Annotated in this window: 165 protein-coding genes, 2 tRNA genes, 1 other RNA gene, 3 pseudogenes and 1 CRISPR repeat array (1 of these 172 running past the window's edge); of the genes and pseudogenes, 109 read left to right on the forward strand and 62 right to left on the reverse strand. The window is 55.7% G+C overall.

The annotated features are described in order from the left end of the window. The 6 genes from RBB62_RS02260 to RBB62_RS02285 form a co-directional block, all read left to right on the forward strand. Positions 1-2,538 carry the 3' portion of a ribonucleoside-diphosphate reductase subunit alpha gene (locus RBB62_RS02260; protein ID WP_309396590.1) on the forward strand. It extends 720 nt beyond the left edge of the window, so the window shows 2,538 of its 3,258 coding nt (coding positions 721-3,258); its start codon lies off the left edge, out of view; it ends in the stop codon at positions 2,536-2,538. Between the two features lie 697 nt (positions 2,539-3,235). Beyond that, entirely contained in the window at positions 3,236-5,782 is a 2,547-nt protein-coding gene (locus RBB62_RS02265; RefSeq protein WP_309396592.1) for a DUF1800 family protein, read from the forward strand. Between the two features lie 125 nt (positions 5,783-5,907). Beyond that, on the forward strand, positions 5,908-7,212 hold the full coding sequence (locus tag RBB62_RS02270; RefSeq protein WP_309396594.1) for a DUF1501 domain-containing protein: 1,305 nt from the start codon (positions 5,908-5,910) through the stop codon (positions 7,210-7,212). Between the two features lie 60 nt (positions 7,213-7,272). Further along, entirely contained in the window at positions 7,273-7,839 is a 567-nt protein-coding gene (locus tag RBB62_RS02275; protein WP_309396596.1) for a hypothetical protein, read from the forward strand. Between the two features lie 152 nt (positions 7,840-7,991). Further along, entirely contained in the window at positions 7,992-8,531 is a 540-nt protein-coding gene (locus tag RBB62_RS02280) for a hypothetical protein (protein ID WP_309396598.1), read from the forward strand. Positions 8,532-8,611: 80 nt separating this feature from the next. Then, positions 8,612-10,024 (forward strand): hypothetical protein, encoded by a 1,413-nt coding sequence (locus RBB62_RS02285; RefSeq protein ID WP_309396600.1) that lies wholly within the window; start codon positions 8,612-8,614, stop codon positions 10,022-10,024. 19 nt (positions 10,025-10,043) lie between these two features. Here RBB62_RS02285 and RBB62_RS02290 read toward each other — a convergent pair whose 3' ends face one another. From RBB62_RS02290 to RBB62_RS02300, 3 genes are all read right to left on the reverse strand, one after another. Beyond that, positions 10,044-10,424: a hypothetical protein gene (locus RBB62_RS02290; RefSeq protein WP_309396602.1), complete on the reverse strand. Its 381-nt coding sequence runs from the start codon at positions 10,422-10,424 to the stop codon at positions 10,044-10,046. 71 nt (positions 10,425-10,495) lie between these two features. Next, the gene (locus RBB62_RS02295; protein ID WP_309396604.1) at positions 10,496-11,041 is read right to left on the reverse strand and encodes an isochorismatase family protein; all 546 of its coding nucleotides are present in this window, start codon (positions 11,039-11,041) and stop codon (positions 10,496-10,498) included. A gap of 870 nt (positions 11,042-11,911) precedes the next feature. Next, positions 11,912-12,736, reverse strand: coding sequence for a hypothetical protein (locus tag RBB62_RS02300; RefSeq protein ID WP_309396606.1), 825 nt, complete (start codon positions 12,734-12,736; stop codon positions 11,912-11,914). Between the two features lie 87 nt (positions 12,737-12,823). Between RBB62_RS02300 and RBB62_RS02305 the strand changes: the two genes are divergently transcribed. From RBB62_RS02305 to RBB62_RS02315, 4 genes and pseudogenes are all read left to right on the forward strand, one after another. Then, complete coding sequence (locus RBB62_RS02305) at positions 12,824-13,513, forward strand: JAB domain-containing protein (protein ID WP_309396608.1); 690 nt, start codon at positions 12,824-12,826, stop codon at positions 13,511-13,513. Positions 13,514-13,785: 272 nt separating this feature from the next. Then, a complete protein-coding gene (locus RBB62_RS02310) occupies positions 13,786-14,016 on the forward strand; it encodes a hypothetical protein (RefSeq protein ID WP_309396610.1) in 231 nt (76 codons plus the stop codon). Next, positions 13,991-14,116: pseudogene (locus tag RBB62_RS20185) on the forward strand (putative zinc-binding metallopeptidase); the annotation flags it as partial. The gene RBB62_RS02310 and the pseudogene RBB62_RS20185, both read left to right, overlap by 26 nt. A 109-nt stretch (positions 14,117-14,225) precedes the next feature. After that, complete coding sequence (locus tag RBB62_RS02315; RefSeq protein WP_309396612.1) at positions 14,226-15,938, forward strand: S1 family peptidase; 1,713 nt, start codon at positions 14,226-14,228, stop codon at positions 15,936-15,938. Here the strand turns inward: RBB62_RS02315 and RBB62_RS02320 are convergent. The 5 genes from RBB62_RS02320 to RBB62_RS02340 all read right to left on the reverse strand — a co-directional run bounded on the left by RBB62_RS02320 (position 15,935) and on the right by RBB62_RS02340 (position 21,533). Continuing rightward, a complete protein-coding gene (locus tag RBB62_RS02320) occupies positions 15,935-16,921 on the reverse strand; it encodes an agmatine deiminase family protein (protein ID WP_309396613.1) in 987 nt (328 codons plus the stop codon). The genes RBB62_RS02315 and RBB62_RS02320 overlap by 4 nt on opposite strands. A gap of 262 nt (positions 16,922-17,183) precedes the next feature. Next, positions 17,184-18,059, reverse strand: a complete 876-nt coding sequence (locus RBB62_RS02325) for a carbon-nitrogen hydrolase (protein WP_309396615.1) — start codon at positions 18,057-18,059, stop codon at positions 17,184-17,186. A 45-nt stretch (positions 18,060-18,104) separates the two neighbouring features. Beyond that, entirely contained in the window at positions 18,105-18,596 is a 492-nt protein-coding gene (locus RBB62_RS02330; protein WP_309396617.1) for a hypothetical protein, read from the reverse strand. After that, positions 18,589-18,876, reverse strand: a complete 288-nt coding sequence (gene clpS / locus RBB62_RS02335) for an ATP-dependent Clp protease adapter ClpS (protein ID WP_309396619.1) — start codon at positions 18,874-18,876, stop codon at positions 18,589-18,591. The genes RBB62_RS02330 and clpS overlap by 8 nt, the downstream gene beginning before the upstream one ends. 98 nt (positions 18,877-18,974) lie before the next feature. Then, positions 18,975-21,533 (reverse strand): response regulator, encoded by a 2,559-nt coding sequence (locus RBB62_RS02340; protein ID WP_309396621.1) that lies wholly within the window; start codon positions 21,531-21,533, stop codon positions 18,975-18,977. 265 nt (positions 21,534-21,798) lie between these two features. On the opposite strand from RBB62_RS02340, the gene RBB62_RS02345 reads away from it, so the two are divergent. Further along, positions 21,799-21,936 (forward strand): hypothetical protein, encoded by a 138-nt coding sequence (locus RBB62_RS02345; protein WP_309396623.1) that lies wholly within the window; start codon positions 21,799-21,801, stop codon positions 21,934-21,936. 31 nt (positions 21,937-21,967) lie between these two features. On the opposite strand, the gene RBB62_RS02350 is transcribed toward RBB62_RS02345, so the two are convergent. The 6 genes from RBB62_RS02350 to ilvN form a co-directional block, all read right to left on the reverse strand. Beyond that, positions 21,968-22,828, reverse strand: coding sequence for a substrate-binding periplasmic protein (locus RBB62_RS02350; protein WP_309396625.1), 861 nt, complete (start codon positions 22,826-22,828; stop codon positions 21,968-21,970). 85 nt (positions 22,829-22,913) lie between these two features. Further along, entirely contained in the window at positions 22,914-24,437 is a 1,524-nt protein-coding gene (cobA, locus tag RBB62_RS02355; protein WP_309396628.1) for a uroporphyrinogen-III C-methyltransferase, read from the reverse strand. Positions 24,438-24,499: 62 nt separating this feature from the next. After that, positions 24,500-24,880 (reverse strand): GxxExxY protein, encoded by a 381-nt coding sequence (locus tag RBB62_RS02360; protein WP_309396630.1) that lies wholly within the window; start codon positions 24,878-24,880, stop codon positions 24,500-24,502. A gap of 63 nt (positions 24,881-24,943) precedes the next feature. Then, positions 24,944-25,801, reverse strand: a complete 858-nt coding sequence (gene hemC / locus RBB62_RS02365; RefSeq protein WP_309396632.1) for a hydroxymethylbilane synthase — start codon at positions 25,799-25,801, stop codon at positions 24,944-24,946. A gap of 307 nt (positions 25,802-26,108) precedes the next feature. Further along, complete coding sequence (gene ilvC / locus RBB62_RS02370) at positions 26,109-27,143, reverse strand: ketol-acid reductoisomerase (protein ID WP_309396634.1); 1,035 nt, start codon at positions 27,141-27,143, stop codon at positions 26,109-26,111. Positions 27,144-27,233: 90 nt separating this feature from the next. Further along, the gene (gene ilvN, locus RBB62_RS02375) at positions 27,234-27,743 is read right to left on the reverse strand and encodes an acetolactate synthase small subunit (RefSeq protein WP_309396636.1); all 510 of its coding nucleotides are present in this window, start codon (positions 27,741-27,743) and stop codon (positions 27,234-27,236) included. Positions 27,744-27,874: 131 nt separating this feature from the next. On the opposite strand from ilvN, the gene RBB62_RS02380 reads away from it, so the two are divergent. Then, positions 27,875-27,951: transfer RNA gene (locus tag RBB62_RS02380), tRNA-Val, on the forward strand. 53 nt (positions 27,952-28,004) lie between these two features. Here the strand turns inward: RBB62_RS02380 and RBB62_RS02385 are convergent. The 5 genes from RBB62_RS02385 to RBB62_RS02405 all read right to left on the reverse strand — a co-directional run bounded on the left by RBB62_RS02385 (position 28,005) and on the right by RBB62_RS02405 (position 31,910). Continuing rightward, positions 28,005-29,102: a Fic family protein gene (locus tag RBB62_RS02385; RefSeq protein WP_309396638.1), complete on the reverse strand. Its 1,098-nt coding sequence runs from the start codon at positions 29,100-29,102 to the stop codon at positions 28,005-28,007. Positions 29,103-29,172: 70 nt separating this feature from the next. Continuing rightward, positions 29,173-29,367 (reverse strand): hypothetical protein, encoded by a 195-nt coding sequence (locus RBB62_RS02390; RefSeq protein ID WP_309396640.1) that lies wholly within the window; start codon positions 29,365-29,367, stop codon positions 29,173-29,175. Positions 29,368-29,402: 35 nt separating this feature from the next. Then, positions 29,403-31,160, reverse strand: a complete 1,758-nt coding sequence (locus tag RBB62_RS02395) for an AMP-binding protein (RefSeq protein WP_309396642.1) — start codon at positions 31,158-31,160, stop codon at positions 29,403-29,405. Positions 31,161-31,196: 36 nt separating this feature from the next. Further along, on the reverse strand, positions 31,197-31,478 hold the full coding sequence (locus RBB62_RS02400; protein ID WP_309396644.1) for a hypothetical protein: 282 nt from the start codon (positions 31,476-31,478) through the stop codon (positions 31,197-31,199). Between the two features lie 243 nt (positions 31,479-31,721). Further along, the gene (locus tag RBB62_RS02405; RefSeq protein WP_309396646.1) at positions 31,722-31,910 is read right to left on the reverse strand and encodes a hypothetical protein; all 189 of its coding nucleotides are present in this window, start codon (positions 31,908-31,910) and stop codon (positions 31,722-31,724) included. Positions 31,911-31,941: 31 nt separating this feature from the next. Between RBB62_RS02405 and RBB62_RS02410 the strand changes: the two genes are divergently transcribed. Beyond that, a complete protein-coding gene (locus RBB62_RS02410; RefSeq protein WP_309396648.1) occupies positions 31,942-33,498 on the forward strand; it encodes a glycine--tRNA ligase in 1,557 nt (518 codons plus the stop codon). Between the two features lie 515 nt (positions 33,499-34,013). On the opposite strand, the gene RBB62_RS02415 is transcribed toward RBB62_RS02410, so the two are convergent. From RBB62_RS02415 to RBB62_RS02425, 3 genes are all read right to left on the reverse strand, one after another. Continuing rightward, positions 34,014-34,385: a transcriptional regulator gene (locus RBB62_RS02415; RefSeq protein ID WP_309396650.1), complete on the reverse strand. Its 372-nt coding sequence runs from the start codon at positions 34,383-34,385 to the stop codon at positions 34,014-34,016. Next, positions 34,378-35,022: a hypothetical protein gene (locus tag RBB62_RS02420; protein WP_309396652.1), complete on the reverse strand. Its 645-nt coding sequence runs from the start codon at positions 35,020-35,022 to the stop codon at positions 34,378-34,380. The genes RBB62_RS02415 and RBB62_RS02420 overlap by 8 nt, the downstream gene beginning before the upstream one ends. Before the next feature lie 81 nt (positions 35,023-35,103). Beyond that, positions 35,104-35,577 carry a Dabb family protein gene (locus tag RBB62_RS02425; RefSeq protein WP_309396655.1) on the reverse strand — a complete coding sequence of 158 codons (474 nt, stop codon included), beginning with the start codon at positions 35,575-35,577 and terminating at the stop codon, positions 35,104-35,106. A gap of 71 nt (positions 35,578-35,648) precedes the next feature. Here RBB62_RS02425 and RBB62_RS02430 point away from each other — a divergent pair, with 71 nt between their 5' ends. Next, the gene (locus tag RBB62_RS02430) at positions 35,649-36,638 is read left to right on the forward strand and encodes an endonuclease/exonuclease/phosphatase family protein (protein WP_309396657.1); all 990 of its coding nucleotides are present in this window, start codon (positions 35,649-35,651) and stop codon (positions 36,636-36,638) included. Positions 36,639-36,641: 3 nt separating this feature from the next. On the opposite strand, the gene RBB62_RS02435 is transcribed toward RBB62_RS02430, so the two are convergent. Further along, on the reverse strand, positions 36,642-37,214 hold the full coding sequence (locus tag RBB62_RS02435; protein ID WP_309396659.1) for an Ntn hydrolase family protein: 573 nt from the start codon (positions 37,212-37,214) through the stop codon (positions 36,642-36,644). A 126-nt stretch (positions 37,215-37,340) separates the two neighbouring features. Here RBB62_RS02435 and RBB62_RS02440 point away from each other — a divergent pair, with 126 nt between their 5' ends. From RBB62_RS02440 to RBB62_RS02450, 3 genes and pseudogenes are all read left to right on the forward strand, one after another. After that, positions 37,341-38,870 carry a mechanosensitive ion channel family protein gene (locus RBB62_RS02440; protein WP_309396661.1) on the forward strand — a complete coding sequence of 510 codons (1,530 nt, stop codon included), beginning with the start codon at positions 37,341-37,343 and terminating at the stop codon, positions 38,868-38,870. Positions 38,871-39,191: 321 nt separating this feature from the next. Then, positions 39,192-39,545: a VOC family protein gene (locus tag RBB62_RS02445; protein ID WP_309396663.1), complete on the forward strand. Its 354-nt coding sequence runs from the start codon at positions 39,192-39,194 to the stop codon at positions 39,543-39,545. Between the two features lie 577 nt (positions 39,546-40,122). Then, positions 40,123-40,254 (forward strand): annotated as a pseudogene (locus RBB62_RS02450) (transposase); the annotation flags it as partial. A gap of 216 nt (positions 40,255-40,470) precedes the next feature. Here RBB62_RS02450 and RBB62_RS02455 read toward each other — a convergent pair. Next, complete coding sequence (locus RBB62_RS02455) at positions 40,471-40,785, reverse strand: hypothetical protein (RefSeq protein WP_309396919.1); 315 nt, start codon at positions 40,783-40,785, stop codon at positions 40,471-40,473. A gap of 449 nt (positions 40,786-41,234) precedes the next feature. Between RBB62_RS02455 and RBB62_RS02460 the strand changes: the two genes are divergently transcribed. From RBB62_RS02460 to rfaD, 4 genes are all read left to right on the forward strand, one after another. Continuing rightward, positions 41,235-42,785, forward strand: coding sequence for an MFS transporter (locus RBB62_RS02460; protein ID WP_309396665.1), 1,551 nt, complete (start codon positions 41,235-41,237; stop codon positions 42,783-42,785). Between the two features lie 164 nt (positions 42,786-42,949). Continuing rightward, positions 42,950-44,326, forward strand: coding sequence for a UDP-glucose 6-dehydrogenase (locus tag RBB62_RS02465; RefSeq protein WP_309396667.1), 1,377 nt, complete (start codon positions 42,950-42,952; stop codon positions 44,324-44,326). A gap of 15 nt (positions 44,327-44,341) precedes the next feature. Next, positions 44,342-46,201, forward strand: a complete 1,860-nt coding sequence (glmS, locus tag RBB62_RS02470) for a glutamine--fructose-6-phosphate transaminase (isomerizing) (protein ID WP_309396669.1) — start codon at positions 44,342-44,344, stop codon at positions 46,199-46,201. Positions 46,202-46,298: 97 nt separating this feature from the next. Continuing rightward, positions 46,299-47,282 carry an ADP-glyceromanno-heptose 6-epimerase gene (gene rfaD, locus RBB62_RS02475; protein WP_309396671.1) on the forward strand — a complete coding sequence of 328 codons (984 nt, stop codon included), beginning with the start codon at positions 46,299-46,301 and terminating at the stop codon, positions 47,280-47,282. A 3-nt stretch (positions 47,283-47,285) separates the two neighbouring features. Here rfaD and RBB62_RS02480 read toward each other — a convergent pair whose 3' ends face one another. Further along, a complete protein-coding gene (locus tag RBB62_RS02480) occupies positions 47,286-48,047 on the reverse strand; it encodes a GumC domain-containing protein (protein WP_309396673.1) in 762 nt (253 codons plus the stop codon). Positions 48,048-48,164: 117 nt separating this feature from the next. Here RBB62_RS02480 and RBB62_RS02485 point away from each other — a divergent pair, with 117 nt between their 5' ends. From RBB62_RS02485 to RBB62_RS02675, 39 genes are all read left to right on the forward strand, one after another. Beyond that, positions 48,165-48,695 carry a GbsR/MarR family transcriptional regulator gene (locus RBB62_RS02485; protein WP_309396675.1) on the forward strand — a complete coding sequence of 177 codons (531 nt, stop codon included), beginning with the start codon at positions 48,165-48,167 and terminating at the stop codon, positions 48,693-48,695. Between the two features lie 135 nt (positions 48,696-48,830). Continuing rightward, on the forward strand, positions 48,831-49,394 hold the full coding sequence (gene gmhA / locus RBB62_RS02490) for a D-sedoheptulose 7-phosphate isomerase (protein WP_309396677.1): 564 nt from the start codon (positions 48,831-48,833) through the stop codon (positions 49,392-49,394). Positions 49,395-49,401: 7 nt separating this feature from the next. Further along, entirely contained in the window at positions 49,402-50,394 is a 993-nt protein-coding gene (locus RBB62_RS02495) for a bifunctional heptose 7-phosphate kinase/heptose 1-phosphate adenyltransferase (protein ID WP_309396679.1), read from the forward strand. A gap of 12 nt (positions 50,395-50,406) precedes the next feature. After that, on the forward strand, positions 50,407-51,384 hold the full coding sequence (locus RBB62_RS02500; RefSeq protein WP_309396681.1) for an SDR family NAD(P)-dependent oxidoreductase: 978 nt from the start codon (positions 50,407-50,409) through the stop codon (positions 51,382-51,384). A gap of 62 nt (positions 51,385-51,446) precedes the next feature. After that, positions 51,447-51,659: a hypothetical protein gene (locus tag RBB62_RS02505; RefSeq protein ID WP_309396683.1), complete on the forward strand. Its 213-nt coding sequence runs from the start codon at positions 51,447-51,449 to the stop codon at positions 51,657-51,659. Between the two features lie 79 nt (positions 51,660-51,738). Next, entirely contained in the window at positions 51,739-52,092 is a 354-nt protein-coding gene (locus RBB62_RS02510; RefSeq protein WP_309396685.1) for a hypothetical protein, read from the forward strand. A gap of 3 nt (positions 52,093-52,095) precedes the next feature. After that, positions 52,096-52,875, forward strand: a complete 780-nt coding sequence (gene kdsA, locus RBB62_RS02515) for a 3-deoxy-8-phosphooctulonate synthase (RefSeq protein WP_309396687.1) — start codon at positions 52,096-52,098, stop codon at positions 52,873-52,875. 127 nt (positions 52,876-53,002) lie between these two features. Continuing rightward, the gene (locus tag RBB62_RS02520) at positions 53,003-53,974 is read left to right on the forward strand and encodes a KpsF/GutQ family sugar-phosphate isomerase (protein WP_309396689.1); all 972 of its coding nucleotides are present in this window, start codon (positions 53,003-53,005) and stop codon (positions 53,972-53,974) included. A 113-nt stretch (positions 53,975-54,087) separates the two neighbouring features. Beyond that, on the forward strand, positions 54,088-55,581 hold the full coding sequence (locus tag RBB62_RS02525; protein WP_309396691.1) for an O-antigen ligase family protein: 1,494 nt from the start codon (positions 54,088-54,090) through the stop codon (positions 55,579-55,581). Positions 55,582-55,612: 31 nt separating this feature from the next. Beyond that, positions 55,613-56,431 carry a sulfotransferase domain-containing protein gene (locus RBB62_RS02530; protein ID WP_309396693.1) on the forward strand — a complete coding sequence of 273 codons (819 nt, stop codon included), beginning with the start codon at positions 55,613-55,615 and terminating at the stop codon, positions 56,429-56,431. Positions 56,432-56,452: 21 nt separating this feature from the next. After that, positions 56,453-57,166, forward strand: coding sequence for a class I SAM-dependent methyltransferase (locus RBB62_RS02535; protein WP_309396695.1), 714 nt, complete (start codon positions 56,453-56,455; stop codon positions 57,164-57,166). A gap of 22 nt (positions 57,167-57,188) precedes the next feature. After that, entirely contained in the window at positions 57,189-58,490 is a 1,302-nt protein-coding gene (locus RBB62_RS02540; RefSeq protein ID WP_309396697.1) for a UDP-N-acetylglucosamine 1-carboxyvinyltransferase, read from the forward strand. A gap of 18 nt (positions 58,491-58,508) precedes the next feature. After that, positions 58,509-59,396, forward strand: coding sequence for a UDP-N-acetylmuramate dehydrogenase (gene murB, locus RBB62_RS02545; protein WP_309396699.1), 888 nt, complete (start codon positions 58,509-58,511; stop codon positions 59,394-59,396). A gap of 21 nt (positions 59,397-59,417) precedes the next feature. After that, the gene (locus RBB62_RS02550; RefSeq protein WP_309396702.1) at positions 59,418-60,737 is read left to right on the forward strand and encodes an MATE family efflux transporter; all 1,320 of its coding nucleotides are present in this window, start codon (positions 59,418-59,420) and stop codon (positions 60,735-60,737) included. Continuing rightward, positions 60,728-61,957, forward strand: coding sequence for a glycosyltransferase family 4 protein (locus tag RBB62_RS02555; RefSeq protein WP_309396704.1), 1,230 nt, complete (start codon positions 60,728-60,730; stop codon positions 61,955-61,957). The genes RBB62_RS02550 and RBB62_RS02555 overlap by 10 nt, the downstream gene beginning before the upstream one ends. Then, positions 61,950-62,888, forward strand: coding sequence for a sulfotransferase domain-containing protein (locus RBB62_RS02560; RefSeq protein WP_309396706.1), 939 nt, complete (start codon positions 61,950-61,952; stop codon positions 62,886-62,888). Before RBB62_RS02555 ends, RBB62_RS02560 begins: the two co-directional genes overlap by 8 nt. Positions 62,889-62,947: 59 nt before the next feature. After that, positions 62,948-64,276: an O-antigen ligase family protein gene (locus tag RBB62_RS02565; RefSeq protein WP_309396708.1), complete on the forward strand. Its 1,329-nt coding sequence runs from the start codon at positions 62,948-62,950 to the stop codon at positions 64,274-64,276. Between the two features lie 18 nt (positions 64,277-64,294). Further along, positions 64,295-64,981, forward strand: coding sequence for a hypothetical protein (locus tag RBB62_RS02570; RefSeq protein ID WP_309396710.1), 687 nt, complete (start codon positions 64,295-64,297; stop codon positions 64,979-64,981). Positions 64,982-65,324: 343 nt separating this feature from the next. Next, positions 65,325-66,071, forward strand: coding sequence for a glycosyltransferase family 4 protein (locus tag RBB62_RS02575; protein WP_309396712.1), 747 nt, complete (start codon positions 65,325-65,327; stop codon positions 66,069-66,071). A gap of 29 nt (positions 66,072-66,100) precedes the next feature. Continuing rightward, positions 66,101-67,270 carry a glycosyltransferase family 4 protein gene (locus RBB62_RS02580; protein ID WP_309396714.1) on the forward strand — a complete coding sequence of 390 codons (1,170 nt, stop codon included), beginning with the start codon at positions 66,101-66,103 and terminating at the stop codon, positions 67,268-67,270. Then, on the forward strand, positions 67,267-68,376 hold the full coding sequence (locus RBB62_RS02585; protein WP_309396716.1) for a glycosyltransferase: 1,110 nt from the start codon (positions 67,267-67,269) through the stop codon (positions 68,374-68,376). Before RBB62_RS02580 ends, RBB62_RS02585 begins: the two co-directional genes overlap by 4 nt. After that, positions 68,369-69,568, forward strand: a complete 1,200-nt coding sequence (locus tag RBB62_RS02590; RefSeq protein ID WP_309396717.1) for a glycosyltransferase — start codon at positions 68,369-68,371, stop codon at positions 69,566-69,568. Before RBB62_RS02585 ends, RBB62_RS02590 begins: the two co-directional genes overlap by 8 nt. Next, on the forward strand, positions 69,568-70,731 hold the full coding sequence (locus RBB62_RS02595; protein ID WP_309396719.1) for a glycosyltransferase family 4 protein: 1,164 nt from the start codon (positions 69,568-69,570) through the stop codon (positions 70,729-70,731). The genes RBB62_RS02590 and RBB62_RS02595 overlap by 1 nt, the downstream gene beginning before the upstream one ends. Continuing rightward, positions 70,728-71,942, forward strand: a complete 1,215-nt coding sequence (locus tag RBB62_RS02600; RefSeq protein WP_309396721.1) for a glycosyltransferase family 4 protein — start codon at positions 70,728-70,730, stop codon at positions 71,940-71,942. Before RBB62_RS02595 ends, RBB62_RS02600 begins: the two co-directional genes overlap by 4 nt. A 57-nt stretch (positions 71,943-71,999) precedes the next feature. After that, on the forward strand, positions 72,000-72,578 hold the full coding sequence (locus RBB62_RS02605) for an LbetaH domain-containing protein (protein WP_309396723.1): 579 nt from the start codon (positions 72,000-72,002) through the stop codon (positions 72,576-72,578). A 45-nt stretch (positions 72,579-72,623) separates the two neighbouring features. Continuing rightward, complete coding sequence (locus tag RBB62_RS02610; protein ID WP_309396725.1) at positions 72,624-73,613, forward strand: glycosyltransferase; 990 nt, start codon at positions 72,624-72,626, stop codon at positions 73,611-73,613. A 193-nt stretch (positions 73,614-73,806) separates the two neighbouring features. After that, positions 73,807-75,021 (forward strand): glycosyltransferase family 4 protein, encoded by a 1,215-nt coding sequence (locus tag RBB62_RS02615; RefSeq protein ID WP_309396727.1) that lies wholly within the window; start codon positions 73,807-73,809, stop codon positions 75,019-75,021. After that, entirely contained in the window at positions 75,018-77,444 is a 2,427-nt protein-coding gene (locus tag RBB62_RS02620; RefSeq protein ID WP_309396729.1) for a DUF4838 domain-containing protein, read from the forward strand. Before RBB62_RS02615 ends, RBB62_RS02620 begins: the two co-directional genes overlap by 4 nt. Positions 77,445-77,581: 137 nt before the next feature. Next, positions 77,582-77,959: a transposase gene (locus tag RBB62_RS02625; RefSeq protein WP_309396730.1), complete on the forward strand. Its 378-nt coding sequence runs from the start codon at positions 77,582-77,584 to the stop codon at positions 77,957-77,959. Positions 77,960-78,185: 226 nt separating this feature from the next. Beyond that, positions 78,186-78,323 (forward strand): hypothetical protein, encoded by a 138-nt coding sequence (locus RBB62_RS02630; RefSeq protein WP_309396731.1) that lies wholly within the window; start codon positions 78,186-78,188, stop codon positions 78,321-78,323. Positions 78,324-78,410: 87 nt separating this feature from the next. After that, complete coding sequence (locus tag RBB62_RS02635) at positions 78,411-80,351, forward strand: hypothetical protein (RefSeq protein ID WP_309396732.1); 1,941 nt, start codon at positions 78,411-78,413, stop codon at positions 80,349-80,351. Between the two features lie 53 nt (positions 80,352-80,404). Next, a complete protein-coding gene (locus RBB62_RS02640) occupies positions 80,405-81,709 on the forward strand; it encodes a nucleotide sugar dehydrogenase (RefSeq protein WP_309396734.1) in 1,305 nt (434 codons plus the stop codon). Between the two features lie 25 nt (positions 81,710-81,734). Continuing rightward, positions 81,735-82,328 (forward strand): sugar transferase, encoded by a 594-nt coding sequence (locus RBB62_RS02645; RefSeq protein WP_309396736.1) that lies wholly within the window; start codon positions 81,735-81,737, stop codon positions 82,326-82,328. After that, the gene (locus RBB62_RS02650; RefSeq protein ID WP_309396738.1) at positions 82,325-82,759 is read left to right on the forward strand and encodes a VOC family protein; all 435 of its coding nucleotides are present in this window, start codon (positions 82,325-82,327) and stop codon (positions 82,757-82,759) included. Before RBB62_RS02645 ends, RBB62_RS02650 begins: the two co-directional genes overlap by 4 nt. A 30-nt stretch (positions 82,760-82,789) precedes the next feature. Beyond that, positions 82,790-83,449: an acetyltransferase gene (locus tag RBB62_RS02655; protein ID WP_309396740.1), complete on the forward strand. Its 660-nt coding sequence runs from the start codon at positions 82,790-82,792 to the stop codon at positions 83,447-83,449. Between the two features lie 45 nt (positions 83,450-83,494). Beyond that, entirely contained in the window at positions 83,495-83,725 is a 231-nt protein-coding gene (locus RBB62_RS02660) for an acyl carrier protein (protein WP_309396742.1), read from the forward strand. A gap of 41 nt (positions 83,726-83,766) precedes the next feature. After that, a complete protein-coding gene (locus tag RBB62_RS02665) occupies positions 83,767-85,143 on the forward strand; it encodes a class I adenylate-forming enzyme family protein (RefSeq protein ID WP_309396744.1) in 1,377 nt (458 codons plus the stop codon). 39 nt (positions 85,144-85,182) lie between these two features. Beyond that, positions 85,183-86,307, forward strand: a complete 1,125-nt coding sequence (locus tag RBB62_RS02670) for an iron-containing alcohol dehydrogenase (RefSeq protein ID WP_309396746.1) — start codon at positions 85,183-85,185, stop codon at positions 86,305-86,307. Positions 86,308-86,315: 8 nt separating this feature from the next. Next, entirely contained in the window at positions 86,316-88,793 is a 2,478-nt protein-coding gene (locus RBB62_RS02675; RefSeq protein ID WP_309396747.1) for a LuxE/PaaK family acyltransferase, read from the forward strand. Here RBB62_RS02675 and RBB62_RS02680 read toward each other — a convergent pair. Continuing rightward, positions 88,790-89,497 (reverse strand): exosortase-associated EpsI family protein, encoded by a 708-nt coding sequence (locus tag RBB62_RS02680; protein WP_309396749.1) that lies wholly within the window; start codon positions 89,495-89,497, stop codon positions 88,790-88,792. The genes RBB62_RS02675 and RBB62_RS02680 overlap by 4 nt on opposite strands. A gap of 103 nt (positions 89,498-89,600) precedes the next feature. Here RBB62_RS02680 and RBB62_RS02685 point away from each other — a divergent pair, with 103 nt between their 5' ends. From RBB62_RS02685 to RBB62_RS02705, 5 genes are all read left to right on the forward strand, one after another. Next, positions 89,601-90,725 (forward strand): aminotransferase class I/II-fold pyridoxal phosphate-dependent enzyme, encoded by a 1,125-nt coding sequence (locus RBB62_RS02685; protein WP_309396751.1) that lies wholly within the window; start codon positions 89,601-89,603, stop codon positions 90,723-90,725. A gap of 62 nt (positions 90,726-90,787) precedes the next feature. Beyond that, positions 90,788-92,656: a polysaccharide biosynthesis protein gene (locus tag RBB62_RS02690; RefSeq protein WP_309396753.1), complete on the forward strand. Its 1,869-nt coding sequence runs from the start codon at positions 90,788-90,790 to the stop codon at positions 92,654-92,656. A gap of 179 nt (positions 92,657-92,835) precedes the next feature. Beyond that, the gene (locus RBB62_RS02695) at positions 92,836-93,705 is read left to right on the forward strand and encodes a sensor histidine kinase (RefSeq protein ID WP_309396755.1); all 870 of its coding nucleotides are present in this window, start codon (positions 92,836-92,838) and stop codon (positions 93,703-93,705) included. A 138-nt stretch (positions 93,706-93,843) separates the two neighbouring features. Next, positions 93,844-94,833 (forward strand): UDP-glucose 4-epimerase GalE, encoded by a 990-nt coding sequence (gene galE, locus RBB62_RS02700; RefSeq protein ID WP_309396757.1) that lies wholly within the window; start codon positions 93,844-93,846, stop codon positions 94,831-94,833. Positions 94,834-94,861: 28 nt separating this feature from the next. Further along, positions 94,862-95,800: a UDP-glucuronic acid decarboxylase family protein gene (locus tag RBB62_RS02705; protein WP_309396759.1), complete on the forward strand. Its 939-nt coding sequence runs from the start codon at positions 94,862-94,864 to the stop codon at positions 95,798-95,800. A gap of 67 nt (positions 95,801-95,867) precedes the next feature. Here the strand turns inward: RBB62_RS02705 and RBB62_RS02710 are convergent, their stop codons facing one another. From RBB62_RS02710 to RBB62_RS02720, 3 genes are read right to left on the reverse strand one after another with little or no spacing between them, the layout of a single operon-like run. Next, positions 95,868-96,899, reverse strand: a complete 1,032-nt coding sequence (locus RBB62_RS02710) for a glycoside hydrolase family protein (protein WP_309396761.1) — start codon at positions 96,897-96,899, stop codon at positions 95,868-95,870. 17 nt (positions 96,900-96,916) lie between these two features. Then, on the reverse strand, positions 96,917-99,070 hold the full coding sequence (locus RBB62_RS02715) for a heparinase II/III family protein (protein WP_309396763.1): 2,154 nt from the start codon (positions 99,068-99,070) through the stop codon (positions 96,917-96,919). A gap of 5 nt (positions 99,071-99,075) precedes the next feature. Beyond that, positions 99,076-99,714 (reverse strand): hypothetical protein, encoded by a 639-nt coding sequence (locus tag RBB62_RS02720; protein ID WP_309396765.1) that lies wholly within the window; start codon positions 99,712-99,714, stop codon positions 99,076-99,078. A gap of 247 nt (positions 99,715-99,961) precedes the next feature. Here RBB62_RS02720 and RBB62_RS02725 point away from each other — a divergent pair, with 247 nt between their 5' ends. Next, a complete protein-coding gene (locus RBB62_RS02725) occupies positions 99,962-102,724 on the forward strand; it encodes a heparinase II/III family protein (protein ID WP_309396767.1) in 2,763 nt (920 codons plus the stop codon). Positions 102,725-102,808: 84 nt separating this feature from the next. Continuing rightward, the gene (locus tag RBB62_RS02730) at positions 102,809-104,311 is read left to right on the forward strand and encodes a sulfatase family protein (protein WP_309396769.1); all 1,503 of its coding nucleotides are present in this window, start codon (positions 102,809-102,811) and stop codon (positions 104,309-104,311) included. Between the two features lie 60 nt (positions 104,312-104,371). Here RBB62_RS02730 and RBB62_RS02735 read toward each other — a convergent pair whose 3' ends face one another. Beyond that, positions 104,372-105,361 carry a polysaccharide deacetylase family protein gene (locus RBB62_RS02735; RefSeq protein ID WP_309396771.1) on the reverse strand — a complete coding sequence of 330 codons (990 nt, stop codon included), beginning with the start codon at positions 105,359-105,361 and terminating at the stop codon, positions 104,372-104,374. A gap of 170 nt (positions 105,362-105,531) precedes the next feature. On the opposite strand from RBB62_RS02735, the gene RBB62_RS02740 reads away from it, so the two are divergent. Both RBB62_RS02740 and RBB62_RS02745 read left to right on the forward strand, forming a co-directional pair. Further along, positions 105,532-107,949: an alpha-L-rhamnosidase-related protein gene (locus RBB62_RS02740; RefSeq protein ID WP_309396773.1), complete on the forward strand. Its 2,418-nt coding sequence runs from the start codon at positions 105,532-105,534 to the stop codon at positions 107,947-107,949. Between the two features lie 6 nt (positions 107,950-107,955). Further along, positions 107,956-108,960: an SGNH/GDSL hydrolase family protein gene (locus tag RBB62_RS02745; protein WP_309396775.1), complete on the forward strand. Its 1,005-nt coding sequence runs from the start codon at positions 107,956-107,958 to the stop codon at positions 108,958-108,960. Positions 108,961-108,975: 15 nt separating this feature from the next. On the opposite strand, the gene RBB62_RS02750 is transcribed toward RBB62_RS02745, so the two are convergent. From RBB62_RS02750 to coxB, 4 genes are all read right to left on the reverse strand, one after another. Continuing rightward, a complete protein-coding gene (locus tag RBB62_RS02750) occupies positions 108,976-109,338 on the reverse strand; it encodes a cytochrome C oxidase subunit IV family protein (protein ID WP_309396777.1) in 363 nt (120 codons plus the stop codon). 71 nt (positions 109,339-109,409) lie between these two features. Continuing rightward, positions 109,410-110,240, reverse strand: a complete 831-nt coding sequence (locus RBB62_RS02755) for a cytochrome c oxidase subunit 3 (protein WP_309396779.1) — start codon at positions 110,238-110,240, stop codon at positions 109,410-109,412. A gap of 25 nt (positions 110,241-110,265) precedes the next feature. Continuing rightward, the gene (locus RBB62_RS02760) at positions 110,266-112,302 is read right to left on the reverse strand and encodes a cytochrome c oxidase subunit I (protein ID WP_309396781.1); all 2,037 of its coding nucleotides are present in this window, start codon (positions 112,300-112,302) and stop codon (positions 110,266-110,268) included. Between the two features lie 26 nt (positions 112,303-112,328). Continuing rightward, a complete protein-coding gene (gene coxB, locus RBB62_RS02765) occupies positions 112,329-113,822 on the reverse strand; it encodes a cytochrome c oxidase subunit II (RefSeq protein ID WP_309396782.1) in 1,494 nt (497 codons plus the stop codon). Between the two features lie 164 nt (positions 113,823-113,986). On the opposite strand from coxB, the gene RBB62_RS02770 reads away from it, so the two are divergent. The 4 genes from RBB62_RS02770 to RBB62_RS02785 all read left to right on the forward strand — a co-directional run bounded on the left by RBB62_RS02770 (position 113,987) and on the right by RBB62_RS02785 (position 117,050). After that, positions 113,987-114,517, forward strand: a complete 531-nt coding sequence (locus RBB62_RS02770; RefSeq protein ID WP_309396784.1) for a plastocyanin/azurin family copper-binding protein — start codon at positions 113,987-113,989, stop codon at positions 114,515-114,517. A 114-nt stretch (positions 114,518-114,631) separates the two neighbouring features. After that, positions 114,632-115,198, forward strand: a complete 567-nt coding sequence (locus RBB62_RS02775; protein WP_309396786.1) for a carbohydrate binding domain-containing protein — start codon at positions 114,632-114,634, stop codon at positions 115,196-115,198. 26 nt (positions 115,199-115,224) lie between these two features. Continuing rightward, complete coding sequence (locus RBB62_RS02780; protein WP_309396788.1) at positions 115,225-115,947, forward strand: hypothetical protein; 723 nt, start codon at positions 115,225-115,227, stop codon at positions 115,945-115,947. 50 nt (positions 115,948-115,997) lie between these two features. Then, positions 115,998-117,050, forward strand: coding sequence for a LacI family DNA-binding transcriptional regulator (locus RBB62_RS02785; RefSeq protein ID WP_309396790.1), 1,053 nt, complete (start codon positions 115,998-116,000; stop codon positions 117,048-117,050). Here RBB62_RS02785 and RBB62_RS02790 read toward each other — a convergent pair. Beyond that, positions 117,037-118,551 (reverse strand): glycosyltransferase family 39 protein, encoded by a 1,515-nt coding sequence (locus RBB62_RS02790; RefSeq protein WP_309396792.1) that lies wholly within the window; start codon positions 118,549-118,551, stop codon positions 117,037-117,039. The genes RBB62_RS02785 and RBB62_RS02790 overlap by 14 nt on opposite strands. A gap of 107 nt (positions 118,552-118,658) precedes the next feature. Between RBB62_RS02790 and RBB62_RS02795 the strand changes: the two genes are divergently transcribed. Beyond that, a complete protein-coding gene (locus RBB62_RS02795; RefSeq protein WP_309396794.1) occupies positions 118,659-119,735 on the forward strand; it encodes an SGNH/GDSL hydrolase family protein in 1,077 nt (358 codons plus the stop codon). A gap of 459 nt (positions 119,736-120,194) precedes the next feature. Here the strand turns inward: RBB62_RS02795 and RBB62_RS02800 are convergent, their stop codons facing one another. Both RBB62_RS02800 and RBB62_RS02805 read right to left on the reverse strand, forming a co-directional pair. Continuing rightward, the gene (locus tag RBB62_RS02800; protein ID WP_309396796.1) at positions 120,195-121,772 is read right to left on the reverse strand and encodes a hypothetical protein; all 1,578 of its coding nucleotides are present in this window, start codon (positions 121,770-121,772) and stop codon (positions 120,195-120,197) included. 127 nt (positions 121,773-121,899) lie between these two features. Further along, positions 121,900-125,457, reverse strand: a complete 3,558-nt coding sequence (locus tag RBB62_RS02805) for a heparinase II/III domain-containing protein (RefSeq protein WP_309396798.1) — start codon at positions 125,455-125,457, stop codon at positions 121,900-121,902. Positions 125,458-125,798: 341 nt separating this feature from the next. On the opposite strand from RBB62_RS02805, the gene RBB62_RS02810 reads away from it, so the two are divergent. After that, complete coding sequence (locus RBB62_RS02810; RefSeq protein WP_309396799.1) at positions 125,799-126,623, forward strand: PEP-CTERM sorting domain-containing protein; 825 nt, start codon at positions 125,799-125,801, stop codon at positions 126,621-126,623. A 217-nt stretch (positions 126,624-126,840) separates the two neighbouring features. Here the strand turns inward: RBB62_RS02810 and RBB62_RS02815 are convergent, their stop codons facing one another. From RBB62_RS02815 to RBB62_RS02825, 3 genes are all read right to left on the reverse strand, one after another. After that, complete coding sequence (locus RBB62_RS02815; RefSeq protein WP_309396801.1) at positions 126,841-127,278, reverse strand: ExbD/TolR family protein; 438 nt, start codon at positions 127,276-127,278, stop codon at positions 126,841-126,843. Next, complete coding sequence (locus RBB62_RS02820; RefSeq protein ID WP_309396803.1) at positions 127,265-127,927, reverse strand: MotA/TolQ/ExbB proton channel family protein; 663 nt, start codon at positions 127,925-127,927, stop codon at positions 127,265-127,267. Before RBB62_RS02820 ends, RBB62_RS02815 begins: the two co-directional genes overlap by 14 nt. Positions 127,928-128,064: 137 nt before the next feature. Next, complete coding sequence (locus RBB62_RS02825) at positions 128,065-130,914, reverse strand: sugar-binding protein (protein ID WP_309396805.1); 2,850 nt, start codon at positions 130,912-130,914, stop codon at positions 128,065-128,067. A 418-nt stretch (positions 130,915-131,332) separates the two neighbouring features. Between RBB62_RS02825 and RBB62_RS02830 the strand changes: the two genes are divergently transcribed. Both RBB62_RS02830 and RBB62_RS02835 read left to right on the forward strand, forming a co-directional pair. Next, the gene (locus tag RBB62_RS02830; RefSeq protein WP_309396808.1) at positions 131,333-134,872 is read left to right on the forward strand and encodes a hypothetical protein; all 3,540 of its coding nucleotides are present in this window, start codon (positions 131,333-131,335) and stop codon (positions 134,870-134,872) included. Beyond that, entirely contained in the window at positions 134,862-135,602 is a 741-nt protein-coding gene (locus tag RBB62_RS02835; RefSeq protein WP_309396810.1) for a hypothetical protein, read from the forward strand. Before RBB62_RS02830 ends, RBB62_RS02835 begins: the two co-directional genes overlap by 11 nt. Positions 135,603-136,903: 1,301 nt before the next feature. Here the strand turns inward: RBB62_RS02835 and RBB62_RS02840 are convergent. Continuing rightward, the gene (locus RBB62_RS02840) at positions 136,904-138,016 is read right to left on the reverse strand and encodes a PfkB family carbohydrate kinase (protein WP_309396813.1); all 1,113 of its coding nucleotides are present in this window, start codon (positions 138,014-138,016) and stop codon (positions 136,904-136,906) included. Between the two features lie 168 nt (positions 138,017-138,184). Here RBB62_RS02840 and RBB62_RS02845 point away from each other — a divergent pair, with 168 nt between their 5' ends. Genes RBB62_RS02845 through RBB62_RS02855 form a run of 3 tightly spaced genes read left to right on the forward strand, consistent with a single transcriptional unit; the run spans position 138,185 to position 140,030 of the window. Further along, positions 138,185-138,934, forward strand: a complete 750-nt coding sequence (locus tag RBB62_RS02845) for a MotA/TolQ/ExbB proton channel family protein (RefSeq protein WP_309396916.1) — start codon at positions 138,185-138,187, stop codon at positions 138,932-138,934. Between the two features lies 1 nt (position 138,935). Beyond that, positions 138,936-139,352 (forward strand): ExbD/TolR family protein, encoded by a 417-nt coding sequence (locus RBB62_RS02850; RefSeq protein WP_309396815.1) that lies wholly within the window; start codon positions 138,936-138,938, stop codon positions 139,350-139,352. A gap of 3 nt (positions 139,353-139,355) precedes the next feature. Then, positions 139,356-140,030, forward strand: coding sequence for a DUF374 domain-containing protein (locus RBB62_RS02855; protein ID WP_309396817.1), 675 nt, complete (start codon positions 139,356-139,358; stop codon positions 140,028-140,030). A 53-nt stretch (positions 140,031-140,083) separates the two neighbouring features. Here RBB62_RS02855 and RBB62_RS02860 read toward each other — a convergent pair whose 3' ends face one another. Continuing rightward, positions 140,084-140,551: a hypothetical protein gene (locus RBB62_RS02860; RefSeq protein ID WP_309396819.1), complete on the reverse strand. Its 468-nt coding sequence runs from the start codon at positions 140,549-140,551 to the stop codon at positions 140,084-140,086. A 156-nt stretch (positions 140,552-140,707) separates the two neighbouring features. Between RBB62_RS02860 and ssrS the strand changes: the two genes are divergently transcribed. The 3 genes from ssrS (at position 140,708) to RBB62_RS02875 (ending at position 142,335) form a co-directional block, all read left to right on the forward strand. Then, positions 140,708-140,884: non-coding RNA, 6S RNA (gene ssrS / locus RBB62_RS02865), on the forward strand. 40 nt (positions 140,885-140,924) lie between these two features. Continuing rightward, positions 140,925-141,449 (forward strand): hypothetical protein, encoded by a 525-nt coding sequence (locus tag RBB62_RS02870; RefSeq protein WP_309396822.1) that lies wholly within the window; start codon positions 140,925-140,927, stop codon positions 141,447-141,449. Between the two features lie 205 nt (positions 141,450-141,654). Continuing rightward, positions 141,655-142,335: a PEP-CTERM sorting domain-containing protein gene (locus RBB62_RS02875; RefSeq protein ID WP_309396825.1), complete on the forward strand. Its 681-nt coding sequence runs from the start codon at positions 141,655-141,657 to the stop codon at positions 142,333-142,335. 120 nt (positions 142,336-142,455) lie between these two features. Here RBB62_RS02875 and RBB62_RS02880 read toward each other — a convergent pair. Next, positions 142,456-142,532 (reverse strand) — tRNA-Asp (locus tag RBB62_RS02880). Positions 142,533-142,722: 190 nt separating this feature from the next. Here RBB62_RS02880 and RBB62_RS02885 point away from each other — a divergent pair. The 3 genes from RBB62_RS02885 to RBB62_RS02895 are packed head-to-tail and all read left to right on the forward strand — an operon-like array spanning position 142,723 to position 144,806. Next, on the forward strand, positions 142,723-143,802 hold the full coding sequence (locus RBB62_RS02885) for a vWA domain-containing protein (protein ID WP_309396827.1): 1,080 nt from the start codon (positions 142,723-142,725) through the stop codon (positions 143,800-143,802). Between the two features lie 43 nt (positions 143,803-143,845). Then, on the forward strand, positions 143,846-144,277 hold the full coding sequence (locus RBB62_RS02890; RefSeq protein WP_309396830.1) for an ester cyclase: 432 nt from the start codon (positions 143,846-143,848) through the stop codon (positions 144,275-144,277). Between the two features lies 1 nt (position 144,278). Continuing rightward, entirely contained in the window at positions 144,279-144,806 is a 528-nt protein-coding gene (locus tag RBB62_RS02895; protein WP_309396832.1) for a DUF2059 domain-containing protein, read from the forward strand. Between the two features lie 76 nt (positions 144,807-144,882). Here RBB62_RS02895 and RBB62_RS02900 read toward each other — a convergent pair whose 3' ends face one another. Continuing rightward, entirely contained in the window at positions 144,883-146,190 is a 1,308-nt protein-coding gene (locus RBB62_RS02900) for an aminopeptidase P family protein (protein WP_309396834.1), read from the reverse strand. 993 nt (positions 146,191-147,183) lie between these two features. Between RBB62_RS02900 and RBB62_RS20235 the strand changes: the two are divergent. Then, positions 147,184-147,399, forward strand: a pseudogene (locus RBB62_RS20235) (PEP-CTERM sorting domain-containing protein); the annotation flags it as partial. A gap of 6 nt (positions 147,400-147,405) precedes the next feature. Beyond that, a CRISPR array of direct repeats spans positions 147,406-148,893; the repeat unit is 36 nt; unit sequence GCTTTGCCTTGAATCCAAAGCTTAATCGGGCAGACT. A gap of 31 nt (positions 148,894-148,924) precedes the next feature. Here RBB62_RS20235 and cas2 read toward each other — a convergent pair. From cas2 to RBB62_RS02925, 5 genes are all read right to left on the reverse strand, one after another. After that, entirely contained in the window at positions 148,925-149,260 is a 336-nt protein-coding gene (gene cas2 / locus RBB62_RS02905) for a CRISPR-associated endonuclease Cas2 (RefSeq protein WP_309396835.1), read from the reverse strand. Further along, entirely contained in the window at positions 149,227-150,147 is a 921-nt protein-coding gene (gene cas1 / locus RBB62_RS02910; RefSeq protein ID WP_309396837.1) for a type II CRISPR-associated endonuclease Cas1, read from the reverse strand. Before cas1 ends, cas2 begins: the two co-directional genes overlap by 34 nt. Positions 150,148-150,153: 6 nt before the next feature. Further along, positions 150,154-153,417 (reverse strand): type II CRISPR RNA-guided endonuclease Cas9, encoded by a 3,264-nt coding sequence (gene cas9 / locus RBB62_RS02915; RefSeq protein ID WP_309396840.1) that lies wholly within the window; start codon positions 153,415-153,417, stop codon positions 150,154-150,156. A 489-nt stretch (positions 153,418-153,906) separates the two neighbouring features. Further along, positions 153,907-154,833 carry an exosortase/archaeosortase family protein gene (locus tag RBB62_RS02920; protein WP_309396842.1) on the reverse strand — a complete coding sequence of 309 codons (927 nt, stop codon included), beginning with the start codon at positions 154,831-154,833 and terminating at the stop codon, positions 153,907-153,909. A gap of 103 nt (positions 154,834-154,936) precedes the next feature. Continuing rightward, on the reverse strand, positions 154,937-156,625 hold the full coding sequence (locus RBB62_RS02925) for a thiamine pyrophosphate-binding protein (RefSeq protein ID WP_309396845.1): 1,689 nt from the start codon (positions 156,623-156,625) through the stop codon (positions 154,937-154,939). A gap of 164 nt (positions 156,626-156,789) precedes the next feature. Between RBB62_RS02925 and RBB62_RS02930 the strand changes: the two genes are divergently transcribed. Then, positions 156,790-157,509, forward strand: a complete 720-nt coding sequence (locus RBB62_RS02930) for a Bax inhibitor-1/YccA family protein (RefSeq protein WP_309396847.1) — start codon at positions 156,790-156,792, stop codon at positions 157,507-157,509. A gap of 62 nt (positions 157,510-157,571) precedes the next feature. Here the strand turns inward: RBB62_RS02930 and RBB62_RS02935 are convergent, their stop codons facing one another. Beyond that, a complete protein-coding gene (locus tag RBB62_RS02935) occupies positions 157,572-157,922 on the reverse strand; it encodes a cupin domain-containing protein (RefSeq protein WP_309396849.1) in 351 nt (116 codons plus the stop codon). A 15-nt stretch (positions 157,923-157,937) separates the two neighbouring features. Further along, positions 157,938-158,723, reverse strand: a complete 786-nt coding sequence (locus RBB62_RS02940; protein WP_309396851.1) for a 5'-methylthioadenosine/S-adenosylhomocysteine nucleosidase family protein — start codon at positions 158,721-158,723, stop codon at positions 157,938-157,940. 410 nt (positions 158,724-159,133) lie between these two features. Here RBB62_RS02940 and RBB62_RS02945 point away from each other — a divergent pair, with 410 nt between their 5' ends. From RBB62_RS02945 to RBB62_RS02955, 3 genes are read left to right on the forward strand one after another with little or no spacing between them, the layout of a single operon-like run. Further along, positions 159,134-161,389 carry a tetratricopeptide repeat protein gene (locus RBB62_RS02945; RefSeq protein ID WP_309396853.1) on the forward strand — a complete coding sequence of 752 codons (2,256 nt, stop codon included), beginning with the start codon at positions 159,134-159,136 and terminating at the stop codon, positions 161,387-161,389. A 1-nt stretch (position 161,390) separates the two neighbouring features. Then, a complete protein-coding gene (locus RBB62_RS02950) occupies positions 161,391-163,583 on the forward strand; it encodes an InlB B-repeat-containing protein (RefSeq protein WP_309396855.1) in 2,193 nt (730 codons plus the stop codon). Positions 163,584-163,588: 5 nt separating this feature from the next. Then, positions 163,589-164,167: a hypothetical protein gene (locus RBB62_RS02955; protein WP_309396857.1), complete on the forward strand. Its 579-nt coding sequence runs from the start codon at positions 163,589-163,591 to the stop codon at positions 164,165-164,167. Between the two features lie 70 nt (positions 164,168-164,237). Here RBB62_RS02955 and RBB62_RS02960 read toward each other — a convergent pair whose 3' ends face one another. Both RBB62_RS02960 and RBB62_RS02965 read right to left on the reverse strand, forming a co-directional pair. Continuing rightward, positions 164,238-164,588, reverse strand: a complete 351-nt coding sequence (locus RBB62_RS02960; RefSeq protein ID WP_309396859.1) for a cupin domain-containing protein — start codon at positions 164,586-164,588, stop codon at positions 164,238-164,240. Positions 164,589-164,628: 40 nt separating this feature from the next. Next, positions 164,629-165,846 (reverse strand): ArsB/NhaD family transporter, encoded by a 1,218-nt coding sequence (locus RBB62_RS02965; RefSeq protein WP_309396861.1) that lies wholly within the window; start codon positions 165,844-165,846, stop codon positions 164,629-164,631. Positions 165,847-166,007: 161 nt separating this feature from the next. On the opposite strand from RBB62_RS02965, the gene RBB62_RS02970 reads away from it, so the two are divergent. The 5 genes from RBB62_RS02970 to RBB62_RS02990 all read left to right on the forward strand — a co-directional run bounded on the left by RBB62_RS02970 (position 166,008) and on the right by RBB62_RS02990 (position 173,707). Then, complete coding sequence (locus tag RBB62_RS02970) at positions 166,008-167,015, forward strand: AAA family ATPase (protein ID WP_309396863.1); 1,008 nt, start codon at positions 166,008-166,010, stop codon at positions 167,013-167,015. An 89-nt stretch (positions 167,016-167,104) separates the two neighbouring features. After that, positions 167,105-167,419, forward strand: a complete 315-nt coding sequence (locus tag RBB62_RS02975; RefSeq protein ID WP_309396865.1) for a hypothetical protein — start codon at positions 167,105-167,107, stop codon at positions 167,417-167,419. A 66-nt stretch (positions 167,420-167,485) separates the two neighbouring features. Further along, the gene (locus tag RBB62_RS02980; RefSeq protein ID WP_309396867.1) at positions 167,486-168,382 is read left to right on the forward strand and encodes a DUF58 domain-containing protein; all 897 of its coding nucleotides are present in this window, start codon (positions 167,486-167,488) and stop codon (positions 168,380-168,382) included. 58 nt (positions 168,383-168,440) lie between these two features. Continuing rightward, complete coding sequence (locus RBB62_RS02985; RefSeq protein WP_309396869.1) at positions 168,441-170,435, forward strand: vWA domain-containing protein; 1,995 nt, start codon at positions 168,441-168,443, stop codon at positions 170,433-170,435. Next, a complete protein-coding gene (locus RBB62_RS02990; protein ID WP_309396871.1) occupies positions 170,342-173,707 on the forward strand; it encodes a DUF4175 family protein in 3,366 nt (1,121 codons plus the stop codon). Before RBB62_RS02985 ends, RBB62_RS02990 begins: the two co-directional genes overlap by 94 nt. A 513-nt stretch (positions 173,708-174,220) precedes the next feature. Here RBB62_RS02990 and RBB62_RS02995 read toward each other — a convergent pair. Then, entirely contained in the window at positions 174,221-174,469 is a 249-nt protein-coding gene (locus RBB62_RS02995; RefSeq protein ID WP_309396873.1) for a hypothetical protein, read from the reverse strand. Between the two features lie 333 nt (positions 174,470-174,802). Beyond that, positions 174,803-176,584 (reverse strand): SulP family inorganic anion transporter, encoded by a 1,782-nt coding sequence (locus RBB62_RS03000; protein ID WP_309396875.1) that lies wholly within the window; start codon positions 176,582-176,584, stop codon positions 174,803-174,805. Positions 176,585-176,721: 137 nt separating this feature from the next. Here RBB62_RS03000 and RBB62_RS03005 point away from each other — a divergent pair, with 137 nt between their 5' ends. After that, positions 176,722-178,359 carry a fumarate hydratase gene (locus tag RBB62_RS03005; protein ID WP_309396877.1) on the forward strand — a complete coding sequence of 546 codons (1,638 nt, stop codon included), beginning with the start codon at positions 176,722-176,724 and terminating at the stop codon, positions 178,357-178,359. A 193-nt stretch (positions 178,360-178,552) separates the two neighbouring features. Here RBB62_RS03005 and RBB62_RS03010 read toward each other — a convergent pair whose 3' ends face one another. The 4 genes from RBB62_RS03010 to RBB62_RS03025 all read right to left on the reverse strand — a co-directional run bounded on the left by RBB62_RS03010 (position 178,553) and on the right by RBB62_RS03025 (position 182,343). Further along, positions 178,553-179,257 carry a lipid-binding SYLF domain-containing protein gene (locus RBB62_RS03010; RefSeq protein ID WP_309396879.1) on the reverse strand — a complete coding sequence of 235 codons (705 nt, stop codon included), beginning with the start codon at positions 179,255-179,257 and terminating at the stop codon, positions 178,553-178,555. A gap of 91 nt (positions 179,258-179,348) precedes the next feature. Then, positions 179,349-180,023 carry a SanA/YdcF family protein gene (locus RBB62_RS03015; protein WP_309396881.1) on the reverse strand — a complete coding sequence of 225 codons (675 nt, stop codon included), beginning with the start codon at positions 180,021-180,023 and terminating at the stop codon, positions 179,349-179,351. After that, a complete protein-coding gene (locus RBB62_RS03020) occupies positions 180,020-180,703 on the reverse strand; it encodes a lipid-binding SYLF domain-containing protein (protein ID WP_309396883.1) in 684 nt (227 codons plus the stop codon). The genes RBB62_RS03015 and RBB62_RS03020 overlap by 4 nt, the downstream gene beginning before the upstream one ends. A gap of 89 nt (positions 180,704-180,792) precedes the next feature. Then, positions 180,793-182,343, reverse strand: a complete 1,551-nt coding sequence (locus RBB62_RS03025; RefSeq protein WP_309396885.1) for an NAD(P)H-binding protein — start codon at positions 182,341-182,343, stop codon at positions 180,793-180,795. A 162-nt stretch (positions 182,344-182,505) separates the two neighbouring features. Here RBB62_RS03025 and RBB62_RS03030 point away from each other — a divergent pair, with 162 nt between their 5' ends. From RBB62_RS03030 to RBB62_RS03045, 4 genes are all read left to right on the forward strand, one after another. Next, positions 182,506-182,946: a hypothetical protein gene (locus RBB62_RS03030; protein ID WP_309396887.1), complete on the forward strand. Its 441-nt coding sequence runs from the start codon at positions 182,506-182,508 to the stop codon at positions 182,944-182,946. 203 nt (positions 182,947-183,149) lie between these two features. Next, complete coding sequence (locus tag RBB62_RS03035; protein WP_309396889.1) at positions 183,150-186,293, forward strand: hypothetical protein; 3,144 nt, start codon at positions 183,150-183,152, stop codon at positions 186,291-186,293. Further along, entirely contained in the window at positions 186,290-187,924 is a 1,635-nt protein-coding gene (locus RBB62_RS03040; protein ID WP_309396891.1) for an SWIM zinc finger family protein, read from the forward strand. The genes RBB62_RS03035 and RBB62_RS03040 overlap by 4 nt, the downstream gene beginning before the upstream one ends. 255 nt (positions 187,925-188,179) lie before the next feature. Then, positions 188,180-189,775 (forward strand): reverse transcriptase family protein, encoded by a 1,596-nt coding sequence (locus RBB62_RS03045; protein ID WP_309396892.1) that lies wholly within the window; start codon positions 188,180-188,182, stop codon positions 189,773-189,775. A 21-nt stretch (positions 189,776-189,796) separates the two neighbouring features. Here RBB62_RS03045 and RBB62_RS03050 read toward each other — a convergent pair whose 3' ends face one another. Further along, positions 189,797-190,432, reverse strand: a complete 636-nt coding sequence (locus RBB62_RS03050) for a hypothetical protein (protein WP_309396894.1) — start codon at positions 190,430-190,432, stop codon at positions 189,797-189,799. A gap of 242 nt (positions 190,433-190,674) precedes the next feature. Here RBB62_RS03050 and RBB62_RS03055 point away from each other — a divergent pair, with 242 nt between their 5' ends. From RBB62_RS03055 to RBB62_RS03090, 8 genes are all read left to right on the forward strand, one after another. Then, entirely contained in the window at positions 190,675-191,316 is a 642-nt protein-coding gene (locus tag RBB62_RS03055; RefSeq protein ID WP_309396896.1) for a DUF2760 domain-containing protein, read from the forward strand. Positions 191,317-191,365: 49 nt separating this feature from the next. Further along, the gene (locus RBB62_RS03060; protein WP_309396898.1) at positions 191,366-193,204 is read left to right on the forward strand and encodes an Hsp70 family protein; all 1,839 of its coding nucleotides are present in this window, start codon (positions 191,366-191,368) and stop codon (positions 193,202-193,204) included. A 38-nt stretch (positions 193,205-193,242) separates the two neighbouring features. Further along, complete coding sequence (locus RBB62_RS03065) at positions 193,243-193,899, forward strand: sulfotransferase family 2 domain-containing protein (protein ID WP_309396900.1); 657 nt, start codon at positions 193,243-193,245, stop codon at positions 193,897-193,899. Positions 193,900-193,924: 25 nt separating this feature from the next. Further along, positions 193,925-196,759: a hsp70 family protein gene (locus RBB62_RS03070; RefSeq protein ID WP_309396902.1), complete on the forward strand. Its 2,835-nt coding sequence runs from the start codon at positions 193,925-193,927 to the stop codon at positions 196,757-196,759. A gap of 99 nt (positions 196,760-196,858) precedes the next feature. After that, a complete protein-coding gene (locus RBB62_RS03075; RefSeq protein ID WP_309396904.1) occupies positions 196,859-198,433 on the forward strand; it encodes an alkaline phosphatase D family protein in 1,575 nt (524 codons plus the stop codon). A gap of 226 nt (positions 198,434-198,659) precedes the next feature. Continuing rightward, positions 198,660-201,128 carry a hypothetical protein gene (locus RBB62_RS03080; protein WP_309396906.1) on the forward strand — a complete coding sequence of 823 codons (2,469 nt, stop codon included), beginning with the start codon at positions 198,660-198,662 and terminating at the stop codon, positions 201,126-201,128. A 135-nt stretch (positions 201,129-201,263) separates the two neighbouring features. Beyond that, positions 201,264-202,757, forward strand: a complete 1,494-nt coding sequence (locus RBB62_RS03085; protein ID WP_309396908.1) for a glycosyl hydrolase family 28-related protein — start codon at positions 201,264-201,266, stop codon at positions 202,755-202,757. A 143-nt stretch (positions 202,758-202,900) separates the two neighbouring features. Further along, positions 202,901-204,316 (forward strand): alanine/glycine:cation symporter family protein, encoded by a 1,416-nt coding sequence (locus RBB62_RS03090; RefSeq protein ID WP_309396910.1) that lies wholly within the window; start codon positions 202,901-202,903, stop codon positions 204,314-204,316. A gap of 90 nt (positions 204,317-204,406) precedes the next feature. On the opposite strand, the gene RBB62_RS03095 is transcribed toward RBB62_RS03090, so the two are convergent. Together RBB62_RS03095 and RBB62_RS03100 are read right to left on the reverse strand one after the other, a co-directional pair. Continuing rightward, positions 204,407-204,715, reverse strand: a complete 309-nt coding sequence (locus tag RBB62_RS03095) for a hypothetical protein (protein WP_309396912.1) — start codon at positions 204,713-204,715, stop codon at positions 204,407-204,409. Between the two features lie 80 nt (positions 204,716-204,795). Then, the gene (locus RBB62_RS03100; protein WP_309396914.1) at positions 204,796-205,167 is read right to left on the reverse strand and encodes a hypothetical protein; all 372 of its coding nucleotides are present in this window, start codon (positions 205,165-205,167) and stop codon (positions 204,796-204,798) included. Positions 205,168-205,294 lie beyond the last annotated feature (127 nt).

Genomic DNA, 205,294 nt, shown 5'->3' on the forward strand with positions numbered 1-205,294 from the left:
CGCCGTCTGCGCGAATTGCAGGCTGAGCAGGCCGCAGACGACAGCCGTCAGGATTCCATGATCATGCTCACTGCCAAGGATGGCACCACCGAGTTCTGGGACCCGGCTGAGCTGCGCAAGCGCATTGACTTTGCATCCATCGGCCTCGACCTCTGCCTGACCAAGGAGCAAATTGAGTCAGAGTTGCGTCGTTCGCTTTACGCGGAAATGACCCGCGACGACCTCAAGAGCACGATCATTCTCAACGCCAAGAGCCTCATCGAAAAGGACGCGGACTTCTCCAAGTTTGCGGGCCGCGTGCTCCTGAGCTACATCTACGAAGAAGTGCTCGGTTGGGATATCATGCGCGACGGCATTGAAGGCCTCAAGGGTGCGCATCGTCAGTATTTCAAGGGTGCCCTGAAGCGTGGTGTTGAGCTGGAGCGTATTGACGCGCGTTTGCTGGATTATGATATCGAACGTCTGGCGGACGCGCTTGACCCGTCAGCCGACCTCGACTTCGACTACCTCGGCATTTCCACGATGTATGATCGCTACCTGATCGTCGACAAGTCCCAAAAACAGTCGCGCCGCCTCGAAACGCCGCAGCTGTTCTGGATGCGTGTTTCGATGGGCCTCTTCTTGCAGGAAAAGGAAGACCGAGAAGGCTGGGTCATGCGCCTTTACAATCTATATAAGAGCCGCCGCTTCTGCTCTTCCACGCCCACGTTGTTCAACGCCGGCACCACGCATAGCCAGCTCTCTTCGTGCTACCTTTACAAGGTGGACGACTCCATCGAGTCCATCATGCATCGTGGCATTGCCGAAAACGCCTTCCTCTCGAAGTGGGCGGGCGGTCTCGGTGGTTCGTGGACAGCGGTTCGCGGCACGGGTTCTTACATTAAGGGCACCAACGGCGAGAGCCAGGGGGTCATTCCTTTCCTCAAGCTGCACAACGACCAACTCGTCGCAGTGAACCAAGGCGGCAAGCGTCGCGGCTCCGGCTGCGCCTACCTCGAAACCTGGCACAACGACATCCTCGACTTCCTCGAACTGCGCCGCAACACCGGTGACGACCGTCGCCGCACGCATGACATGAACACCGCGAACTGGATTCCGGACTTGTTCATGAAGCGCATGGAAGAACGCGGCGACTGGACGCTCTTCCGCTCCAACGAAGCCAAGGAGCTGCACGATCTTTACGGCAAAGCCTTCGAGGACAAGTATGTCGAATACGAAGCCAAGGCCGAAGCTGGCGAAATCTGGGGCCAGAAGTTGAAGGCCATCGACATGTGGAAGTCCATGCTCCGCATGCTCTTTGAAACCGGTCACCCGTGGATCACCTTTAAGGACCCGTGCAACGTGCGTTCGCCTCAGGACCACACCGGGGTCATCCACAGCTCTAACCTGTGCACCGAGATCACGCTAAACACGTCCGACGATGAAACTGCCGTTTGCAACCTCGGTTCGGTTGTGCTCGATAGCCACCTCGACTCCGAAGGCAACCTCGACCTCGAGAAGCTGCGTGACACGATCCATGTCGCCGTTCGTGCGCTGGACAACGTCATCGACATCAACTTCTATCCGACGCAGGCTGCCGCAACATCCAATGCCCGCCACCGCCCGATCGGCCTCGGTATCATGGGCATGCAGAACGCGCTTTACCTGAAGGATATTCCTTTCACCTCGGACGAAGCCGTTGAGTTCAACGACGAGTTCATGGAAGCGATTGCCTACTACGCTTACGAAGCATCGAGCGACCTCGCTGCTGAGCGTGGCAGCTACTCGACTTTTAAGGGCTCTAAGTGGGACCGCGGCCTCATGCCGGCCGACACGCTGGACATGCTCGCCGATGAACGCGGTTTGGAAATCGACGTGCCCCGCGGCGGTAAGCTCGACTGGGATTCGCTCCGCACGAAGATTCAATCGCAGGGCATGCGCAACTCCAACGTGCTGGCCATTGCGCCGACGGCGACGATTTCCAACATCATGGGCACCAGCCCCTGCATCGAGCCTTACTACAAGAACTTCTACGTGAAGAGCAACTTGGGCGGCGACTTCGTGGTCCTCAACCACCACCTCGTTCGCGACCTGAAAAAGCGCGGCTTGTGGACCTCTGAAGTGCTTGATCAGCTCAAGTATTTCGACGGCGAGCTCGAAAACATCGACGGCATTCCGCAGGAGCTCAAGGACAAGTATACGACTGCCTTTGGTATCGAATACAACTGGTTCATCGATGCAGCAGCTCGCCGCCAAAAGTGGATCGATCAATCCCAGAGCGTGAACCTCTTCCTGAAAACTCCAGACCTTAAGACGCTGTCGCACATGTATCGCGCGGCTTGGCGCAAGGGCCTGAAGACCACTTACTACCTGCGCACCCTCGGCGCCTCGAATATCGAGAAGGCCACTGTGGGCGTGAAGAAGGAAGTCCGTGGCGCGATGGGCAAGGGTGAAGAAGGTTCCGCCGAGACGCCCAAGAAGCAATACACCGAAGAAGAGGTGAAGGCCTGCAGCCTCGACGCCCTCATGAATGGTGGCGAGTGCGAAGCCTGCCAATAAAATTTCAGCTGGAAAGATAACAGACTGACGCAAGACAAGACTGACAAGACTGGTAAAGGGCGGCTCCGGGTAACCGGAGCCGTTTCTTTTTTCTGGAACAAAAGCAAGCTTTGCGTTACAGAGTGACTCTGCGATGCAAAGTGAATCTGCAACTCTTCCAGCCTTTCAGCAGCGTTCACGCGCTTTGGCCGATGCGCGGCGTCTCTCGTTTACCATCGCGGAGCCCGCGCCCATTCGCTGGCGCATTCGTAGACTGGCGGCATTGCCTAGGGTAGGGTGGCAGCGAGGTTTTCCCTACTTTGGCGAAGAGTCGGAAATACTGGAAGCCTGGGGACTGTATTCGCGCTCTGCGGTTCACCGTGTGTTGGGCATTCATGCTGGTTTGACGTTGGGAGACGAGCTGTGGCGCCGTGTGACTCGTCACTTGGGTGAGCCCTGTTTCATGCTGGCTGATGCCAGTCAAGGGCGATTGCATTTGCTGACGCCTTGTTGCCCACGCATATGTTAAAAAAATATTCTGAAAACGCGTGAAAATCGCATTTTGCCCCCCAGATTTCGCTAATTTCTGGTCAAAGGCACGTTAGGTCTTCAGTAGGAAATTATCTAGGGTTGTGGGCTTATTTTGAATGAGGCATATTAGGTGGACTTAACTGGGGCGAGGTTTACTTCCCTGGTTTAAATTCAGTTTGGAACTACTATGAAAGCCTTGTATACTGGCATCCTTATCGCAGCCTCCCTCCTTTCTTGGAAGGTGCATGGGCAGGTTGATCAAAATGGCAACCAACTAAGTGATGTTTGGGAAATGCGTTATCAGGCTAGCGGTCTGCCCGTGGATGGTGACGCTGATGGCGATGGCATGACGAATGAAGAGGAGGCCGAAGCAGGCACGAACCCTTTCGATCCTCGCTCAAATTTTAGGCTGACCAACTTACAGACAGTTGGTCAGATGCTGTCTTTGGATTGGGTTGGCGCACCGGGAAAAATCTATCACCTTGAGCATGTTTCGACACTTGGTGAAGCGTGGAGCGTCATCGCGACTTACGACGGGGAAGACGCCGCGCAACAGGCGCTGATCGATTTTAGCTCCAACCCGGGCTTCTTTCGTCTGGTGGTGACGGACCTCGATACCGACGAAGACGGCGTTTTGGATTGGGAGGAAATTGAGCTTGGCTTTGATCCGGAAAACGCGAACAGCCAGCGCTTCAGTCAGGACGACCAGATGCGGATTGAGGCGGCATTGAGCTCTGGGAACACCGTGAATATCTATGCGCTGCAAGTGGATATTGCTGAGAACTGGTCTGCGCCGGGATACATACTTATTCAACGTCGCGGTGGGCTTGATGCTTTCACGGTCAACCTCAGTTTTAATGGTTCCGCGACAGCAGGCGTCGATTATGCATTGCCCGGGGGAACGGTTGAGTTTGGCATCGGCCAGCTTGCGGCATGGATTCCGATAAGTGCGCTCGATGATGCACTACCTGAGGGAGTCGAAACCATTGACATTGCGTTGGACGCTGGGGCGGGTTATCTCATCGGCACGCGCGCAAGCACCAGTGTGAGCATAATCGATGATGAATCAGACCCGACGATTACTACTCGTGAAGCTGCTCGTTTTCTTGGTCAGGCAACCTTTGGTCCGACGCCGTCATTGATAACTGATGTGCAGGCTGTTGGCATTGAGGCTTGGATCGAAGATCAGTTTACCCAAACAGTTGGCCAGCATCAGCCATTACTCATGGGGTATGATTGGGAGTTATTGGGTGGCGCTATTGGTGGCCCGTATTCGCATCACAAGATGCTCGCTTGGTGGCATCAGGCGATGGAAGCGCCCGATCCGCTACGCCAAAGAATGGCATTTGCCTTGAGTGAGATATTGGTTATTTCGGATACCAATGGCGGGCTGGATGGTAATCCAGTTGGCATGCTCAATTATTACGATATGTTGCTTGAGCATTCCTTTGGCAATTACCGAGAGCTCCTCGAAGCCGTCACCTATCATCCTTGCATGGGGGTTTACTTGAGCCATCGTGGCAACTTACCCGCAGATCCTGCGATCAACCGATTCCCCGATGAAAATTATGCACGCGAAATTATGCAGTTGTTTTCGATTGGGCTGTGGATGCTCAATGATGATGGCACTCGGCAATTAGACGAATTTGGCCAGCCCATCCCCACTTATGATAATAGCGACATCACGAACCTTGCCAGTGTCTTCACTGGCATGAGCTGGGGGCAGGGAGACACCAGTGTCTGGTGGGAGTTTTACTGGCCGACTGTTGAAAATGACGAATATTGGCGCACCTACACGGTTCCAATGATTCTCTGGGAGGGGCCTTATAGCGTTTGGGATAATGAGCTGAATCAGCATGTCGAGCAATACTACCATGAGCAAGGGGCAAAGACTGTTTTAGGAGTTGAATTGCCGGCTAACGACCCCGAGAACCCTGAAGATAATTACGCCGTTAATGATATTGATCGTGCGTTGGATGTCATTTTCAACCACCCGAATGTTGGACCGTTTATTGGGCGGTTGCTCATTCAGCGGTTAGTCACTTCGAATCCTTCCAACGCCTATGTGGCTCGTGTAACGGAGGCTTTCAATGGCGGGGGACCACATAATCCATCGGGTGTGCGCGGTGATATGCAGTCGCTTATCCGTGCGATTTTTTTGGATGAGGAAGCCCGCGACGCCGATATGCTGGATGACCCAGAGCACGGTATGCTACGCGAAAATTACTTGCGCTATGTTGCCTTGGCGCGTGCCTTCAATGCATCTTCGAATAGCGGCGAGTATCCGATCTTTTGGGTTAATGATGCCTTTAGCCAACAGCCTTTGAGCTCGCCTAGTGTATTTAACTTTTTCCAGCCAGACTATCAGCCACTTGGTGAGATTAGAGATAGTGGGCTTGTGGCGCCGGAGTTCCAGATTCTGACGGCGGTGACAGGGATTACGATTCCTAATCAATTCAACTCCAGTATCTTGTATCAACTGAATTGGTCTGAAAACGATGACGACGTCGTAAGGTTTGATTTTTCGCCAGTCGTTGCATTGATCAACGACCAGGATGCTCTCATTGAATACCTGAACAATCTACTCACATTTGGCAATATGACTCCTGAGTTACACGACTCGTTGAGGTTTATGCTCAATCGCCCGGAGTTCGACGGCCAGTCCGATGAGTTTATGGTGCAGTCTTTAATTTATTTGATCGCCACTTCGGCAGATGCCGCAGTTCTGCGCTAACTCTCATTTGCAAAGTAACTTTCTAACACAAAGTAAGCATGAAGGGAAATCCATCACTCTCGCGTCGCCAGTTTATCGGCCAAGCCAGTTGTGCGGCAGTTGGCTCTACCGCATTGTTTTCCACCTTGCTGAATTTACGCATGGCCAGCACAGCTGCGGCGCAAACCGTAACGCCCGCTTCAGATTATCGTGCGCTGGTTTGTCTTTTTCTCGCCGGTGGCGCTGATTCATACAACTTCCTCGTTCCTTCCGGTACGGACGAATATAATGAATATGCTGGCGTACGTGCGGACCTAGCGCTGCCGCAGGCTGATTTGCACACGCTGAATATTGCGAACTCGATCGGTAAGGATTTGGGTGTGCACCCAGGGATGAGTGAGCTGCGAGATTTATTCAACGCGGGTAACTTGGCCTGGGTGACCAATGTTGGCACATTGATCGAGCCGACAACACTGAGCCAATACCAGAACGAATTAGTGAACTTACCGCTTGGGCTCTACTCGCATGCTGACCAAATCAAGCAGTGGCAGACCTCTGTGCCGCAAAGTGGCGAAGCGATTGGTTGGGGCGGGCGCACTGCGGATTTATTGCATTCGCTGAACGACAATGATCGAATTTCGATGAACATCTCCGTTGCTGGCAGCAACGTATGGCAAAATGGTAACCAAACTTTCCAATATTCCATCGGCACAGATGGATCTCAGGGACTCAGCGGTTATGACTGGGATTGGGGCGGCTATCCGGCTCGTGGCGCCGCAATCGACAGTCAAATGGATATCGAATACCAGAACCTTTTCCAAAAGACTTTTGCGCAATCGACAAGGAACGCGCTGGATGCACACGAGGAATTTTCCGCGGCAACTCAGGGTATCGAGCTGGCCACAGTTTTTCCGGAAACTAATCTTGGCTCGCAACTGCGAATGGTCGCACAAACTATCGCTGCGCACGCTGCTCTCGGTATGCGTAGACAGACGTTTTTTGTGCAGTTCGGTGGCTGGGATCATCACGACGAAGTGCTCGGCAATATGGCCACGATGGCTCCCGTGATCAGCCAGGCTGTCGCGGCATTTTATGCTGCGATGGAGGAGATCAATGAACAAAATAATGTAACACTGTTTACGGCTTCTGACTTCGGGCGCACGTTAACTTCCAATGGGGAAGGCTCGGATCACGCCTGGGGAGGCAACCACCTTGTCTGTGGTGGTGCGGTTAATGGAGCCAATATTTATGGGACCTATCCTGACCTGTATGCAGACAATCCCTTGGACACTGGACGTGGACGCCTGATCCCGACCACCTCCGTTGATGAATACTTTGGCGAGCTTGCTTTATGGTTTGGAGTAAGTTCATCGGATTTATCGATGGTGCTCCCCAACGTGACGAATTTTTACACTCCGGGCGCCATGGGGCCGCTCGGTATGATGGGATGACGATGAAGTCGGACATGGCGATACTTTGCATGGCAAAGTTAATGGTAGCAGCTTAGTTCGATGGACCCGAAGCGCATAGGTTGGTGGCTGGGCCTTTTGCTTGCAGTTGGCCTGACTTGGTATCTTGCCGGACCGCGCGGTCAGTGGTCAGAGCCCTTTGATCATGAGTCTGCTGATGAGGATAAATCGCTGCCCTCGCTCGATGCGCCCAAGCCTGTGTCGCCGAGCTCGCCCGTTGCCTTCTCTTATAGCCTGCCGATGAGCCCCGCTGCGGCCAAATTGAACGACCCCGCACTTACGGCGCGTGATGATGTGGCGAACGTGCATCTGTTGTTGGAGCAAATGTTTGGCGTGTGGAAAACGCAACGGCGGCCTATGAGTCTGAATACGGAGTTCACGCGGGCGCTCACGGGCGACAACCCGGTGCGCATACCCTTCCTGCCAGCGGACCACCCGGCCATAATTGATGGAGAACTGGTCGACCGCTGGGGCGCGCCCTACCAGTTTCACCAGTTGTCGATGGACCGGATCGAGGTGCGAAGCGCAGGCGCCGATGGCCGACTTTACACGGAGGATGACGCGCTTTACTCTCCGTGGCGTGAGGCGCCAGCCCCGGTGATGCCGTAAACGGTAGTAAAGGTGTCGCTATCTAGCTATAGAGTGAAATGAGTAGCCTGTATGTCGATTTAGATTCTTCTGGGAGCCACGGCTGTGGCGAGTACATTGCACTTGTCGGTTGTTTATGTACAGCTTACTGATGAAATATGATCAGATTAAATATGGCAGTATTTGGGCTTTACCTGCTTTTGCTGAATGTGACGCATGCATTATTACAGCCTTCGCTTGCCGACCGCTTCTTGCTTTCGCTTTCAACTTATACCCGGGCCTATAAAAATCTGGATGTCATCCCCATTGATCAGGGAATGCAGGGGATAATCGACGCATACGGCGAGCTTGACGCCAGTTGGAGAGCATACGAGCCTGTCCTCCGGAAGACGGACTCAGCTAAAGCTGACGCGATGGAGGCGCGGGTTGCGATGATGCTATTTGGCAACATGGCGGTGTTATATGACCCTGAGGCACCCGACGAAGAGAACATGTTTACGACAGCGGACGTTCGCAAAGCCTACGAACGTATATCTCCTGAATATTTGAACCAACTGGAGGCGCAGCTGCGTCCGAAATATCCGAACGTAAACCTAACTTGGGGTGACCAGTGGATATTTCCAATGGATAAGCCACTCCTGTTGGCAGACGCCATTTCCAATGCCTTGCTGGACGCTGTGGAGCTCCATACGGGCATTCGACTACCGAAGTAGGAAGCTGCTGCCGCAGCCCCGTGATCCAAGATTCAGAAAAATAATTTGCGCATCGGCAAGAACCGGATTCGATAACTGGCATGGCAGGGTTATCCTATCAGCAAATCCAAGACTCTCTCGCAGCGCAGCCTTTGTTTGAGAACAAGACCTGGCGTTTGTCGCCCGAACCGTGGCGGCTCACCCGTAAGCAAATCGCGACGCTTGAGCAGATCGGACAGGCGTGCCTGGATTTCTACCTGGCTCTGGACAACCTATACCGCCGTTGTGCCGAGGGTAAAAACCTACTACGCAACAAAGAGCTGACGGCGCCCTGGGTGTGCAGCTATCTCGACCGTGGCAAGCCGCGTCGCCTCGTGGAGCACGCCCGGCTTAAGCGCTTTAAGGGCATTGTGCCGCTGGTTTTGCGCCCGGACCTCCTCCAGACCGAGGACGGCTTTGCGCTGACCGAGATGGACAGCGTGCCCGGTGGTCTCGGCCTCACCGCGTTCCTCAACCGTCTCTACGGCATGAGCGAGCGGGCCTTTGCGCCCGACATCGTGGGCGGGGTTGGTCAAGTGGAGCTCGACTGGCATCGTTGCCTCGCGGCGACCACGCCCGATAAGGAAAACCCGCTCATCGCGGTCATTGTCAGTGATGAAGCTGCGGTTTATCGCCCGGAGTTTGACTACCTCACCGCGCGCTTGCGTGAGCAGGGACTGCGCGTTTACGCGCGCCACCCGGACGACCTCATGCCGATGGGCGACAGCCTGTGCATCCCTGTCAATGGCAACCCGGAGGACGTGGACATCATTTACCGCTTTTGGGAGCTTTTCGATGTGGGCAATGTGTCCACCGCGCAAGACATCTTGCGCGTGGCCGAAGACGGCGGCGTGGTCGTCTCTCCGCCGATGAAGGCTTATCAGGAGGAGAAGCTCAATCTCGCCTTGCTGCATCACCCGGTGCTGGACGACTACTGGCGCGAAAACCTGCCGCGCCGTTCTTACAAGGCGCTAAAAAAAGTCGTGCCGCATTCGTGGATTATCGATCCGGTCGAGCTGCCACCCAACGCCGTGCTCGACGCACCGTGGGTCGATGGCAAGCCGATCCGCGAATGGGAGCAGCTCGCCGAAGCCAGCCAGAAGGAGCGCAATTTAATCATCAAAGCCAGCGGCTTTCACGAGACGGCCTGGGGGGCGCGCAGCGTTACCTTGGGCAGCGACAGCTCGAAGACCGACTGGCAGGAAGCAATCGAAGAGGCCGTCGACTTGGCCGACGAGACGCTTCACATTTTGCAGGACTACCGAAAGCCGATCCGCTTGAAGCACCCGGTTTATTCCGAGGACGGCGAGGCGGTTTACGAGATGGAAGGCCGTATCCGCCTGACGCCTTACTTCTTTGTGGAAGGTGATCAAGCCAAGCTCTCGGCCTGCCTCGCGACCTTCTGCCCGGCGGACAAGAAGATCATCCACGGCATGAAAGACGCCGCAATGCTGCCTTGTCGCGTGGTGGATTAGGCCGCAACGGCTCGCCGTGCTAACGCAGATAAAAGCCAGCCACCTTGCCGTCGACGACCCACAACTCGGCGACGAGATCGTGGTCGGGCTTGCTCTCGAAATGCAGCTTCCAGTAGTAGCCCATCATGCCTTCGGGGCGGTTAACGTCGCCCCAATAGGTCTTGGTGTAGCCGGCTGCCAGCGGTTTGCCAACCTGGGCTGAAACCTTGCTCAGAAGCTCGGGGCTCATGGCGAGCGTCATGGTCTCATTGCACACCGAGTGAAAGCTTTTGATGTCGTTTTTCTCGATCGAGATCAGCAGCGTGTTAAGCATCTGGTTGACCGAGGCAGGGGGCTCCGCCGCGTGGGCGGCAGTGGCTAATAGACTCAGGGCGACGAGCAAGGAGAAGAATTGTTTCATGGTGAGGAGTTTAGATCAGTCTCCGGTCTTGTGAATCTTTATCTGAGCCTTCGATTCCGTAACGGCTTGGCTTAACCAGCCGCCTTGACGAGCTGGGTAAATTCGCGGAAGCGCGGGTGCGTGGAGTCGCCAAAGAGCGAGTAAAACACCGTTTCAACCGGCAAAATGTGGGCGCCGGCTTGGCGTAGGGTGTCGAGCGCGGCAGCGCGGTCGTCATTGCGACGCTGGACCACGGCGTCCGCCAGCAAGGTCACGTCGAATTGCTCGGCCATAGCCTGGACCGCAGTCTGGTAAATGCAGATCGGCGTTTCCAGCCCGGTGAGCAGCAGGTGCTGCACATTGCGCTCTTTGAGCCACGGGATGATGCCCTCGGCGCCCAAGGCGGAAAACGCGGTCTTCCCAAACACCGTGGCCTCCGGCGCGGCGGCGCGGACTTCGGGCATTGTGGCACCCAGCTTTTCCGGCACGTGCTCAGTAATGGCGATGGGCATGTTGAGCAACTGTGCGGCGCCAGCGGCGAGGATCGCGCGCTTGGCGGCGGCAGGGCCGTCGGGCATCACTTTGAGGAAAACGGATTGCCAGTCGACCAAGAGCAGGGCGACGGGCAGTTGCGGCATGGCATTGTCGGCGTTCACGCCTGATTGCCTAGTTCGCGCATGCGTTACGGTCAAAGCTCAATTAGCAAAACTACGCATCGCGCAGGCAGGTATTAGCGTGGGCCAGCGTCCGCTTCATCTCCAATTCGCCTTCTCGGCTTCCATAGGGGGGCGGGGGGGGGTAAATCCGCTTTTTTCATTATCAAAGAACAATATAAAACCCGCCCGCTCGCCGGGACGAGGCGCAGGTAAGGCACGGGCGGCTCAGGGGCCACCGGCTGGAGTGGCGGTGGGACGTCACTCACACGTCGGCGCTGCGCTGGGCAGGCTGGCATAGTCCGTCGGGCGAAGTGCGGACCGCATAGACATTGGGCGTCGGTTAACTGCTTGCTGTCACCAAGGCAGTCAGCGAATGGGCCCGTTTAAGCGGCGCAGCAACGCGCGCGGAGCGAATGCCCCCGCATGGCGTCGACTGGGATACCCGGTCGCGCTGGCTAAGGCGGATGTTTGGGGATGGAGAGGTTCATGGGTGGGTAGGGTGTGTAGGGTGTGTAAAGTGGGTAGGGTGTGTAAGGTGGAGTGGTGGGAGCGCGAAGCTTTAGCGAGTGCTGCGTTTGATGGGCCGACTCTGAGGGGCAGCATAAACACTCGCTGAAGCTTCGCGTTCCGGCAGTGAGGAAACGTAGGTAGTCGAATAGGTGATCAATTAAACACTAGTCGTAGCACGCCTGATTGCAAATAAAAAGTGCTCACATGAGCATTTTATTAGTGAGTAGCTCTCACTATTAACTCGCTTTGGGCATCAACGATTTACACACGTAAAATCTACGCCCTGCGATGCATCGTGGGCGATTTCGGCAGCAGTGCGCGCAATTTTTTGGCTGCTTCGGATTACTTGCCCGTGTTGGTGATGACGATGGGCGTCGTCGGGTAGTAGGGGCGGGCGTACCGGTTGCCCACGCTACTGTAGCTCACGCTGAAATTACCCGAACTGTAATTGGCCTGCAAGCCCGGCTGGTTGACGGGCGGGCTTGGTTGCGGTGTGGTTGTGCACGTGCCGCCATTTCCGGTGACGACGACCACGGTCCGCGGCTGCGGGTAGTAGGCATACGGCGGGTAGTCGTAGCCTACACGAAAGTAATTCTGACTCTGCTGCGCCTGCTGCTCGGCGGCGGCGGCGCGTTGTTCGGCGGCGGCCACACGGCGCTCCAGCTCGGCGAGTTTTTGCTCCTCGCGGCGCTGCTTAATCTCGTCGGCGCGGGCTTCGGCCAAGGCGATGGTGGCGTCGTATTCGGCGTCGATGTCGGTATCGGGAAAGTCTTTGCGCAGTTGGTTCCAGTGGGCGATGATGGCCTTGACGTCGTTTTCAGTGATGGGCGTCGATTCCAGCTTCAGGTAGTCCAGCCACATGCGGCCTTTGTCGAGGCGTTGGGCCAGATTTTCAGCGCGGCGCTCGGCCCAGTATTCTGTCATTTGCTCCTTGGCCTGTTCCTGGCGAACCAGCTCGGCGGCGGATTTGAGGCTAAACGTTGTCACCTTGCCATCGACGAGGGTTACGTCGCCTTCGGCAAACATCAGGCGCTCGCGGTCGCCGAGGTCTAGCTCGCCAATGGGCGAACCCAGCTCCTGTATCACGGACGCACGCGTGTCACCCACCTCCACGGCGTGGAGGGAGGCTCCCAGTAGCCCAAGGGCAATGATTGCCAGCGAACGCATAATGACAACCTAGCAGATGTCGGCAAAATTGCAATTGCCGATATTGACGCTTGAGGAGCGTCGGCCTCTGCACAAAGTTACCCCGTGATGAGCGACACTGCGTCTCCACATTCCGGCCACCGCGCCCGCCTGCGTGAGCGCTTCATGCGCAGCGGTTTAGGCAGCTTTGCCGACCATGAGGCCGTGGAGCTGCTGCTCACGCTGTGCATTCCGCGGCGCGATGTAAAGCCGCTGGCGAAGTCGTTGCTCGCGCGCTATGGCTCGCTGAAGGGCATCCTCGACGCTCCGCTGGAGGAGTTGCAACTGATCGAGGGCATCGGCTCGGTGACGCCCGTTGCGCTGCGCATCATCAAGGAAACCATGCTGCTCTACCTCCACCAACGCGCGGAGGAAAAGCCCATGCTCGACAGCGTCGATGCGTTGATTGATCTCTTTCGCGCCCGTCTTGGCGAGCTGCGCCACGAGGTGTTTGAAGTCGCCTACCTCGACCATTCTTACCAGCTCATGCGTCACGGCATCGAGCGCTTGGAAGAAGGGCTGGCCAACCGCGCCACGGTTTACCCGCAAAAAGTCGCCCGCGCCGCGCTCCAGCGTCACGCTGTGTATGTGGTCATTGCCCACAACCACCCGACCGGCGAGCTTGAGCCCAGCCAGCAAGACCTTCGCCTGACCAACGCCATCAAAGCCGCCTGTGATGCTGTGGGCGTTAATTTGCTCGACCACATCATCGCGACCAGCGACGGCGCCACGTCCTTCCTCGACCGCGAACTGCTTTGACGTTTGCCAGCAGGGCGTGGATTTAACCGCGGAGGACGCGGAGAGTGCGGAGAGCGGCGAGGTGCGATGTTTTTAACAGGAAGATCGGAAAGATCGGGAAGCGCTAGGTGTGAGTGTTTTTTGATTCTTAGGTAGGTAGCGCAGGCGCGTCCCCGCGCCGCACCCCATTGGAGTGGGTTTGAGCAATCTGGCTCAAGGTAGGGCGACGCTTACCATTCGCCTAGAGATAACATGAAGTTGCCGGGTGAGCAAGTGCTGGACCCGGCAACTTCATGTTATCTCTAGAGTGCGAGTTGAAACTGTTGAAGCAGGGCACGGTCGCCATCGATGGCACACACCTGGGGGCCAACGTGAGCAAGGACCGCAACGTCAACGCCGAACGGGCCCAGCAGCTCGAAACGCGCTTGACCGCGGACATCGCGGCGCCTTGCGCCCGGTCAGACCAGGCCGATAACACGGACGTGAACGAACGCGTGCCTGCCAATCACGTTCGCGGTCAATAGTCTGAACCGGAGCATGGGCCAGCCTGACCTTTACCCGTTTGTCCTGCCACCGGCAGTTTTTGAGAAATTGCGCTACGTGCATCAACTGGTGCAACCGTAGTTTTACATAATAAGGCTTGATCCTCTCAGCCTACAATTAAATTGTATTACTGATGATCTTGCGACGCGTATATTTTCTGATCTGTTCCCTAGCCATCGCCATCCCTGTATTGGCGGAACCCAAAGCCAAACCAGACAAGCTCCACTTGGACAGTGGAGACTTCATGGAGGCGGCAATCGACCGCATATCTGGCGAATCCGTGCACTTCTACAATCTAGAAACCGGTGATCTGGAATCACTACAGCTCAGTCAGTTGACTGACGAAAGTCGCCAAGAAGTAATCGAATGGTACCTCGGCGAAATAACTGCCAAGGGGGAGTTAGTTCTTTCCATCAAATACGATTCATCACGTGAATTAGAACCTGGCCGCCAAGTTGGGAGTTACCAAATAGAATTAGAAAACAACTCCTCAATGACCCTGCCAGCTGATATCCAACTAGTCACCACAGCCTTTCGCATCGGCTTTGAATTAAAGAACAGCGACGACCAAAAGCAATACGACATTAGCAGCTTCAATCAAAAGTCACCCAAAACTAAATCTGGGCCAGTGAAGCCCAAAGCTAAACTTGAAGCCTCCACATCTAAGCAAATCAGCACTTCTCCCCCCTACAACTGGGTGCGACTTTCCGGCACTCCTTTTCGCATTCCTAAAGGCGAGTCAGTGCCTGAGAAAATTTACCTAACCGCCATCGAGGCCGAACTAAAATACAAAGGGCAAGTGCTGACCTCGAAGATATCGCCGGCTCGCACCGCCAGCATCATTCAGGAACGTCGCAAGCAAACGACCGGCATCGTCTTGCCCCCCGAACCCAAGGCTGAAACAAAGCCCGAAAATAAGTCAGCCGACACACCCGCAACAGCCGCTCAAGACGATGTGCCCAAAATTTCCTACGACGCAATCGCCATCATTGAAGGCGATGATGGAGTCGGTTCTGGCTTTCTGCTGGAAATGAAAGAACGTAAATTCCTCGTGACCAACTCCCACGTCATCACGGGAGCTATCCGCCTGTCCGCCAAGACCACCCGCGGCACGGAGATCACCCTGCCCCGCTACTTCTTCGTTGCCAAGGACCGCGACCTGGCCATTTTCCCAATCAATTTTGACGGTGATTTCCTCGAACCGCTCACCGAATACAGCGAGGTAGACATCGGCGAGGCCGTCACCGTGTTTGGCAACGAGCGCGGTGCCTCTGTCGTCACTCAACTCACTGGCAAGGTCAATGGCGTAGGCCCGGCGCGCGTGGAAATCGACGCCCCCTTCGTGGAGGGCAACAGCGGCAGCCCAGTCGTCCACCACGACTCCGGTTGCGTCATCGGGCTAGCCACCTACTACATCGAATACGAAAAACCCGAGGCCGACACCGACCCCAAAGAATACGTAAGCGGCAAGAAGAAACAAAAGGAGCGCCGCCGCTTTGCTGAACGCATCGACAACGTTACCGAGTGGGACAAAGTCAGCCTGCACATGCTCCAACAGGAGGCCGAGAAACTCAACTCCTACGAAGATTTTCTGGAAGGCGTGATCACCATCGCCAACGGCGTGGCCAACGGCAACCGCATCGTTCGCCCCAGCAGTTCGACCCGAGAGGTCAACTATATGCTGGAGGATTACCACCGTCGCCGCGAGCGCGGCGAAGTCGGCAGCGGCGGAGAAAACCGTGCGCTGGAACAGCTCAAGCGCAGCGTAATTAGCGGCCTTGAAGCCCGCCACAGAGAGGTTGAACGCGACATCCGCTCTTACTACCTGAAACAAGAGCTGGAATATTACCAACAGCTCAACGAAGTCCTCATGGACTACGTCAGCGGGCTACATTATTACTAGACTGGCTGGTTCACTGAAATGCAATGCAGCGCACCGCCTTCTTCCAAGAGCAGGCGGCAATCGATCGGCACGACTTCGCGGCCCGGGAAGCACTCCTTCAGCGCGCCCAGGGACCACTCGTCCGGAATCTTTTGGCCAAAGACCGGGGCCAGCACCGCGCCATTGAGCAGCACGTAGTTGGCGTAGCTCGCGGGCAATTCTTCGCCCACGCTGTTGAGCACCGGGTCAGGCAACGGCAGCTCCACGACTTCGCGGAAGCGGCTCTTCAAAATCTCGTGGTTCTCCTTGAGCGCAGGAACGCGGCCCGTGGATACGCACAGCACCGAGTCTTCAGCGAAGAAGCGCGCGAGGTTATCAATGTGGCCATCGGTGTCGTCGTTGGGGAGCTCCGCCGGTAGCCAGACAACCTCCGTCACGCCGAGGGCTTCCTTAAACACACGCTCGTAGTCCGCGCGAGTCGTGCCCATATTGCGGTTCGGGTTCAGGAGCACGGGCTCGGTCGTCAGCATGACGCCAGCTCCGTTGACCTCGATAGCACCGCCCTCGAGGACCAAATCGTAGTCATCGCGGGGCAAATTCTGCGACGCGGCCATGAGCGGCGGCGCGGCGTTGTCCAGATCCCACGGCTCAAACTTGCCGCCCCAGGCGTTGAACGTCCAATTCGTCACACGCACCTGGTCGCCCTCCTTTACGAAGATCGGACCATGATCGCGGCACCACACATCGTTGGTCGGATGTTCGTAGAGGTAGACATTTTCCCAGAGCGCGCCCGCGTGCCGCAGGTGATTGCGGATAAAAACGTGCGCTTCCTCATCAGCATTGATGTTCACCCGCTGATAGCGGCTGGCAATCGACGCAATTTCGGCGAATTTCTCGGCCACTGCTTCGTTCTTCTGTGGCCAAATATGCGTCGACACCGGCCAGGAGAGCCAAAGCGCGGCTTGGGGTTCCCACTCAGCGGGCATGCGACGAAGGGTTTTCATGCTGGGATTTAAGTACGGCTCACGCGATTGAACGCGAACATTTTTTAAACTACCAATCTCACGAATGGATGCGAATCGCTGGATACGCTTTTTTAACTACGACGGAACGAAGTGGAGATGACGTAGCAATGGTACAGATAAGCGCAGATGATTTTTATACGAGAAAGCGCATTACCAGATCTGCGTCCATCTGCGCTATCTGTAGTTAATTCAAACTCGCCACGCTGGATTCGCGTTCATTCGCGAAATTCGTAGTTAAAAATCAGTCGATGAAACGCTTGGTCAAGCCGTCGTAGGCGTCGATTCGGCGGTCACGGAAGAAGGGCCAGATGCGGCGGAAGTCTTCCTGCGCCTTGAGGTCGCACTCGACGATGGCGACGCCGGTTTCCTGCTCCATGCGGTGCTTCAGCTGGCCGTAGTAATCGCTGACAAAGCTGCGGCCCCAGAACTCCGTGTCGCCCTCTGTGCCCACGCGATTGACTGCGACCACATGGCAACCGTTAGCCACGGCATGGCCGCGCTGGACGGTTTCCCAGGCGTTGTGTTGGGCGTCACCAAGCGCGGGTTTTTCTTCGGGCAGCCAGCCAATGGCCGTCGGGTAGAATAGGATGTCCGCGCCTTTCAGCGCTGTGAGGCGGGCGGCCTCGGGATACCACTGGTCCCAGCAAATGCACACGCCGAGGCGACCGAACTGGGTGTCCCACACCTGGAAACCGAGGTCGCCGGGCGTAAAGTAAAATTTCTCCTCGAAGCCCGGGTCCTGCGGGATGTGCATCTTGCGATACTTGCCCAACAGCGAGCCGTCCGTGTCGATGATGGCGGCGGTGTTATGGTAAAGCCCCGGCGCGCGGCGCTCAAAAGTCGGCACGATAATGACCACGCCCAGCTCCTTGGCCAGGGCCTGCATCGCCTCGACACAGGGGCCGGGGATGGGCTCTGCGAGGTCGAACTGCTCGGTGTCCTGCGTGATGCAGAAGTAGAGCGTGTTGAACATCTCCGGCAGACAGATCACCTGGGCGTCCTGCGCGGCCGCCTCGCGAACGAGGCCCTCGGCCTGCGCCACATTGGCCGCCGGCTCGGCAACCATCGCCATTTGAATCAAGCCGATCGAAACTGTCCGTGATTCTTGAGTAGCCATCGTCAAGCAGGGTTAAATCATCCACCGCCGCGCGCAAGCCAGTTCTCAGTCGTCCTCCTCGTCGTCCATCATGTCGTCGAAGTCGTAAAACTCGGGCATGAGCTGCACGATGAGCATCTCCTGGAAGCGGGCCAGGAAGGTGTAGCAAATATACGGTTTCTGCTCCTCGGGGCCGAGATTCGCCGGCTCCACCAAGTCGCGCTCCAAGTCATATTCGGTGAAGCGAGACAGGAAGGCTTCGCGGATTTTCAGGCGGACAGCTGACGCTGCGCGCAGGGCGCTCTCGGCATCTTCCTCACTCAGCTCTACCGGGTGCTCGGGCAAGAGCTGGTTGAGCAGCTCGATCAGGTAGCTCGAGTCTTCGCGAAGCTGGTCAAGCAGGCTGTCGCGCCAGGCTTCGAGCAAAATCTCGTCGTCGTCAGGCGCGCCATCCATGTTGACGGCCAGTTGCAGGCGGAACCGTTTTTCAATGGGCTCCACCACGTCCAGCAGCGCCTGGATGTAGAACGGGCTGATCTTAATGGCGAGCTTAGGCATCCTGCTCCAGCTTTGCGTTTAGCTGCCACTTGTGCAGCTCATGGACGTAGGTTTCGGCCATTTCACGGTCACCAGACCAGACGATGGAACGGCCCTGCTCGTGGACCTCCAGCATGTGCTTGCGCGCCTTGTCATCGTCAAAGCCAAGCACACGGCGGAAGACCAGTACCACGTAGCTCATCAGATTCACCGGGTCGTTGAGCACGACCACATTCCACGGCAAAGCTGTCGCAACGGAAGTCTCCGTATCGGTCTCGGTGAAAGGACTCGTGGTAGCCATATTCAAAATGAAAGGGAATGCCTAAACTTACGTGCTTCGACACCAAGATCAAGCCTCGGCCACAGGCATGGCGAGACAGCGAAATTTTGCAAGCTCCCCTAGTTATCAAGCAGGAACGATTCCAAAGCTTGACGAATTCGCCCGCCTTCTCTCGCCATTTGCTCCAAGGCCTCAGCAACTGCATCGGCGTCGCGGCGCTTCGCAGCATCTTCCAAACAAACGGCGCACTGGCTCAGGCGTATAGCGCGCAACAAACCCGCCGCCCCCTTCAGCGAATGGGCATAGTGCTGGAGCGCCATATAGTCGTGGGGGCCGGTCGACTGGTTGTAATCTTTAAATTCGGCGTCCCAATTTTCATTAAACATACGCGCAGCCAAGAGCATGTCTTCAAAGTCCTCCTCATCCAGCTCAGCAGCAATCATCTCAGGGCTATACTCAGGTCCGCTAACGGTAACACGGGCCTCTTGCTCAATGCGCACGAGCACGCCTTCGAGCACATCCCGCATCTTTGAGGCGCGAAATGGCTTCGTCAGGTAGCCGTCCATACCGGCATCGAGGCAAACCTGTTCGTCTCCGCGCATGGCGCGGGCGGTCATGGCAATGATCGGCGTATGACTTTGCAAATTAGCCTCTATGTCACGGATGCGGCGAGTAGCCTCCAAGCCGTCCATCTTGGGCATTTGCACATCCATTAAAATAAGGTCGAACACCAGCGACTGAAAAGACTCCACGGCTTCTTCACCATCGCTGGCGACAGTGACTTCGTGCCCGAGCTTAGTCAACCGCTGCATGGCCACCTCCTGATTGATCAAGTTGTCTTCCACAAGCAGGATGCGGAGACTGGGCATCTGGTCGCCGGTAGGCAGGCTCAGCGAGGGGCGGGTTTTCCCTCGGACGGGCGGGCGACTACCCTCGGGCGTGAGCCCAAACACATCCAGCACCGCTTCGCGCAAATCATTCTGCTTCACTGGCTTGGTGAGGAATCGGCTAATGCCCATCGTGCGCCCGCGTTGGCGCTCCTCCGTGGTGATAGCAGAGGTGAGAATGATCATTTTGATCTCCCGCAAACGCGCACGGCTATTTACGAGTGAGGCCACATCTGTGCCACTGAGTCCCGGCATCTGCTGATCCAGCAAGAGCAGCTGAAATGGCGTGCCGTCTGCAATTGCCCGCTCCATGCGAGAGATCGCCTTGACGCCGTCATCACAGGTGCTCGGCAGTAAACCCCAATGGCGGCAAACTTCCTCCAGAATCTGCCGGTTCGTCAAATTGTCATCTACAATGAGAACGCGGCAGCCAGAGAGCTCCTCCAAACTGAGCATTTCGCTTTCGATTTCGCTACTCACGCAGCCGACATCCAGCTCTACGGTAAAGGTCGCCCCCTTGCCCAACTCACTGTGCACGGTTACATCTCCGCCCATCATGCGGGCCAATTTCCGCGAAATGGAGAGCCCCAGACCGGTGCCTCCATACTTACGCGTAGTCGACGAATCACCTTGTGTGAAGGTGTCGAAAACGTGCTCCAACCGCGCCTCGCAAATACCAATGCCAGTATCCCTCACCTCTAGTTGAATGCGCATCGTGTCCACATTGGCAGAGAGCTTGCGCACGCTGACAATCACCTCGCCGTCCTCAGTGAACTTGATGGCGTTACTCACGAGATTGTTCAACACCTGACGGAAACGAATTGGGTCTCCGGAAACGACCGTTGGCAGCACTGGGTCGATCTTTACCGCAAGCTCCAAGCCACGGTCACGTGCAAGCGAGACAAACTGATCCACAGTGTCCTCGACAGCTTCGCGCAAGTCGAAATCGATGTTTTCCAGCTCCAATTGACCGGCCTCGATTTTGGAGAAATCGAGGATGTCATTGACCAGTGCAAGCAGTGTATTGCTACAACTAAGGACCGTCTGCAAGTAGCGCTCTTGGTCGGGTGATAAATTACTCTCCAGGCAGAGTTCGCTCATACCGATGATGCCATTGATCGGCGTACGAATTTCGTGGCTCATATTCGCCAGGAAGTCGCTCTTGGCCTGATTCGCCTGCTCTGCGCGATCAATTGCCTTACGCAGGCGGTTTTCCGTCTGCCGCGCTTCAGATATATCACGGCTCACCGAAACGAGGCCAATGCACAGTCGATTGTGGTCAAAGACCGGCATCTTGGTAGTCTGCAGCCAATGGGCGCCCCCATTGCGAATCTGAAATAGCCCTACATGGTTGACGATCGGCTTGAGTGTAGTCAGGACGTCTTGATCCGTCTCACTAACCCAGCGCGCAGTCTCGCGGGTCACAAAGTCCCGAATGGACTTGCCAACCTCCTGGCCAGGAAACTGTGTCTCCAGGGCGCGCTGAAAGGCACGGTTAGTAATGACAAAACGGCCCTGAATATCCGTAAAGTAAACGTAGTCGAGGGTGTGATCCATTAGGATCTGTAACAACCGCAGCTCGCTACGTGGATTAAGGATCATCTGATCATTGACGACCGGATTCTCCATAATGATGAGCCATAGGTTATCCGAAGAGTCGGGGTCGGCCTGAAGCAAGGCTTCGAGCACGAGGTTATGTGAGCCAGCTATGCGCAGTTTACCATGCCAAGCTTGCGAATCCGTAGTGGCCAGTAAGTCATCCAGCTCGTATCCAGCCTGAATCGTAGACATATGTTTCGATAAATTCAGGCCGTTATCCTTACCCCCATCGGCCCCAATCAGCCGCATAAAAACCTCATTGCAATGTACGATGTAGCCCTTACGATCACACAGAGCGTACGGCCAAGGCATGACCTTGGCTAAGTTATCGGTCATTGACGGGGTGATATTACTCATTATCCAAAGGTAAAATCCTTATCAGATTTAACCCATTTGACAAATACATTTAACACAAGCGACGCTTGGGAGGATTACCCGAGCATTTCCCTAGCCAAACATGCCTGACGCACCGAAATCACCCGAATTAGATTCAGCGAATGCCCAAAAGCGCCCCTGGCCAATGACCTACATCTTAATTGCCATTGGCTTGTTTATTGGCCTCTTCAACTTGTATTTACTCCTGTCGGCGGAGTAATGAGATGTGGCAGGCCCACAAAGGGCTGCGGCTACATGCCCACCCACCGACGCACGATACGATTCAATTCACCATTGGCCGACCAGGCGACTACCTGAGCGTTCACCGCCTGTAGCAATTCTGTATTCTCACGGTTGACGCCCCAGACCATCTGGTCCACCGCGAGCACCGGACGAGCCGGGGTCACCCCGCGATTTTGATACGTGCCCGCCAACCAATAAATCGTTGGCGCATCATGAATAAATAAGTCCACATCACCTGCGGCCACAGCCTTGGCACCGGCTTCCGCCGAGTCGTAGGTGACTAGTGTGGCATTCTCAAAACTGGACTGGACCATGAACTCGCCCGTCGTGCCAGCCTCGGCACCCACCTTGGCCTTCGTATTCCCGATTTGCCCCGGCAAGACATACTTTTGGTAATTTTTTCGGAGCACCAAAGCCATCTGCCCGCTGGTCATGTAAGGCGTAGTCATGGAAATAATGGCATTGCGCTCCGGCGTGTAGCTCATGCCAGCCATCAGGATGTCGATTTTGTTCTCCTGCAAAGCCGGGATCAGGTCTTCCCAATCCATCTCCACAAAGCGGACTTCGCGCCCCATGTCCTTGCCCAACTGCTTGGCAAAATCAATTTCCAGTCCGGTCAGTTGCCCGCCTTGACTGAAGACAAAGGGTGGCATGTCCGGCGAAACGCCCACGCGCAAAAGGTTGGGAGACGCGCCAATCTGCTCAGCCGACGAGCGCTTGCTCGACCCGCCACTGCTTTCACAACCGGCTAATCCGAAGACTGCCCAAAGCAGCGCAAAGGCAATCAATATGCGGACAAAAAGGCCGACATAGCCGCCGGCGCGAGGAGAATGAGTGGTTGCAGAAGGCACGGAAAAATTTGCGTTCATCGGGGGTAATTGGTCAAGGTTCAACTGGCTGTAGTTCCAAGAAATGCGCCGCAATGCCTGTATTTATCACCTCAGCACGGAAAAACTACTCGTCCCAGAGCGAACGCACCGCCGCAACCAGCCCCGCGATTGAGGCCTCCTTGGACAAACGGTCCACCGGCAGCCCAATCGTGCGCATACGCTCGGCCGTCTTCGGTCCAATGGCCACCCCCTTGGGGCGCCGGGCATCCGGGCCGGGCTGGAGATTCTTCGCCTGCTGCACAAAACCATCCACCGCGCTGGAGCTCGCAAAGGTAATCGCATCGGCCCCGACCTCACGGAAACGCACCGCCGCGGGATGCTCATCGAGGTTCGTCAGCTCCGTCCGGTAAACCGGGAACGTGTCGACAATCGCTTGGCCCTCTTCGAGCTTCTCCACCAGCACGTCGCGGTTGCGGTTGCCGGTGACGACAAGCACGGTTTCGTTTTCCAGCGTCTCGGCGCGAAGAAGCTCCTCGGCCACATTTTCCGCCACGGCTTCTTCGGGAATCAAGTCCACGGCCAGGCGCTGCTCGCGGACGGCCTTGGCGGTCGTCTCCCCGATGCACGCGATGCGCATGCCGCCAAAGTAGCGGAGGTCGTTGAACTGACGGTGGAATTTCTCGAAGAAAAACTTCACGCCGTTCGGGCTGGTGAAAACGATCCAGCGATAGCTGCCGAGCGACGGCCAGATGTCCTCCCCGGTCGATTCCTCGTCTTCGGAAATATCAATCAGCGGCAGTTCCAACACCTCGGCACCCAGGCCAATCAACGCGGCTGACAAATCACTCGCCTGCTCGCGACTGCGGGTCACGACCACGCGTTTGCCAAACAACGTGCGCTTTTCGAACCAGCCGATTTTATCGCTGAGCGTTGCCACGGAGCCAACGACCACCACGGCCGGCGAACTGAGCCCGGCTTCGTCCTTGGCCGCCACGACGTTTTCCAGCGTGGACACCAAGCTGCGCTGACGCGGCGTGGTCGCCCACTGGACGATAGCCACCGGCGTATCCTTCGCCAAGCCAGCCACGACGAGACGGTCAACGATTTCGCCGAGGTGGCCCATACCCATATAAATGCACAGCGTGCCGCCGACTTTGGCAAACTCCTCAAAACGCACATGCATCTCGTGTTTTTCGGGGTCCTCATGGCCAGTCAGGAACGCGACCGACGAGCTGTATTCGCGGTGGGTCAGCGGGATCCCTGCGTAGGCCGCCGAGGCGAGCGCTGCGGTCACCCCAGGCACAATCTCATAGCTGATGCCGTCCTTAACGAGCGTTTCGGCTTCTTCGCCGCCACGCCCGAACACAAACGGATCACCACCCTTGAGCCGGACCACCATGTCGCCTTGCTTGGCGCGCTTGAGCAGGATTTGCTCGATCTCGTCCTGAGGAATCGCGTGAAAACCACTCCGCTTGCCCACGTAAATCTTCTCGCAACCAACCTTGGTCCACTTGAGCAGCTCGGGATTGGCGAGGTAGTCATACACCAGCGCATCACAGCGTTCGATGAGTTCTTTGGCGCGCACGGTCACGAGCCCGGGATCACCCGGCCCCGCCCCGACAAGATAAACTGTTCCTGGCGTCGACATAGTTAAAATGAAAGCAAGCTAAGCAAAGATCCTCTCACAAAGGCACGAAGGCACAAAGGTTTTTATAGATAACCATTCAGCGTTCGAGTTATGCCGTTTTTCATGAGCTCCTCCCCAAAATTCAAAAGATACCCCAGTTTGAGCTCGGTGAGTTTTAGATAGGTCAGCAGTTGTTTCTTATGCACAGGGGTAACTCGCTCAACGGACTTCAGCTCAAGAATAACGAGATCCTCAATGATGATATCTGCCCGAAAGCCTTCTTCAAAAAACTCGCCACCGTATTGGATTTGAATGGGAACCTGACGCTTAACCTGAAGCCCCCGCTTTTCCAATTCACGAGCCAAAATCGCTTCATAAACACTTTCCAACAAGCCTGGTCCAAGATCCCGGTGAAGCTTGATCGCAGCATCCACCACTTCTTTCCCTATCGCCTCTTCATTCATCGTTTTGCTGGCCTTTGTGTCTTCGTGCCTTCGTGAGAGAACCGTTCGCCCCGCTGGCAACCCCTACTCGCCAACGACCTTCCCGACGACCTCTGCGAGCCACTCATCGACGTCCTGGCCTTCATGCGGCAGGTCGAAATCCTGGCGGCCGGTCTCCTCGTGGAAGGTCAGCAGCTTGCCATCGCTTACGTGGCCGGCGGTCGCGGTGTGGCAGCCGCCGCCCATCGCGGCCAGGAACTTGCGCTCCAGCTCGACGGCCTTCTGGGTCTCCGGGCAGCTCAGTGCGGCAAATTTTTCAACATCCCCTACGCGGCATTGCAGCGCGATCGCGCCCTGCCCAACGGCCGGCACAATCTCTTCAAAAGTCATTGGCTTGAAGACCACGCCCTCAAAGGAGTCGATGCCTAGGCGGCGTAGTCCAGCAGCCGCCAGGACCGTGGCATCGGCCTGACCACTGGCAATCTTACGCAGTCGGGTATCGACATTGCCGCGAATCTCGCTCCACACCGCGCACGGAAAAATCTGCTTCAGTTGCAGGCGACGACGCGGGCTGCTAGTGGCAATCTTGCACGGCTTCTCCACGCCCTCTTTGACGATCAGCACGTCGTTGGTTTGCTCACGCGGCAGGTAGGCGGCCAGCGCCAAGCCCTCCGGCATTTCAGTCGGCAGATCCTTGGCGGAGTGGACGGCCAGATCGGCCTCACCGTTGAGCAATGCGTCTTCCAGTTCCTTGGTAAAAAGGCCCTTGCCGCCCTTATCTTCGAGCGACCACGAGGTCTTCTTATCGCCGGTGGTGACGAATTCCTTCAGTTCCGCAGTCGCGCCGGCAAAGACGTTTTCCACGTGCGCCTTGGCCAAGTGTGCTTGGCAAAGCGCTAGCGGGCTACGCCGCGTCGCGAGTATGATTGGTTGGTCGGACATTGGAAAAAATAGCGAGCAAGCAAAAGGATTCCCGCCGAACAGTCAATTTCGGAATCAGAGAGGAGGAATCAGTCCGGAAAAGTCTCAATCAGTCGCGCCGCAACGGCTGGTGAGGGTGTATTCAGAGAGTTTCATGGCGTTTCCTTAGCTGGCATAAAAAACGGGAGAGCGCATTTCGCACTCTCCCGCTGTAAAGATTTTCGAGGAGACCTCGCTGTCGTAATCGCTATCGTTGTCGTAATCGATCTTTACTCCCCGCGGCCATCTTTCGACGACGACGAGCAACGATCGCGATAACGATGTTGAGTTACTTGCTGGTGTATTCGGCTTGGGTGCCGCCGATTTCCTTCTTCGGAACCCAGGGCATGAGGGCGCGCAGCTCCTTGCCGACCTTTTCGATCGGGTGGTTCTTGCCTTCCTCGGCCATGCGCTTGTAGTTCGGGCAGCCGTCCTTGTATTCCTGGACCCAGTTCTTGGTGAACGTGCCGTCCTGGATCTCCTTGAGGACCTGCTTCATGGCAGCCTTGGACTCGGCGTTGATCACGCGCGGGCCGGAAACGTAGTCGCCGTATTCAGCGGTTTCGGAGATCGAGAAGCGCATGCCGCTGATGCCGGACTCAACCATGAGGTCAACGATCAGCTTCAGTTCGTGCAAGCACTCGAAGTAAGCCATTTCCGGAGCGTAACCGGCTTCGGTCAGGGTTTCGAAACCAGCCATGACGAGGGCGCTGGCGCCACCGCAAAGAACGGCTTGCTCGCCGAAGAGGTCGGTTTCGACTTCTTCCTTGAAAGAGGTCTGGATCACGCCGGCGCGGGTGCCGCCGATGCCGTGCGCCCAAGCGAGGGCAACATCCTTGGCTGCGTCCGAGGAGCCTTCATTAACCGCGATCAGCGAAGGAACGCCCTTGCCTTCGTTGTATTGGGTGCGGACGACGTGGCCCGGGCCCTTAGGAGCGACCATGATGACGTCGATGCCTTCAGGAGCCTTGATCAGACCGTAGTGAATCGCCAGGCCGTGCGTGAAGAGAAGGGTCTTGCCGGGGGTGAGGTTCGGAGCGATGTCCGCTTCGTAAACTTCAGCCTGCTTCATGTCCGGCAGAGCGATCATGATGACGTCCGCCTTCTTGACTGCTTCTGCAGTGTTGTAGACTTCGAAGCCTTGCTTTTCAGCGACGGCCTTCGACTTGCTGCCTTCGTAGAGGCCGATGATGACATTCAGGCCGCTATCCTTCAGGTTCAGCGCATGGGCGTGGCCCTGCGAACCATAGCCGATAACAGCGAGGGTCTTGCCTTGGAGGACGCTCGAATCGGCGTCCGCTTCCGTGTATACTTTTGCGGGCATTGTGGGTTTTGCTTGGTTGTCGTTGTTCTGCGGTCAGATGCCCAGGCGCGAACTGCCTACTGACAAATGACAAATGGTAAATGAATTGGGTTAGGCTTCCTCTTCGTCCTCGTGGGCGTCGTTGCGGCCGCGCAACAGGGCGACGTTGCCCGTGCGAGCCAGCTCCAAGATGCCAAACGGCGTGATGAGCTCCAGGAATGCACGGATCTTGTTTTCGTTACCCGTGCACTCGATGATGATGGCTTCCGGCGTGACGTCGATGACCTTGGCGCGGAAAATGTCGCACACCTCGATAATCTTCGAGCGCGTGTCGCCAGTGGCCGTGACCTTGAGCATGACCAGCTCGCGAGCGACGAATGCATTGCGGTGGCCGAAGTGCGTAATGTCGATGACGTTGATCAAGCGGTCGAGCTGCTTGATCGCCATGTCCAACGCATGTTCCTCGGCGCGCAGGGTGATCGTGATACGAGAATACTTCGGATCGTGCGTCGGGCCGACATTGAGGGTATCAATGTTAAACCCGCGGCCGCTGAACATGCCAGCAACCCGCGCAAGAACTCCGAATTTATTTTCGACTAGTGCTGAGATCGTATGTCGCATGGGAGGAAAAGCTGCCGAAAATGACGCAAGCCCTCTCCCAACGGAAGCATAAAATTGGCACTTTTTTCGGTTTCTCGCATCTTTTTCCTTGAACGGTGCCGTAAACCGCGCATGTTCATGCCTTTTCCTATGGACGGTTAGCTCAGTTGGCTAGAGCGTCTCGTTTACACCGAGGATGTCGCAGGTTCGAGCCCTGCACCGTCTACCATTTTCAAAAGAAGACGCCCAATGGCGTCTTTTTTTTGTGCCCAGACGATACATTCAACTCAAAACGCAGAGGGCATAACGCGTGCTCCGCCCGCCACCGATTGGCTCGAACACGCCTAAATCGACCAGCTGCTGAAGGTCGCGTGTGGCGGTGGCTTTAGAAACCTTGGTTAGCGAAACGTATTTGCGGGCATTCATGCCGCCTTCAAAGCCATCCGGCCCAGCCTCAAGCATACGCTGAACGACTCGCAACTGGCGCTCGTTAAGCTGATCGCGAACGCGGTCGAAGAACTTGGTTTTGCGGAGGACGAAATCAACCTGCTGTTCGGCTTGGCTCTGCGCGTCCAGGACAACACCCACAAAGTAAGCCAGCCACGGCGTCACCTCGTTGGTGCGCTGCGCCTTCATCAAGGCCTCGTAGTAGGCCGATTTATTCGCTTCGATCGTGCGCGAGAGGCTCAGTAAGGCCGGACGCCCCAAGCCCTGCGAAAGCGCCTTTTCAGAGATGGCGCGGCCCAAGCGTCCGTTACCATCTTCAAACGGGTGGACGCTCTCAAAGTAAAGGTGAGCCAGCGCCGCGCGCACCGGAGCATGCAGCAGCTTTTGGCGGCTGTCGTTAAACCAGGACACGAAGGCAGCCATTTCCGCCGGAACGCGCGCCGAAGGTGGCGCTTCATAGTGGACCCGCTCTTTGCCCACGGCACCAGAAACGACCTGCATCGGCTCCGCATGGGTCCGCCACTGGCCGAGCATCACATTGCAGGAACCACTCAACAGCATGACGTGCCAATTAAACAGCGCCTCCACCGCCAGCGACTCGTCCCACGTATTGCGGACCGCAACCATGAGCTTTGCCGCGCCGTCCGAAGCCTTATCGGCAACGCGCTCCGCCGTCGCGTTCAGTCCGAGCTGATTACGGATCGACGACATAACATCCTGACGGCTCACATACTGCCCCTCGATCTCCGAAGTCTTGACCGCCTCAGAGATCATCAAATCGAGGATGGCCTCAGTCTGCACCCCTTCCGGCAAGCCCTTCAGCGTGCCCGTCACCTGGCCCGCCTTGTCAGCAAACGCCAACAGATCAGCCTCAACTTCCGCCAAGTCATAACGGAAGTTTGGCCAATCGTCTTGCTGCCAGTTGTAATTCATGAGCCGAATATACACACTAATCGGCTCACGTAAACCCAAATCCATGAGCCGAATAAGGCATTTAATCGGCTCATTGCGACTTGAGCAGGATATTTGCGACCTCTGGCGCGGTGGCGTCAGGGAACACGCCTAAATCGACCAGCTGCTGAAGGTCGCGTGTGGCGGTGGCTTTAGAAACCTTGGTTTGCGAAACGTATTTGCGGGCATTCATGCCGCCTTCAAAGCCATCCGGCCCAGCCTCAAGCCCATCACAACAACAATCCACTTCAGACGAGCAGTGCGATCAACGCCGACAGGCTGCTAGCCCGCGAATTCCCGCGCCAAGTCGAGGCGGTGGATCTTCGCGTTGTGGCGCACGTCGACGGGGAACTGCTGCTTGAAGCGGATTTCCGTAATGCCGCGCGTCAGCTCGCTGCTGGCCGCGAGTCGCAAAAGCTCGTCCACAAACGCTTTTTCCGCGGCCGGGTCCGCCGGCCACTCACCTGGCTGAGGCTCGATGATCACGCACGGCGTCTGGTTGGGACGCTCACCCCGGCCAATCAACGCGCTGCGGAACACACTGGGATGTTGGTTGAAAATCGCCTCGACGCACTCCGTAAACATCAGACCCTGCGGCGTCTCAACGCGCTCAGCCATGCGCCCGCAAAACCACAGGCGCCCCTGCTCGTCGAAGTAACCCAGGTCGCCCATCCGATGCCAGATGGCGGAGATCGGGGGACGGAGGTCGGAGATCGGTGATCGGAGGTCGGAATCGCCAGAAGACTGAGAAGGTTTGATCCGCTGATTACTGTCATCAGACTTCCGAAATCCGATCTCCGACTTCTGACCTCCGTCATCCGCAATCTTCGCGGCCGCAGTAGCGGCAGCGAGTCCATCATAGGCCTTGGTCACGCTTGGGCCGGTGACGAGGATTTCGCCGATTTCACCCGCAGGCAAAGGCTGGGCATCGGCCAAGGTTGCAATCGGCCCATCGTGGATTGCGATGATCTGTGCCTGCACCTCGGGCAACAGCTCGCCCACGCAGACGCCGCGCCCCTGCTCGGTCAGCTCGAGGGTTTCGTTTAAAATTTGAGCGCCGGAATTGGACGCCACCGGCAGCACCTCGGTGGCACCGTAGGGCGTATGGATCTCACAATTGGGTGCCAATTGCTTCATCCGGCGAATCAAGGACGGCGGTACTGCGGCACCGGCCATCAAAATACATTTCAGAGACGGCAGCAAAACGCCCTCTGCCTCACAATGCGTGGCAATGCGGTTCCATAAAACCGGCGAGCCAAAGCTGTTCGTGACCTCGTTTTGGTGGATCGCCTGGACAATTTTCGCCGGGTCGACGGTGGCTGGCTTGCTGGGATTCATCTCGGGCACGATGGTGGTCAAGCCGAGCGCGGGATTGAACAGCGCAAAGACGGGCAGCATCGGCAAATCCACGCCACCGGGCTCGATGCCGTAGTGCGCGCGAATCATCCGCACCTGTGCTTCAAACATGCCATGCTCGTAGCGCACGCCCTTGGGTGGGCCCGTGGAACCACTGGTAAAGAGGATTGCCGCGAGCTCGTCGGCGGTCGTCTGCGCGGGCTCGAAAGTCGCCTTACCCAGCGCGGCAATTTGTTTGGCAAAGCCTTTATTGCCAACGGTTACCCGCACTTTGACCGACTTAAAGTCCTTGCGAAACACCCGGCTGAGGAACTGCGCCAAGGGGATACCGACCATCGCATCGGGCCGGGTGCGGCGGACGCAGGACAGGAAGTGCTTGCGGCCCATACCTGGGTCGATCACCACGGGCGCAGCACCCATCTTAAACAGCGCAAAGACCGACAGAATCAGGTCGCGCCCGGGCTTGACCATCAGGAGCACGCGGCTGCCGCGGCGGATATCCTTCTGCGTGAAGATTCGCGCGGCGGCGCAGGCGGCGGTTTCCAGCTCGGCAAAGGTCAGGGTGTCGTACACAAGCGCCCCGCCACGTCGGCTCGGAAGCCGGAGGGCGGGGAAATCAGGTTGGCGCGCTGCCGCCTCAGGCAGAAAGCGCGCCACATTGCTGACGGGCGAATTGTTGCTCACAGACTCGCCCATACGGGTGCTTGTGCCCAGTCGGGCTTAGTAGTCCGCGTAAACGAACGTGCCCCAGAACAGAGAAAGGTTGTCGCCAGAGATATTCTTGCGATCCACAAGCTCGTCGGAGTAAGCCACAGCAGAGATTTTGGAAACCTCTTGGTAGCTCTCGGGCGAGGAATCAACGATACCCAAGAAATTGAAGCCCTGGTTGTGGCGCTTGTAAAGCGCGTGAGCATCGCTCGGCATAGAGTCACCGCAGCCGGTGAAAAGCGCTGCAACACCCAGGGTGGCGGAAGCAAGGACAAGCTTGGAAGTAGATTTCATAAATCAGTATAAAACGCGTTCTAAGAATGGTTAGGCAAGAGCAAAGTATCACTTCGCAACTCAATGCCAACCGGTCTTTTTTTCGTCGTGCAACGATTTTTTGCAAAAATAGCGTTTTAAGAGGCTCAACGCGGGATTTTTTTTAAAGGAAGAACGGGAAGTTTGAAAGCGGTGGCAAGGAGGGGATCACTGACGAGAAGGCGTCTCTAAATTGAAGCGACTGGTAGCGGGCTAGCGTCCCCGCTAGCCATCCAGCATGGCACCAAACGAAGACGAAACTGGCCAGCGGGGACGCTGGCCGCGACCTTCCAGATCTTCCTGTTTAAAAACTACCTCACGCAGGCCCAAGCCCGCCTTTCCGAATAACCCGAGGTCATCCAGCGCAGCAAAATCCCTGAAAAATGCGCCGAAAGCCGGATTTTCTTTGCCCAAAGGCCGGAAAACCCTTTCAAACCTCTCTCTTATGTCCAAGGAAAACCACCAGACTCCCAGCATGGAAACGCTTGTCAGCTTGTGCAAGCGTCGCGGCTTTATTTTCCAGTCGTCCGACATTTACGGCGGCTACCAAGGCTTCTTTGACTACGGTCCCCTTGGCGTTGAGCTGCGCAATAACATCAAGCAAGCCTGGTGGCAGGACTTCGTGCACCGCCGCGACGACATCGTCGGTCTGGACTCGACCATCATCATGCACCCGCGCACCTGGGAAGCCAGCGGCCACATCGGCGGCTTCTCCGACCCGATGGTCGACTGTAAGGAGTCCAAGCTCCGCTACCGCGCTGACCAGCTCTTCATTGCCCCCGTCAAACTCAACGGCGAGCTCGCCGGCTACGTGGCGTTCATGGAAGACACCGACGCGGGCGAAATCCTCAAGCGCGCCAAGAAGGTCCGCGACGCCAAGGGCGACAAGCAAGCCGAGATCGACGTGGACGCCCTCGCCGAACGCACCGAGTTTACCGAAGTCACCGAAGAGCAACGCCTGGCCACGCTCGGCCCGGACGCCTCCGCCGCTGGCACGCTCACCGAGCCGCGCGACTTCAACCTGATGTTCGAGACCAAGGTTGGCCCGCTGTCGGACAGCTCCGCCGTCTCCTACCTGCGCCCCGAAACCGCGCAAGGCATCTTCAACAATTTCAACAACATCGTCGACACCGCGCGCGTGAAGGTGCCGTTTGGCATTGCCCAGATCGGTAAGGCGTTCCGCAACGAGATAACGCCGCGCAACTTCATCTTCCGCTCCCGTGAGTTCGAGCAGATGGAGATCGAATACTTCATCGCGCCCGACGCCGACTGGCAGCAGCTGCACCGCGACTGGATCGACGCCTGCACGGACTGGCTCGTCTCCATCGGCATCCCGCGCGACCAGATCGGCGAAGACGTCCACCCGCAGGAAAAGCTTTCCCACTACTCCAAGGGCACGACGGACCTGAGCTTCGAGTTCCCGCACGGCGAGCAAGAGCTGTGGGGCATCGCCTGCCGCGGTTGCTTCGACCTGACGCAGCACCAGGAGTTCTCCAAGAAGTCCATGGAATACTTCGACGAAGGCCGCAAGCAAGCTGGCCAGGAGCCGTTCAAATACATCCCGCACGTCATCGAGCCGTCCCTTGGCGTCGACCGCACGTTGCTGGCCGTATTGACCGCCGCCTACACCGAAGACGAAGTGCCGAACGACAAGGGCAAGCCCGAGAAGCGGGTCGTGATGAAGTTCCACCCGCGCGTGGCACCTTACAAGGCCGCCGTCTTCCCACTGCTCAAGAACAAGCCCGAGCTCGTCGAAGCCGCCCGCAAGCTTTACAAGAAGCTCCAGCGCCGCTGGCCCGTGTTCTGGGACGAATCTGGCGCGATCGGCAAACGTTACCGTCGCCAGGACGAAATCGGCACGCCATTCGGCATCACCGTCGACTTCGACACCATCGAAAAGGACGGCACCGTGACCCTCCGCGACCGCGACACCACGGAGCAAGTCCGCGTGAGCGAAGCCGATCTTTTCGACTACCTCGAAGCCAAGATCGACGGCGAGTAAGCCAAAGGTTTCTAGCCGCGGATTTACGCGGATTAAACGCGGATGAACACCGACAAAATCATTGCCAAAGTGAGGAAGCTGGCAATGGACAGATTTCACATGCCATTATCTGGCCCCATGGATTACCCACTGGGAGCGGGTAGATGAAAATGCCTGTTACTTGGCAAAACACTGCGAGGCAGATTTGCTGGTAGTCCGCATGTTCTCCTACCTTCATGACTGCTGCCGAGAATCGAACGGAGTTGACAAGGAGCATGGACTCCGCGCCGCCGAATATGCCCTCAGCATACAAGAAACCGCACTTCAACTTAGCGACGAACAACTGGAAAAACTCTACTATGCTTGCGAATTCCATGAACGTGACCTAAGGCCGTCAAGAGGACGACTTTCGGATACAGGGATACAGTATACTTATTCCTAAAGATTAGGCATGCCTTCCCCGGTAAATGACGATGAAGCGCATAAAAAAGCCCGCCATCGTTGGCAGGCTTTGTGGCTTTGATGACAGGAGTCTGCTAGGCGGTCACGCCTTTGAGCACGCTGGCTTTCGACTTGGACTTGGCGCCCATGGATTGGGCGGCCTGCTGCAAGGCGATTTCCAGTGATTCGAGATACTTGACGAACTTGCGGCGGCCTGCGGCCGAAAGGCGGACAATTGTCCGGGCGCGGTTGCCCGCAAGGGACTTTTTGGCAATGACGATCTTCTCTTCCTCCAGCAGCTTGAGGTGCCGGTTTAGATTGCCGTCGGTGAGGTCGCAGGTTTCCTTGATTTCGCTGAAGCTCAGGCCGGCCTCGGATTCCGCAATGGCGGCAATCATGGCCAAGCGCTTGGGCTCGTGGAAGATGCGTTCCAGGTTGTCGTATGGGTTGTCCATTTTATTACTCATAGCTTTGTGAGAGGTTGGGGAGCCCGAAAAAGCTCCAGATGGTGCGGCCCTCGGCCTCGTCATAATGCAGGACGAGGCCGCCGAGCCATTCGCCAATGAAAAATACGCCGCCCATCACGAGCGGTTGGGTCCAGGCCCAAGCCGGATACAGCAGGCTAACGCCCCCAGCGCTTATATACCATGCTCCGACCCAGATAATGCGCCGTGGCACGACGTGGCGGGAGGCCAGATTCGCTAGGCCGTAAAGTGACATCCATAGACCTGGCAGCAGCTCCGCATTCCCCGATCGTATACAACCTGCGGAGGCAAAGGTGCCCACCACAAAAGCGGGCAGCACTTCGAGCGCCGGTTTGAGGCTTTGCCAGTCGCGGTCGACCTCTTCGTCGTAAAGGAACCAATAGACCAGCGCGCCGTAATTGAGCAGGAGGCTGACGCCAAGCACCACGCCCCACGCCGTTAGTAGGCCGACCAAATCATGCGGCCAATAGCCGCCGCGCATCGCGAGCGCAGCCAAAAGGGCAGCACAGCCGCCGAGGGCGCGTGCACGACCGGAGTAGCCCTTAAAGCGCTGCTTCGCCAGGATGTGGCGCTTGAGTTCGCGCACTTCGCGCAAGGCATGATGCAGGCCGAAGGACATGTTTCTTTGTATGGCAAAGTTACTTTGTAAAAGCAAGTAAAACTTTGCTTCGCCCGCACGAATGCAGCGTTTGCGGCCCGTTTATTGGGTCGCAAACACTCGATAGTGCCGGTATTGCCGCTTACGGAGTTCCGCGCGGCTGAGCCCGCCTGCTTCCATTTCCGGGGTGGTGAAATCAAACACTTGCACCTTCGCTGCCACGGGCGACAGCACTTCGCGAATGGCCTGCTGGTGAGTCGGATCCGCCTCGTAGGCGCGCAGCGCAGCCTCATTTTCAAAGACCATCAGCACGCCGAAATCGTAATCCTGCACGATCTTCCGTCCACCGGGCAAGCCATCGCCGTAGGCCACGTGGACGACTCCCGGAAAGTCCCGCCATGCGGTCGATTGCTTGCCAATGCGCTCCCGCGCTGCCGTGTCCTCTGGATTCTTCAACCAAACTGCAACAAAATGATAAACCAAACCGCCGGAAGGCAAATCTGCTGACGGCATGGTTTGACAGCCGGCCAGAGCCATGAATAAACCAATAACGATGATGAAACGAGCACGCAGCATGCACTCCAGCTTTGGCTGGCTAGCGCTGGCCGCAAGCCTATTTCCCACTAGCTGGGGTAGGGGGACGGCCCGTGGCTGAGCAGCAAAACCGTGCGCGTCGTCGTTTGCTGAGCTGGCGCAATGTGGAACGTTGCGGCCTATTTGTGCTGTGGCTCGCGGTGGTCATTTTGAGCGCGGCTGGCTATTGGGGCCGCGAGGATTGGCGACTCGATCTGCTGGCGAATTTCAAGATGCAGTACTACCTCGGTGCACTGGTCTTGTGCGTGGTGACGGCATGGCGCAGCTTCCGTATTCTGCTGGGGTTGAGTTTGCTTTTGCTGCTTTGGAACGGCATACTGATTTTTAACTTTGCATTGCAAAGCTCGGAGACGTCAGGACGCGTCTATCGGGCAATCAGCGCCAATGTTTACACGAGGAACACGCAGATCGACCGAGTTACGGCGTGGATTCGCGAGCAGGAACCCGACTTCGTGGCGCTGATCGAAATCACCGACGCCTGGATGCCGACGCTGGAGGAGCTCAAGGATGTCTACCCCTATGAGCGGCGGCAGATGTGGGGTGGGCGTTATGGCTCTGTGGTGCTCTCCAAGTATCCGCCTACGGCTGAAGGCGCGTCGCATAGTTATGCGGGTGTCGGGTCACTGCCCTATGAAGTGATGACTCCCGATGGGCCGCTGATCATCCTGCTCATGCACCCGCTTTCGCCAACGAATGAACGCTCGTGGAAATACCGCAAGAACGCCTTGGGCGCCATTGCGAAGTATGTGACGGATAATGCCGACCGCGCGCCAATGCTCGTCATGGGCGATATGAATACGACGCCTTGGTCGCCGTTTTACACAGACTTTGTAGCGCAAAGTGAATTGAATCCGGTTGTCACCAGCTTTCTTCCGCGCCGCACCTGGCCCACGCATAATCCGTTCCTTTGGGTGCCGATCGATCACTTTTTCCTGACTGATCAGTTAGCGCCAGTTAATGAATGGACGGGCCCTGACGTCGGCAGTGATCATTATCCCATCGGGCTGGACTTTTACTTTGCGACGCAAAGCGAAGCGAAGTAGCGGTTATTTTTTCAGGCGCATGCTGTGGATCTGAACCGGCGGGCCACAGGAGTCGTCAAACGCGCAAGCGGCTTCAATACCGTGCTTGGCAATGGTGTTCGGATCTCGCAAACGATCATAGCAGGCGTGCATGGCGCCGAGGGCATACTCGCGCCCGGCACCGATGGCCCAGAACCGAGTGTATTCATTGACGTTGCGATAGCTGCTGAAGCCGAGTATGCCGCGTGGCGAAATCATGAGACCATCAAGCTGCGAAGACTCGACCGGCTGGCTCTTATCCTCATGGGTTTCGAGAAAGAAGTCGTCACGTAGGATTGGGTGGAGCCCGCGCAGGGTGTCGAATAGGCCTTGGCGCGAATAGTCGTCCATCGCCTCCGGGTAGTCGCGAATGAGCGCCTCAGTGATGTTTGCCAGCGCGCCCCAGCCAATAAGCCCGAGCCAGCACGGCCCCCATTTAAAGAGCTTGTGGTTGTTTTTCTTATGCTCGGGGGGCACCTTCATACTACCCGCGGTGAAAAGCGAGTCTGCCGCGATCACAACGCGATTTCCTTTTTCGACAGCAACGACAACCGACATGCCGCCAGTTTTCCGCCTTTGCGCATGGATGCCAAACTTATTCTGGCCGCCATTCCGGATAAGTCGCCGCGCAAAAGTCTCACTTAGCGGCTTGTCAATATTTGCTGTGGTCTGCTAACAAAGCCCATGCGAAAAATTTTTAGCTTCGTGTTACTGGTTGCCACCGCGATTGCTTGGTTCTCAGTCGTTGCTCCCGCCCAGGAGACAACACTTATTCCCGAACCTGCCGCGACGGAGGATGCCGCCGCTTCTCCGGACAAGGCGGCTAAGCCCGGAGCCGACCCCAATGCCGTCGATGAGGCTTCTACGCTGATCGATGGCGAGGTAGGCGAGTTGGGCGAATCTTTACGCAATTCCGTGCGTGAGTTGGCCAACGATGCAGCCGAGGCGACTGGGTTTCGTAATGAAATCGCCGGGCTGATGCGGCTGAAGGTCGGTAGCTTCCGAATGATGGACCTCGTGTTTAGCTTCACGATTTTGCTCACCGCCATGCTGCTGCGCAACATCGTCACGCGAGTGTTTTTCCGTCGATTGCAGGCCATCGCGAAGAAGACTAAATTTGAGCATGACGACGAGCTGCTCAATGTGCTGGAAAAGCCGTTTTCCATCTTTTTGCTCATGCTGGGCGTTTATTTAGCGATTCTAGCGCTGCCGCTCAGTACGATGGTCGAGAGCCTGGTCGGCAATCTTTTCCGTGGACTTACCATGATTATGGGGGTTTGGGGCATGGTCCGTGCGACGGATGTTTTCACCAATATGTTCAGCGAGCGCTTGGCGGGGCGTGGTTCGGCGCTGCATGGCTTCATCCCGACAATTAACAAGTCGTTGAAGATCTTCATTGTCATTGTGGGCGTGTTGCTCGTGATCGACAACCTTGGCTACAACGTCGGCGGCATTCTGGCGACCTTGGGCCTCGGTGGCGCCGCGATTGCCTTTGCATCGCAGGACACCATTAAGAACCTATTCGGCACGTTCATGATCATGCTCGATCGGCCGTTTAAAGTCGGTGACTGGATCATGGTCGGCGACAAGGTTGATGGCGATGTCGAGGAAATTGGCCTGCGATCGACCAAGGTGCGCACCTGGCCGAAAACGGTGATTTCCATTCCCAATGGTGTCCTCGCTAATGAGTACATAAACAACTGGACGCGTATGCCCAAGCGCCGCGTTAAGCAAGTTATCGGCATCACCTACGAGGCGACCGCCGAGGATATGGAGGCCATCGTTTACGACATTCGACAAATCCTTCACAAAGACGAGGGCGTGAATCAGGAATTTATTCTCGTGAACTTCACCGACTTTGGCAGCAGTTCACTGGATATCCTCGTATATTATTTCACCCTTTCGACGAAGTGGCTCGAATACATGGACGTGCGCCAACGCGTGAACTGCAAGATCATGCGCGCCATTCGTGATCGTGGCCTGTCCGTGGCCTTCCCCACGCGCACTCTCTACCTGGATGGCCAAGTGGCGCGCAACATGGCCCAGGTCGACTACGAGGACCGCTGGGATACGCAGCCCAACAAACGAGACGCTAGCGGCGGACGCCCCGCTGACACCGGCTACGACCCCAACCGCCCCCCAGGCCAGCTTGGCGGTGGCAACGACGGCGAAGGTCGACTCCCCGGCGACTGGGGCTCGCAGTTCCCAATGTAGCGCTTTAGAGGGCGTCTAAAAACTCAAGTGGTCTTCGCCGGAGAGCGTCTTCGAGGTCAAAATATCATTTCTTCATCTCGACGAAACTGGTTTCGCCTCGATTCAGAAGCCGAAATTTTGCCTCTCGAATACATCTCGCCGACTCGATCAGACTTTTTAGACGCCCTCTCAGAGATTTTCGGGCAAAATCGATTATTGTCCGGGCAACCTTTGACTTGATAATAGAACCCAGATTCCTATGAACTGTGTTTCCGCCTAATTATTTATCGAGTTTAACCAATGCGTGTTATGAATCCAGGGATTGTCAAAAAACTAGATTGCATGAGTCCGCAATTCCTCGTGGCGGACTTGGACCGCTCCATCAAATTTTACACTGAGACTTTGAGGTTTCAGCTCAACTTCCGCTACATGGATTTCTATGCGGGCATCAATTGCAATGGGCACTCCATTCACCTGAAAGCCTGTGAGCCCTACACTGAGCACCAGAATCGAAAAATTGCTGAGGGGCATGTGGACGTCACTTTTGGCGTTATCGATATCGAGGCGGTCTATGAGGAAGTCTGCCGGACTGGGGCGGAGATTGTGCAGCCCTTACGGGTCATGCCCTACGGCACGGAGTTTTACATTGCCGACCCGGACCGAAACATCATTGCATTCTTTTGGAGCGAAGGTTGAGCTGGCAGCTTGAGGTAGCGTTTAGTTGCTCCGATGAACAGTCTATCCGTGCCTCAAATAGAACGTTGTTTTATCGTTTTATACCAACTCTCAATCTAAGTGGGAGTTGGTATAACCCACGACTCCAAGGTAGGGACGGTTACCCCCAACTGTCCGACTCAGTGGACATGTTTTTTGTTGAAAAAAGAAAGACTAAAACACTGATGCCAGTTGGACGAAACGCGGACGGTTGAGGGCAACCGTCCCTACCCTGTCTACTTGGCATAAACAAAGGCCATTGGATTCGTTTGGGAAATATCATTAGTCCGCTCACCAAAAAGCCTTATTAGTGTGGTGTCAGCGAAGTTTATCTCAAAATAATTTGTACTTTTTCGAAGAGCCCATTCATGCTCTTTTGGATGGAAACACGTGGACGCAATGTAGCAAAGATTGAGCTAAACACCGATGATCTTGGGTATCTTCAAAGCCTTCTTCGTCGCCGTAATCTACCTCAGGGCGAATCGCGTCGTGCTCGTGCACTGATGCGGATGCATGAGGGGCTTAACAACAAGACCATCGCCGAGGAAGTGGGCGTATGGCAAAACGACCGCATTGGCACGTTCACTTCACGCCCACTTACAGCTCATGGCTCAACCAGGTCGAACGCTTCTTCGCAATCATTACCGACAAACAGATACGAAGGGCTTCATTCAACAGCCTCAAATCGCTCAGAGGGCGTCTAAAAAGTCTGATCGAGTCGGGGAGATGTATTCGAGAGGCGAAATTTCGGCTTCTGAAGCGAGGCGAAACCAGTTTCGTCGAGGTGAAGAAATGGAATTTTGACCACGAAGACGCTCTCCAACAAAGGTCAATTGAGTTTTTAGACGCCCTCTCAGAGAAGCTATCGAAACATTTATCACCAAATACAACGAGCAACCAAAGCCATTTAAGTGGACAGCGAATCGCTTTTGACTCCGCGCCCCTGCTCGTCCCAATCCTGCGGAGCCACCACATAGTTGGTCACGCCCATCGACAAGAGCTGACGGTGCAGCCCATAGCCAAACGGACCGGCCTCGTAACAGGCATACACCTGCTCGGCCTCAGACTGCTGCTTGCTCACGAAGCGAAGAAAAGACTCACGAGTGCGAAACTTTTGCGAAGTCTGAGGCGTGCTGCCATCAACTTGACGAACCACCACGTAGCTGTCAGCGTGAACATCGATGCCGAGCTTAACGGCCAGGTATTGTTTTTGATCTATCATCGGTTGCCGGGTTGAGCAAGTGCTGGACCCGGCAACTTCATGTTATCTCTAGTCGGAGGCTGGGATTAGGTTGGGTGGGGATGTTTCATAGTGGTAGAGATGAGGTTGTGTTGGGAGAAAAATAACAGCATAAGAAATGCCCGCATGTTCACAATAAAAATATGTACGTTTGAGCATTTTATTAGTGAGAGCCAGTGACTAATAATCTGCGCTGGGCATCAATGACTTAGGCAGCGCGAACGCTCTCTGAGGCTTCGCCTTCCAGTGCATAGCGTCATGTTGGCGGAAAATCAGAATTCAATGCAATGGCTCCGCTGGGCAGCCTGGCGGCCCGGCGCTACCCGCGAGTTTGTGATGATCATGTTACGGAAGGGGTTGCGCCTTGTCATCGTGGCGAGTTTGCGGCTGTGTAATTAGTTGCCGAACCTGCGCAACCCACGTTTCCTACCGTGAACGAAAACGATATTTCACCTGCCGCGCGCGACGACGATTCGGGGCAATCACGCCCCGAGCGGACCGTCCAGGAATACATTGATGAGAGGCCGATATGGGCCGATGGCACGCAATCGCCCACTACGCCGATGACGGTCATGCAGTGGCGTATCTGGCTACTGGCCACGGCGGGTAAGTTTTTCGAAGGCATGGTGGTCTTCATGACTGGTGTCGCGCTGCCGCTGGTGACGGAGGAGTTCAGTTTGAGCGCCTCGGACAAAGGCTTTGTCACCGCAGCCACCCTGGCGGGCATACTGGTGGGTGCCTCGGCACTGGGCGGCTTGTCCGACCACTGGGGTCGCAAGCGGATGTTTATCCTGGAGATGGTCATTTTTACCGTCTTCCTGACGGCCCTTTGCTTTGCACCGAATTTCATTATGCTGGTCATTTGCCTATTTGGCGTGGGCATTGCGCTGGGGTGCGATTACCCGACGGCTCACCTGGTCATTTCGGAAAGCATCCCCACTGTGATGCGCGGGCGCCTGGTGCTGAGCGCGTTTGCATTCCAAGCCGTTGGGGCGCTGGCTGGCACGATAGTCGGCTGTATTTTTCTCCTGCGAGAGCCAGATGTCGGCGCGTGGCGTGGCATGTACGCCACGGCGATTCTGCCAGCGGCATTGGTGATCGTGGGCCGCTTTTTCGTGACGGATAGCATCCACTGGTTAGTCTCCAAGGGCCGGATGGAGGATGCCGAGTACGAGACGCACCGCCTGCTGAAACGTCATCCGCAGTATCCCAAGCACGTTCGACTGAGGAGCGCGCACGACGTCTCCAAGCCAAAGCCCAAGGCGCACTATGGTGTGCTGTTCAACCGGGAAAATCGCAAGGCGACGATCCTGGCCTCAGTCCCGTGGTTTTTGCAGGACTTGGGGACATATGGCATTGGCATTTTTACGCCCACGATCCTCGCCGTCATGTTGGGGTCCAAGACGCAGGAAAATACCATTAAAGACATCATCCACAACGACATGTTGGCCTCGAAAGGGTCGGCGATTATGGATATGTTATTCGTGTTGGGGGTCATTTTTGCGATTCTGCTCGTGGATAAGGTTGGCCGGATCAAATTGCAGGTCGTGGGCTTCATCGGGTGCGCGGTGGGGCTGCTGCTGGCGGCGCTGTCGATGAACGATGACGGCAGCAATAACATGGTCCTGCTGTTCATTGGCTTCATGCTGTTTTTCTTCATGACGAACCTCGGGCCCAACGCCATGACCTACCTGCTCGCAGGCGAAGTTTTCCCGACGCATGTGCGCGGGATGGGCGCCGGGTTGGCGGCCTCGATTGCCAAGGTTGGCGCGGTGCTGACGGCTTTTCTGTTCCCGATTTTATTGGCGGATATCGGCACGGAGACTTTACTCTACTGCCTGGTGGGCAGCTCGGTGCTGGGGGCCGTGGTCACGGTGATTTTTGGCATTGAGACGAAGGGCCTGAGCCTGGAGCACATCGGCCAGGCGCAAACTGAAGAAGCAGTCGAGATCGAGCGCGCGGCCGACGCGGAACTGGCCTGAGTCACTGCCGTGGCGTACGCCCCGGTCGAAAAGGATGAAACCTTTGGCGCGAATGGCAGTCTGATGCCGGATAGCTTTTTTTATCGCCACGAAATGCTCTATTGGTTACGCCACTGAGCTTTTAAGCGCACTACCGCTAACAATTTCTTCCCAAAATCCTGACTATGAATATCTGCTGTATCGGAGCCGGTTACGTGGGTGGCCCCACGATGGCCATGATTGCCTTAAAATGTCCGGAGCACCGCGTGACGGTGGTCGACATCAACGAGAAGCGCATAGCGGCGTGGAATTCCGATGAGCTACCGGTCTATGAGCCGGGGTTGGATGATGTGGTCCGCGAAGCGCGTGGCCGGAATTTGTTTTTCTCCACCGACGTCAACGGCACGATCGCCGAGGCGGACATGATCTTCATCTCGGTCAATACGCCGACGAAGACCTATGGCGTGGGTGCCGGCCGCGCTGCCGACCTGAAATTTATCGAAAAGTGCGCCCGCCAGATTGCCGATGTGGCCAAGGGCAACATCATCGTCGTGGAGAAGTCCACGCTGCCAGTGCGCACCGCGGAGTCCGTGCGCCGCATTCTCGAAGGCTGCGGAGGCGAGTTCACCTTCCAGGTGCTGTCCAATCCGGAATTTTTGGCCGAGGGCACTGCGATGGAGGACCTCAACGAGCCGGACCGCGTGTTGATCGGCGGCGAGCAGACCCCCGAGGGCGAGGAAGCCGCTCAAGCGCTGGTGGATGTTTACGCGCACTGGGTGCCGCGCGAACGTATTTTGACCACGAATGTGTGGTCGTCCGAGCTTTCCAAGCTGACCGCGAATGCCTTCCTGGCGCAGCGTGTGTCGTCGATCAACGCCATCAGCGCGCTGTGCGAAGCGACCGAGGCGGACGTTGAAGAAGTCGCCCGCGCGATCGGCACGGACAGCCGCATTGGCCCGAAATTCCTGAAGAGCTCCGTTGGTTTCGGCGGCTCGTGTTTCCAGAAGGACATCCTGAACCTCGTTTACCTTTGCCAGCACTTCGGCTTGCCGGAAGTCGCTGACTACTGGGAGCAGGTCATCGTGATGAACGACTACCAGAAGAGCCGTTTTGTCCGCCGCCTCGTGCGCACGCTTTTCAACACCGTTTCGGACAAGAAGATCGCGATCCTCGGCTTTGCCTTTAAAAAGGACACCAACGACACCCGCGAATCGCCGGCCATCTACGTGTGCCGCGACTTGCTGGAGGAGCAGGCCAATGTCCACATCTACGACCCGAAGGTGAAGCCGGCGCAGATCTTTGCTGACCTCGGCCAAGCCGCGACCGACGCCGACGGTAAGGCGAACGACAGCATCATCATCGAAGAGGATGTTTACGCCGCCTGCAAGGACGCGCATGCCGTGGCCATCCTCACCGAGTGGGATCAATTTAAGACGCTGGATTGGCAGCGCATCTACGATAACATGCTGAAACCGGCCTTCGTCTTTGACGGACGCAACATACTCGATGCCGCCGCTTTGCGGAAAATCGGGTTTGAGGTTTCGGGCATCGGTCGAGTATAATCCTGAGAAATCTATATGTGCGGAATTGTTGGATATATCGGTAAGCAGAAGGCGAGCGCCATTCTGGTTGAAGGGTTAAAACGTCTTGAATACCGTGGTTATGACTCTGCCGGAGTCGCCGTCATGAACGGCAACGGCATCGAGGTGATGAAGAAAACCGGTCGCGTGGAAAACGTTGCGGCCCTCGTCAATCAGCGCAATTCCAGCTCCAATATCGGCATCAGCCACACACGCTGGGCCACGCACGGCGGCGTGACAGACGCCAATGCGCACCCGCATCTTTCCTGTGACGGCCGCATCTGCATCGTCCACAACGGGGTGATTGAAAACCACGAGGCGCTGCGTCGCTTTCTGGAAGGCGAGGGGATGACCTTCTCCAGCCAGACGGACACCGAAGTGTTGTCTAATCTGGTCGCCTACCACTACGGCAGTGAAACGCTCACCGGAGAAGGCGCTGAGCGCTTGATTTCCGCCGTTCGCCTGAGTCTGCGCCTCGTCGAGGGCACCTACGGCATTGCGGTCATGAGCACCGACCTGCCGGGCGATATCGTGGGCGCGCGAAAAGGCAGCCCGCTTTGCCTGGGCATTGGCCACGGCGAAAACCTGTTGGCCAGCGACGTTTCGGCCTTCGTTGGCCGCACGCAAAACGTGGTCTACCTGGACGACGGCCAAATCTGCCACCTCACGGCGGACGACTTTACTATTACGACCGTTAGCGAAGCTGGGGAGGCGATTGACCCGGTTATCAACCAGATTGACTGGAAGATCGAGCAAGCCGAACTAGGTGCCTTCAGTCACTACATGGAGAAGGAAATTTTCGAGCAGCCCATCGCCCTCGAAAACGCCATGCGCGGTCGCTTCTCGGACGATGAGTCGACCTCGAAGTTTGGCGGCTTGAACATCGATGCGCGTGAATTCCGCCACGTCGACCGCATTGTTTTCCTGGCTTGCGGCACCGCCTGGCACGCCTGCCTCGTGGCCGAGTATTTGATCGAGAAATACGCCCGCATTCCGGTGGAAGTCGAATACGCCAGTGAATTCCGCTACCGCAATGCGCCTTTGGACAAGAACACGCTGGTCTTCGTGATCAGCCAGTCTGGCGAAACGCTCGACACCCTCGAGGCGCTCCGCGAAGCCAAGCGCAAGGGCTACCGCGTGCTGGGCATTACCAACGGCGTTGGCTCGACGATTGCCCGCGAAACCGATGGTGGTGTTTACCAGCACTCGGGTCCGGAAATCGGCGTGGCCTCGACCAAGGCATTTACTTCGCAAGTGTTGATCGCCGGGATGTTGGCGCTGCACCTCGGCCGCATGCGCGACTTGTCGTTCAGCGATGGCCGCGAAATGGTGAAGGCGTTTCGCAGCGTTCCGGGCCTCGTGAGCCAAGTGCTTGGCCAGGCCGAGAAGATCAAGGAGATCGCCGCGCGTTACACGAATTACGACGACTTCCTGTTCCTGGGCCGCCAGTCGATGTTCCCCATCGCGCTGGAAGGCGCGCTCAAGCTCAAGGAAATTTCCTACATCCACGCCGAGGGCTACCCGGCGGCTGAGATGAAGCATGGCCCGATCGCGCTGATCAGCGAAGATTGCCCGAGTGTGGTGCTTTCGCCGCATGGCGACACGTTCTCCAAGGTGCTCTCGAACATTCAGGAAACCCGCGCGCGCAAGGGCAGCGTCATTGCGATTACCAGCGCCGGCAAGGACTTCCCGGAAGAAGGCGCGGACGAGATCATTCACATTCCGCAGGCGCACGATTGCATCATGCCGATCCTGGCGACCATCCCGATGCAACTGCTGGCTTACTACATCGCCGTCAACCGCGGCTGCGATGTGGACAAGCCCCGCAATCTCGCCAAGAGCGTGACCGTGGAATAAATAAAAGTGTGGCAGTGCTGCGGCGTTGGCGTGTCAGGAAAGCTTTTCGCCCACCTCAACACCTCAATACTGCCCCACCTCAACACTTTATATTCAAATGACTAAGCCGAAGATTTTAGTAACCGGCGGCGCTGGCTTCATTGGCAGTGCGTTGGTTTGGGCCCTGAACGAACGCGGCCGCGATGACGTGCTGATCGCGGATTTCCTCGGACAGGATGAGAAGTGGAAAAACCTCGTGCCGCTCAAGTATGCGGATTACGTGGAGGCGGACGACCTCGTGGAAATGCTCGATGACGAGTTCCTTTCCGAAATCGAAGTGGTGCTGCACTTGGGCGCTTGCTCGGCGACCACGGAGCTCGACGCGCGCTACCTGATCCACAACAACTTTGAATACACCAAGGAGCTCGCACTGTGGTCCTTGGCCAAGGGCGCGCGCTTTGTTTATGCCTCTTCCGCCGCGACGTATGGCGACGGCGCACAGGGGATGGACGACCAGTTGGAGGACCTCCATTCGCTGCGTCCGCTGAACATGTATGGCTACTCCAAGCACATGTTCGACCTCTATGCGAAGCGCGAAGGCTTCCTGGACCAGATCGTTGGGCTGAAGTATTTCAACGTCTATGGCCCGAACGAAGACCACAAGGCCGACATGCGCAGCGTGGTCCACAAGGCCTTTGGCCAGATCCGCGAAACCGGCGGCGTGAAGCTCTTCAAGAGCTACCATCCGGACTACGAGGACGGCGGTCAGATGCGTGACTTCCTTTACGTGAAAGACGCCGTGGCGATGACGCTGCACTTGGCTGAGTCCAAGGTGGCGGGTGGCCTGTATAACCTCGGTAGCGGCGAGGCGAATACCTGGGTGTCGTTGGTCACGCCGATCTTTGAGGCGCTGGACTTGCCAGTGAACATCGAGTTCATCGAGATGCCGGAGCAACTGCGCGGGAAGTACCAATACTTCACGCAGGCCGACACCGCGAAGCTGCAAGGCAGCGGGTTTGGTGGTTGCCAGTTCTCGCTCTCGGAGGCGGTGAAGGATTACGTGGGCAACTACCTCGCGCTGGACAAGCGCCTGGGCGACTAGTCTTTACTCTGAGTCGAGGTCGGCTTTGTCGATGACGATGAGGCCGGTCCGCGGCTTGCCTTTCCAGGATTTGGTGACTTCGGTGCGTAGTTGCTTGTTGAGCTCGTTGTATTGTGTGCGCAGCTCCTTGATCTGGTTGTTCATCGATGTGTTTTGGAGATTTGCCTGATTGCGCTCGGGATGGACCACGCGTGGCGAATCTACTGGCGCTCCGATGCTAGCACCGTTGGGCTGGGCCCGGCGATTCTTCATTTGGTTATTGGTGCGGATGCGCGCTCTAAGCATTTGGATATTGTCCTGGATTTGTTCCATTTGATCGCTAATCGCTTGGATTTCCGGGTTCTCTTTTTCGGCAATGTAGTAGCGCGCCTTGCTGACTGCGCAGTTTGCTGCTCGTTGGGCGACATATAGCGCCAGATCAGGTGAGTTGTTGGTAAAGGTCAGGGTGATCGAGCAGTGTTCTTCATCGCTTTCGATACTGAGGTTGTCGGCAATGCTTTGGGCAATGGCGTTGGTGTTGCGCGGGTTATTGATCCTGGCAAACATGGCGTATTGGTTCCGCTTATCCTGAGGCATCTTGGCGACTTCGTGAGCAAAATCTTCTGACTTCAGGTAATTTACGGCCTTAGCGAGCGCCTGTGGCTGGTCTATGCCGAGCATGTCGTTGGGCCACACCACTTGCAGGGTAGTGCTGGCGGAAGCAGCGTGAAGAGCGGGGCTGCAGATAAGAGCCCAGAGCAGCGCCAGAAGAGTGGGGTTTCGCATATTCGCCACCCTTGCGGAATGTGGGTTGGGTTTCAACGACAATCGGGCTAAGTATGGATCGTAAAAAAAGTTCAAGTTTTCTTGAACTTTAGGTGGAAACACTATGTCATAATCGCTGTGCCCAAGGCTTCTCCCCAGTCCAACAATGCTTCTCCCACCGATGAACCCGCATCGCAGAACGAGGCTGTGCAGGAATGGGAGCTTTCGGTGATCGAAACTTTTGTGCACGCTGCTCAGCTGATTGGCGTACCGAAATCCGTGGGGCAGATCTATGGTCTGCTCTATTGCCGCGAAAACCCGCTGCCCATGGATCACATTATGGATGCGTTGGGGATCAGCAAGGGCTCAGCTAGCATGGGCTTGAAAACTTTACGCCAGATTGGCGCGGTTAAGACGGTTTTTGTCATCGGCGACCGTCGCGATCATTACTCGCCGGAACTCCGGCTTCGCAAGCTGGTCTCTGGCTTTATCAGCGACCAAGTGCAACCTCACCTTGACAGCGGAGGCGAGCGCCTCAAACACATGGAGTCGCTGTTGGAAGAGTTACCGGGAGACCGCCGGAAATTCGCCGAGCAGCGCATCCAATCCCTGGGGTCCTGGCATGGGAAAATGACGACCATTTTGCCCATTCTGCGAAAACTCCTCTAGTCCGGCCTCGCGACCCTTTTTCGTCAGGCCGCCTTCATTGCCCTTATGGGCTACCAAACAGTAAATCCCGATCTCAATTGGCTTTCCTCCCAAGGTTACGGCCAAGGGCGGCAGCGTGCGTAAAATATTTTATCAATGTCCGACGGAATTTTAAACCAAATCAACGAACTTGCCGATGTAGTCATCGCTACGCGCGAATTGGTGCCGGTGATCACCGAGGCAGGCCAATGCCTGATCGATAGCCTGCGCGCCGGCAACAAGATCCTGACCTGCGGCAACGGTGGCAGCGCGACTGACGCCCTCCACCTGGCCGAAGAGTTTGTGGGCCGCTACAAAGGCGACCGTATTTCCCTGCCCGCCATTTGCCTGAGCGCCGATGTCTCTGTGCTGACCTGTATTGCCAACGACTACGGCTTTGATGCGGTGTTCTCGCGTGCAGTTGAAGGCTTGGGCCAAGCGGGCGACGTCCTTGTGGGCATCACGACCAGTGGCAATTCCGCCAACATATTAACGGCCTTTGCCGCCGCCAAGGCCAAGGGCATGAAGACGATTCTGATGAGCGGCAAAGACGGCGGCCAGGCGCGTGGCCAATGCGACTTCGAGCTCATCGCCCCCAGTAACACCACGGCTCGCATCCAGGAAATTCACACCCTGATCCTGCATTGCTGGCTGGAGATGGTGGAAGCCGAACAATGGTAGCAAGCGAATGGATTTAAACGGCATCATCGAAAAACTCTCCACGGTCAAGGTGCTCGTGGTCGGCGACGTCATGCTCGACCACTACATTTGGGGCGACGCCACGCGTATTTCGCCCGAGGCGCCGGTGCCAGTGGTTAATGTTTTCAACGACTCCTGGTCCGCCGGTGGCGCGGCGAATGTTGCGCTCAACCTGACCTCGCTCCAGGCCTCTGCCGGCTTGGCGGGCGTCTGGGCGGATGACGAAGCAGCGAGCCAACTGAAGGCTATCTTTGCCGAAAACAATGTGTCTTCGGAATCGCTGCATGTTTCGGCGACCGCGCCGACGATTCGCAAAACGCGCGTGGTCGTGCAACGACAGCAAATCTGCCGCATCGACCGCGAAGCCGCTCCGGCGGATTACGCCTTCCCGGGCGACGATGCTTTGCGCAGCGCCTGTGAGGGCGTCAATGCCGTCATTTTGTCCGACTACGCCAAGGGCGTGGTGACCGAAGAACTGCTCGGCGAGCTGTCCGAACTTTGCCGCGAGCAAGGCGCTATTTTAGCGGTCGATCCCAAGCCGCGCCGCCGCTTGAATTATCATGGCGCGGACTTGATGACGCCGAATCGCAACGAAGCCCTCGAACTCGCCGAGATCTCGGTCGGCCTGCATGATGACTTCCCGACAGAGGCCGTTTGCCAGGCAATTTATGATCGCTACCAGCCGCAGCGCCTGGTCGTGACCCTGGGTGCCGATGGCATGATCCTCGTTGAAGAGGGTAAGATCCTTGGACGCTTACCGACGCGTGCGCAGGAAGTTTTTGACGTCTCCGGCGCTGGAGACACCGTCATTGCTGTGCTCACCGCCAGCTTGGCGGCGGGTGCCAGTTTAGTCGAAGCCGCGCACTTGGCGAACTCCGCCGCGGGCGTAGTCGTCGGCAAGTTTGGCGCCGCGACCGTGACTCCTGCTGAGCTGCGTGCTGCGGCGAAGTTAGACGAATCCATTCCGCTCATCACCACGTAATCTAAATCCCCCATGTCCGAAAAAGTATTTCTAGTTACTGGCGCTGCCGGCTTCATTGGCCAGCGAACTGCCGCCCAATTATTGGCTCGCGGCAACAAGGTCGTGGGCGTGGATAATCTGAACGATTACTACGATGTCCGCCTCAAGGAATACCGCCGCGACGAGCTGCTGAAATCGGAGAATTTCACTTTCCGCCAACTCGACATTGAACACGCTGCGTCCGTTTACGCGCTCTTTGAGGAGTTTGACTTCGAGGTGGTGTTCAACTTGGCGGCGCGAGCGGGCGTGCGCTACAGCATGGAGAATCCGCACGTTTACCTGAGTACCAATGCCGAAGGCACGTTGAATTTGCTCGAGGGGATGCGTCGTAGCGATGTGAAGAAAATCGTGCTCGCCTCGACCTCTTCGCTCTACGCCGGCCAGGAAATGCCGTTCACGGAAGACCTGCCGGTGAACACGCCCCTCTCGCCCTACGCGGCGTCCAAGAAGGCGGCCGAAGTCATGGCCTATAGTTACCACCACCTTTACGGCATGGACGTTTCGGTGGTGCGCTACTTCACGGTGTTCGGCCCTTGTGGTCGCCCGGATATGAGCATCTACCGCTTCATCAAATGGATCGACGAAGGTAAGCCGATCGAGCTCTTTGGCGACGGTTCACAGAGCCGCGATTTCACCTACGTGGAAGACGTCGCCGCTGGCACCATTGCCGCCGCCAAGGAAGTGGGCTACGAGATCATTAACATCGGCGGCGGTCGGAATCCGATTTCGCTGAACACCTTGATCGGTTGGATCGAAGAAGCGCTCGGTAAGAAGGCCGAGTTTAACTACAAGCCTTTCCACTGCGCCGACATGACCGAGACTTGGGCGGATATTTCCAAAGCCGAGAAACTCCTCGACTGGTCGCCCAAAATGGATGTGCGCGACGGCCTCCAAAAATGCGTGGACTGGTATCTCGCGAACAAGTCCTGGCTGAAGGATATTCCCGTTTAACGGATCGCCGATGGCGCTGCTTCGTCATTGCTGCCGCAGGCATTTTCGGTAATTTAGAATCCATGGAAACAAGCGCATGGCAACTGCTCATCGATGAAGGTTACGACGTAACTTTAATTGAAGAGAATTTGCGCCTGACTCCAACTGAACGAATTAATAATCAATCTTCGATGGCGGAATCCGTCATGCAACTTCGTGATGCGATGCGAAGTTCATTAATCAAGAGTGATCGCGCTCCTTCAGATACTCAAAGTGCTTGCCGAGGCGAAAGTTGACTATTGTCTGGTGGGCGGATTGGCGGCGGCTACGCATGGTAGTTCCATGCTGACACAGGATGTCGACGTTGTTTGTTCAATGCAGCCAGCAAATCTCGTGAAGCTTCAGGCAGCCTTTGAGCCCTACAACCCCCGCCATCGCATGGCCAAGCCGCCGACTCCATTCACCCGCGAAGATGCGGAATCTGGGCGTTTTAAAAATATCTATCTTCAGACCGACTTGGGCCAATTAGATTGCCTCGGTGATGTTAAAGGGATCGGCGGATATGACACTGTCCTCCAGCGTTCAGTAGAGTTAGACATGCAGACGTTTCGCCTAAGAGTCATTGCCCTGGATGCGCTGATCGAAGCCAAGGAGGCGATGGGCCGTCCGCGCGATTTGGAGAATGTTAAGATCTTGCGCGCCATTCAGGAACGGCAAGCAACGAATTAAGTTATGGAAAAAATGATCTTCATTGCCGGCCCATGCGCCTTGGAAAGCTGGGATGTTTGCGCGTCGGTCGCGGAACAAGTCGTTCGCTGGAAAGAAGAATTTCCGGTGCTCGACATCGTTTTCAAAGGCTCGTTTGACAAGGCCAACCGCACATCGCTGGGCAGCAATCGTGGACCGGGCATGGATGAAGGCCTCGCGATGCTGGCCCGCGTGAAGCAGGAGTTTGGCTTACCGGTGCTAACGGATTTTCACTTGCCGGATCAAGCGGCCCCCGTGGGCGAAGTCTGTGACGTTCTGCAAGTGCCGGCGTTCCTTTGTCGTCAGACAGATTTGCTCGTGGCCGCGGCGGAAACCGGGCGTATCATCAACGTGAAGAAGGGGCAGTTCCTTTCGCCGTTTGAGATGGAGTTTGTGGTTAATAAGCTCGAAGGCGCGAATGCTAAAACCATCTGGTTAACGGAGCGCGGCTCGACCTTTGGTTACCAGAACCTGGTCGCCGACATGCGCAACTTTAGCATCATGGGACAGTGGGGCCACCCCACGGTTTTCGACGCGACGCACAGCGTGCAAATCCCTGGTGGTGCGGGCGGCAAGAGCGGCGGTCAGCGTGAGTTTGTCTTGCCTTTGGCGAAGGCGGCTTTGGCCGCAGGCGCAGGTGGCTTATTCATGGAAACGCACCCGAATCCGGATGCCGCGATTTCCGATGCAGCCAGCCAAATGCCCTTGGATGTTATGGTCAAAGAATTGCCCAAGCTGGTTCAGCTCTGGGAAGCTTTGCATTAGAAAGTAAGTGGACCTTGGTATGCCTATCCTTTGCCGTTGCTGTACCGCATTATATGGCATTTGCACAATGTGCAAATCTATCGGTCCAGCAGGATGCTGGTTTGGATTTAGAAAGTAAGTTGGCTTGGTGAATTATTACGCGACAGCGCAGCAGGTCTTTGGCGATGAAATTGCATCGCTCAACGCGGTGCTTGGCCAGCTCGCCGATAGCTTCGATCAGGTGGTTAAGCTCTTGCTTACTTTGCAAGGCAAAGTAGTGGTCACTGGGTTGGGCAAGTCTGGCTTGGTCGGCGGTAAAATCGCCGCGACGCTCGCCAGCACCGGGACGCCCGCTATCTTCATGAATGCCGCTGAAGCGCTGCACGGGGACTTGGGTTACGTTGCGGAAGGCGATGCAGTGCTCATGCTTTCGAATAGCGGTAGCACGGTCGAACTCGTTAAGATGCTGCCGACGCTTGAGCGCATGAAGACACCAATCATTGGTATCTTTGGCCGACTGGATACACCGCTCGCACGCCGCTGTCACTCAGTCTTAAATGCGACCGTCGAGAAGGAAGCTTGCCCGCTGAACCTCGCGCCAATGAGTAGCACCACATGCGCCCTGGTCATTGGGGATGCGCTGGCCGCTGCGTTGATGAAGGCACGGCAATTTCGGCCTGACGATTTCGCTCTCCGCCATCCCGGTGGTGCGTTGGGCGTGCGTTTGCTCCTCAAAGTGCGCGACCTCATGCACACTGGCAAAGAGCTCCCGACGATTGCGCCAAATGCTGGTTTCCGTGAAGTGATCGCGGAGTCGACTCGCCCGAATCTCGGTGCCGCATGTGTGGTCGACGGCAATGGTGTGTTGTTGGGCATTGTCACCGATGGCGATGTGCGTCGTTCGTTGTTGAAAGAATCTTTCCTTGAATGTCGCGCCGATGAGATCATGACCCGCGATCCGGTTGCCATTCAAGTGGACGCTTCAATCAATGAGGCCTTGGAGATCATGGAAGAGCGTAAGATCTACGTCTTACCCGTCGTAGATGGTCCCGAGCGTAAGTTGCTGGGCTTACTCCGCATGCACGATGTTTTTGCCGATTCAAACCAAGGCGCCCGCTAGGCCGATGATTGATCAGGTAGCTAATCTGTTGAAACATTACATCGGAGGGCAACGCTTCGTCGTTGCCGCATCTGCTGTTACGCTAAGCCGAATTTTCCTTTGAGCCGTCTCGAATGACAGGCGCCCTGACAGTTGAAGCGTTTCGCAAAGGCGAACACCTGCGCCGCTCTTCCCGCTCGCGTATCAGTCGCGATGAATGGGTAATACTAGGAGCTGCCGCGCCGACCATCTTCATTAGCCCGTTTTTGTTTGGAGGGATGGATTGGTGGAGCCAGGTGACGATTGCTTGCCTTCAGGCTTTGATTTTCCTGGTCGCGCTGACGCCATTCTCCGGATTTGCCGCTTGGCGCCAACGCTTGGTGAAGCTCATTAAGCTGCCTCCGTTCTGGTTGGGCGGTCTCTTTGTGCTTTATGTGATTATCCAAGCGCTTAACCCAAGCATGGAGCAGGTCTATGTCGATGAGTCGCGTTACTTCATCGCCGACCGAAAGCCGGAGCTCTTTGTGTCGTGGTTGCCGCAAAGCATACTGTCGAATTTTTACATCATGAACGCTTGGCGCATGGTGATTTTTTGGGCTGGCGCCTGGGCCCTTGTCTGTGGCCTTTGGATGGGACTCAGCAGTCGCAAGGCCTGGTTAGCGCTCGGTTGGATGGCCTTGGGGACTGGCGCAGTGCTCAGCCTGGCCAGCATCGCGCACCACTTGTCCAGCAACGAGCACTTGTTTTGGTTTGAGCAGTTTAAGCGAAGTAAAGGTGCCTTTGGGCCGTTCGTTTACCGCAACCAAGCAGCGGCCTACCTGTATCTAACCATGGGCTTAGGCTTTGCGATGTTTTTGCATTTCTTGCGCCGTGGGGAGAATCGTTCCGGTGTGCATTGGCTGGCGCTCATCTTTTCGCTGGCCTGTTTGCTGGGGTTAGTGCTGTGCCCATCGCGCGGCGGCTGGATCGGCGGCGCGAGCGTGCTTCTGGTCTTTCTGATTCTGCTGCCCTTCGCTATCCGCTGGCGGGAAGGTTTTTCGAAGCCAGCGCTCGTGGTTTCGGGCCTCCTGATTGCTGGTGTTACTGGAATCGGATTTTGGATCGCGCGAGACTTTGACTTTAGTCAAATGGCGAAGAAGTGGGCAGATGTCCAATCGGGTGAATCAGTTTCTTTAAAGAGCCGTATGCTGCTTAGTGAAATGACTTGGGATATGTTCGAGGATAAGCCTTGGATTGGCTGGGGGGCTGGGAGTTTTCGGTATAAATATCATTACTACGCGCTCGCCTATCCGGAGATCTACTTCATAGGTAAGACGCATTGGAAAAAGTATGGAGAACTTACAATGTATTATCGGCAGGCGCACAACGATCATTTCCAATTTTTGGCTGAGTATGGTGTGGTCGGGTATGGTATCATGGTTTTATATTGTGTTAGCTGGGTTGTTTATGTTTTTACATGTCGAACTGCTAGTATTGATTGTCTTATGGTAATTGGAATTGGTGTGGTTTTTGTTTTCCATAACTTCGGCGATTTCTTAATGCAGAATCCAATTGATCTACAGGCAATTTTGATTGTAATGGTTTTTGAGGTAGGCCTTTTGAATAAGAAAGCATTGTCAAAATGTTAGCCTCATCAATTGTTTATTGCTATTCATGCGTATGAAATGTATAAGCAAAGAGCTTAAAAAAAAGCTTAGTCGATTTATTTGGTGGCTGCGCTATTGGTTACTGAGTGTATTTGCTAGTTTCAGGCGTTATGATTACCAGCATGTCTTTGTTTGCGGCTTTCCTCGTAGTGGGACGTCGCTGATGTTTAATATGATTACTGCATCACTTGACGGCTTTGATTATGTGAATCGTGAAACGACCGCAGTAGAATGGATGGTGCGCCCTGGCAATTATATTTCTAAAGTGCCTGATGATATGTTTAAGTTAGATTTTATTTCTAGCCATAATCCTTATCGTAAACAAATCACTGCTATTGTCCTTTATCGCGATGTTCGGGATGTTCTGACTTCAATCCATCAAGACTATCCCGGAGACTACTATGTGGATTACTTGTCTCGAAAAGGCGGTCGAGCAGGGATGTGTCAGTTGTATGATCAATTAATGAAAGTGCGAAGTTATTCTTCGGTGGGTGTGAATGTTATAGTTCTTAAATATGAAGATCTTGTTGCAGACGCGGATGCGGTTCAGGAGCATGTCAGTAGTAATTCACATCTTCGATTTAGCTCTTCATTTTCTAGCTTTTACGAACGTCCAGATCGTCTGGTGTATGGCGAGGGTAGCGCTAAATCTGGAAAGTTCGAATGGCAAAAAGTCAACAAAGGTAGGCATGGAAAGTGGCGAAGTGAGTCGCATCGGGAACGCGTTCAGGTCGTATTTTCACAGCATCCCGATTTGTTCATTATGCTGAAGGAGCTTGGGTATGAGAAGGATGATGCGTGGTTTGAGGAATTCGCGAGTAGAGAGGGGTAATTGTTGTAGGGCCTAACTAATATGAAAAAATCGTTGTTGAAAAAGTTAATTAATAAAATATCTGGTCATCTGCGTTTCCCCAATGCAAATAGGGAAGGGCCGCCTGCTTCGTATAAATCGGTCGCACTTTCTGATGAAGGTATTGAGTTGGAGAGCTATAAGAAATACCTTGGAGGTGGGGCTGATATGTGGGACTTGCGGGGCAAGTTTCAATTGGATCTCTTGCGTGAGCTTGGTTTAACTCATGCGTCTAGGCTAGTCGATATTGGTTGTGGCCCAATTCGTGCGGGGCGTTATTTTATAGATTTTTTGGATGAAGGATCGTATTGTGGATTTGATTATAACGTTAGCTTTATCGATGCTGCTAGGAAAATTGTCATTGAAGAAGGCTTGTCCCCTAAAGGCCCTGTCTTGGAAATGATTGATGATTTTAATATTGATTCTCTCAATTTGAAGAATTGGGGGGAGTTTGGGATAGCGTTTTCTGTATTGAATCATTGTAATACAAAGTCTCGTAAGGCTTTTTTTAACCGTGTTCTGCCAATGTTCAAGCAAGGTGCTTCGCTAGTTATTACACATGCGAAATGGTGGGATGAAAGCTTTTTAACACCTGGTTGGGAGGTTCAGGTTGTTATGCGAGATCAGCAAGCTTTTGGGGATCGACTAGTGTTCCATGAATATGGCTGGAGTGAGGATGCCAATCCTTTGCCTATTGTGCATTTTATTAGGAAATAACAGCTCTTGAGGATGACTTGTAATGGATGTAAATAAACAGATAAATCTTTCGGTAATAGGTGGTCAAATTCCACAAGGTAGTGTTTCCGTCAGTGGAGCTAAGAATGCCGCAACTCGATTGTTGGCCGCGGCATTGTTGACTAATGAAGATGTGGTCTTGTCAAATTTCCCAACCGAACTGTTGGACGTGTTACACAAAGCTCGTTTCATGCGAGCAATTGGGTGCCAGGTCCAGTTCAATTCTACACGAAATACCGTTAAGGTAAATGCGGGTGGTCTAGTTGATGAACCGCCGATGGACTATGATCTTCCGATACGGACGACTTATCTGTTGCCTGTAGGGCAGTTGGTTCGTTTTGGACGGTCACGCATTCCCTATCCTGGTGGGTGTAAGCTTGGTGAGCGTAAATACGATCTCCACATCGAGGTTTGGCGTCGTCTGGGTTGTGAAGTAGTAGAGCACGAAGATCACATTGAGATTATTGCGGGTCCGCGTGGTTTGGTCGGCTCCGAAATTATTTTTCCTATAACAACTGTAGGTGGAACGGAGAATGCTTTGTTATGTGGAGCGGTAGCGAGTGGGGTTACGATTTTGAGGAATGCTTATGTAACTCCTGAAATTCGTAACTTAATTGAGTTATTATGTCTAATGGGGGCCGCTATTCATGTTGAAGGCAATAGTCAGATCGTTATTCAGGGCATTGGTGGCTGCTTGCGTGGCGCAACGGTCAAAGTTATATCTGATCGTATTGAAGCTTTGACATGGATCATCTATGCAGCGTTATCATCCGGTTCGGTTACGGTAGAAAACGTGCCTTTTGAAGATATGAGCATGCCGCTACTTCACTTGCAGGAGTCTGGAGTCGACTTTTTCCGAAATAACAGTTCGGTGTATGTATCCCCTTTGTGTTTTGCGCGTAGTTCTTTGCAGCCATTTGAGTTGGCTTGTGGAACGCATCCTGGAATCATTTCAGATATGCAGCCGTTTTATGTGCTTTTGGCTATGAAAGCTGCTGGCCGTAGCTTGATTGTGGACTACCGCTATCCTAAGCGTGTTTCATATTTAGAGCAATTGAGTCTATTAGGGTCTAGTGGATTGGATTGGTCAGTGGGGGATTCAGCTATGATACGCGTTGCTGGCCCAGTGCGCCTTATTGGAGCTGAAGTGAATTCCACAGATTTGCGAGGTAGCATGGCCTTGGTTATGGCAGCTCTATTGGCAGAAGGAAGAAGTGTTGTTCGTGATGTTGGTATGGCCTTGCGTGGGTATAATCAAATGGAATTGAAACTGCGTGCTTTGGGTATTGAGTTTGATCTTGTTTAAATCGAACGAGTGTGTTTCGTGAGGAGTCTGATTAGTGAAAATGTGCCGCTGGCTAGGTTTACGACCTGGAGAGTTGGAGGGTACGCTCGTTGGTATTGCGAGCCTAAGGTTGATGAGTTTGGATACGTTTTGGATTGGGCAAGGAGTAATGCATGTCCAGTCTATTGTCTTGGACGCGGTTCGAATATTTTAGTCCCTGATGAGGGGGTGGATGGCTTGGTGATACATACCCGTAATTCGCTGCGTGGATTGAGTGTAGTAGGGGCAAATATTTATGCTGAATCAGGTGTATCTCTGCCGCGACTCGCGAAGTTTGCAGCTGCTCATGGATGTGCCGGATATGAATTTCTAATTGGAATTCCGGGGACAGTTGGTGGTGGTGTATGCATGAATGCCGGCACAACGGCATTTCATCCCAGGGAAATTGCTGATGTGATTGTTGATGCTAGTGTTATCGATAGGGAAGGGAAATGCCATGTGCTATCTAGGGATTCTCTCGGGTTTAATTATCGACAAAGCTTGATACAGCAAGATGGTGCTATCGTCGTGTCTGCTCGCTTTTCTATGGCTGTTTCAGGTGATCCTTCTGCGATTAGAATACGGACACTGGAGCATTTGGCAGAGCGCAAACGCAAGCAGCCATTGGATAAGCCTACTGCGGGAAGCACATTTAAGGCATGTAATGGCAAGCCTGCAGCTTGGTATATTGACACGGCAGGGTTGAAGGGCGCAATTGTTGGAGGTGCCAGTGTCAGTAATAAGCATGCGAATTGGATAGAGAATTCAGGTGAAGCAACTGCTAGAGATATTGCTAATCTAATCGATCTAGTCCGCTCAACGGTTTTGCGTATTCATGGTGTTGCTTTGGAGCCTGAAGTGCGTTGGATTACGGGTGCACGAGTATAGTGCTGGAATTTTTTTGGGGGGATGAAAGGTTCGATACTCGGAGATGTTTCAAGAGTGCTGGGAAGTAATATCTCAGTTCTTATTTTTACGATGGCCACTAGCGTGATGACGGCGAGATGTCTTGGTCCAAGTGGTAAGGGTTTGTTGACCGCTATTGCTGTCTATCCTTCGCTAGTCGTGAGTTTTTCGGATATGGGTGTTAGACAGTCTGCTGTCTATTTTACGGCAAAAAGCCATTATGGCCAGCAGTCTATTATAAATGCAATTGCAACGCTATATTTGATATCTACTTCACTAAGTGTTATCGTTGCTGCTGTATTAATTATTGCAACGGGTAATGTATTGTTTACGCCCTTAATGATTTTATTGGCCGTTTCGATTATTCCATTTCGCCTTTTTCAATCGTACTGTCGCGGTATATTGCTTGGTGCTGAGGATACTAGATCTTATAATCGATTTCAGTGGTTGCCTGCTATTCTCGCTGCTTTTTTTACAGGTTTGTTTGTCATTTTTCTGAATGGGGGGGTGAATGGTGCTCAGCTTGCTGGTGTTTGCGCCATTGCGCCAATCGTATTTCTTGGTTTAAGGATTTTTGGTGCGAAGCATTCGCTTGGCTTGTCTTCGGATTGGGGTCTGATTCGGAGGATTGTTATGATGGGGCTCTTGTTTTCGACCGCACTGTTTATACGAATGTTGAATCAGCGAGTTCCAGTGATTGTCCTAGAGGGAAATGATGATGTGGCGGCAATTGGGATTTTTGGCATTGGTGCTTCATTTGCAGAGCTGCTGACTCAAATTCCTATGGCTGTGGGAGCGATTGTTTTTTCCCGTAGTGCAAATGCAAAGGATGCTGCTGTTTTTTCAAAAAAGGTGGCAGTGATTTTTCGTTTTGTACTAGTTCTATCCTTGGTGGGGGCGACAGTTTTATGGTTTAGTTGTGACCTGATTATGTCGCTGTTGTATGGGGATGAATTCCATTTGAGCGCTACCGTTGTACGCTTTATGCTTCCAGGGGTTGTCGCTATGTCGCTGTTTCGTTTGTTGAACATGGATTTGGCTGGTCGGGGGAAGCCAATGCTTGCTATGTTTGCAACGTTGCCTGGCACTATTATTAATTTTTCACTATGTTTCTGGTTGGTGAATGACTACGGTGCGCCGGGCGCAGCAATTTCTTTGTCTATCGTCAATGTGTGTGTGGCTGTGTGTTTTATAATGCTTTATCTCCGTCATACTTCACTTAGCTTCTTCGAGTTGGTCATGTTTCAAAAGCAAGATGTCGATTTGGTTCGGGAGGCTACTGCTAAGATTTGCAAGAAGATTGGTTTGTCTCAGTGGACGTAGGATTTGTTATAACCTGTTTCCGTCGGTCTAATAGCGGAAAGGGCGGACACTATCGGAGTTGTCTGACTGTTGCTAGGGCAATGTGTAGGCATGGGCACAAGGCTACTATCTTCTGCCTTGGGGACTTTTTTCCCGAAGCGTTGAGAAATGAGGTGGTTGAAGTCAGGCTCCTGCGTGTTGGTTATTTCCGTTTGCGTAGAGGATTGGGGAAGCTTTGCGAATGCTTACGTGAATATCAGGTGGATGTGTTGCATGCTTATAATCCTACTGCTTATATTTATGCGCGTTTTGCTAGTGCTATTTGTGGGGTGCCTGTGGTGTTGACTAAACCAGGGGGGCCGACAATTAAATCAAGCTACTATCCATTGGCGAAGGATATCATTGTAAATTCGGCAGATGATGAGTCCGTCTTTCTAGGTAATCAGCGTTTTTCTAAAAGTCGAATTTCCTTGTTTCCAAATCGGGTAGATGAGCCTGTTCATCGTGTGGGGCGGGTTGAAGAGCTACTTGCACTGCTTGCTCCTAATTTATTTTCTATACTTGCTATCTCGCGCATCACTGAGAGTAAGAGATTGCTCTTCGTTCAAATATTGAATCTTGCTGATGAGTTTAGGCGTAGGAGTATTCAATTTCAGCTTATAATTATCGGTACACCAGATAGTCAGATGGTTAAAGATTACATTGAAGGAAGGCTGGGTTCCGAATCAAAGCTACTAACTGATTTACCGTTTACAGAGAAATCGGCTGATTATATTCCGGCAGTTGATTGCGTATTGGGAATGGGGCGAGTGGTTATGGAAGCAGCAGCTTGTTCAAAGCCTGTTTTGGTGCCGGATTGTCAAAGTAATTATCCAAGGGTACTTGATGGCACAAGCTTTGATGCAGGCTTCTGTGCCAATTTTACTGAGCGTGCTAGCTATCCTAAGGTTGCCGCAGGCGACGCACTGGAAATACTAGAGCGATTGGCGAGGGTTCCTGGGCAACGAGAGGGTGTTGGCACATATTTGCGCCAGCGCTTTGTTGAAGACTTCCTAATTGATTCTATAGTAGCAAAACAGGTTGGTGTGTATGAGAATGCTGTTATTGAATCTAAAATGTTTACTTTCGATCAACTGAGCCACGTTTTTGATTATTTTTTTGTGGCAGTATTGCGCTTATGGCGAAGGAAAGTACGTCATAAGCTGTTCTCAGGAAATCCACATAGTATTAATAATGAGTAACTGTCTTGCGCGTTTTGCTAAGTCTTGGAGCAATATTCATACACAAGGAAGTGAGCCAAATATCTTTCTTTTTGCGACGCCGCGTGGAGGGTCTACGTGGTTTATGGAAATGGTTTGGTCGCAGAAGGGGATTAAGTATTGCTCTGAACCCTTTAACGTTCGAATGCCACAAGTTGCGCGTGATTTAGGGGTGGATTCATTTGATGCTCTTTGGAGTGATGATGTAGATAGTCAGATTGCTTCTTACATTGATCGTATTATAGGTGGGGGCATACGTTATCATAATCCAAATCCTTTAAGACATCATAGTGATTTGCTAACTGATCGGATTGTCTTCAAGGTAATTCACGCTGGTATGGATCGTATTGATTGGTTTGTACGGCGGTATCATGCTCAAGCGGCGGTGGTCATACGTCATCCGATACCAGTTTCTTTGAGTCGGAAAGTGTTTCCGCTTTTAGACGTTTTTGAGAAATCGGACTATCGGCTCAAGTTTACTGTGGAGCAGCGAGAGTTGGTTGAGAGGGTGAGGGCAGGCTCAGGGCATCTTGCTAAGGGGGTGGTTGCTTGGTGTCTTCATAACTATGTTCCGCTGACTTCAACGCATAGAGATTACATGGTCGTTTCTTATGAAGATGCTGTTGTTAATCCAGAGGCAATGATCGATTGTTTTGCTCGATATTTTAATCTGAGTGATAAATCTCGTATGCTGAAGCAATCTCAAAAAGCATCTGCAGTATTGCGTATGTCAACGCCTGAGAGGCAGGCTCTGTTGACGCAAGGTGGGAGTCGCAGCGCATTAGTTAATTCTTGGAGAAAGAAAGTCCCTGAAGGTGAAGTGCGAGAAGTTATGAAGATTTTAGAGGTTTTTGGGATTGATGCATATAGGTATGATGATGACTTTGCGAATGAGCGTTTTCGTATTGATTAATTTGTTCAGTTTAATGCTCGTTGGGAAGTGAATAAATCTTCTAGTGTTTGTGTGTGCTTATGAGGAAATTTGCTAAGTATTTTTATCTGGCAGTAATGGTAATTAACTATACCTTTATGTTTACATTTGCTGCAGCTGCCGGTGGTGTTTCGTTTCGATTAATTGGAGTGTTGAGCCTTTTGGGTTTGGCTCTGTATTGTTACGTAAATCGCAGTTCTGCTCTTATGTTTTTACTATCGGGAAAAGTCAAGGTGTTCATGTTCCTGTATACTGCCCTGCCGATTTTTCTTGTTGTTGTAAGTCCCGTTTTTCCATTAAGCTTTTTGGGATACCAAGTGTTGAGCTTTTTGTTGGTGGTGGCAACGGCAGTATTTGTGCGTGAGGAGGGAGTTCGTGAACTTGGTAAATGGATTTTGCTCTGTTGGTTTATTTCAGTTGTGGGAATTCTGATTAGCTACTTTTTCCCAGGTGTTTTCAAAGCAGTTGCACAAATGCAGGAGGAAGCGAAGCAGGTAGCGACACAGTTTAGAGAAACGAAAATATCTTCTACAGCTTCAGGGCGTGCATTTGGCTTCTTTATGCAGCCAAATCGTGCGGCATTTGGCATTGTGGTGACTGTTGTATTGCTGGCCTTGACGTATTTTCGTGATAAAGTCGTTATGAGATATGCTTTTCTGACTATGTCATTTGCTACAATATTGCTTACTGGTTCGCGTGGCGGTATGCTTCAGATTGTTGTATTCTTTGGGTTGTTGTTCTTAAATGAAATTGTTTCAGGGGTTATTTTTCAAGGGCGTAAGCAGTCATTTGCCTCTGTTGTTCCAATCATCGCTGTCTTTGGGGCTATTATGATTTTATGTGGCGTTGGTGTTTATTATTTGACTTCGGATGGAAGTGTAAACGGTAGCATGCTTGACCGAGCGCTGAATGTGGTGATGGGGCGTGAGACTTTAGCTACAGATGGTAGTGTCCAGGCAAGATTATACGCACAGGAGGTTTACCTCGGTCAGATATTAGATTCACCGTTATGGGGGCATGGCTTGGCTGCTAGTGTCATTTACAACCAAGCGGGCTTACTTCCATTGTCTAGCCATAATTCATTTATTGAGTATGCCTTCGACCATGGTATTCCTGCGACAGTTGCTTTATTTATTGTCTTTGTTGTAATGGCGCTTGATCGTAATGCAAAAAAATTGAGAGGCTTAGTGCATTATAACTTTTCACTAATTTTTGTGTGCGTTGTTTTTGTTGCAACATTGGTCTTAGGTGGCGTTTTTTACGCTAGATTTTTCTCTGTTGCTCTAGGCATGTGGTTGTCGTTGCAGTATGCGCCAAGTCCGAGGATGCTTGCCGATTTCGGTATGCAAATGCCGAGGCAGCATTATTAACAAGATTTTGTAACTATAATGAGTTTTGCTTTTCAGGTGCGAAACTTTATCAGGGCAAATAGATTTGCATATGCGTTAATCCGTTTTGTTCGTTGTGACAAGAAGCGCTGGCCATGCAAGTCTACATGTCTAACTATTGAGGGCTATCCTCGTAGTGCGAATACTTTTACGTATCATTTTGTCACTAGGCTCTACCCTGCAGAAAAAATAGCGTCCCATTATCACAATATCGCTGCACTTAAGGAATCAATGCGCTTGGGAATACCGACGGTAGTTCTTGTTCGCGAACCTTTAGGCGCTGTGGTTTCGCTTGCTCAGATGAATAGGTGTGTATCGGATGTTCATGCAGTCGGAAATTTATTGGAAGAGTGGATATTATATTACAGTTATGTATTAAGTGTTGCTAGCGAGATTCGCGTGGTTTCGTTTCAATCTGTAACAGAATTTCCTGCCGAATTCGCGCGTATGCTTGGCGGCTTGCTCCATACTTCGCTTGACGACACACAAATAGATATTGCAGTTAATGCTACATATGAATCGATGCGTTTGAAAGAGGCCAATAAGTGTTTAATTAACGGATCATTGCCTTCTTCTGTGCGTAATGGTGAGAAAACTATATTGCTTGATCAAATTCGAAAACTGAATAGGTTAGCCTCTGCTCAAGAGCTCTATGTGAAACTCACGATGAGCGGAGACTGTTCCTGATTTCTTGTTTGGTTTTCTCCACGTTTCTAAATATTATCGTTTTTTTGTAATGGTTTGTCCGTGCATATTGTTTCCCCATGAGCCCCAGAAGTCGGGGGGGCCGGGAACTTTTCAGATTCATTTATCACAGGAGCTTGAATGTCGTGGTTGGGAGTGTGGTTTTCTTGGGCAGAATAAAATTGGAGATGTAGCTTTTGTCGTCGGTGGGACTCGTCGTCTAGGTGCTTTGTTACAGTTAAAGAGGCGAGGGGTGCCGATTGTTCACCGCCTAGATGGATTGCGTTGGACGCATCGCGTTGGCCCGGTTAAGACTAGGGAATGGCTGCTCTACCGGTATCAAAACATGAACATGAAGATCATTCGACGGTTCCTGGCTTCTGAGGTGGTTTATCAGAGCAACTTTATTCGAGAGTGGTGGCATCGTGATTATGGGCCGGCGAAGTGCCGTGAGTATATTATTCGCAATGCAACAGATTTAGAGCGGTACCACCCCAGTGGGAGAGGAGAGCGCACGGGCCCTCCCAGAATGATCTGTGTTGAGGGGACCATTCCCCCGGAAATCAATGGCGTTGAGCTTTTCAGGCGTATATCTCGGGAGTGTATTGAACCCGGGCACATCAAAGAAGTTGAGCTGCTTGGAAACATAGACGCACAGTTACAACGAGAACTGAATGCAATTCCTGGAATTTTCGCAGTGGGTGCTGTGCCTCGTGATGAGGTGCCGAAGCGTCTCCGTGAGGCGGATATCTACTTGAGTCTAGAGATCAATCCCCCATGCCCGAATGCTGTAATTGAAGCATTAGCTTCAGGATTGGCAGTGACTGGTTTCAATACGGGGTCATTGGCGGAGTTGGTTGGTCCAGGCTCCGATTACCTTGCTCCATATGGCGGAGACCCCTGGAGGTTGGAGTCACCTGATCATGGCGCGTTAATTGAACGTATTGTGTATCTGGCCCAGAATTATTCTGAGTCTGGATTCGCTGCGCGGCGTTTCGCCGAGTCTAGCTACTCTCGGAAGCAAATGGTCGAGCAGTATATAGAAGTAATTAACGAAGCCTTGAGCTCTTGCGCGCATGAAGTGGCAAGCTAGCTTTATACCTCTTCGGTTGTATTAGGTAGGTGAAAGTCTGGTTGCAGCAGTTCGTTTTTGTGCATTACCGGCGTCGTATCTTTGGACGTCTAGCTGATCTTGTTGGATCAGAATCAATTACTTTTCTTGGAGGAATCGAGGCGCGCGAATCTGGATTAGTGATCGTTGATTCGATACCTCTGCGGAATGGTGTTTCGCACCCCGTTGTTCCACTTAAGAATCACTTTTGCAAAAGCGGTTGGAGTTGGCAAAGCAGCTTCTTGCATCGAACTGTGTTCGGAGATTATGATGTGCTGATCTTGCAAGGTGATGCATATCTCTTGTCGAACTGGATTGCTCAAATAATCGCGCTTTTGAGGCGAAAGCGCGTTCTTTTGTGGACGCATGGTATTTATGGTAGTGAGAGCCGTCTTAAACGTTGGGTTAGATTGGTGTATTTAAGATTATCCAGTGGCTTGCTTTTATATGGAAACCATGCGCGTCTATTGTTGGAGGGGCATTGGTTCCGGTCGGACCAGCTCTATGTGGTCTATAATTCGGCCGACAGTGTCGGAGGCCAAGATTTATCGATTGTAGAGCGAGAGAGACTCGGGAGAGAAATCTTTCCGCAGAAGCCAGACAAGGTCGTTGTATTTATTGGTCGATTGACAGTCGTTAAGCAACTCACCCTGCTTTTGGAGGCAACTGCGCAGCTTATTTCGTATGGTGAGTCGATAAATGTTTTATTGGTTGGAGATGGGCCAGAAAAAGAACGTTTAGAAAATGATGTGCGAAAATTAGGATTGGAATCTAACATTATATTTTATGGTGCCTGCTATGATGCAATGCGAGTGAGTGCGTTAATGGGTCTCGCCGATGTGTGTGTGTCGCCGGGTAATGTTGGATTGACGGCCATTTCGGCATTGGAAGCAGGCACCCCCGTTATCACGCATGGAAATGCATGCAAGCAAATGCCTGAGTACGAGGCTATCATTCCTGGGGAAACTGGGATATTCTTTAACGAAGGAGATGCGGTGGATTTAGCGCGAGTGATGTCTCAATGGTTCACTCATAAAACTGACCGACAAGCGGTTGCTCAACGTTGTAAGGAGGTCGTGGCTCATTACTTCCATGAAGATGTTCAAATTAAGGTCATTGCTGGCGCGATTGAAGGTAAACCGGCAAGCCAGTATCCTCGGCGCAATCCCGTAACGGCATGAAGCTATCAGTCCTGATGGCAATCGGTAACCTAAGCAAAGGCGGGGCAGAGCACCAGTGCCGTCTACTGATGAACAATTTGGATCCAGCTCGCTATCGCATTGGTGCGATGTATTTGTACGAAGGAGAAGATTTTTCAATAGAGCCTCATGTTGAACTGATTCCGATTAAGCGCCGTGGCAAATGGTCATTGCGGGAGCTATGGTGTAATATCGACGATGCTATTGCTGCTTGGAAACCAGATGTAATCCATGCATGGCTGCCTGAAGTCATAACGATTCCGTCCGTCATAAGCTCTGGCTGGCGTGATATTCCTAGCCTTACTTCGCATCGTGTAAGTCTACGCTATAGTGGTGATTGGCGTAAACTTACTCGTGACTACTGCGGATTGCTCGCACACTGCTTCAGTCGTAAGATCGTCGCAAATTATCGAGTACACGCCGAACCTTTGATATTCAGAAAGTTAGCAGCAAAGCGACATTTGCAGACTATTCCTAATGGTTTAGAGATTGAGCGCCTGCGATCTTTGCCTCCTCAGTCCCTTGAAACTACGGCAGCAGTCAAACTGATGTATGCTGGTCGTATCTCTCCTGACAAAAATCTCTGTTTCTTGGTTGATCTAATTGCCCATATGGTAGAGGCGGGTATTGATGTTCATCTCACGCTCTTTGGTGATTGTGAGCACGCTCACGCAGCAATTATTCGAGACCGAGTAGCTAAGCACGGAGTTGCTGATCGAATTGTTTTTGCGGGGCAGAAATCGAATTGGCAGGCCTTTGGCGTAGATGCCGATGCATTGGTATTCCCTTCGCGTGGAGAGGGTTGCTCCAATGTTGTTCTTGAAGCTCTAGCGGTTTCGTTACCAGTTGTTGCTGCATCAAACAATATGACACGTGAATTTCTTAAACATCGTGAGTCCGCGATGATTGTGGATGAGTTAAATGTAAGCAACTGGACAGATGAGATATTAGCGGTCTGTGAGGATGAAGCGCTGCAATCACGCCTTAAAACAGGAGGTATGGATGTAGCACTGGGCTTTTCAGTTCCGAGCATGGTATGTCAGTATGAAAAACTGTATGGAGAAATCCTCAATCCCTCAGATGGATAATAGCGAAGCGCTGCTTAGCGAGCCAATCGAAATGGCGATGCTTACCGCTTTGGGATCTCGTAAAGGCGGTGGTATATCAGTCGCACTTGCATCGCTTTCGAGAGCTTTGGGGAGGAGGGACTTATTCGCGCCAAATGTTTTTTGCTCCAGAGATAACGACTTAGAGAACGACATGGGGTGGTGGGGCACCGTTAATCTGGAAGCGTATCCCACAATAGGTCCTGCTCAGCTTGCCTACGCGCCAGGGATCAAATCTCGTCTGTCTGAATTGCGTCCGGCGCTAACGCATGCCCACGGGTTGTGGACGATGACATCATGGCGGAACCTTCGTTTTGCAAATAGTTATGGGTGTCCCTATGTCGTTTCTCCTCATGGGATGCTCGATGCATGGGCAGTACAACACTCTCGGTGGAATAAAAAGCTCTTTGGCGCGGTTATCGAGAACGAGCATCTAAAGCGGGCTTCATGCATTAGCGCTCTATGCCTTCAGGAAGCCGAAAGTGTGCGTCAATATGGGCTTCGGAATCCGATTGCGGTCATACCCAATGGAGTTGATTTGCCATCTGAGGATGTTGATTTACCTCTTCCCGTGTGGTTGCCTGATGATCGTAAAGCGCTTTTGTTTCTCGGAAGAATACACCCCAAGAAAGGGCTGCTTCCATTGATTCGTTCTTGGGCGAGCGTCGTCAAAGATAGTCCAAAGATTCGTGACGAGTGGTTTATTGCAATTGCGGGTTGGAGTGAGGGGGATCATCGTCGGGAGTTAGATACAGAAATTGCGGATCGAGGACTGGCAGAAGATGTGCGATTTGTCGGCGCTCTCCACGCACAAGATAAGGCAAGCGCTCTGCGCCATGCCAGTGCCTTCATACTTCCCTCGTACAGTGAAGGTCTCCCGATGGGTGTATTGGAAGCATGGGCTTATCGTTTGCCCGTGGCAATGACTGCAGCGTGCAACTTGGAGGATGGTTTCACTGCAAATGCAGCGACAGAATTGCATCTGGACAATGATCGCTTAGCTCAAGGGCTGTTAGACTTTCTGAATCGTCCTGATGCTGACTTACGCGCTATGGGTGATGCCGGCTACGACCTCGTGAGGGAAAAATATTCGTGGGACCATGTTGCGGAGCAACATGAGAAGCTATACTCATGGCTGCTAGGCAGTGGCGAAGAGCCTTCATTTATGTGTTGATGCGCATTCTCTTCATTTACATTGGAGTAGAACAAGGGTTTTCCGGGCAGGCAATTGCTTCGCAGCTTGCCATGAAGATACTGGCCTGCAAAGCGGTCACGATTGAATGCTGCGAGCTGCCGCACTTGGACCGGAGCTGTTCTGGAAATGCCTTTTCGCGGTATATTGGCTTAGCTGTGAAGTTGGTGAGGGCGTATTGGGGGATGATGACCGGGCCCGGCGGCTGGGATGCGGTTCATGTTGCGGTGGGGCAGACGCCATTTGCCATGGTGCGTGACGGGTTGGCTTTAAAGATTGCCACTTGGCGCTCAAGGCGCGATGCGCGAACTTTTGCTGCGCTCAATGGAGGGGTCTTTACCCGTTGGTATAAGAGCGATTTGCCTGCGCGTATGTTGCGTTGGGTTGCTCGGCAGGCGCATCAACTTTGTTGCGTTGGGCCTCGGCAAGAAGCGTCTTTGGAAAAGTTAGGTATTGCTGCTGATTCTATTGCAGTTGTGCCAAACACCTGTGAGTATGAGGCGCTCACCAGTGATGAAGTTACGGCAAAGCATCGGAACGCAACGCCGTTACGTGTTCTTTTTCTGAGTACGCTTTATGATACCAAAGGTTACCCGGAATTTCTGGAAGCCTTGGCCGAGCTTTCGCAGGAAGATGGGCCGTTGATCGAAGCGCGTCTATGTGGGCCGGTGGTCGTCAGTGAGTTTGATCAGCGCTTCAAGTCGATACCAGAAGCCGCGGCATGGATCAGGGAACAGGTTGATGCAATCAATGCTTCTTCTCGGATCAAGGTGGAGTGGACGCCTGGGGTTCAGGGAGAGGCAAAAAAAGAAGCTTTAGAGACTGCCCACATCTTTGTTTTACCAACTACTTATCCGGTAGAGGCGCAACCATTGGCCTTGTTGGAGGCGATGGCGCATGGTTGTGCGATTGTTACGTCGGACATTGCGGAGATTCCAACTACAGTGACTCCAGATTGCGGCGCCATGCTGTCTGTGGTCGATGCACGTAGCGTGCGAGATGCAATGGATTCTCTGGTGAGAGATCCGGAGAGGCGATTAAAGTGTGGGGAAGCCGCGCGCGAACGCTTTGTCGAGCGCTTCTCCCGCGAACGCCACCGTGACGTTTGGCGTGATTTACTGGGGCTGAATAATGGGTCGGCATGAGGATCTGGCTGCTCAATCCATTTGATGATATCCCAGGCGAAGGGCGTCCACAGCGTTATTGGTCGTTGGCTCGAGTTTTGTCTGAACGTGGGCATGAGGTTGTTTGGTGGAGCTCCGATTGGAGTCATCGGCGGAAAGCCAGGCGTCGAGTCGACGAGTCGGCGCTTCAGGATGCAGGTGCTTTTCAGTTAAGACTGATTGAAGCGCCGCCTTATGCTCGGAATGTCGGACTCGCGCGATTACGGAATCATCGAGCTTATGCTCAGCATTTAAATGTTGAGGGCGGCAACATGTTGGAGTCCACGCCGCCCGATTTGGTTCTCTGTAGTTGGCCGCCGATGGGAACGGCTAAAGTTGCTTCTGAGTGGCGTGTTCGGTGTGGCTGCAAAGTCGTGATGGATATCATGGATGCCTGGCCGGATAATTTCCTGATGCTGGCGCCTGCTTTCCCAGGAGCTTCTGCAATGATGCGTTTGGTGTTGCGGCCTTGGTTTCGTCAGGCGCACAAAGCAGTTCAATCAGTTGATGCACTCTCGGCTCAGTCGGACACTTTTCAAGTCTGGGCGGTGAACAAGGGGAGCCATCAGCCGTCTCATGTCTGTTACTTAGGAGCTTGGCCTTTGCCGCCTGAAGGCGGAGTGCTTTCCGAGCCGGTTGGTGGCGTGGTTCGTTTACTTTATCTGGGTGCCATGGGAAGGGTCTATGACCTGGAGACCGTGATTCGCGCGGTAGCACTTTTGCTCAAAGAAGGAGCGGCGGTTTCACTGGACCTAGCCGGGCAGGGAGAGCAAGAAGCCAATCTACATCGTTTGGTTGAGGAGCTTGATTTATCGGAGCAGATTCGCTTTCATGGATATCTGGAAGGTGAAGCGTTACAGGATTTGCTCGGCAGCGTTGATATCGGCGTCATTCCGATGCGACCGGAGTCCCAAGTGGCAGTCCCTTACAAAGCCGGTGAGTATCTAGCCGCTGGTTTGGCTATCGTTAACAGCTTGCCGGGGGAGATGGCGCAGTTGATGTCCGACTTTGATTGCGGAACAGAATATGTCTGCGGTGATATTGAAAGCATGGCCGGTGCCATTCGTCTGTATTTAGAGAATTCTGAGCTATTGAAGCGTGCTCGAATTAATGCGGGGCGCTTGTTTAAGGAGCGTTTTGATCGGTCTAATACATATGTCAGTTGGGCAGAGTGGTTGGAGGCGGTTGCTTAGGCTGGGTTCATTTTCCATTGCAGGATCTACGCATAATTCAGGGCAAAGGGCATGTCTATGAATGCTAACGAGAGTCGTCATTTTTATCCAGAGAGCTATCATTCGGAACTGGGTTTTAAAAATAAGTTGGGGCGCGCCATGTGGGGAGTCGTGTGGGGCATTCTTTTTCGACCCAGTCCGCGCACATTCTTCGGTTGGCGGCGCTTACTGTTGCGGTTGTTCGGTGGAAAGATTGCAGAGAGTGCTGTGGTATATCCTAGCGCGCGTATCTATGCTCCTTGGAAGTTGGAAATGCTGGAGCGCAGTTGTTTGGGGGACTTTGTAGATTGCTATTGTGTGGATCAAGTCACCGTTGGCGTTGATTGCACGGTTAGCCAATATTCTTATCTTTGCACGGCGTCGCATGATATTGAAAGCCCATCGCGGGACTTAACGACGGCGCCCATTCGTTTGGAACGTGGTTCCTGGGTGTTTGCGGGCTCTTTTGTTGGGCCCGGCGTTACGGTGGGAGAAGGCGCCATTGTCGGCGCACGCAGCTTGGTGGTGAAATCGGTGGCGCCCTATGATGTTGTCGGTGGGAATCCCGCTAAATTCATCAAAAAGCGCAAGGCCGAGTGGGTTGAGCACGGTGAATAACGTTTTTGTGGAGGGCAACGCTTCGTCGTTGCTCTCCAGCTTTGAATGAACGTTACTTTTCATTACCGTAAACAAGGCTGTGCGTTTAGCATGGAGCAGGTGTTTGCGGATGTGAGGGGCGCTTTGCCGCAGGACATTGTGCAGTCGGAGTTTTTCTGTCCGCACCGGGCAGCGGTGCCGCGAGCGATGTGGGAGAATTGTCAGCAGGCCAAGCGTCATGTGGGCGAGGTGAATCACATTACCGGCGAAGTTCATTACCTGGCGATGGCTTTGCCGCGCCGGGGACTGGTGTTGACGATTCATGACACCGGCGACACGAATGCCTTCAGTGGATGGAAAAAGCGGGTGTTTGAATACCTCTGGTTCAGAGGGCCGATTCGGCGCGCGCAGGTAGTCACCTTTATTTCGGAAAGCTCGCGTCGGGCGACTGAGCGGTTGATCGGGGAACAGATTCCGCATGCGGAGGTCATTCCGGATCCGGTTTCGTCGGCGTTTCAATTTGATCCCAAGAAGTTCCCGCAACGCACGCCGCGCATTTTGTGTTTGGGAACCAAGGTGAACAAAAACCTTGAGCGGCTGGCAGCAGCATTGCGCGGGCTGGATGTCGAGCTGCGCTTAATTGGCGAGCCGACTGAGCAACAGGTGGATGCATTTAGAGAGAATAAGATTAAGCTGAGCACGGCTCAGAATTTGTCGGCGGAGGAGATTGTGGAAGAATACCGGGCGGCGGATATCGTCTCGCTGATATCGACTTTTGAAGGGTTTGGTTTGCCGATTGTGGAAGGGCAGGGAACTGGGCGTGCTGTGATAACGTCGAATATCGAGCCGATGAGTGACACGGCTGGCGATGGTGCGTGCCTGGTAGATCCGCTTGATGTTTCATCGATGCGGGCAGGATTTGAACGGTTGTTGTCCGATGGCGATTGGCGCGCTGGGCTGATCGAAAAAGGCCGCGTCAATGCCCAGCGTTTTTCGGCTGAGAGAATTGCCGGACAGTATGCGGCGCTCTACCGACGATTGTTAAAAGGTGAATGAAGCCATTTATGGAGGGCAACGCTTCGTCGTTGCCGCCAGCGTCCCGCTGGACCGATTGTTTTATTCTAATGACAATGCTTACTCCAGCATGTTGCGGCAACGACGAAGCGTTGCCCTCCAGTTTTGCGGGGATATCCTTTTCCGTTTTTTCCGATCTTCCTGTTTAAAGGTATCTCCCCTCTGATTTATTAACATGCCGAAACGACTCTTACTCATTTCTCAGGTTTATGTGCCCGATCCGGCAGCGGTGGGGCAATACATGGCGGATGCGGCCGAAGAGATGGCGGCGCGTGGCTGGGAAGTTGTCGTACTAACAGCTGATCGCGGTTACGATAACCCGGAGGAGCAATTTCCGAAGCGGGAAGTTCGTAATGGAGTACAGATACGCCGACTGCCGTTTTCATCATTGGGGAAGGGAAGCATCAAGCAGCGTTTAGCCGGGCAATTGCTCTTTTGCTTCCAGGCATTTTTGCATGGGTTGTTTATGCGTAAGCCTAATGCGGTGCTGGTGACGACGTCTCCACCAATGGGTAGCGGGGTGGCCGTAGCCTTGCGTTTACTGCGCCGCATCAAGGTGAAGTTTTGGGTGATGGACATTAATCCGGACCAAGTGGTGGTGCAAAATATTCTGCCCGAAAGCCATCCCATGGTGAAAGTGTTCGATTGGTTGAACCGGCGTGCTTTGGCTGCCTCAGCGGATGTGATTTCCCTTGACCGTTTTATGCAGGCGACGATGCAGCGGAAGTGGCCTGACGCATCGTGCGTGCATCATGAGATACCACCTTGGCCGATGGAAACTTACCTGGAGCGCGTTGAACATGCGGAGAATCCGTTCCGCAAGGCGCATGGCTTGGAGGGCAAATTTGTGGTCATGTATAGCGGCAACCATTCGGTGGTGCATCCGCTGGGGACGGTGATTCAAGCGGCGCTGCGTATGCAGGATTGTCCGCAGGTCGTGTTCGTTTTTATCGGCGGCGGTCTGGGGAAGCAAGACGTCGAGGCGGCCATTGCCGAGCATCAGCCAAACAACATCTTAGCGCTTCCGTATCAGCCTCTCGATCAAATCAAGTATTCGCTGTCGGCGGCGGATTTGCACTTGGTGAGCATGGGCGAGAAGATGGTCGGCGTGGTGCATCCGTGTAAGTTTTACAACGCCCTTTCGCTGGCTAAACCGATTCTATTGCTTGGGCCGCAGGAGTGCCACGTGGGAGATGTTTTGAAGGAACACGATTGCGGTTGGCGGGTTGATCATGACGACGTCGATACCGCCGAAACTTTATTCCGTCAACTGGCGGAGATGGATCCGGCAGCAGTGGAAGCCAAGGGGCGTATCGGTCGCCAAGCGGTGGAGTCGGGCTTGAGCAAAGCGGCGCTGATGCAGCGCTTCGTGGAGGCTATCGAACGATGAAGTATCTGTGGCTGCTTTGGGTTGCTGTTTTATGCGTTAGCTTGCTCCAGGCGGCGCCGCGTCGGACGCCGCTGATTGAATCGGTGGTGGTTTGGGCTGATGATTCGATCATCGGCCCAATTTATTATCCAGCCAATGTGGCGGCTGACTCGCCGGCTCGCCAAGTGGCGGAAGACTTGGGGCGCATCTTGAGCATTGCCTCGGGGCAGGAATGGCCGGTGCTGCCGGAGCCCAGTGGCGAGGTTGTTGCCGATGGCATATTCATTGGCGATACGGTTCGTGCTCGGGTGGACCGCATTCATGGTTCATGGGATGGGCGACCCGTGACGGGTGATAGTCAACGTGAGTTGTTGGCGAGTTGCTCGTGGGAGCGGACATCGATTCTGGCGCACCCGCGACGCTTGGTGATCAATGGCAGCACACCGCTGGCGACCCGCAGCGGGGTGTATCGGTTTTTGCAAGAATCGCTGGGCTGTGCCTGGGTTTTTCCCGGCGAGCTGGGTGAGCGCATTCCGCGCCAGTCGCGTTTTACGCTGCGGGCAGGTTGGCGTGATTTGCGTCCGGATTTTTATGATCGCAAGTTTTTGCTAGGCGGCGCGTTGAATCCTGAGAATGAGAATGGGCTTTGGGCTTTACGGAATGGTGCCAGCAGCCACTTTCAATTTAACCACAATCTGCACCGCATTTTCTCGCGTGCAATCATGTCGGAGAATCCAGATTGGCTGGCCTGGCGGTTTGGACGGTATGTTCCGTTGAGTGATGTTAGGGGTAATGGTTCTCAGCCAGATTTATTGAACGACAAAGTGATTGAAAGTGCTGCTGAATATGTAGGTGATCGGCAAGAAGGCGACGCAGATTTATTGACGGTTTCGGTCGCGACTAATGATTCGATTCGGTATGATGATTCCGAGAGAACGCGTGAGTTCTTGCAGCCATTTCGTTACTTTCGTCGAAAACCAAATTATTCCGACCTGGTCTTTGGTTTTACTAATCAGGTCGCGGAGGCAGCGGCAGATGCGGTACATCCAGTGGTAGTGACTCAGCTTGCTTACATGTGGACGGAGCTGCCGCCGAGCTTCCCGCTTGCGGGCAATGTGATGCCCTACATTTGCACGGATCAGAGCCAGTGGTATGATACCCGGTATCGCCGCGAAGATGAAGCCTTGATCGAGGCATGGTCCGAGGCTGGTCCTGAGATGCTGGGCGCTTGGGAATATTACCAGGGGCAGCCGTATTTGATCCCGCGTTATTTCCCGACGATTGAAGCGGAGAGTTTGGAGTTTCTGTGGAGGCATGGAGCTCGTGGCGTGTTTTTCTCGGGGCATCCTGTTTGGGGCTTTGATGCGCCAAAGTATTGGCTGGCCGGGCAATTGGCGTGGGATGTCGACCAAGATCATGAGGAACTGCTTGAGCGCTATTTTGATATCGCCTACGGACCCGCAGGGCCGGCGATGTCCCGTTTTTTTGCGGAAGCCGAAGAAGCTTGGATGACGCAGCCTGGTGATGGCTTTTGGCTGAAATATTGGAATAACCCGGATCAGTTTGCGTTGTATCCCGAGGAACGCCGCCAAGAGATGGGCCTTTGCTTGGCGCAAGCGATCAAGGCAGCGGAAAGCATTGAAGATGTCGATCATAAGGCAAAGGTGATGGGGCTTATTGGGCAGACTGAAAAGGCCTGGCTGGTGACTGTTGCCGGAGCAGAATTGTATGATGCATGGTTGGCGCTGGTGAGTGAGGGGGATGGAGAGAAGCCGCCGCAAGCGCAAATTGATCGGTTCCACGATTGCCGTGCGACTTGGTTGGCGGTCGATCGAACGTTGCTGCCCAGGAGTCCCGAAATGATCAAGCTGATGGATGGTCTTGATCCGTTGGCCAGGTGGAGTGCGAGCTGGAAGACTGTCAGTTCGGAAGATTTCACTGAGTCGATTTTTGATGGCGATGTTCTGGGTGCTGGTCCGGAATCGGTTGGTCCTGAGAAGTTTCGACGGGGATGGGTGACCACGATGTCTCCCTCAGAGGAAATGTCAGTGCGGCGTTTGCTGGAGCCATCTGAGCGTTTGCGTGTTGAAGGTTCGGATTTTGGCAGTATCTACCGTTGGTTGGATCTTGCGGCGGGAGTTTCTGGCGAGATGAAGGTCGAGGCGACGCTGCGCGGTGTGGTCAGCCTGGGCTGTATTGTGGAGGTCGTTCTGTATTTTATGACGGCCGATGGGAAAACAACCGAGCCAATCTATCGTGATCGCATATACCCTGGCGCATTCCCTGATTGGATAACATTGGCAACGGCATGTCGCATTCCTGAAGGCGCCCGCCGCGTGTCAGTGGGCATGCGTGTCTGCGCACAGCAAGGTGGCGATTGGCTGGAGGTTCAGTCGATTGATCTCCAATATCGTAAAGAGGCACCAACTATTGAGAAGCTGTAGCGATCATCTGGAACGTCCAATGGAGGGCAACGCTTCGTCGTTGCCGCGGTTTGCTGGCGCGTATGAATTTGCTCTGGATTGGCCTTCGCCAGCAGGGTGCGGCAACGACGAAGCGTTGCCCTCCAAGTTTTTGATGTATGGCAGTTCCTGAGCGGAAACATCCGGCAAGACAGCCGGTTTTTGATATCGGTAGTCGGGCTAATATCCTTTTTGTCACCGTATGTACGGAAGGTCGTAAACCCATTTTGGCCAATAACGACATTCATCGACTATTGGTTCAATGTTGGTTAAAGGCAGACCATTGGCTGGTGGGGAGATACATGATCATGCCTGATCATATTCATTTCTTTTGCTCGCCGGCCCGTCTGGATCATGTGCGCGTTAAGCGTTGGGTTCAGTATTGGAAATCATTGGCGTCTTTGGAATGGCCGAGTCCTGCTCAGCAGCCGATTTGGCAGCTCGATGCCTGGGATCGACAACTGAGAAGTGGTGAGAGCTATTCTGAGAAGTGGTAATATGTGCGCAATAACCCAGTGCGCGCTGGTCTGGTCAACGATCCTGATGATTGGCCCTATCAAGGAGAATTGAACGTCCTGCATTGGCATGATTGAGAACGTTTTCTGGAGGTGCGTACCGTGGAGGGCAACGCTTCGTCGTTGACGCAGTTGGGTGGCGCGTATGTATTTGTGCTGCGTCCAATGGAGGGCAACGCTTCGTCGTTGCCGCGGTTTGCTGGTGTGTATGAATTTGCTCTGGATTGGCCTTCTCCAGCAGGATGCGGCAACGACGAAGCGTTGCCCTCCAGCAGCGAACGACATGGGTTATTTTCCCAACCGGAATTGCAATGGCGGCATCTTGCCCTACGAGTATTCATTCTGACCGAGAACTCTTTCGGCTTGCCCCTTGCACGCCTACTAAAGTAGGGAGTTTAGCTTACCGTCATGCCTATTCTCCCCAACTGTTCTAATGAATGACCTGACTAAATACTTTGCTGTATTTGGCATTGCTTTCGTTGTATCCCTGATTCTCACGCGAATGATGATCTGGCTGGGGCCCAAACTGGGGATGATCGACCTGCCTGATGAGCGGCGAATTCACACGAAGCCAATTCCACGTGCGGGCGGATTGGCGGTTTTTGTGGCGTTTAATTTCACTTTAGTTTGTCTATTTGCCTATATTTGGCCTATGGCTTACGAGAAGGCCAATTGGTTTAATGGGCGCTTGGACATGGATTGGTGGCAGAGCTTCCTTTTGGCGTCTGGCGTCCTTTGCGCCGTTGGGGTCTGGGACGACATCAAGGGTGTGCGTCCCTTGACTAAGCTTGGCGGCCAAGTCGTTGCGAGTGTCATATTATTTGTTCTCTCAGACCGCGGATTCGATTCGATCTTAGGGATTAATCTGCCTTGGTTCTTGGACCTCGCACTGACGATTATCTGGTGCGTCGCGCTCATCAACGCCTTCAACCTGATTGACGGTCTTGACGGCCTCTGTAGTGGGCTGGCGGTGATCTCTTGTTTGGGGATTGGCGCTGCGTTTTTGCTTCGGGAAGAAACGGCGGATTCGCTGATCGCGCTTGCGCTTATCGGCTCCGTATTAGGCTTTTTGCGTTATAATTTTCACCCTGCAAAAATCTTTCTTGGGGACACGGGTTCGATGTTCCTTGGGTTTACTTTAGCGGCCTTGGCGCTGGAAAGCGCTGGCAAGTCCACAGTGCTGGTCAGCATCGGAGTTCCTTTCTTGGCGGCGGGCGTTCCGATTATGGACACGGTGTTAGCGGTCTGGCGTCGTTCAGCGCGTCGTTTATCGGCGAAAATGGCAGGTGAGGTCGATGGCCCCAAAATCATGGGCGCGGACAAAGATCACTTGCATCACCGATTGCTGGAAGCAGGGTTTTCTCAGAGGAAAGTGGCGCTCCTGATGTATGTGGGTAATTTCCTGCTCGTGACGATTGGCCTCTTCACGATTTTCATCAATAAGGCAATGGTTGGGCTCTTCCTCATTGTTTTCATTGCCGGGGTTTACGTGGTGGTGCGTCATGTAGTGCATGTAGAGATCTGGGATACCGGGCGCCTGTTAGTTCAAGGCATTAAGCGACCGGGACGCGCACTCTATGGAATGGTTTTCTATCCGGTATGGGATTTGTTTTGGCTATCAGTGAGCTTGGTTGCTGCCATGCTGCTGGAAATCCCTCAGATGCAACAGTTGGGCATGGGAGATTGGGCGCGTTTACTGCCGGTTTGGATTTCTCCGGTGTTCCTGTTGTTAGTGCTGGGCAATACCTATTCGCGCGTTTGGTCGCGTGGTAATTTCCGCGATTATCTGCTGTTGTTTTTCTCTCTCAACATTGGCATCTTGCTGACTTTCTCGTTCCTCTCAGCAGCTGAGGCGGATATTCAGTTAGCGAATATTCGGATTTGCGCGGTCTTCTCCTACATTTCCATGTTTGGCATCTTTGCGCCCCGCGTGATCATGCAGACTATACGTGAATGGATGCTGGTGACGGCATTGGAAGAGCGTGCCAGTAACCGATATGTTGTTCGGCATATCTTGCTGTATGGCGCGGGTAATCGAGGCTCCCTCTACTTGCGTGAGCTCCGGTTGATTCACCCTGATGAGATGGCGACGCGCAAAATTATTGGTTTCGTTGATGATGACCTGAATTTGCGCCGCCGCTACGTGCACGGAGTCCGGGTTTTAGGTCCCTTGGATGAGCTGGAGTCTATTTTGGAGGAAAATGACATCGATGAAATCGTGATCACTGCCGAGCTGCGTGATGATCATCACGACCAACTCAAGGAGATTGCCGCCCGCAAAGGACTACACTTGAGCGCATGGAGCACGAATTTTGAAGACATGCTGCATGACACGGAGGACAAGGTGAAGGATGTTCCTAAGACCGTGCGGTGACTTCGGTGTTGTTGGAATGCTGCAAGCTGCTATTGCTATACTTTTCAAAAATTATGTTTCGCTCACTTGAAGATGCCCGAATTGCCGTTGTAGGCCTTGGTTATGTTGGATTGCCGCTGGCTCTGTGCTTAGCGCGTAAGTTTAAGGTGGTCGGTTTTGATATCAGCGAAACACGAGTTGATCAGTTGAAGTCCGGCTATGACCTGACTGGCGAAGCCGAGCCCGAAGCCTTGCAGGCGTCTTCCGTCGAGTTCACGTGTAGCCATGACGATTTGCTCCAGGTCGATGTGTTTATTGTGACGGTGCCAACGCCGATTGATGCTCACCGTCGCCCTGACCTCAAGGCAGTTTGTGCGGCCAGTAAAATGGTCGGCAAGCACATGAAAGAGGGGGCAATCGTTGTCTATGAGTCCACCGTTTATCCGGGACTCACTGAAGAGATTTGCGTGCCGATTTTGGAAGAAGAGAGCGGCTACAAATGGAAGTCGGGCTTTTTCGTTGGTTATTCTCCTGAGCGCATTAACCCGGGTGACCGAGAGCACACGGTCGATAAAATTACCAAGGTTGTCGCAGGTGATACCGCCGAAAGTTTGGACTATTTGGCGAACCTTTACGGCGCGGTTATCGAAGCCGGAGTGTATCGTGCTGAAAGCATCAAAGTGGCTGAAGCTGCCAAGGTCATCGAAAACACTCAGCGCGACTTGAACATCGCCTTGATGAATGAGCTCGCGGTGCTCTTTGACCGTCTGGAGATCAATACGGACGCAGTGTTACGGGCGGCTGGCACGAAGTGGAATTTCTTGCCGTTCCAGCCGGGCTTGGTTGGCGGACATTGCATTGGCGTTGACCCGTATTACCTGACTCACAAGGCGCAGGAGGTCGGGCATCACCCGGACTTGATTTTGGCCGGCCGCCGCATCAATGACAGGATGGGGCCATACATCGGTCAGCAGGTAATTCACGGCTTAATCCGTGCGGGTAGCATGGTCAAGGGGGCGAAGGTTTTGATCCTCGGCTGGACATTCAAGGAAAATGTGCCGGATATCCGCAACACGCGCATCGTCGATGTCTATCAACACTTGCGGAAGTTTGGCGTAGAGCCGGTCATTTGCGACCCAATGGCGGACCCCGAAGAAGTGCAAGCGGAGCACGGCGTCGAAGTCGTGAAGGAGCCGCCTGCGGATGTGCTGTTTGAAGGCGTGCTGGCGGCGGTGCGCCATCGTGAGTTCTGCGAAAAGCTGACTCTGGCGAAGCTACGCGCGCTGTGCTCTGGCGATAAGCCATGCTTGGTGGATGTGAGAGGTGTCTTTGAACGACAGGCCTCGATCGATGCCGGTTTTGATTACTGGAGACTTTAATTCGTCCACCACGCGATCCGTTACTATGAAGCGCATATTTGATTTTCTCTTAGCGCTTCTTTTGCTGCTCGCTCTGCTGCCAGTCTTGGTGGTTTTGGCAGTGATGGTTCGCCTCAAGTTGGGGAGTCCCGTCTTCTTTCGGCAAGCGCGTCCGGGGCTACGTGGCCAGGTGTTTGGGCTGATCAAATTTCGCACGATGACTGATGCCCGTGATGGCCAAGGTGAGCTGCTGCCGGATGCTGAGCGTATGACTCCGTTTGGGCGCTGGCTGCGCGGCACGAGTCTGGATGAACTCCCGGAGTTGTTGAATATCCTACGGGGAGAAATGAGTTTTGTCGGACCACGTCCGCTCTTGGTTCGTTATCTGGAGCGTTATTCGCCGGAGCAAGCGCGTCGCCATGAGGTTCGCCCGGGTATCACCGGTTGGGCGCAAATCAATGGTCGCAACGCCATCTCTTGGGAGGAGAAATTTCGTTTGGATGTCTGGTACGTGGATCACCAAAGCTTCTGGCTCGATATTAAAATCATGCTCATGACTTTCGTGAAAGTTATCCGTCGAGAAGGCATCTCGCCGGAGGGTGAGGCGACAATGCCAGAATTTATGGGAGAAGCAAAATGAGCGACGTGCAACGCATGCGGTTCCATCACATTGGCTACTTGGTGGCAGATTTGGCAATTGCGCAGCAGCATTGGAAAAACGCATTGGGCTACGAACTTTGCGGTGAGGTGATTCACGATGCGGGCCAACAGGCGCGTGTATGCTTGTTGCGAAATGAAGGTGAGTTCCACTGGGTTGAGCTCATTTCGCCCGATTCGGATGCGAGCCATTTACATCGTGCTTTGCAACGCAAAGTTTCGTTGCATCATGTGGCTTACGAGGTGGCAAACATTAATGCGGCTGCTGCTCAATTACGTCAGTCCGGCTGTATCCCCTTGGGAAAAGCGGTTATTGGTGCCGCATTCGGGCGCCCTATAATGTGGTTTCACGACCCGATGAGCGGACTAGTCGAGTTGGTGGCTGCCGGTGAGGGTCCTTATCAATTGAGTTGAACGCCAGCTCCGCACTCATTTAATTAAATCATGCCTACACCCTTACTCATCGTTGGCGCTGGCGGTTTCTGTCTGGAAGCCATCTGGCTCGCCAAGGCAATGAATGACGCGGACATGGCTAATTGGGAACTCGTTGGCTTGGCGGACGAGCAAGTCGCGTCGGGTGAATCAATGGGCGGTTTGAAGGTCTTGGGCGCGCCAACTGAAGTTGCGGCGACGCTGCCTGATGGCACCTATTTTCATGTGGCAATTGGCAACAACGAGGTTCGCCTACGTTTGGCGGAGTCACTCATTGCTCAAGGGCTTACGCCAGCGACTTTGGTCAGCCCGAAAGCAGAGGTCGCCAGCAACGCCCAGGTCGGCGCGGGTTGTTTCATCGGTCACTTTGCCTCGGTTGCGCCGGAAGCGGTGATCGAAGACCAGGCGCTGATCAATGTCCACGCAGTGGTTGGCCATGAGGCGCAGATTGGCGCTGGCGCGCAGCTATGTCCGGGGGCGGTTGTCACCGGTCGCTGCCGGGTAGGCAAGGGCGCGTTCCTCGGAAGCAATGCGGTGTTACAGCCCTGTATTAGCATTGGTGACTGGGCGCGCGTATCCGCGAATACGTTTGCCGCGGGCGACGTCGAGCCAGGCGTGACGCTGGCCACGATGCCGGGGCGTCCAGTGTTTGCACGCAAGCGGCAACGCTAGCAGCGCTTGACTTATCGCAGGCAAGCCGACAATTCCTAGAAGCAAATGGAAGACAAACTTCGCGACCTGATCATTGCCCAATTGAAGATAGAGCCGGGCCAGTATTCCGATGAGCTCGGCGCGGGCGACCTGCCCGAGTGGGATTCGCTGGCGCACATGAATTTGATCATGGCGGTGGAGCGGGAATTTAAAATTACGTTCGATGTCGCTGATGCGGTCGACCTCGAAACGGTCGGCGATTTTCAGGATGCCTTGCGCCGCTATCAGGCATCGTAAACGCAGCAATCTGCTGGAGATAAACACCAGCGCATACGGCCATGCAACAACTAGCTGACATCCTTGCCCAAGGGCAAAGCCAGTGGCCGAATAAAGTCGCCGTAGCGGATGCGTCGCGTTCGCTAACTTATGGCGAACTAGCCTTGGGCGCACAGTGCATCGCGGGTTGGTTGATTGCCCAAGGAGTTGCGCCAGGCGATCGAGTCGCGATTCGCCTGCCCAACAGCGTCCGTTTCGTGGAAACATTTTTCGGTGTTCAATGGGCGGGCGCGGTGACTACGCCATTGGACCCCGCAATGCCGGAGGCGCAATTTCGCGCCATCGTTAAACGGGCCGAGCCGAAGGTTGTGCTCGACGCGCAATCGCCGTGGGAGGACATCTTCTCTGCGGCTCCTTTGGGCGAAGCGGTGAATCGCGCGCCCGATGATCTGGCCTCGCTGATGTTCACTACTGGCACTACTGGTCAGCCGAAAGGTGTGATGTTGACTCAGGCCAATGTGCTGACGGCGCTACAGAATATCACAGAATTTGTGGGTTACACTCCGGCGGATCGCGAAGTCATCACGCTGCCGCTTTCGCACAATTTTGGGTTGGGCCATATGCTGTGTAATTTGCTATGTGGCGGTGCGGTTTACCTCGAACCGGGCATGTCGCGCGTCGGACGTGTGTTGAAGGCGATTGAGTCATTTGGCGCGACGGGTTTTCCGACGACGCCCTTGGGGGTGAGTCTACTTTTGGATCGTTATCGCGAAGTGTTTGTCGAGCGGGCACAAGGACTACGTTTCATGGTCGTGAACTCCGCGCCTTTGCCTCCTGAGCGCGCCGCCGAGCTGCAAGCGGCGTTGCCGGATCTCAATGTCTTGGTTTATTACGGGCTCACGGAAGCCTCTCGCTCCACTTATATTTCACTGACTGAAGCCGGTCCCGATCGCTACGGTTCAGTTGGTCAGCCTATGAATGCCGTGGATTTGAAAATCGCCGATACGGGGGAAGTGTTGATCGGTGGCCCGACGGTCACGCCGGGCTATTGGTGCGACGACGAACTGACTCAAGCAACCTTGCCCAATGGCGTGCTGCATACTGGCGACTTGGGGCACCTCGATGGGGATGGCTACCTCTACATCACGGGACGCGCTGACGACATCATTAACCTGGGTGGCTATAAAATTAATCCGCTGCAAGTTGAACGAGTCTTGGAGCAATTCACGGGCGTGGCTGAAGCTGCGGTGGTGGGCAAGGGCGAGGTGTGTGCGTATTATGTTGCGACCGAAGAATTGGATGCCGATGTCTTGACCAAGCATTGCCGGACGCAGTTGCAGGTATACGAAACGCCGCAGCGATATATTCGCATTGATGCCTTGCCGCGGACGGACAGCGGCAAGCTGAAACGCCAGGAACTCCGCCAGGCTGGCGATTGACCTTTTGGCGCGCGCCATTCATTTTTTGATTTTTATATCATGCTTCAACTCCGATTGCCATTGCCCCGTTTTGTCTCGGCTGGAGAACTCTTCAGCGGCAGCGGATCGCTGGGCGCCTTGCGTGCGCTTGATGCGGCGAAGGCGGCGGTGCTGGTTTCGCCTTCGGTGCTGCGACAACATGCGGACGTGATCGAGCGCTCTGTCGGCGCTGATGTGGTGAAGCTGATTTCGATGCCGCGTGGAGAGCCGAGCGTGACTTCGCTAGCGCCGGTCTTGCGCGAATTGGAAGAATTTCAACCAGACTGGATAATCGCGATTGGTGGCGGTTCGGTGATCGATGGCGCGAAGGTTGCTTGGGTTTTGTATGAACACCCGGCGGTTGATCGCGAACGCTTGCTGCTGGCCGGCGGTATTCCAACTTTGCGTGGCAAAGCTAAGTTTGCCGCTGTTCCCACGACGGCGGGCACAGGCTCCGAGGTGAGCTCGTCGGCGCTGTTGATTGATGAAGCCACTGGGCGCAAACATGCGCTCGCGTCGCCGGAGCTTTTGCCGGATGTCGCAGTGCTGGACCCTCGTTTGGTGGTCGGTAGCCCTGCGGCAGTCATTGCGCATGCGGGACTTGATGCCCTGGCGCACGCAGTTGAGAGCTACGTGTCGCGATTGGAGAATCCGTTGGCGGATTTGCTTGCGGAAAAAGCGACAGCTGAAATTTTTCAGGCATTGCCGACTTTGTTGCGCGATTCAGTAGATGAGGCGTCTTGTCTGCGGATGATGAACGCCTCGCTCTTGGCAGGTTGGGTGCAGAATCAAAAGATACCTGGAATCGGTCACGCTATTGCGCATCAGCTTGGTTCGCTGGGCATCGCCCATGGCGCAGCAACTGGTCGCTTGCTGGCGTCGGCAATGCGCTATAATTGCGGCGATGAAACGATCCGCGTCAAATATGATGCCTTGGCTGTCAGCCTGCAGTTGGCGGACGCGGATGAGCTGATTGCGGAGGTTGATGAATTAGTCAACTCGGTTGGCTGTGCTTCTTTGCCCAGTGAGCTGCACGAGACCGGGGACGATATTATTGCGGGTGCCCAGGAAGATCCTTGTGCGCGCTATAATCCTCGTGAGGTGACGGCGGATGCCGTGGCCGAGGTGTTGGAGGGCGCTCAATGATTGACGACTTGATTAAGACGTCTCCTTACAGCCTTGCTGGTGAAGCACGCCGTGCTCGCTTGCTTGAGGCAATGCACGATGCCTACCGACATCATTTTGAATCGTGTGCAGCCTATCGACGCTTTTGCGAAGGGCGGGGGCTGTCGGCAGTATCAAAGTTTGCTGCGCTTGAGGAGATCCCTTACCTGCCGGTGCAGGCTTTCAAAGACTCGGCAGATTTGCTGCGTTCGGTGCCGGACAGTGAAGTGAAAACTACATTGCAATCCTCCGCGACGAGCGGGTTGCCCAGTTCGGTGGCGGTCGATGCCATTACTGCAAAGCGTCAAGTGCGTGCGCTGGCTTCGGTGCTGGGGACGGCTCTCGGACCGAAACGACGTCCATTGCTGGTGTTTGACGCGGATCCGCGCTCAGGTAGCGGGGTGATGGGTGCCCGCAGCGCTGCGGTGCAAGGGTTCCTGAATCTTGCGCGCGAGGTTGACTACGCGATGATGCCAGAAAATGGCGTGCTTACTTTGCAACGCAAAGTATTGAACGAGCTGGCGGAGCGTTGGGCCGATTCGAATGAGCCGGTGTTGCTCTTCGGCTTTACTTTTTTAGTTTATTCAATGGTGCTGGAACCGCTCGCGAAAGAAGGCGTGAAAATCCAACTGCCGAAAGGTAGCTACCTCGCTCATTTGGGCGGATGGAAAAAGTTGGCGGATCAAGCAGTTTCAAAAGAAGCCTTTGCTCAAAGCGCGCAACAGGTGTTTGGCATCGAGCCGGAGAGCGTGGTGGATTTTTATGGGTTCACTGAACAGATGGGCGTGACCTATCCGGACGCGGCCAACGGCGACAAGATTGCGCCCGCTTTTGCCGAAGTCATTGTGCGCGATCCGCAGACGCTGGCGCCAATGCCGGATGGGCAGGTTGGCTTGCTTCAGTTTGTGACTCCGCTGCCGCATAGCTATCCAGGCATTTCGGTGCTTACGGATGACATTGGGATGGTCACCGGCCGTGATGGTTGTGGCGATTGGCAGGGCACGCAGTTCCGGGTGCTGGGGCGCGCAAAGCAGGCTGAGGTTCGAGGTTGCGGTGATATTTTGGGCGACAAGGTTGCTACTGCCCGCAAGCGCACTGAGGTTGGTCAAGGCAATCTACGTTTGCTCTTCTCACCGGATGACGCGCCAGCAGCAAGTGGGCGATGGGACGCGCCTTTGACTATGGACGCTTTGCCGGTAGTTGAGTCGGTTGCGGATTTGGCCGGTCGCTTGCGACAGGAACGCGAGCGTTTGGATGCCTACTCTGTGGATGATTTGATCAATTTGATTTCGGCGGCGGCCGAGCGTTGGGCATCGACGGATTCACCACTAGCTGTCCTGCGCCAGCAAGGACTGCTATTTCTCCACACATGGTGTCGTCCGGAGAAGCTGGCGCGCTTAGCGGACGAAAGTTTGCACGGGCGTCGCGGCGTGCTCGATGGACCATTGCCAATCGGCGGTAACCGTGTGCGCCAGCTCGGCGCGCGACATAGAGGCTTAGTCGTGCATTGGCTGGCGGGCAATGTGCCGGTGCTGGGGATGCTGACGCTGGTGCAGTCGATCTTGGCGCGTAATGCGAACTTGCTGAAGGCTGCCAGCCGATACACGCGCGTGCTGCCGATGCTATTGGAGGCGTTTCGTGACTTGGAGGTCAAGACGCCGGGTGGACGCGTGTTGCGGGGAAACGATGTTCTGGCATCGATTGCCGTGGTTTATTGCGACCGGGATGACATTGCTTCGGCACAGCAGATTTCTCAGGAAGCCGATGTGCGTTTAGCATGGGGTGGACGCGAGGCGGTGGAAGCAGTCTCAGCTTTGCCCCGCAAAGTAAACACTGAAGATATTATCTTTGGGCCGAAGCTTTCGTTCATGGTGATTGGGCAAAGCGAGCTCGGTTCCGGGCGCTCAGTAAATCGATTGGCGCGTCGCGCAGCCACGGATGTTTGCGTCTTTGAGCAAACGGGATGTGCGTCTCCGCATACGATTTTTATTGAACGCGGCGACGCTTTGTCTGCGCAGGCGTTCGCCGAAAAATTGGCGGAAGAGTTGGATAAAGCACTGGTGCGTTTCCCCGTTGTGCCAGCGGGGCCCGAAGATGCTTCGCGCATTGAGGCTCGGCGCATACGCGGTGAGCTGACCGGCAAAGTGTGGCGTTCACAAGGGACGGCATGGACCGTCATACTAGACGATGCTGGCGCGCAGTTGGCGGCTCCGTGTTATGGCCGGGTCATCACTGTTCGTGAAGTGGAGCATATCGAAGATACGTTGGCCTTAGTCGATGACAGCATTCAGACCATCGGCCTTGCATTATCGGGCGAGCAGCGTTTGGCGTTTGCTCAGCAAGCTGCGCGGATGGGCGCAGAGCGTTTCCCGGATGTTGGGCGGATGACGCTGTTCGAAGCTCCGTGGGATGGCCTGTTCCCATTGGAACGGCTTGTGAAATGGTATTCCCTTGGTGGGCCGGTTTAGGCCTGTTCCGGGGCTGCGGGTGGCGTCAGAGTTAGTTCGGCCAGCTCCTTGAGGATGTCCTGCATCAGTGGCAGGTCCCAGATTTCGTCAATGGGTTTGTTGCTGTTAATGCGGATGAAAAATTGCTCACGCTGCTGGTGGAGGCCATAGGTGAACAGAGTTTTGATGGGGTCCCAGCGGTCCCACTGTCCGGGCTTGGTTCGGTTGACGTAAAGCTGGTCGCCTAGCACATGCCAGTAGGCAACGTATTCGGTGTGATTATCTTTTTCCAGAGTGCGGCGTTCTGCGTTAAAAAGCTCTTCTCCTTCGACACTGCAGGGTACGGAAAATCCGCTTTCTTCAGGAATCAACGTCCAGCCACTACGCACCCAGCATACGTCCGGCGTGTGAGATTGCACGAGGCGGACTGGCATCATTTTAGGTTCCCAATAGGCGACGTAAACACTGATGCGGGTGCTGCCACGCTCGTAGGTGCGGTAAACTGCCTGAGAAAAATTAAGGATGCCTTCGACGGTTTCCTCCATCGCTTCAGTTTCCGCAAGGGGCCGATCTTCAATCTTCCAGCCGTCATATTCCGAGACAATCTGCTCCTTCAGATCGCCCGTCATGGTCTTGGGTGGGGAGTAGATCAAAGTCGTGTAGCCAAGCGCCAGGATGCAGCAGGTGATGATGACGACGCCGAGGATAAAAAATATTTTGCGCATAGGAACTGAACGAAAACGTGGGATTGAGTCGCAAGGAAGCGAGAAATAGAGATGGTAATATTGCCCAAGGGTTCCAAACTTTCAACTGAAACTTTATTTCTCCATGAGTGAACGGATATACCTCTCCCCCCCGGATATGACGCAGGCTGAGCGCAATTCGCTACTGGCGGCGTTTGACTCGGGCTGGGTGGCGCCGGTGGGGCCGCATTTGACGGAGTTCGAGCAGGCGCTGTGTCGTATTACGGGCGCTGAGCATGCCGTGGCACTGGCCTCAGGGACGGCGGCTTTGCATTTGGCAATGCTGGAGGCCGGTGTTGAACCCGACGATCGAGTTTACTGCTCTACGCTGACCTTTGTTGCCTCGGTCAATGTGATTCGTTACTGTGGGGCGGTGCCTGTGCTGATCGACAGCGAGACGCGCAGTTGGCAGATGGACCCCGAGCTCTTGGCGGAGGCCTTGACGCGCGATGCGGCTGCGGGGTGTTTGCCTAAGGCGGTGCAAGTGGTTGACGTCTATGGGCAGTGTGCAGACTACGCTGCGATTGAGCGTTTGTGCGATGAATACGACGTTACTTTAATCGTGGACGCCTCGGAGGCGTTGGGCGCGACACATGGTAAGCGCGGCGCTGGCTCTATTGGTAAAATGGCCGCATTGTCGTTCAACGGAAACAAACTCGTCACGACATCTGGCGGCGGCGCCTTGCTGACCAATGATGCCGGCATTGCCGAGCGTGCGCGTCATCTGGCCACTCAGGCGAGGGAACCGGTTTTGGAATTTTTGCATGACGCGGTGGGCTACAATTATCGCATGAGCAATTTGCTGGCGGGATTGGGCTTGGGGCAACTGAGTCGGTTGGACGACATCATGGTTCGCCGTCGTGCGATATATGAGCGCTACGCGGCAGAGTTGGGCGAGCTGCAAGGCGTTTGCTTTATGCCCGAAGCTCCGTGGGGGCGGTGCAATCGCTGGTTGACTTGCCTGACGTTGGATGACGCCCGCTGCACGGCTGGCGGGCTCATTGAGTCGCTCAGTGCGGACAATATCGAGGCGCGGCCGGTCTGGCGTCCCATGCACCGGCAGCCGATTTATGCAGACTGTGAAGTGCTGAATCGCGGAGTGGCCGATCGACTTTATGAGACCGGTGTTTGCTTACCGAGTGGTGGCTGTATGACCGAAGAGCAGCAAAGCCGCGTCATTGATGTGGCGCGAAAGTGTCTGAAGGACTGAGCGCGCCGCACGAGAAACTTATTTGCCTAAGCCTTCGAATTACTTTTTTGATTTCATAATTGATGAAACGCGGCATTCGCAGAACACGCTTAATTCATTGGTCGCTGATCCTGGTGGCCGCCGTGTTTTCGCTCTTCCTTTCGTATCAGGTCCGCTTTGATTTCAACATGCCGGACGAGTGGGTGCTGCGGATGGTGGAAACGGTGCAGTGGATCTTGCCGCTGGAATACATCGTCTTTTATGCCTTCGGCCTTTTCTCACCCTTGGGCGCGCGCTTTCGCTGGTGGGACTTTATGCGAATTGGTTTGGCGGTGGGTTTATTGTCCGCGTTTTTGCTCTATTTGTGGTTCATTTTTTCAGGCGAAAAAACGGCGCCGCGCTCTGTGGTTTTAATCAACGGGCTGTTCCTGCTGATTTCACTCAGCTGCATCCTCGCATTATCGGCCAACCTACGGCAAATCCTCACGGGGCACATTGCGGAATTGCCGGTGCGCGCCTCGCGTGTGGTTGTGGTCGGTTCCGGTTTCCTCGCTTATCAACTCGTAGAGCAAACAAGGAAGCGCGGCGGGCTGGGTATGCGCGTGGTAGGCTTGATCAGCACGCGCGAAGGTTTGCGCGAAGGGGAGCATTGGCAGGGGGTTGAAGTCGGTGGGCGAATTAAACAATTGGAGCAAATTTGCAGGCGTTTTGACCCGGACCGCATCATCATTACCGATCCGGAATTGCCCGCTGAGCAGATACGCGAGTTGGTCCGGAAATGCCGCTTGCTGCATGTGCCGTTGCACATTGTACCGAGTGTTCAGGAGATGCCTTATGGCGTGCTGCGCGTGGAGGCGATCCGTCCTGTGGGCTTGGATGATGTCTTGGGGCGCAATTCGCTGGAGATTGACTTGCCGCGCATTCATGGCCTGCTGGCCGGCAAGCGCGTCCTGGTGACGGGCGCCGGTGGCAGCATCGGGAGTGAATTAGCCCGTCAGATTTTGGCCATGCAGCCGAGCAAGTTGTTGATCCTCGATCATTCAGAAGCTTCGTTGTTTCTGATCGAACAGCAGTTGTTGGCGGAGGATGGGGGAGAGTGCGTCCAAGCGGTCTTGGCGGATGTGCGTGATTTGGACACGATGACGTCTGTCTTTGAGTCGGAACGGCCGGAGATTGTATTTCACTCAGCTGCGTTGAAGCACGTGCCGATGATGGAGGCTTATCCAGCGGAAGGCTTTCGGACAAATACGTTGGCGACCAATCAACTTGCGGATCTGGCCGAACGTTTTGGCGTGGAGCGGATGGTGTTTATCTCGACAGATAAAGCGATCAACCCGTCGAGTTTGATGGGCGCTTCGAAGCGCCTGGCGGAGCAACTATTGCAGGCCCGCGCGCGGGGTAATGGTGGTACTGCATTTGTGGCGGTCCGCTTTGGCAATGTGATTGGCTCGTCGGGAAGTGTCGCGCCGATCTTCGAAAAGCAAATTGCGGCCGGCGGTCCAGTCACCGTGACCCACGCGGACGTGACTCGCTACTTTATGTCGATCCCGGAGGCGGTAGGGCTCGTGTTGCAAAGCGCCACGCAGGGAAGTGGCGGCGAGATCTTCATGCTCGATATGGGCGACCCGCTGAAGGTGATGGATGTCGCCCGCATGATGATCGAGATGCGTGGCCTGGAGCCGGGAACGGACATCGAAATAAAAATCATTGGACTGCGTCCGGGTGAAAAATTGTTCGAAGAGCTGAGTTACGATGAGGAAATTCACGATACGACGTCTCACCCGCGGGTTTATCGCCTGACCGCGTCGCCGCTCTCCGGGGAGGATGCTGCGGCGTTACTCGCCCGGATTGAGGGGTTGGTGCAGCGTCAGGACGCGGAAGCCATCAGGACCGTCATGCACGAGGTATTGCCTGAGTTTATTGGGGCTGATCGCGACTCTGCTCATGCCTAAGTTGATATTCGTATATTATCTAAGATTTACAGTTGAAAACTTAATTGGGGTTGTTTCCTTATATTGCTATAGACGCCGCTATTCCATCCAAGGGCCTTAAAGGCAGTCCGACTTTTTTGGGGCTCATATTGTCTGGATGCTATATCATAGCTTCTAGCTCCTATATTATCATTTCTTCCATGATGGTTGCGGACGCCTTTGAGTCCGATTCCGAGGTGGCCTTGGTGGAAATGGCCAAGGGCATTGCCTTTGTATTGGTTACTGGCGTTTTGTTGTTCTTGGGGAGCTGTTACCTCATGAATCTCATTGCGCGGCAATACGAGAAAATCGAAAAACAACGGCGTTCGATTGAAGAACTCGACCGCCGGGCTTCGACGGGGTTGTTGGCCAGTGCAATTGGGCATGACGCCAATAACCTGCTGACGGCCGTGCGTATGTCGGTAGATTTGTTGCAACATGGATTGGGCCCGGAGCGCAGTCGCGCCTTGATTGAGACTATCAGTGGATCGCTTGATGAGCTTGTTGCCCTGAACCGGCGCTTGGTGCGCGGTGGGCAGGCTGATCAGCCGGGTGAGCTGAAACCACGCTGTCTGAAAAATGAATCGGAACGGGTTTTACAGTTTCTGAATCATGAGCATCCCGTTTCTCGCCTAAAGATTTCTTTCTACCATGAAGGGGACTGCACGGTCCCGCTTAACCGCCACCTCTACTTTCAGGTCTTCCTCAATTTGCTGACGAATGTTGCCCGTCATGTCGGGGAGTCGGCGGAAGTGAGGGTGTTCATCCATGAGGCGGAGGGTGTGGTTGTCGTATGTGTTGAAGACGATGGTCCGGGAGTGTCTGAAGAGGAGCGGGAGAACATCTTTGCGCCGTATTATTCGCAACATCCAGAAGGGGCAGGGCTCGGACTTGCTTCGGTGCGGGCCGCGATGCGGTTGCACGAGGGAGAAATCAAGTGTGATGCGTCCAAGCTGGGCGGCGCCAAATTCGTGCTAACTTTTCCCAAGGCGCACAGCGCGAAGCCGGAAACGGCGGAGTGTGCCTGTTAGGCCCGCTTGGGGTTGGAACAAGGAATGTGGGCCGACCCATGAGCAGCGTTAATTTTACCTGCCTGACACACCCTTGACCGGCGTATGAGCCCCTTTGGGGTTGCTTTGAGGGCTGGGGTTTGCCATCAACTGGCAGCTATGAAAGTTTTAGTCGTAGGAGGCGCTGGATACATCGGCAGTCACTGCGTCCGCCAGCTGATTGCGGCGGGCCATGAACCGGTTGTTTTGGATAATCTCGTTTACGGCCACAAAGGAGCGTTGACTCCCGAGGTGCCGTTTTACGAAGGCGATCTAGGCGACAAGGAGTTCGTTGGCAAGGTCCTGAAGGATGAGGGCATTGAGCTGGTGATGCACTTCGCGGCCTATTGCTTTGTAGGTGAGTCCGTAACCGAGCCTTTCAAATACTACGAGAACAACGTCGTCGCAACCCTGCGTCTGCTGGAAGTCATGCACGAAGTTGGCGTGAAGAAGTTTGTCTTCTCGTCCACCTGCGCCACTTATGGCGTGCCGGAGCGCTTGCCGATGACGGAAGATTTGGCGCAGGCGCCGATCAATCCTTACGGCCAGACCAAGCTCGATGTGGAAAACATCCTCAAGGCGCTTAGCCACGCCTACGGCTTGTCCTTTGCCGCATTCCGCTATTTTAATGCCGCCGGCGCCTCGGTGGATGGCTCTATTGGTGAAGACCACCAGCCGGAAACCCACCTGATCCCACTTGTGATCGACGCCGCAGTCGGCAAGCGCGAGAACATCAAAATATTTGGCACGGACTACGATACGCCGGATGGCACTTGCCTGCGCGACTACGTCCACGTGGACGACCTTTCCCGCGCGCACATCGCAGTGTTCGACAAGCTTAGCGAGCCCGGCCAGGCCTTTTTCTACAACTTGGGCACCGGCACGCCAAACTCTGTGCGCGAAGTGATTTCCGCCGTTGAGCGTGTTACAGGCAAGAAAGTCCCGGTTATCGAAGACGTGCGTCGACCGGGCGACCCGCCTGCGTTGTTTGCCGACTCTACCAAGGCACAGACTGAGTTGGGCTGGAAGGTCGAGTTTGATAGCATTGACAAGATTGTCGAAACGGCTTGGAACTGGCACTCGAAAAACCCGAACGGCTACAACGACTAAGCCACAATCTCAGACTACATAAACTACTATGCGCGTACTCGTCACCGGCGGCGCCGGATTCCTCGGCAGTCATCTTTGTGAACGCTTGGTTGCCCAAGGCCATACCGTTATCTGCCTCGATAACTGCTTCACTGGACGGAAGAAGAATATCGAGCATTTGCTCGATAGCCACAACTTCGAGTTTATGCGCCACGACGTGGTGGATCCGTTCAAGGCGGAAGTCGATCAGATCTACAACTTGGCCTGCCCGGCATCTCCGGTGCATTACCAATACAACGCGATCAAGACGATCAAGACGTCCGTCATGGGCGCCATCAACTGCCTGGGCCTCGCCAAGCGCGTGGGTGCCCGTGTGCTGCAGGCTTCGACTTCTGAGATTTACGGCGACCCGAATGTGCACCCGCAGCCGGAAAGCTACTGGGGCAACGTGAACCCGATCGGCATTCGCTCTTGCTACGACGAGGGCAAGCGCTGCGCCGAAACGTTGTTCTTCGACTACCATCGCCAGAACCGTGTGGATATCCGCGTAATGCGCATTTTCAACACCTACGGTCCACGCATGGACCCGCAGGACGGACGCGTGGTTTCCAACTTCATCTGCCAGGCGCTTCGCGGCGAAGACATCACCATCTACGGTGACGGCTCGCAGACGCGCTCTTTCTGCTACGTCGATGATAACATCGAGGGCATGATGCGCCTGATGAATAAGGACGGCATCACGGGCCCGATCAATATCGGCAATCCGGGCGAGTTCACCATCAAACAGCTCGCCGAAAAGGTGGTCGAGCTTGTTGGCGGTGATTCGAAGATCATTTACGAGCCTCTGCCTTCGGATGACCCCAAGCAGCGCAAGCCGGACATCACCCTCGCGAAGCAACACCTCGACTGGGAGCCGACTATCGCTCTGGAGGAAGGCCTCAAAAAGACGATTCCATACTTCGACAAGGTTTTGTCCGAAGCCAAATAACGCTTCTCTGCAAAAAGCATTTCAAACCAAAGCCCGGCCATCACGCCGGGCTTTTTCGTGGACTGATTTAGCGAATTGTTGCGACCAAGTTCCAGCTATCGACGATGCCGCCATCGGGGTTTTTCTCAAGGATTGCATTGAAGAGATGCGTGGGCTGGCCGTTTTCCACGAGCATTTGCGGGCGCTCGCGCTTGGCGAAGGTTCGCTGGGTGCCGTCGGTGAAATCCACGGTGCGGGTGTAGGCCATCGGAGGCGATCCAAGCTCCCAGTGAATCGCGTCTTCAGAATGCAGGTAAATACCAGCCTGCGGCTCGCCCACGACTTCGCCGACCATGTCTTTAACGACCATTTCGAAGCGCTCGCCGGTGTGCCACACATACGGGTCCTCGATGTGTTGATCGGGGTAGCCGACGACTTCGATGGGCTGATCGCTCAGTCGTTGAAACGGCTGGCTCCAATGTGGCGCGCGGGCGACACCTAGACGGAAGCGCCCGGGGAAGGGGCCAGCTGGGTGCTGAACGTTCGCGCTCTTATAAATGAGGGTCACGCTGCCATCGGGCAGCACGCAGGGGGCAGGATTGGAGGTGATGGCCATGTCCCACTCGTTTTCTCGCGGAAGCAGGATGGGCGCATCGAGGCGTTTCCACGGTCCGTAGATGGACTTCGCGGTCGCCATGCCGATGCGTTTGCTGTTCCACGCTGCGACCCATTTTTCGGAAAAGAGCCCCTCGCGATCTGCGGAGTCTGGTCGTTTTCCGGGGTAATTCACGCCGATGTAGAACAGGATATAAGTGCCGTCATGAAAATGAATCGACGGGTTGTGCACGGCACCGGCGTCCCAGCGTCCTGACTCGGGCTCGTGCCCGAAGACGACATCTTCGAACTGATACGGCCCCTCCGGGCTATCGGCGACTGAGTGGATGATCTCGGAGTTTGTTGCCCAGTGCAGAAAGCTAACCTGCTTCGACCAGCGTGCGGTGAAAAGGTGGTAACGCCCGTCTTCGCCGCGAATCGCGCTGCTGCCCCACACCCAGTAATCTGGCTGACGCAGTGCGCCGGCCGGGTTGCTGGGGTGAAAATGGAAAGCGGTATCGGGCATACGAGGAGGCGTTGGCCTCAAGCATCACCATGTGGTGCCTTGTCGCTGCTGGTCAAGCTGATCAGCTGCTTGCCCCCGCGGGAGCCATCGATTTCCGAGGGCGTCTGCAGATCCTTGGAAGGGACCCACTGCCAGGTGTCGTTGATGCCGTCGCCGGTCACGGTCACCGTGCACGAGCCATCGGCGTTTTCCACCAGTTTCGCTACGGCTTGCTTGCCCCAGGGGTCGAGCACGGTCGCAAACTTCACCTTCGATGCCGTCACATCGAACTGAGTTCGGTCCATCAAATGGTGTCCCCAGCGACCGTAGAAGATGTAGTTGTCGATCGCGCCCGCAAAGGGTTGGTCGGCGGAGATTTGGTAGTCGATGCGCTGGCCGCTCTTGCTGGCAATGAAGCCTGTGCCGACGTCAGGGTCGGTGAAGTCTGCTTCCTGCGCAAAGAGCTGGAAGACGATATTGGACTCCATGGGGGCGACTACGTTGTCGAGCAAGAGAATGTATTCGCCGGGCATCCAGATTGCGCTGCGGCGATATTGCTCCAGACCGGGATAGGCGTTGCCCGCTTCGCCTTCGATGATGATGCGGTTTTCGGCACCGACCTTCCAACCGGTCAGGTAGGAGAGGGTGGTCATGTCGACATTTGGCACCGGCTGCGTATAGCTGTCGCCCTCGTTGATCTGGCCCTTGCCATCGACGATGAGCGTGTTGTGATTGGCGGTAAGCTTGTTGGTGAAATACACGCCGGGGTGGAGCACGATGTCGTCGCCTTTGGCGATGGAAACCGAGTTCGCGTCGGGGTCGTCATGCGCGATGTTGACGTAATGGAAGTCTAGCTCGTTGCGGTATTGGTTGAGCGTATAGCCGCCGTAGGGGCCGCATTTGAAGAGCATCAGGACGGCATCTTCGTCCCACGAGTCACGAATGTAGGCCGCGCCCATGTCGGCGAGGAGTTTGTGAGTGGGCAGGTCTTTGAAGGCACCGGGCTTGAGCGTGGGATCGTAATAGAGGAGCATCAGCCACGGGTAGCCAGCGGCGACGAGTCCATTGTCACTCATCGCGTCGCGGTAATACCAGGCTTCCAATGCGGCTTGAGCATCGGCGTCGCGGCTGATGCGCGGGCCAATGAAGAACGCCGGGCTGTAGCTGCCAAAGCCGGGCTTGCCACCCACACGGTTCGGGTTGTCTCCGTAGGTCATGAAGCCGCGTGCGCCGGGAATGTTGGAATAAATTTGCTGCTGCCAGGCGTTCTTAAAGCCGGGCGCCGAAAGGTAATTCGTGCCGGTACAGCGGTCCATCATGGTCGCGGTGATCGCGAGGAAGTGGAAACCGAAAAGCTGGTAGCCAGTGCCCTCGTGGCAGTCGCCATCGTGCGGGAACCACTTCACGAGGAAGTCGATCTCGTCCTTCATTTGCTCAAGCATCCACTCGGCTTCGATGCCGTCGATGTCCTGAATCGCGAGCAGACAGGCAATGGTGCCAGCGGCGCGGTGCCAGCGGTGGTTGTTGGCCGGGTCCTGCTGCCAGTATTTGTGGATGTCGATGGCCTGCTGTTTGTGGCCGATGTAATACATGCGGCGGGCTTTCTCGAGCAGGGTTTGGGCGAATTGCTTTTTAAACTCTGGCTCCAGGTCGTTGGCGACAGCGTCGAAGAGCAGCGCGGCGGCGAGCATGTTGTTGGCGGCGCCCATCGAGCTATCAACCTCCTTGGAGAGCGTCCAGTAGGGCGCGTTTTGGTACATCTCCAGAATCTCGACGATCTTCTGCTTTAGCTCGGGCGTGGGCTCGATGGTGTATGCGTAGGCGAGGTTGGGATACTGGCCGCCAGCGGTGACGAGGGCAGGGGTGTCGCTCTTAACGACTCGGGGCGGGACTCCTTTATCGGCCTTCGCTTTTTTTCCGTTCGCAATGGTCGCTTCCCAGTTGACGCGCAGGATGTCGTTGTCCGGCACAAGGTTTCCGAGCCTGCTCAACTCGTCTTTGGTGAATATGAGGCGCGGGTGAACGCCTTGAAGCTCTGGCTTGAGCTGAACAGTCCCTGCTGGAGCCGGGTCGGCTGCCGGGACGTTGGCGAGGTTGGCCTCGTAGTCGACGCCACCGCCTTTGCCGCCAGCGGCAAAAAGATTGGCCGAAGTGAGTAGGCTGAGGCAACTGAGTGCAATTAAAGTTTTCATGGGGATTAATTGGCGAGGGAGATTTTTTCGATGATGAAAGTATAATTTCGATCGTAGTAGCTGTGGGTGCCGCCCATTTTAAAGGCGACGGCCTCAATCTTGGACGTGTCGTTGAAGGCACCTTGCAGGTAGAGCGCGACCGGAATTTTCAGCGTGGTCATTTCGCGGGGAACGCTGTCTTTGCCGGTGATGACCGCAACGTTGAGTCCGGCGGTGCGCACGCCTTCGGTGTCGAGCATCATGGTGACGAACCAGGGGTTGGCGGGCTCTTCTTCGCGGGTGCGTCCGTTGGGGAAAGTACGCGTTTGGCTACCCGTCCACTGGCAACGCATGACGACGTATTGATAGTCGGTCAAATCTAGCGTTTCCGGGATGCCGCCCGTCCAGCGGATCTCGGGGTTGGCTTCAGTGTTGCTTTTAAAATGGATTTGCAGCGCGCCGTCTGCGGCGAAGTCGATCGTGCAGTTTTTGCCGTTAGGCTCGAGCTGTAGATTGTCGTGGCTGGTGGTTTTGTCGAAAATCACCACGGCGTCTTGCGGTGGCTCGGCGGCGTTGACATTGCGCTTAACGGTGAATGCAGAAACGCTGGTGAGTGCGCACAGTACAAATGATAATATTGTGAATCTAGGGATTGATAGGGGCATAGCCTAAATAGTTATGTAAAAAGAGGGGGTGTCAAGCATGCGTATCGGAATGTTAAGTGATACACTTTTAGTCTTGTCGCCTAACGCGAAAGGCCGACGATGGTGTTACATCTTCTGATTGACCCTTTGTTGTCTATTATCCCCCGCAAATGCTTTAAAAATTCCCACACCGCACGCTGATCTCTAAGACGGCTGCGACTGCGTGTGAATTTACCTACCATACCCACCGACCAATCCCCCCCTTATCATGAAATACCGATCTGCCCGATTCTTATCTGCGGTTGCGTTTTTGGGCGCGACGCTTGTCGGCCCGCATTTAAGCGCAGCGCCTGACTGGAAGCTTAACAAGGCATCGTTTGACGAAGCCAAACTCGGCCCAGATGGCAAGGCCTCCCTGAAAATCGAACCGGGTGGTAGCGCAATTCTCAAGCTGGGCGATGCCGCAACCTCTGGGACGATCACGATGTCCGTCTGGGATGACGGCACGAAAGTTTATGCCGAGAAGGGCAAAAGCGCCGCTGGTCCGCGTTGGGGTGCCAGCAGCAGCGACGGCCGGGTGATTGTTGGCGGAATCATGTATGCGCGCTATTTGGCGGCGGGCGGCTCCTTGTGCATTATCGACGCAGAACCGAAAGATCCGGGTAGTTGGTATGGGCTGAAATATCTGAGCGGCCGCACCAAGACGCCTAAGTGGCAGACTTGGAAGTTCGATTTTAATCCAGATGCCGGCCTACAGATCTACGTGGATGGCAAGGCCGTCGAAAAGAAGCGCTTCGATTGGAACGAAAGCAAGATCGGGGGCATGAATGGCATTGTGATTTATGGCGACGACACCAAACAGCCGAATGCGCAAACGTTCTACGTTGGCGATATCTCGTATCAAGTTGGCCCACCGATGAACGTAGGCCCGACGCCTCCGCCTCCTCCTCCGCCAGTCGTTCCGGAAAGTGATCCAAAGGCTACGCATGTTTATTCGCTCAAGCCAGAACTTCAGGGTAAGCACCCGCGCCTGATGCTCACCGAGGACGAACTGCCGAAACTGCGTGCATTCTATAACAGTGAAGCGGGCAAAATTTATCGTGAGAAGATTGAGAGGTACCTCGGCGCATCCAAGGGGAACCCGGGCAAAAAGTGGCTGACGGATGCGACCGATGGTCAGCGCCAGGGCTTTTGGCGCCTCCCGACCGTGGCCTTGCATTACCTGATGACCGGCGACCAGCAATCGCTCGCTGCTGCGAAACGATACCTCGTTGCCTTCAACGAGCAACCGCATTGGGAACTGGGCAACGAGCGAGACAGTGGCATGTCGGCAGCGAATATTATGATCGGCGCTGCGCTTGCCTATGACTGGATTTACAACGACCTCGATCCAGCGTTCCGCAAGGAATTTGGTGAAAAGCTGCTCTGGCATGCGCGCGCCATGTATTACGGTGGACACCTGAAGGGGAATCCTGCCCTGCATTACTGGCAGAACGATCCGGCGAACAATCACCGCTGGCACCGTAACGCGGGCATGACGCTTTGCATTCTCGCGGTTTACGAAGGTCGCGAGGATCAGCAATGGATCCTGCAAAAGACCGTCGAAGAGCTGGAGTTTATTAAAGGCTGGCTGCCGCATGACGGCTCCTGCCACGAAGGCCCGAACTACTTCACCTTTGGCGGGAACCACCTGACATGCGCCTTTGATGCGGCGGACATCGCTCTGGGCACCGATTTGATGCAGGCAGAATATTTTAAGTCCGCCGGACAGTTCCGCATGGGCACGCTGTTGCCATCGATGACCGGTATTTTTTCGTTCGGCGACGGAGGCAAAAGCTCGCTTGGTACTTATAACAATTTTCTGTTTGCTGGGGCTGCGGTCAACAAACAGGCAGACGTCAAGGCGGGCTTGTTAGCCTTTCAGGAGGTGGAGCCCAAAGCCTTTCTCTACGGTTGGTTCTCCCTGCTCTGGGATGATCCAGACTTGAAGCCGGGTAATTTGAACAACCTGCCCACTGACAGTCTTTTTGAGGACGTGGGTTTTGCCTCGATGCGCGAGAGCTGGGAAAAAAACGCTGTGGCCGCATCCTTTATTTGCGGACCGTTCGGCGGCTACGACTTGCTCAAGTTCGCCAATGGCGGACGCGATTATGTGAACGTAGCGCACGACGATCCTGATGCGGGTGAGTTTATCATTGCCAAGGGCGGCATCACCTTCGTGAAGACCGATGGCTACTCCAAGCACAAGGCGTCGAAGAATCACAACACGATTCTGATCAACGGGCTTGGTCAAATGACCAAGGGACGGCCGGAAGGAGGTGTGTGGTCGCAGCCGACGACTTCCAAGGGCACGGAAATGCTGCAAATGGCTTACGTGACTTCCTGGAAGAGCACGGATAAGGTTACCGCGATCGAAGGCGAGTCCTCCGGTTCTTACCTCTCGTATTCCAGGAAGGGCAAGTCGCGCCCGGATATGGAGCGCTTCCGCCGCAGCTTCCTCTGGGTGGAAGGCGATTACATTCTCGTGCTCGACGACATTCGCGCCCCCGAAGAGGTGGAGATCGATTGGCTAATCCAAGGCGATGCCATCAATGCCACGAGTGAGTCCGAAGGCCGTTTCCAATTCGTCAGCGAAGGCGAAACGATGGACATGCAGCTCCTCAGCGAAACCAGCTTGTCTACTTCGGTGCGTTTGTCTCCGGCTGACAATCGTGGCAAAGTGATCGGCCACCGCCAACTGGTCGCCAGCACCAGGGCGAGCCACACGCGCTTCACGAGCGTGTATGATGCATGGGGCAAAAGCGTGAGCGTCGACTTCAAGTCTAATGGGCAGAATCAGGCGACGGTCACAGTCACTGGAAAGGACTTCAAGGACGTCTGGACTTGGAATGCCGCGAAGGACAACGAAACCGCATCCACCATTACGGTAGAGCGTGTCTCCGGCGACAAGACCGGCTTTCCATTCACCATCGATGACTCCAGCAACTGCATCTATTGGAAGCACGTGGAAGTCGCCGATGCGGCCCATTAATTAAGTCGATCATCTGCGATTTAACTTTGTCCGGCATCGAAATTTTGATCGATGCCGGGCATTCTTTTCTCTTTAATCAATCATATGACTTCATCGAATCGCCCCAATGTTCTCTTCTTGTTTACCGACCAGCAGCGCGCCGACACTATTGGCGCATTGGGCAATCCGGTGATGCAAACGCCGCACCTCGACCGTCTTTGCCGCGAGGGAACGGCGTTTACCTCGGCTTATAGTCCGTCGCCAGAATGCGTTCCTGCGCGGTGTAGTTTGATTACCGGTGCTTACGTGAGCCACACCGGTTGCGCATCGAATGGTCAGGCCATGCCGTCAGAGGAATCGACGCCAACATTTATGTCGCTCTTGACCGAGGCGGGCTACCGCACGCATGGCGTTGGCAAGTGCCACTTTACACCGGATAGCACCGCGATGCGCGGCTTCCAGACACGGGAAACGTCCGAGGAAATCATCCCATCCGATGGGCAAAGCGATTATTTCGAGCACGTGGCCGAAAGTGGCTTTGCTCACGTGATGGAGCCTCTCGGCGTGCGCGGCGAAATGTATTACGTGCCGCAACCGGCGCAGCAGCCGGCGGAACTTTGCCACTCGCATTGGGTTGCCGACCGGACGATCAATTTTATCGAAAAGCAGAAGGATGACGCGCAGCCCTGGCTTTGCTATGCGGGCTTCATTCACCCGCACCCGCCGTTCAATCCGCCCAATCCGTGGCACAAACTTTACCGTGCGCCGGACATGCCGATGCCGCACATGCCGCTGGGTTTCGAGGCGCTGCAGTGCTACATCAACCGCTTCCAAAATCGCTACAAGTATCGCGACCGTGGCTACGACCTGAACCTGCTCCGTTGCTTACGCGCTTACTACAACGCCTGCGTGAGCTTTATTGATTACCAGGTCGGGCGCATCATTGCTTCACTGGAGGCCAGTGGTGAGCTCGATAATACGCTCATCGTTTACTCGTCGGATCACGGTGAATTGCTCGGTGATTTCGGTAGCTTTGGCAAACGTAGCTTCCACGACGCAGCCTCCAAGGTGCCGCTGATTGCGCGCTTGCCTGGGCGTTTCGTCGCTGGCCAACAATGCGAGAAGCCTGCGAGCTTGATCGACATTGCTACGACCGTATGTGGCGCAGCGGGCGTTGATCGCATTGATCAATTCGATGGTGTGGACTTGGCGGATTTGGCCGCAGGCAAGTCTGACCGCGACACCGTCTTCATGCAGTATCAACGCGGCTCCGATACGCTGATTAGTGCCGTTAGTGAAGACTACAAATACACTTGGAGCGCGCCGGATCAGCGGGAGTATTTGTTTAAGCGCTCCGATAGTCCTGAGACGCAGGATTTGATCAGCGTCGTTGGGCACACTGGCGCGCATCAAGATATGAAGCGTCGCTTGGTCGCCCACGTGCGTGACGGCTCATACGCGGATGAACTCCTTGACGATCAGGATCAGTTTGTTTCGTTGCCGCCGAAGCAAATGCCAGCCAACCCCGATGCGTTGCTGTTTTATCAAGATCCGCCGAACCACACGGTCAAGCTGCCAAAGGGCTACACGCCTAGGCCAATTGAATGAGCGCGCACGAAAAAGCCGCCGTTGATTGACGGCGGCTTTGCGTTGCAAAGTAAAGTAGGCCTACCACGTCACGGCGACGGTTTGTCCGTTGGGCAGTGCGTTCACGAGTATCTTCCCGTCCTTGACGCTGGTTTCCAGGGATTGGCCCGAGGCGTCGGTCGCCTTGGCGGATACGGCTCCAGTCTCGGGGATGACCACCGTGAGCGGATGATTGAAAACAGCTTTGTCTTGCAAAGTATGAGTGAGCTTAAACGTGAGAGAGTTGCTCGTTTGGCTCGTCACGTCCAGCGTCGCGGCGTCACGCTCATAAACATAGCGGCCGACTTCGCCCAGTGGCGCAATCCAGATGACGTGTTCTTTAGAGACGACCCATTCACAGTGTGCCTTGAATTCCTCTTTGCTTTTGAATGGTGAGTAGCCATTCACGACGGAGTGGATAACCGGGATGAACCACTTGCCCTGGCTGACCGATTCTTCGATTTGAGCACGAGTTTTATGATCGTCCCATACGCGCTTACCCGCACTCCCATAGCCCGCTTTGATGGCATTGGGCAGCTTCTCTGATTTTCGAAAGAAGTAGTGTTGTTCGTAAATGATCGCTTCAATTTCCGGGTTGTTCTTAGAGCCACCGGGCATGGCAAAAGAGACGGATTGCTGGCCGGTATTTTGTTCAATCAGCCTCCCGCCGCCGTTAATTTTTTGGACTACTTGCTCAATTGGAATTTCGTGAAGGCGCGGTTTAATGGCGTCGTGGGTGCCAAGCTCGTGTCCATGCTCGACCATGCTCTTCGCCTGGTCCCAATGAATTGATTGGCTTGGGATTGTGTCGACGCGTGTGGGGATCAGGAAAAAGGTGCCCTTGATGCCGAGGGGGTCGATAATTTCCAGGGCGTCATCGACTTCGTGTTGGAAGCCATCATCGAAGGTGAAGCTGATGGCACCTTGCTTGTCATTGTAGTAGGGCGCTATGTAGGGCGCGGATGAGTTGGCAATGGCGCTACAACCAACGCTGATAACGGCCATCATTGCAAGTGAGCGTAAGGGGGGCATCTTAAAGATTTTGGGTCGAGATTAGGCTGGATATGTCGTTTTTTTGAAGGATCATACAAGTGATTATGGCAATGCGTCAATCTTAGAGTTGTATGGCTAGCTCTGAAAACCGTTTAGGAGACGTGAGTTTTGTCTGGCAATCTAACGCTAATGGTTAAAGTTGAAAGCGTATGAGCCACCCCGATTTCCGATATTTATCTGCTCCGATTGAACGTTTGTCTGGTGACGCGAATTTACAGGTAGGGCACCCAGCTGAACGTGCTTCCTGGGTTTGGGCGCCCAATGTTCCTAGCACTGGAACGGTATTTCTGGAGTTCTCGCTGGAGTTCGATTGGGCGGAAGAAGAGCGCCCACTGGATATTCACGTGACGGCAGACCAACGCTTTCAACTATACCTGGATGGCGAGGATATCGCCTTTGGTCCAGATAGATGTGACATCCTACACTGGTCGGTATCTTCGCTACGCATCCCCGTGAGTAAAGGCCGCCATCAACTGAAGGCGTTGGTCTGGACGCTGCCCCTGGCCAGTGAGCCGACGCCGAGCCCTGATGAGGAGAATCAGCTCGTGGAGGCTGAGCCGATTGCGCCAATGGGGCAAATGTCTTACCGTGGCGGATTTTTACTTTGCGCCGCAGAGTTAAGCGACTTCGAGGTACTAAACACTGGGTTGGCTCCCTGGCGGGTTCGTGACATCAGTGATGCCGTTTCACTCAAGCGAATAGAGGGGCTGAGCTACCACGATATCGGCCCGTCCTTTACGATCAATTTGCAAAAGTGGAACAGCATTGTTGAGCCGACGCCGGTGGTGGAGATTCGTGCGCCTCTGAAAAGCCAAAAGACTGGTGTGTTGCGTCAGGGGTGGGTGTTGGATAACACTTACATACCCGAGCAAGCACGCATTAAGGTGGCACCCGGGAAGGTGCGCGGTTTGCGTTCCATTTCTGAAGATGCCTGGACCGAGAGCTCTGAAGCCAGTGAGTTGACTGCCTGGCAGGCATTACTTTGCAATGCAAAGCAAATTGAAATTCCTGCGAACTCAGCGATCGAAGTGCTGTGGGATTTTGAAGAATATCTTTGCGGTTATCCATACTTGGAAGCGACTGGGGCAGGTGCAACCATTGAGATTGAATGGGCAGAGTCACTTTACCATTGGCCGGAAGGCGAAGTCTTGGAGGCAGATTGCCCGAAGGGCAACCGCAGCGAGATAGCTGGTAAATACTGGCTAGGGTTTGGCGATGTATTTGAGTTGTCCAGTTTGGCCAGCAAAGTCACTACCCCGCTGATTTGGTGGCGCTCGGGCCGCTACTTGCGCGTTCGTTTTCGCACTGGCAACGACTCTTTGTCCGTAACGCGTTTGCAAGTTGTTTCGACGGGATATCCCATTCGTATGAATGCGCGTTGGCAGTCGAGTGACGTAGAGTGGGATGGCATCATGCAACTCATGGCGAAGGGTTTGGAGTTTGGTGCGCATGAAACTTGGACGGACTGCCCCTACTACGAGCAAATGATGTATGTCGGCGACACACGTTTGCACGGACTGTCGAACTACGCGTGCTATGAGGACGATCGGCTGACTCGTCGCGCGATTGAGCTCTTTGATTGGTCTCGCATTGGCTCAGCTGGGGAGTTGGTTTCCGAGCGCTATCCTTGCCACTTGCGTCAAGAGTGCTCCACTTATGCGATGATGTGGGTGTGGATGGTTCATGACTTCCTCATGTGGCGGGATGACTTCGACTTCGTCCGTGCGCGCTTGCCTGGCATGCGTAGTTTACTGGAGTCGTTGTTGCCGCTCATCACCAAGGAAGGTGTGTTGGGGCCTATTCCGGGCTGGCCGTTTGTGGACTGGGAGCGCTCGTGGGATACTGGTTGCGGTCCGGGGGTGCGAGAAGGTGATTCATCGATCCTTTCATTGCATCTGGTCATCACACTCAAGGCAGCGGCTGACATTGAAGCTGCTGTTGGCGAACCGCTGATGCAGCAGCGGTACTTGGAAAAAGCGGAAGAGTTGATCGACGCCGTGATGCGTTTATACTGGGACAGCGAACGCAACTTATTCCTCGATTCGCGTTTGTCCAGTCAGACCAGTGAGCATGCTCAAGTCCTGGCGTTACTCACTGGTATGCTGAGCGAAGAGCACGAAGCTGCATGCCTGGACGCGCTGCTCAACACATCGCTCGATGCACATTGTACGATCTATTTCTCTCACTATCTGCTCGAAGTGTTAACGCGCTATGGGCAAAGCGAGGCCTACTTTGACAAATTAAAATTCTGGCGTGAATTGCCAGCGCAAGGCTTTGTCTCTCTGCCCGAGGCACCAGAGCCTTCACGCAGCGATTGTCATGGCTGGGGGGCGCACCCGATGTTCCATAGTTTCGCATCGGTGGCGGGCGTGCGTCCAGCAGAGCCTGCCTTTGCGAAGATCCGTGTGCAGCCAATGCCGGGGCCACTGGAACACTTCCGTGTCGTGATGCCGCATCCGCGAGGTGAAATCGTGGTGAGTGGCAAACGCGAGGCTGGTCGCATGAGAATTGATGTCGCGGCGCCAGCAGGCATTGAAATCGATCTCGACGAGTGTTACTGCATCTAGTTTCGCATGAAAGCAACATTCCCTGAAAAAACGTATTTTCAAGGTGCGATTAGCTTTGAGCGAGGCGCTGATTACATTCGCCCTTGGCGTTTGCCCTACGAAGAGTTCGCGCTTTTTGAGCCGGAAGAATCCGTTCCGGATAAAGCCGGGCGTGCCGCTGGCATTCGTTTACGCTTTCAAACGAATAGCCCGATTGTTGAGCTGGAAGCAACCTGTACGCAAGATACCTTCCCGCTGATTGACTTAGTGGCGGAGAATCAAATTCTGGCGACCAATGGGCCGGTGGGCAATGGCGAGGTTTTTCGCTTTCCGGGTTTGGATGGAGAGCTGCGGACGTATGAGCTGTGGCTCCCGGTGTTTTCACAAGTGCGGGTGAGAGCATTGCGCGTAGCCGATGGCGCGACGCTGGAGCCAGTTGCTGACGAGCGAGTTCGCTGGTTGACCTACGGCAGTTCGATTACTCATTGCCGCACGAGTTACAGCCCGGCTCGTGCTTGGCCAGCCACGGCGGCGCGCGAGCTGGATCTTAATTTGACCTGCCTTGGCTATGGTGGTAATTGCCATTTGGAGCCGATGGTTGCCCGCATGATTCGCGATCAAGCAGCGGACATCATTACCCTGAAGCTGGGCATCAACGTGTATGGCAGCGGCTCTTTGAATATGCGCACGTTCCGCCATGCGGTTATTGGGCTGGTGAAGTTGATTCGCGAGAAGCATCCTGAAACGCCCATCGGACTCATTACACCTATTTACGGTTGCGAGCGCGAAGAAAGTCCGAATGGAGTGGGCATGACTCTTGAAAATTATCGCGAAGAATTGCGCGGTGCTTACAAGGCCTTGAAGTCACTTTGCGATGCAAAGTTATTCTTGTTTGAAGGAACTGAGTTGTTTGGAGAGGATGAAAAACAATTGCTACCGGACAACTTGCACCCGAACGGCGAAGGCTATGAGTTAATGGGGAAGCGGGCGGCTGAAAAAATTCTCCCGGTCTTACTCGATGCTCGAGCTTAGTCCCTGCGGTTACCGCTATGCGAGGTTGCTCGCGTAGCTTGTAATCGAGGCGATGTCTGCCAGATCGACATCGTCGATTGAGAACAATGCCAGCAGTGCGATCATCGTGCCGGTGGCGAGGATCATGCCCGCCATGAATAGCCAGAACAGCAGCTGCTTGTCGTAGATCAGGTGCATGAACCAGAGAATAACCGCGAAAAACTTAATAACCGACAGGACGATGAGGACGCTCATCACGATGCTTGCTGCCCAGGGCAGGAAGATGATGACGATCTCAATGCCCGTGAGCACCGCCAGCGCCATTGCGAGGTTGAAGAAGGTGTGGTAACGCGCGTTTTCAAGGATCGCGGCTTCTTTCCAGGTGGTGGCGTGGGACATGGAGTGGGAGGTTAAAGCTTTAAGATTTAAGTTTAAAGTGGGGTGTGAACGGATAATTCGAAACTCGCTAACTAAAGTTCGATGTATTCGACGAGATAAACGACGGTGAAGATGACGATCCATACGATGTCGACGAAGTGCCAGTAAAGGCCGGCTATTTCCACATCGATGGCGTTGCGCGGGGTGAGGCGCCCAGAGTAACTGTAGATCAGCATCGAGAATAGCCACAGCACGCCGATGGCTACGTGGGTGCCGTGGGTGCCCGTCATCACGTAAAATGTGGAGCCAAATACGCTGTTTTGCAGGCTGAGCCCGGGCACCTTTTTCAGCTCTTTAAACTCGGTGAGCTCGTAGCCGTGGTGTTCGTGGAGGAAGTTGGCTTTGGCCGCTGCGGTGTCGGCGACGTCGTGGAAAACGCCTTCGTTCGCCTCGGTTCCAGAGACTTCCTCGCCCGCGGCGTTGGTGGCGGTCCATTCATACCAGCCTTGCCCGTGGAAGAAGTGCTGGAACTCATACACCTGGCCGCCGAGGAATATGAGGCCGAAGAGGATGACGCCAAAGGTGTAGCGACGGAAACTTTCAATCGCGCCCTTGTGCATCGCGGAGACCGCGAGCGCCATCAGGAACGAGCTCATCAGCAGGATGAACGTCGAGAAAGACGTGAGCTCGATGTCGAAGGTGCCGGTGATGTCCACGGCGCCTTCCTGTGGATGGCCGAAGGGGTAAAGCTTGCGGTAGATGAGGTGTGTGGAGATCAGCGTGCCGAAGAACATGCAGTCCGACGCGAGGAAGAGCCACATGATGAGCTTCTTGTTCTCGATGCCGGTATTGGTATGCGAGTCGGCGTGGATTTCTTCCAGCAGCTTGTCGTCGAGGGGTGGGTTGGCGGTTTGGGAAGCCATGGGTCAGATCAAAAGTTGGGCAGGGTTAGTGGGCGGCAGTGGCGACAGGGGAGTCCGTGGGTTTTTTAGCGGCTTCGCCGTCGTGGGGCGGTTCCAAGTGATAGCCACCGGGGCCTTCGAGCGCCCAGAAGTAAATGCCAACGACCACTAGGCCGAGGCCGGTGATGACGCAGTAGCCGGCAAAGGGAACGCCTGCCGCGTAGAACGCCATCGAGGTGCCAAAGAGCGCGAAGCCAAAGCCGCAGAGCAGTGGCCACCACGATTGGCTGGGCATGTGGATGCCGTGGCCATCGTCGGGCTGGTAGTCCATTTTCTTGTCACCGTGCTTGTGGACCCAGTAGCAATCGCGGGCTTGGACAATCGGCGTGGCGGCAAAGTTGTACGCGGGTACCGGGGTGGGGGTGGACCATTCCAGCGTGCGGCCGTCCCAGGGGTCGGCAGGGGACTTCGGGCCCTTAACGGCGGTCCAGGCCAAGTTGACGAAGCAGAGGAAAACACCGATGCCGAGAATGAAGGCACCGATCGTGGCGACGAGGTTCCACAGGTCCCAACCCATGTCGCCGAGGTAGGTGTGCGTGCGGCGCGGCATACCGGTGAGGCCCAGGTAATGCATCGGGAAGAAGGTGATGTTGAACCCCGCAATGACGAGGACTGCGGTCAGGTAGCCCAGTTTCTGGTTGGGCATGCGGCCGAAGATTTTCGGCACCCAGAAATAGAGGCCGGCCAGCAGGCCGAGGAGCACACCGCCGAGGAGCACGTAGTGGAAGTGCGCGACAACGAAGTAGCTGTCCTGCTGTTGCGCGTCGGCGGGGGCAGAAGAGTGCATGATGCCGGTGAAGCCGCCCATCATGAACATCCAGATGAAGCCCAGTGCGAACACCATCGGCACGGTAAACTTGATGCGGCCGCCCCAGAGCGAGCCCATCCAGTTAAAGATCTTAACGCCGGTCGGCACGGCGATGGCCATGGTGAGCAGAGAGAAGGCGGCAGTGGCGATCTTGCCCAGGCCGGTAGTAAACATGTGGTGCGACCAAACGGCGAAACCGAGGAAGCCGATCACCGCGCCCGAGAACACAATGATCGGGTAACCGAAGAGCGGTTTCTTGGAAAAGGTCGGCAGGATTTCCGACACGATGCCCATTGCGGGCAGCACGAGAATGTAAACTTCCGGGTGACCAAACACCCAGAACAAGTGCTGCCAGAGTATCGGCTGACCGCCGTTTTCGATGCGGAAGAAATTGGTGCCGAAGAGGCGGTCGAACATCAACTCGGCTAGTGCGATGGTGATGGCCGGGAACGCGAAGATGATCAGGAAGCTCGTGATGAGCGTCATCCAGGTGAAGACCGGCAGGCGCATCATCGTCATGCCTGGCGCGCGCATGTTGAGGATCGTCACGATGAAGTTGAACGACGCCGCGAGCGAGGCGATGCCGAGGATTTGCAGGCCGACAATCCAGAAGTCCGTGCCGATGCCGGTGTATTCGCGGCCAGTCAGCGGCGCATAGCCGAACCAACCACCGGCGGGTGCGATTTGCGAGAGCGGTTGGTCGGCGCCCATGATTGTCAGCGAGTCGCCAAACCAGCCAACGGTGTGCGCAAACTGGAAGAACCAACTGACATTGAGCACGGTGGCCCCGGCAACAAAGGTCCACAGCGAAAAGGTGTTGAGTCGGGGGAAGGCGACGTCGCGCGCGCCAATTTGCAGTGGGACGAGGAAATTAAAGAACGCGGCTGAGAGCGGCATGACGCCGAGGAAGATCATCGTCGTGCCGTGCATCGTGAAGAGCTGGTTGTAGAGCTCGGCGGTGATCAGGTGGTTTTCCGAGGTGGCCAACTGCGCGCGGATGAGCAACGCTTCAATCCCGCCCACGAGGAAGAAGAACATCGCGGCGGCACCATACATGATGCCGATCTTCTTGTGGTCCACCGTGGTTAGCCAGTCGATGATGCCGCTGTGACGATCAGGGCGCGTCAGGCCAAGGTGGGACTTCTCCGGCGCGAGCTGGGTCTTGTCCGCGACGGCGTGGTGATGATGGGGGTCTGCGACGTGGGTGGCGCTCATGATTTAAAGTGGGTAGGTCGGAAAAATTACTTCAGGGACTGGAGGAAGGCGGTGAGCTCGTGGAACTCCTTTTGCGTGAGCCAACCGCTGACGCTGGCCAGTTTGTCCATCATCTCGGGGTTGTCCTCGATGCGCTCAACGATGTGGCGCAGGGTCAGTTGATTGCTGACCACGGCCGTAATGGCGGCATTTGGATCTTCCTTCAGCTCGGCAAGTTGCTCTTTGGAAACGCCGGCGCTGGTCAGGTCTTTGTCGGTCAGGCCAATCTCGCTCATGGCTCCGTAGGTCAGGCCGGAGTATTTGTAGTCGATCAGGCCGGCGTCCATACGCTCATACATGAGGTTGCCGGGCTTGTAAAAGTGCGACTTGGAAATCCACTCAAAGATGTTTTCCCGCTGTTTTTCTGCGTCCAAGCCGCCATCTTCAGTGTATTGATTCAGGATGCCAGCGGCGATGGATTTGCGCTCGCCGAGCTTGGTCAGGTTGGGAGCGGAGGGGCCGGCTGCAGGTGAGCCGTCGATGGCGTGGCAGACCATGCACTTGCCTTTGCCGAAGAAATGCTGGGCACCGGCGGTGATGGCGTCTTTGGACGGATCGCCGGTTAGAAGGGACTGCGGGTCCTTGGCGTTGGCCATCGACCACGCCATCCAGTTGTCTTGGTTGGTGGGCTCGGGCGTTTCGTCGGTGGGTTCCATTTGGAAGCCCGCGGGCGCGGGGGCGCCTTCTTTGTAGCTCGCGATCCAGTCGTTGAACTCCTCATCGCTGACGACTTCTGCGCGGAAGAGCATGTAGGCGTGGGCCTCGCCGCAGTATTCCGCGCATTGGCCGAAGTAGTAGCCTTCTTCCTCGGCCATGAGCCACATCCAGTTCTTGCGGCCGGGAACGATGTCCACCTTGCCACCCAGCTTGGGGAGCCAGAAGGAGTGAATGACGTCGTAGCCGCGAAGGTTGAATTTCACGACCTTGCCCTTGGGGATGACAAATTCGTTGGCAGTCGTGATGCCGAGCTGCGGGTATTCAAAAGAGAACCACCACTGCCAGCCGCGCACGGTGATCTCGAGCACGTTGTCTTTTTCCTCGGGGGAAATCAGGCCGCGGTCCATGTAAGCGCCGAGCTTGGATTCCTGGTAGTAGGGTTGGTCTTCAGGGAGGTCGTGGGTAAACCAGATTGCGCGCAGCGTCGGCACAGCGATGACGACCAGGAACGCAATGGACGCGCCAATCAGGCCAATTTCGATCAGCGGGTTGCCGTGGCCCTGAGACGGCATTGGCTTGTTTTCGTCCCCCGGCTTTTCGCGGAAGCGCCACACGACCCATACCAGCGCACCGCCGACGAGCACGAAGATGAGCGTGCAGACCCAGACGGTGATCATGAACAGCTCCAGCTGCTTCTGGGCGACGGGGCCCTTGGGGTCCAGGCTGGACTGCGGCGTGGTGATGCTGCAACCCGTTATCCACAGGCACATTAAAAGAAAACCGAGCCTGGAGAACAGGCGACGAAAGCGGGGGTATCTAGTCATGTGTTTCTGAGCGAAAGTCAAAGCAGGTAGAGTCGCCGTAGGGGGGCGGCTAAGGGGTGAGTTGATTCTAATGGCGTTTAGAACACCTTCTAATGTGTTTAGCATGTGCTTGAGTTCAAGCGGAATATTGCTTTACCGCCAATTACCACATTAACTCACGAACCATGCGCATCACTATCAGTATTTGTCTCCTGGCCCTGGCCACCATGTTTGCCGCCTGCGGCCCCCAACCACTGAAGCCCGAAGAGCCAGAACAACCGGCCGCCGCCCCCAAGGTGAGCAACGCCTCTGGCAAGACCGCCACCAGCTTCACTATCGACGCCAACGACCAGATGCGCTTCAGCACGAAGCTCATCGAGGTGCCTGCGGGCAAAAAAGTCAGCCTCACGCTGCGCAACGTCGGCCACATGCCCAAGGAGCAAATGGGCCACAACCTCGTCATTCTGGATAAGGGCAAGGACGTCCAGCAGTTCGCTATGGAAGCCACGTTCGCAAAGGACAACGACTACATCCCCACTGATATGGAAAACTGGGTCATTGCGGGAACTCAGCTCCTGGGCCCCGGAGAGTCTGAAACGATTATTTTCACTGCGCCCAAGACTCCCGGCGAATACCCCTTTTTGTGCTCCTTCCCCGCGCATTGCGCCATTGGGATGAAGGGTATTATGCGTGTGGTCGTTGAGGTGGATAAGTAGCCTGATCAATTAAACTCGCGCTGCTGAGGCTCACTCGTTGCCCATTGGGGGCCTTTCTACAATTAGAATTCCGGCACCGTTGACTCTTTAGAATTGTAGAATAATTCTCAGGGCATGTTATCCCCCCTTGCTTTTGCCCGAGCAGCCCGCGTTTTCTCCGGTGCTACCGCCTGCTTGCTGTTGTCATTTGGAACCGTTGGCTTGAAGGCGGAAACCGCGTTGCTGGAAAATGGAGGTTTTGAAGATGGTCTGGCCCACTGGCATTCGCGCGACGAAATGAGCTCGGCTGTCGCTGAGGCTGCGCGGACTGGTAAGCTTGGCCTGCGCGTGGTCGATGAGGACGAGGGCCTTGGCTCCAGCCTCAACAGCAGCGAAATCTTCGTCAACGAGGGCGATGTGGTCGAGGTTAGCTTTTACGCGAATACCGACGATACCTTCCTCGGCGTTTACCTGTGGCCGGTGGATGTCGATGGTCGGCTGATCAAGGCTTCCGAGCGTGGCGATCTGGTTTCCGTCCGCATCGAGCCCACGGCGGGTTGGGAGCAATTCACCTTCCAGCAAACGATGCCGGAGGGCGTTTCGGCGGTGTCCATCTGGGTGCACTCCTGGAGCAGCGCCACCGGCACGGCGAGTCTGGATGATTTCAAAATTACCGTCACCCCGGCAACGCCCGCCGAATAAATTTTTTCTCAACTCAATACTACCCTATGAATGTACCAATCCTCCCTCGCAAAACTCCTCTCATCACCTTGGCCGCCTTATTCGGTGCCGCGTTTAACGCTCAGGCAGTGAATATCGCCGCTTGGGATTTGGACGGAAATACCTCTTCGCTTACGATGCCCGCCACTTACGAGGATTCCCTCATCACCGCGAGTGATCTGTCCATCACGGGACTCTCCAGTGCAAACTGGCCCAACACTATTTCCGTGGTGCAAAATAATGGCTCCATCGACAGCTTAGCGACTGCGCTGGCCGCCGAGAACTATTTCACATTCTCGGTATCTGTCGACGCTGGTAACGAAATTAGCTTTGATGACATTGACATAATCTATTCGCTCGGCGCCAACACCACACCCGCTACGACTACCTTTGCTCTCCTCTCCAGCGTTACCGGTTTTACGGATGCGGACACCATTGCCAGCTTTTCGCATGAGCAGACGACGAGCAACACTCAGGGCTTGAGCGATACGTTTGACATCAGTGGCATTTCCGAGCTTCAGGGCGTTACAGGAACGGTCGAGTTTCGCATTGCGTTCTTTAATACCGGTGAAAATGCGATGACGCGCGTCGCCATTGGCCGTGGATTCAACGTTGATGGTGCGAACGACATCCAGATTAATGGCAGCATCACTGCCGTTCCGGAGCCATCGTATTTTGCTTGCGGCGCATTGGTCTTGATTGGTGTTTGTTTAATGCGTCGCCGTCGTTAGCCAACGTGTTCGGTATTGCATCCGATGTTGGGATACAGTACTGAAATGTCATGGCTGCGAAAAATGCACGGGTGACGATTCGGGACATTGCCGATGCCGCAGGCGTGCATTTCACGACCGTTAGCCTGGCTTTGCGGAATAGCCCGAAACTCAAGCAGGTCACGCGAGAGCGAATCCGGGGCATTGCCGCAAATCTTGGTTATGCGCCGGACCCGATGGTCTCGGCGTTGGTCTCGTATCGCTCGCGGAGCATGCCTAAGCACTACCAGGCCACTTTGGCCTGGGTGCACGACTGGTCGTGCCGGGAAGAACTCTACAAAATTGCCGAGTTTCGTGAGTATTACGAGGGGGCTCTTGAGTGTGCGGCAGAGTGTGGCTACAAGGTCGAGGAGTTTTGGCTGGGGCGCAAAGACCTCACCCCCGCCCGGTTGGCCAGGATTTTCAAAACGCGCAACATCCAAGGCGTGTTGATTCCTCCGCTGGAGATTCAGGGTGACGCGCTGAAACTGCCGTATGAGCAGCTCTCGTGCGTGAGCTTCGGTTACAGTATGCGACCGGCGCTCATCGACACGGTGACGAACCACCAGCACCACACAATGTCGCTTATTTTCCAACAGTTGCTGGCTCTGGGCTATCGGCGGATTGGTTTAGCCATCCCAAATGGCTGGGATGGTAAAGTGGAGTGTGCGTGGGAGGATTCCTTGGTGCTATTCTATCACCGACGTCCGGAATTGGCGCAGATCCCCATGTTTCGTGAGGACTTTGAGGACATCGCTTTGCCGCGCCTGCGCCAATGGCTGGATGATTACCAGGTCGACGTTATCTTGTCTCACCAATATCTGTTGGAGTATCTAAAGAAGCTGAAGTTGTCGGTGCCAAGAGATATCGGCTTTGCCAGCGCTTTCCTCGAGAGAGATGAGCAATATCTCTCGGGTGTCTATCAGAACAATCATCTGCTGGGGCGTAAGGCGGTGGAGCTGGTGATTGAGAAAATACATCGGCGGGAAACCGGCCTGCCACATAGCCCAACGCGCACGCTTATTGAGGGTGTCTGGCGGCCAGGCAAGACACTACGACCGCAGGATTTGGCTACTCTTCCCTAGGTTCCTCTGGTGGCTTGAGACCAGTCAGGTCAATCAGGTAAAGGTCACACATCGCGTAGTGCTGATGGCCGAGGATGCGGCCGGTTGGGCGGACTCGTTGCTCGATGTTGTATTGGGCAATGTTGGGCTCTCCAAAGCGCTGAAGCACAAATATCCAGACTAGCGTTTGGCCGTCGACGGGGTAGAGCGTCGAGAGGATATCGCTCGGGTCGTCGTCGTTGGGGCTGCGGCGAATAATCACGTCGCTCGGGATGCCATAGCGTTCGGCGTAAAACCGCAGTTGCTGCGCCTCTAGTGGGCGCACGAGGATGGGTTGCTCCGGTTGCCTGGCTTCGGCCAGCGTTCGAGCAACGCTTTGTGTGGCTTGTTTCTCGGGGGGCTCAATGACGTCCTGCGCACTGGCGTAGGCGAGTGGTAAAACGAGGAGGCCCGCGACAGCATGCCCTGGTATTTTTAGTTTCGGCCAGCGTTGGCCGAGGTTGGCCAGCCCGCCGAGACAAGCGCCCGCCGCCAGGCATACCAGTGGTTGCAGAAAGAGGATTAGCCGCGAATAAAGCGGGTAAAGCTCCAGCATGCTCGCGCCCATAATGGCGAGGAAGGGCAGGCCAATGGCGGCGGCGGGGATCGGTCGTTTGCGCGCTATCCAGGCAAAGCCCGCGTAGGCCATCAGTAGTGGCGCCGCGGACCACGGGTAGGGTAGCGCGTAGTCTGCGATATGGACCATCTTCTGCCAGAGTGTGGCCAGGTTGTCGAGCGAGGTTGGCGGCGGCAGCATGTGGCCGGCCCAAAAGCTTGCCAAGTCATCATTGCCGGCGGCGTTGGTCGCGATCAGCGCGTAATGCCCTGCAAAAAAGATTATCCATAGCGCAACGAGCGTCAGCGGTAGAGCAAACTTTTGCCAATGCTTCCACTGTGCGTAAATTACGGCGAGTCCGGTGCCCGCCAGCACAAATACCGCGGGGAATGATAGCCACACGCAGACTGCCCCTGCAATCGCGGCGTGCACGAAATGGCGGCGAGTGCGTTGCCCCAGCATCAGTGGGGCGAGCGCGAGGAGAATCCAGATCGTCGCAAAGCTGTCGATGGTGTATTGCTTATACTCGATGGAGAAACTGACGGCTGTTGGGGAGATCGCCAGGAGCAGCATTGCAGCGAGTGCGCTGCGGGGATCAAGCAGACGGCGCGTCAGCGGGACAAAGAACGCCAGTCCAGCCAGGGAGAAAGCCAGCGGCACAAAACGAAAGGCGTAGTCGTTTGCCCCAAAAAGCGCATGCGCGGCCTTGAAGAGCACCAGCACGAGATAGGGCGCCGCTTGATTACTGGCGAGTGGCTCGGCCAGTTGGGAAAAGTCGCGCTCGATCACGTTGATGGCTAGCGACACTTCGTCCTGCCAGAATGAGCGATTGACGGCGTATTGAATCAGCCGTAGCACGGCGCCGAGGCCGAAAACTGCCCACAGGTAGGCATTGGCGCGGGATGATCTGGGCGGTGGTTCACTCAAAATGTTGATAGCTCGGGAAAATTGAGTGGCAATTGTTTCAGTAAATATCCGCGAGTCGATTATTTTTCGGAGTTGCCCTTCGCCCATGCAATGCTTGCGATCAATGGATGAACTCCCGATTCCATTTGATGGTTGGCCTCCTGTTGGCGGCGCTGAATTTACACGCGGGCGAGCTGCCGCAAAAGGTAGCTCCCGATAGCGAAAGCATCGCGCTTCAGGGGGCGTGGACTGAAGATTTCCAGACTGCCTGGACGGGTGCCGGTTTTAAGGTCCGCACCGATGCACCGGAGATGAACATACTGATGGAAGACTTTGCCCCCGGCGGCGCGCATCCCAAGGGCGGTTTTAAGAATAACTACCTCAACGTCCGCATTGACGACCAAGAGCCGACGGTCATTGCGCTGCAAAAGGGTGAAACACGCTATGCGGTGCCCGGCCTGGATGGCCAGCCGCACACGGTCACCGTTTTTCGGCGCACCGAACCGCTGTTCCGCCCGATTAAATTCCTTGGACTTGAGCTGCCAGCTGGCGGCAAGCTGCTCGATCCCCCCGCCCCGGCGGATATCCGCATCCAGGTGATTGGCGACTCCATCAGCTGCGGCTATGGCAACGAAACCGAAGGCGTGAAGGCCCCCTTCTCCCAGCCGACAGAAAATGGCGAACTGACCTACTGGGCGCTTGCCGCTCGCGAGCTCGGCGCCGATATCCGCTGCGCCGCCTGGTCGGGCCGAGGCGTGCTTCGTGACCGCAAGGGTAACAAGGACAACCAGCTCCCCGAGATTTGGCGCATGGCCGAGCCCAACTCCGGTCAACCCGAGCGCGCCGCCGGTAAGTGGACGCCCACCATCGTCGTGATCAATCTCGGCACGAACGACACCGCACTCGGCATTCCCGAAAAGTCAAAGTTCACTGCCGCCTACCAAGCCCTGATCGACGACATTCGTTCCACCGCGCCCAACGCCGATATCTACACCTGCTTTGGCCCGATGATTAGCGAGCAGAAGCACGGCGACATCCTGGCCTACCTCAACGACCTCGCCGCCGCCAACCAACGCGTCTACGTCGTGAAGCTCAACAATATTTACGGTATGCAAGGCGTCGGCGCCCACTGGCACCCCAACGTAAAGTCCAACCAACACATGGCCACCGAGCTCCTCGCCGCCATCCGCGAACACTCTTTATAAGCCACCAGCGTCCCGCTGGACCGGCGGAGCAACGTGCCGTTGCATCCATAGATTTGCCCATTGGGCAAATGGCGCAGCCTGCTGGCAAGGTCGCCGACAGCATGTTGGCGAGGTAGGGCGCAGCCTCTAGGCAAGCCGCCCGTTAGAGTGGTTTCTAATCCATCACCCTGAGGTGGAACCGACAGCCTGACCCGCTGAGCAGCGATCTTGATCCGCAGTTTCATTGGTAAGCTCGCGCCCGGCTTGAGTAACCGCAACCCAAGGCTTGTATCCCGCCAACCCAAACCTTGAGTACCGGCATCTCAGCCCTTGAGATGGAAAAACCCAAGCTTTGCCCACCAATATGGCGCCGCCCACATCCAGCCGACGAGCCCTCAACGCCGCTCAGGCCTAGGCGTTGACTCACCTTATGCCCCGCGGGTTTCACTACGTGGGGCATTTTTGCAGTGCAAAAGTCTATCAGTCCAGCGGGACGCTGGGGCGGCGACCGCCGGGGTTGGCTTTGGCGAAGGCACCGCGATTGGGGGCGGCAGGGTCGTAGGGAACGCCGTCGATGTCAGCCGGGACGCCTGGCGGGAGTTGGCCGCTGGCGTAGGCGGGGGATTCCGGGGCCTGGCGGTAGTCGTCCGCATCGTAGTTGACGAAGACCATGTCGCCGGTGGTGGCGTTGGTTCCCATGAGGTCGGGCTGGTTGTAAACTGTTTTGCTGGCGTGACAGTGGTCCACGAAGAAGCCCGGGTGGTCATACTTGGCGGAGCTCAGTGTGGTGTAGGCGCCGTTTTGCACGTAGACGAGGTCCATCGTTTCGGCGCCACGGAAGTTAAAGCTCTGGTCGACGATGGTGACGTTCCAGATGAGGATGTGTGACATGTCGCCGATCTGGCTGAGAAAGGATGCCTCGGGTGGGTCTTTTTCCAATAGTACATTCACGAACGCAACGTCCTGCACGCGGCCGCCGCCGAAGAAGCCCTGAGCAAACATATCGTAGGCCGAGACGTTGTAGAGGATGACGTTTTCCACGTCGCGCTTTGGGTTGTAGAACTGAATGAAGTCCGGATGCGCGGCGGTGTCGCCCTTGTCCATGTGGACGATGTTCACGTTGATTGCGGTGAGGTTGTTACTGCCCCGGAAGATATCGGCGAGAATGTCGTGGTAGTAGGCATTGCGCTGGAAATTAATCTGCACATTGGCAATGTCGCGCACGACGCTGTCCGTTAGCCAGATTCTGCCACCCTGGTTGTTGATGAACTGGGTGTCTCCGAAACGGCCATTTTTATCATAAACTTCGACGTCATCAAACCACACGCATTGGCCTTTGTTGATGTAGAAAACGCTACCCCACTTGGACTCGCGGTCGCAGTAGAGGCTGACGTTATGCCAGCGAATTTTATCGGCTCCGTAGCGACCGTGGCTCACCTTATTATCTTTGCCGTAGGCTTGGATGGTCACGTCGCTTCGGTCCAGGCCGGGTGCTGCGGAAATCGTCGTCCAATAGTCCTGGTCGCCTTTGCCAAAGCTGAGTAGTTTGTAGTCGCCCTTTTGCAGGTAAATCGTGCCACCGTCGCCCGCGGCTTCAGCGGCTTGCTTGAATGTTGCAAACGGCGCGCCTTCGGAGCCGTCGGCTGCGTCGTCGCCATTGGGCGACATCCAGACGATTTCTTTGCTGCCGAGCGTTTTGCCGCTATTGGCGTAGAGCATAGTATCGAGCATGCGCTTTTCGTTCCCTTCGCCTTCGGGAACAGCGACCGCTTCCAGCTTCAGCGGGCCATCGGGATACTTGGCTGGGTCAATCGTAATCCAGTATTCCCAAACTTTGGTTCGCGCGTTGAGCGTCGGTTCTTTCACCACGCCCGCCGTCTCGCCGTTGATTCGAAAATGCACATCGACACCCGTTTCGTGAAAGGCGACGACGCCCGCGTTAAACGGCTCACTGACACGCTGGTATGGAACAACATCCCAGTTCGCAATGGCTTTGGTGGCATGGGTCACGATGGGCGCCAATAGCGCCGCCAGGGTAAATACAATCCTCGGAGACATAGAAGATTTAACGTGTTATCACATTCCGTCTACCAGTGCAACGAGTAAATTGTGTGGAATGTCCCGACAGTCCATTGGAAAAAGCCCCGCCGGAAACGCGACGGGGCTTGAAAGATAATCCTGTGCTCTAGCCTTGCGAGCTGGCGCTGCTTGGAGGCAGGCGCTCGGGCTGCACGTCGGGGCTGGTGATCATGATGTAGTCCATGTTCACGCCCTTGCCGTTTAGGTTGGTCAGGCGGATGGTGTTCTTGCCTTTCTTGAAATGGTAGAGCAGCGGCTTTTCATTGGTCGGGTTTTGGACCGTGAACAGACGCCAGTCATCCGAGCCGTTGGCCCAGCCGCCGGTGGCGGGGAGTGTCGCTACCACGAATGGCTCCTGATCCTCGCCGTTGATCTGCACGAGGCGCTCGCCGCCCTCAAACTGCGAGCAGTAAACGAGGCTTAGGTTGTAATAGCCCTCAGCGGGGGCATCGACTTCGTATTCGAGCCAATGGCCGTCGTTATTCCAACCGGAGAACGCCTGGCCGACGATCGCGCGCTTGTTGCTGCTGATCCCGACCTTGCCGCCGCCTTCGTTGGCCATGTCTTCGGCTTGGACCACGATTTTCGTGCCCGCAGGCGCTGGGCTCTTTTCAGCGGCGGCAACGCGCTGGGCCGTGCGTTCGGCGGCTTCGTTGAAGGCCTTGGCCATCGCGGCTTCCTGCTCAGCGCGGACCTTGTTGAGCATTTCCTGACGGTAGGCAAAGAGGCTTGGTGCACCGGCTTTGGCAAACTCCACCCGCTCGTTGGCGGCGAGGGTAATTTGGATGCCACCGCTGATTTTCTCGACCTTGGCGTCGCCGGCGCGGTCGCCATTGGAGGCGAGCGTGTAAGCCTTGAGGCCGTTGAGCGCGTCATACTCCAGCGTGATCTTACCTTCGGTCGGCGAGGGGTTACTGACAACATACGCGCCGTTGTCGGCATGCTCAAGGAGGGCCAGGCCGGCAGTGTCGCGCTTGACGATGGCGCCGTTGCATTCGAGGTAAGTGCCGCCGCCGAGGAACAGTGTGCCATTGGCGTTGGTGTAAGCTTGGAGGGCGTCGGTCTTGAGCTTGCCCGTGTCGTGCATGCCGGGTTGGTAGCTGGCGAAACCGTAGTCCACGCCGTCGACCGTGTTAATGGTCAACAGTCCATAGCCAGACTCAAGGCTGCCCGCAACTTCGACGCTCTTGATGTAATCGCTGTTGTCGTAATCGAACTCCACGGCGTTGCCGTAGATGGTGTTGTCGATCTCGCGGCGCTGGAGAATGGTGGTTGGCTTTTCGCGCCCGAGGATGCCGTCGCCCAGGATGACTTGGGTGAGTTCACCACCGGCGGCGAGGAAGCGCGCGCGCTTGCCCTCGACGGCGAAGTCCATCGTGTAAGCTTCGTCGGTGTCGGCGGCGCGGACGTTTTCGAGCATCTTGTAGCCGTCGTTGACGGGCTTGGGGAACTCATAGGCGCTGGTCGCGAGGTCGCTGGAGTAGTCGCCGCGAATGTGCCAGGCGAGGTCCATCTTGCGGGTCAGCTTGGAGAACGCACCAAAGATGTCCGCAATGTAGTTTGGCGTGACGAAGATTGCGCGGTCCATGGTAACGCCGCTGTAGGCCTTGTCGGCATTGGCGCGCTGGATGCCGATCGTGTCGCCGAAGCCGTAAACGAGCTGGTTGCCGTCGCTGAGCATTTGGCTGAGCTCGTCGACCACGAGGGTGTTGTGCGCCAGGGTCGTTTTATACCAGTCCTTGTAGAGCGGATTTTCATACCAGACGATGCCCGGGTCGGGGATGAGCCAGTTGTCGAACGCGTAGACGTCGAGGTTCATCTTGTCCGGGTGGCCGTGTGAGCGGTTTGGGCCGTAGTCGAGGAGCACGCTGATGGTGCCGTTTTCGGTGGTGTTGCGGAGGATGCCGTGGCCGACGTCGAACATGTTGACGCTCTTAAACTCGATGGCCTCGGCTTCGCCTTCCAGTGGCAGGTAGTTGATGGAAACCGGGAACTGCTGGAACTGCGCGTCGAGGTGGCGGCCGCTTTGGTTGAGGATCGTCAGATACTTCGGGTCCTGGTAGCGGCGGTAGCCATACTCCCACAAATAGGATTCGCGCCCAACGACATTGGCGCGACCGGAGTCATTGGTGGCTGGCGCGGTGAGGTCCGGATAAGCGGCTTCGAGCGGCGAGTCGAAGAGGCCTTTCACGGCGGCGTCGCGGTAGGAATACATGTCCATGCCGTGGTGGCGCATGATCTCGGCATACATGACAATGGCTTGCATGGCCATGCCTTGGTAGCCCATAGCGCCTTCGCTCCAGAGCCCGTCGGGCGAGATGGTGTATTCGCTGAAGTGGAGCATCATGCCCTGCGGCTTGCCCTTGTTGTCCTTGCCAGCGGGGCCATAGAGGCCGAGTGAAATCAGCTCTTCGTCGTCGATAGCGTAGCCGGTGATCAGCACGCCCAGCGTGCAGATGGCTGACCAATTCGTGGGGGCGCGCAGCACTGAGCTGTTCTTGGCGATGAACTTCGCGGAGCGGCGGAGCAGGTCGTTTTCGATGAGCTCGCGCTCGGCCGACGTCATCGATGGCAGGTTGTAAATGAGGTCATAGCCGCGGGCGACCTGTATCAACCACGTGGCGTCGGAGAGACGTTGGTCAAAGACAATGCCGGAGTCGTGGTTGAAGCCGGGGCGGTTGCCTTCGCCGTAGTTCGGGAAGCGCTTGGCGTATTCGAGGAGGAGCTCCTTGGTGTAGTCGCCGTATTTTTGCTCGTCGGTTAGGACGTAAACGGTGGCCGCATTGGCGATGTCGAGGCCGAGCTGGTTGTGGACTTTGCCCACTTCTTTTTCGGGGAGGTGCTCCCAGTTGCCATTCTTGTCCTTGCGGGGCTCGGGAATGCCGTGGGGCTCCGTCATGCGCTGGTCGATGGACTGCTTGAGACCGGCGAGTTGCTGCTGAAGTTCGTCGCTGGTCTTGAGCATTTCCTTGTAGTAATCGATGTCCTGCTGGTCCCAGAATGTATTCGGGTGGCCCTCAGTGTTGCGGACTTCCACGAAGACGTCGACCGTCCCCTTGGGCGGTAAGGTGTTCTCAATTGCGTTGTCGATATTGGCGACCTGGTAGGCCTTGGGCGCGACCATTTCGGCTTCGAGATTGGTGGGGGACAGCACGCGGATCTTGCCGATGCCACCCCATTTCGGGCCGAGCTTGCCGTTTTTGTCCTTAAACTGCGGCCACTTGCTGGTCATCTGGAGCTTGATGTCCTGCCCGAAGCCCTTGGCCGGAATGCGGACGAAGTCGCCGTGCTTATTGGAAATTTCACCTGAGCCGACCTTTTCGCCGTCGATGTAAACATCCACGCCCTTGGGCAAGCCGATGTTGCCTCGGGCCAGACCCTGTATCTCGATGGCATCGATCTCGCAGGGAATGACGAGGCGGATGTCGATCGTGCCCTTGTCGAGCGGATCAAAGATCGCGCCCGGCTGGCGGCCGTCGGTCAGGGTTTTCTGGGCGGGCCAGTCCTTGTTGAATTTGGCGTTGGTGCCCTTGGCAGTGGCACCGAGCTTAGCCTCGGCGACGTTGTAGAGCTCTTGGGCGTGGGTCTGTGGCACGGCGGCCAAGAGTCCGAGAATCAGGCCGCAGGCAGTGGCCAAAGGTGGGATCTTCGAGCTATTTGACATAGGGGATGATGGTTGAGAATTTGCCACGCTACACCAAACGCGTAAGGTAAGTCTAGCATTAAAGTGGTTGAGCCTGGCACCCATGCATTGGTAATTCGCGGCGATCGAGAAGTCTCTCTAAGTGGCTAATTTGTTGCATAGTGGTCGGCGTTAGGGAAGGGCTCCAGTCAGCGCTCGCTGCAACTATACAGGTGTTTTCCGGCTAGCGATCTGCGTTGTTACCTCCACGAACAGCGTCAGGGCTGGTAGTTAATGGCTTGCTTAAGTATTGGCAATAAATGGCAGCATTCTGCCATTAGTGGGTTGACTTGAGTTATTGGCGGCTTCTTGTTGGCAGCGAAATGTCAAAAAGAACCTATTTGTTCCTCACGACCTTGGGATTTGCCCAAGCCACCCGTCTGTTTGCCGGCGCGTATGCGTCGTCCACGGACACCTCGCACCCGATTGATGCGGGCGTTTCCTACACGGACGAGAAAATCTCCGGTTGGGCGGAAAGCGTTGCGGACTACTACATAACTGCCTCCGGCAGTGGAGATCCGACCAACGCGCTCGGCGAATACAACACGAGCCTGGTTTCGTTGGGCGACTTAACCGCAGAGCAGATTGCCAATGGCGAATCTCCAGGCTACATCACGCTTCAGTTTGATGGCTTCAGCGATGGCGATGGCTGGGATTTCGTCATCTATGAAAACGGATTCTCCTACCTGGGAGGCTTGTTTGCCGAGTTGGCCTACGTGGAGGTGTCGAGCGACGGCGTTAACTTTGCGCGCTTCGACAGCATATCAACCAATACCGAAGCCTTGGGCGGTGGTGCGGGCTTTCAGGCCTTCGACATGACCAATGTTTACAACCTGGCGGGTAAACATGTAGGCGGTCTGGGTACGTCGTTTGACTTGTCGGAGCTCAGCGATGACCCGCTGACCATTGCAGGCTTGCTTGATCTGACCAACATCCAATACGTGCGCATTGTGGACATCCCCGGCAGCGGGGATTACCTCGATAGCGAGGGCAACTCCATTCTCGACAATTGGCCAACCTCGGGCACTGGTGGTTTCGACCTTCGAGCGGTTGGCTACGCTTACGCTGTCCCTGAGCCATCGGACTACGCCTTGTTCGCGGGCCTCGGTGTCCTTGCCTTGGCCGTGCGCCGCCGGATTGCGCGCTAGGCAAAGCTGTGTATTTGACCGGTTATTAAAGTCCTTAATTTTAACCCTAAACTTCATTTATTGGTAGAAAACACGCTTATATATGGTATGAGTTTTCTTGTGCATATGTTTAGCGTGATAGCCCAAATCGCCGCAAGTCCTTTGGGTTGAAGGACTTGCGGCACTAGGGTGTTTTCTGGGGTTAAAAACACTCCCTAGCGGTCCAGCAGGGTGCTGGCTAGTTGCTCATCACGGCCAGGGAGAAGTTCTCGATGTTGTTGCCGTGGAGGCAGCTGATCACGGTGATGATGTCCTGGTAGCGCGCATCTTTGTCGGCTTTAACGACTACGGCGCTCAGGTCGCGGGATTCTTTTTCGGCTTTAATTCGCTTAAAGAGATCAGCGTGGTCGATCGGGTCATTACCAATGCGGAAGAGCACGCGCTCGTCGGCAGGTGTGGCCTCGTCGAACTCAAACACCGAGATCGACAGCACGTCCTCGAGTTTGGCGACTTCAGCTTCGCTGGCCTTGGGCAGCTCGACGGGGAACTGCTGGGTCTCCTCCACAAAGTTGGTCGCCACCATGAAGAAGACGAGCAGCAGGAAGACCACGTCGATCATCGGAGTGAGATCGGCACCCTGGACTTCGCGTCGCTGGCGGCGTCTAATCTTGGCCATCGGTGCTCTCGGCTGCTGGGGTTTCCTCGGCGGTTTCTTTGCCCGCCAGGTGGTAGGCGCGCATGATTTGCAGGATGCCTTCTTCGACAATCGTGTAGAAGTAGTCGACCCGCGCGCGGAAATAGTTGTTGGCGATGATGGCGGGGATTGCGATCACCAGACCGGCGCCCGTCGTGATGAGCGCCACGGAAATGCCCTGCGCCATCAGCTCCTTGTCGACGCTTTCTTTAGCGATTTCGTCGAAGCTGAGGATCATCCCGTAAACCGTCCCAAACAAACCGAGCAGCGGCGCAATACTGCCAATCAGCGAGAGCACGTTGAGGAATTTCTCCAGCCGCGGCATTTCGCGGGCTGAGGTTTCGAGCAAGGCTTCCTCCAGCTCGGTGCCCTCGATCTGGTGCACCTCGATGCCCTTGTAAAGCACTTGCCCAAAGACCACATCGGACGCCTTGCCGAGCTCGCGCGCGCCGTCGAGGTCTTCTGCGCGGATCTTCTTACAGGCTGCATCGACGATCTCGTCGTTGATGACGTTCTTTTTGCGCAGGTGGACGAAGCGCTCGATGATCACGGCAATGCTCACGATGGAGCAGATCGCCAGCGGGATCATGCTGCCGCCGGCTTCGATGATTTTATCGATGAATATAGACATGGTTGGTAGTTTTTAAAGTGGGTTGGGGTAGGGGCGATTGCCCTCATTCGTCCGTCGCATAGATTGGGCAATCCGCCATGTATGCGGACGGTTGAGGGCAACCGCCCCTACCTTTCTCTGGATGAATTTGCATCGCATTAATTTGCCTGCCCGAATTTGAGCGTGGGCCAGGCGGCGGGGAGCTTGTGTTCGATGGTTTTATTGGACTCGCCGTAGTCGCGGCGTTGGTCGATGTAGATGATCATCAGCTCCTTGCCAGGCTCGATGGGCACGCTGTTTTCGACGAGGCCCGCGTAGGCGCTGTTGGTGTTGACGCCGCCAATGAACACGCCGCTGTTGGGCTCGGTTTCGCCGAGGACGACCAACTGCTCGTAGCTGCCGCTGCCAATCGCGTTGACCACGACCTGGTCCTTAAAGCGGGCGTCGAGGTTCATGTCCGGGTCCTGCACTTTGATCCAAACCGGCTCGCCGGGGGAGAGGATCGCGAGCTCTTTTTCGGCGGCCTCGTCTTCGTAAAAACCGACCTCGGCGTCTGAGCCGAGCAACAGCAAATCGCCCCAGGTGTCGGGGCGCTCCCAGGTGTGGTGTCCGCGCATGACCCACGAAATCGAGTCCGTGGTGTTGATGTAATTGAACGACGTTTGAAAGCCGAGATACTTGCCGGCCTTGAGGCGCGGGCCTTTGATCACCTTGCCGTTGGCGGGCATGAACAGCTCTACGGTGTAGCCGCCGGGAACCTCCTGCATGGCCATTTGCATGCCTTCGGCATCGCCGCCGCGGTAGTAGAAGCCGCGCGTGTTCGGCATGTTGCGCATCTCGTGGCCATGACCATACTCGGCTATGAGATTCGGGTTCTCGACGGTGCCGTAGGGCGCGAAGAACATCTGGATCGCCTCGTAATACTTCATCAGCGGGCCGCGCGCAGTGGAGGTGTCGACCCACACCTCGATGCTGTCGCCCTGCCAGAGGCGTCCGCTGCCAGGCGGCGTTTGGCGCACCTTGTTGGGCACCTTGGCCGCCAGGTAGATGCCGCTCGGGTCCCACTGAATCCACATCGGGATGGACTCGGATTCCGGCAGCTCGCGCACCTTCACGCCCTCCATCGTGTGCTGGTTAAACTGAGGGCGCTCCAGCGGCCACTCGTCCTCGCCAATGACGCCATCGAGCACTGGCTTTTCACGAACCATCGTGGCGAAGCCAAACTTGAGCGGCTTGAAATCGGGCTCCTCCAGCACGCGGGTTTCCTCGGGCTCGTCTGACTGCTCGTCGGCCTTGGCGGTCGGGTCGATCAGCAGGGCGTCGCGCTGTTCGGGGAACTCGCCCGCCTTGGAAACCAGCTGCTCGGCCTGGGCCTCGATGTCGTCGTAGGCAGCGTTGGGCTCGTTGCGCGCGCGGCTCATTTCGAGGAGCTTTTGGAAGACTTCGGCGTTAAAACCACGACCGCGCGGGCCGGGCAGCGGTCGGCTAAAGGGCAGGTTGAGCCCGGGCGCGCCGGGCCCCATTTTGCCTTCGCCAGGGGCCATGCCCTGCTGGCTCATCATGGCCATGAGATCCGTCATGGCATCGTTTTCGGTGCGACCGCTTTCGTGGAAATCAGCCATGAGCTGCGCCTTCTCCATCATGGCCAGCTTGGCCTCGATCTTTTCCATCTTCTCGCTCATATCGCCCAGCTCGGCGGCGCGGGAGGCGGCGGCGACTTCGCGCTCGACCTGCGCTTCGCGGGCTTCTTCCGGCTTATCGCGGACCTCGGCCACGAGCGGATCGGGCTTAATGGCGGGCGGCGGTGGAGGTGCCGCTTCGGCCGTCTTTCGTTCGGTCTTGTCGAGGGCATCCTGCGCGGCGCTGGCTGGCGGGGGAGGCGGCGCAGCGGCCTGTTTCGCATCTGCCTGGTCAGCTGTTTGCTGCTGGGGCGCGTTTTGCTGGGCGACGGGCGGGGGTGTTGGCGCGGCGGCCTCGGGGATGTCGATTTCGCGGTCCTTGGCCTCGACTTCGTCCAGCTTGAGCGTCTCCGCGGTCTTGCTCAGGGCGAGCTCGCTGGCCTGGTCTTTCATGCGCTCGGGGACTTGTTCCCGGACGGTTTGGGCGAGGTCCTTGAGCAGCTCTTCGCGAAGTTGCTCGTCCTCATTCATGGCGAATTTTTCGAAATAGCGGTTGGCCTGCATGAGGATGCGCTCGGCGCTTTCGGGGGCCAGGCGCTCTTCCAGTGTTTGGTCAAACTCATCCTGAATCTGCTGCTTAACGTCCTGCTCGACGACGAATTTCACCGCTTCGCGGGCTTCGATGTCGGCTCGGGCCACTTTCTCGGCTTCATTAAATTCCGGCTTGGGCTCCTTGTTGCGCTTGGCCTGCTGGACCTGCTCGCGCTCGCGTTTGCGGGTGTCTGTTTGCGCGGCCTTGGTGATGCGGCGCTCCTCGGTTTTGCCGACGGTGTTTTCCATGCGCTTGTCGAGGTTGGCGGCAAGCTTGTCGATGGTGTGTTCGCGGACTTGCTCGAGGGTGGCTTGTTTCAGCTCCTGGCGGACCATGTCCTTGAGCTTGTCGGCGGTGGATTGAAACATGTCGGCCGAGATCTGGGCGTATTGCTCGGAAAAGGCCTCCATGTCGTAATCCTGCTGCTCCATGAGGTCTTCCAGCTCGGCGAGGTCCACCTCGATGTCGAACTCGACCTGTTCCCAAAGTTCCTCCATCTGAAGCGCTTCCATGTCGGCGGCAATGCTCTCGAAGGACTCCTTCAGCTCGTGACGAAGCATGTTGCGCGTCTCTTGAACGAGGGCCTGCTGCGCCTCCTGCTCCTGATTGAGTTGCTCGGCCAGGAGCTCTTCCGGGGTGGGCTTGGGCTCGACTTTTTCCGGGATCAGCTCGTCCATAATCTTTGGCGCAAAACCGCTGATGTGCAAGATGAGCGAGAGCGCCAGGAAGAACCACAGGCTGTGCCGCCAGATCTTTCTCTGGCGCGGCTGAAGCGGGTTGGGGGAAGCGATTGTCATTATCAAGAGCTTGAAAAATCGTCGGACAGTGCGTCGCGCGGTGGCATCAAGCTGGGTGTATGGGAGGAAGGCATTTTGATTATAAAGCGTTAGGCTTCAACCGAAAACTTTTCCTCGATATTTTCTTTGCTTATCACCTCACCATTCAGTCCTCACTGAGTAGGCTGGATTCTCCAGAGATAACATGAAGTTCAAAATGGGTGCAATCTGTTGCGTAGTCGCTGGGTTGAGTCTCGGCATCGAGTGCCGATTATACCAATGTAGAACTTGATCCACTTCAGTAGACGAATCTAAGCCGTGCTTCAAGCCAGTGAGCACATCAGCGATGGAACCAACACCCCTTTCTCATCGGGTTTCTCCCGACGCCCCAATGGTCAGACGAGGCTTCGCCTTAGTGCTGTCCCTGGTCATGCTAGCCATGATTTTTCTTTTGATCTCGACCTTGGTCACGCTGACCCAGATCGAAACGCATTCCAGCACCGTTCAAGGTTCCCAGACGAAGGCCCAGCAAAACGCCCTGTTTGCGCTCAATACTGCCATTGGCCAATTGCAGCGACATTCAGGGCCGGATCAACGGGTAACTGGCCAGGCGGATATCGTCATTCCAAGCTCCGTGACTGTGGCAAGCAACGCGACTGGCGAGGAGGTGCGCGACCAGCTTGACACTTATTGGAATGCGCAGCGTAACCGCCACTGGACTGGTGTTTGGAAAATGAAGGAACAGACCGATCCTTTCGATGCCAACAATCCAATCGCCAGTAGTGCCGAACCCGAACTCCAGACTTGGCTGGTGAGTGGCAATGAAATTAATGGCGACGTTAAGGACCCCAGCTACTTGCCGACGGACGCTGTGACCGGCCTGAGCGATGGCTCCAATGCATATGAGTTAATTGCTGGCGTGGGGACAGATTATCGCTTGCTCGTCAGCCCGGGGCAGGGCGTAGGCGCCGAGGCGCTGAAGCGCGCAGTTACCGTGCCGGAAGTTGCATTGTATAATGAGGCGGGCGCCGTTAACGGCCACTATGCCTGGTGGGTTGGCGATGAAGGCGTGAAAGCCCGCATCAACCTCATCGATCCGTATGATGTCGCGATCCCGACGGCTGAGGAAAAACTGCGCCGTCTTTCCGCCGCGCAACGCACGGTCGCGGAGGCAATTGTCTCCGATAGTGAGGACTCCATTGCGACTTATTACACGCCCAATGCAGCGCGACTCGACGAAGCACGTGACCTTTCGGACATGAGCTTGTTGCTCGCCGATGTGGTCAACCGCGATGCTTACAACGAGATACTCCAGGAAAGCTTTCACGATGTGACACTGCATTCCGAAGGCGTGCTGGCCGATGCCAAGGACGGCGGCCTGAAGCTGGACTTGTCTTACATCTTCGGCCAGACTACACAGGCAAATATGCGCGCCGCGATGGACGCCGGCATGGGCGCAAGCGTCACCAACACGCATGACGGCGTTAGCCGCGTGTTAACCACGGATTTCACCAAGTATGCCGAAATACCCACTAATGCGTCCAGCGGCGGGAAGTACAACCCCGCGCTTGATCCCGGCATGTTCACCTACACGCCTACTTGGGAGCAGTTGTGGTCCTACTACCACATGGGTGCGGAGACATCTCAGCTGCCGGTCGGGGTCTTTAACAATATTGGTCAGGCTGTGCCTCGTGTGCATACGAAGACCGAGCATGGCATTTCCCCGATCGTGACGCAGGCAAAGCTCTTTTTCCGTTTGCGGATCAATAGCACGATCAAAATTGAAGTCGTGCCGCTGGTCGTGCTGGCCAATCCGTATTCCGTGCCGCTGGCGCCAGCGGAGTATCAAATTGCTTTTGAGGACGGCTCGAAATTCAGTAGCCCGACGCTGAAACTCAAGTCTGGCAGCCCGGCAAACCCCAGTGCGGACCCGCAGGACGGCAATGGCGCAGATTTCCCCACTACGCTGTACACGCTCGACGATGCTGGGTTAACGAGCATTCGCTTCACCATCGATTGCGAGAATGGCATAGGTGCGGGAGAAGCGCAAATCTACATGCTTGATCAGCTCTCGGAAACGCTTCCGGATAAGAATGCCTCCGGCTCCACCAAGCTGAAGTTCAATCCGGTCATGGTTGCGGGTTATTCGCCAGACTCTCATTTGGTCTACGATACGGGCCTCACTATCCCCGAGGAAGACACGCACGTAACGCTCTACATGGATGCGCCCCGTTTGGGGGCTCGCCTTTACCTGGGAGTAGATATCGATGCCGGGGAAGCAATGGTGGATAGTAAGCTCTTACATTGGGTCAACGGTTGGAGCTACAGTGGTGATCGCTTAAAGTCAGCATATGTCGTTTACCCGACTTCGGGGCCGACGGAGCTGGTGTCTGAAGTCTTCAAGGAGGGCGGCGGCGCATTTTTTGCCCTTTACGATGTCTATTTCAACAAGGATTGGCTGTTGCATTCAGCGCTGTTTTATCAGCAGAACTACCGCACGAATATCATCGATGGGCATCATGGCTACACCGGTAGCACTCACCTGAAGGAGTGGGCTTACTTACGTGGTAAAGACGGCTCGCCCAACAACGAAAAATATCTCGGGGCGCATTTACTTCGACCCAGCGGCGATCTTTATCATGCGCGTTGGGGCGTGATCAATACCGGTGTCGCCAATTACGACAGCACGGCGCCTTCCATGTTTAACACGCCCGATGTCGGCTTGCAGAATTTCCTCTACGATGTCCCCTCGGGCGATGTGCCGCTGACCTCGCTGGGCCAGCTTCAGCACTTCAACACCTCGGCTTACATTGATCGCAATAGCTGGTGGAACTCCTATGTCAACGGTCGCAAGGTCAGTGAGACAACCACCGTGCAGTCCTGGCAGATGAATTACCCGATTGCCAATTCCTACGCTCACCCGCGGGTCGACCGCCAGAAGGTCATCAACAACATGTACTCCGGCTACCACTACGATGGCTCTTACCTGTGGAACGATATCTTGTGGGATCGCTTTTACTTCTCCACCTATCCGACGACTGGCGATTTCGACTTCAATACGGATATCCTCGTCAATTCGCGCTTCCACCCCTTCCGTCCCGAGGATGAGGTCGCAAGTGACGTCGAGGAAAACTTCCGCGGTCCGAGTGGCTTGCCCACCTTGGAAAACACCCGCATGGCTGCACAAAACTTGCTGGTTGCCGGCGCCTTTAATGTTAATTCGACTTCGCGCGACGCTTGGCGCGCTGTGTTCTCTGGTTTGCGGGAGGCCAAAATCGGTTCGGAAACCAACTCCAGCAATTTAACCGCGCCATTCCCGCGCAACCTCCATCTCACTGGCAGCGCGGAAAATTCCCAGGCGGCTGACCACCCCAATGGCTGGGTTGGCTTCCGCAATTTGACTCAAAGCCAGATCGATGATTTGGCCGATGAGATGGTCTTGCAGGTTCAACTGCGCGGGCCCTTTCTTTCCTTGGCGGATTTCGTGAACCGCAAGCTCGTTGAGTCAGGTGATGATCCAAATGATCTTGGCGTCAGCGGCGCCCTGCAATCGGCGATTGATGCCGTAGTCAATCAAACCAGTGAGCTTACCCTGAGCTCGGGCACAGATGCCGACTACGTAACCGAGCTTGTCTCGTCTAGCTCAAACACTACGGTCGATCCGGATTTCCGCCTGCCTTCCGTCGCGGGCTACCCCGGCTACTTGCTCCAGGGTGATGTGCTCTCGGCGATTGGCCCGAGCCTTTCAGCCCGCTCCGACACCTTCCGCATCCGCGCCTATGGCGACTCCACCAACGCGCTGACTGGCGAGGTCGATTCCCGCGCCTGGTGCGAAGCCATTGTCCAGCGCCTGCCCGATTATGTCGACGGTGGCAATTTGCCTTACGAATCCGGCACTAATTTGTCTAGCGACAACGAAACCTTTGGTCGTCGTTATGCAATTGTCTCGTTCCGTTGGTTAACCCCTGATGAAATTTAAAAACATGTTCGCCCGCTCGATCCTTTGCTTCCTCACCCTGCTGGCTCTGTCCGCCTGGCTGCGTGCCCAGCCAGTTCAGACCGGGGTGGAGGTGCGTTTCCTGTTTCTCGACGAATCGACTGGCCATTACGAAGCGGAAATCAAGGGCAAGACGCTCCTCATCAACCGCTACCCATACTCGATCAGCGATCCGCTGGAGGTCAGCGTGGGCGAGCGCATCCCGGTCTATCGTGTCACGGAAACACCCGAGGGCCCGCAGCGCGTCCAGATTGCCGACGTGCCGGCGGGCAGCGAGTCAGGATCGATCCTGGCCGTGCTGGCGCCGCGCCGTCCGACAGCGGAATCATCTTTGGCTTACGGTGTGAAAACTTTTGACAGCGACCCGGATGACTTCCCTGTTGGCAGCCTGCGCATTCTCAACCTGGGGCGCTCGACGGCGGCCTTTGCCTTGGGCCCGGAGCGCGTGTTGATCAAGCCCGGCGAGTCCCATGTGGTCGACCCGCAACCCGACCGCAAAAACCGCTTTTTTGCCCGCATCGCCGAGCGCACTGACGATGGTTGGGAAGTCCGCTACGACAACGTGGAAATCCTCCGCCCCGGCGAGCGCGTGACGGGCTTGTTTGTTTACTCGCCCTCGGGCATGAAACACACCTTCACCGAGGCCGAGCTCGAGGTCTCCGGCGACCCGCCTCCCAGCCACTACTGGCTCACCTACACCGAGCGCCTGTAGCGCCCGCTGGGCTAGTTGAACGAGGATCGAGCAAGACGTTTTTCTTTTGAACAGAAGGCAGCAAAGAGCGCAAAGCCTCGGGGCAACTTCTTTGCTGCCTTTGCTGCCTTCTGTTCAAACACTGTGCTTTGCTTGGCCCGCGCTGATTGGTTGCGTGCTGCCGGGTCTCAACGCGCCATGCTTGGCATCCAGTTGCGTTTCGAGAGTGGTCTCTGCGCCTCAGCGCCTCTGCGGGAAATTTCTAGCGCATTGATTTGTCCCGCAGAGGCGCGGAGACGCAGAGGCGATCATGCCGGTTCACGCGAAGAGGTGTCCCGAGTTTTTTCAAAAAACTTTTCCCGGGCGCTTGTTTTCTCAGCGGGATTGGGTGGTTTCGCTATTAGTTAGCACGAGTCACTATTAGTGAGAGCCACTGGCTAATAGCGAGCAGCTCTAAGTGGCGCCGGAAATTCGACATAATGCCGAAAAAGTGCCCCACCGAGCCAATGTAACCAACTGAGCCTGTGTAGCCCGTGCAGTCATTGGCAGTGGAGGGGAACGGTGGTAAAATAGTTGGCATGATGACGGCGTCGCGCGCCGCCACCTTTAACTTTTCTTCATTATGAAAACGATCCACCGCCAGAGTCGCCGTCCGCCATAGCGGGCAGGGCAGTTAGTTGAGGCAATGCCGTCGGCGAGCGCATTCGTTCGCAGGCGGGCTTTGAACCGTGGGATGGGGCCCATTCGCAGGTTGGCTTGGTGTAGACAACCAGCACGCGACGCCCCGAGGTTTTAATTCGGCTGCGGCCGGCAAAGTCCGCCTCCGATTATGCCAGTTTGCGCTCCGGGCATTGGTGTCGAGGTCCAGCTATTTGCTGGCCCAGGTATGGGCGCGTTTGCGCGCCAGGCCGCCCGCAGTTTGCGTTTCTGCAAACGGATGGGTGCGCTGTGTTCTTTGATAATTAGTTGAGCAGGTTTTACCCCCCCCCCGGCCCCCCTGCGGGGCGCCGGGAGGAAAAAGATTAAAGGAAAAAGGAAAAAGTGACCGTGCGCGAAGTTGCGATATGGAGTGCGCCAGTCCTCTGGCGCTTTTGGCATTTTGCGCAAACGGAGAAGGTTTTCGTCTGCCTCATTCCATTCGAAAGCGCCAAAGGGCTGGCGCACTCCACATCCGGGCGGCATTCGTTGTTCGTTGCTTAAAACTTAACTCCTAAAACCTAAACCTCCCACGCACCGTGTGGCCCAACAAAAAGGCCCGGCCAAAACTGACCGGACCTTTTTCCTTTAAACTTTTTCCTTTAATCTCCCGCGCGAGCGCGGGCTTATTCCCACTCGCCGAGGAAGCGGGTGACGTCGCTGAGGTTGGGGCTCTTGGCCGTGCGAACGTAGAGGCCAGAGAAGCAGACTGCCGTCGTCAGGCAGGCTTCGGGGCTGAGGCCAATCAAGCGGCCACACATGAAGCCGGCGTTGAAGTGGTCGCCAGCGCCAGTGGTGATCTTTGGCTTGTCGCAATACGGGCCCTTGACCCACCACGAGCCATCGCGCGTGGCGCAGGCGGCGGAGTGAGTCGGGTGGACGACGACGCAGGAAATATCGAGCTCTTGGCGGATGCGGGAGGCGAGGGCCTTGAGGTCATCAGGCTCTTCGGTCGGCTCGGGCAGGCCGAGGACCTTGGCTACCTGGCGACCTTCGCTGTAGTTGAGGCCGAGCGTCACCGCGCCATACGGCTGGAAGCGGGTAATGGTCTTGAGCACGCTGTGGATGTCTCCCTCGGAGCGTTTGGCGGGGTCGGCCAGGTCGAAGAAGAACTGGCGGTTGTCGCCGGGCCCGATGTTGGGCAGGACCTTGTCGACCATGTCATTGAAGAACTCGCTCAGGCGCGGTAGCATGGTCCAGTTAACGAGGGCAATGAGATGGGCTTTGGCGCAGGCGTCGAGGAAAGCGCCTTCACCCATTGCGGCAACGATGTGTGCGTAGTCGACTTCTTCGAGGGACGCCATGTCGCCAAACATGAGCTTACCGTCAGTGAACTCTGCGGCGGTGGTGATGCCAGGGTTGGTCACGGAAACGGCGTCGGTCTTGGCGGCAAATTCTTCGAAGACCGCGTGGATGTTGGGGTTGCCGAGAGCGCCGACGTAGCGGACATCGACTTGGGCACCGAGCATGGCGTTGGCCATGATGGGGCCATTGCCGCCGAGTTTTTCGAGCATCTGGAACATCTCGATGTTGGCGCTGTGGCCAGCGGCGGCGGAGATGCGGGCGCCGAACTCGGCGATGGTCTCGATGCGGTCGAAGTCTTCACCCATACCGTGGCGTTGTTTAACGGGGTGGACGATCTTGTCCACAAATCCGTCAAAGCCAATCAGGGCCTTACGCGAGCTAATGCTGCCCGCTTTTTCACTTAGTTCTTCCAGGGTACGGTCATGAGGTGTCATGTCGCCGCATTGTGAGACAGATTACGCGAAGGTGAAGCACGAATTTTACGCAACTAATAAAAGATTAGATTACGTAATCAGACGTGTTAGCACCAAATTGTTCGAGAAAATGGCCTCTGGCGGAATTTGATTTTGCCAGTGCGGGGGTAAGGCGTTTGCGTTGTGGCCATGCCGATTGAGTGGTCATCCATCACGCTGGTGCTGGCGCAAAGCGACGCCGGCCCGAACGTCTTTACTTACTTTGGGCAGTCGAACATTGCGGGCAAATGCATCATCCTGGCGCTGGCGATCTTTTCGATCCTGGCCTGGTCGGTGATGATTGGGAAATACCTCGACCTGTCCCGCCTACGTTCGCTGAACCTGAATTTTGAGCGAAAGCTGGCCGACGTAAATTCCATCCTCGCGCTCAACCTGAAGGCGCAAGCCGCCGGTCTCGGGCCTTATGCCATGCTGGCTCATGGCGCGGTGACCGCCTACCGTCGCTACGCGGGCGGCTCGGGCGCAGGCGCGGTACGCATCCGCATGGGGCACGTGGAAAACTCCCTCCAACGCGGCGTGGCGCAGCAGACGATGAAGTATGAGTCGAAGATGGTGCTGTTGGGCTCGATCGTCACGGGCGCGCCGTTCCTTGGCCTGCTGGGCACGGTGTGGGGTGTGATGGACGCCTTTGGCTCGATGGCCTTGCAGGATTCCGCTTCGCTGCAAAACCTGGCCCCGGGCGTGTCCGGCGCGTTGTTGACGACCGTTGCCGGCCTGCTCGTTGCGATTCCGTCCGTTTTTGGCTACAACTTTCTTTTGACGCAGACCAAGCTGCTCGTGACCGAGCTGGAGAACTTCGCCAGCGCGCTGGCGGACCGCATCGAGCTGGAAATGCAGACCGAAATCGACCAGGCTCAACCGGAGGAGGAAGACTACTAAGATGGCCCGTACGTTTCGTCGCAAGCAGAGCATGGAGGCAGTCTCGGAGATCAATGTGACTCCGCTGATCGACCTCGCGTTTGCCCTGTTGATCATCTTTATGATCACGACGCCACTGCTGGAGCAGACCATCCCACTTAACCTGCCCAAGGAAGATCAGCGCGATCAAGGCGCTCGCCCAGACGTCGAAGTGCAGGTGATTTCAATCGAGAAGGACGGGCAGGTTCATTGGGGCACGGAGCCGGTCAGCATGGCCAAGCTCGATGAAATGCTCAACCGCTTGGCTGCACGCGCCGAGCCGCCGGTGCTGAGCATCCGCGGCGATGCCGACATCGACTACCAGCACATCATCGACGTGCTGAACCTGGTGAAGAAGCACAAGCTGACCCGTATCTCGCTGGACACGGCGGTTCGTTAAGTGATGGCTGAGGAAGCACGAGAGCCCGCGCCCAAGCGCACGGTGCGCAGCTTGTCTGGCTGGAATTTGCTGGCAGTCGAGGTTTTGGCGTTCATCACGCGCATGTGGTGCGCGAGCCTGCGCATTAAGATCGATGAGGAAACGCGTGCTGTGATGGCCGACCCCGCGGCGACAGTCTTTGTCCTGTGGCACAACCGCTTGTTTGGCATTGGCGAGGTGCATCGACGCTTCCGCCGTCCGCATGTGGACCGACCGATTTTTGGGCTGATTAGCGCGAGTAAAGACGGCGCTTGGCTGGCGGCGTTTTTTGAGCGAATCGGCATTCAGGCCGTGCGCGGCTCGAGCAGTTGGCGTGGCATGCAGGCGGTGCGTGAGTCGGTAAAGGTGCTCGACGAGGGCGACCTCGGCATCACGCCTGATGGGCCGCGTGGACCATGCTACGATTTCAAGTCCGGCGCTGCTTTGATTGCGCGCAAGGCGAACTCCCGCGTAGTGATCCTGAGCTTGAATTATGGTCCATCCAAGCAGCTGAAGAGCTGGGACCGCTTCTATATTCCATGGCCCTTCACGCGGGTGGAATACATTGCGCGTGAGGTGGAAATAAAAACGAGCGGCCCATTGGAGCCGCTCGCTGAAGAGCTAAAGTCTAAGATGACTGCAATTACTCGCGACCGCTAATCCGAAATCGGGACGGTCGCGCAGCAACGCGCAGGAAACAGAAATTCGTCTGCTTAGAATACCGGGCGGAGCACCGCGGTGGAGCCGGCGGCAACCGTCATATTTTCGCCCTTGGCCCAAGTCTTGTCGTTGAGGACAAACTTGAATTCAAGCCCTTCGGCGGCGTCGGTCGTGGACCAAGTCCACTTGCCATCGGCGCAGTCCATGGCGATGCCCTTAGTCCAGCCGAGAGGACCGCCTTCGCCGCGCAGATAAATGACGTTGCCCCAACCTACATCAAGATCGGCCACGATCGTGGTGAGGGGAGGTGTGCTGGCAGCAGACTTGGCGGGCGCTTCGCTGGCCGCCTTTTTGACGGTCTTCTTAACGACCTTTTTAACTGCTTTCTTTGCCACAGCCTTTTTGACCGGAGCCTTCTTTGCTGGGGCAGCAGCTTTCTTAGTCGCGGTCTTCTTGACAGCGGTTTTTTTAGTAGCCGCCTTTTTGGCGGGCGCTTTCTTTGCAGTCTTTTTGGTAGCCATACTTAGGTTCAGTATTGATTATGATTGGCGGTAGACGGATTTAATTTTGTAGCAGGTACAAAGCCAACTTCAAGTGCAATCCATGACGATGGTTCATTTTACGCAGCGTCGATTTCCCTTTGCAAAATCGTTAGAATGCCGTAGCGTAAAGAATGGAATCTTCTTCTGTGCACGAGACCTCGTCATGCTCTTCTCCTTTCTAATCCTACGGGAGCTTGCCGCCAGACGGTGACGGTCAAGCCGTAAACCGGAAGACTAGAGTCGTCTGGAAAGCACCCACCTTGATACTTGAGGTAACAGAGCGTTCGCTATATCGGTACAAGCAGAAGGTTCCTTCACTTTCTTTCCAACTCAAATACAACAATTACGCGCCATGCTAACCGACAAGGAACGCCGCCCGCTCATCTTACGCAGTAACCGTTTTCTTGGATCCGCCCTGGTTGAGCGGGAACTCATTAAAACGGAAGACCTCGAAGCCGCGAATGAGAAGCTGCTTGAGGCGGTGCAAAGCGGCAATATGCGAGGCGCGAACTTGCTCAACATTCTCCTCTTCGACATCAAGGCGATTGATGAATCTTTGTTAGTTGAGGTGATTACTGAAGATGAGTCCCTGGGGCTGATCGACCTCACGCATTATGACATGGCCAAGTTCCGTGAGATCGATGCGGACATCGATTTGTGCTACGCCACATACACGGTGCCCTTTGACCGCGTGGAGGACTTTACCATGATCGCTACGGCCTACTACCTGAGTAAGCCCACGATCCAATATTGGGAGGAGGCTATCGGCGGGAACATCATTTGGTATGTGTGTTCCGTGGCTTCGATTGCGGAAGCCATCGAGCGCGCCTCGCAACTGGCGAGCTCGGAGGAAGTTGCGGTCAAGGAAGGTTCCTAGCGTCGGCTTCCAGTTGTTTAAAGGATAGCACTGCCAGCAATGCGCAGCGGGTTTTTTATTTGCTTAATTTTGCCCTGTTCGCGCCGATGGGTTTTGAGTTGGAATCAGTTCGGATATAGCTGCTAGCGCGCTTATCCAATTGGCTGATTTTTACTTAATTATATTCATGCGAATAGACTCGTTCGCAAACCCTCCAACCCCAAACATGACACATCGAATCTTTCTTCCTCTGCTCGCCTTGCCAGTCGGAGCGCTCAGCTCTAATGCTGCTGTTTCAAGCTTTTATGTAGATTTTGGCCCGGGCAACAACACGACCGTCGGCAACTATAACAATGTTACCGTGACGGGCGTGAGCGAATCCTCGCAGTCCTTTACGCTGGTGGATTCTGAAGGCAGCTCCGCAGATAACTATGGCTTTTCCGCCACTAGCGCCGACCAGCTCTCCGGGACTAATGACGCGACGAACCTAACACCCTACACGACGCCCTTTGAGCTGACCGCCAACCAGGACTCCATCTATTTTGACAACGGCGAGACGATGACCGTTACCCTGAGTAATTTGGATGTCGGCCTCACCTACGACCTGACGATGTTCAGCTCGCGTGCATCAACCAGCAGTCGCATTACACAATTTGAGCTAACCGCTGGCACACTTAGCGGCAACACCGTGGTGCAACTGCAGACGATGAACAATCAGGGTAACACGGTCGGTTTCTCCGGTGTGACACCCGATGTCAGTGGCAACATTACCTTCGAGGTTCAGCAAAATACCAGCTTTGGCTACATCAATGCCCTGGAGATCACTGCGGTTCCCGAGCCCTCAACCTACGTCATTTTGATGGGCGTATGTGGGCTAGGCTTTGCGCTGTGGCGTCGTCGGCAGTAGGCATCGTCTTTGGCGAATTCATTTTGTGCAGGGCGATTTCTTCCAGAGGTCGCCCTGTTTGTGTATGAATTTCAGCGCACAAAAAATCCGCAAATCTGAGACTTGCGGATTTTTTGAAAATGGCGGGATGGACGGGACTCGAACCCGCGACCTCCGGCGTGACAGGCCGGCGTTCTAACCAACTGAACTACCACCCCTTGAAGTGGGAAAGATGGTGAAAGTAGGGTTCCGGGCAGATTCGTCAAGCCGTATTTGGAATATTTTTTTGATTTTTTTAGGAGGGCGCTTGAAAGCCCTTTTTGTAACGATTCTTCAACGTCGATAGAGATTCCCGCTATCTCGCTTGCCGATCGGCCCGGTAGTTGCTTAATGGCGGCCACAAAACCCATGGAAGAAGCCCACGCGACGAATGATCCCAGCGAACGCCGCCTTGACGAGCTGCGCACCCAGCGCCTTGGCAAGCGGGGCAAGTCTGGCGCATTTTTGGCCGCCATCGTCATTCAGGCGCTGCTGGTGGCCCTCACGATCGGTGTGGTCGTCATTGCGCCCAAGTTGACCGAAGACCCGGCTTTTATTGCCAAGAAGACGATATACCTGCCGCAGCGCGAGTTGGAGCACCAGGCTGCGTTGGCGGAATTTGAATCAGCGGCCAGTGCTCCGTTGACGGTGGATAAGCTGACCACTGAGTCCCTGCTCTCGGATCCACTGCCCGATATGCCGACTTTGCCAACGACCGAATTTGCCCCTTTTGAGAGCGAGAACCCGATGCCCAATGCGCAGGGCCTGCTGCAAGGCTCTGGTCTTGGGAATGCCTTGGCGGGCCTCAATGCCGGCGCCTCGGAGGTTAATTACTTCGGCATTCGTGAGCAGGCGCGCCGCTACCTAATCCTTATCGATACCTCGAACTCGATGTTTGAGCGCACGCGCCAGGGCGAGCTCCATCGCTTTGACTTTACCACGATCAAGGATGAGTCTGTTGAGCTCATCAGCAAGCTCAATGCGAACACGCTGTTTAATGTCGCAGTTTACGAGGGAGGTTCGATGGCGTGGAAAGAGTTTCTGGTGCCGGCTACGGTGGCCAACAAGCAGGAAGCGACAGCCTGGGTCCGCGCAATAGAAGAGGACCCAAGCGTCAGCATTGGCTCGCGTCGTGGCGGTGGCCCCAAGCTGATGGAGGGTGGGGGCACACGTTTGGATACCGGGCTCAAGCAGGCTTTCAGTTTTGAGCCGGAGGTGATCTTTATCGTGACCGATGGCGAAATCAACCGCGGGAACTTCGACACCATTACCGAAGATGAAATCCTAGATCTCATCAAGGGACTACAGGAGGCCATGCCTGAGAAGACACGCATTCACGTGATTCAATACGAGACTGCGGTGGCGCGCGATCACGAAGTCGACACGATGCGCGCTATCGCCTCCAGAAACAAGGGGCGTTTTCGTAAGGTGAAAGCAAAAGAGTTGTAATGTGCTGTGGCAGTTGCTAGCTGTTAGTTTTCCTCTGTTAATAATGACCCCCATTGAACTTACTCAACTTTGGCATGAACGCGTCTGGAACCAGGCAGACGAGTCAGCTATCTACGAGATGCTGGGCGAAAACGCTGTTTTGGAAGGCTTAAATCTTGCCGAGCCAGGACCTGCCGGATTTGTGCCGTTTCATCGTGGTATTTTAATGAGCTTTGAAGGTGCTCATATTGAGATTACCCAGTTGATTGAACAAGACGGCGTGGTCGTGGGCCATGCGGTGTTTACTGGCATTCACCGGGCCTCGCAATCTCCCGTCACAATCGAATTTAGCCTCTCGGTGCGCTGGGAGGATGGCAAGATTGCCGAAGCCAAGAATGTCGTGGACTACCTGCCAATGCTCAGTCAGCTTAAGCTTTTCAGCCAAGGAGATCTTGGCGCCGCACTGGGCTTAATTCCGCCTGAATCCAAAGATTAACATGATGAAAAAACTCTTCCTCCTGCTCTTCACTGCCGCCTTGGCGCTCAACGTCCATGCTGATGAGGCTGGCCACCGCGCTGCTGCTGAAGAGTTATACAATGAGATGAGCCCGAAAGAGACGGTTTTAACCTCTTTCATGGCGTCCTACGAGCCCTACATGCAGCAGATCGCGCAGATGGGCGTGCCAGCCGAGGCCGTGGCTCAGATTCGCAAGGAGGGTGCCTCGCTCGCAGAAAAGATCGCCAATGATCCAGAGCTATCCAAGAAGATGGTTGCTGTTTACATGGAGACCTTCACTGAGTCCGAGCTTAAGGAGATCATCGCGTTTTATAAGACGCCCACTGGCCAAAAGGCGCTGAAGCAACTGCCAGTTCTTTTTGAAAAAGGCGCCGTGATCGGTCAAGAAATTGCCATGAAATACATGCCTGATTTCCAGGAAAAGGTGCAGCAGATTATGCAGTCTGCCATGCTTGACCAAGCGCCTGCCCAGTCTGCGCCTGCCGAGCCTGCTGCGTCGGGAATGTAGTCGAGCATTGCCTGGCTGGAAACAGCGGCAAATTGCCGCTTCTGCGTTGGACTCTTCAATTGCCCAATGGGCAAATCTAACTGCTTTGCAGGATGCAGGCTTCGATCTCTTCGGCTTCTAGAGGGACGTCGGCGCAGAGATCGGTGTTGCCATCTTTACCGACGAGGAAATTGTTTTCGAGGCGAATGCCGAGGCCTTCCTCGGTGATGTATATGCCGGGTTCAATCGTAAAGACCATGCCTTCGGCCACAACGCCATCTGTCGGGCTGACGTCGTGCACGTCGAGCCCCAGGTGGTGCGAAACACCGTGCATGAAATACTTGCGAACGGGGTCTTTCGCGAGCGGCATGTCCGCAGTGCGCTGCTTTAAATCCTCGGTTGTGAGCAGCGCCAATCCAACAAGCTCCTCGGCCATGCGATCGTAAACCAGGCGTGTGTAGTCCTTGAGCTGGATGCCCGGGCGCAGCACTGAGTCTGCGTATTTAAACACGCGGAGCACGGCGTCGTAAACAGCGCGCTGTCTTGGCGTGAAGCGGCCATTAACGGGCACGGTCCGCGTGAGGTCGGCATTCCAGTTGCCCCACTCGGCTCCGATGTCCATGAGGATCAAATCGCCGTCCTGACAACGCTGGTTGTTCTCGATGTAGTGCAAGCAAAGTGCGTTGGCGCCGCTGGCGACGATGGGTGTGTAGGCAAAGCCACGCGACCGCGCGCGAAGGAATTCGTGCTGAAACTCCGCCTCGATTTCCCACTCGCCCACGCCGGGCCGGATGAACTTTAAAACGCGCTCGTAGCCGGCCTTGCTGATGGCGATGGCCTGCCGCATCATGTCGATTTCCTCGGGCTGCTTGATGGCGCGCAGCTCAGTGATCAGCGGCGCCAGGCGCCCGTAATCATGGAGCGGGAAGCGCTGTTTGCACTCGGCGACAAAGCGGTCGTTGCGCGTCTGGGTGACGGCGTCCGCGCGTGGATGTTCATTGGTTTCAAGGAAGAGCGTTTTGGCCTGAAAAGCGAGGCGGTTGAGCTCGCCATCGAAGGCCGAAGTCAGCTTGACCGAGCCAATGCCGGATAGCGACGAAGCCTGTTCGATGGTGAGCTTTTCGCCTTCCCAGACGCGCAGGTGCTCGGTCGTCTCGCGGACAAACAATATGGCGCGGTCCTTCGCGTCGGCTGCGTCGGGAAAGAGGATTAGCACGGTGTCTTCCTGGTCGATTCCACTGAGGTAATACAGATTGGAATTCTGCTTAAAGGGCATCACGCCGTCGGCATTAGTCGGGTAAATATCGTTGGCGTGAATCACGACCATCGTGCCCGTTGGCAAGAGCTGGGCCAGGCGTTCGCGGTTGCGGATAAAGAGTGCTGCAGGTGCAGGATCGTAACGCATGTCATTAGTTAAATCCACAAGCCGGCCGTTAGCCAAGATTGAATCTTCATCGCTCACTGGTTGGCCTCTATCGCTAGCGGGATGCACTTTTGCTAACTAAGAATATACAAATCCGACATGATCGTTGCGTTGGGCATTTGTCGCTTGGCTTTTGTCGAATCAAAGTATTGATTAATAAGCATCAGTTTGACGCACTTTAAGCATTTCCTTTAGCGTGTTAGGCAGGAAGCCCTAAAGTTAAACGAACGAAATATCCAGACCATGATTAAACTACCCCAGTATTCTATTTTAGTTTCCGCTCTCACTCTGGCAGGTGTCGGCGCACTCCAAGCTCAGACCGTCTGGGATGGCGGCGGCGTTGGTAACGATTGGTCCACCCCCGAAAACTGGGTGGGGGACGCAATCCCCGGCTCCGGTACGTCTGCGCAGACAACCACCGGAGGCGTCACCATCGAAGTAACCACCGATGTGACGGCTGCTCGCTTCGAGAACCAGGACGGTAGTGGCTCGTTGGTCACTTTGGATATTCTCTCCGGTAGCCTGACGGAAACGGTCAACACTTTCGCGGGTCGCTTTGCCAATGGCTCCAATACAGTGATCAACGTCAGCGGTGGCGATATTTTTGGCCCCAACGGCGGCGATATCTATGGCCCCGATGCCGGCAGCTCAGGCTCCTTGGTGTACAACATCACCAGCGGCGGCGTGTATAATTACACGCGTTTCCGTTATGGGAACACTACGGTCAACCTCACCGGCGGCGTCCTCAATATGGCGGCAGATGGCGTGACTGGGACTGGCATCAGTTTTCAAAATGGAGCAGCGCTGAATATGTCGGGCATGGGCACATTCGTTTTCAATGTCTATGGCAATGGAGATAATGACTTACTCACGGGAGGCGCTGATGTCGACCTGAGCGGTGGTATTATTGGTTTTAAATTCGACGCCGGCTACACGCCGCAGATCGGCGACTCGTATGACTTCCTGAACACGGGCATGGTGGTTGACGGCACGGGTGCAAACATCGCCTCATCGGACGTCGATGGCAAATACCTGATCACCTGGGACGTGTCGCAGTGGGGAACCAGCGCGGCTAACCCGAGCTCATCGAAGGGCGTGTTGACGATCACCGACATCACTGCCATCCCCGAGCCGGGAACCTACGCCCTCATGGTCGGTATGCTGTTTGGCGGTTTGGCGATTCTGCTTCGCCGTAAGGCTTTGCCTTGAATCCAAAGCTTAATCGAGCAGACTGCCGTCCGTCGCGTAAAGGTCATTGGCGCTGCTTTGCCTTGAATCCAAAGCTTAATCGGGCAGACTCGTATTTGGCGACATACCCTCTACCCAACGGCTTTGCCTTGAATCCAAAGCTTAATCGGGCAGACTGAAGCGAAAGGAATTGCTCCCTAAGCTTTTGCTTTGCCTTGAATCCAAAGCTTAATCGGGCAGACTCGGAGTCTTTCGAGGATGAGCGAAAGCACAGCTTTGCCTTGAATCCAAAGCTTAATCGGGCAGACTGCTGCCATTAATGGCCTCTACGTTTACGCAGCTTTGCCTTGAATCCAAAGCTTAATCGGGCAGACTCGTGATTTCCATTTCAGCAAGCCATGCCTTGCTTTGCCTTGAATCCAAAGCTTAATCGGGCAGACTAGGATGCCTTGCGGTTCATTGGTGGCGAATGCTTTGCCTTGAATCCAAAGCTTAATCGGGCAGACTGCTCCGTTTGCCTCTGAGGCGTTTATCAAGCTTTGCCTTGAATCCAAAGCTTAATCGGGCAGACTTTTCGGTTTCTGACATCAAGGTCGTTTATCGCTTTGCCTTGAATCCAAAGCTTAATCGGGCAGACTTGCGAGGCGAATATAGCGTCATTGGTAGAGGCTTTGCCTTGAATCCAAAGCTTAATCGGGCAGACTGATCGCATGCAGCATAAGCATGATCAGCTCGCTTTGCCTTGAATCCAAAGCTTAATCGGGCAGACTCAGATCCTCCGCGGCATCAGTCGCGTCATCGCTTTGCCTTGAATCCAAAGCTTAATCGGGCAGACTAGCCTTCGTGGACATCATTGCTTTCTCTTCGCTTTGCCTTGAATCCAAAGCTTAATCGGGCAGACTTTAGCGTGTCGTTGGGTCATCACTCAGTCTGCTTTGCCTTGAATCCAAAGCTTAATCGGGCAGACTCCAGCCCCACTGGCGGCCAATCGCGTAGGCGCTTTGCCTTGAATCCAAAGCTTAATCGGGCAGACTACTGCGGCAGTGGTGGTGTAGTTGCCCAGCGCTTTGCCTTGAATCCAAAGCTTAATCGGGCAGACTCACGGTTTATTCCCTGCCAATGCGCTTGCAGCTTTGCCTTGAATCCAAAGCTTAATCGGGCAGACTAGGAGGAACTGATGGTTCAGGATCTCGCGGGCTTTGCCTTGAATCCAAAGCTTAATCGGGCAGACTCAGGATGCCCTCCACGCGGCAGGCTCGCTCGCTTTGCCTTGAATCCAAAGCTTAATCGGGCAGACTATCGAGATGTAAGACCAGTTGTTCTCGATGGCTTTGCCTTGAATCCAAAGCTTAATCGGGCAGACTTGAAGCCTTCTCGATCACGCCAATGACGTTGGCTTTGCCTTGAATCCAAAGCTTAATCGGGCAGACTGGATAATACAATGCTCACGCCGGTTCCCCTGCTTTGCCTTGAATCCAAAGCTTAATCGGGCAGACTGGAATTCTCCAGTCTGCTGGTTAAGAAGGCCTTACCAAAAAAGTGTTTGTTCCGGCATGTCTTCCGGAGGCTGCTTTTCAGCGGGTTTGCCGTAGATGACGAGGCTGCGTTGCCACTGCGCTTGGGTGACATACCACGCTCGGACACTTCCATTGGGCGGAATTTCTTTCTCCACGCGGCGCAGGTGAGTCTGCATCCGGGAGTGGGTGACCATTGGCCTTGCATAGACTGAAAACTGTATCATCTGGAAGCCGTCTTTCAACAGGAATCGGCGGAAGTCCGTGTAGGCTTTGCGGGCTTCTTTCTCGGTGACCGGCAGGTCGAAGGCGACGACTAGCCAGCCCATTTTGAATTTGAGGGAGTCCACGGTTTGTAATGGCGGGTTTGACCACTCAGCACAGCTTGACGGAAGCTGCGGACGACGGACTCCAGGCAATTGCGGAAGTCCATCTCGATGCCCAGATAGCCGATGCGCTCCAGGGTGAAGTCAGTCACGTAACGGCGGAAGCGTCCGTCGACCCGGTAGTCGTCCGGCGCGGCCTCTTCGGTGATCCAGCGCGCGACCCGCCAATCAACGCAGGGCCGGAACGGTTCCATCAAGTCGTAGGCAAGTGGGGTAGAGCGCTCGCGCACCTCGTGGGAAATGCCGAGCGTTGGGTCGAGCCCGCAGGCAAAAAGCTTTTGCAGGATGAGGGAGAGCAGGATCGCGTACCCGAAGTTGAGCAAATCGTTGGCACCGCCCGCATCGCGGCTGCGTTTAAAATCGGTCAAGTTTAGGGCGTCGGCGTAAATGCCCCAATAATAGCGCGCGCAGGTGCTTTCCTTACCCGGGGCTTTGCTGTTGGCGCGCTTCCGCAGGGTTTCCAGCTTAGCGTGATTCGGGTTCAGGTGCTCGGCGAGCGAGGCTTGGTTGGCGCATTTGGCGTCGATGGTTTTGCGCCAGAGCGTAGCGACCTTTTTCTTTTCGAGCGTGAGCGCCGCTTTGGTGAGTAAGGTGTCGGTCGAGCGATTTGCTGGCAGCAGGAGGCTGACTGGCTGGAAACGTTCGCAGATGACGAGCGCCACGCCGTGCTTGGCGGCTTCCATGAGGAGGTGGCTGTGCAATTGCGCCGAGAAGCTGGTGATGACGATGGCGGCAACATCCTCCAGTGGCGCCTGCTGTCGCCGACCGTCCTCACTCACACACGTCAACTGACCCTGCTTGCAACTGATGCTGCAACGCGGTGAGTCGATGTTGACGATGTGGTAGGACATGATGCGCTACATGTTGCCGGTGTAGTCTGGGTTCAGAATGGTGAGCTTATTCGCGATCAGCGTCTTAAGCCTGACGTTCATTGCGCATCCATCCTTCTTGTTTGCTGCCTTCACAATTTCGGGTGAGGCCATGTCGATGAAGAATCCAGCTTTCGCATCTTTGATGGAGAATATCTTCCAAACTCCTTGATAGCGACCTTCTTCAATCTTGATCAGGCTACCACCTCGAATTACGCGCGGGGGAATGCCGCCGTTTACTTCCTTGGCCTCTTGCAATTCCGCATGCACGTTCATGAAAGGGAGGACGCGGATATCGGGGTCCAATAAGACGCCATAATTTTCCTCGACAATCAGGCTCCCCTTCAATTTCGCCAGCTTGCCCTTGCCGTTCTTGGGATTGAGCCCGAGCAGTTTGCTTTTCTTTTCGCGAGGGAGATTGCCATTTTTATCAACTTTGAGGTTACGCTTCTTATCCTCACCACGCGATTTCTGCATTAGAACCATTTGTTCAGGATCCTTCTCATCCTGCCCAAGGACACGCCAAGTGTTTTGCTGCACCTTGAGGCCACGCATGGTTTTGGGCTGATGCTGGATGACTCGACGTTCAGAGAGCTTGTCAGAAATTTCGTTCTTCAATTGCGATGGCAAATCGACGATGTTCCACGAACCGCGATCTGTGAAACGTACCGACTGCCTAGCCAAGCGCTTAAACTCTTTTTGATCTTTATCGCTTTGTATCTGGCGGCGGCTCATCAGCTCCCAAAGCCTCCCGTCCTTCGGGAAGAAATGGGCTGCCAAGCCAATGGCGACTGCGTCCAGAGCATGGTGGAGATGCGTGATCTCACGAACTTCTGTTTTGTTCTTATTCTTTGTTTCTGGACAGGCTTGTGCTAAGCAGCCTTCCAGTTTCCATGCTTTGCGAACGGCAGCCGTCACACTGCCGGACAGGCTAGTGACCGCCCGCAGGGAAACGTCTCCGTTGGGCGAAACCTGCTTCAGTACATCGCGCGCTTGCAGGGCGGCCAGCTTATTCAGATGGCTGGTCTGGGTGAGGTCGCGGCCGGTGAAACCATTGCCCGTGTCTCCATCGGATTTCTTGCGCTTGTCGAAGTGGGGAATCTGCAACAGTAGCTTGCGCCGCCAGCGGCGAAGGTCGTCCTCAATGAAGAGCTGGTTGTCTTTTTTGCGCGGGTCGACGCCCGGCTTCATGGCGCGGACATGCTTCTCGTAGTTGGCAAGGGTTTGCAACTGGAGGTTGGTTCCGGGCACCTTTTTATGCTCGTCGCTGGCCATGAACTCCCATGCGGTGCGCTGGCCCTTCATGCGGTTCACTTCTGGCCAAGTGAGGACCAGTGAGTCAAGCGAGTCACTGGGGCGCAGCGAGCGGGGAATGATGTGCTCACGGTCGACCTTGCCTGTCACGACATCGTCGAAGCAGTAGTGCTTGCCGGTGAACGGGCAGGTCCAGTTCATGTCGCGTGCGATGCGCACCTTTTTGATGAGCCCGGCGCTGATGGAATACTTACCGCCGTATTTTGGCAGCTCTTTTTCGATTTCGGCGACTGCGCGTCGATGGTCCGCGAGCTTGAGTCCCATGCGTTGTGCTTTCTCCTTCGCCGTCATGGCGGAAAACTCCTGTAAGTCGCGGATGACCTCCACGGTGATCTGGCCAATGTTTTCAGCGCTACCTTCGGCATATTGGGCGATCATGTCCTTGAGCAAGCGTCGGAAGATTAGCAGGCGGTGGCGGACCAAGTGGTTGTTGGTTTGCTCATCGATGGATCGTTCGATCTGGCGCAGCACGATTTCCGGCGTTTCCTCTAAGCAACCGCCAGACTCTTTGGGGTCCGGTACGATGTCGTCAAAGACGGCTAGCCACGCTTGCTGCATGAGCTTCCGCGAATAGGGCGCACGACCACTGGCGGTGTCGATCCGAATGCGGTCCGCGCAAAACTCTTCCTGGCTGCGCGCCTTCTTTTTACTTCGTTTGGCATAGGCGGCGTAGCTCTCCTCTACGGCAGTGTTGAAGTCATGCAAGTCCAGTTTCTGTGCGGCTATTGCTGCACGCCAAAGCTTGAGGCTGCATGCCTTGCCTTTAAACAATTGGCCAGCAAAGCGCTTTTGCAGGTGTTCGGGGATGGTTGGCCAAATCGTGGCTAGCTTTTGAGTGGCGAGTTCACGTTTCACCGGATCGAGCACCAGAGCCTTTTCCATTTCTGGCGTGATAAACATTTGATCGATGTTGGAGGGCTCTGCGCCGGCCGCCTCGGTGATGGCTTGCTTGAGTGTGGTCTTGGTGAAGTAGCCCGTCTGCTCTATGACAGCATTGACCGCTTGGCGTTCGCGGGCGTTTAGCTTGCGTGATCCCTCCAAGGAGTCTTCCACGCGGGTATTGCACAGAAGCATGCCCCAGCGATAGCGATAGAAATCGCGGCAATGTTTGTCCGGTGTTTTCTCGCCACTGATCCGGCACAGGGGAATGATGCGGTTGTCGAAGCGCGGAACCATTTGCCCGAAGAGCAGTCCGCCATGAAATCGCTTGGGGAGGCGAATCGTATGGCATGGCACGTTTTTCCAGGCGTCGTGCTCGGTTCCGCACAAGCATTCGATGAACGCATCATCGCACTGCGGCAGCTTGCCAACGTGGGCTTGCAGAATCTTTAGTACCTCGGCCCGCACGACATCACGTGGAAACGCGGCGTCTTGACCCTTAAAATAGCCTTCCAGTGCTGGCGCTGCGTTTTGAGCTGGATCGACTCCGAGGAAGGCGCAAACGGTTTCCGCCATGGATGAGGTCTGGTATTGTTCCATTAGGCGGTTGGCGTTTTCTACCTTTTGCGTGTCTTCCTTGTCGTCTTCTACTTCGACGCCAGACCAAAGCGCATTACCGTCGTATCCACGGTTGTGGGCATACCAGCGAATGACCGCCCACAACTCCAGCCAGGAGAGTTGCTCGTAGTTTGCCGTGAGCACCTTGGCAGCTAAAAGCCAAGGCCAGGGGTGGGGTTTGGTCCGTGCGAGCTCGATATCTGCTTGGCTCAGCACGCCCATGTGCAGGAGTAGTTTTTCTAGCCGCTTCATGCGGTTGCGGGTCGCGGCAATGTGTCGTCGCCCACGACGGAATGCGGCGCGCGCATGGTTTTGACAATCGTCCGGGCTGAAGGTGACAACGCCGCAGCCGAGTATTTGGGGCGCTGTGTCAGTTGATTTTAGTGCGGCCCAGCCGATGCTGGCGTGGCCTATGTCGAAGCTGAACGATATAGGTGACATGCCGTATTGTTAGCTGTATTGTATTGTATTGGAAACAAATAAAGCGGCACCAGTAAAAAAATGGTGCCGCTATGGATTCTAGGCAAAGCTGAGAATAATGAATAAAAAACGAGCGAGGTTTTGGAAGCCTCGCTCTTGATCATTATGTGGGAAGAATTCATGATTTACGGAAAACCGTTTTATACACGTTATTCTCAAGTTTTGCTCATGACTTTGGACGCCATCAACGTAACCCACTAGACCTAGTGTTACGCTCTTGAAGAATAGCTGCTTCGTCAACCCTAAATGAAGAATGATCTTTGCAATCGTATATTGACTAAAACCTGAGTTAATGGTTCACTTAATTTAGGATTCAAGACAAAGTTAATAACGCGGGCGTACGGCCACTGGCTGTTATGCAGTCACGCCAGCCACTAAGAAAGCGTTTTCAAAAAACACGAGCCGACGGGTTCGTGTTTTTTGTTTTGTGCAATGATGATGGTGTCTTTGCTAGGCCGTCTGCTTCTTGCTGCCTTGGCCGAAGCCGTGAATATACCACCACAGGAAGCCGAGGGCGCTGTAGAAGAAGATCAGGCCGACGATTTCGTGCATCAGTAGGTAATTCTCCACCTTCGGCGCGAGCAGGACGATGACGAGTATGCGCAGCGTGTTCGCAATGAACGCCGTGACCACCGTGAGGATTATCACCAGCGAGAAATCCAGCGCGTTGAGCTTACGGTAAATCGCTAGCAGGATTGCCAGCAAAATCGAGGCCGACAACAGGCCAAAGCCATTGCACTCAGCGGCGACAATGAACGGTCGGCCTGCGACATTCAGCACCAGTTCCGGCGATGGAATGTTGACGAGCTGCAACTCCGCGCCAACGCCCAGCTTGGCCAGCAGATTCATGGAGCCGCGCCCCGCTAGCGCGCGTAGTGGCCAGTCGAGTATAGGCAGCGAGAGCGCCAGGAACATGAAAAACGTAAACGCGATGATGAACCCCCGCGAGGCTTTCGCCGCGATGGGCCCCAGCGTGTAGCGCACCAGCCCGGCCAGTGTGAACCCAAAGCCCACCAGCAGCAGGGTTGCCTTGGCGAACGAGCCCGCCGACGTCTCCCACTGCAGCGGCAGCAGGCACACCGCCACGATGCTGAACGAGATTGCGAGCAGGGTGACGCTTTGCTTGTCATGCGCGAGCACGAGGCTCAGGCGACGGCGTTTTTCCAGTAGCAGAAACATCCCGGCGGCGCCGAGCACGATCAGCGCGTGGAGCAGCTGTTCGCTCGATTCCGTGGTGTGAAACAGCCACTGGATCAGCGGATAAAAGATCAGCATCGCTCCCAGATACGTGGCCAGCATGATTGGCCAGTCGACCACCGGGGTCTCTTTGGGCGCGGGTGGTTCAAGGTCTATTGGCTGGTCGGCAGGATCGGGCATGGGAGAATGCAAAATTTAAAATGCAGAATTCAAAAAACTAAATAAGTGAAACACAGAATGAAGCTTTTTACATTTTGAATTTTTCATTTTGCATTCCTTCCCCTCACTGCCACTTGGGCGGGGCGCTGTTGACGGCGGCCACGCGGGTGCCCCATTCGAGGAGCTCCTTGGAGCAGTCGTCGCGGTCGATGGTCAGCTCGATCAGGGATGGGCCGCCTTCGTGCGCAAGGGCTTTTTCGATGGCGGCATCGAGCTCGCCGACGGTCGCCACGCGGGTGGACCAGCCCTTGCCGTCCTCGGCGTTAAAGACGTCCACCAGCCCGGCGTAGTCCCAGTTTTTAATGTTGTTGTAGGGGCCGTCGTGGATCTCCACTTCGATCGTGTAGCCGCGGTTGTTGATCAGGAAAATGATCGGGTTGAGCCCGTAGCGGATGATCGTGGACACCTCCTGCGCGGTCAGCTGGAACGAGCCGTCGCCGATCATCGAGATGACGCGTTTTTCGCCCTGCATGGCCATTGCGTAGCCCAACGTGGCACCCACGGACCAGCCGATCGAGCCATATTGCATCTGGATTTCAAAGCCCGCGCCGGATGGCAGCTTGGTCTTCACGCCGTTAAACCACGAGTCGCCGGTCTCGGCGAGCAGGGTCATGTCGGGCGTGAGCATGTGCTCGATGCGGTCGGTTACGTAGCGCGTGAGCAACGGAGTGTCGGCCCCGACCTGCGGGCGGCAGCTCGGCTCGGGGCGCAGGCGCTTCCAGGCATCGAGTGAGGTCGGGTTCGGCTTGAGCTTGTCTGCGAGCTTATCGAGGAAGAGCGGCAGCGGCACATTGTTGTAGGTGCGGCCCGGGAGCTTGACGCGCTCGGCGTTGGCCTGGATGAGTTTGTCCTTGTTGATCAGCGCGCTGTAGCCGGTGGTGGTGTAGTCCGTAAAGGTCGGGCCGGCAAACAGGTAGGCGTCGGAACTTTCGACGACTTCGCCGCAGGCCGGAGAGCTGACGGGACCCCAATAGGTGCCAATGTATTGCGGGTGGTTTTCGTCAAAGTAGCTCTTTGCGTTCGGCATCATGGCGACGGCGTAGCCGCTGGTTTCGGCGAGCCTTTTAAACTCCTGGTCGGCATCCCAGGGGCGGAGCTTCACGCCGCCCACCAGCACGGGCTTGACCGCGGTGTTGAGCATCGCGGCAGCGTGCTCCACGGCGGCGTCGAGCGCAGCCTCATCACACGGCACGGGCGCGGTGAGCTTTTGGTTGGGTGCGGAGGGAATGAGCTCGCCAGCGAGGTTGCAGGCGATCTCCAAATACACAGGCTTGCGGCGGCGGAGGCATTCGTTGATCGCGCGGTCGATCAGTTCGGGCGCATCATCGATGTGCTCAATAGACACTGCGCATGCCGTGACTTGCTTGAACATATCCAGCTGATAGCGGTAGCGGACTTCGCCCAGAGTGTGGTGGAGCGGGCGGTTTTCCGGCCAGGCATTGGTGTTGGGGCCGCCGGACACAAAAATGATGGGGAGGTCTTCGGCGTAGGCGCCAGCAATGGCGTTGATCGCGGACAGGCCGCCGACGGAGAAGGTGACAAACCCGGCGGCGACGCCTTGGGCGCGGGCATAGCCGTCGCACGCGTAGCCGAGGTTGAGTTCGTTGCAGCAGCCCACGAAGCCGAGGCGCTCATTTTTCAAAAGCTGGTCCAGGAGGACGAGGTTGTAGTCGCCCGGGACGGCGAAGTAGTGGCGGATGCCGATTTGCTCAAGACGCGTTGCGAGATAGGAACCGACGGTAGTGGTAGTCATGGCCGCATACTGGCGCCTGCGCAGGCGGGTGTCAGGGAAAATCTTTGGGAGTAAAAAAGGGGGCGTTCGCTTCGTTGCGTTGTCATGTAGGAATCGGAAGCGCCCGTCCGATTTTGCTTGAAAGCAATCTGCGTCCGCGCAGTGTTGTATCAAAAATTACTGTTATGTATTCTCAAGACTACAAAATCCGATCTATGGCTGAAGCCGCGCCCAGCGCTCGTGCTCAGTTCATCCGCAAAACCTATGCGCACCTTGCAGGCGCCATTTTCGCCTTTATCGCGTTGGAGGCTGTGTTGTTACAGTTGGAAATTTCCTACGTGCTGACCGACAAGGTGCTGTCCGCACCCTTTGGCTGGCTGATGGTGCTGGGCGGCTTCATGGCGATTGGCTACGTGGCGCGCATGTTTGCCACCAATGCGCAGTCAAAGCCCAAGCAATACCTCGGGCTCGGCCTCTACGTGGTGGCCGAAGCAATTATTTTTGTGCCGCTGCTGTTGGTCGCTCAGTGGCAGGCAACACAGATGGGCGCCAGTCAGAACACGCTCATTGTTCAGGCAGGGTTGGTGACGTTGCTGCTGGTTGTCGGGTTGACCGCCACGGTGTTCATTACGCGCAAGGATTTCTCCTTCATGCGTTCGTTCCTGATGGTGGGCTTTTTCGTGGCGCTGGGGCTGATTGTAGCTGCGGTGCTCTTCGGCATTAACCTCGGCTTCTGGTTTGCCGCAGGTATGTGCTTGCTGGCCGCGGGCGCGATTCTTTACACGACGTCGAACATCCTTCACCACTATGGCGAAGACCAATACGTGGGCGCTTCGCTGGAGCTGTTTGCGGCCGTGGCGCTGCTGTTCTGGTATGTCCTGCAGCTTTTCATGTCGCGTGACTAATTGACTTTCAGTTGATGATGATTTGGACCGGTAGCGCTCGCGTTGCCGGTCTTTTTTTGCGCTCACCAATACGAGTCAGCGGGGTCCCAGTTGGTCTTGAAGACGACGTAGCGGAAGGTTTCGTCGTGTGGGTTGGTGGCGGAATGCATTTCGCCCGGTTCGGTGGTCACGAGGTCGCCTGGGGCGAGCTGGACAGTTTGCCCGGCAATTTCCATTTCGCCGCGGCCCTCCAGCACATAAAACACCTCGGTCTGCTGCTTGTGGTGGTGCAGCGGGCAGTGCGCGTGGGGTGGGATTTCGACAACCTGCACCAGCGCACCGGCGCAATTTAGGTCGGGCGGGAGCAGGAGGGGCTGTTTGCGGTAGCCTTCGCCGACGGTCCAGCCGGAGTCGTGTTTCGGAATGTGTTTCATGGCGGAAGCTGGTGTTTAGTTTTTGCCTTGGAAGAGTTGTTTGAGCTCGGGGTATGAGTCGGGATCTGTCGGGTCGCTTGGGGGGGCTTTTAAGATATCGGCGATGAGCTTGCCCAGGCTGCCGTTATAGGTTGATCTGAAGCTGACAAACTCATCATTGGCATCTTCGTTGGCTAGATCACTCACTATTCTAGGATGAAGTGAGGGGATGTTCTGGTTTTGAAGCACCACGAGGAGGCCATACAGGTTCATTTCAACCACATCTGCGTCCGTTGCGGTGTGAATATCTGAGCGCAGGCTGCTTTGATTGATGAATTGCTCGCCGGAAGCAGCTTTTGCGGGAGTGTAGCCTTTTAGTAACGAGCTCCAATCACCTGGCATGTTAATCGGTGTGTAGTGGGTGAAGCTCTGCGGGGATGCGACAGAGATATCAGGGACTGTTTGCCAGGGAATTACTTGTTCTATTAGAACAGTTGAACCCACAGGAAGGTCATTGCTGAGTGATCCAACCGGGCCAATTGAAATGGCAAATTCGATCGGCGTAGAGCTGATTAAGGATTGTGAGGATGCAGCCGTGTTGACTGGGCCCGACCCCATCTTTAGCCCGTAAATCTCAAAATCACCTATTTTTACTTTTTCTGCATTACTGCCACCTATTTTTACCTGTTTAGGCACGCTATCTGCTGAAGATGCAAACTGCCTCCAGTCATTATCCAATGCGTAAAAAAGTGCAATTGGCTTTGAAATAAGGATTTGGCAAAGTGAGGTGGCAATAAATGTAGTGTAACAAATACGTTTCATTGATGATAGTTATTGAATTTATTTATTAATATGTAAGGGTTGGCCAATCGTGAATGTTGCAAGGCGGAAATTTTGTGGAGATGCTTTAAAGGCGGTTGTTGCGGTGGCTGCTTTTAGCTCGCCAGCGGCCTTTTGTTCTTTGGATGGCGCTCAGCAGTATCGCATCGAGCCTATCGAGGGCAGGCGCTACTCGTCGAGCTTTTTGAAATACATCGAATCTGCGCGATTTGATTCTCCGTCGAGCGCCGCTGCCAGCGTGCGTGATAGCCGTTTAGCCTTCCGTGTTGTCGCTGTATGATTTTTTTCTCAATAGCAATCGAGCTTGAAAGTCCCACATCAGTGGACGATTTGCTCGCTGGTTGCTTGTGCCGTCGGCGGTGATTCCCGTCGGCGGCGCTTTATTTTGAATTATGAGCAAGCACTATAAAAGTCGTCAATCGCGAGGTGTTTCTTCAGCGCCACATGGGCAGGTGTCTCGTCAACTGCGCCGTGCGACTCATTTGTTGGGGCAAAAGAAACGTGAAGAGGCGCTGCAGTTGCTTGCTGAGGTCGCACCCTCTGTTAAATCAGATACCGAACGGGCGAAGATCGCGAACCTCGTAGCGAAATCTCAGTTTGAATTAGGGCGGTATGAGGATGCTGCAACTCGCTATGCTGAGGCGGCGCGATTGGGGGCAGCGGAAAGCTTGGATCCTCAGGTGTATCTGGCTCCGGCTTTGGGGCGAATTCGATGCCAGCTAAAGGCGCAATTACTGACTGAAGCAATGGCAGATGCCGAAGCGCTGTCCACGCAAGTCGCCGAGGAAAGCGCTGCATATGACCAATTACTCACTAAGGGTGCTGGTAAATCTGGCAAAATGCAGTCGCTTACGGTGCCTGCCCGGCCGATTAGGCCAGCGGTAGCTTTGACGCGCATTGGTGTAACTTTCCTTGAAGAAGGCTACTTAGGCGAGGGGAAGGCATTTCTGGAGCGTGTGATCGCCATAACTCCGCGAGGGGCCAGTCGAGCAAGGCAGTTTTTGGCGCATACTTTATTGCTCGAAGGTGATCACGCAGGGGCAGAAAAGCTCGCCAGTGAGAGTTTGGATTTTGGCGAATTCCGAGCAAAGACCATACCGAGCTGGGGAACTTTAATCCGTTCTAGAAAAGCTCAAGGGAAGTCTTTGCTGGATGAAGATTTATACCGTAAGTTCAGGCGTTCGCCTGTTCGCGGTAGAGCTGCGGCGCGTGCGGAGTTACTCATCATGGTGGAGCTCCGCAGCCATGGCGATGATGCGTGGTTGGTCTTAGCGCGACGCTGGCAAGAGTCCCCGGGGCTGGACCCAATTGTTCGTGTTGAAGTGCTCAAAATGCTATTGAGTGAAGTGAAATCTGGAGCTCTGGTGAATGATGGGCTACCTGCTGCCGCTTTAACGCTTGCCAAAGAAATTTTTGCTGAGCCAACGCTTGCCGCCAGTGAGTGTGTGGGGCTAGCCAAGTCATTGGGGGAGTATGGATCCTCTGCTGGGCTCTCGGATGTTGAAATTGACGCCTGGCTCGATCGTTTTGCGACTCGCTACGGAATTGATTACGGGATCCGTGCAGCGCATGCCTGTGCTTTGGGGATGCGGAAGGCTCAAAACTATGTTGGAGCACGACGCGTTTTTGAGCGGCTGATTCGCCAAGCGGATCGTTCATCTGAGGATTGGGGTAAGGCGGTTTGGGCATTGGCGAAGCTGGAGTCCTCGGATGGAAATCCGGCTGCTGCGGCTAGATTGTATTTTGATTATGCCGTGAATGGTGCTTTTGCAGGGCAACTGAGATTGCAGGCATTCCTGCGTTGGGTGCGTGAGTCTGAAGAGGCGGACAATCCAATCGATATTGCTGAAGCTCGCGCTCAAATTCAGCAACTGCTTTCAAGTATCGAAGATTATCGTCCCTTATTGGATGCGGGTAGGCAACTAGCCCTTGCGGGACCACGTTTTGCCGACGTGCTGGATGAAGTGGCAGATGCTGCAGAGGTTCGTTCGCTAGCCGCGTTTCAGGATGCCAAGACGACACAAGAGGCCTTGGTGGTCCTCTTGGCGTTTGCTCGCCGCAATTTCTATGATTTTAACAGAAAAAGGCGTCTACTGGAGGTGCACGAATGTTTTTCAGAGGATAAGCTGAATTGGCTATGGAGCCACGATTCCCGCTATTGGGAATATCTCTCCATTATCATGGTGGCCTACTTCCGCACTGCGCAAAATGAAAAGGGAGAGTTCATGGGAATGGGCGTTGTCGAAGATGCTACGATTCCTGTTGTTGGCCGGGTGTACCTTGGAATTCCTTTCAGTGAATGGCTCCTTCAGCGAGGGCGTCGGTCGGAGGCTGTTTCCATGATGGAGTTGGTGGTGGAGCAAAGTCCCGGGCATCGTCTTTCATCTCGGGGGCATTACCGTTTGGCGCTATACGCCTATAATCAAGGTGAGCAGGATAAGGCTGCCCAAATGCTTTTGAGAGCTCGTAAGTGTCTGTTGCCACGACCGACTCTTCACTGGGAGTGGGAAATCGATGCAAAGTCTGGCCTGATGCTGCGCATGCTCAATCCAGGAGATGATCATATCGACCTCAGTCTTTACAGTGAGGATTTTCTCCAGCGCCAAAAGAGCGCGTTGGATCAAGACACCAGGAGCATGGTATTGTAAGATGAAGCTATTTTTGAGCATTTTGATCCTTTTCTGCACGATCACCTTTGTGCAATCGGCCTATGGCGAGGAAGAGCCAGATGAACACCCTGGCTATCGGTTGAACGTAAAGAACGGTGAGGGAAGTGGGTATTACGATGAAGGTGATTCTGTTTCGGTTACTGCCACTGTGCCGAGTGGGTATCAATTCATCAAATGGGTGAAGGACGATGGTGAAGGGACGATAGACAACCTCTACGATTCAAGCACATCGTTTACTATGCCAGCTAAGACGATTAAGTTAACTGCAATCGCTGCTAAGATTGAGAGTTGGTTTTCGGTTGTTTCGGGAGATGAATCCATTGATACTTGGCTTTTACTGCCAAAGCCTGGGGTGGGACAGACGGCAACGCGCTTTCCGCATACTGTCCGGGTGTCGGTGGATACCGGAGGCGGCATGGCCACAGATAAGGCTTTTAAGAATATTCTAGTTAGGATTGGTTGGTTTCCTTCGTCGTCTGCTCAAGGCTATTGGCACAGCAATGATCTGCTTACTTACTGGAGCGCTTCTTCCGGCGGAACGAGCATTGCAAAGGATAGCTTTGTTTCCAGAAGTTCATTTCAGGCCAAAGGCGGCGGCGTATTTGAAGCAACCGTCTGGTACGAGGGTGATTGGTCGCCGAAGGATCCGGCCACACTCCCTGCTGGCGCTACCTATGTACCTCCCGAGGCAGAGGCTGGATTCAAGTTGATTGCGAGTGGCCCAAATTATTATAAGCAAGTCAGTTCAGTTTCTTTATTTCTCAAGCCCGTCGATTTAGATGCAATGAAGGTTTCGCACAATGTCGCAACTGATGAATTGGCTGACTATTATGAAGAGACAGAGGGGGCATTTCTTCCTGTTAATAATGACGACGATGACTATGATCCTTCAAATACGCCAGATAAGGATCAAACTGGCGCTATCGCCCGGGAGTCTGGGGTTGGCGATACTGACTTACTTCAGGTTAAGCTTCAAGCCGTTGGTATCGCTGGTGGTAAATACAAGCTCGATATTCCTTCTATCGTGAAGGTTTGGAAGAAAGATGACCGTACTGAGGAGGTAGTCGCGAGCACCGAATTTGATGCTACGGTAGAGACTCGCCTATATGTAGAGGGGATCTCTAAGGGGAGTGATGAAATTAAAGCGATATGGGTTAAAGATAGCTTCTCACTTTCGGAGGCGGATAAGATAAGAGTTACAGTGTTTGAATGGGATGGTCCTTTAAATGTGCCCGGCTACTCTATTCATCAATATACTGCTTCGGGTGCGCTAACTGGTAGTAAGTGGCTGACCCCGATTGACGGGACTATCCAGGCTGGTGATGACAGCTCAGATGTACGGATCCTATGGGGAGAAGGCGCTGCGGTGGGTAAGGCTGTTTATGAAGTGAATCAAAATTATTTATGGGATTTAGAGGTGAATATCGTTAAAGTGGAAATCGCTAAGAAGTTTATCATAGCTTCCGGAGTGCCAAAAGAATTAGGGGTTAATGGTAGCCGCCTCTACTTTGCGGCAGGGAATATTGCTTCAGGGCAGAGGGGCTTGATGTGGGATGCTGAGATTACTTTGACGGGGCCGCTGAGTCATCGAGGGGTGAGAAGAATACAGGTTGGGTTTGTGCAAAATGTTAATGTTACTCAGACACGAGGCGTATATATAACAGAAGCAAAACGCTTGGTTATGAGCATGGAAGGCTTGACGTATCTTGATGGCGATCCGTCCGGGACGGTGCCTTGGTACGCAGATGGATCAACCAACGCTTTTTTAAGCCCTACTGAATCACTAAGGATAAAGACGATATTTGGCGAAGATACGCCGATTCAATTTGTGCCAATTGTCTTTGACCAAGGAAATGTCGTTGATGCTACTGACGATGTCGTCGATTCGTTAGCTATTGTTTTAGATTTTGATTTACACGTTGCCGCCCGAACAATTGATACGCAAAATAAAGCTGATGAGATTTATACAAGCCGCGCGCGTTTAGACTGGTCAGTCAATATTACCGGAAACGTTGATCAGAATGCACCGTATAGTCTTTCGCCAAGTCCTGTTAAAAACCCAGCGCATTCAGATTGGACACCAGTGGTGGATGGTTCTACGCCCGATGTCGTGAAGCCACCATTTGCTAATGATAGAGCAACAACAACAGTATTCATTGAGAGGCCAATTTAATAAATATGAAAATCACTTATTTTTCTACGTTCATCATACTTATTTTCGGCGGTTTTCTAACCGCTGGAGTACGGAACATCTCCGGCGCAAGTGACGGATTTTGGGATAATTACTTGGTCGTATGGGGAGAGATTACTGAATCTCTGGATGTGCCGAATGAAGATTTCATGAAAGAAATTAAAGTGGAATGCATCGCCACTTTGGCTGGAAATCTTGATCCTTCAATTACGCCCAATCTGGTTGCGAGGTATCGTTTGATAATCGATAGTGCGATACAGGAAGGAGTGGAACCCGGAATGTCTTACTTGATTCTCATTGAGAGTAAACCCGATCAGGCCGGGGTGCGCCATATTCCATCTGAGTTTGTTGATTTTTTTCCTAGTAATACGGCATTTTTCCGCTGCCAGTCACTTAGCGATGATGAAGTGAAACAAATTTCAGCTAATCTTAAAGGTCTAAGGGGCCCGAACAAAGATTCGGTCGCAGAGAGTAACGAGGTGCAAAAAAGACTTAAGCTTTTACGGGAAAGGGGCGTAGACACCACCGAGCTAGAGAAGAAATACGGAGTCACTCATGAGGATTGATATTCTAAGTGGGTCTTCAGTTGATGATGATTTGGACCGGTAGCGCTCGCGTTGCCGGTCTTTTTTTCGCTCACCAATACGAGTCAGCGGGGTCCCAGTTGGTCTTGAAGACGACGTAGCGGAAGGTTTCGTCGTGCGGGTTGGTGGCGGAATGCATTTCGCCCGGTTCGGTGGTCACGAGGTCGCCTGGGGCGAGCTGGACAGTTTGCCCGGCAATTTCCATTTCGCCGCGGCCCTCCAGCACATAAAACACCTCGGTCTGCTGCTTGTGGTGGTGCAGCGGGCAGTGCGCGTGGGGCGGGATTTCAACAACCTGCACCAGCGCACCGGCGCAATTGAGGTCGGTCGGGAGTAGGAGGGGCTGTTTGCGGTAGCCTTCGCCGACCGTCCAGCCGGAGTCGTGTTTCGGAATGTGTTTCATGGCGACCGACACACTAGGCGCCTGAGAATCAGGGGCACGACTAAAGTGAAATCAGCCAGATATAGACACCAGCAAAGCCGACACTGAGAATGGTGATCGGCAGACCGATGCTGAAGTGTTTCCACACAGTGATCTTGATGCCGTGTTGCGCGGCCGTGTCGACGACAACGATGTTTGCCAGGCTGCCAAAGATGATTAGGCTGCTCGACATTGTGCAGCCGAGCACCATGGCAATGCCGTCTGCATGCCCCTCGGCGTAAGGCAGTAGCAGCATCGCGGCGGGGAGGTTGCTGAACAGGTCGCTGATAAGCGCCGTCGCCGCAAAGAGCCACAGCGTGTCATGCAGGTCAACTCCAGCTTTCGCCATCTCATTGACGGCTTTGTCTGGCAAGCCGGTGTCGTTGAAGGCGGCGTTGACGATGAAGAGCGCAATGAAGAGCATCAACAGCGGCCAGTTGACCTCCTGTAGCAGGCGACGTGTCGTAATGCGTGTATGGATCAGGAAAAAACCAGCCACTCCCAGCGCCACGAGGTCCCGTGGCAGCTCGGTGAAAGAATAGACCGAGACGATCACGATCAACACGACGATGCCGATCCAGATGCCCAGCTGATGTTGCTCAAACTCGGCGTCTTTATATTGGCCGCGGGGTGCCTCCACGTGCCAGCGCCCACGGTAGACATACGCCAGGACCGCCCAAATGCTAAAGCAGGAAAATACTGTTGGGACGATCATCGACACCATGAACGGCAAAAACTTCAAGTCCAGCGCTTGGCCAATGAGCATACTGGATGGGCTCCCAATGATAAGCAGAGCAGACCCGGAGTTGACCGCGCAGCACAACGCCAGTAGGAATGGCACGGGGTCGAGGTTACGGTGGCGGCAAATCGCGATCAACACCGGGGCAATGGCCATCGCGATGACGTCATTGGTCAATAAGGCAGCAAAGAAACCGGAGATACCGATGATGGCGGCAAGCAGGGCAGGTGGCTTCAACTCCAGCTTGGCGATGCGCTTGGTGATGAGCTGGTAGCCGCCGCTGAGTTTAAAATGTGCTGAGAGAATCATCAGCCCCAGCAGCATCGAGATGGTTTCCGTGCTCACGGAGTCCCACGCCGCTTGTTCCGGTAGCCAGCCGCCAGCCACGATCACGATGGCGCCCAACAATGCGATGCCCGTGCGATCGATCTTTAAATATGGAGCAGTCCCCAGCGCCATACCCAGATAAACTAAGGCAAATATAACGACGATGGGTGTCATGTTCACCATTCAGGTTAATTCATAGTGATGGTCAAGCCCGTCGGTGAGAGAATTACATGACATTTTAATCATCCACTCTCAGGAGATTTTTTTATCGAAGCGTTTGCGGGAACTAGGTTAGTTTCTAAGTTACTGCACCAGACAACCATATTAAAATTTCTATGAGTGAATCGAGTCCTGCCCCCGTATCCGGAGAAAACGCCGTCGCCCGCGTCCATGAGATTCGCGACCGCCTCATGGCAGAGCTCCGCAAAGCGGTGGTCGGGCAAGATCAAGTCATCGAAGAACTGGTCATCACCATGTTCGCCCGCGGGCACGCCCTGCTGACCGGTGTTCCCGGCCTGGGCAAGACCCTGCTGGTCCGCAGTTTGGCTGAGTCGATGTCGCTCGCGTTCAAGCGCATCCAATTTACGCCCGACCTCATGCCGGCCGATATTTTCGGCACGGAAGTCGTTGAGGAAGACCCCGCCACCGGCAAGCGCGCCTTCCGCTTCGTCAAGGGCCCGATCTTTGCCAACGTGGTGCTCGCGGACGAAATTAACCGCACGCCGCCGAAGACCCAAGCCGCGCTGCTGGAGGCTATGGAAGAGCGCCAGGTGACCGCCGCTGGCGAAACACACCCGCTCGCGCCGCCGTTTTTCGTGCTGGCGACGCAGAATCCCATTGAGCTGGAGGGCACCTATCCGCTGCCGGAAGCGCAGCTCGACCGCTTTTTGCTCAACACCGTGCTCGACTACCTGCCGAAGGAAGACGAGATCAACATGGTCGCTGCCACCACGTCGCCCGACAAGGCCAAGCCGTCGGCCGTGCTGACCGGCCCCGAGATCGAGGAAATCCAGGCGCTCGTCCGCTCGGTGCCGGTCTCAACGGAGGTCGTCCGCTACGCCGTGAACTTGGTCAGCGCCACCCGCCCGACGCTCGCCGACGCCAGCGCATTGGCCAAGGAAAAGATCAAGTGGGGAGCGGGCTCCCGCGCCTCGCAAGCGCTCGTCCTCGCCGGCAAAGCCCGCGCGCTGATGGATGGCCGCTACAACGTGGCGATCGACGACATCAAGGCCTTGGCGAAACCGGTCCTCCGCCACCGCGTCATCCCGAGCTTCCACGCCGAAGCCGAAGGCGTCACCAGCGACCAGCTCATCGCCGAGCTCCTGAAAACCGTGGAGGGGTAAGGCGTGGCCAAGCATTCGAGGTTTTGGATCGCGGAGAGCGCAGAGGAGGTCGCGGAGAACGCGGAGGGGTTGAGTTAATGGCTTTCGATATGGAAATTAAAAAGACCGGCCGTCGTGAATCGATCGATCACAGAGAAGAGGGCTTTTTTATGGCTATCGAAAGGGAGGATCTTAACTGCCCAACATTATCGCGGATCTGGCATAGCTTTTACGATGGTCTAAGCATCTGGCCAAATCATTCGAAGTTAATCATTGGTGAGCTGACTACTTTAGATAAATTTTTCCATACGAATCCCAAATGTGAGTTTATGCCGCAGCAATGGCCCACATTGCGAAACCGACTTTCCGATTTTTTCCGTGATGCAGCATCAACTGATTCCATGATTTACACCCAGAGCGATTAACTCCGCGTTCTCTGCGACCTCCTCTGCGCTCTCCGCGATCCTCAATACGCATCCAATCACCCACCCATGTCCACCACCGTTAAAGACCTCCTCGATCCCGCGCACCTGACGCAGATTGCAAACATGCAGTTGCTCGCGCGGACGGCGGTGGAGGGCTTTCTCAGCGGGATGCATCGCAGTGTGTTTCATGGCTTTGGGACGGAGTTTTTGCAGTATCGGAATTATACGCCGGGTGAGGACCTGAAATACATCGACTGGAAGGTGCTCGCGCGCAGCGACAAGCTCTACACCAAGGTCTATCAGGAGGAGACGAACATGAACGTCACCATCCTGCTCGACTGCTCGGGCTCGCTCGACTATGCGGGCGAACGCGCCCCCTGCACGAAGTTCCGCTACGCCGCGATGATCGCCGCGTGCATTAGTTACCTGGCCGGACGCCAGGGCGACAACGTCGGCCTCTTTACCTACAGCGACGAGCTACTGGAAGCCGTGGAGCCGGGCCATCGCAGCGGGCAGCTCAGCCGCGTGATGCATTCTTTGGCGCGCTTGAAGCCGCATGGCGCCGCCGCGCATCAACGCACATTGGACAACCTCACGCATCCGTTTAAACACCGCGGCATCGTGGTGCTGATCTCCGACATGCTGGAGTCCGAGCACGAGCTGCCGCGCCTGTTGCGGAACTTCCGTTATCGCCACTGCGACGTGATTGCCCTACAGGTCCTCGACCCAGATGAGCTCGATTTGCCGCAGCCCAAGGTGACGCGTTTTCAGGACATCGAGGCGGGCAAGGAAGTCGTTGCCTGGCCGTCATCCGTGCGCGAACAATACGCGCGCCGCATGGATGAATTTCTCGCCACGCTCAAGACCGGCTTCTCGCAAAGCCAAGTCGATTACCTGCGTTTGCAAACGACGGACAGCCTCGGCCTCGCCCTCGCGCAATACCTCCACCACCGAACTTTGTAATGCAAAGTTTAATAGCAACTTCAACACCTCCACCCTTCAGCACCTCAACACCTAACGAATGCTAACCTTCGGATCACCAGCTTTTCTTTGGGCGCTTGCGGCACTCGCGGCGCCGGTGATCGTGCACCTGATCAACCGGGAGCGCGCGGTGGTGCTGAAGTTTCCGTCGATTCGCTACATCGAGCAATCCCGCCTGCCGCAGCAGGGCCGCCGCCGCTTGCGCGATTGGCTGCTGCTGCTCTTGCGTCTGCTCGTTTATGCCGCGGTGATCCTCGTGCTCGCGAATCCGCGTTGGGTGGACGAAGGCACCGCCGCGCCAGTCGATCCCGAAACGCCGGTCGTGATGTTGGTCGTCGACGCTTCGGCGAGCATGAGCCATCGCGGTACGTTTAATTACACCCGCGACGCCTTGCAGCAATACGTCGACAGCCTACCCGTCGGCGCGGAGATCGGCCTCGTTGTTTACGACGACCAAGTCCGCGCCGCGCTCGAGCCCACGACCGACCGCAGTGCGATCATGGATGCCTGGCGCGAATCGGAGGCCAGCTTAGACCGCGCGGGCAAGCCGTCGCTCGGCGTGGCCGAGGCCGTCCGTTTGCTGGATGGCCGGGCAGGCGAGGTTTACGTGTTGTCTGATTTTCAATCATCCGACTGGCAACAGGTCGGCGCGCCGCGCTTGCCTGATGGCTCGACGCTGGAGCTCGTTTCCGTGCGCCCCGATCCGTGGAACAACGTCGGCATCCAGTGGGTGAAGCCGTTCCCGAAGCGCGACGGCAGCCTCCGTTTGTTTGTGCGCGTGCGCAATGACAACGCCGAGCCCGTGCCCGTGCGCCTGAGCATGGCGCTGCCGCCGGTCCAAAAAGAAGTCACGCTCGAGCCGCATAAAAGCGAGCTCGTCACGATCGACATTCCCGCCGAAAGCAACGTCGCCGGTCCGCAAGCCGCCGAGCTAACGCTGGCCGTCGTCACCGACGAATCCCACCCCGCGAGTAACCCCTACGCGGGCGACGATACCTACCACTTCTGGCTCGGCGAGCCGACCGCGACCGTCGTTGGCGCGTTGCTTCCGCTCGATGTCGAGCCTGGCAAACTACGAGAGGCAAACTTTGTGGCGCGCGCGTTGGAAGTCGGCGAAAGCTCCAACAGCGGGCAGTTTGACTTCATGGCGGTCAACGGCGAAGACCCGAATTGGATCGACCAGATGGACGCGATTTACCTGCCCGGCACCGGCGCGTATTTCGATGCGCCGATGTGGGAGCAGATGAAAGCCTTTGTCGAAAAAGGCGGTGTGCTCTTCGTGACGCCCGGCAAGAACGCGCCCCGCATGTTTCGCGGTATGCGTGAGGGCGGCATCAGCCAGACGGCCTACGTGGGCAAGCCCCGCCGCGCGCGCAACGAGGCCACGACTTACCGCATTGGCGAGCTGCCGGCCGACGGCGCCTTGGCCAAAGTCTTTGACGAAGATGCCCGCGAGGACCTTTACCTGACGGACATTTACGAGCACTGGCAGGTCAAGCCCGGTGCCGGCGCCGAGGTGCTGCTGGAGTCAGAAAACGGCGCGCCACTCCTCATTCGCGAGCGCATCGGCAAGGGCTCGGTGGTGATCAGCGCGCTGGAATTCGACCCCGCCTATACGGACCTGCCGCTGCGCAATTCCTTCGTGCCGGTCCTCTGGGAAACGCTCGGCGAGTCAATGGCGGCCAACGACGGCACGCCGAATCTCGATGTCGGCGAAAGCGTGCCGGCGGACGCGATTTCCGGCGAAGCCGAGGCGGTCAGCACGTCGACGCCGGGCGTGGTCTTTGCCAATGGCGAAGCTTACTCGGTGAATATTTCGCGGGCAGAATCCATCGCGCAGGGCGCGGTGTTGGCCGACTTGCGTGCGCGGCTGCTTGGTGAAACGACTGGCCCGCAACTCGCCGCATCCACGAACCCCGACGCCGAGCCGGGCCAACCCTTATGGCCTTGGCTGGCCGCGTTGGCGCTGCTAGCCTGCATCCTCGAAACCGCGCTCACGGGCCGGTTGGAAAACGCTACGGAGGTGACCGCTTGAATCCAGGCCCTGAATTTTTCGAACGGCTCAAGCTGCAGCGCGGCGCGCTTTTGTGGCTGCTGTTGATCGTGCTCGCGTTTTCGTTTTTGGGCGCCTTCAGCCTGGCGGTGCTTGTGGCCAATGCGCTCAACGGGATCGACCCGTGGCAGGAGTCCAGCGCGTTCAAGCTCGTGCTCGCGCTCACAGTTTTGTGCCTCTCGGCCTACCTGCTGGCGCTGGCCTACTCGGTCATGCGGCGTCCGGGGCTCGTCACACTTGCGCGCTTGGTGGAGGATACGCATCCCGAGCTACAGGAGAGTTTGTCCACCGCAGTGGAAATCCAGCAGCAGCACGGCGGCCCGCGCAATGCCTTGGAGGCGGCGCTGTTTAACTCCGTCGAAACGCGCACGACCGAGATTAATTTCCGTACGGCCACGCTGCCCCGGCGGCTGCATCCACTGATGGTGCTGGGGCTGGTGATCGGCTCGTTTATCCTGTCCAACTGGGCCCGCGAATCTGCACTCATGGTCAAGGCGCAGTATTATTTGTATGACTTGCGAACGGGTGAAAACTCGGGACTTGTGGTGGTGCCGGGGACGGTTGATGCGCCCAGCGCGACCGATCTCGACATCGCGGCCACGGTCAACCGTTGGCATTTAGAGGCGACGATCGATGTGCGTCAGGGCGGTCAGGTGGAGAGCTATCCGATGGCGCTGGTAGGAGAGCGCGAATTTGCCTTCACCGCCTATGCTTTGCAGGACAGCTTTGACTACCGCGTGCGTACGCCTTCGCTTCAGTCTGAGTGGTTCACCGTCACGGTGTATGACCCGCCGGAGATCGATGGTGTGGAGATCAACGTCACGCCGCCGACTTACACTGGCGAGGAGCCTCTGCAATTCAGCCAACTGCTCGACTTGTTTGCGCCCGAGGGCAGCGAGGTGAAATTTGCCCTGCAAACCAAGGAAGGCATCGAGACTTGGCTGCGCATCGGCGACGAGGAAATCCCGTTCGACGGCGAAGTGGCAATCACCGCCACGGAGACGACGGAGTATCAGTTTCGCCTAAACAATCGTGAGGGGCGCGAGGCTGTCACCGAAAGCTACGTGCTCGAAGTGAAGCCCGACGAGCCGCCGATGGTCGCGATGATCGAGCCCGCCAGTGACACCCAGGCCGAGCTCGACGAGATTGTGCCGCTCGAAGTTTACGCGGCGGATGACTACGGCCTGAGCCGCATCGAAATCGAGCTGTCCGTGTCCGGCTTGCCGCGCATGCCGATCCAGGTCTTTACGGCGCAGGGCGGGGAATTTCCGCTGGAGCAGAATTCGCTGCCGGTCATCGAGGTGGCGAAGCTGGGCGTGGAGTTTGGCGACGTCATCACCTACTTTGCCAAGGCGTGGGATAACCGCGAGCCAGCGCCTCAGGTGAGCCGCTCGGAAATTTACTTCATCGAAGTGGTCGAGTCCGTCGATGGGCCGGAGAAGGAGGAGCAGGAAAACGCTGGCGGCGAAGGCGGTGGCGAGAGCGAGCAAGACGTCGACCTCCGCGCAATCATCACCGAGCTCAAGCGCCTCATCCGCCTGGGCTACCGTGCCGACGCTGAGCAGGGCGAGCGCCGCACGCTGGGTAGCCAGGAGCTGGGCGCCGCCTTGGGCAAGACTGCCACCGAGTCCAATAATATTCTGGCCAACGTGGGTGCGATTCTCGGCACGGTGGACGAGGGTAAGCCTTACGAAATGTTCCTCGATGCGATTTATAAAATGGTCGAAGCCGAGGAGTTTGCCAACGCCAACGAACCGGGCGAAGCCATCATCCCGATGCAGGAGTCGATGTCGCTCCTCATCCGGTTGGAGAAATATTTGCAGGCGCTCTTCCCGCCCCAGCAGCAGTCGGGTGGCGGCGGCGGTGGCCCGGGGCAACCCTCTTCAGGGCAGGGGCAAGGCGAAAGCGAGGAGTCCGGCGAGGGCGAGAGCGGCATGTCGATTTCCGAGATGCAAAAAGCGCTCGAAGAAATGAATCGCCTCGCGGATGAGCAGGCCGCAATGAATCGCCGTTTCGACCGCTCTAACACCTTGGGCGATTCCGAACGCCAGGAGCTTCAGCAAATGCAGCAGGACATTGCCAATGACGTGAAGAGCCTCACGAATGAGCTTAGCCGTCTGCGGCAGGGTACGGATGTGCGCGATGCGATGCGGGGCGCGGAAGGCCAGATGGGCCAGGCCGCTGGTGCCGCCGGGCAGGGGAATAGCAGCCGGGCGGGACGCTCGGGCGCGCGGGCGCGACAAGGCTTGGTGGACGCCGCAGGCTTGCTCGATGAGCGCATCCGCAAGCAGGCTACTGCCGCGATTTCGGGTTTGGCGCAGCAGGCTGAAAAGCTTTCCCAGGGCCAGGGCGCGGCTGCGGCGGACAGCCGGGGCGCCGCAACGGGCAATGTGGACGCCGAACGCAAGGATGCGTTGAAAGAACAACAGCGTGCCCTGAACGAGCAATGGGCGGATTTGCGGCAGGAAATGCAGCAACTGACCGGCGATTTAAACAAGGTTTTCCCTGAGGCTGCGCAGGCCTTGGACCAAGTCGCCCGACAGGCGCGTGACCAGAGTATCGACCGCAATATGTCCCGCGCCGCCAATGCGCTGCTCTATGGGCGATTTGGCCGCGCCGCCGGTTCGCAGGATGCCGCTGCGGAGGGGCTCGCCGAAATATCCAAGCAGCTTGATGCCGCCGCTGGCACCTTACCCGGCATGTCTCCGGGTGAGCTGCGCCAATTACTGGAGCGTGTGGCCCAGGCCCGCAACGAGCTGGGCCAGCAAGGTCAAGATGGGCAGGATGGCCAGGGCGAAGGCGAGTCCGGCAAGGCCCAAGGCGAGGGGCAGGGCAAAAGTGAAGGACAGACGGGCGACGGCCAGCAACCCGGCGAATCCGGTCAAGCCAAGGGCGCGGGCCAAAGCCCGGGTGAGGGCGAGTCGGGGCAGGATGCGCAGTCCACCGCGGATTCGCGTTTTGGCAGCCTCGGTGATTCTATTTCAGATGCCGGCCGCGCGCTACAGGACCAGAATCTGGTCGAGCTGGGCTCCGAGTTGAATGCGGCCAAGCATGGTGAAGGTGCCAGTGGTGGTCCGTCCGCCGCGTCGGTGCTCGATGCCACGGCGCGCACGTTGCAGGAATATTTGCTCAAGGAAATTGGCGAGCAGCGCATGCGCTTCCGTCAGGAAGGTGGTCCACCGCCCGAAAAATACCGGGAACTCGTCGAAGAATACTTCCGCGATCTGGCCGAAGAACCCAGCCAATCCCAATAGCCAGCGTCCCGCTGGATCGGTAGATTTTTGCACGGCAAAAATGCGGTGAGGCAGCATGTTAAGGCGTAGAGGCAAGGCGGCGTAGAGGCAGCGTGTTGAGGTGTCGGGAAGCATGTTGAGGTGACGAGGCAAGGCGACGTTGAGGCATTGTGTGTGCGTAGAGGCGGCGGTTGTGTGACCAGATCGAGGAGTCGATGAAATGCCGCTGAAAATGTGCATGGGATTGCGTTTTCGCGTGTGTAAGTCGTTGATGCTCAGCGTGAGTTAATCGTGAGAGCTACTGACTATTAAAATGCTCGGGTGTTCACTTTTTGGTTGGCGAATGAGGACGGGTAGTATAGTGTTTTATTGATCACTTAATCGGCTACTCGCGTTGCCTCTCTGCCGGAACGCGAAGCTTCAGCGAGTGTCTATGCTGCCTCCTGGCTGAGCGCTCATTCAACGTATGCACTCGCTGAAGCTTCGCGCTCCACCACTCCAACTCGCAACTCCCCAACTTACACATCTACACACTTATGAACCTCCCGAGCCAACACCTCCCGCCTTAGCCAGCACGCAGAAGGTATCCCAGTCGACGCCATGCGGGGGCATTCGCTCCGCGGGCGTTGCTGCGCCGCGCAAACGGGCCCATTCGCTGACTGTCTTGGTGACAGCAAGCAGCCAACCGACGCCCAATGTTTGCGCGATCCGCACTTCGCCCGACGGACTATGCCAGTCTGCCCAGCGCCGCGTCGACGTGTGAGCCGTTGCCCGCCCGTGCATCGTAATTCCACGACCCGGCGACGTTCCAGCCGGTGGCCCCTGAGCCGCCTGCGCCCCACCTGCGCCTCGTTGACGGCGAGCGGGCGGGTCGGGCAGTGTTCTTTGAAAATGAAAAATGCGGGTTTACCCCCCCCCCGGCCCCCTGCAGGCCCTTGTGCGGTTCTGGAGCGTAAAAAGAGTAATGTGAAAAAGGAAAACGTGCCCGTGGGCTAATTAGCGATATGGAGTGCGCCAGAGGGTCTGAGAGTGTGGTGGTTCTCAATCGCGTGATTGTGAGCCTGCGTGTGCTGCGGTGGACTTTTTTCTTTAGCCTCCCCGTGTGGACGCGGGCAGCTACTTCTTATCGGCGGCGAAGATGGTGATGTCGGCCGTGTCGATGCCGGTGAGGTCCTTGGCGCGCTTGAGAGCGTCGCGGGTCGAGACGTTGGGATTTCCGGGTGAGTAGCGGAAGAAGTTTTCCTGCCCAAGCTGGTTCATCAGCCCAGACTGGCGGAAGACGCGCTCGATATCCTCATGGGCGCCGCTGACGAGGATTTCGCAGCCCTTGTCGCGCGCCAGGGTGATGAGCTGTTGCAGGCTCATGGCCACGGTGGCGTCGAGGTGGTAGGCGTTGCGCAAGCGCAGAATGATGGCCTTCTGGGTGGGGTGTTCCGCGAGGCGGCGCACCTGTTCCAGGAAGAGGTCGCTGGAGGCGAAAAAGAGGTCGCCTTCCACGTGGACAATAGCGATTTCCGGGCGCTCGTGCTGGAATTCTTTTTCGACGAGCTCACCGGTGTCGGCAAAGGAAATTTCCTTCAGGCCGGGACGGGCCGCCTTGCGGATAAAGAACATCATCGAAGCCGCCGCGCCGAGGTAAATCGCGCTGTCGAGCGGGAGCACGAGGCCGCCGCCAAACGTTGCCAGAAAGACCGCGGCATCGCTCTTGGTCGTCTTGAGCATCAGCTTGATGTGGTCGTTATTGATGAGCGAAATACCCACCGTGATGACGAGCGCCGCCAGCGCCGGGCGGGGGATGTATTGGATCATGCCGCCTAGAAGGAACAGCCCGCCAATGAGCAGCGCGCCACTGAAAATGCTGGAAAGCGCCGTCTTCGCGCCGGATCGGTAGTTGAGCACGGAGCGAGTCAGCGAGCCGGAAACGGTCATGCCCGAGCCAAAAGCGCAGACCATGTTGGCCGCCCCCATGCTGAGCATTTGCTGGTTGAGATCGATGCGGTCGCCGGCCTGCGCAGCCAGCGTCTTGGCAATGGAGGAGCTTTCCAAAAGCGACAGGAAGGCGATCGCCATAGCGGCGTTGGCCAGCGTGTTGAGCTCGTTCCAATTAAAGTGCGGGATCGAGAGCGGCCAGTCTTTGGCGTTGACCGGAGCCAGCATTTCCACGCCCAGTCCGGCAGGCTTCAGCGCCGCCGTCAGCGCGCCCATGATGATCAGCGTGATGGCGACCGTGGGCATGCCCGGGAAGCGTTTTTTCAGAACCTTCGCCAGCGCGTAATAAACCACCAGGGTCAACGTGCCGACACCGATGGCATGCCAGTTGGTCGTCGAGGCCCAGTCCGCTTCGACAAGGCCGATGATGAAATTCCAAAATGCCTCCGCAAACGTCCCTGCCCGCGGCACATGCAGCCCAAATACCGTCTTGAGCTGGTTGACGATGATCAGGCACGCCGCCGCCGTGATGTAGCCGATCACCACCGCCCGCGAAATGTATTGGGTGATCGTGGCGACCTTCAGGAAGGAACCGACGATCATGAATAGCCCCACCAGCACCAGCAGGAATGGGAGTACGAGCATGGATTGCTCCGGCGAATAGCCTAGCGTGAGGAATGTGGACAGCAGCATGACCGCCGTGGCGTTCGTCGGCCCGAGCATCACAAAGCGCGAACTCGCCAGGAATGGGCCGGTGATCGACGCCAGCGACGAACAGAAAATCCCGATCTGCACCGGCAAGCCTGCGATCAGGGCATAGGCCATTCCCTGAGGGAAATCCAGCAGGGCGACATTGATGGCGGCGCTGAAGTCAGCCTTAGCCTTCTTCAGGTTGTAATCTTTCAGCGTCTTACGCAGTGGAAACAAATCAAGCCCCAGCGTGCGCCACCATTGACGTATGCCCCTCATCTGTCCAGATTGAGAACCTCTCCCCACTTGGGGACAAGCGAGAAATGCTTTTGAATTAGAGAAACTATATTCGTTAACGCTTTGACATTAGTATTTCTACGCCTAACTTGCTTGTTTGCTTTAACCAACGACGACCAATGCCGACACCGGAATTCCACTATCAGGATGTTCTCCCCTTGGGTGAGGACACAACCCAATATCGCCTGCTGACCAAAGAGGGCGTCTCCGTGACCGAATTTGAAGGTAAGGAGATCCTCAAAGTCACTCCCGAAGCGCTGACCTATCTGGCACGCGAGGCAATGAAAGATATTTCGTTCAAGCTTCGCCCTGCGCACCTCCAGCAGGTCGCCGCGATCCTCAAGGACGAAGACGCCAGCGAAAACGACCGCATGGTCGCGCTGACCCTGTTGCGCAATGCGGAAGTCGCCGCGCACGGCATTTTGCCGTTCTGTCAGGATACCGGCACGGCCACCATCATGGGCAAGAAAGGCCAGAACGTCTGGACCGGAGCCAACGACGCCGAGGCGCTGAGCAAGGGCGTTTACGAGACTTACACGCAGGAAAATCTGCGCTACTCGCAGACTGCTCCGCTGGATATGTTTAAGGAGAAGAACACCGGCTGCAACCTCCCCGCGCAGATCGATCTCTACGCCACCGAAGGCAGCGCTTACAAGTTCCTCTTTGTCGCCAAGGGCGGCGGCTCGGCTAACAAGACTTTCCTCTATCAGAAGACCAAGGCTGTGCTCAACCCGAAGGCCTTGGAAGCATTCTGCATCGAGGCTATGGCGTCGCTCGGCACCGCCGCTTGCCCGCCGTATCACCTTACCTTTGTCATCGGCGGCACCTCCGCAGAGACCTGCCTGAAGACGGTCAAGATGGCGTCGACCAAATACCTCGACGCGCTGCCCACCGAAGGCAACGACCACGGGCAAGGCTTCCGGGACTTGGAGTTCGAGCAACTCCTCCTCCAGCGCGCCCGCGAGAGCGGTATTGGCGCTCAGTTTGGCGGCAAATACTTTGCGCTCGATGTGCGTGTAGTGCGCCTGCCGCGTCACGGCGCATCGTGCCCAATCGGCATCGGCGTATCGTGTTCGGCCGACCGCAACGCCAAGGCCAAGATCACCAAAGACGGCATCTTCCTCGAACAGCTCGAAGAGAATCCCGGCCAATACATCCCCGACGAGATGCGTCAGATCAACGACGCCGACCAGGCCGTGAAGATCGACCTCAACCAGCCGATGAAAGACATCTTGGCCACGTTGACCCAGCATCCCGTCACGACCCGCCTGTCGCTCTCCGGCACGATCGTGGTTGCGCGTGACATTGCCCACGCCAAGCTGCAAGAGCGCATTGACTCTGGCGAAGGGCTGCCCGACTACATTAAGAATCACCCAGTCTATTACGCGGGCCCGGCCAAGACGCCGACCGGCTTTGCCTCGGGTTCGTTTGGGCCGACCACCGCTGGCCGCATGGATAGCTATGTGGGTCCGTTCCAGGCAGAAGGTGGCTCGATGGTGATGATTGCCAAGGGCAACCGCAGCAAGCAAGTGACGGACGCCTGCCACGAGCACGGCGGCTTCTACTTGGGCTCCATTGGCGGCCCGGCGGCGATCCTCGCGCAGAACAACATTAAGAAGGTCGAAGTCCTCGAATACCCGGAACTCGGCATGGAAGCGGTGTGGAAGATCGAAGTCGAAGATTTCCCTGCCTTCATCCTCGTCGACGACAAGGGCAACGACTTCTTCCAGCAAATCAAAGGCTGCGCCGCCTGCTAGCAAAGCGCAGCTTTGCAAACCCGATGCTGCGCATCGTGATGGCCAGCGTCCCGCTGGACCGGTTGATTTGCACTTTGTGCAAATGCGTATTCTGGAGGGACTACTGTTTAACCCAACAAAAAGCGTCGTCCGATTGGACGACGCTTTGTTGTGCAAAGTTACTTTCCGACGCAAAGCATCGTAGTGGCGTTGCTTATTTGTCGGACTTGGGTGCTTGGTAGGAGTAGTCACGCAGGAGGAGAGTCAGTGACTCGGCTGCCTTGGGCATGGGAACTCGGCTACCAAGAATCCACGCGGTTGTGATGTCGTCCTTATCGTAAAGCTCGGCGTTGAACTTTTGGTTTGGTTGAATGAGGCCGCCACTCACGGCTACGCCCACATCAAGACCCTTGGTTGTTTCATAGATGAGGATGTCTGCCTTGGGCATGGTGTTCGCTCCGAGGGATGCGCCTGTTGGGCCGGCGATGACTTCCATGCCGACGCCCCAGTTGATCTTCGGGTCGTCGAGGATGCCTTCAGCTTCGTGGTTCATCAATACGGCGATGAGGTCCATTTCACTGGCTCCGATTTGGAGGCCGAGGCTACCGGATGCCACGGTGTAGAATGCGGGTGGGCTCCAGCTTTCGATGTTGTTTTTGAAAGCGATGCCAGCGCCTTCACTCGCGCCAAGAATGATGCCGCCGCGGGTGATGCGGAAGATCATGATGGCGTCTGCTTCCTTGAGCACTTCGTCAGGGATACGCTTCTTCGGATTGGCCTGATTCTTTTCAAAAATCTTGGTGGCTTCGGTGATGAATGTCTCCAGTTGTTCGTCGGTGGCGCTGGCGGTGTCTTCTGCTTGAGCAACGCTCATGAGAAGGCTTGCGGCGAGCGCGGCAATGGTGAGTTTTACTTTCATAGCTGTTTGTCTGTGTAGGTTTCATGGAATCAGCGTTGTGCCAGATTCGCATTGAAAGAGGTTTTACGTGGCAATTGCATTCCCAGAAAATTTAATCGGCAGTCGCCAGGTAGATTTCCTTGCCGAGATACTTGGGTTCCGTGCCGAGCACTTTGCAGTCGAGCACGGCTTTAACGCGGGCCAGCTCTTCGCGGACTTTGGTTTTCATGCCGAAGGCAAAATTGACGTCTCTCGCGGCGAAGCCCGTTGCATTCAGGTCGTGCTCTTGCGCCAGGTAAAGCGCACGCTCTACGTGGAAGGCCTGCGAAATGATCATGACTTCATTGCAGCCGAAAATTTCCTTGGCGCGCACCACGGAGTCCAGCGTGCGCAGCCCGGCGTAATCTCGGGCAATCGAGTCGGCCGGCACCCCGCGTTTGATCAGCGCCAGTTTCATGGCGGTGCTCTCATCGTAGAGCGGCGTTGGGTTCGCTCCACTGACGAGCAGGCGCTCGATTTTGCCCGCATGGTAAAGCGCGGCTGCGGCGTCCATGCGGTACTCGAAGTAAAGGTTGGGGCGGCCATCGGACAGCTCAGGGTTCGCGCCCAGAACTAAGCCGACTTCGCTCACTGCGGCTTGCGCAACCTCCGTTTGCACGCGGCCACCGGCAGCTTGGTTGACGGCATGGCGAGCGTAGAAGATGAGCGACAGTGCGGCAATGGCGCCGAGGCCTCCGACAATGAACATCCGCTTGGCGTAGCGTTTTAGCGCGGTGCGATCAATCACTCGTCACCTTTCGTCATGATGGCGTCTAGCTGGTCGTAAAGATCCTTGGTGATGGGGGGCGCTGGGACCTCGCCGCTGATGATTTGGTTCACCTTTACGATGTTGCTGTAAACTTGGTTGTTCAGGTCGATGTCAAGTTTCACGTAAACCCCGCCCACGGTGGCGCCGGCAAATGCGCCGTCGGTCAGCGCGTAAATGTAGATGTCGGACTTGGGCAGCTTGTCGTTGGCAGCTGCGGCGTGGTCAGGTCCGGCGGTCGCGCTGGCTTTCGCATCGAGCTCTACTTTGTCGCCGGTAAAGGAGAGGATCGCGGCATCCGTATTAAGCACGTAAACATACTGCACGGTTTCAACGCCGAGCTGTAGGCCGAGTGAGCCGCCGCCGGTGTCAAAGGCGGAGGGCGCCGACCAACCCTCGTCAGTCTTGGCGATGACAATGCCTTCGCCTTTTTGACCGCCGATGCCGATGCCGCCGCGCGTAACGCTGGCGATGGCCAAGCCCTTGCAGTCTTGCAGTACTACGGCTGGAATGGATTTTTTCGAGGCCTGCATTAAGTTGACGGTTGATTCGGCTTTGACGATTAACTCGTCCATCGCCTTGGGCTCAGGGCCTTTAGGGCCGTCCGCATAGGCGGAAGCAATTAATGAAAACGCAAGCAGTGTGGTGGTAATGGGCTTCATAGTGGTTAAAGTAAGTTATTGTATGAATGGATTAGACGTAAGCAAAAAAGCAAGCCATGCCGAGGTTTTCCGCGATTGTATTAGCAGGTTTAGTCTTGGATTAGCGGAGCTTCTGATGGCTCGGGCATGGAAACGCCGGCCTTGGCTTGCTTCCATAAATAACGGGCAAACGCCTGCATGACGAAGTAGTGCACGACAGCCTGCGAGCATTCATAAAACCACCACGGAAGGCGCGGGGCAAAGCCATGAATTGCGGCGATGAGGCAGAAGTTTTCCGGGAAGATGCGAAACTCGAATCGGCCTGGTGGGTCGACTTGTCGCGCGAGGAACCCGCCCGAGATATAAAACGCGCGTCGCCGACCGCCGCCCCGGGTGTAAGGCGTTGGCGTGAGCTCCAGCAGCTTGAGTTTGAAGCCGGGCAACTGCAGCATGAATTGAAGCATGTTGGACTCATCACGCTGCACGTTGATCAGATGGATGGACTTATCCGTGAGCCATTGGCCGTAGACTTGCGCAATGTAAGGCGCATCCCAACCGGAGGGCAGGGGCATGCGTTGAACGGACCTTACCCGCCGTGCGTTTTTAATGAGCTTGTCATCGGTGGCCTGGGTGAGGCTGCGTGGGTTGGGCAGCGGCGCGCCACTCTTATCGACCGCGCTGCGCAGGGATTCTTCGAAAGTTATCGCGGACGGCTTGATCTTGTCGAGCAGCGGATTGTCCTTGGCGTGCAAACTGTGGCGTAGGCTTTCGAGCAGCGGGTTGACAAGTTGGGAGGAAACCCCGCTCAGCGCAGACACCCATTGCCGCGACAGGGCAAACCAATTGACCGGCAAATCGATGGCCAACGGATCACGGCCCAGAACTTTCGCCGTGCGCAAAATCATGTCGCGGTAGGTCATCGGTTCATGGCCGCCGAGGTCGTAGGTGCCGTCCCAGAACTTCGGGTCTTCCATCGCGAAATCAAAGGCGCGTATGGCATCACGGATGTCGATGGACTGCGTTTCTGAATACGTCCATTTCGGCATCAGCATGATGGGCAGGCGGCGCACGAGATTGATCAACATGCGCAGCGATGAACCGCCCGGGCCGATGATCAGGCCGGCGCGCAATACCGTAACGGGCACCCCGCGACTGCGCAGCACGTGCTCCACTTCCTGACGACTGCGCAGGTGGGGCGATAGGTAATCATCGTCCGGGATCAGCCCGCCGAGATACATGATGTGCTTCACGCCAGCTGCTTCCGCGGCTCGGGCAAAGTTATCCGCCAGCAGGAGGTCGAGGTCTTCAAATTTCGCCTGCACCAAACGGCTCGATGGCAACATGGAGTGAACGAGGTAGATCGCATAGTCCGCGCCTTCCATGGCTTCTTCCACGCGGGGGAGCGAGTAGAGATCGCACAGGCGCCACTCGGTGTTGTCGCGCGTTTCGCCCTGGTTCACAATGGCCTCGGAGCGCGTTAACGCACGCCAGCGATAGCGTTCGGCCAGCGCAATGCGCAGGCTCGCGCCGACAAAGCCACTGGCCCCGGCGAGCACCACGAGTGGTTGCTCATCCGGCTTGCGCGCGGGAGGCGTTTCCGCATCCGGGGCAAAGTCCTGCACCACGCTGCGCGCGTAATCATTGGCAGTAGCCTCGGCCATAAACTCGATAAGTTAGCTTGTGGGCTGCCAGTGGTCAATGCAGCATCCGGAAATTCGCTAATGACCATTAAAAGAGTGCATCAGCGGATAAATTGTCATAGCCCTTTGCATATGGGAAAGGGGTCTGCAGTTGGAATCGGCTTGGCCGTCGCGTTTTTTTGGATGATCATTCAGTTTGCCGTTTGCGAGGCCACCTATCGCATTGGCATGGCAATGGATGAATTCGGCAGCGGCTCTGGTGAGCTGTTTTACGATGTCAGTAATGCGGTTTCCTGGCCGGCTGTCATCTTATACGAAATGGAGGATGCGCAAGAAAATATCCGCGCCTTGCGCGAATACCCGGCTGAGACGCTGCCCGACGAAGACGGCAAGCCCGTAAACTTGAAGGAGCTGGCCAACAAGATCGAAGCCGATAACAGCGATTTTGACTCGTTGGATCTGGCTTACTCACTGCTGAGCGAGCAGGAAATCTACCCCGAAGTCCCCATTGCGACAGAATACCTGATTTACGGCGGGGTCTGCTTGATCTGGGGCGTGGTGATGGGCTCGCTGACGACCTTCCTGATCCTCGTCAACCGCGAGCGGAATTATTCAGCAGGCTGATTGGCTTCATTTGTAAGCTTCAATCAGTGAACCATCAGCATCTGAAGTCCTCGCTTGGTTCTCGATGCGTCTAACAGGTTACGTTTATGCGTCCTTTTTTGGGGTAAAAGTTTATAGGTTTGGTTTCAGGGCTTGACCTTGTTGAATTGCGCCGCAGCTTCAGCCCTGTGCGACTCGTTGAACAGGTTACCCTTTACACCCGAATGGGGGGTGCAGTTCAGTTGTTTCAGATCGACCTGTGCGACAACGGTGATGGCAAATACGTGGTCAATTACCGTTGGGGCAAGCTGGATACTATCTACAAAGAGAGCTCGCGCACGGTGTTTCCCGTTGATCTGCCCGAGGCTCAGAAGATCTTCCACGCGGTCGTTGAGGAAAAGCTGGCTGCTGGTTATGTACATTCGGTGGATGGATTGGATTCCGGCGCTGCCAAGGCTTCGGCAGCGGGTGAAGCTGCGCCTACAACGCCGAACGGACCGGTTGTCGTTGCGCCGATGCCTGCCAGTGATCCGCGCGCCGAAACGGTATTGGGTCACTTACGTGGTGCAATCGATGGGCAACTGCCACGCAGCGGATGGAAGCTTTCGCGTGTGATTTGGCGCGCGGGTGAGCTCGGTCTTGCTGAGGCGGTGCCGTTGCTGCTGCGACTTGGCCTGAAGGGAGAAAATTTTCACGACTACTCGTTGCTGTGGGCGTTGGCGCGTTTGAAATCGACGGATGCTATATCGCTGTTTCGCGAAGTGTTTGGTGACGCCCATTTCCCGCAAGGTGAGCAACAGCGCGTTGCGGCTGAGGGCCTCATGCGCACGTTGCCCGAGGCCGAGCGTTTGGCCTTTGCGCAGCGATTGGTTAAGCGCTTGCCGGCCAAACTTCAGCCCGAGACGACTGACGGAACCGCCGAGCAATTTGCGGTGCAACTGGCGGAGGTTTGCCAACGTCATGGAGGGCTCTGCGACTTCATTTATGCCGCGTACTTGTTGAGCGAAGTTCATCCGCATGTGCTCGCAGGGATGGTGCTTTTTTGTCGGCAGACTCCGCTGCGACCGAACCTGTTCAAGCCAATACGCTGGCTGTTTAAGGCGGCGGAATTGCGTTGCGACTCTGAGCTGTTCGCAGTGCTGAGTTATCGCTTTGAAACGTCGTATCACAACTACAGCACGCCTTACTGGGGTGACTCGGTTTACCACGAAGGGCAATTGATTCGCAAGGCGAGCAAAGAGCTGCAAAAATCGGACAGCCGACTGGCCTACTCTGATAAAACACGCACCGCATTTCGCCGTCGTTCGGCACGGAGCATTCTGCGGGCAGGAGACGCTGGTAGTTCGGATTATGTAGCGATGGCAGCTGCGCTTTTACTGCAATATGACGACTCGGTCGACGGTGGTAGGCCTTACTCCAGCAGTTACTTTGACTACAGTGGTGGCTGGCGGAATCGGGTCGAAATCTCGACTCACTACGATACCTATTCGGGGCAACTGGCTTTCAACCATATCCTCTACGCGAACAGCCCGCGCTACGAGCTTGCGGCTAATCGCCTCAAGTGGAAATGTCGGGCAGGATATCAGCCTGGCCAACCTGCGCCCGATGAGCGTGAGGAAGCATTTCCCGAACTTTGGGATCAGGTGCCGGACACGGTGATTCATCTGCTCGCGCAATCGCGCTGCGTCCGGGTCCACGAATTTGCCGTGCGCGTTTTTCGCGCCAACATGGAGACCTTTGCGCCGCGCGTGAAAGTTGCAGACCTGGTTGGTTGGCTCGCTCGCGAAAGTGAGCTGACGCAAGCGCTGGCGCTCGACATCGCCGCCGCACAATACGACCCTGATAAGCCCTCTTACGAGCTCGTGCTGGCGCTGCTGGATTGCGAGCTCGACCGTGCGCGCGAAACTGCCCTCGACTGGGTGCGCGCTCAGCCAGGGAAGTTCCTGCCCGAAATCATGTTTGCCGCCGCTTTGCTCACTTCGAGCTACGATGATGTGCGCGGCGCGACACGGGAATTGCTTCAGCCGGACTTGCTGAGCGATTCCGCATGGGATATTGTTTTGGCGCGGGTGGTGTCTATCCTGATTCAAGCCGTGGGCGAGGAGGGCCTCGAGGCGCGCATTGAGACGGTGCGCGAAACGCTGGCTGCGGTGGCGGGCCCAGCCATCGGGAGAATGCCCTTCAGCGTAATTGAGGATTTGCTGCGTCAGCCAGATGCGGTTTACCACGTGCTTGCCGCGCAATTCTTGCATGCGCGTCCGGATGGCCCTGCGACGTATCCCGCAGGCACATTGACGCTGCTCATCGAGTCAGCCTCGCCAATTGCTCGCCGCCTTGGCACGGAGCTCTTTGCGCGCTTTACGGACAAGGAGTTGGCCGAGCGCCAAGACGTTGTTGCCAGCCTTTGCCTTTCGCAGCACCCGGAAATCCGCGATGCGGTGCAAGCCGTGGTAGCACGCTTGGCGGCGCGCTACCCAGACTTTGGAGGTGACTTGCTGGAGCGGTATTATCCGTTGCTGTTGCGCCGCGAATCCACCCCCGGCCTGCACGATGATCTCCTCCGCCTGATCCGAGCGCACCTGTTGCCATTCATGGCACGCGTGCCGGCAGGCTACGCCTTGCGCATGCTCCGCTGTCCCTATCTTGCGGGTAAGGAATTGGGCTGGGAAGTACTGCTACAGTACGGCGGGCTAGACGCTTTGACTATGCGAGAGCGCGTCGAGCTAGGTGGCAATGACGTGCAGCGCGTGCGCACGGCGGTGTGTCATTGGATTGACGGCAACGCTGCACGCGTCATCGAGGAGCTGGCTGAGGCGGTGCGCATCGTGGACGCCAAGTGGGACGACACGCAGCAGTTTGCGATGGATTGGTTTCGCAACAATGTGTCTGAGGCGGAGTGGTCGCCGGAGATCCTCGTTAGCCTTTGCGACAGCAATACGCCCAAGGTGCAGGCTTATGGCAAAGAGTTGATCACGCGGTACTTTAGGAGTGAAGACGGCCCGCGCTATTTGCTACAGTTGAGCCAGCATTCGGCCGCGAACATGCAGATCTTCGCCGTCAATTATCTCGAGAAATATGCTGCCGGAAATGTGGTGCGGCTGGCTGAGTTGGAAGGCTTTTTCGTGACCTTGCTCGCGATGATTGACCAAGGGCGTATTGCCAAGACGCGGACATTTGCGTTCCTCCAGCGCGAGGGAGAAGCCAGCCGGGAGTCGGCGGAAATTGTGCTGCGTATCCTCGGGCGTCACTCCGCGACGATGTCCGTGCTGGATAAGGCTGCGTGCATCATGGCGATGGCTTCGCTGCAAGCCGCGCATGATGGGCTGGAGTCGCCTTTGACGTTGCTTGAAACGGAGGTCGCCCGATGAAGTTCGACTATCAATACCACGGTTCGTCCTCGGTCTCCAACAGCGCCTCAGGCACTGGGATGAACTTCGTGCCCGATGCCACACGCGAGCCGACTTTTTTCCGCGGTGAGCTGTCGCACAAGCTGCCGTTCCGCGAAGCGATTTCTGCGCTGCACGATGTGGTGGTGTCGGACTTGCGCTGGAATCCGAAAGGCCGCGAAGACTACAAGGCATGGGCCAAAGAGCAGGAGGATATTTGGCTGGCCGAAGCCTTGGCTGAGGGACAGCAGGCTCAGGCGCGCATGAACGAAGTGCATGAGCGCATTGGCGAGCTCAACAAGCAACGTGCGGCGGTGCTGCGTCCGTTTTACGATGCGCGGCAGAAGTATTATAGCCACCTTTACCGAGTGAACAAGGATTGGTGGTTTGTGCTCGATCCCGTGATCACGGTGCACCCAGACTGCGTGTTTTTCGAGTGCTTCAGTCAGGATGAGTCGACCTACGGCCGCTTGGCTTGCAAATATGATGTCTTCCAAAACGTGGGCGAGTTTGCCTGTGGTACAACGAACATCGATTACTCGGATTCGCTCTATCAGGAGTTTCAAAAAATCCGTGGTTACAAGGCGACGCAGTTCGCGATCGATCCCAGTGGCTTCGAAGCGAAGACGGAGGGCGAAGATGCCTACAAGGAAGTCAAAATCGATCTGCCCGATAGCTGGGTGCGCGGCTTCCTGCAAGTAAGCTCTGCGATGACGCTCCCCGCGGCGATCTTTGAGCTGCACCCGATGGACGTGCATAATATTTGCTTCGTGTTGCGTCGTCACAAGGAGAAGCTGGGCCCGCGCTCGCTACGGTTTATCCTCAAGCCCGGGCAGCCGGTCACGCTACGCTTTGACCCGTGGAACTATGAGGTGCGCTGCCCGCGCTCGATCTACCACGGCAGTGAAGAGACCGAAGTGCGCATTTGGGGGCGCCGCCGTTTGTTGACTTTGCAGCGGCTTGTGCCGGTCGCGAAGCGCTTCACTGTGCGCTTGCTGGGATATGGCATGCCGTCCTTTTTTGAGGCCGATCTCGGTAACATGATTTACACGCTGGGTATCTCGGGCTGGACCGCCAATGACTGGTCGCACATGGGCAATTTCGACCTCATGGCACCGCGCAAGGATGTGGATCAATACACGACTGACCGCGTTTACGAAGGGCTCAAGGCTACATGGTTTGCCTCGGCGGATGACTTGGCGTCGCGCCTGGGCTTGGAGCGGGATGTGGTGCTTGGCGCGTTGTCGCTGCTTACGCAAGCTGGGCGGGTTATCTTCGATGCTCACGAGGGTGTTTACCGTGTGCGTGAACTGAGTCGCGAGCCTCTGACGCAGGAACAATATCGCTACGCCAATGAGCGCGAAGCGCGGGCCAACGAGTTGGTGGCCGCTGGCGCAGCGCAGGTTTGGGTGGAAGACCAGCAAGGCCGGAAGGCGATGAAGGGGCGCACTAACTTTGGTGGTCGTGTGCACGAAACGAAGCTCACCATCGATGCCGATGAGCGCATCGTGGTCGGGCAGTGTAGTTGTAATTTTTTTCAACAAAACGCATTGCGCAAAGGGCCGTGCGAGCACATGCTCGCCCTCCGTATTGCGCATCAGCGAAAGGCGTGATTCTTTGAAACTAATTTTAACAGAGGGAAGGTCCGCGAGCCTTTGCAATCCGAGCGGTGGATCGCCGTTCATGCATACAGCCTTGCGACGCATCACTGGTCCAATCGCGACTGTGCGAGCCCTGCCCACCTACCGCGTTTACAGTTCAAGCGCCGTGCGCTTAAACAGCGGTAGGTGGGCGGGCTCGCTGGAGTTGATCGGCCCAGTCCTGAGACTACGCGAAAGTCGCGGACCTTCCCCTGTTGCCTTTGTCGCATGATATTTAACCGACAGCCAGCTACACGGGAGGAGCTTTACCAGCGCATCCGCGAGAGCTCGAAAGACGAGGTCATCCGCCAGGAGATGATCCGTCTGGGCTATTGGTCGCCGGATGCGCCGGCGCCACAGCTCGCCAATGAATGGCTGGAGGAGCACGCGGCGCTGACCAAAGAACTGCAGGAGCTTTATCGCCGCACCGCGCGCATGCAAAACCGCGAGCAGCTTCTGGCCGATATCCGTAAAAAGCGCCTCGTAGAATCCCGCGAACGGCAGAGGGAAACTAAGTTGCGCCGTGAGGCCGAGCGCAAGGTCCGAGCCGAACGCTGGGCGCAAATGCAGGCCAAGGATGTTATCTATTTGGGTGAGGGTGTTTCGGGCGGCTTGTACGAGCGTCAAACGCGACCGGACTTGCTCGCGCAAAACGCATTACCGGTCTACCTGGATGCCGAGTCGTTGGCCATCGCCATGGGCATCAGCGTGGGGCAATTGCGGTTTTTATCCTTTCATCGGAAGGTCGCGAAGACGAGTCATTACCGCCGCTTCCTGCTGCCCAAGAAGTCCGGTGGCGTGCGCAAGATTTCCGCGCCGATGCCGCGCCTCAAACGCCTGCAATATTGGATACTACACACGCTGCTTTACCAACTCGATATCAGCGAGCAGGCGCATGGCTTCGTGCCCGAGCGATCGATCAAGACAAATGCTGAAGCCCACACCGGGCAGGATGTGGTCGTCAATATCGACTTCAAAGACTTTTTTCCGACAATCACTTATCCCCGGGTGAAGGGGCTCTTTGGCAAGTTGGGCTACTCGGAGCAGATCGCCACGATTTTCGCGTTGCTGTGCACTGAGCCGGAGATTCAGGAGGCGGAGATGGATGGCGAAAAGTGGTTCATTCAGCAGGCCGAACGCAAGCTGCCACAAGGCGCGCCGACGAGTCCCGCGATCACGAACATCATCTGCCGCCGTTTCGATCGACGCTTGCAAGGCGCTGCCCAAAAGCTGGGCTTTCACTTTTCACGCTACGCCGACGACTTGACGCTGTCCGCTTCGGGCGAGGCTGCCAAAGACCTCGGCCGCATGCTGTGGCAAACGCGCAAGATCATTGAGGAAGAAGGCTTCGTCTTCCATCCGGACAAGCTACGCATCATGCGTCGCGGCGTGCGTCAGGAGGCAACCGGCATCGTGGTCAACGAGAAGTTGGGCGTCGAGCGCCGCAAGGTGCGCGCATTCAAGGCGCTGTTGTTTCAGATCGAAAAGGACGGTCTGGAAGGCAAAACTTGGCAAGGGAACAGCGACAACCTGTTGGAGCGCATCACGGGCTACGCCGACTTCATCGCGATGGTGGATCCGGACAAGGGCAAACCGTTTCAAGCCCGTGTTGCCGCGATCTGTAAAGCCCAGCAATTCAAGCGCCGCCCGAAGCCAGAGCCCAAGCCAAAGATTCCGCCAGCCCCTCAGTTGACGAACCAGCCACCGCCACTACCGCATACTGCCGCGAAGCAAGCCGCAGAGCCGTCAACTTCCGCAAGCCCGCGTCGGGTCGTTCCGCATAAGAAGTCCTTCTGGGAGAAGCTGATGTTTTGGAAGGGGTAGTCGGATGAAAAGTCTAGCAGTCTATTGCATCGCGTATTCAGAGTCGTCGGGTAATGCTGGGCCTATCTTCTGAAAGTCACTGCAATACCAGTAGTGTTCTTCTGCGTCGGCTCCATGTTTGATGGGGCGTGTGAGCCACTCCATGAAACTTTTCGCTATTAACGGAAAACCTCCTCCGCCAACCCAGTCTTGGTAGTGCATGTTCATTATCCAGCCCAATCGGTCCGGGTGGAGGTCCATGCCCAATAGGTCCCCTCCGTCGGCAGAGCTATTTCCGATAAAAATACAATTGCGGAAATACTGAAATGGGTGCTCTGGTTCATCGTCTAGTTCTTCCTCAGAGCCTAGTAAATGTTCAACAACACTCTCTGAGCCCCAATATTCAGGATGATCGATGTGCCATCCATTGTTTAATTGCCAACTGTTTTCCCCTTCCGAGAAGATCCTTAGCTGGGCAATCTTACTTCGGAAATAAAGTGCGTCTTCCGGGAAGCGGTTGATCGTTTTGGAAGGCATTGGAATGAGTTCATCTCCGACTCGATACATTGGAGTGACTGTACCTGGATAGTCGATGACCGTTCCTTCGGGCAACGGCTTGACTAGGCAGGAAGGATGTTGAGACAGAAGTTCAAGGCATTGGTCAAGGGAGTCGTTCATACCAGTGATTCATGTCTAGCTTGATCCCATTGGAGGTGGCGAGCGATTTTAGGTAGAATGTTAGACAAAGAATACTCGGTTGTTTTTGAAAAGCCTCATTCTGTGAGTAATAAGGGTGAGTTACGGCGTGTTAACGGCATGCATAGCCTCTGTGTGCCAAATTGGCGCGAGAAAGGCTGGGATTCCCGGCTTGAGTTTCGGGAACATTTCGCCTTCATCGACTGACCACTTTTCCAAATACCATGAAAGCAATTTTCATCATCGGCGGCCTGCTGGTCGCGATTCTCAACGGCCTGACCTTCGTTCCAGACTTGGCGAAGCAGTCGGTGGCCTTCAATGCCCTGGCGATCATTGCCGGTGTCGGGCTGGCGCTGGCTGCCTTGGCAAAATTCCCGTCCGTAGCGTCCGCTGAGGCTGCGCCAGCGCCGGAACCTGAACCAGAGCCCAAGCCGGTCGTGGAATCCGCTCCCCCGCCTAAGGTGGAAAAGCCTGCCGAGCCGGATCATGCTGAGTTAGTGCAATTTCTGGGGCAATTGCAGGAGAAGGGCCGCTTCATCGATTTCGTGATGGATGACGTAACCGCTTACACGGACGCCCAAGTCGGCGCCGCCGCGCGCGTGGTCCATCAGGGTTGCCAAGGCGTGGTAAAAGAAACGCTGGCAATCGAGCCCGTCACGACGTCGGCGGAAAACGCCAGCATAACGCTGGAGCCAGGTTATGCCGTGGCGGATTACCGCCTCGTCGGCAAGGTCTCGGGCGAGCCACCTTACGCGGGAACTTTGCGTCACAAAGGTTGGCGCGCCACGTCGTTCAAGTTGCCCAAGGTGGTCGCCAAGGACGGCGCGTTGCCTCCCATCGCTCCGGCCCAAGTCGAGCTGAAGTAATCGTGTTGTTTGCCCCAGCATAAATTTGCCCCGCCAACGTCTACACACCATGAGCACCACACATTGTTTAGGAATTGATTTGGGCACGAGTAACTCGGCCATGACGCTGACCTCCATCGAGGCGCGCGAGCTGACAGTGCTGCCTATTGCCCAGGCCTTCGGCCCCAACAGCATCGGCGAACAACCGGGCTTACCATCCGCGCTTTACCTGCCAAACGACGGCGAGTTTGAGGCCGATGCCTTCAGCGTGCTAGGCATCGATGCGAGCCAGCCGGGCTTTGTGGGGCGCTTTGCGCGTGAGCATGGCGCGCAGGTTCCGGATCGCTTGGTGACGTCAGCCAAGAGCTGGCTGTGCCATAGCCAGATCGACCATCGTCAGCCTATTTTGCCCTGGGGGAGCACCAGCGTGCCCACCGAGCAGAAGCTGTCGCCGATCGCCGCATCTCAGCGTTACCTCGAAATGCTGAAGGCAAGCTTTGCATCGCAAAGTGAAACGCTGGGCGCCTCACTCGATGCAACACAAGTGGTGTTGACCGTGCCGGCGTCGTTCGACGAAGTGGCGCGTCAACTTACGCACGAATCGGCGCAAAGCGCTGGCCTGGGTGATGTGATTTTAATGGAAGAGCCGCAGGCTGCGTTTTACGCGTGGCTGGAGAAGATGGGCGGCGATTGGCGTAACCACGTGACTCCGGGCGACCTGGTGCTCGTGTGCGACGTCGGCGGCGGCACGTCGGACTTTAGCTTGATTGCGGTGTCTGACGAAGGCGGCGATTTGCAGCTCGAGCGCGTGAGTGTCGGCGAACATATTTTGCTGGGTGGCGACAACCTCGACCTTGCCTTGGCTTACGCCTTGCGCGCCCAAGTTGAAGCCGAGGGCAGCTCGATTGACGACTGGCAATTCCTGGCGTTGATCCATGCCGCGCGCGTCGGCAAGGAGCAGCTCTTTGAGGACCTGTCTCTCGCGGAAGTGCAGGTTGCTGTGCCGTCGCGCGGCTCGTCGTTGTTTGCGGGTAGCGTGAGCACGGCGCTGCGTCGTGAGCTGCTTGAGCAGATCGCGCTCGAAGGTTTTCTGCCGCTGACCGCGCCGACGGATATGCCCGTGACCCAAGCTGCTGGCGGCTTGAAGGAGTTTGGTCTTTCCTACGCTTCTGATCCGGTCTTGAGCAAGCACCTCGCGCGCTTCCTTAAGCGCAGCCTCGACAGCGTGCGCTCCAGTGAATCGCTTTCCGCGCTGTTGCCGGATAACGCATTGAGTGGCGAGTTGCTCGTGCCTTCGGCGATTCTTTTTAACGGCGGTTTCTTCAATGCCGACCCGGCGCGCGCCCGTGTCTTGGCGCTGCTGCGTTCTTGGGCGGGCGAGCGTGATGTGCGAGAGCTTGCGGGTAGTGACTATGCCTTGGCCGTGTCCTACGGCGCCTGTTATTACGGGCTGAACAAGTTGTCCGGCCAGGGCGTGCGCATCAAGGCAGGTGCCTCGCACAGTTACTACTTGGGCTTGGAAACGACAATGATGGCGATCCCCGGATTCAAGCCACCGGTGAAGGGTGTGTGCGTTGTGCCGCAGGGCATGGAAGAGGGAAGCGAAGCCGTGCTCGACGGGCAGGAGTTTGGCCTCGTGCTCGGGCAAGAGGTGAACTTTCGCTTCTTCAGCTCGACCGCGCGCGCGGGTGATGCAGTAGGCGCAGTTGTGCCGAACGCCGAAAAAGATTTGGAAGAAACCGCTTCCGTGCAAACGCAGCTTGAGCCAGTCGACGGGATGTCGGTTGGCGAAGCTATCCCGGTTAAGCTTCACTCCCGCGTGACTGAGCTCGGCGCGTTGGAGCTGTGGATGCAGCATACCCGCAGCGATGCTAAATGGAAGCTGGAGTTCTCCGTCCGCACGGCATAGTTTTCTTACCCGTATATTTTTGCTAATCGACTCTTATCATGCCTCTCTTTGTTAATCGCAATACGGATCCAGTCTGCTATGCTTTGGTGAGTTACAAATGCCTGTACAGTAAGTTTTCAGGTTCCGAGGATTGGAGGGGCGTTTCTGAATATTTTACTCCTCGCTTGTTGTTGCATAAGTTAGTACGAACGCCGGGAGCGAAGTTGCTCATCGTGATGCGCAACCCGTATGAACGTACTGTATCTTGCTTTAAGGATAAATATCGCAAGCAGCCTACGCGTATTCATGAGGCTAACTTTGAATGGCAGTATTGCCATGATTTAGTATTCCAGCAGATTGGAGTTCGTCTTGATGCGAGTGATGAGGAGAAGGCTGCGGCTTTGCTGGAATTAAGCTTTCAGAGATTCATGAAAATCCTGCCAAAAATTTATATGAGCGATGGGCATTTCAGTCCTCAGTATTGGGCGTTGCGCATTCATTGGGCGGGGCGGCGTCTGCCCGGGCTGGGTCGATTCAAGGTGGTGCACATGGAGAATCCCGATGAATTGGAGACTCTTCCGAGCCTTGAATTTAGCGTATTCAGCAATAGCACCAAGCACATCTCTGCAGATTTCGATTGGGATGAGGAGTCGCGGGCAATTGTGCAAAAATTGTATCATAAGGATTTCATTTTAGGTGGCTATTCATGCGCCTGATAGTGGATGCTAGTTGGTTTCTGCCATGCCCGCTCGTTACACTATTGGAATAGACCTTGGCACCTCAAATTGTGCCTTGGCTTACGTTGATGCCGAGGCACCGTCGCCGCGCACGCACTTGCTTGAAGCGCCGCAGTATGAAGCGCTCGGCAAGTGGCGAGAAGATGCGGTGCTGCCCTCGTTCTGTTATTTTTTGACCGACGACGAAGCGCGTGAGTTGCATGGAAAAGACGCGCAAGGAGAAGGCAACATTGCTGATTGGTCGCGCTCGCGGGTGGTGGGTCTTTGGGCGCGGGAGATGGCTTCGCTGGCGCCGGAGCGGGTGGCGTATTCTGCTAAGTCATGGCTTTGTCATCGGGGCGTGGATCGCGAAAGTAAACTGTTGCCCTGGCAGTCCACGGTCTTGCCCGCTGAGCGTAAGCTCTCGCCCGTCGATGTGTCGGCGGCCTACTTGAGCTACCTGCGCACGGTGTGGGATCAGCAAATGGCGGCTAAGGACAAGACGGCGCGCTTTGACCGGCAGGACATCGTGATCACCGTACCGGCATCCTTCGACAGCGATGCGCAGCGCTTAACTTTGGAAGCGGCTGAGCGTGCGGGGTTTCCAGCGTCAACGCGTTTATTGGAAGAACCGCAGGCGGCGTTTTATGCATGGCTGGAACGGCATCCTGGCTCCGAGGAGTTGGCGGCGGCGTTTCCGCAATTGAATGAGCGGCCGGAGTTGGTTCTCGTCTGCGATATTGGCGGCGGAACGTCTGACTTTAGTTTGTTTGAAGTCACTGCGCCGAAGGATGCTGGCGACTTGCCTTCGATCCGTCGCTTGGCGGTGAGTGAACACATTTTGTTGGGCGGCGACAACCTCGACCTTGCGCTGGCCAAGACGATGGAAGCGCGCTTGACCGATGGCGGCGAACTATCCACCAGTGCCTGGGCTCAGTTGCTCTCGCAATGTCGCAGCCTCAAGGAGCGCGTGTTGGCGATGTCCTCGCCGGAGCGCGAGAAGAAGCTGCCGGTATCGGTAACCGAAGGGGGCTCAAGTTTGTTTGCGTCGGCCCGCAGCGCGGACATCACCCAGGGCGAGTTGCTCGACCTCGTGCTCGATGGGTTCTTTCCGGATTGTCCGGCGGACGCAAAGCCCGAGCGTGAGCTGGGCGGCATACGCGAAATGGGGCTGCCCTATGCGCAGGATTCGGCGATCACGCGTCATTTGGCGGGCTTTTTGAATGGTCGCCGCGTGGACGCCTTGTTGTTCAATGGCGGCACGGTAGCGTCGTCGATATTGCGGGACCGGCTGTGTGCTCAGGCGGCCAAGTGGCAGGACGGCGCGAGCCCCAACGTGCTGGCCAATGATGAGCCGCATCTGGCCGTGGCCCGCGGTGCGGCACACTACCGTTACTGCGAGCGCGAGGCGGCCGGGGTGACCATTTCCGGCGGTAGTGGCCACGCAATTTATTTGGAGATCGAAGGGGCAGCGCCTAAGAAGCTGCGTGGTAAGAAAAAGAAGAAAGCTGCCGCCATGCTGACGGGCGTTTGTATTCTGCCGCAAGGCGCGGAGATCGAATCGCCACAACGGCTCGTCGAGCACGATATCCAGCTACTCGTCGATCGGCCGGTTCGCTTTCAGGCGTGGACCTCGCCGTCGCGGCCCGATGATGCCGTGGGCGAGATTGTTGATTTGAACGACGACGCTTTTCACCGATTGCCCGCGTTGAGCACATTGGCGCAACTGCCGCCGACCGTGGAGAAGCCGGCTGACGGCAAGCTGGCCGTGCATTTGATTTCCGAGCTGAACAACCTTGGTTTGCTGCAGGTCGTTTGCGAAAGCGTGCGCCGTGTAGGGGACCGCCAGCGGCGCTGGGCGCTGGAATTTAACCTGCGCGAGAAGCTGAGCGAAGGCGATGCGCCGCAGAAGTCAGCGGGAGGTGAAGACACCGGTGTCTCGACCGAAGATCTGCAAAAGGCGCAAGCTGAGATTGAAAAATTCTTTGGATTACAAAGTTACTCTGCGGAGCAAAGTAATCCTGCGCGTCTATTGAAGGAACTGGAGGAGTTGCTCCGATTGAAGCGCAAGGAGTGGAACACTGCACTTTTGCGAGAGCTTTGGGAGCCGCTGGGCGAAGCGTTGACCAAGCGTGATATTTCGGTGGAGCACGAGCTGGCTTGGCTGATGGCGGCGGGGTTCTCTTTGCGTCCTGGCTATGGCCATGCGTTTGACCAATACCGCATGCAGCGGTTGTGGTTTGTGCATGAGCTGGGTTTGGCGCACGACCGCGATAAGGCGATCCGCGAGCAGTTGTTTATCCTGTGGCGCCGGACGGCCGGTGGTCTCGACCGCGAGCAGCAACTGACGTTGTATCGTGATTGGCAGGAGAAGATTTACGAAGACACCAAGCAGGGCTATGAACCGCTGCGCATGGCGGGCGCCTTGGAGCTACTGCCGGTCGAGGAGCGCACGAAGCTGGCCCGACATTGCCAGGCGTTGATCACTGGGCGCGCTGGAAAGTTTTGCGATCACGCGATTTGGGCCTTGGGGCGTTTGCTGAGTAGGACCCCGCTTTATGGTGGCGAGAGTGCGATTTTACCGAGCGAGTTGGTGTCGGAGGTTTTCGCTGCGATTGAGCCATTGGCGTGGCGGGATTCGCTTGCCGGTTTGACGACTTCTTTTGCGCAGGCCGCGCGCAAGCTGGATAGCCGTGACCACGATTTGCCTGCTGGCTTACGTGAACGAGTTCTAGCCAAGCTGCGTGACTCGGGCGCATCGGCAGAGCAGCTTCGCAGTGTGGAGGAGTTCATCCCGCTCGAAGAAAAAGACCGCCAGCAGCTTTTTGGGGAGTCACTGCCGGTCGGTTTGCAATGGTGAAGCAGCCCTAAGAAAGGAGGGGGTTGGGCCGAGATAAGGTATTGTTCGATCGTATGAGCGTGCTAAGGTTTGCTTATGGCTACTGTGTTTGGACCTATCTTGAAATTATGGGATAGCTCGCCTGATGAATGGCAGGTGAGTGTGCTCGTTGGCTTGGAGGCCAAGCAAACCTCATCCTTGTCTTTTTCCATTCCCGGCGATAGCAGCGAGGCTTCAGCGACCTTTGAGTATGTGGCGAAACGCTTTCGCGATGTGAAAGGTGTGAGGAGTGATCTATACTTTTACCGTAAGGTGATCAAGGTTCCGCTGCACGAGCGTTATACCAAGGTCGCTTATCGCGTGGGCAATGACGGTGAGTCGTTTGAGTTTCACGTTCCGCAGAAGGGGCAGATGCCGCATATCGCTTATGGTTCGTGCAATGGTTTTCATGATCCAAAGCTGCTGAAAAAGCAATTGGGTGCCAAGAATGCTTCCGGTGAAACTGAGGCAGGGGCGATGTGGACCAAGCTGGCGAAGCAACACAAGCAAAGCGCCACTCGTTTTAACCTGTTGGTCCTGGGAGGGGATCAAGTTTACTCGGATATCTCTCTCGATCGATTCGAGGACGATGTGCTGGACTGGTCATGGTTTACTTCGACGAAAAAGCAGAAGGCGACGAAGGTGACCAAGGAAATCGAAGGGCAACTGCATAGTCTCTACACAAATCTCTACTGCGATAGTTGGATCGGCAACGTGCCAATGATGCGTGTTATGGCGACTTGCCCGACGTTGATGATGTGGGACGACCATGACATCATGGACGGATGGGGGTCTTATGAAAATGGCCGCGAGCGTTGGGATATTTATGCGAAGGGAGTTTACCCGGCCGCGCGTGATGCGTTTCTGTTGTTTCAGCAACACTGCAAACCCGGGCAGGCACCGGCTAGGCGTCTCGCTGAGGTGGGGGAGTCCAATTTATCCGAAGTGCATGTCTTGGGCGACCTCGTGATCGCACACTTGGATACGCGTAGCGAACGCAAACCCGAGCAAGTGATGTCGAAACGAAGTTGGTTCGCGCTCAATGAGTATTTAAACTCGCTGGACGGCGTGAAGCATTTGTTCCTTTGCGTGAGTGTGCCAGTGGCGTATGCGGATTTTGAATCGATTGAAAACATACTCTTGAAGATCCCTGGCGACCAAGGCGTGGAGGATGACTTACGAGACCATTGGCGTAGTGAACCGCATCGTATTACGCGGGAAAAAATGCTGAAGAGCTTGTTTCGGTTTTCGCGGGAGAAGCAGTGCCGTGTCACGATTATTTCCGGTGACGTGCATGTGGCGGCGCATGGGGTGATTGAACTGTTTGATGGCGAGTCCAATTTTCAGCGCACGAATCGTATTCATCAACTGGTCTCTTCGCCGATCATGAACAAGGCGGGGAATCCGTTGGTGAACTTGATATTGGCATGGCAGGGAAGCTCGGAAGAGGTCATTAATACCAGCATTCGCGCGCGCATGCTACCACTCCGGTGGGGCGATGTGATGGCGCCTAAAAGCCGCCCGTATGTGTGGGAGCGTAATTGGCTGAGCTTACGTCCCGAAAAGGACACGGGCGCTTATCGTGCAGAGTGGCACATTGAACATTCTGATTATCCGTGCCGCGAGGAAATCCACGCCGTTCAGCTGGCACTGTAGACAAACGCTGGCAATTGGATGAGTGGCGCGGGATTGTGTTTTACATTTCTGGAGCTTTTCTCTGGCTAGGCTTGAGTTGACGCGAGGGGTGAATTGGGGATAAGGTCGTTGAATGTGGTTTATTGCATTTTGGAATAAACTCCGGGTAGCAGACTCTTATTCCTTAATCGACTAGCCACTTGCGCGGACTTTCGTTCGCGCAAACACCATCATGCTTTTTTGACCTATGACACTGCTTCCCCGACTTTCATCCCGTATGCTTTGGCTGGCGTTGACGCTGGCGGGCGCGTGCGCTCAAGCGGCGACGATTAACGGCTTAGTCCAACTCGGTAATTCTACATCGCCTACGCCGATTGAGGGCGCGGCTGTCACCTTGTGGGAGGCTACGCCGGGGGCGTCAGTCCATCGGGGAGACGCGACCACCGACGCTAGTGGGGCATTCTCCATCGACTCGGCGACAGGCATGACGGGTGGCACGTTTTACGTTACTGCGCGCATTGGCGTGGCGAACGAATTTTTGGCGCTGCTCGGGCAGGACTTGCCTGCGAACATCGTCGTTAATGAACAGACGACGGTCGCGGGTGCCTACGCCTCGGCGCAGATGACCGAGGATGGCAAAATTTCCGGCACGGCTTTGGAGCTGAGCATTGCGGCGGGGATGAGCGCGAACTTGGTGGATATCACCACTGGCGGCGATACCTCGGTGATGCTGGAAGGCCCGAACTCCGACCAAACCAATTCGCTGCGCACGCTGCATTCGCTGGCCAACGTTTTGAATGCCTGCGTGAATAGCGAGGCGATCACGGCGGACTTTTTACAGAAGGCCACGCCTCCGGGCTACTCGACACCGAGCACGACGGCCGAAGCCATGAGCTTTTTGGCGCAGCGCCCTGCAACGAACGCGAGCGACATTTATCAGATTTCGCGTTTGGTGGCGGAGTATGACCGCACGCTGACGGCGGAGGTCGAGTCTTGGGTGATTGCAGTGAAGGTTAATCAGTCTGGCAGCGATGATCCGGAGAACTGGTTTGGTGGTCCGGCCAATGTGGGCTTCGACTCGAAGGGCTACGCTTGGGTCGCGAACAACGTGGTGCAGGGGGGCACGGAGTCCGCAAAAATTGTCATGGTGCTCAAGCCCAATGGCCAGCCTTCGGATGGTTCGGATAATCGCCCACAATCGCCGATTTCCGGCGGCGGTATTTTAGGTGTCGGCTGGGGCGTCTCGGTGGATAGTCAGGACCGTGTTTGGTTTGGCAATTTTGGCTGGGGCACAGAAACGTCCAGCTACCCGACGCAGGCGCGCGAGGGCAATGGCAGTGTGGCCCAGTTTGCAGTTGAAGGGGAAGCCATTTCACCAGACGACGGCTTTTTCCAGGGGCCGTTAAGTGTGCAGGGAATCGAGCCGGACGCCGACGACAACATCTGGATCGCGAGCTTGGGCAACGACAGCTTGTTCTTTTTCCCGGATGGCGACCCCTATCGCTCGAAGGCCGTTTATCAATACACCAACGCGGGGCCATTTGGCATCGGCGTACGGCCAGACGGCGAGGTATGGATGTCCAACTCCGGCGGCATTGCCGGCAAATATCAGAGCAGCATTGCGCGCTTCAAGTTGGATGAAAACGGCAATCCCGAGCAGGTCTTCTTAAAGGAAGTCGGCGATACCTTGAAGGTCGTGGCCTCGGACTCTTATGGCAATGCGTGGCTGGCCTCGCAGGGCGACAGCATGGTCTACGTCTTCGCCGCGGATGCGACAGGCGATGACGACCCGATCGGCGCCTACACCGCTATCGGTGGTTTGGATGGCCCGTGGGGTTTGTGTGTGGACGGCGATGACAACGTCTGGATCGGCAACTTTGGGTCCTTGACGCCGGGTGAGTTTGGCGACGGTCGCGTGACCCAGTTAGGCGGCGCGAATGCTGCGACGCGTCCTCCCGGCGTCGGCATGGGTGATGCGATGAGCCCGGATGGCGGCTTCCGCGTGGAGTCGGCTGGCGAGCAAGTGCTTTTGCCCGATAATCAGACGCCGCTTTATGGCGACGGCGAACCGCCGAGCTATGCCCCGCAAATGCGCTCGACCAGCGTGCAGATCGACCGTGCGGGCAACCTGTGGACCTTTAACAACTGGAAGCCGCCTTTCCTCAATGACTACATTAACAACCCGGGTGGTGATGGTCTGTTGATCTTTGTGGGACTCGCGCCCGCGCCGAAGAAATACGACGCCGAGCTGACGAAAGACAGCGATGGCGATGGCCTCATCGACGAGTTCGAGTATCAGGTCATCAACTTCAGCGACAGCGACGCGTATGTAGATTTCTCTGACGTAACGCCTGGAGGCGACTTCGATAACGACGGCTTGATCGAATCCGCAGAGCAGGGCGCTGGCTCGAGTCCGGCAGCGGAAGACACCGATGGCGACCTCTTCGACGACCAGCAGGAAGTCGACTTTGGCTCGGACCCAACGGACCCGGATAGTTTGCCGATCGAGGAGGAAATTCTCGTCGCGGTAGAATATCGATTTTCGACAATGGTCGGTTACCTGTATCAAGTACAGTTTTCGGACGACCTGGAGCTTTGGACCGATATCGGAGATCCGGTTGTAGGCGATGGTGAGGAGCACAGCGTCATGCTGTCCGTCGAAGGCGAGGGCAAGACGAGCGAGAACTACCGTCTCCTGATTACCTTGGCTGAGTAGGAGCCGCTGGGCAGCTGCTTGCGAAACGCTTCTATCGCGACTGCGCAGCTGTAGCCATTCTTATCTTGCGTGATTGGGCCGTTTGGCAAGCATGGGGTAGTGAGTCTGTGTTGTCTCAATTTTCCCCTTCATCTCATGAAATATTCCCTACTCCTTGGCGCGGGTTTGCTGGCGTCTGAAACTAAGGCGCAACAATACTCTGAGCTCTGGGGGCAAGCGGGCGAAAAATGGTCGGCAGGCAGTCGTTTGCCGGACTTTTCTTATGCCGGTTATCATTTTGGCGAGGACCCGCTGCCGGACGTGGAGGTCGCTTGTTCGGTGAAGGATTTTGGTGCCGTTGGTGATGGCGTGCACGATGACACCCAGGCGTTTAAAGACGCGATTGCGCAAACGGAACGAGGTGCCATCTTCGTGCCACCGGGGCGCTACCTGATCACCGACATACTTTGGATCGAAAAGCCGCACCTTGTCTTGCGTGGCGCTGGGCCGGATCGGAGCGTCTTGTATTGCCCGAAGCCGCTGGAAAAAATCAAGCCTCACCCGAGCGCAACTACGGAGGGGCGCCCCACGTCGAACTATTCCTGGAGCGGTGGCATTGTGTGGATTAAAGGCAAGTATGAGCGCGCCTGGCTAACGAAAATTTCCGGCAGTGCACAGCGGGGCGAACGTTGGTTGGACGTCGAGTCCACACATCGGCTTGCGGTCGGCGACACCGTGCTTGTTTGGGCCAATGACGACGAGGCGAACACCCTCATCGATTACCTCTATTCCGGTGATCCGGGAGAAACCGAAAACCTGTCGAAGGTCAAGGCGCACATGCGTTCGCGCATCACGGCTATCGAAGGCCAGCGCGTGCAGCTGGAGCGGCCCTTAAGCTTTGATGTGCGCCCGGAGTGGACGCCGCTGCTGCGTGGCGGTGGCGCGACCGTTTATGAAAGCGGAGTCGAAGACCTGGGGTTTGAATTTCCCAACACACCCTACGAAGGCCACTTCACAGAGTGGGGCTACAACGCGATTGCGATCAGCGACGCGGTGGATTGCTGGGTGCGCGACGTGCGGATTGAAAACGCCGACAGCGGCATCTTTCTACGCGGCTACAACTGCACGATCAACGGCGTGCTGATCGAGTCCGAGCGGGAGCCGGATAAGCACGGGAAAACGGGTCATCATGGCTTGGACATGGGGGTCGATTGCTTGCTGGAAAATTTCGATATCCAAACGGAGTTTATTCACGATATCACGGTCGACGCCTATGCGGCGCGCAATGTCGTGAAGAATGGCCGTGGCCGCAACCTGACGCTCGATCACCATAAGCGCGCACCGTATCAGAATCTATTTTGCAATCTGGATGTCGGTGAAGGCACGGACATATGGCACTGTGGTGGTGGCTCGGCGCTGGGTAAGCACTCAGCCGCACGCGGTGTGTTTTGGCGTTTTCAATCGCAGCAGAATTTGACGCTGCCGCCCGATAAATTTGGCCCGCCGTCATTGATGTTTGTCGGGCTAAAAACGGAAACGCCCTCGACCACTGATATCGACGGCGTGTGGTGGGAAGCGATTCCACCCGAGGAGTTGCAGCCGGTGGACTTGCACGCTGCCCAGCTCAAACGGCGTCTGGGCGTTGAGTAAATATTAGAGATAACATGAAGTTGCCGGGTTGAGCAAGTGCTGGACCCGGTAACTTCATGTTATCTCTAGACATCTCACAAATCGGCCCACATCCTGCGAATCTTCGCGACACCACATGAAACTCACCACTTTGCATACGCGCGATGGATTGGCTGAATAACATCATCAGTTCCATCAATGGAGTCCTCTGGGGCTATCTCTTGGTTTATCTCCTGCTAGGGGTGGGCGTTTACTTCACGGTGCGCAGCCGCTTCGTGCAGGTGCGTCTGTTCTTTCAGTCGTTCCGCGAAATGCTGGGCGGTGTGAAGGGCGGAGAGAATGCAATCTCTCCCTTCCAGGCTTTTGCCACGGGCTTGGCGAGCCGCGTAGGCACGGGTAATATCGCCGGCGTCGCGGTGGCGATATCACTGGGCGGCCCTGGTGCGGTTTTTTGGATGTGGGTAACTGCGCTGGTTGGCATGGCCAGCTCGGTTATCGAATGTTCCTTGGCGCAGCTTTACAAAGTGAAGCATGGCGACAGCACGTTTCGCGGTGGCCCGGCCTATTACATTCAGTACGGATTAGGCAGCCGCAAGTGGGGCATCGTCTTTGCGGTGGCGCTGATCATTTGCTTTGGCCTGGTTTTCAATGCGGTGCAAACGAACTCTATCCGCGTGATTGTAGAAGGCGCCTACGGTGTGCCGAGTTGGGTGACGGCGATTGTTGTCACTGCCCTGGCGGCACCAGTTATTTTTGGCGGTGTGCGCAGCGTGGCGGTGTTGGCGGGCGTCATGGTGCCAATCATGGCTGTGGCGTATTTACTGATGGCGGGCTACGCTGTGGTGCACCATATTTCCGAACTGCCCAGTGTGTTGGCGCTGATTGTTAAAAGTGCGTTTGGCTTGCAGGAAGCGGCAGGCGGATTCACCGGCTTTGCGGTTTCACAAGCGATGACGATGGGCATCAAGCGCGGGTTGTTCTCGAATGAAGCCGGTATGGGATCTGCGCCCAATGCCGCGGCGACTGCAACTGCAAATCACCCGGTAGGCCAGGCGCTGCTGCAAATGCTCGGAGCGTTCATCGACACGATTATTGTCTGCACCGCGACGGCGGTGTTGATCCTCGTGTCCGGCGCTTATGATCCCTTGGCGAGCACCGTAGGGCCGGAGTTGACTCACCATGCGCTGGAGAATGAAGTGGGGGGCTTCGGTAAACATTTCCTGGCGGTGGCGATTTTCTTCTTCGGCTTTTCATCGATCATTGGCAACTACGCTTACGCCGAGGGCAATGTGGAATTCATACGGCGTAGCCCAAGGGTCATTTTCATATTTCGCGTGATCGTGCTGGGCATGGTCTTCTTTGGCGCCGTGGGAGAGGCTCCGTTGGTGTGGAACATGGCCGACTTGAGCCAAGCCACGATGGCGCTAATCAATCTGGTGGCGATCAGCCTGCTTGGTGGCGTGGCGATGAAGCTTTTGCGCGACTACGAAGCACAGCTTAAGTCGACGAAAAAGCCCGTCTTCAAGTCCGAGCGCACGCCTGAGCTGAAAGACAAGTTGCCTTCGGATAGCTGGAACTGAGAGGGGGCGCGCCGAGAACGTCAAAGTGAGGCGATGGCTGTGGAGCGAAGCGTAACAGACATTGCCTCAACTGCCTTGTTCTCATTACTTTCATTCATTGTTCTCAAGAATTTTGAAGTCACTTTCAAGTCCCACTATCTGCTCTTCATCATCGATAAGCCATCCACCAAAATAGCGTTTTCCATCCGCTTCCTCTGCTTGAAATATTACCACTCTTTTCTTTTCCTTATCTTCGTCGCAATGATACCAAGCAAAACATGGCAGAACCATGTCGATAGGTTGACCAATTCTTTTTCCATCAGCTTCAAGTATGAATGATGCTCGATTCGCTCTGGTATCTTCAGCAGTTGCAAGCCTTCCTACGGTTGCTTCAAAACTATTTATATCTGGCCATTTCATTTTTCTAGAGAACGCTAAGAGTAGCTGACCGTCATGGAGCGCCGCAAGGCGCGGAATGAAGGGTCAGCTATCTCGATTTGTTAGGCATTCATATAGCTTGGTAAGTCGGATTCATCAAGTCTCTTGTGTGCACGCTGAATCATGGAGCAAAGCTCATCAGGTAATTCCTCAAGCGAAATTTGTTCCATCCAGAATGTGTAGTTAGCAGTGTTCCACTGCATATATTCACCAAGCAAGCGATAATACTCCCTTAATGGCTTTTGCCATTTCGGGTAGCAAAATTCAAGAGCTCCTTCTTCAGGTTCGCGATACCAGCCGAAGATTGGCAAATACGCTTTTGGGCTGACGCCACGAAGCCCAACAAACCTACGTCTGATGGCATCGAAAATAAGATAGTCAACGGTTGGCGACTCCGAGACAGAGGTATATTTCCATGAGCTGGTCGGAATCATTTTGGTATTCGCCTATACTCAGGCGCCCCGTGTTCGGCGATGGCGTCTTGGAGCAAGGTCAGCACATCCTCGGCTTTGATGGCTCGGTCGGAATGGATGCAGTGGCATTCACGCGTGTATTCGTCGA

Source organism: Cerasicoccus maritimus (assembly GCA_031296935.1).
GTDB classification, from domain to species: Bacteria; Verrucomicrobiota; Verrucomicrobiia; order Opitutales; family Cerasicoccaceae; genus Cerasicoccus; species Cerasicoccus maritimus.

Coding starts and splice junctions, on each gene's coding strand:
- cas1 (WP_309396837.1), bottom strand. CDS start 150,147: ATGTCCTACCACATCGTCAACATCGACTCACCGCGTTGCAGCATCAGT.
- RBB62_RS02505 (WP_309396683.1), top strand. CDS start 51,447: ATGGAAACAAGCGCATGGCAACTGCTCATCGATGAAGGTTACGACGTA.
- galE (WP_309396757.1), top strand. CDS start 93,844: ATGAAAGTTTTAGTCGTAGGAGGCGCTGGATACATCGGCAGTCACTGC.
- RBB62_RS03020 (WP_309396883.1), bottom strand. CDS start 180,703: ATGAAGCCCATTACCACCACACTGCTTGCGTTTTCATTAATTGCTTCC.
- RBB62_RS02585 (WP_309396716.1), top strand. CDS start 67,267: ATGAAGCTATCAGTCCTGATGGCAATCGGTAACCTAAGCAAAGGCGGG.
- RBB62_RS02780 (WP_309396788.1), top strand. CDS start 115,225: ATGAATGTACCAATCCTCCCTCGCAAAACTCCTCTCATCACCTTGGCC.
- RBB62_RS02975 (WP_309396865.1), top strand. CDS start 167,105: ATGGAAATTAAAAAGACCGGCCGTCGTGAATCGATCGATCACAGAGAA.
- RBB62_RS02985 (WP_309396869.1), top strand. CDS start 168,441: ATGCTAACCTTCGGATCACCAGCTTTTCTTTGGGCGCTTGCGGCACTC.
- RBB62_RS02730 (WP_309396769.1), top strand. CDS start 102,809: ATGACTTCATCGAATCGCCCCAATGTTCTCTTCTTGTTTACCGACCAG.
- RBB62_RS02745 (WP_309396775.1), top strand. CDS start 107,956: ATGAAAGCAACATTCCCTGAAAAAACGTATTTTCAAGGTGCGATTAGC.
- RBB62_RS02525 (WP_309396691.1), top strand. CDS start 54,088: ATGACAGGCGCCCTGACAGTTGAAGCGTTTCGCAAAGGCGAACACCTG.
- RBB62_RS02605 (WP_309396723.1), top strand. CDS start 72,000: ATGAATGCTAACGAGAGTCGTCATTTTTATCCAGAGAGCTATCATTCG.
- RBB62_RS02740 (WP_309396773.1), top strand. CDS start 105,532: ATGAGCCACCCCGATTTCCGATATTTATCTGCTCCGATTGAACGTTTG.
- RBB62_RS02645 (WP_309396736.1), top strand. CDS start 81,735: ATGAAGCGCATATTTGATTTTCTCTTAGCGCTTCTTTTGCTGCTCGCT.
- RBB62_RS02950 (WP_309396855.1), top strand. CDS start 161,391: ATGAAGCTATTTTTGAGCATTTTGATCCTTTTCTGCACGATCACCTTT.
- RBB62_RS02410 (WP_309396648.1), top strand. CDS start 31,942: ATGTCCAAGGAAAACCACCAGACTCCCAGCATGGAAACGCTTGTCAGC.
- RBB62_RS03060 (WP_309396898.1), top strand. CDS start 191,366: ATGAGCACCACACATTGTTTAGGAATTGATTTGGGCACGAGTAACTCG.
- RBB62_RS02800 (WP_309396796.1), bottom strand. CDS start 121,772: ATGTCTCCGAGGATTGTATTTACCCTGGCGGCGCTATTGGCGCCCATC.
- RBB62_RS02575 (WP_309396712.1), top strand. CDS start 65,325: ATGAACATGAAGATCATTCGACGGTTCCTGGCTTCTGAGGTGGTTTAT.
- RBB62_RS02305 (WP_309396608.1), top strand. CDS start 12,824: ATGAGCGACACTGCGTCTCCACATTCCGGCCACCGCGCCCGCCTGCGT.
- RBB62_RS02385 (WP_309396638.1), bottom strand. CDS start 29,102: ATGAATTACAACTGGCAGCAAGACGATTGGCCAAACTTCCGTTATGAC.
- RBB62_RS02990 (WP_309396871.1), top strand. CDS start 170,342: ATGGCCTTGGCTGGCCGCGTTGGCGCTGCTAGCCTGCATCCTCGAAAC.
- RBB62_RS02855 (WP_309396817.1), top strand. CDS start 139,356: ATGGCTGAGGAAGCACGAGAGCCCGCGCCCAAGCGCACGGTGCGCAGC.
- RBB62_RS02420 (WP_309396652.1), bottom strand. CDS start 35,022: ATGTCCTTCGGCCTGCATCATGCCTTGCGCGAAGTGCGCGAACTCAAG.
- kdsA (WP_309396687.1), top strand. CDS start 52,096: ATGGAAAAAATGATCTTCATTGCCGGCCCATGCGCCTTGGAAAGCTGG.
- RBB62_RS02610 (WP_309396725.1), top strand. CDS start 72,624: ATGAACGTTACTTTTCATTACCGTAAACAAGGCTGTGCGTTTAGCATG.
- RBB62_RS02455 (WP_309396919.1), bottom strand. CDS start 40,785: ATGATAGATCAAAAACAATACCTGGCCGTTAAGCTCGGCATCGATGTT.
- RBB62_RS03030 (WP_309396887.1), top strand. CDS start 182,506: ATGATCATTCAGTTTGCCGTTTGCGAGGCCACCTATCGCATTGGCATG.
- RBB62_RS02600 (WP_309396721.1), top strand. CDS start 70,728: ATGAGGATCTGGCTGCTCAATCCATTTGATGATATCCCAGGCGAAGGG.
- RBB62_RS02785 (WP_309396790.1), top strand. CDS start 115,998: ATGGCTGCGAAAAATGCACGGGTGACGATTCGGGACATTGCCGATGCC.
- RBB62_RS02360 (WP_309396630.1), bottom strand. CDS start 24,880: ATGAATGAAGAGGCGATAGGGAAAGAAGTGGTGGATGCTGCGATCAAG.
- RBB62_RS02285 (WP_309396600.1), top strand. CDS start 8,612: ATGGCAGGGTTATCCTATCAGCAAATCCAAGACTCTCTCGCAGCGCAG.
- RBB62_RS02920 (WP_309396842.1), bottom strand. CDS start 154,833: ATGCCCGATCCTGCCGACCAGCCAATAGACCTTGAACCACCCGCGCCC.
- RBB62_RS02860 (WP_309396819.1), bottom strand. CDS start 140,551: ATGGCTACCAAAAAGACTGCAAAGAAAGCGCCCGCCAAAAAGGCGGCT.
- RBB62_RS02265 (WP_309396592.1), top strand. CDS start 3,236: ATGAAAGCCTTGTATACTGGCATCCTTATCGCAGCCTCCCTCCTTTCT.
- RBB62_RS02845 (WP_309396916.1), top strand. CDS start 138,185: ATGCCGATTGAGTGGTCATCCATCACGCTGGTGCTGGCGCAAAGCGAC.
- RBB62_RS03070 (WP_309396902.1), top strand. CDS start 193,925: ATGCCCGCTCGTTACACTATTGGAATAGACCTTGGCACCTCAAATTGT.
- RBB62_RS02445 (WP_309396663.1), top strand. CDS start 39,192: ATGAGTCCGCAATTCCTCGTGGCGGACTTGGACCGCTCCATCAAATTT.
- RBB62_RS02660 (WP_309396742.1), top strand. CDS start 83,495: ATGGAAGACAAACTTCGCGACCTGATCATTGCCCAATTGAAGATAGAG.
- RBB62_RS02650 (WP_309396738.1), top strand. CDS start 82,325: ATGAGCGACGTGCAACGCATGCGGTTCCATCACATTGGCTACTTGGTG.
- RBB62_RS02885 (WP_309396827.1), top strand. CDS start 142,723: ATGGAAGAAGCCCACGCGACGAATGATCCCAGCGAACGCCGCCTTGAC.
- RBB62_RS02440 (WP_309396661.1), top strand. CDS start 37,341: ATGCGAAAAATTTTTAGCTTCGTGTTACTGGTTGCCACCGCGATTGCT.
- RBB62_RS02480 (WP_309396673.1), bottom strand. CDS start 48,047: ATGCGAAACCCCACTCTTCTGGCGCTGCTCTGGGCTCTTATCTGCAGC.
- RBB62_RS02725 (WP_309396767.1), top strand. CDS start 99,962: ATGAAATACCGATCTGCCCGATTCTTATCTGCGGTTGCGTTTTTGGGC.
- RBB62_RS02690 (WP_309396753.1), top strand. CDS start 90,788: ATGAAACGCGGCATTCGCAGAACACGCTTAATTCATTGGTCGCTGATC.
- RBB62_RS02955 (WP_309396857.1), top strand. CDS start 163,589: ATGAAAATCACTTATTTTTCTACGTTCATCATACTTATTTTCGGCGGT.
- RBB62_RS03100 (WP_309396914.1), bottom strand. CDS start 205,167: ATGATTCCGACCAGCTCATGGAAATATACCTCTGTCTCGGAGTCGCCA.
- RBB62_RS02805 (WP_309396798.1), bottom strand. CDS start 125,457: ATGTCAAATAGCTCGAAGATCCCACCTTTGGCCACTGCCTGCGGCCTG.
- RBB62_RS02535 (WP_309396695.1), top strand. CDS start 56,453: ATGAAAAAATCGTTGTTGAAAAAGTTAATTAATAAAATATCTGGTCAT.
- RBB62_RS02300 (WP_309396606.1), bottom strand. CDS start 12,736: ATGCGTTCGCTGGCAATCATTGCCCTTGGGCTACTGGGAGCCTCCCTC.
- RBB62_RS03045 (WP_309396892.1), top strand. CDS start 188,180: ATGATATTTAACCGACAGCCAGCTACACGGGAGGAGCTTTACCAGCGC.
- RBB62_RS02775 (WP_309396786.1), top strand. CDS start 114,632: ATGTTATCCCCCCTTGCTTTTGCCCGAGCAGCCCGCGTTTTCTCCGGT.
- RBB62_RS02655 (WP_309396740.1), top strand. CDS start 82,790: ATGCCTACACCCTTACTCATCGTTGGCGCTGGCGGTTTCTGTCTGGAA.
- RBB62_RS02685 (WP_309396751.1), top strand. CDS start 89,601: ATGAGTGAACGGATATACCTCTCCCCCCCGGATATGACGCAGGCTGAG.
- RBB62_RS02760 (WP_309396781.1), bottom strand. CDS start 112,302: ATGAGCGCCACCCACGTCGCAGACCCCCATCATCACCACGCCGTCGCG.
- RBB62_RS02565 (WP_309396708.1), top strand. CDS start 62,948: ATGAGGAAATTTGCTAAGTATTTTTATCTGGCAGTAATGGTAATTAAC.
- RBB62_RS02350 (WP_309396625.1), bottom strand. CDS start 22,828: ATGAACGCAAATTTTTCCGTGCCTTCTGCAACCACTCATTCTCCTCGC.
- coxB (WP_309396782.1), bottom strand. CDS start 113,822: ATGACTAGATACCCCCGCTTTCGTCGCCTGTTCTCCAGGCTCGGTTTT.
- RBB62_RS02330 (WP_309396617.1), bottom strand. CDS start 18,596: ATGCCTAAGCTCGCCATTAAGATCAGCCCGTTCTACATCCAGGCGCTG.
- RBB62_RS02465 (WP_309396667.1), top strand. CDS start 42,950: ATGAATATCTGCTGTATCGGAGCCGGTTACGTGGGTGGCCCCACGATG.
- RBB62_RS03095 (WP_309396912.1), bottom strand. CDS start 204,715: ATGAAATGGCCAGATATAAATAGTTTTGAAGCAACCGTAGGAAGGCTT.
- RBB62_RS02310 (WP_309396610.1), top strand. CDS start 13,786: ATGTTATCTCTAGAGTGCGAGTTGAAACTGTTGAAGCAGGGCACGGTC.
- RBB62_RS02570 (WP_309396710.1), top strand. CDS start 64,295: ATGAGTTTTGCTTTTCAGGTGCGAAACTTTATCAGGGCAAATAGATTT.
- RBB62_RS02595 (WP_309396719.1), top strand. CDS start 69,568: ATGCGCATTCTCTTCATTTACATTGGAGTAGAACAAGGGTTTTCCGGG.
- RBB62_RS02665 (WP_309396744.1), top strand. CDS start 83,767: ATGCAACAACTAGCTGACATCCTTGCCCAAGGGCAAAGCCAGTGGCCG.
- RBB62_RS03090 (WP_309396910.1), top strand. CDS start 202,901: ATGGATTGGCTGAATAACATCATCAGTTCCATCAATGGAGTCCTCTGG.
- RBB62_RS02540 (WP_309396697.1), top strand. CDS start 57,189: ATGGATGTAAATAAACAGATAAATCTTTCGGTAATAGGTGGTCAAATT.
- RBB62_RS02795 (WP_309396794.1), top strand. CDS start 118,659: ATGAACTCCCGATTCCATTTGATGGTTGGCCTCCTGTTGGCGGCGCTG.
- RBB62_RS02620 (WP_309396729.1), top strand. CDS start 75,018: ATGAAGTATCTGTGGCTGCTTTGGGTTGCTGTTTTATGCGTTAGCTTG.
- RBB62_RS02345 (WP_309396623.1), top strand. CDS start 21,799: ATGCCTGACGCACCGAAATCACCCGAATTAGATTCAGCGAATGCCCAA.
- RBB62_RS02295 (WP_309396604.1), bottom strand. CDS start 11,041: ATGCCGCAACTGCCCGTCGCCCTGCTCTTGGTCGACTGGCAATCCGTT.
- ilvC (WP_309396634.1), bottom strand. CDS start 27,143: ATGCCCGCAAAAGTATACACGGAAGCGGACGCCGATTCGAGCGTCCTC.
- RBB62_RS02635 (WP_309396732.1), top strand. CDS start 78,411: ATGAATGACCTGACTAAATACTTTGCTGTATTTGGCATTGCTTTCGTT.
- RBB62_RS02275 (WP_309396596.1), top strand. CDS start 7,273: ATGGACCCGAAGCGCATAGGTTGGTGGCTGGGCCTTTTGCTTGCAGTT.
- RBB62_RS02415 (WP_309396650.1), bottom strand. CDS start 34,385: ATGAGTAATAAAATGGACAACCCATACGACAACCTGGAACGCATCTTC.
- RBB62_RS03040 (WP_309396891.1), top strand. CDS start 186,290: ATGAAGTTCGACTATCAATACCACGGTTCGTCCTCGGTCTCCAACAGC.
- RBB62_RS02735 (WP_309396771.1), bottom strand. CDS start 105,361: ATGCCCCCCTTACGCTCACTTGCAATGATGGCCGTTATCAGCGTTGGT.
- RBB62_RS02400 (WP_309396644.1), bottom strand. CDS start 31,478: ATGAAATCTACTTCCAAGCTTGTCCTTGCTTCCGCCACCCTGGGTGTT.
- RBB62_RS02530 (WP_309396693.1), top strand. CDS start 55,613: ATGAAATGTATAAGCAAAGAGCTTAAAAAAAAGCTTAGTCGATTTATT.
- RBB62_RS02500 (WP_309396681.1), top strand. CDS start 50,407: ATGTCCGAAAAAGTATTTCTAGTTACTGGCGCTGCCGGCTTCATTGGC.
- RBB62_RS03000 (WP_309396875.1), bottom strand. CDS start 176,584: ATGAGGGGCATACGTCAATGGTGGCGCACGCTGGGGCTTGATTTGTTT.
- RBB62_RS03005 (WP_309396877.1), top strand. CDS start 176,722: ATGCCGACACCGGAATTCCACTATCAGGATGTTCTCCCCTTGGGTGAG.
- glmS (WP_309396669.1), top strand. CDS start 44,342: ATGTGCGGAATTGTTGGATATATCGGTAAGCAGAAGGCGAGCGCCATT.
- RBB62_RS02590 (WP_309396717.1), top strand. CDS start 68,369: ATGGATAATAGCGAAGCGCTGCTTAGCGAGCCAATCGAAATGGCGATG.
- RBB62_RS02900 (WP_309396834.1), bottom strand. CDS start 146,190: ATGCGTTACGATCCTGCACCTGCAGCACTCTTTATCCGCAACCGCGAA.
- clpS (WP_309396619.1), bottom strand. CDS start 18,876: ATGGCTACCACGAGTCCTTTCACCGAGACCGATACGGAGACTTCCGTT.
- RBB62_RS02945 (WP_309396853.1), top strand. CDS start 159,134: ATGAGCAAGCACTATAAAAGTCGTCAATCGCGAGGTGTTTCTTCAGCG.
- RBB62_RS02340 (WP_309396621.1), bottom strand. CDS start 21,533: ATGTCTACGATTCAGGCTGGATACGAGCTGGATGACTTACTGGCCACT.
- RBB62_RS02890 (WP_309396830.1), top strand. CDS start 143,846: ATGACCCCCATTGAACTTACTCAACTTTGGCATGAACGCGTCTGGAAC.
- RBB62_RS03050 (WP_309396894.1), bottom strand. CDS start 190,432: ATGAACGACTCCCTTGACCAATGCCTTGAACTTCTGTCTCAACATCCT.
- ilvN (WP_309396636.1), bottom strand. CDS start 27,743: ATGCGACATACGATCTCAGCACTAGTCGAAAATAAATTCGGAGTTCTT.
- RBB62_RS02835 (WP_309396810.1), top strand. CDS start 134,862: ATGAAATTTAAAAACATGTTCGCCCGCTCGATCCTTTGCTTCCTCACC.
- RBB62_RS02715 (WP_309396763.1), bottom strand. CDS start 99,070: ATGAAAACTTTAATTGCACTCAGTTGCCTCAGCCTACTCACTTCGGCC.
- RBB62_RS02935 (WP_309396849.1), bottom strand. CDS start 157,922: ATGAAACACATTCCGAAACACGACTCCGGCTGGACCGTCGGCGAAGGC.
- RBB62_RS02875 (WP_309396825.1), top strand. CDS start 141,655: ATGACACATCGAATCTTTCTTCCTCTGCTCGCCTTGCCAGTCGGAGCG.
- RBB62_RS02820 (WP_309396803.1), bottom strand. CDS start 127,927: ATGTCTATATTCATCGATAAAATCATCGAAGCCGGCGGCAGCATGATC.
- RBB62_RS02810 (WP_309396799.1), top strand. CDS start 125,799: ATGTCAAAAAGAACCTATTTGTTCCTCACGACCTTGGGATTTGCCCAA.
- RBB62_RS03085 (WP_309396908.1), top strand. CDS start 201,264: ATGAAATATTCCCTACTCCTTGGCGCGGGTTTGCTGGCGTCTGAAACT.
- RBB62_RS02940 (WP_309396851.1), bottom strand. CDS start 158,723: ATGAAACGTATTTGTTACACTACATTTATTGCCACCTCACTTTGCCAA.
- RBB62_RS02980 (WP_309396867.1), top strand. CDS start 167,486: ATGTCCACCACCGTTAAAGACCTCCTCGATCCCGCGCACCTGACGCAG.
- RBB62_RS02670 (WP_309396746.1), top strand. CDS start 85,183: ATGCTTCAACTCCGATTGCCATTGCCCCGTTTTGTCTCGGCTGGAGAA.
- RBB62_RS02825 (WP_309396805.1), bottom strand. CDS start 130,914: ATGACAATCGCTTCCCCCAACCCGCTTCAGCCGCGCCAGAGAAAGATC.
- RBB62_RS02680 (WP_309396749.1), bottom strand. CDS start 89,497: ATGCGCAAAATATTTTTTATCCTCGGCGTCGTCATCATCACCTGCTGC.
- RBB62_RS02970 (WP_309396863.1), top strand. CDS start 166,008: ATGAGTGAATCGAGTCCTGCCCCCGTATCCGGAGAAAACGCCGTCGCC.
- cas9 (WP_309396840.1), bottom strand. CDS start 153,417: ATGTCACCTATATCGTTCAGCTTCGACATAGGCCACGCCAGCATCGGC.
- cobA (WP_309396628.1), bottom strand. CDS start 24,437: ATGTCGACGCCAGGAACAGTTTATCTTGTCGGGGCGGGGCCGGGTGAT.
- RBB62_RS02320 (WP_309396613.1), bottom strand. CDS start 16,921: ATGAAAACCCTTCGTCGCATGCCCGCTGAGTGGGAACCCCAAGCCGCG.
- RBB62_RS02815 (WP_309396801.1), bottom strand. CDS start 127,278: ATGGCCAAGATTAGACGCCGCCAGCGACGCGAAGTCCAGGGTGCCGAT.
- RBB62_RS02895 (WP_309396832.1), top strand. CDS start 144,279: ATGATGAAAAAACTCTTCCTCCTGCTCTTCACTGCCGCCTTGGCGCTC.
- RBB62_RS02615 (WP_309396727.1), top strand. CDS start 73,807: ATGCCGAAACGACTCTTACTCATTTCTCAGGTTTATGTGCCCGATCCG.
- RBB62_RS02995 (WP_309396873.1), bottom strand. CDS start 174,469: ATGCACGGGCGGGCAACGGCTCACACGTCGACGCGGCGCTGGGCAGAC.
- RBB62_RS02960 (WP_309396859.1), bottom strand. CDS start 164,588: ATGAAACACATTCCGAAACACGACTCCGGCTGGACGGTCGGCGAAGGC.
- RBB62_RS03080 (WP_309396906.1), top strand. CDS start 198,660: ATGACACTGCTTCCCCGACTTTCATCCCGTATGCTTTGGCTGGCGTTG.
- RBB62_RS02750 (WP_309396777.1), bottom strand. CDS start 109,338: ATGTCCCACGCCACCACCTGGAAAGAAGCCGCGATCCTTGAAAACGCG.
- RBB62_RS03065 (WP_309396900.1), top strand. CDS start 193,243: ATGCCTCTCTTTGTTAATCGCAATACGGATCCAGTCTGCTATGCTTTG.
- RBB62_RS02925 (WP_309396845.1), bottom strand. CDS start 156,625: ATGACTACCACTACCGTCGGTTCCTATCTCGCAACGCGTCTTGAGCAA.
- RBB62_RS02755 (WP_309396779.1), bottom strand. CDS start 110,240: ATGGCTTCCCAAACCGCCAACCCACCCCTCGACGACAAGCTGCTGGAA.
- RBB62_RS03055 (WP_309396896.1), top strand. CDS start 190,675: ATGAAAGCAATTTTCATCATCGGCGGCCTGCTGGTCGCGATTCTCAAC.
- RBB62_RS02625 (WP_309396730.1), top strand. CDS start 77,582: ATGGCAGTTCCTGAGCGGAAACATCCGGCAAGACAGCCGGTTTTTGAT.
- hemC (WP_309396632.1), bottom strand. CDS start 25,801: ATGTCCGACCAACCAATCATACTCGCGACGCGGCGTAGCCCGCTAGCG.
- RBB62_RS02550 (WP_309396702.1), top strand. CDS start 59,418: ATGAAAGGTTCGATACTCGGAGATGTTTCAAGAGTGCTGGGAAGTAAT.
- RBB62_RS03025 (WP_309396885.1), bottom strand. CDS start 182,343: ATGGCCGAGGCTACTGCCAATGATTACGCGCGCAGCGTGGTGCAGGAC.
- RBB62_RS02770 (WP_309396784.1), top strand. CDS start 113,987: ATGCGCATCACTATCAGTATTTGTCTCCTGGCCCTGGCCACCATGTTT.
- RBB62_RS02870 (WP_309396822.1), top strand. CDS start 140,925: ATGCTAACCGACAAGGAACGCCGCCCGCTCATCTTACGCAGTAACCGT.
- RBB62_RS02705 (WP_309396759.1), top strand. CDS start 94,862: ATGCGCGTACTCGTCACCGGCGGCGCCGGATTCCTCGGCAGTCATCTT.
- RBB62_RS02930 (WP_309396847.1), top strand. CDS start 156,790: ATGTATTCTCAAGACTACAAAATCCGATCTATGGCTGAAGCCGCGCCC.
- RBB62_RS02630 (WP_309396731.1), top strand. CDS start 78,186: ATGAATTTGCTCTGGATTGGCCTTCTCCAGCAGGATGCGGCAACGACG.
- RBB62_RS02720 (WP_309396765.1), bottom strand. CDS start 99,714: ATGCCCCTATCAATCCCTAGATTCACAATATTATCATTTGTACTGTGC.
- RBB62_RS02695 (WP_309396755.1), top strand. CDS start 92,836: ATGATGGTTGCGGACGCCTTTGAGTCCGATTCCGAGGTGGCCTTGGTG.
- RBB62_RS02435 (WP_309396659.1), bottom strand. CDS start 37,214: ATGTCGGTTGTCGTTGCTGTCGAAAAAGGAAATCGCGTTGTGATCGCG.
- RBB62_RS02830 (WP_309396808.1), top strand. CDS start 131,333: ATGATTTTTCTTTTGATCTCGACCTTGGTCACGCTGACCCAGATCGAA.
- RBB62_RS02560 (WP_309396706.1), top strand. CDS start 61,950: ATGAGTAACTGTCTTGCGCGTTTTGCTAAGTCTTGGAGCAATATTCAT.
- rfaD (WP_309396671.1), top strand. CDS start 46,299: ATGACTAAGCCGAAGATTTTAGTAACCGGCGGCGCTGGCTTCATTGGC.
- RBB62_RS02510 (WP_309396685.1), top strand. CDS start 51,739: ATGCAGCCAGCAAATCTCGTGAAGCTTCAGGCAGCCTTTGAGCCCTAC.
- RBB62_RS02425 (WP_309396655.1), bottom strand. CDS start 35,577: ATGCTGCGTGCTCGTTTCATCATCGTTATTGGTTTATTCATGGCTCTG.
- RBB62_RS02710 (WP_309396761.1), bottom strand. CDS start 96,899: ATGCCCGATACCGCTTTCCATTTTCACCCCAGCAACCCGGCCGGCGCA.
- RBB62_RS02280 (WP_309396598.1), top strand. CDS start 7,992: ATGGCAGTATTTGGGCTTTACCTGCTTTTGCTGAATGTGACGCATGCA.
- RBB62_RS02325 (WP_309396615.1), bottom strand. CDS start 18,059: ATGGCTACTCAAGAATCACGGACAGTTTCGATCGGCTTGATTCAAATG.
- RBB62_RS02495 (WP_309396679.1), top strand. CDS start 49,402: ATGGATTTAAACGGCATCATCGAAAAACTCTCCACGGTCAAGGTGCTC.
- RBB62_RS03010 (WP_309396879.1), bottom strand. CDS start 179,257: ATGAAAGTAAAACTCACCATTGCCGCGCTCGCCGCAAGCCTTCTCATG.
- RBB62_RS02640 (WP_309396734.1), top strand. CDS start 80,405: ATGTTTCGCTCACTTGAAGATGCCCGAATTGCCGTTGTAGGCCTTGGT.
- RBB62_RS02290 (WP_309396602.1), bottom strand. CDS start 10,424: ATGAAACAATTCTTCTCCTTGCTCGTCGCCCTGAGTCTATTAGCCACT.
- RBB62_RS02850 (WP_309396815.1), top strand. CDS start 138,936: ATGGCCCGTACGTTTCGTCGCAAGCAGAGCATGGAGGCAGTCTCGGAG.
- RBB62_RS02840 (WP_309396813.1), bottom strand. CDS start 138,016: ATGACACCTCATGACCGTACCCTGGAAGAACTAAGTGAAAAAGCGGGC.
- gmhA (WP_309396677.1), top strand. CDS start 48,831: ATGTCCGACGGAATTTTAAACCAAATCAACGAACTTGCCGATGTAGTC.
- RBB62_RS03035 (WP_309396889.1), top strand. CDS start 183,150: ATGGGGGGTGCAGTTCAGTTGTTTCAGATCGACCTGTGCGACAACGGT.
- RBB62_RS02965 (WP_309396861.1), bottom strand. CDS start 165,846: ATGACACCCATCGTCGTTATATTTGCCTTAGTTTATCTGGGTATGGCG.